Genomic DNA, 222082 nt, shown 5'->3' with positions numbered 1-222082 from the left:
CGACGGCAAGATCCGGATGGACTGCTCCTCGCCGAACGCGATGGCCTCGCTGATCGCCGCCCGCGGCGAATACCAGGTCTCCACCGGCAACGACGCCGACGCCGACCGGCACGGCATCGTCACCCCCGACGGCGGTCTGATGAACCCCAACCACTACCTGGCGGTGGCGATCGGCCACCTGTTCCGGACCCGGTCGCAGTGGGGTCCGGCGGCGGCGGTCGGCAAGACCCTGGTCTCCTCCTCGATGATCGACCGGATCGCCGCCGACCTGGGCCGCCCGTTGCTGGAGGTGCCGGTCGGGTTCAAGTGGTTCGTCCCCGGGCTGCTCGACGGCGCGGTCGGCTTCGGCGGCGAGGAGAGCGCCGGTGCGTCCTTCCTGCGCCGCGACGGCAGCACCTGGACCACCGACAAGGACGGCATCCTGCTCTGCCTGCTCGCCTCCGAGATCATCGCCACCACCGGCCGGACGCCCAGCCAGCACTACGCCGAGCTGACCGAGCGCTTCGGCGCCCCCGCGTACGCCCGGATCGACGCGCCGGCCACCCGGGCGCAGAAGGCCGTGCTCGGCAAGCTCTCCCCGGAGCAGGTGGGCGCCACCGAGCTGGCCGGCGAGCCGATCACCGCGACGCTCACCGCGGCGCCGGGCAACGGCGCGGCGATCGGCGGGCTCAAGGTGACCACCGAGTCGGGCTGGTTCGCTGCCCGGCCGTCCGGCACCGAGGACGTCTACAAGATCTACGCCGAGTCGTTCCGCGGGGCCGACCACCTCGCCCAGATCCAGGACGAGGCGAAGGCGCTGGTGGACGGGGTGCTGGCCAAGGCCTGAGCAGACCCGCCGCCCGTCCACCCCGGATGGGCGGGCGGCTCCGGTCAGCAGGGCGGCGGCAGCTCCCGCTCGTGGCGCTGCTGTCGCAGCTCGTCGGGGAGCAGCTCGCGGAGCTGGTCGGGCAGGAACGGCAGGTCGAGCAGGCTCAGCTTGAGCTGGTTGCGCTCCTGGTAGCGGAGCGGGTCGAAGCGGACCACCCGGCCGGCGTCCCGGCGGTAGCTGATGTCCACCCACCCCTCGGTCGCCGCGTCCTTGAAAATCACCCCGTCCATCTCGACGGCGACCGCCGCCGAGTTCGGCTCCAGCTCCAGCCGGATGCGCTCCTGTGGCGAGAGCACCACCGACCGGGAGATGCCCGCCATCGGCGCCGACGGGGTCACCACCACCGCGTCCGCCGCCGGGGAGACCAGCGGACCGCCCGCGGCGTAGCTGTACGCCGTCGAGCCGGTCGGCGTGCTCACCACCAGGGCGTCGCAGCGGTAGTAGCCGTAGCGCTGGTCGTCCACGGCCAGGGTGGCCGTGACGAAACCGGAGCCGGGCTGCCGGACCAGCGCGATGTCGTTGAAGGCCACCACGTCATCGCCGCACACGTCGCAGGCCAGGCAGGCGTGCGACTCGATGATGAAGTCCTTCGACAGCAGCCGGCTCAGCGCCTCCGGCAGCTCCGGCGGCTCCACCTCCACGAGGAAGCCGAGCCGCCCCAGGTGCACCCCGAGCACCGGCTTCGGGTCGCGCACCGCGGAGCGCAGCGCGCCCAACATGGTGCCGTCCCCGCCGATGCTGATCAGGGCGTCCGCCCGGACGGCCACCTCCGCCGCGGGGACCGGCTCGACGCTCGACGGCACCCGGTGCCCGTCCTCCGCGCGCACGATCAGCGTCTTGCGGTGGCGCGACGCCCACCGTTCGATGATTCCGACCACCTCGGAGACGTCCCGGGTGGGGTGCAGCACCAGACCCAGCCCCGCCACCCGTACAGCTCACCACATCGGGTTGGGATGCACCCGGCGTTTAGGGCAGGGGAAGGTCGCCGTCGCGGTGGGCGGCGTCGCGGACCGCCTTGATCGTCCGCACCCCTCTCACAGCTCCCTGCGTACGTGTCGAAGGCGCCGATGGTGGTCGAGGCAACCGGCTGCTCCCTACAGCAGTTGCCGTCACTGCAGAGATCGACTCTAGTTGGCGAGCGGGGCATTCAGGGGTATACGGGAAGCCCGATCCTCTGGCTGCTCACAGAGCCGGGCGAGTTGTTCAATGACCTTCTCCGGGTCGTCGAACGGGTCCAGCGCCGTGATCTCGGTGGGGTCGAGCGGCGGAACCGGTACGTGCGAGATGAGCGGATGCAGGGGGCGTAGATCCGGCTCGTTCCTGCCGAACAGGTCCTCGTGCAGCTTCTCGCCAGGACGCAGGCCGGTGTAGACGATGCGGGCGGGCCCGGGCGCCCGGGCGGCGAGTTGGCGGGCGACGTCATCGATCCGTACGGGTTCGCCCATGTCGAGGACCAGCGCCTCGCCGTCCCGGCCGATCGCCGCCGCTTGCAGCACCAAGTGCACCGCTTCCTGCACGGTCATCAGGTACCGGGTGACGTCGGGATGTGTCACGGTGATCGGCAGCCCCGCGTCGATCTGGGCGCGGAACGCGGTCACCACGGAGCCGCGGCTGCTCAGTACGTTGCCGAACCGGACGCTGAGAAAGGTGCCCGGGTAGGTCCGAGCGGCGTGCGCGGTCAGCCGCTCGGTGATCCGTTTGGAGTAGCCGAGCACGCTCACCGGATCGGCGGCCTTGTCGGTGGAGATGTTGACGAACTTGGCTACGTCCCGGCAGGCGTCGAGGACCGCCACGGTTCCAGCGACGTTGGTCTTGACCGCTTCACCCGGGTGCCTCTGCAGGAGGGGAAGGTGCTTGAGCGCGGCGGCGTGGAAGATGATGTCGGGCTGCCGCTGGTGGATGACGCGCCGGATGCCCTCGTGGTCGCGGAGGTCGGCGAGGATCAACTCGGGGCCGTCCAGCAGGGCTCGGCCGGAGAGCGAGAGCTGCAGGCTGTGCAGGGCGGATTCGTCCCGGTCGAGCATCATCAGCTCACCTGGGTTGGCCCGCATGATCTGCCGGCACAGTTCGGAGCCGATCGATCCGCCGGCCCCGGTGACCAGGATCCGTCGACCGGCCAGTCCGCTCTCGTTGGTGACCGGGTCGGTCACCACCTGCCGTCGACCGAGCAGGTCGGAGATGTTGGGGCTGCGTACGTCGGTCACGCTGATCCGGTGATCCACCAGTTCGCGAACCGGGGGTAGTACCTTGAACTCGGCGCCGGCCGTCAGAGTCAGCGCGCGGATCTCCCGAATCAGCTCCGCGTTCGCGTTGGCGACGGAGAAGATCAGCGTCTTGGCGCCGGTCCGCTGGACGGCGTTGGCGATCTCGCCGCGATCGCCGAGTACCGGCACATCCTCGATGCGCAGGTGCACCTTTTTCGGGTCGTCGTCGAGCAGGCCGACCGGGAGGTACCGGCCGCGAGGGTCGCTGAGCAACGCCCGCAGCAGCGCCTGCCCGGCCGAGCCCAGCCCGAACAGCAGCACCGGGGTCGCGGAGCGCGCGTCCGGCCGTAGTGCGCGGTGGGTGCGGCGGCGGTACACGAAGCGGATCGCCAGCATGCAGAGCAGCGCAATCGCGGTCCCGACCAGTGGCGAACTGGCCGGCACCGGCCGCTCCATGACCAGGGTGACGGCGAGCAGCAACGCGAGGCCGGTGCAGCCGGTCGTCATGGCCAGGGCTTGCGCCTCCGCTGCGCTGCCCAGCGGGTATCGCCCCCGGTGCTTTCGGTGCGCCCAGGAGATGCCGAGCTGCAGCATGGCGGCGGTCAGACCTGCGGTGATGGCCGCGGCCAGTTGGCTGGCGGTGACATCGAACTCGTATCGGGTCCACACCGCCGCGGTCAGGCCGCCCACCCATGCCCCGCAGTCGGCGGCGAAGAGAGCCTGCACCGGTAGGCGAGGCCCCTTCCGACGAGGTTCGGAAGCGTGCTGGGACGCGCTGATGATGGGCGGCATTCATGCTCCCCTGTGCTACTCAAGGTTCGGGCTCACACGGTCACTGGAAACCCCAGGAGGGGCCACTAACCCGTCATGAGGAAGGTAGCGGGGCGAAACGGAACAGCCGGTGCGAATACGTTTCTAGCTCTCAAAGCCACCCAGAAGGGTGCCGCGCCGCGTTCTCCTGCGTCGATGCCCTACTCGACCAAGGGCGTGAGCGCGCGCGACAGACATGCACCGTCGGGTGCGGCCGGCCCGCAAGGGGCGGATGGTTCGGGCCCCGGTTGTGGATCTCGGTGTGAGCAGCCGGCAGGGGGACGGTTCCACTGGGGGCCGGGCGAGCAGCGCCAGCAACCGCCCAGGGGCGACGGCGTTGACCCGGATGCTCTGCGGGACGAGACGCAGCCCATATTGTCGCTATTGCCCTATCATATGCCGATTTACCCAGCTCCGTAACCTTTGATGCACTCTGTCGTTTCACGGGTGTGAGCGATCGTGGCGGGTGGTGAGGGCGCCGGTAGGGGCGGCAGCCCGGCGGGCGACGTTCGACCGGACGACCGTGGAAATCACCGTAGCGACACGCGTCTTCCCTGACACGAGGCCGCGTGCGCTCCGGTGCTGTGCTGCTTGTTGATTGGGCATCCCCGGATCCCTGGCCGAACCAGGCGGGGCCACCCAGGAAGTCTGAAAGGGGGCGCAGTGGTGACCGGTCGGCAGGTCAATAGCACACTGATGCATGCCAGCAGGCCGGAATATTCCCGACCAGCAACCGGGGCGATCAGGCGCGGAGACTGCAGTGTTGTGGCGAGCCAGGAGCCCGCCGCCGCACAATGCCCGCCGTCGGTCGGGCTGACCGTGTCTCTTGTCGCCGCTCTACTGTTCGTGATTGTTGTCCTGGTCTATATCGTCATCGTCGCGCAGCCTCCGTCGCCCTACCCGGCGGCGATCGGCAGCACAGTGGTGTACTTCGTAGCACTGCTGGTCGTGCCCGCCGCCCGGCCGGTGATGCCTGTCGTGTCACCCCGCAACGTGTGTGTAGCGGTCTGGTTCCTGGTCTTGATCGCCCTGCCGGTGGCCATCAACGTCGTGCCGCCGTGGGCCGGCACTCTGCCTTTCATCCCACCGGACCAGATGATCAACGCGGCCATCCTGCTCAACACACTGGCCTTCATCGCATTCTTCGTGGGAGCCAGCTGCATCCGGGCGGGCGAACGTGGGGCCTCGCGCCGGCCGCAGAGCGGCTGGGGCACGCGAGGGATGATCATCTGTTATTCGGCTGTCGGAATTATCGGTGTGTTCGCACGTATGGGCACTCCAAGTCATCTGATCGCCTACTTCCAGGGCCGAATCGACGTCTCGCAACTCGAGAGTGTAAGCGCACCCGTGAGACTATTTGCTTCGATGGGTCCGCCCTTCCTGTCGTTCGCGTTTGTGCTGCTGATAGATCAGCTCAGGAGGTCGGGCCGCCATACCCTTCCCAGAATCAGCCTGTGCCTGATCGGGATCATTGCGCCGCTGAGCTTGTACAGCTACAACCGGGCTGCAGTGGTGGTGCCCGTTACGGCCGTCCTGGGCGCATTTGGTCTGCTGGCGAGGCGACCGCGAACAGCGGTGACGGCAATCGCTCTGGTCGCCGTGTTTCTCGTCGCCTATCAGGTGGGCAATATCCGACGCGAGTTCCTGGGAACCAAGGGTGGTCAGTACTCTCTCGCGGAGGTCGGCCTTGACGCGAGCCCTGCCCCCTCTATGCTCGAAAACGTACAGGTCTACGGCCAGAGCCCCCAGTTCGCGGCGTTCGCCCTCGGCTCCGCCCCCGCGCAGAACTTTCCCGGAGAACTGCTGCTGGCCTCGGCGCTCTCACCGGTTCCCTCGCTCGGTACGGCCTTCCGCGATTCGAATGGGACCGCAGTTTACAATCTCGCCATCTATGGCACTCGTGACACTGCTGACCAAGTTCTACCACTGTCTGTGGAAGCCTGGTGGAGCCTCGGGGTGTTGGGTGTGCTTCTCATCTTTGGCTTATTCGGCGCCTTCTTAGAGCGGGTGCAGCGGGGGTTTTCGCGGGCAACCTCATTCGCCGACGCGTACAGCCTGTCGGTTTTCGGCATCTGGTTGAGCTTCACACCGATCGTCTCCATGTTGGTCGTGTCGCAGTTATTTCTATTCTTCGGTCTGCCAATGTTGGCCTTCAGGCTCCTCTCGGCCACCGGCCACGGTCGTTCGGGCGTACCTCGATAGGCGAAGATCCCTGGGGCCACCGTCTTGCCCTGCCGCTACATGTTCCATGGATGAGACCGGCGAATACCGGATGTCGGTACTGCGGTGTCTTGGCCAATGGGCGGCCGGTTATCGACCGCTCCCGATGACTTGGTCGCGCGCAACATCTTGAGAGTCGCGTCAATCACTGAGAGGAAGAAACAGTCATGTCGCTCGCTCTGTACGTCGGTGTCCAGTCCGGGAGTCATCTCTACCTTCCGCATCTTGGATATGTGCGCTCTCTCCGCCGCTTTGGTTGGACGGTCGATGAACTGTCGGCGGCCGACGCCGCCGTGACGGATCTCGGGAGCTACAACCTCATCATCTGGAATGCAATGTGTCCGGAGTCCGTCCTGCGGCGTATTCGACCCAAGAGCCAGACGCTGGTGCTCATGAACGGCGCGGGCGACCACCTCGGTCACTACGCGAAGTACGCGGACCGGATCGCGGTTGCCACCAGCAGTCTGGCGTACTTCGACGAAACGAGGACGCTGCTACGGTGGCGGCATCTGGACCCCAGACGCGCAATCTCCCGGCAGTATTTCCACACACTGCGGTATGCGCGGTACTTCCACCGATTCGCCAGCCCACGGTTTTGGCGTGAGCTGGGAATTCCGCTGCTGTACCTGCCCTTTGCCGCCGACCCTGAGATCTTCCATCCCACCGGCGTGACTCCGGACCTGGTCTGGTCGTTCGTCGGTCACATCCGGGCTCGCGTCCTCGTGAAAGAGTTGATGAGGGAGAGCGACCGGCGGGGGTGGGCCTACGAGGTTCATTCTCCTGAGACGGGAAACCGGATGGACCCGCTTGAGCTGAACGATCTCTATAACCGATCCATGATCGGCTTCAATGAGCAGCACCAGATGCACTTTGGTCGGGAGCTGAACGAGCGTACGTTCGACCTGGGTATGGCCGGGCGGTTGCAGATCTCAGACATGGGATGGTTGGGAGCCCGGGAGACCGGCCAGTTCGCGCGGTTCTACAACGGGAACGTCGGAGTCGGTCGGGACCTGGGATATATTGTGAAGCTCCTGTCCAACCGCGACCTGCCGGATCCCGTGGGTGTTCACGCCCATTTCAGGCGGCACCATTCGTTCGAGGCGCGACTGGCGGTACTCAGTGCCGCGCTGGGCCAGGATCTGTCACTCGGCAAGATGGATCTTTCGCACGGACAGGTGGCCTACGAAGGCGTGATTCACACCCCGGCAGTGATCTGAGACGGCTGCCGAGACTGGCCTCATCACGTTGGGAAGGCACCTCAGACGCCGGACCACCGGGATATCCGCGATAAGCGGCAATAATGTGTGAAGTCCTTTCGCCCGCAGGAAGTTGCCGGCTGGTAAGCCCGCTGAGCCTGTCTTCCGCTCATGGCCGGCACCCCTGTCCGTTCGGGCTTCGCAGTGGATTGAGGAGAAGCTGTGGGTCTTTCAGTCGCGGACCGTCATGCACGGCTCCGGGACTTGTTGAGGGTGGGCAGCCTCGGAAGGGCATCGGTCATCACTGCGCTCGGATCGGGTGCCGCCGGAGCGGTCGGAGTGTTGGCGGCACTCGCGGGGGCGGCTGTGCTCGGCTCCGAGCAGTACGGGGTGTTCGCCTTCTTGACGCTAACCGTCGGCGTGCTCAACTCCTTCGCCGTACCCGGACTCGCGCCGCTGGTGAACCAGGCGATAGCGGCCGCCGGCGACGCGCGACGGGCTGGAGCCCTCACTTCGGTGGCGCTGTCCTTCGTCGCTGTCCAGTTGTGCATCTGCTGCACGGGTTTCCTGTTGTTGGTCGACGTAGCCAAGGTCGACTGGTCGGGCCGGGGAATTGAGCTGCTGCAGGGCTTCGGGAGCGCGGTGGCGGTGTGGTGGACCGTGGCAAGCGGTGTCTGGATCGTGATCTCGGCGGTGTTCGCCGGACACAAGCGGTTCGCCACCCTGGCCAAGCTGACCCTCGCCAGGGCGGTGGTCGTCGGAGGAGCCACGGTGACTGTCGGGGCGATGTACGGCTCAGCGACGCTCTCGGCCGCTGCGGCGGGTGTCGTCGAGATGGCGTTGACGGCTCTCGGTCTGGTGATCGTCCTCAAAGAGCGATGGTTGACCCCCCCCGCAAGGCACCAGGTCGTGGCGCTGGCCGGGAGCCTAGTCCGGCGTGCGATCCCGGCCGGTGTGGCCGCACTGTCGATCAATGGTGCGGCCTGGCTTCTGCAGAGCCTCTTGTTGTCCGGAGCGGACGGACTGGCCGAAAACGGTGGATTCGCGCTGGCCAGTCGGCTGAGCCTCATTGTGAGCTTTTTTCCGGGCGCGCTCGCAAACTCTTCCATCGCCTTTGTGGCAGGTCCGGGCGACCCGCTGCGGACGCGATCCGTCGCGCTCCGCGTGGTGAAGATCGGTACGACCCTCGCGGTGGCGGCAGCGCTTTCGGTTGTCGTGGCGGCGAGCTACCTCCCGGCACTGGTGGGTCCGACTTACGGACAGTTCCGCTCGGTTATTGTGACCATGGCGTTGGCTGGCGTCGCTGTCTCCGCCAATCACCTGCTCGGCAGTGTGGCGGTCAGCCTGGGCAGGATACGTGCCTGGGTGATCAGTGACGTCATACTGGCGGCCGCGTTGTGCATCCTCGCGGTTCTCCTGGCTCCCCGGTACGGCGCGGATGGTGCGGCGATCGCAACCGGCTGCGCCTATGCCGTTTCGGCCGCCTTGCTCGCTGCCGTTCTGATCCCCAGTGTCATGAAGGGAAGATCGCCGGAACGCGATGGTGATTCGTCAGCCGACTCACCCTTCCGGGCCGTTCGTTCGCCAATTCAGAAAATCCCCATGTCTGAGGCGGCCCCCACGGGAGATGATGGGATTCGGCGACCTGGCCTGTCCTGATTCGTCGCGGCTCAGGCAAACCGCGCCGCTGATGGCGGTCGCGATTTCCGCTCTGGAGTCGGCACCGCGAACTTCGCGGTCAGGACTTGCGTCACGCTACTTAAACCGGTCGTGGTTTCCACCGCCCATGCACGAGGAGGTCAATATATGAGGGTACTGGTGGCTGGGGGCGTTTTCCGTCACTCGGCGGAGGAGCTGGCCAGGAGGGAACCCGCCCCGGAAGTCGTACTCGTCGAGGGACTGCGGAGGCGCGGCATTGAGGTGCGCGCCTGTCGACTTGAGGATCGTGGGACAGTGGCCCTGGCTCGCGAGAGCGACATCGTCCACGTACACCATTTGTCGAAGGCGGCGGTTCTCGCAGCTCTCTCGCCCCTCGCGCGCCCGTTCGTCTTCACGGCGCACCGTTTCGCGCCGCCGCCGACCCCGCTGCAGCGGAGGGCCCAGCGGGTGGTCATGTCCCGGGCAACGGCGGTCGTCTGCCTGAGCCAGGTGGAGGCGGAGCAGACAAGAAGCCGCTATTGCCTCCCAAGGTCTCGTGTGGAAGTGATTCCGAACGGGATAGGCATCTCCAGTAACGTCTGTCAACCCCGTCGGTTGACCCCCGACGGCCAGGTCATCCTTCTGTTCGTTGGTCAGCTCATCGCGATGAAGCAGATCCATCGGGTCATCGAGGCATTGTCTGATCTGCCCCGACAGGTCGTCCTCCGGCTCGTCTACCACAACGACGAACTGGAGTGCCGGCTGCGGGAGCAGGCCCGCGCCCTGGGGGTTCTCGATCGGGTCACCTTCGTCGGCCAACGCAGTGGGTCGGAACTCATGGAGGAGTACCGGCAGGCTCATCTGCTCGTTCTGCCGTCCGAGCTCGGGTACGAATGCCTGCCCAGCGTCGTCACCGAGGGCCTTCTGACCGGTCTGCCGGTGGTGGCCAGCGAGGTCGGGGGCGTCCCGGACCAGGTGTGCGACGCAGGCGTGCTGGTCAGCCCGTCCAGCTCGGAAAGTCTGGTACCGGCGATCACGGCTGTGCTGCAGGCGTACGAACACTTCGCAAACCGCGCGCTCGCGCGTGCCCGAACCACCGCCAGCGACTACTCGGTCGATCACATGATCGCCCGGCATCTGGATCTCTACCAGCGCCTCGCAAGGCAGGGTGATGAAAGGTGAGGATTGTCCATATAGGCACCTCGGATGTGCCAGTTCTGCACCGCTTCGGGGGAGCGCTCCAACGCAGGATCATGGAAATGGCGCGGCTGCAGGCCGCCGCCGGTCATGAGGTCGTCGTGCTCACTCCGGGTGAGCAACCCGCCGTACAGGACGTGGACGGGGTCGAGGTCAGAAGCCTTCCGCTGCGGAGCCGTCGGCCCATGCGGGACTACGAAATGTTGATCGGTGCGAGGCGGTGGCTGAACGGCGTACCCCGCCACGACGTGTTGCACGCCCACGGATCACCCGTCGCGGCAACCGCACTGAAGAGCAGGTTCGCCGCAGCCGTGCAGTCGGTCGATTTTTTCCGGTACCGCGGTACCTCCAACGGGGCAGTGCGCCGTTATTATCGCGCGCGCCTTGACGACTTCGACCTGATCCTGGCGGCGTCGGATTTCTGCGCCGGTCAGTTCGTCGGCTTGTATCCGAATCTCACAGACAAGACGCAGATCCTCTACAACGGAGTGAACGCGCGCCAGTTCCGCAACGACCCGGAGGAGGCCCGCCGAGCGCGTTCGGCGCTGAATCTGCCGTCCGGGCCGCTGGTGGTGTATCTCGGCCGGGTTTGCGAGCAGAAGGGCTCCGACCTGCTGGCGCCGTTGGCGGCGGCCCTCTGGCGGACGCTACCGCAGGTGACCGTCGTGGCGGCAGGGCCGCCCGAGCGCTTTGCGCGCAGCGGCCCGTCTGAGCTGACGAAGGCCCTCGCCAGAGCAGGAGTGCGATGCCTCGGGGCGGTGGACGAGAGGTTCGTCGCCGGACTTCTGTCCGCGGCTGACGTGTGTGTACTCCCGACCCGAAGGGATGAGATGTTCGGCATGGCGGCGCTGGAGGCTGTCGCCTGCGGAGCGCCTGTGGTGGCCACGGCCCTCGGCGGGATTCCAGAGGCCGTCGGTCCATGTGGCCTGTTGTTTCCGCAGGGCGACGAACGTGGCTTCATCGAAGCCGTGACCCGGCTACTCCAGGATCCGGAGCTTGCGAGGACCCTTCGCGCACGAGCGCCGCAGCATGTTGCGCGGTTCGAGTGGTCGTCGATAGTCAATGAAGCCGCGAACTACTACGACAAGGTTCTTTCGTGAGCGAGTTGATCAGTGTACTCATGCCCATTGCGCCACGTTCCGCCTGGCTTGGCCAGGCTGTTTCGAGCCTGATCGCGCAGACTCACCAGGACTGGCTCCTGGTGGCGGTTCTCGATGGTGATTGCGACCAGAACCACGCCGTCCTGCAGCAGCCCGAGCTGTCCGGCCGGGTACGCGTCAAGGTGGTACCACCCGGATCGGGCGTCGCGACGGCGCTGAACGCCGGCTTGGAGGCGAGTCCGACCGAACTTGTCGCGCGGTTCGACTCGGATGACATCTGTGAACCGGAGCGACTTCGTAAACAGATTGCGGAGATGCGCGCGCGGCCCGAACTGGTGGTGCTCGGTTCCAGCGCCACGGTGATCGACGAGCGCGGCAGGAACATGGGCAGGATGTCCGTCCCGGTTGGTCCAGATCGGGTACGGCGGCAGTTGCTGTGGCGGAACGCAATCGTTCACCCGTCCGCAGTCCTGCGACGGGAGCAGGTCCTGCGGGCCGGTGGCTACGACCCGACCTTCGTCCGGGCACAGGACTACGAGTTGTGGCTCCGCCTGTCCCGCCGCGGTCTGCTGGACAACCTGGCGTCGCCGCTCCTTCGGTACCGGAGGCATTCCCAACAGCACAGCAGACCCATCACGGAGCGGGGGGAGACCATGCAGCTCCGGCTGGCCCGTCGCCGGGCGGCCGGGCCCCGTCCCGGACGCGTCGCGCTTTCGGACGCCCGGTACTTCGCGTGGTTGACCGTGCAGCACGTGAAGGCGTGGCATCGTGGCTAGGTCGGGGTCGGCGTCCGTGCTCTTCCTGGCCCCTCTGGGTACGACCCTGGAAGGCTTCGTGGCGCCGGTGTCCCGCGCGCTCCGGCCATACGGGCTGCGGCCGGTGGCCGTTGCCGGCCGCGGAAGCGTACCGCCGTCGCTGTACCGGAGCTTCGACGCAGTGCATGAGATCGCGCCATTTCGGCGGGAAGGCCTCAGGAACCTCGCCCGAGCGCGACAAGACGTCGCACGGATCGTGCGCGAGGAGCGGGTGGATCTGCTGCACCTGCACACCCCGTACGCGGTCGCAGTCGGGCGCGTCGTCTCCCAGGTCACGAGGATTCCACACGTGGCGGTGGTGCACGGGACGCTCTTCGGTGCCCCCGGCAGGGCCGGCCAGCTCTTCTCGGCCGTCGAGGCGGTCTCGGCCTGGCTCACCCCCACCTACGTCACCCTCAATCCCGACGACCAGGAGATCTACCGCCGACTCGCTCCGCGCAGCACGGTGCACTTGGCACCCTGCGGGGGAGCGGGTGTTGACGCGGAGCGCTTGCTTGCGTCCGGACCCGACGAGCCGGTGGGGGAACGGCGGCCGCCGCGGGTCGTCGTGATGGGCCGGCTGACGCCGGACAAGAACTTCGATCTGGCCGTCAGCGCCTGGCGGGTGGCGCGGCGATCCGTACCGGACCTGGAACTGCGGATCGTCGGCTCGACCAGCATCGGTGAGCCCGCGTGGGTGCCGCCGGACGAGCCCGGCATCAGCGCGATCGGGTGGACACCGGAACCGGGTGTCGAACTCGCTGGGGCCGATGTGGTGCTGTCGACCAGCCTCCGCGAAGGGTTCGGGCTGACCGTGGCCGAGGCGTTGGTAGTGGGAACGCCGGTGGTGGCGGTCGACAACCGGGGGACCCGCGGGATCGCCGAAAAGGTCGCGGAGGGACTGACGCTCGTCCCGCCACGAGCTGCTTCCATTTCCTCTGCACTGCTCTCACAGTTGCGGGCACGCACCGTACGAATCGGGCCGGGGGTGCTGGAGTCCTGGCAGCAGGAGAACGTGGTTGCCTTCCACGCTTCGCTGATCCTCGACGCCCTCGCCAGATCAGCCGGCGGCGGACGCAGGGACAGGCGAGGCGGAGCGGCCACCGCGCCTTCGGAAACGGTGGGGGTTCGGTAGGTCAGCGTGACGCGCCGCGCTCGGCGTCCACAAGTGGCTCAAGGGTGCCCATGAAGTCATCAGGTGCTGTCGGGTGGCCATCGGCCGTGATGCCCTCATGGCGAAGGACCTTGACCACGGTGGCCAGCAGAATGCGGAGATCGAGGCGGAAGCACCGCGCGTCGACGTACTGGACGTCGTAGGCGAACTTCGCTTCCCAGCTCAACGAGTTGCGGCCCCGTACCTGGGCGAGTCCGGTGATGCCCGGCCGCACCTCGTGGCGGCGGGCCTGCTCCGGTGAGTACCGCTCGAGGTACTCCATCAGGAGGGGGCGGGGTCCCACCAGACTCATGTCGCCACGCAGGACGTTCCACAGTTGCGGCAGTTCGTCGAGACTGGTCCTGCGCAGCCACCTGCCGAGGGATGTCAACCGCTCGCCGTCAGTCACCCGTCCGGGCCCGATCGGATGCATCGTCCGGAACTTCTGCAATTCGAACGGCCTGCCGTTCAGACCCGGCCTGGTCTGCCGAAAGAGCACTGGCCGCCCCATCGCCAGAGCGACTGCGATGCTCACGGCCAGGATGACTGGCGACAGGAGCAGTAGCGCGAGGCTCGCGATGAGAATGTCGAGTCCCGGCTTGAGCCGGTCGTATCGGTGAGGTGCGGCAGTCACGTCTTCTCCAGCAGAGTTGTCAGATCGTCGGGCTACGGTGCGCCGGCTGGTGAGTTTCTGGCTCGCGTCTTGCATGCCTGCCTCACGCGTCCCACCTGGGGCCCGGTCATCGGCTTTCCAGGAACTGTTCGATCGTATCGAGGACGCGGACACTCTGTTCCTCGCTCGTCGCGCAGCCACTGGGGAGATTGAGGCCGTCCGTGAAGAGTCGTCCGGCCGCGCCGGTAAGCCTCGCACGCGTGCCGGCGAACACCGGTTGCAGATGCATCGGCTTCCATACCGGCCGGGTTTCGATGTGGTGGGCGCCGAGGTGGGCGGCGAGGTCCGCGGCCCTCCATCCGGCCACTGCCGAATCGACGACGATCGTCGTAAGCCAGCAGTTGGCACCTCGGTCGTCGTCCGCCAGCAGGCGCACGCCGGGAACGGCGGCGAAGAGCTTGGCATAGCGCTCCCGCAACTGTCGGCGCCGCGTCACGATGTCGTCCAACCGGCGCAGCTGCGCCCTTCCGACTGCGGCGAGCAGGTTGCTCAACCGGTAGTTGTAGCCCACCTCGTTGTGTTCGTAGTGCGGGACCGGCCGACGAGCCTGTGTCGACAGGTAGCGGCAGCGGGCGACCAGATCGGCGTCGTCCGAGAGGAGCATGCCACCGCCGGACGTCGTAATGATCTTGTTCCCGTTGAACGACAGCACGCCGGCCCGGCCGAACGAGCCGGCGCCGCGGCCGTCCTGGACCGCCCCCAGTGCCTCGGCGGCATCCTCCACGACCGGCACCCCGGCCTCCGTGCAGAGCGGCAGGATCCGGCTGTAGTCGGCGCAGGCGCCGAACATGTCCACCGGCATCACCGCGGCGACCCGGCGGCCACCGGCGCGCAGATCGCGGAGCAGTTCGTCCAGCAGGGTGGGATCGAGGTTGCCGGTGGCGGGCTCGCAGTCGACAAAGACCGGTTCCGCCCCCGTGTAGACCACGGCATTGGCCGTCGCCACGAAGGTCAGGGTGGGCACCACGACGACGTCTCCTGGTCCGGCGCCGAGGGCGAGCAGGGCCAGGTGCAGGCCGGCGGTGCCCGAGGCCACCGCCACGGCGTGCGCGCAGCCGACCCGCTGGGCGACCTCGCGTTCGAACGCCTCCAGGTGCGGTCCCGCCGGTGCGACCCACCCGGATCGGAGCGCGTCCAGGACGTAGGACTCCTCGAGTGGGCCGACATCGGGAGGCGACAGGAGGACCGGATCGGTCACGGGACAGGCTCCTTGGTGGATGCGAACACCGGTCGCCCGCGCAGCCGGCGGGGATAGGTATCGAGGGCATCCGGCGCTCAGTGTGGTTCGGGCATACGCGTCCGAGCCGCTGGAATGTTCTTTCGAGGCTAACGAGGAGAATGTCCGCCCGTGGCCGTATTGCTATCTTTCGGGGATAAGTGATGCAACTCGGCGCGGCAATCGTCCACCGTGGGCGCAGGCTGGAGGGTGGCCGAGTCGGTCTTCGATGCCCAGGAAACTGCCCCCGTAGAGTGGACCGACCACGATGTCGCCGAATGGCGGATGGGAGAGGCATGCTGCACCTGAGGATCATCGCTCCTGCCGACCAGTCGGCGGCGGTGGCCGACCTGCTGGCCGCGGATCCCGGGGTCACTCACCTGGCCGTGCTCAACGGAGCCGGCCGCCAGCCCGCGGGTGATCTGATCCTCTGCGATGTCGTGCGGGAGAGTGCGGACGGCGTGTTGCACGGACTCCGGCAGTTGGGGGTCGAGGCCCGCGGTGGGATCGCCGCCGACGATGTGGAGTTGACCCTGTCGACCGCCGCCGACCGGGCCGCCCGGGACGCTCCCGGCAGCGGCGCCGACGCGCTGGTCTGGGACGAGATCGCCGCCAAGACCGGTGAACAGACCGAACTGTCCGGGACCTACCTGGTCCTGATCGTCGTCGCCACCATGATCGCCGGGATCGGCGTGCTCCTCGACCAGCCCATCCTCATCGTCGGTGCGATGGTGGTCGGCCCCGAGTTCGGTCCGCTCGCCGCACTCTGCGTCGCGTTGCTGCGGCGCAAGGCGAAGATTATCGTGCGGTCGGTGCAAGCCCTCGTGGTCGGGTTCCTGGTCGCCATGGTCGCCACCGTGCTGAGCACCTGGGCGCTCACCGCCGCCGGTCTCGTCAGCCGGGAGATGCTGCTCGCCGAGCGGCCGCTGACCGACTTCATCTGGCGGCCCGACGCGCTCTCCTGGGTGGTCGGCCTGCTGGCCGGGGTCGCCGGGATGCTCTCGCTCACCTCGAAGAAGTCCGGGTCACTCGTCGGGGTGCTGATCTCGGTCACCACCGTGCCCGCAGCCGCGAACGTCGCCGTCGCCGCCGCGTACGGGGTCTGGCACGAGGCCGCCGGGTCGGCTCTTCAGTTGGTCATCAACCTCTGCGCCATCGTCCTCGCCGGCCTCGTGACCCTGGCCCTGCAACAGCTGTGGTGGTGGAATGTGGCTCGCCGCACCACCGGGCCGATCACCCCCCGGCGTCCCCGCCCTCCAGCCGACGATCGAGCAGCGTCCGCAGGGGGACGGATTCGCCATCCCGACCGCCCGCTCCGATGACCAGCGGCGGCGGTTGCGGGCGCGGGTCGGCGCCGAGCAGCCGGGCCCGCAGGTTGGCCGCGACGGTCAGCAGGTAGATCCGTCCGTCGGCGTCGACCGCGCCGCTCGCGATGCGCTGTCGCTCGCCACTCCCGGAACCTCCGTGAGGGGCATACACCGGTTCGACTGCTTGCAGCGTTTTTAGCAGGTAATGTCCGGATTCATGGTGGATCAGGTGCATCCTGGCGAGATAGGTCGGCCGTCCCGACCGCCGTGGAATCCGCGGGGCGACGACACCGGGCGACGGCGACGTCGACGGTGGTTGCCGAGGAGCCGGTGGGCCCGGGCGACCATCCTCGTCGCCGCCCTCGTGCTGCTGCTCGTGATCGGCGGCGGTGGGGTCGGCGGGTGGATCTACGTGCGGTCACTGGAGAAGCAGGTCGAGAAGGTGGACGCCTTCCACGGGCTGCAGGAGGAGCAGCGGCCGGTCCGGGCCGCGGATTCCGCGCTCAATTTCCTCATCGTCGGCAAGGATCAGTCCGAGCCGGGCGACACCGTCTCGCGTACCGACACCATCATGCTGGTCCACGTGCCGCACAGCCGGGACCGGGCGCAGGTCATCTCGATCCCGCGGGACACCTGGACCACCATCCCGGCGTCCCTTCCTGAGGACGGCGGCGGTCCGCGGAAGGCCAAGATCAATGCCGCGTACGCCTGGGGCGGGACGCCCCTGCTGGTCCGGACGATCGAGGGCTTCACCGGAGTACGCGTCGATCACGTCGTCGTGGTGGACTTCGCCGGCTTCGGAAAGGTCATCGACGTGCTGGGCGGGGTGGACGTCAACGTCGACCGTCCCTTCACCTCCGAGGTGTCAAACGGACGGGTCTACCAGCCGGGAGTCCATCACATGGACAGCACCGTCGCCCTGGACTACGCACGGCAGCGCAAGCAGTTCGCCGACGGCGACTACAGCCGGATGCGCCACCAGCAGGCCATCATCAGCGCGGTGATGCAGAAGGCCAGCCGCACGGGCATCCTCACGAACCCCGCGCAGCTCAACGACTTCCTCCGGGCGACCGCCGGCGCCGTGCAGGTCGACCAAGAGCTGCCGGTCTTCGACACCATCTGGAACCTGCGTAGCGTCAGCGCCGGGGACGTCACCATGTTGATCAGCCCCACAACTGGCGTGGGGATGGTCGGTGACCAGAGCGTGATCTTCCCCGACATGGCAGCCTCGGCGAAGCTCTTCGCGGCGGTCAAGAACGACACCATGGACGAGTGGCTGGCTGAGAATCCAAACGCCCACAACTCCCCGAACTGACCGAGCCCTGCGGGTGGTCCCTGACCCACCTCGATGGTGGGCCCGGGACCACCGCCCAGCGGATCGCTCCGGGCCGGGCCCGCGTGGCCGGCTCAGAGGCGGGGCCCGGCGCGAGGGTGATCCGTCAGGCCAGGCCGGCCCGGCGCAGGGCATCGGCCACCGCGCCGTTGGCCGGTGGTGGGGGAGTGCCCCCGCGGCGACCCTGTCGCTGCTGCGCCCCACCGCGCGAGCCGCTCCGGTCACCCTGGTCCCGACCGCGCTCGACCCCCGGGTCAGCCCGGGGCGCGCCTCGGGCACCACCGCGCTCACGGCGCCCGCCGTCCGTCGGCCGCCCGGCGCCTGGCTGCCCCTCGTCCTCCAGCCGCAGGGTCAGCGAGATGCGCTTGCGCGGCACGTCCACGTCGAGCACCCGGACCCGGACCACGTCGCCGGACTTCACCACGTCGCGCGGGTCCTTGACGAAGGTGTGGGACAGGGCCGACACGTGCACCAGGCCGTCCTGGTGCACGCCGACGTCGACGAACGCGCCGAACGCGGCCACGTTGGTCACCACGCCCTCCAGCACCATCCCCGGTGTCAGGTCGCCGATCTTCTCCACCCCCTCGACGAAGGTGGCGGTACGGAACTCCGGCCGCGGGTCCCGGCCGGGCTTCTCCAGCTCGGCGAGGATGTCGGTGACGGTGGGCAGGCCGAACGTGTCGTCGACGAAGTCGGTCGCCCGTAGGTCGCGCAGGATGGTCGACTTCCCGATCAGCGAGCGCAGATCCTGCCCGGTGCTGGCCAGGATCCGGCGCACCACCGGGTACGACTCGGGGTGGACGCTGGAGGAGTCGAGCGGGTCGGCGCCGCCGGGGATGCGCAGGAAGCCGGCGCACTGCTCGAACGCCTTCGGGCCGAGCCGGGCCACCTTCTTCAGCTCCGACCGGGAGCGGAACGGGCCGTTGGCGTCCCGGTGCAGCACGATGTTCTCGGCCAGCCCGGCGCCGATCCCGGAGACCCGGGTGAGCAGGGGAGCGGACGCGGTGTTGACGTCGACGCCGACCGCGTTGACGCAGTCCTCGACCACCGCGTCGAGCGAGCGGGAGAGCTTCACCTCGGACAGGTCGTGCTGGTACTGCCCGACGCCGATCGAGCGCGGGTCGATCTTGACCAGCTCGGCGAGCGGGTCCTGGAGCCGGCGGGCGATGGAGACCGCGCCGCGCAGCGACACGTCCAGCCCCGGCAGCTCCTGGGAGGCGTACGCGGAGGCGGAGTAGACCGACGCGCCGGCCTCGGAGACCACCACCTTGGTCAGGTTGAGCTGCGGGTGCCGCTTGATCAGCTCGCCGGCGAGCTTGTCGGTCTCCCGGCTGGCGGTGCCGTTGCCGATCGCGATCAGCTCCACCCCGTGCGCCCCGGCTAGCTTCGCCAGGGTCTCGATCGAGGCGTCCCACTGCCGGCGCGGCTCGTGCGGGTAGATGGTGTCGGTGGCGACCACCTTGCCGGTGGCGTCCACCACGGCCACCTTCACTCCGGTACGCAGGCCCGGGTCGAGGCCCATCGTGGGGCGGCTGCCGGCCGGCCCGGCGAGCAGCAGGTCGCGCAGGTTCATGGCGAAGACCCGGACGGCCTCCTCCTCGGCCGCCTGCCAGAGCCGCATCCGCAGGTCCGCCCCGAGGTGGATGAGGATCCGGGTACGCCACGCCCAGCGCACCGTGTCGGTCAGCCACCGGTCGGCGGGCCGCCCCTGGTCGTTGACGCCGAACCGGCCGGCGATGGCCGCCTCGTACCGGGTCGGGCCGGTGACGGTGGCGTCGGAGTCGCCGTCGGCCTCCGGATCCATGGTCAGATCGAGCACGCCCTCCTTCTCGCCCCGGAACATGGCCAGGATCCGGTGCGAGGGGAGCTTCGGGAACGGCTCGGCGAAGTCGAAGTAGTCGGCGAACTTGGCGCCGGCGGCCTCCTGGCCGTCGCGTACCCGGGAGACCAGCCGGCCCCGCGACCACATCTGCTCGCGCAGCGTGCCGATCAGGTCGGCGTCCTCGGCGAAGCGCTCGATGAGGATGGCCCGGGCGCCCTCCAGCGCGGCGGCGGCGTCGGCCACCCCCTTGCCGGCGTCGACGTAGCCGGCGGCGACCGCCTTCGGGTCCTGCGTCGGGTCGGCGAGCAGCGTCTCCGCCAGCGGCGCCAACCCGGCCTCGCGGGCGATCTGCGCCCGGGTCCGCCGCTTCGGCTTGTACGGCAGGTAGATGTCCTCCAGCCGGGACTTCGAGTCGGCCGCCATGATCTGCGCTTCCAGGGCCTCGTCGAGCTTGCCCTGGCTGCGGATGGACTCCAGCACCGCGGCCCGCCGCTCGTCCAGCTCGCGCAGGTAGCGCAGCCGCTCCTCCAGCGTGCGCAGCTGCGCGTCGTCGAGCAGGCCGGTGGCCTCCTTGCGGTAGCGGGCGATGAACGGCACGGTGGCGCCGCCGTCGAGCAGCTCCACGGCCGCCCGCACCTGACGTTCCGCGACGCCGAGCTCGTCGGCGATCCGCTGATGAACAGACTGGGTCACGATCTTGATCCGCCTTCGCTGTGGGTTCCGTGCTGCATTCTGCCGGCCGCCCCCGACGCCGCTCGCCACACCCGCCCGACGCGCCTGCGCTAGCGTGGCGATCATGGAACAAGCTGCGGATCCGCGGGCGCGCCGGCTCTTCGGCGGCAGCGCCCGGGCGCTCGGCGACCTGGCCGCCAGCCCGTTCCGGGCCGACCGGGACCGGATCGTGTCCTCGCCGTTCTTCTCCCGGCTGAACGGCGTCACCCAGGTGATCAGCCCGGGCGGCTCCGGCCTGCTGGTGCACAACCGGCTCACCCACAGCCTGAAGGTCGCGCAGGTGGCCCGGGCGATCGCCGAGCGGCTCACCGCCGACGACCGGCACCGGGACCTGCTGGAGAAGCTCGGTGGCTGCGACCCGGACGTGGTGGAGGCCGCCGCGCTCGCCCACGACCTGGGTCACCCGCCCTTCGGGCACCTGGGGGAGCGGGTGCTGGACCAGCTGGCCCGGCAGCGGCTCGGGCTGGCCGACGGGTTCGAGGGCAACGCGCAGTCGTACCGGATCGTCACCAGCACCGAGATCCGGGGCGCCGCCACCACCGGGCTCGACCTGACCGCCGCGGTCCGCGCGGCGATGCTGAAGTACCCGTGGACCCGGCTGGACCATCCGGACCCGCACCCGCGTCACCTCTCCCCGGCGCCGCGGGGCGCCGCCGCCCCGCCCGACGACCTGGAGAGCGGCTCGCTGAAGTTCGGCGCGTACCGCACGGAGCTGGCCGACCTGCGCCAGGCGCGGGAGCCGTTCGCCGGCCGGATCGCCGAGTGGCAGCAGACCGTCGAGGCGTCGGTGATGGACACCGCCGACGACATCGCGTACGCCATCCACGACGTGGAGGACTTCTACCGGGTCGGAGTGCTCCAGCAGGGGGCGGTGGCCGCCGAGCTGATGGCCTGGCAGCGCGAGGGCGGGCACCTGCGGGCGATCACCGACGGGGCCCTGGCCGGCGCGGCCCGCCGTCCCGGCTCGGCGATCGAACGGCTCCGCCGCCAGCTGCACCGCAAGGACGCCTGGATCGCCGACGACGAGGCGTTCGCCGCCGCCGTCGAGCACGTCCGGCAGGAGCTGGTGGAGGGGCTGCTGGCGCTGCCCTTCGACGGCTCGATCGAGGCCGAGCAGTACGTGGCCCGCTTCTCCGCCCGCTGGACCACCCGGTTCGTCGACGCGATCACCGTGGTCGGCGAGCCGGACGTGCGCTCCGGGCACGTGCTGCTGGGCCGGGCCCAGTGGCACGAGGTGCAGGTGCTCAAGTTCGTCCACCACCGCTTCGTGCTGGCCCGCCCGGACCTGGCCCTGCACCAGCGCGGCCAGGCCCGGCTGCTGGGCACCCTGGTCGAGGCGCTCTGGGAGTGGCTGCTCGACCCGGAGGAGGAGTCCCGGCTGCCCCGGCGGCTGCACGACCTGGTGGAGCTGGCCGAGGCGGAGCTGCACCCGCGTACCGCGGACCGGGTCGGCAAGGCCAGGGGGCGGGCGATCGTCGACTTCGTCGCGCAGCTCACCGACGGTCAGGCGGTGGCGATGCTGGACGCCCTCTCCGGCCGCTCCGGCGCCCTCTGGACCGACGCCTTCGTGCTCTGACCGGGCCCGCCGGCCGGCGGGCCCGGCCAGAGCCGGGTCAGGCGACCGCCTGCCACCAGCCGTCCACCGGCGGCGGGTCGTCCACCACGACGCGCTCGCCCGGTCGGGGCACCGCGAGCCGCACGTCGCGGGCCTTGGCCTCGGCCCAGAGCCGGTCCACCGGCTCGGACCAGTCGTGCAGGGCCAGGTTGAACGTGGCCCAGTGCACCGGGATGAACAGTCCGCCGCGCAGGTCGAGGTGGGCGGAGACCGCCTCCTCGGGGAACATGTGGATGCCCGGCCAGGCCCGGTCGTACGCGCCGATCTGCATCAGCGTCACGTCGAACGGGCCGTGCGCGGCGCCGATCTCGGCGTACCCGTCGAAGTAGCCCGAGTCGCCGGTGTAGAAGACCTTCCGGTGCGCCCCGGCCACCACCCAGGAGCTCCAGAGCGTGCCGTCGCGGCGCAGGCCCCGGCCGGAGAAGTGCTGGGCGGCGGTCGCGGTGATCTCCAACCCGCCGACCCGGTGGCTCTCCGACCAGTCCAGCTCGACGATCCGCTCCGCCGGCACGCCCCACCGGTCGAGGTGGACGCCGACGCCCAGCGGCACCAGGAACGGCGCGGACTGCCCAGCGACCAGCGCCCGCACGGTGGCCATGTCGAGGTGGTCGTAGTGGTCGTGGGAGATGAGAATCGCGTCGACCGGCGGCAGCTCGTCGAGGCGGACGGGCGGTTCGTGCAGCCGCTTCGGGCCGACCGCCGCCGACGGGGAGCAGCGGTCGCTCCACACCGGGTCGACGAGCACCCGGTGCCCCTCGATCTCGATCAGGGACGAGGCGTGGCCGTACCAGATGATGCCCAGTTCGCGTTCGGCGTCGCTCTGCGGCGCGGGCGCCGGGCGCAGCAGCGGCACCGGGGCGGTGGGGCGCCGGCGCTGCTTGCCGAAGATCAGCTCCCAGACCAGGTTCCGGCCCGGCTCGCCGGACATGGTCCGGGTGGCCGTCCGGTTGTGGAAGGTCCCGCCGCGGAACTGGGGGGAGCGCTCCGCCCGCTCCGCCCGGGCCCCGGTCAGCCGGCCGCCCAGCTGCGCCGGGACGTCCCGGGCCGTCCAGGCCAGGCCGGCCATCGCGGCCAGCCCGGCCATCCGCCACAGCCGGCCGCCGACCGCCCGCTCGAGTTCCCGTTCCGCTGGTTCCCGCATCTTCGCCCCTCCGCCGTGTCCCGCAGTACACGGTAGTCACCGTGTCGCCCCCGTGCCGGGCCGAGTCCGCCGCCGGTACCCGCGGCCGGCCGGGATGCCGTGTGGTCAGCGCAGCCGGCGCAGCACCGCCGCCCCGGCGGAGACGGCCGTCCCACCGATCGCCCGGGCGGCCCGGGGCAGGTCGGGCAGCCAGCCGCCGCGCACCGCCTCGCCGGCCGGGTTCGGGGTGAAGACCACACCCTCGTTCGGGGGCACCGGGTGGTTCGTCAGCCCGCCGATCCGCATCAGCGGCCCGACGAGCGCGTCGTACACCGCGGGGAATGCGGTGAAGCCGACCCGCATGACCACGTTGACCCGGCCCACCGAGACCTCCCGGCGGGGCCGGTCGGCGCAGTGCGCGATGGCCCGGGCGACCCGCTCCGGGGTGGTGATCGGCAGCGGCGGCCGGCCCGTCCGGCCCACGTAGTTGGCGGCCTGCTGGTAGACCGGGGTGTCCACGCTGCCCGGGGTGACCAGGCAGACGTTCACCCCGGACAGGTCGCGGGACTCCTGCTGCAACGCCCGGGTCAGGCCCTGCAACCCCCACTTGCTGGTCACGTAGCCGCTCATGTACGGCGCGGTGATGTGCCCGAGCACCGACCCGGTGAGGATCAGCGTCCCGCCACCGGCGGCCTTGAACTGCCGCAGGGCCACCCGGGCGGCCCCGGCGGCGCCCAGCAGGTCGGTGCGGACCACCCGCTCGAAGACCTCCTCCGGGATCTCCTCGAAGCGCCCGTACGCCATCACCGCGGCGGTGTGCACCCAGACGTCGATCCGGCCGTACCGCTCGATCGCCGCCGCGGCCAGCGCGTCGAGTGCTCCCGGCTCGGTGACGTCGGTCGGCACGTCGTACGCCTCGCCGCCCGCCTCGGCGCACTCCCTGCGTACCTGCGCCAGGGTGGTCGGGGAGCGGGCGGCGAGGACCAGTCGGTCCCCGCGCCCGGCGAACTCGCACGCGGCCGCCCGACCGATGCCACTGGTCGCCCCGGTGATCACCACTACCCGGCTCACGGTGCGAGCACGACCTTCACGCAGCCGTCCTCCTTCTTCTGGAACATCTCGTACGCCTTCGGCGCCTCGGTCAGCGGCACCCGGTGGGTGCGCAGGTCCTCCACGCCCAGCGGGTCGTCGTCGCCGGCGAGCAGCGGCATGATCTCGTCGGTCCAGCGGCGCACGTGGCACTGCCCCATCCGCAGCTGGATGCCCCGGTCGAACATCTCCATCAGCGGCATCGGGTCGACCTCGCCGCCGTACACGCCGGAGATGGAGACGGTGCCGCCACGGCGGACCGCCTTGAGCGCGGCCTTGAGCACCACCAGCCGGTCCACGCCGACCTTGTCGGTCATCGTCCGGGCCAGCTTGTCGGGGAGCAGCCCGGCGGCGGTCTGGGCGAGCTTGCCCGAGGTGGAGCCGTGCGCCTCCATGCCGACCGCGTCGATCACCGCGTCCGGGCCGCGCCCGTCGACCAGGTCGATCAGCGCGCCGGGGACGTCGTCGAGTTCGGTGACGTCGAGCGTCTCGATGCCGTGCCGGCGGGCCATCGCCAGCCGCTCCGGCACCAGGTCCAGGCCGATCACCCGGCCGGCGCCGAGGTGCCGGCCGATCCGGGCGCAGAACTGCCCGACCGGGCCGAGCCCGAAGACCGCCAGGGTGCCGCCGGGCGGGGTGTCGGCGTACTTCACCGCCTGCCATGCGGTCGGGAGGATGTCGCTGAGGTAGAGGTAACGCTCGTCGGCGCCGGTCTCCGGGATCTTGATCGGGCCGAACTGGGCCTGCGGGACCCGCAGGTACTCGGCCTGCCCGCCGGGGACCGAGCCGTAGAGCGAGGTGTAGCCGAACAGCGACGCGCCCTTGCCCTCGGCGGTCACCTGGGTGGTCTCGCACTGCGCGTAGAGTTGCCGCTCGCACATCCAGCAGTGGCCGCAGGCGATGTTGAACGGCACGACCACCCGGTCGCCCGGCTTGAGCCGGGTCACCCCCGAGCCGACCTCCTCGACGATGCCCATCGGCTCGTGGCCGAGGATGTCGCCGGGCTTCAGGAAGGGCCCGAGCACCTCGTAGAGGTGCAGGTCGGAGCCGCAGATGGCGGTCGAGGTGATCCGGACGATGGCGTCGGTCGGCTCCTCGATGCGGGGATCGGGTACCTCGTCCACGCGTACGTCACGCTTGCCGTGCCAGGTCAGTGCCTTCATGCCTGTGTTCCCCTCTCGGTGCCGTCCATGGGACTGCTACCCGGAGGGGGTGACTTGAACCGGACACGCGCGGGCGTGGACGTGGCGGCCGACCCGGTTTCCAGGGCGGCGGACCGGGTGATCGCGGGACACTGACGGGATGCTCTTCGGAAGCTGACGGGATGCTCGTCGCAGCCTACGAACGTGATGCCGTTGACGACATCGGGCCGATGCGGGCCGGGCGACGGGGCAGATGGGACCGGCAGCGATGACGTCGCCGCCATCAGGTTTGTAGCGCCCGTCGAGCCCGTCCACCGCCGTCCGGCACCGCCGCCCCGGCGGCCGCCCGCCGCCTGCCGCCGCGTGCCCGGCGGCCGCCCACTGGCGGGAACCGGGCCGGCGGCGCGGACGGCGTCCCGGCGTACCTCCGGAAGCGGTCGACCGCCGCACCCCGGGTGGGGTACGGCGGTCGGTGAGCCGGACGGCGGGCGGACCCGTCGGTGGCGTCAGGAGCCCGGGGTGTTCCCGCGCGTGGTGGTCGCCTTGAGGTAGTCCCGGTTGAGCCGGCCGATGGTGTTCAGCGGGATGCCCTTCGGGCAGACCGCGGTGCACTCACCGGCGTTGGTGCAGCCGCCGAAGCCGGCTTCGTCGTGCGCGTCGACCATGCCGATCACCCGGGTGTAACGCTCCGGCTGGCCCTGCGGCAGCAGCGAGAGCTGGGTGATCTTGGCGGCGGTGAAGAGCATGCCGGAGCCGTTCGGGCAGGCCGCCACGCAGGCGCCGCAGCCGATGCAGGCGGCCGACTCGAAGGCGGCGTCCGCGTCGGCCTTCGGCACCGGGGTGGCGTGCGCCTCGGGAGCGCTACCGGTCGGCGCGGTGACGTACCCACCGGCGGCGATGATCTTGTCGAAGGCGCCCCGGTTGACCACCAGGTCCTTGACGACCGGGAAGGCCCGGGCCCGCCACGGCTCGATGTCGATCGTCTCGCCGTCGGAGAACTGCCGCATGTGCAGCTGGCAGGCGGTGGTCCCGCGCTGCGGGCCGTGCGCGTTGCCGTTGATCACCATGCCGCAGGCGCCACAGATGCCCTCACGGCAGTCGTGGTCGAACGCCACCGGCTCGTCCCCGTTGAGGATGAGGCGCTCGTTGAGCACGTCGAGCATCTCCAGGAACGACATGTCCGGGGAGACGTCCTCGACCTGGTAGGTCACCATCCGACCCTTGTCGTTGGGGCCGGTCTGGCGCCAGATGCGCAGGGTCAGGTTCACTTGTAGCTCCGCTGCGTGGGGTGGACGTATTCGAAGACCAGGTCTTCCTTGTGCAGCACGGACGGCGTGCCGCTGCCGGTGTACTCCCAGGCCGCGACGTAGCTGAACCGCTCGTCGTCGCGCTGCGCCTCACCGTCCGGGGTCTGATGCTCGGCCCGGAAGTGACCGCCGCAGGACTCCTCCCGGTGCAGGGCGTCGATGCACATCAGCTCCGCCAGCTCGAAGAAGTCGGCCACCCGGCCGGCCTTCTCCAGCGACTGGTTGAGGCCCTCGCCGTCGCCCGGCACCTTGACCCGCTTCCAGAACTCGTCGCGCAGCGCCCGGATCTCGTCGATCGCCTTGCGCAGCCCGGCCTCGCTGCGCTCCATGCCGCAGTGCTCCCACATGATCTGGCCGAGCTCGCGGTGGAACGAGTCCACGGTCCGGTCGCCGTCGACGGCGAGCAGCCGGGAGATCCGGTCCTCGACCTCACGGCGGGCCGCGACCGCCTCCGGGTGGCTCGCCTCGACCTTGTCCAGCGGGCCGGAGGCGAGGTAGTTGGCGATGGTGTTGGGCAGCACGAAGTAGCCGTCCGCGAGGCCCTGCATCAGCGCCGAGGCGCCGAGCCGGTTGGCGCCGTGGTCGGAGAAGTTCGCCTCGCCGATCACGAACAGGCCCGGGATGGTGGACTGCAGGTCGTAGTCGACCCAGAGGCCGCCCATCGTGTAGTGCACGGCCGGGTAGATCCGCATCGGGACCTCGTACGGGTCCTCGCCGGTGATCCGCTCGTACATCTCGAAGAGGTTGCCGTACTTGGCCTCGATGGCCTTGCGGCCGAGCCGGTTGATCGCGTCGGCGAAGTCCAGGTAGACGCCGAGCTTGGTCGGCCCGACGCCGCGGCCCTCGTCGCAGACGTTCTTCGCCGCGCGGGAGGCGATGTCCCGGGGGACCAGGTTGCCGAAGGAGGGGTAGATCCGCTCCAGGTAGTAGTCCCGCTCGTCCTCGCCGATGTCCTTCGGGCTGCGGTCGTCGCCCTTGGCCTTCGGCACCCAGACCCGGCCGTCGTTGCGCAGCGACTCGCTCATCAGGGTCAGCTTCGACTGGTGGTCGCCGGAGACCGGGATGCAGGTCGGGTGGATCTGCGTGTAGCAGGGGTTGGCGAAGTACGCGCCCTTGCGGTGCGCCCGCCAGGACGCGGTGACGTTGCAGCCCTTGGCGTTGGTGGAGAGGTAGAAGACGTTGCCGTAGCCGCCGGAGGCCAGCACCACCGCGTCGGCCATCTCGGTGGTGATCTCACCGGTGATGAGGTCGCGCACCACGATGCCGCGGGCCTTGCCGTCGACGATGACCAGCTCCAGCATCTCGTGCCGGGTGTTCATCTCCACGTTGCCCAGGCCGATCTGCCGCTCCAGCGCCTGGTACGCGCCGAGCAGCAGCTGCTGGCCCGTCTGGCCCCGGGCGTAGAAGGTGCGCTGCACCTGGGCGCCGCCGAAGGAGCGGGTGTCCAGCAGGCCGCCGTACTCGCGGGCGAAGGGCACGCCCTGGGCCACGCACTGGTCGATGATGTTGACCGACACCTCGGCCAGCCGGTGCACGTTCGACTCCCGGGAGCGGAAGTCGCCGCCCTTGACGGTGTCGTAGAAGAGCCGGTGCACCGAGTCGCCGTCGTTGCGGTAGTTCTTGGCGGCGTTGATGCCACCCTGCGCGGCGATCGAGTGCGCCCGCCGGGGGCTGTCCTGGTAGCAGTAGCTCTTGACCCGGTAGCCCTGCTCGGCCAGGGTGGCCGCGGCCGAACCGCCGGCCAGGCCGGTGCCCACCACGATCACCGTCATCTTCCGGCGGTTGGCCGGGTTGACCAGCTTGGCCTCGAAGCGACGGGTCTCCCAGCGCTTGTCGATCGGGCCCTCGGGAGCCTTGGTGTCGGCGATCGGGTCGCCCTCGGTGAAGAGATCCATGTCAGGACACCAATCCGGTGAGTACGGCGAACGGAACCGCCAGGTAGCCGGCGGTCAGCGTCACGGCGAAGACCAGCGCCAGGCGGCGGGCGCGGCGCTCACCCTTCGGGGTCTGCTGGCCGAGGCTGCGGAACGCGCTGAACGCGCCGTGGCGCAGGTGGAATCCGAGCGCCACCACGGCCAGGGTGTAGAAGAGCGTCACGTACCAGCGTTCCGGCGCGAAGTCGGCCACCACGTTGCTGTGCGGCCGGGCAGGGTCGCCGACCGGGTTCAGCGTGCCGGTGGTCAGGTCCAGGATGTGGTAGATCACGAAGAGCAGGATGATCACCCCACCCCAGCGCATGGTGCGGGCCGCGTAGCTGCCGTGCACCTTCGTGCGGTGGGCGTACCGCACCGGGCGGGCGGCGCGGGCGCGCACGGCCAGCAGGGTGGCGGCCCCGATGTGGGCCAGCACCGCGACGACCAGCACGGTGCGCTGGATCCACAGGTACCAGCCGGCCGCGAGCAGCGGCGTGCCGAGGTCGCGCAGCCAGTGCGCGTAGTGGTTGAACGCTTCGGCACCCGTGAAGATCTTCAGGTTGCCGAGCATGTGCGCGACGAGGAAGAGCACCAGGAGGATGCCCGTCACCGCCATGACGGCCTTCAGGCCGACGTTCGAGCGGATGGGCGACCGAGTTTTCGTGATTACCACCTGACCGACGCTAGGAGCAGTTCGATCAGGCGTCCAATGCATCGACTTCGCAGTCTTAATAGCCGTAGGCTATGTAGATGCAGCTCCATCAGCTCAGGTACTTCGTCGCGGTCGCAGAAGTACGACATTTCACCCAAGCCGCCGACCTCGTCGGCATCACCCAGCCCTCGCTGAGTAAGCAAATTCACGCCCTGGAGACCGACCTCGGGGCCCCGCTCTTCGAACGGGTAAGGGGCAACATCACCCTCACCGCCGCGGGCGACGTGCTGCTGCCGCTGGCGAAGCGGATCCTGGCCGACGTCGAGACCGCCACCCGCGAGGTGCAGGAGCTGGTCGGGCTGCGCCGGGGCCGGGTCCGGCTCGGCGCCACCCCCAGCCTCGCCACCTCGCTCGCCCCGCCGGTGCTGCGCCGGTTCCGCGACGCCCACCCCACCGTCGACCTGCGGGTGGAGGAGGGCGGCTCGCAGGACCTCGTCCGCGACCTGCTCCGCGGCGACCTCGACCTGGCCCTGATCATCATGCCGGCGCAGGGCGCCGACCCGGGGCTGCGCGTCGACCCCATCCTGCGGGAGAGCCTGGTGGTCGCCTCGGTGGAGCCGCTGCCCGCCGCGGCGGACGGCGGGGAGCTGCGCATCACCGACCTGCGCGGCCAGCCCCTGGTGATGTTCCGCGAGGGCTACGACCTGCGCGACGCCACCATCCAGGCCTGTCGGGACGCCGGCTTCGAGCCCACCTTCTCGGTCGACGGCGGGGAGATGGACGCCGTGCTGAGCTTCGTCGAGGCAGGCCTGGGCATCGCCCTGGTCCCCGGCATCGTGGTCGCCCGCCGGGCCGGCGTCCGGGTCACCCGGCTCGCCCCGCCCGGCGTCCGGCGGACCATCGCGGTGGCGCGCCGCCGCGACGTGGTACCCACCCACGCCGGCCGGGAGCTGCGCCGGATCCTGCTGGAGTACGTCCACGACGCCACCGCCACCGACGAGCTGCCGCCCGGCGTCGAGCCGCTGGCCTAGCGCCCTTCGGCGTCGTCCATGGCCCGGTAGATCCGCTGCTCCGACACGGGGTACGGAGTGCCCAGCGCCTGGGCGAAGACGTTCACCCGCAGCTCCTCGATCATCCAGCGGATCTGCCGGACCGGCGCGGACTGCCGCCGACTCGGCGGCAGCGCGGCCAGCAGGTCGCCGTACTCCTTCTGCACCACCGCGATCCGGTCCTGCTGGGACTTGTCCCGCTGCGGGTTGCCGGGCAGCCGGTCCAGCCGCCGCTCGATCGCGGTCAGGTAGCGCAGCAGGTCCGGCAGGCGGGCGTACCCGGCCTCGGTGATGAAGCCCGGGTGCACCAGCCCGGCGAGCTGGTTGCGGATGTCCGCCAGCGCGGCCACCACGGCCAGGTTGCGGGTGGCGCCGAGTCGCTGCTCCACCGCGTACGCCGCGGCGAGCACCCGGCGGACCCGGTCCATCACCTCGACCACGGTGTCGACCAGGTCGGCGCGGACCCGGTCGCGCAGCGCGGCGAAGCCCTCGGCGTCCCACGCCGGTCCGCCCGCGTCACCGATCAGCTTGTCGATCGCCGCCCCGGCGGAGTCCTCGATGAGCTGCTGCACCCCGCCGTGCGGGTTGCGGCTCAGCGCCAGCTTCGCCTCGTTGGTCAGTCGCCCCTGCAGGAACTTCGCCGGCGACGGCACGGTCAGCCGGAGCAGCCGCCGGGTGCCGGCCCAGTGCGCGGCGGCCTGCTCGGCCTCCGAGTCGAAGACCTTCACCCCCACCGTCGAGCCCTCGTCGACCAGTGCTGGGTACGCGGTCACCGCGTACCCCGCGCGGACCTGCTCGACGGTGCGCGGCAGGGCCCCGATGCTCCACTGGGTCAGACCGGTACGGGCCACGTCCGGCGCGGCGGCCGCGACGACCTGGCGTACCTCCTGGCGGAGCTGGCGTTGCAGGGCCGTCAGGTCCTTGCCCTCGGCGACCGGCTTGTTCTCCTCGTCCAGCACCCGGAAGCCGACCCGCAGGTGCGCCGGGAGCCGGGCGGTGTCCCAGGCGTCGCGGGGCACGGTCACCCCGGTCATCCGGCGCAGCTGACGGGTGAGCGCGTCGAGCAGCGGCTCCTCGCCGGGGGTGATCGCGGCGAGCGCGGCCCGGGCGTAGTCGGGCACCGGGACGAAGTTGCGCCGGATCGCCTTGGGCAGCGACCGGATCAGCGCGATGACCAGCTCCTCGCGCAGCCCCGGCACCTGCCAGTCGAAGCTCTCCGCCGGCACCTGGTTGAGCAGCGGCAGCGGGATGTCCACCGTGACGCCGTCGCTCGGCGCGGTCGGGTCGAAGGTGTACGTCAGCGGCAGGGCCACCCCGTCGGCCCGCCACTCGTCCGGGTAGTCGGCCTCGTCCACCCCGCCGCGACCGGAGTTGACCAGCAGCTCCCGGGTGAAGGTGAGCAGCTCCGGGTTCTCCCGGCGGGCCTTCTTCCACCACGAGTCGAAGTGCCGGCCGGAGACCACGTCGGCGGGGATCCGCTGGTCGTAGAAGTTGAAGATCGTCTCGTCGTCGACCAGGATGTCCCGGCGGCGGGCCCGGTTCTCCAGTTCCTCGATCTCGGTGAGGAGCTTCTGGTTGTCCCGCCAGAACTGGTGGTGGGTCTGCCAGTCGCCCTCGACCAGCGCGTGCCGAATGAACAGCTCCCGGCTCAGCGCCGAGTCGATCCGGCCGAAGTTGACCTTGCGGGAGGTGACCAGCGGGATGCCGTACAGGGTGACCTTCTCGTAGGCCATCACCGCGGCCTGCTTCTTCTCCCAGTGCGGCTCGCTGTAGCTGCGTTTGACCAGGTGTTGGGCCAGCGGTTCCACCCACTCCGGCTCGACCCGCCCGGCCACCCGGCCCCAGAGCCGGGAGGTCTCCACCAGCTCGGCGGCCATCACCCAGCGCGGCGGCTTCTTGAACAGCGCCGAACCGGGGAAGATCACGAACTTCGCGCCCCGGGCGCCCAGGTACTCGTGCTTCTGGGCGTCCTTGAGCCCGATGTGCGACAGCAGGCCCGGCAGCAGCGACTGGTGCACCTTCGGGGTGTCGATCTCCTCCGGCAGGTCCGCGGCCGGACCGCGGCGACCGCCGGCTCCGTCCGTGTCGGTGGCCGCCGCCGCGACGCGCCGGCCGCGCCGCGCGTCGCCCTGATCGGGGGTACGCAGCACCTGGCGCAGCTGGCTGACGATGTCCTGCCACTCCCGCACCCGCAGGTAGTTCAGGTACTCCGCCTTGCACATCCGGCGGAACGCGCTGGACGACAGCTCCCGCTGCTGCTCGCGCAGGTAGCGCCAGAGGTTGAGGAAGGCGACGAAATCCGATTCCTTGTCGGCGAACCGGGCGTGCGCCTGGTCGGCCTGGGCCTGCTTCTCCGCCGGCCGCTCCCGCGGGTCCTGGATCGACAGCGCGGCGGCGATCACCACCACCTCGGTGGCGCAGCCGTTGCGCTCGCCCTCCAGCACCATCCGGGCCAGCCGTGGGTCGACCGGGAGTTGCGCCAGCCGCCGGCCCAGTGCGGTGAGCCGCTTCGCCGGGTCGGTCTCGGCCGGGTCGAGCGCGCCCAGCTCGTGCAGCAGGTTCACGCCGTCGGCGACGTTGCGCCGGTCCGGCGGGTCGATGAACGGGAACGCGGCGACGTCGCCGAGCCCGATCGAGGTCATCTGGAGGATGACCGAGGCGAGGTTGGTGCGCAGGATCTCCGGGTCGGTGAACTCCGGGCGGGAGAGGAAGTCCGGCTCGTCGTAGAGGCGGATGCAGATGCCGTCCGAGGTACGACCGCAGCGCCCCTTGCGCTGGTTGGCCGAGGCCTGGGAGACCGGCTCGATCGGCAGCCGCTGCACCTTGAGCCGGCTGGAGTAGCGCGAGATCCGGGCGGTGCCCGGGTCCACCACGTACTTGATGCCAGGGACGGTCAGCGAGGTCTCCGCGACGTTGGTGGCGAGCACCACCCGGCGCCCGGCGTGCGGGGCGAAGACCCGGTGCTGCTCGGCGGAGGACAGCCGGGCGTACAGCGGCAGGATCTCGGTGCCGAGCAGCGACCGTCTCTTCTCCACCAGCTTGCCCAGGGCGTCGGCGGTGTCCCGGATCTCCCGCTCGCCGCTGAGGAAGACCAGGATGTCACCGGGGCCCTCGGCGGCCAGCTCCTCGACCGCGTCGCCGATCGCCTGGATCTGGTCGCGGACGTTCTCCTCGTCGTCGCCGGAGTCCTCGTCGGCCTCGCTCACCTCGACCAGCGGCCGGTACCGCACCTCGACGGGGTAGGTCCGCCCGGAGACCTCGACCACCGGCGCCGGCTTCCCCTCGCTGTCGGCGAAGTGCTTCGCGAACCGGTCGGTTTCGATGGTCGCCGAGGTGATGATCACCTTGAGGTCGGGGCGGCGGGGGAGGAGCTGCCTCAGGTAGCCGAGGATGAAGTCGATGTTGAGGCTGCGCTCGTGCGCCTCGTCGATGATCAACGTGTCGTACTGGCGGAGCATCCGGTCGTTCTGCAGCTCGGCCAGCAGGATGCCGTCGGTCATCAGCTTGACCAGGCTCCGGTCACCGACCTGGTCGGTGAAGCGGACCTTGTAGCCCACCACGTCACCCAGCTCGGTGCCGAGCTCCTCGGCAATCCGGTCGGCCACCGTCCGGGCTGCCAACCGCCGGGGCTGGGTGTGCCCGATCAGGCCGCTGATGCCGCGCCCCAGCTCCAGGCAGATCTTCGGTAGCTGGGTGGTCTTTCCGGAGCCGGTCTCGCCGGCCACGATCACCACCTGGTGGTCGCGGATCGCGGCGGCGATGTCGTCCCGGCGCTCGCTGACCGGCAGCTGGGCCGGGTAGGTGATCACCGGCACGGCGGTGCGCCGGTCGGCCAGCCGGGCCTCGGCCCGGGCCACGTCCGCGGCGATCTCGGCCAGCGCGTCGTCGCGCCGCTGCGGGTCCTTCAGCCGGCGTACCCCGTCCAGCCGTCGTTGCAGGCGGCGCTGGTCGCGGTACATCAGGAGGTCGAGGCGGCGGTGCAGCTCACGGGCGGTGACGGCGTCGGCGGGTACGGCTGGATTCTGCATGTCGTCGCCAAGGATAGGCAGCCCGCCGCCGGACCGCCCGCGGGTTACCGCCCGCCCCAGGCCACACCCCGGGTCGCTGTCTGGGGGACCGGGGGCCCGGCCGCTAGGCTTGCCGCCGAACGACACGATCTCCGGGGGGCCGAAATGACGATGCGGGACGTCGACCGCGCACTGGTGCAGGCCGCCACGGCCGTCGCCAAGCTGCGCTGCCGCAGCGAGAACCACACCGTCGCGGCGGCCGCCCGGACCGCCGACGGCCGGATCTTCACCGGGGTGAACGCCTACCACTTCACCGGCGGCCCCTGCGCCGAGCTGGTCACCATCGGCGTGGCCGCCACCCAGGGGGCGGGCACGCTGGAGACCATCGTGGCGGTGGGCGACCGGGGGCGCGGGGTGATCCCGCCCTGCGGTCGGTGCCGCCAGGTGCTGCTGGACTACTTCCCGTCGATCCGGGTGATCGTCGGCACGGCGGACGAGCTGCGGGCGGTCGGAGTGCGGGAGCTGTTGCCGGACACCTACGTCTGGGCCGACCACCAGATCGAGCCAACGCTGACCGTCCGGACCGGGCAGTGGCCGATGCCGACCGTGCCGGGCAGCCGGCCCGCGTCGGAGGACTGACCCGGTCAGTCCCCGGCCGCCGCCTCCAGCATCGACCGGGGCACGCCGACGCTCTCGTACCGCACGTTGCCCTCCGGCACCATCCAGCTCGCCACCCGGACCACGAGCTGGCCGGCGCGTACCGCCGGGTCGTTGGTGTAGAGCTCGCGGGCCTCCTCCGCGGCGATCGGGAGCACCGCGAGACCACGCAGTGTGGGGTCGTCCGGGTCCAGGAACGGCCCGGCGGCGAGGACCAGCCCCTGCTCCACGAGCCCCGCCTGGTGGGCCAGGTGGGCGTCCTGCAGCCGGTCGGCGGCGTCCCGAGGTAGCTCGGGCGCGTCCGCCGGGCGGGACAGGAGCACCACGGTGTGCTGGTCGAATCGCATAGACCCAGCGAATACCCCCTCGCCGCCCGCCAGGCGCAGTTTCCCGGAAAGAGTGGCTACCGACGTCGGACAGCCACTCTTTCCGTGAGAATGCGCGCCTGGCAGGCGGGGGTGGGGTGGGTCAGGCGGCGGTGGACCAGAGGGAGCGGAAGGCGGCGGCCTCGCCGGCCAGCCAGCGTTCGACCTGTTCGGGCTTGACGGTGGGGGGCATGCGGTGGGACTCGCCGCGGCGGACGTCGACCAGGACCGGTTCGGCGTGCGGCAGCACCGCGTCCATGTGGCGGGCCATCAGGTGCAGGGTGGCCAGGGTGGCCTCCTCGCTCGGCGGGGCCTCGTCGAAGTGCAGCCGGACCGCCTCGGCGCGGCCGTCGGCGTACCGGACGCCGAAGTGCGGGTTGATCTTGACGGGCAGGTCGCCGAGCATGGCGAGGGCGTCACGGGTCTGGGCCAGGTCGACGCCGGCCGGCTCGCCCAGCGACTCCAGCCAGGCCGTGGCGCCCGGGACGAGCGCCTGGTAGAGCGGGCGCCAGCGGGGCTTGACCAGATCGGCGACCTGCGCCAGGTGGGTGCCGCCGGTGTGGAAGGCGACATCGGCCTTGAGGGCCTTGACGAACTGGCCGTGCGGGTTGAAGCCGTGCCGGCTGGCCCGCTGCTTGCGCAGCCCGCCGACGAAGGTGGCCTTGGTCGGCCCGGTGCGGTCGACATACCGGGTGAAGCCCAGGAGCGTGGCGTAGGGGGTGAGCGGGGTGGCGGAGGTGGGCGCGGTCACGAGCGTCCTCCCAGGTCAAGAACTCGATTAGTACATACATTCTAATCGACGGGCCTGACATCGCCCAGGGTACGAAAGGGGCCGCCCGGACACTCCGGACGGCCCCTTTCGAACAAAATCTCAGAGCTGGCCGACGTCCGTGATCCGGATGACGGCGGCGCCCGCCTCGTCGCTGGCGGCGAGGTCCACCTCGGCGCTGATGCCCCAGTCGTGGTCGCCCTCGGGGTCGTCCAGGATCTGCCGCACCGTCCACCGGTCCCGACCCTGCTCGATCATCAGCAGCGCCGGCCCGCGCGCGTCCGGCCCCACCCCGATCCCGTCGTACGACTCGAAGTAGGGCTCCAGCGCCTCGGCCCAGGCGTCGGCGTCCCAGCCCGACGCGGAGTCCAGCTCGCCGAGGTCGTACCAGCGGCGCAGGGCGGCCAGCTCGACCCGACGGAACAGCGCGTTGCGCACCAGCACCCGGAAGGCGCGGGCGTTGCGGGTCACTGCCGGGACCCGTTCCTCGAGGGAGGCGTGCGCCTGCGCGGCGTCGGCGACGTCGGACGGGTTGCGCAGCCGCTCCCACTCGTCGATCAGGCTGGAGTCGACCTGGCGGACCAGCTCACCCAGCCACTCGATGAGGTCGACCAGCTCCTCGGTCTTGGCGTCCTCGGGGACGGTCTGCCGCAGCGTCTTGTACGCGTCGGCGAGGTAGCGCAGGACGAGGCCCTCGGAGCGGGTGAGGGAGTAGAACTGCACGTACTCGGTGAAGGTCATCGCCCGCTCGTACATGTCCCGGACGACGGACTTGGGGGAGAGCTCGTGGTCGGCGACCCACGGGTGACCCTGCCGGTACATCTCGTACGCGGCCCCCAGCAGCTCGGCCAGGGGCTTGGGCCAGGTCACCTCGTCGAGCAGCTCGATCCGGGCCTCGTACTCGATGCCCTCGGCCTTCATCGCGGCGACCGCCTCGCCCCGGGCCTTGAACTGCTGGGCGGAGAGCACCTGGCGCGGGTCGTCGAGGATCGACTCGATCACCGAGAGCACGTCCAGGGCGTACGACGGGGAGTCGACGTCGAGCAGCTCGATCGCGGCCAGCGCCAGCGGGGAGAGCGGCTGGTTGAGCGCGAAGTCGAGCTGGAGGTCGACGGTGAGCCGGACCCGCCGGCCCGTCTCGTCGGGCTGGTCGAGCTGCTCGACCACCCCGCCGGCGCGCAGCGCCCGGTAGATGGCGATGGCCCGGCGGATGTGCCGGCGCTGGGCGGCGGCGTCCTCGTGGTTGTCGGTGAGCAGGTGCCGCATGGCGGTGAACGCGTCACCGGGGCGACCGATGACGTTGAGCAGCATCGAGTGGCTGACCTGGAAGCTGGACGTCAGCGGCTCCGGCTCGGCCTCGACCAGGCGCTGGAAGGTCGGCTCGCCCCAGCCGATCGAGCCCTCCGGCGGCTTCTTCTTGACCACCTTGCGGCGCTTCTTCGGGTCGTCGCCGGCCTTGGCCAGGGCCTTCTCGTTCTCGATCACGTGCTCGGGGGCCTGCACCACGACCCGGCCCAGGGTGTCGAAGCCGGCCCGCCCGGCCCGGCCGGCGATCTGGTGGAACTCGCGGGCCTTGAGCAGCCGGGTGCGCACCCCGTCGTACTTGGACAGGCCGGTGAAGAGCACGGTGCGGATCGGCACGTTGATCCCGACGCCAAGGGTGTCGGTGCCGCAGATGACCTTGAGCAGCCCGGCCTGGGCCAGGGTCTCCACCAGGCGGCGGTACTTGGGCAGCATGCCGGCGTGGTGCACGCCGATGCCGTGCCGGACCAGCCGGGACAGCGTCTTGCCGAAGCCGGAGGTGAACCGGAAGTTCCCGATCGCCTGGGCGATCATGTCCTTCTCGGCGCGCGTGCAGACGTTGACGCTCATCAGCGCCTGGGCCCGTTCCAGCGCGGCGGCCTGGGTGAAGTGCACGACGTAGACCGGCGCCTGCTTGGTCTCCAGCAGCTCCTCGAGGGTCTCGTGCATCGGCGTGGTCGCGTACGAGAAGAGGAGCGGGACCGGCCGCTCGGCCGAGCGCACGACGGCGGTGGGCCGGCCGGTACGCCGGGACAGGTCGTCGACGAAGCGGGTGGTGTCGCCGAGGGTGGCCGACATCAGCACGAACTGCGCCTGCGGCAGCTCGATGATCGGCACCTGCCAGGCCCAGCCCCGGTCCGGCTCGGCGTAGAAGTGGAACTCGTCCATGACCACCTGGCCGACGTCGGCCTTCGCGCCCTCGCGCAGCGCGAGGTTGGCCAGGATCTCGGCGGTGCAGCAGATGATCGGGGCATCGGCGTTGACGCTGGCGTCGCCGGTGAGCATGCCGACGTTCTCGGCGCCGAAGACCTCGCAGAGGGCGAAGAACTTCTCCGAGACCAGGGCCTTGATCGGGGCGGTGTAGAAGGTGGTCCGGTCGTCGGCCAGGGCGGCGAAGTGGGCGGCGATCGCGACCAGGCTCTTGCCCGAGCCGGTCGGCGTGTTCATGATCACGTTGGCGCCGGAGACGATCTCGATGACCGCCTCCTCCTGGTGGGGATAGAGGTCGAGGCCGCGCTCCTTCGCCCAACCGGCGAACGCGTCGAAGAGGGTGTCGGGGTCGGCGCGTCGAGGCAGCGCGGCAGTGAGCGTCATAGCGCCCCCATCGTGCCTGGGACACGCCCCCACCCGCCAACCGGGCCTCCCCGGCGGCACGGGAGGGGTCAGGGGTGCCGGTGGTGGATCAGGTCGAAGATCGGGCGACCGGCGGTGAGGGCGCGGCGTTCGAACTTGGTGACCGGACGGTGGGCCGGGCGGGGCGCGAAGCCGTCGTGCGCGTCGACCAGGCCGGGGTCGGCGGCCAGGGTCTCCCGCATCGACTCGGCGTACTCGGCCCAGTCGGTCGCGCAGTGCAGCGTCCCGCCGGGTGCGAGGCGCGAGCGCAGCAGCGCCACGTGGCTGGGCTGGATCAGCCGCCGCTTGTGGTGCCGGGACTTCGGCCAGGGGTCGGGGAAGAAGACGTGCACGGCGTCCAGCGAGCCCTCGGGCAGGGCGCGGACCAGGTCCAGCGCGTCCCCCCGGGCGATCCGGACGTTGCCCAGCCGGTGCCGGTCGACCACGTCGAGCAGGTTGGCGAGGCCCGGGGTGTGCACCTCGACCGCCAGGTAGTCGCGGTCCGGGTCGGCGGCGGCCATCGCGGCGGTGGCGTCGCCCATGCCGGAGCCGATCTCCAGCACCACCGGGGCGCCGCGACCGAAGAACGCCGTCGGGTCGACCGGGCCGTCGAGGTCGGCGATGTCGATCCCGTACGCCGGCCAGAGCCGTTCCAGCGCGTCCGTCTGGCGGTCGCTCATCCGGCCGCGCCGGGGGTGGAAGGTGCGGATCGGGGCGGCCGGGCCGGCGGGGTTCAGGTCGGTGGTGGTCACAGCGACCCGAGCGTACGCGACGGTTCCGGCGTATCGGATGTGATGTACGCCCGGGGGTGAGACGATGCATCCCGTACGGCAGGTCGGTGCTTTGCCGCCCCGGCGCTGCCCGTCGGCGCCGAAGGGGGGCAGGGTGTCGGTCACGCTCCAGCGCACCGCGCTGGCGGTCGCGTTCGGGGTGCTCGCTCCGGCGCTGGGCGGCGCGAGTGCCGCCCTGGCCGCCGGGGGTACCGCCCCGGCCGCCGCCCCGCGCGCCCTGGCGCCGGCCCCCGGCCCGTCGGACACCCAGCCGTCCCCGGCCGACATGGTCTTCGTGGAGGTCACCCCGAGCACCGTCGAGGCCGGCTTCCTGGTCGGTATCCGGGCCAGTTGCCGGGACAACTCGATCCCGGCGACCGTCGTCTCGGACGCCTTCGGGCGGATCCAGGTGCAGCCGCAGCGGGGGGAGTTGACCGCGTCGCCGATGGTCCGGGAGCGCACCCGCCCCGGCAACTACCGGGTCAAGCTGGAGTGCCCGAACGGCGCGACCGCCTCGACGATGCTCCAGGTGGTCAAGGCGATGAAGCCGAGCCCCGGCCCGCACACCGGCTTCGGCGGTGCCGCCGGTGGCCCGGACCTCACCGGCCTGCTGGTCCCGGGTGGCCTCGCGCTGACCATCGGCGGCGCGGTCGTCGGCCTCGTGGCGGCCCGCCGGCCCCGTGGCGTCGCCGGGCGCTGACCATGCTGCCGCCGCCCGCCTCGGCGCCCACCCGACGTGACCCCACGCCCGGACGCCGCCCCTGGTCGGTGCCGCTGGCCGTGGTGCTGGTGCTGGTGGGTGTCTTCGCCACCGGCGCCGGGCTGGGCAGCACGGTCGGGCCGTTCGACTGGGCCGCGTCGCCGCAGCGCCCCGAGGAGCAGTCGAGGAGAAAAGAGCCGGCCAGTCGGCCGGTACGCCTCGCCGTCCCGGCGATCAAGGTGGCCGCCCCGGTCGCCCCGGTCGGCCAGGCCCGGGACGGCTCGATCGACGTACCGCCGCTGAACCGGCACGACGAGACCGGCTGGTACGACCGCGGCCCGACCCCGGGCGAGCCGGGCCGGGCGATCATCGTCGGGCACGTGGACTCCAAGAAGGGCCCGGCGGTCTTTTACGACCTGCGCAAACTCAAGCCGGGCGACCGGGTCGAGGTGACCCGGGACGACCGGCGCGTGGTGGTCTTCCGGGTCGACTCGGTCGAGTACTTCAGCAAGGCCAGCCTGCCGGCCGACCGGGTCTACGGCGACTCGGGCGAGCCGGCGCTCCGCCTGATCACCTGCGGGGGGCAGTGGATCGGCGGGAAGACCGGCTACGCCGACAACGTCATCGCCTTCGCCTCGCTGGCGGAGACCCGAAAGCCCTGACCGCCGATGGGCGGCCGCTCAGCCCTTGCCTGTCACCTGCTGCACGACCTCGAACTCCAGCAGCGTGGCCCCGGAGGCCACGGGCCGGCGCTGTTCGCCACCCTCGCCGCCGGCGTGCGCGGCGCGCGACGGGCCGGCCGCCCACGCCTGGTAGGCCTCCTCCGTCTCCCACCGGGTGTAGACGAAGTAGCGGCTCTCCCCGGCGACCGGGCGGAGCAGCTCGAAGCCGAGGAAGCCGGGGGAGTTCTCCACCGCGCCGGCCCGGGCGGCGAACCGCTTCTCCAGCTCCGCACCGGCACCGGGCGGGACGTCGATCGCGTTGATCTTCACGACTGCCATGACCCCACCCTAGCCGTGCCCCGGCCCCGGTTCGCCCGCCCCGCGTTTGGCCCGGGTCAGAACGTCTCGACGACCGGCACCAGCTCGGCGTCGACCACGATCGGGGCGTGGTCCGAGGGGCCTTTGCCCTTGCGCGCCTCCCGGTCGACGTACGCGGCGCGGACCGCGCGGGCGAACGGCGCGGAGGCGTACACGAGGTCGATCCGCATGCCCTTGTTCTGGTGGAACATCCCGGCCCGGTAGTCCCAGTAGGTGTACGGGTGCGGCCCCTTCATCGGGGTGGGCACCACGTCGCTCAGCCCCAGGTCGCGCAGCGCGGCCAGGGCGGCCCGCTCGGCCGGGGTGACGTGGGTGGAGGCGACGAAGAGCGCCGGGTCCCAGACGTCGTCGTCGGTCGGCGCGACGTTGAAGTCGCCGCAGACCGCCACCGGTGCGCCGCCGGCCAGTTCCGTCTCTAGCGCGTCCCGCAGCGCCGCGAACCAGGCCAGCTTGTACGCGTAGTGCGGGTCGTCCGGTGCGCGGCCGTTCGGGACGTACACCGACCAGACCCGGACCCCGTCGCAGGTCGCGGCGATGGCCCGGGCCTCGGGCTCGGGGAATCCCGGCTCGCCGGGGAACCCGACGGCGACGTCGGCGAGCCCGACCCGGGACAGGATCGCCACCCCGTTCCACCGGCCGTCGCTGTGGCTGGCCACCTCGTAGCCCAGTGCGCCCACCTCGGCCACCGGGAACGCGCCGTCGGGGCACTTGGTCTCCTGCAGGCAGACCACGTCCGGCCCGGTGGTCGCCAGCCAGTCGAGCAGCCGGGGGAGCCGGGCCTTCACCGAGTTCACGTTCCAGGTCGCCAGGCGCATGTCACCAGCCTGCCCCATCCGGCCGCGACCCGCCGCCTCGGCGGGGCGCGAGTGTCGCCCCCTGGTGCCTCGCGCCCGCCCACCCCGGGGCACCGGGGCGGGCGGGCGCGCGTGGGGTCAGCTGCCCGGGGTCTCGCCCGGGCGGGTCTGCTCGGCCAGGAAGCGCTCCAGCTCGGCGCCCAGCTCATCGGCGGTGGGCAGCGGGCCGGCCTCGGCGGCCAGCAGGTTCTTCTCGCCCCGCCCGCGGGCGAAGGCGTCGTACTGCTCCTCGAGGGCCCGCACCAGCGCGGCGGCCTCGTCGGTCTGCCCGACCTGCCGGTCGATCTCGACCCGGACCACCTCGGCGGCGGTGCGCAGGCTGTCGCTGGGCAGCAGCAGACCCGTGCTGCGGGACACCGAGGAGAGCAACGCCTCGGCGGCGGCCGGGTACTCGGTCTGGGCGACGTAGTGCGGCACGTGCGCGGCGAAGCCGAGGGCGTCCCGGCCGGCCTCGCCGAGCCGGTACTCCAGCAGGTGCCCGACGCTGCCGGGGACCTGCACCCGCTGCAGCCACGGCTCGTAGCCGGCGATCAGCTCGCGCCGGGTGGCGTGCGCGGTCACCCCGGCGGGCCGGGTGTGCGGCACGGCCATCGGGATGGAGTTGAGGCCCACGGTGAGGCGGACGTCGAGCCGGGCGGAGAGCGCGCTCACCGCGGCGACGAACCGCTCCCACTGCACGTCCGGCTCGGGGCCGGTGAGCAGCAGGAAGGGCGTCTCGTCGTCGTCGTGCAGGAGGTGCAGCGCCAGCTCGGGCGCGTCGTAGTGCTCCCAGTGGTCCTCGACGAAGGTCATCACCGGACGCCGGGAGCGGTAGTCGAAGAGCTGGTCGACGTCGAAGGTGGCGATCGTCCGCGACTCGAGGGAGGTCAGCAGCTGCTCCCGGGCGAGCCGGGTGGCACTGCCGGCGTCGACGAAGCCGGTGAGCGCCTGGATCAGTACCGGCTGGCCGAGGTCGGGCAGATCGTCGGTGAGCTCGTAGAGCTCGTGTGGGTCGAGCACCGGTTCGGACCTCCTGAGGAAACGCGTACGGGCCGCCGCGCGCACACGGCACCCGGTTCGGGGAACGTACCCGCGGCCGTCATCCATTCCACCAGCGGGAGATCGGCCGGTGCGCGGGTGATCAAAAGCGGAGAAAGCACCGCAATTCAACGATCATCCGGGCCTCCGCCGCCATTCGGCCCGGTGTCCGATCCGCCGAACGGTGGAGGTGGGGGATCATGGCACCGGGTGCGGGGATTGCGCTCTCGGCGTCCCCGTCCGGTCGGCCGGCACCGTCATGTCGGATTGGCCCGGCTCGCCGGTTCTGTCCGCACGCCGGCACCACCGGCGGCGGATGTCGGAATCCGCGCCGGCGGTTTGTGGTCAGCGTCACCTCGTGACGGTGGGTAACCGCAGGTCAAGCTGCCTAGCCTCGTCGGATGCGTGACGACGACACCAGCGACGACCAGTACGCCCCCGAAGGCACGACTGGCCGTTCGGACGATACCCCCTCGTCCGTTCAGGTCGGCGTTCTCCGCGAGACTGCGGCGTCCCCCACCCTCCGTACCCGCCTTGGCGGGCTCGTTAACCACCTGATCCGCCGCCCGCGCCGGGCGGCGCTGGCCACCGGCGTGGTCTCCTGCCTCGGCCTCGCGGCCTTCGCCGGGGTGCAGGTCCTCCCCGCCGACCGGGGCGAGCCGGTCGGCGCCCAGGCGGCGCTCGCCGAGCGGGCCCAGGAGGGGGCCGCCTCCCGGAGCCTCGAGCGCACCCCGGTCACCGTGCCCCCCACCCCCGCGCAGACCGCTGCCAGCCCGACGGCCGCCCCGACCGCGACCGCGACCAGGAAGGCAAAGCCGAAGCCCAAGCCGAAGCCGAAGCCGAAGCCGAAGCGGATCGCCCCGGTGGCCGGCCTGGACGAGGACCAGATGGACAACGCCAAGGCGATCGTGAAGGCCGGTCGGAAGATGGGCGTGCCGCGGCAGGGACTGATCATCGCGGTCGCCACCGCGATGCAGGAGAGCAATCTCTACAACTACGCCAGCGGCGTGCTCCCCGAGTCGCAGGAGTACCCGCACCAGGCCATCGGCTGGGACCACGACTCCGTGGGGCTGTTCCAGCAGCGTCCGAGCAGTGGCTGGGGCGAGGTTTCCCAGCTGATGGACCCGGAGTTCGCCACCCAGGCCTTCCTCACCGTGCTGCTGCAGATCCCGGGCTGGCAGGACCTGCCGCTGACCCTGGCCGCCCAGGCCGTCCAGGTCTCCGCGTTCCCCGACGCGTACGCCCAGCACGAGTGGCGGGCCACCGAGGTCGTCGACGCCATCCTCGCCTGATCGACCCCTGTGGACGGATTCCCAGTTGCCGGTTGCGGGTACACATGACGGGAGAACCACCGAGACGGAGGACGACATGTCGGCACTGATGCAACGGATCAGCGCGTTCCTGCGGTCGCCGCGGGGCCAGCAGCTGGTCGCCCGTGGTCGACGCGAGCTGGCCAAGCCCGAGAACCAGGCCAGGCTGAAGCAGGTGGTCAGCAAGCTCTCCGGTCGCCGCCGCTGATCACCCGTCCGACGACTGCACCGGGAGCCCCCGTGTCCGACGCCGCCCCCGTCGACGACGAACCCACCGTCCCCACCCCGCAGCCCGTCGCCCCGGCGCAGCCGGCCGCGCCGCCTGCCGCCGGTCCGACCGGTGACCCGGCGGACGCCCCGGAGGCGCCCCCGGCCAACCTCTGGGACCGGATGCGGGAGGACCCGCAGTACGCCCCCGAGCACCTCGCCCTGGAGGCGGTCCGCCGGCTGGGGCCGGAGGCCGCCGCGTGGGTGGCCCGGGAGCGCGCGAACCGGCCCGACGTCTCCGCCGACGAGCTCGCCGAGCAGGCGGTCCGGAAGTTCGTCAACCGGGCCCGCCTCTCCGGGGCGGTCTCCGGCGTGGCCGGCCTGCCGGGAGCGGTCATCGACGTGGGCGTGCTGGCCTGGACCCAGGCCCGCCTGGTGCTGCACGTCGCCGCCGCGTACGGCGTGGACCCGGTGCACCCGGACCGGGCCACCGACCTGCTCGTCCTGCAGAAGGTGCACAAGGTCGCCGAGAGCGCCCGGCTGGCCCTGGGCGTCGCCGCTGGGCGGGAGCGCGCCGGGGCACTGTTCGGCCGCGGGGCGCAGAGCCCGCTCGGCAAGGTGATGCTCCAACTGGGCGTCCGGCTGGCCCGGATGGCCGGGGTCCGGGCGGCCAAGCGGATCTTCGCCAAGGTCGTGCCGGGCGCGGCGATCATCCTGGGCACCTGGGCGAACTCGTCGGCGACGAAGGATCTCGCCGAGCGGGCCCGCGCGCTCTACCGCGGCCAGGGCGGGGTGCCGCAACAGCGCCATCGCTGAGTCCCGGCCCGGCGCCCGGCGGGTCCGGGTCTACAGCCGCCAGCCGGCGGCGGAGAAGCTCACCTCGGCCAGCCGGTTCTGCCCGGCGACGTTGGGGTGGAACCAGTCCAACCCGTTCACCTCGTCCAGGCTGAAGCGGACCCGGTGCACCGCGCCGCCGTCGTACCGGCACCGGGAGCCGTACGCCCGGCAGGCCGCCCGCAACTGGTCGTTGTAGGCGTCGATCCGCTTGCGGAAGGCGGTCCGGCGGGTCCGGTCGGCCGACGCGGTCGACGTCGGGTTGGCCAGCAGGGCGGGGCAGATGCCGGCGCGCCAGATCCGGCTGGCCCGGCCGTCGGTGTGGCCGACCTCCCAGAGCCGGTAGAGGTCCGGGATGCTGACCACGAGCACCTTGGCCTTCGGCCGCCCGTCGCGCAGCACCCGCAGCCCCCGGTCGACCTGGGCGCGGTAGGTCTTCACCGGGGTCATCGCGCCGATGCTGTCCCGGCAGGCGTCGTTGGCCCCGATCAGCACGGTGACGTAGTCGGCCTTGTCGCGTACCGCCGCGCCGGCCTGGCCGGTGAGCGCCTCGGCGCGGGCCCCCGGCACGGCGTGGTTGAACGCCCGGCCGCGCAGCCGTGGGTCGCTGTCGAGCAGCCGGCGGTAGTGGCTCTCCACCCGGATGCCGTCCCCGGTGGACCAGGAGTTGCGCTGGCACGAGGTGAGCACCAGGCAGGACGCGAAGCCGGTGGTGATGGAGTCGCCCAGGGCCGCCATGGTGGCCGGCAGCCCGGCCGGCGTCGAGTCGCGGGACGGTCTCGGGCTGGCCTCGCTGCCCTTCTCGCAGGCGAGGGCGACCAGCGCCAACAGGCAGGCGACGGCGGCGACCCAGCGTCGTGGCATCTCATTCCCCCGGTCCGGCGGCGCGGAGCGACAGCGCGGTCACTCTATGGGCCGGCCGGGTGGGGCGGTCCGCTCGTGTCGACTTTCAGGCGGAGTCAATATTTAGAAACATGAATCTGCTACTCAGTGGCTCAACGCGCCCGCCAGGGCGGCTGCTGACCGTGCAGCCACCAGTGCAGCGCCCGGGTGATCCGGGGTAGAACCAGGTAGGTCATCAGCGGGGTCAGGCAGAGCGTCATGATCAGTACCCGGGCCGCCAGCGGCACCCCACTGATGAACCGGGCGGTGAGCAGGGTCGCGGTCAGGCTCAGCGGGAAGAACGCCAGCCAGATGGTGACCGCCTGCTTCCAGCGCGGCGGGGTGACGGGGACCGGCCCCCCGGCGTCGGTGGCCACGTTCTCCACCACGTGGTCGACCGGCGGGTCGAACCAACCCTCGATGCCGGTCCGCCGCTCCACCCGGGTGTGCTCGACGATGCCCTGCGCCGAGGTCAGCCACCAGTTGCGTTGCGGCGACTCCTCCCAGCGGCGCAGCGTCTCGTCGTCGGCGAACCGGTAGAGCATGTGCCACTCCGGCGAGCCGGGGGCGCTCTGCACCCAGCCGACGCCGAGGAAACCCGGGAAGCTCTCGGCCAGCGCGCTGCCGGCCCGCATCCAGGCGACCATCTCGTGGGCCCGCGCCGGGTCCGCCCGCCGGGCGATGGCGACGGTCACCGGCACCGCGTGGGTCATGGTCATGCCCTCATCCTTCCCGCCGGCCCCGGTGTCGGCCCGGTAGCGGCGCACCGGTGTAACGCAACCCACCGGTGGTCGCATCCTCGGCGTACCCGCTCCGTGGCCGGGATCACCGCCAGCCCTCCCGGCCGTTGCGGTCGCCGGCGCGCACCGCCGCGCGCCCCGGTGTGGGCGCCTGTCCGGTTAGCCCCGCGCCTGCGGGGGTAGCCCCCAGGAATGACGAGATCGCAGCCCCGGCGCGCTCGCGGCACGGTCGGCCACGCGTACAGCGCGCTCAACCTCCGGTTCGTGCTGGCCCTGTTCGGGCTGGTCACCATGACCGTCTTCGCGATCCTGGCGTTCCGGATCGAGGTGGTCTGGCTGGGCGTGGTCTGCGCGCTGTTCGCCGTGGTCGCCGTGGTCGACCTGGTCGTCATCCAGCGCCGTCGCGCCGCCCGGCACCGCGAGGAGCCGGGTGCGCGCCACTCACTCTTCGAGTGACAGGAGTACGAGAATGCCCATCGCCACCACCAATCCGGCCACCGGTCAGGTGCTCAAGTCGTACGACCCGATGTCGGACGAGGAGATCGACGCCGCGATCGAGCGGGCGGACCTCGCCTTCCGGGAGCTGCACCGCACCACGTTCGCCCAACGGGCGCAGTGGATGAACGCCGCCGCCGACCTGCTCGACGCCGAACGGGACACCACCGCCCGGCTGATGACCACCGAGATGGGCAAGACGTACGCCGCGGCGAAGGCCGAGGTCACGAAGTGCGCGACCGCCTGCCGCTTCTACGCCGCCAACGCGGAGCGGATGCTCGCCGACGAGCCCGCCGACGCCGGCGCGGTCAAGGCGAAGCGCGCCTTCGTCCGGTACCAGCCGATCGGCCCGGTGCTCGCGGTCATGCCGTGGAACTTCCCGCTCTGGCAGGTGATGCGGTTCGCCGCGCCCGCGCTGATGGCCGGCAACACCGGCCTGCTCAAGCACGCCTCCAACGTGCCGCAGACCGCCCTCTACCTGGAGGACGTGTTCCGTCGGGCCGGCTTCGGGGAGGGCGCCTTCACCACCCTGCTGGTCGGCTCCGAGGCCGTCGACCGGATCCTCAGCGACCCCCGGGTACGCGCCGCCACCCTGACCGGCAGCGAGAGCGCCGGCCGCTCGATCGGCCAGATCGCCGGCCGGGAGCTGAAGAAGACGGTGCTGGAGCTGGGCGGCAGCGACCCCTTCGTGGTGATGCCCTCCGCAGACCTGGACCGGGCCGCCGAGGTGGCGACCACCGCCCGCTGCCAGAACAACGGCCAGTCCTGCATCGCCGCCAAGCGCTTCATCGTGCACACCGACGTCTTCGACGCCTTCGCCGAGAAGTTCGCCGCCAGGATGTCCGCGCTGCGGGTCGGCGACCCGATGGACGAGACGACCGACGTCGGTCCGCTCGCCAGCGAGCGCGGCCGGGACGAGATCGACGCCCAGGTGCAGGACGCGGTGCGCAACGGCGCCACCGTGCTCTGCGGCGGCGAGAAGCCCGCCGGCGACGGCTGGTACTACCCGCCGACCGTGGTCACCGACCTGACCCCGCAGATGCGGATGTGGGCCGAGGAGGTCTTCGGGCCGGTCGCCGGCCTCTACCGGGTCTCCTCGTACGAGGAGGCGATCGAGGTGGCGAACGGCACCAGCTTCGGCCTCGGCTCCAACGCCTGGACCGCCGACGAGGCGGAGCAGGAGCGCTTCGCCGCCGACCTGGACGCCGGCAACGTCTTCATCAACGGGATGACCACGTCCTATCCGGAGCTGCCGTTCGGCGGGGTGAAGAACTCCGGCTACGGGCGCGAACTCTCCGCGCTGGGCATGCGCGAGTTCTGCAACATCAAGACGGTGTGGGTGGGGGAGGGCGAGGTCGGCGCCGGCGCCGGCGCGCACTCCGAGTAGGCGATTGGCCGGACGCCGTCATGGGTAGGAGTTCCGTCCATGACGGTGTTCGGCTTCCACGCTTCCCATGAGCAGATCCCTCCCCGCAAGCTGCTGGAGGCGGTGATCCACGCCGAACGGGCCGGCTTCGACGCGGCCATGTCGTCCGACCACTTCTCGCCGTGGAGCGCCCGGCAGGGGCAGTCCGCCTTCGCCTGGTCCTGGCTGGGCGCCGCGCTCCAGGCCACCGGCCTGCCCTTCGGCGTGGTCAACGCGCCCGGGCAGCGCTACCACCCGGCGATCATCGCGCAGGCCATCGGCACCCTCGGCGCGATGTACCCGGGCCGGTTCTGGGCCGCCCTGGGCACCGGGGAGGCGAGCAACGAGCACATCACCGGCGACGGCTGGCCGCGCAAGGACGTCCGGGCGGCCCGGCTGCGCGAGTGCGTCGACGTGATCCGCGCGCTGCTCGCCGGTGAGGAGGTCAGCCACGACGGGCTGGTCCGGGTGGACCGGGCGAAGCTGTGGACCCGGCCGGAGCAGCCACCCGCGCTGATCGGCGCGGCGGTCAGCGTCGCCACCGCCCGCTGGTGCGCCGAGTGGGCCGACGGTCTGATCACCGTCAACGCCCCGACCGGGCACCTGCGGGAGATGATCGGCGCGTACCGGGACGCCGGCGGGCGCGGGCCGCTGCACCTGCAGGTGCACGTGAGCTGGGCGCCCGAGCAGGCCGAGGCCGAGGCGATCGCGTACGACCAGTGGCGCAGCAACATCTTCCCGCCGCCGGTCTGCTGGGACCTGGACACCGCCGAGCACTTCGACACGGTCAGCCAGGACGTGCCACTGGCGAAGGTCACCGAGGTGGTCAACGTCTCCGCCGACCTGGGCCGGCACGTCGGCTGGCTGGAGGAGTACATCGAACTCGGCTTCGACCAGATCGCCCTGCACCACGTCGGGCAGGAGCAGCGGGCGTTCATCGACACGTTCGGCGCCGAGGTGCTGCCGAAACTGCGGGCCACCGCCTGATCACCACGCACCCCGGGTACGCCTAGGCTCGTACCCCATGGAAGCTCTGTTCGAGGTCGTGGTCTTCCTCGCGATCGCGACGTTCGGCGCGGCGCTGGCCCGCCGGCTCGGCCTGCTCTCCCCGATCCTGCTGGTCGTGCTCGGCCTCGGGCTCTCCTTCCTGCCCGGCTTCCCCCAGGTCCGGCTCGACCCCGACCTGGTGCTGGTCGGGATCCTGCCGCCGCTGCTCTACGTGGCGGCCCTGGAGACGTCGGTGCCGGCGTTCCGGCTCAACCTGCGGCCGATCCTGCTGCTCGCGGTGGGGCTGGTGCTCTTCACCGCGTTCGTGGTGGGCACCGTCGTGCACCTGTTCCTGCCCGACCTGCCGTACGCCATCTGTGTGGCGCTGGGCGCGGTGGTGGCGCCGCCCGACGCGGTCGCCGCCACCGCGGTGGCCCGGAAGGTCGGGCTGCCCCGCCGGATCGTGACCATCCTGGAGGGCGAGAGCCTGGTCAACGACGCCACCGCGCTGGTGCTGCTGCGGGTGTCGGTCGCCGCCGCGGCCGCCGCCGGCGGGAGTGTGGGCGCCGGTTACGTCGCCAGGGAGGTGCTGGTCGCCGCCGGCGGCGGCATCCTGGTCGGGCTGCTCGGGGTGGTCGTCTTCGGCTTCCTGCACAAGCACACCACCGACCCGCTGCTCGACAACGCGCTGTCGCTGATCGTGCCGTTCGCGGTGGTCTTCGCCGCCGAGGAGATCCACGCCTCCGGGGTGGTCGCGGTGGTGGTGACCGGCCTGGGCATCGGCCACAAGATGCCGCTGCTGCTCTCGGCCGCCTCCCGGCTCCAGATCGGCGCGTTCTGGCGGCTGGCCCGATTCCTGCTGGAAGGGCTGGTCTTCCTGCTGGTCGGTCTCCAACTTCGCGAGGTGGTGCGGGACCTGGACGAGCCCCTCGGCCGCCTGGTCGGGATCACCGCCGCGGTGCTGCTGGCCGTCTTCCTGACCCGGTTCGTCTGGCTCTTCCCGGCCACCTACCTGGCCCGGCTGGTGCCCCGGGTCCGGCGCCGCGATCCGGTCCCGCCGGTGCGGGTGCCCATCGTGATCGGCTGGGCCGGCATGCGCGGGGTGGTCACCCTGGCCGCCGCGCTGGCGTTGCCGCTGACCATCGCCGGGGACCGGCCCTACCAGCGGGCGCTGTTCATCTGGCTGGCGTTCGCGGTGATCGTGGTGACCCTGGTGGTGCAGGGCGCCACCCTGCCGGCGGTGGCCCGCTGGCTCAAACTGCCCGCCGACGACCCGGTGCAGGACGCGCTGACCGCCGCGGCGGTGCAGCAGCAGGCCGGGAAGGCCGCCCGGGAACGCCTCGACGCGCTCGCCGAAGGGGCGCCCCAGGCGGTCGTGGAGCGGCTGCGCACGCTCGTGCAGAGCCGTACCAACGTGGCCTGGGAACGGCTGGGTGGCAGTGGGCGGGAAACCCCGTCGCAGGCGTACGGTCGGCTGCGACAGGAGATGATCGACGCCGAGCGGGAGGTGTTCCGCGCGGCGCGCGACGCCGGCCGGATTCCGGAGGAGGTGCTGGTGCGGGCCTACCGTGACCTGGATCTGGAGGAGTCGTTGCTGCGACAGGAGATCGACTGATGAGCTGCCAGCACCTGGCCGAGGCCGGCACCGCGGAGCCGAGGACGACGTCCGAGTGCCCGGACTGCGTGGCCATCGGCAACGCCGACTGGGTGCACCTGCGCGCCTGCCTCACCTGCGGTCACGTGGGCTGCTGCGACTCCTCGGAGTACCAGCACGCGATGAAGCACTTCGAGTCGACCTCGCACCCGGTGATGCGCTCTATCGAGCCGGGGGAGGCGTGGCGCTGGTGCTTCGTGGACGAGGAGATCGGCTGAGCGGCCGGCTCAGCACAGCCGGCGGGCGAGCACCTGGCCGGGCCACGGCTCACGGCCGGGGCGCTCCACCTCGAACGGGTCGGTGGCGGTGAAGCCGCAGCTCTCGTAGAAGCGAACCAGCGCCCGGTCGGCGCCGGCGTAGCAGTCCACCCGGAGCAGGCCCAGACCGCGGTCGCGGGCCAGCTCCGCCGCGTACGCCAGCAGTCGGGCCCCGATCCCCCGACCGGCGTACGCCCGGTCGGTGACCAGCAGGTTGACGTACAGTTCCGGCTCGGTGGGAGGGGGAACATGGGTGTTGGCCGCGCCGACCACCAGCGCCCCGACCGGGGTGTCGCCCAGCATCGCCAGCCAGAGGTCCCCGCTCGCCGCCCAGCCCTCGGCCTGGGCGATCCGGCGCGGATCGCCGGAGGCCGGCTCGGTGCCCCACTGACCGGTCCGACCCCGGGCCACCAGCCAGGCGGTGGCGGCGTCGAGTAGCCGCAGCACGGTGGCCGCGTCGGCCGTGTCGCCGGACCGGATGACGAGCGTCTCCTGATCAGTCATGGCCGCCATGCTGCTACAGCGGTGGGGGTCGATGCGTGGCGTGTCCGCCGGTGGTGCGGACCACGGGATGGTCCCGGCTGGCGACGGCCCGGCGGGTGAGCGCCGGGACGAGCAGGCCGGTCAGCGCGAACAGCGCGGCGACACCGAGCCAACCGGCGACACCGCCGTCCAGGACCGCCCAGGTCAGCAACGCCGGCCCGGCGGCCCGGGCCAGGCCGGCGAGCAGCCCGTCCACCCCCTGGTACGCCCCGATCGAGTCCGGCGCCGCCAGGCCGTACGCCAGTCCCGCCCCGGCGGTGCCGTGCCACAGGTCACCGACGGTGTAGACGGCCGTGGCGAGCAGCAGCAGCGCGGTCGCCGGCACGGCCGGCGTGCCGGCGGTGGCCGCGTAGAGCAGCATCGCCCCCGCCAGCACCAGGCCCGCGCGGCGCATCGCCCGGGCGGCCGGGGCGGGGGTATCGGCGCCACGGGACAGCCGCACCGCCAGCAGCACGGTGAGCACCGTGTTGACCAGCAGCACCGCCGACACCACGGCCGGTGGGGCCGCGGTGCGGCGCACCGTCCACAGCGGCACGATCAGGGTGAGCACCGTCCAGTGCAGGGCCAGCATCGCCGACGCCCCGCTGACCGCCAGGAACGGCCGGTCACGCAGCGCCCTCCCACGGTGCTGCGCTGTCGCCCGCACCGGGGCCGCCACCGGCGGGTAGGCCGGCAGCCGTAGCAGCAGCGCGGCCGAGAGCAGGTAGGTGGCCGCGTTGCCGACCACCAGCAGCTGGTACGCCCGGTGGTCGTCGACGGCGAGCGCGAACCCGGCCAGCCCGGCGCCGACTGCGATGCCGAGGTTCGCCACCGCGCGCAGGGTGGCGAAGGCGTGCACCCGACCGTGCGGCCCACCCACCGCCGAGACCAGCGCGGCGCGGACCGCCAGGTTGCCGGAGGTGAGCAGCGCGTCGGCCACCGCCACGGCCAGGAACACCGGGAACGACCCGACCAGCAGGTATGCCACCGCGACGGCGGCCTGGAGCAGTTGCAGCAGGGCCCGCAGGGTCCGCGGGTCGCGCCGGTCGGCCAGCCCGCCGAGGGGTACGGCGGCGGTCAGCCCGACCAGCCCGGCCACGGTGAGGCCGAGACCCACCGAGGCGGGACTGAGCCCGACGTCGCGGGTGAGGTAGAGCGCCGCCCCGGTCAGCCAGAGCCCGGAGCCGACGGTGTTGGCCAGCGTGGCCAGGGCCAGGGTGCGTAGCCGGCCGGGCGGGGGGACCATCGACCAGCCGGGGCTCATCGTCCGACCGTAGGACGGCGGGCCCGGCGTGCGATGTCCCGGTCGGGGCGACCCCGATCACAGGGGCCACGTCCGGGCGAGCCGACGCGGTAATCGACTGGCCGCCGGCCGTCATCTGTGATGGGGTCGGCGACCGTGGAGCGGATCAGAACGGCGACGGCGGACGAACTCACCGAACTGCAACGGATCGAGCTGGCCTCCGGCGAGCCGTTCCGGGAGATCGGCATGGTGGCCGTCGCCGACGCGCCACCGCTGCCGCTCGAGGTGCTCGCCGCCGGCCGGGCCGCCGGGCGGGTATGGGTGGCGGCCGACGCGCAGGACCGCCCGGTCGGCTTCGCCCTGGCCGAGCTGGTCGACGGCTGCGCGCATGTCCAGCAGCTCAGCGTCCACCCTGACCATGCCCGGCGAGGCATCGGGCGAAGGCTGCTCGACCACGTGGCGGTCTGGGCCGCTGAACGCGAGCTGCCCGCGTTGACGCTGACCACGTTCCGGTCCGTGCCGTGGAACGAGCCGTACTACGCCCGCTGCGGATTCCGGCCGCTCTCGGATGCGGAGCTGACCCCGGGGCTGGTGGCGGTGCTGGAGGCCGAGGCGGGGTTGGGGCTCGACATGAACGACCGGGTCGCCATGCGCCGCCCGGTCTGACCCCGCTCACCCGCCCACACGGGGAGGCGGGCGCACTTTCACGGAAAGAGTGGCTATTTCTCGCCGGATAGCCGCTCTTTCCCGGAAAGTGCGGGCCCGGCTCGGGGGATCGGGCGGGGCGGCGGGCGTATGGAGGGGTCAGGTCGGCGATCAGAGCGCCCGCTGCTCTCCGAGGCGTCGACCGAGCGACAGCCCGGAGTCGGCATAGCCGTGCCGACGGTAGAAGTCGACCGCGCCGCTGTTGCGGTGGTGGATGCCCGCCGAGAGCCGCGAGACGTGCCGCTCCGCCGCCCATCGCTCGGCAGCCGCCAGCAGGGCGGCGCCGACCCCGAGGCCGCGGGCGTCGGGCAGGACGACGGTGTGCACCTGGGCGGCGGATTCCGGTTGGAGGATCTGGTGCTCGGGGGGATCCGGGAGGAGCAGCACCTCGACCATCCCCAGCACCCGGCCCTCGGCGTTCCTGGCCACCAGGATCGCGTCCCGCCCGGCTGCCAGCACGGCGCGGAAGTGCGCGGTCACGGCGTCGCGGCGGGGCATCCGGTAGACGGCCGGGTCCAGGGCCAGGTGCGCCTCGGCGTTGGCCAGCCGCAGCGCCACCAGGGCGGCGAGATCCGCCGGGGTAGCCGGACGTACGACGAGGTCGGTCAGCGGTCGCTCCGCCCGGCCGCGCCGAGCTGCCCGACGAAGGACCGCCAGGCGGCGGGGGTGAAGGTGAGCGTGCCACCGTCGCGGTCCTTGGAGTCGCGCACCAGGACCAGGCCGGGGAGGCTGTCGGCGACCTCGACGCAGTCGCCGCCGTTGGAGCTGCTCCGGGTGCTGGTGCGCCAGCGGGCACCGGTCATCTCAGCCATTCTCGCGCCTTCAGGAGCTGGATCGACTGGTCGCGCGGCAGCGCCACCAACCTCAGAGTGTCCCAGGCCGCCCACAGGGGAGCAACGACGCGAGATTGACCCCACCGGGCTGCATCCGGAGGCGGTCCGGATGACGAAGCCCTGATCAGGAACACCCACCCGATCGGAAAGGGAACCCGTCATGCGCAAGTCCATCGCCCTCGCGGGCGTCACCGCCGCCGTCCTCGGCGGTCTCGCCGTCGCCGCCCCGGCCCAGGCCGCTCCGGCCAACTCCGGGGCCGCCTGCGTCCAGGCCGGGCTCGGCACCCTGAAGAGCCTCGGGCTGCTCCAGGCCGCCGCGCAGCAGGAGGTCGACTACTCCACCCTGGCCGACCCGGTGAACGGGCCGATCTTCGCCGAGCTGCCCGCCGGGTCGTACCTCTCGCTCGGGCAGGTCGTGAAGCTGCACACCACCAGCCCGGAGCTCTTCGCCTGGTGCCGCTGACCGGACCACCGGCCATCGGGAGCTGAAGGCCGGTCACCGCGACGACGGAGGGGACCGTCCCGTGCCGGGGCGGTCCCCTCCGCGCGCGAATCAGGTCAGGGGGTGGGTGTCAGGGGCGGGTGCAGGCGTGGCCGTTGAGGGTGATCAGGGTCGGTGTCGGGTTGGCGAGGGCACCGGCCTTGCCGATCAGGCCGAAGGTCACGCTCGCGCCGGGGGCGAGCTTCGCGTTGTACGACAGGTCCTTCGCCGTCACCGTCGCCCCGGACTGGCTCACCTGCGCCGACCAGGCGGAGGCGACGCTCTGGTCGCCGGTGAACGCCCAGCGGGCGGTCCAGCCGTTGATCGTGGACGTGCCGGTGTTGCGGACGGTGACCTGGGTGTTGAAGCCGTCCGGCCAGGTGCCGTTGATCTGGTAGCCGGCGGCGCAGGTGGGCGTCGGCACCGCGCCGGCGTCACCCTGGTCGGCGAGGAACGAGGCGAGCCAGGCCAGCGCCGAGTTCCAATTGATCGCCACCTCGTTGGTGGAGTACGAGTTGATGTCGTCCACGTAGCAGAACATCGGCTGGCAGCCGGCCAGCAGTTGCGCGGCGTACGGGTCCTGGATGCCGGCGTTGGGGCCCCCGGCGAGCGAGCCGGCCGGCGGGTGCGGCAGGTCCGGGTTCAGCTGGTGGCCGAAGATCCGGCTGTGCTCGTTCTGCGCCGAGTGCTCGCCCCAGCCCGTCACGTACGAGATGTTGAGCGCGTTGCGGCCGAACAGGTAGTCCGCCGCCTGGACGGCCCCGTCCCGGTACTTCGCGTCCCGGGTCAGGTCGAAGGCTGTGCCCAGCACCACCGCGTTGTTCACCACGTTGCTGTTGCTGCCCCAGACGTAGGCGGCGGCGTCACCGGGCAGCGGCAGTCCGTACGCCTGGGCGCGCAGCGCGGTGAGGTACCGGTCGGCCGCGGCGGTCACCGAGGCACGAACCCGGGCCCGGTCGGCGGCGGGTAGTCCGTTCGGCACGGCGGCCAGGTCGAGCCGGCCGAGCGCGGCGACGCTCTGCCAGCCGAACGCCCCACCCGGCGTGAACACGTCGCCGGTGTGGTGCGGCGAGGCGGTCAGCTCGTCCAGGTAGGTCTTCTTCCCGGTGGTCAGGTAGAGCTCCACCGCCGCCCAGTAGAACTCGTCGGTGACGTTGTCGTCCTCGTACGCGCCGCCGCCGGTGCCGTCGGCGACGCTGGCGTAGCGCGCCGGGTGGGCCTTCGCGGCCGCGTACGCGGTCTTCGCGGCGGTGCCGCAGCGGGCCGCGAACGCCGCGTCGTACGGGGCGAAGAGGCGGGCGCACTGGGCGGCGACGGCGGCCAGGTTGAGGGTGGCCGCGGTGGACGGCGGGTGCAGCTCGCGCGGCTGCGGGTCGTCCTGCGGGGCGAGCGGCAGCCCGGTCCACGCCCGGTCGTGGATCTTGTGGTGGGCCATCCCGGCGAGCGGCTCGCCGGCCGGCACCTGCATGCGGAGCAGGAACTCGATCTCCCAGCGGGCCTCGTCGAGCACGTCGGGGACCGCATTGCCGCGCTCGGGCACGCGGAGGGTGGCGTCGCCCGGGGCGGTGCCACCGTCGGCGGTCTCCGCGGTCTTGGTCCGCTCGAAGGTGTTCAGCAGCTGGTAGGCGGCGATACCGCCGTTGACCACGTACTTGCCGTGGTCGCCGGCGTCGTACCAGCCGCCCCGCACGTCCAGCGAGTAGTCGCAGACGCCGGGCTGGCATCCGACGCTCGTGTCGCCCTGGTTGGGCGCCACGCCGAGGTGGCCGGCCGGGCGGGCGTACTCGGCGCCGATCAGGTCGCCGTCGATCGGGTGCCGCTGCGCTGGGCGTAGAAGAACTGGAGCGAGTCGGCGCGCAGCCGGTCGTAGAGGGCGCCGGAGATGTCGAACGGGTGGCTGGTCTCGCCGTCGGCGACCAGCGTGTAGCCGGTGCCCGGCGTCCGGTACGCGGAGAAGTCGATGGTCTGCACGGGCTGGCCGGAGGCCTCGTCCACGCCGCGCGGGGTGCTCTCGCCGCTGGCCACCACCGTGCCGACGGCGGAGCGGAGCTGCCAGGGCAGCGGGTCGGTCGTCTCGGTCACCACGGTGGCGTTCTTCGGGCCGCCGGGCAGGTAGCCGACCTGGTTGACCCGCACCCGGGGCCCGGTGTCGGGCTGGTACGGCGGGGCGGCCTCGCCGCCGCGCAGGGAGACGTTGTCCAGGCAGAGGCGCTGCTCGGCGGTGGCGCCGCCGACCTGGAAGACCAGTTGGGCGTTGTCGTTGGCGGCCGGCACGGTGAAGGTCTGGGTGACCCGCTTCGTCTCGGTGCCGGCGGTGGCCTCGACGCTGGCGTACGTCGTGTAGGGGGCGCTGCCGAGCTGGAGGACGGCCTTGACGGCGGCGCCCGGGGTGGCGGAGACGTCGAAGCCGAGGACGTACTCGGCGTCGGCGTTGAGGTGTACCCCGTCGTGGCCGATGCCGGCGTCCCACGGGTTGGCCAGCCCGCCCGCGACGGTGGTGCAGAGCCGGCCGTCACCGGCGTCGAGCGCGCCGGTGCCGTAGGAGAACCAGGGGGCGACGCCGGCGCTGAAGTCGCCGTTGCTGATCTGTTCGGGGGCGTCGGGCGGAACCTCGGCGTGGAGCGCTCCCAATATCAGCCCGATGTTTCCAGCGCACCTCCGCCATGTCAATCGATCGGGCTGGATGACCTTCGTCGGGTCGGCCGGAAAGGCCTCCCCAGCAGGGAAAAGACAGTGAGATTCGCCGCGCCACGCGGCGTCGTCCTGATCTCCTAGAGACAACAGCGCCCTTCGCCTGGCAGGCTGCCTCCCATGACCCTGAAGCTTCGTTCCGTCGGGGCGAGCGACCGTGGGCTGATCCGCAGCGGAAACCAGGACGCCCTGCACGCCGGTGCCTGGCTCGTCGCCGTCGCCGACGGCATGGGCGGGATGGCGGCCGGCGACCTGGCCAGCCGGCTCGCCATGGACGCGTTCGCCCCCCTCGACCTGGCGACCCCCGAGGACTCGTTGGTGGCCGCGCTGCAGAGCGGCATCGAACTCGCCACCGCGCGGATCCGCCAGGCGGTCGTCGAGGACGCGGAACGGCAGGGCATGGGCACCACGCTGACCGCCCTGCTCTTCGCCCGGACGGGCAGCTGCCTGGCCCTGGCACACATCGGGGACTCCCGCGCCTACCTGTTCCGGGAGGGCACGCTCAAGCAGATCACCCGGGACGACACCTTCGTCCAGATGCTCGTCGACCAGGGGGTGATCAGCCCCGAGGAGGCGGCCAGCCACCCCCGGCGGGCGGTGGTGACCCAGGCCCTCCAGGGCGAGGAGGTCTCCCCGACGTACGCGACGATGCTGCCCTGGGCCGGTGACCGCTGGCTGCTCTGCAGCGACGGCCTCTCCAACGTGGTCCGCGCGGACACCCTCGCCGAGGTCCTCGCCGAGACCGCGGACGCGGAGCAGTGCGCCCGCCGGCTGATCGACCTGGCGCTGCGCGCCGGCGGGCCGGACAACGTCACCGTGGTGATCGCCGACATCGTCGAGGAGTAGTCAGCGCCGTCGGTGCGTGGTGTGCCGGGTCGGCGCCGCCGTGGTCGGGTCCTCCGGCCACGGGTGGCGCGGGTAGCGCCCGCGCAGCTCCGCGCGGACCTGCGGGTACCCGGTGCGCCAGAACGACGCGAGGTCGGCGGTGACCGCCACCGGCCGGCCGGCCGGGGAGAGCAGGTGCAGCAGCACCGGCACCCGCCCGTCGGCGATCCGGGGCGCGTCCCGCCAGCCGAACGTCTCCTGGAGCTTCACCGCCAGCACCGGGGCCGTCGGGTCGGTGTAGTCCACCCGGACCTTCGAGCCGCTGGGCACCTCGATCCGTTCCGGGGCCAGCTCGTCCAGCCGGGCCGCCTCCCGCCAGGGCAGCAGCCGGCGCAGCGCGCCCGCCACGTCCACCCGGGCCAGATCGGCCCGACGGCGGCCGGCGGCCAGCTCCGGGCCCAGCCACTCGTCGGCGGCGGCGAGCAGCGCCTCGTCGGTCACCTCCGGCCAGTCCCCGCCCAGCGCGTGCCGGCAGAACGCCAGCCGGGCGCGCAGCGCCCGCGCAGCCGGCGTCCAGGTGAGCAGCGCCAGCCCCTCCCGGCGCAGACCCTCGCGCAGCGCGGCGGCCAGCAGCTCGCGTCCCGGCCGGGCCAGCGGCCGGGCGACCAGCTCGATCGCGCCGAGCCGCACCACCTCGCGGGCCACCACGTCGCCGTCGACCCAGCCCACCTCCCGCTCCTCGCGCCGTAACGGGCCGCCGGCCTCCCGGGCGGTCGCCTCGTCGAGGGCGGCGGCGAGCCGGATCCGCGCGGTCGGCGCGCCCGGGGAGCGGTCCGCCACGGCGACCGCGAGCCAGTCGACGCCCGTCAGGCCCGACCCGGGCGCCAGCTCCGCCGCGGTCCCGCCGGCCATCAGGTACGACGTCCCGCCGGCCCGGCGTACCCGGGCCAGCCGCTCCGGGTACGCCAGGCCGACCAGCAGCCCGGCGGCCAGGTCGTCGGGGAGGTGGCCACCGGTCGGCCGGGAGCGGTCCGGCAGGGCGGCGCGCAGCCGGCGTACCTCGGCCCGCCAGCGGGCGGTCGCGCCCGGGTCCGTCTCCGCCCGCAGCCGGCGCCAGCCGGCGACCAGGTCGTCGTCCCGGCCGGTCAGCCCCTCCTCGGCGAGCAGCGCGACCAGCTCGGCCGCCCGGTCGACGCCGACCCGGCCGGCGCCGTCGAGCAGCGCCCGCCCCAGCCGGGGATGCGCGCCCGCCGCGGCGATCGCCCGGCCCCGGGCGGTGATCCGGCCGTCGCCGTCCACCGCCCCGAGGACCGTCAGGGTCTCCCGGGCCACGGTCAGCGCCGCCGGGGGCGGCGGGTCGGGCAGGGCCAGCCCGGCGCCGTCGGGGCTGCCCCAGGCGGCCAGGTCGAGCGCGAAGCCGGTCAGGTCGGCGGTGGCGATCTCCGGCTCCGGCTGCGCGGCGAGCCGTTCGTGGGTCGCCTCCGACCAGCACCGGTAGACGTACCCCGGGGCCTCCCGGCCGGCCCGGCCGGCCCGCTGGGTCGCCGCGGCCCGGGACACTCCGACGGTGACCAGGGCGCCCAGCCCCCGGGACAGGTCGGTGCGGGCGACCCGGCTCAGCCCGGCGTCCACCACCACCCGGACCCCGGGCACGGTCAGGCTGCTCTCGGCCACGGCGGTGGCGAGCACCACCCGGCGGCGGTCGGCGGGGCGCAGCGCGGCGTCCTGCGCGGCGGCGGGAAGCCGCCCGTGCAGCGGCAGGACGGCCACCCGGTCGGCCAGGTCGGCCAGCCGGCGGGCGACGGCGCCGATCTCACCGGCGCCGGGCAGGAAGACCAGCAGGTCCCCGTCCTGCTCGCGCAGCGCCCGGCGGACGGTGGCCGCCACGTGGTCCAGCAGGGCCGGGTCCACCCGACCGGCGCCCGGCGGCGCGACCGGCCGGGACGGCGGCGTCCAGACCCGGGTGACCGGGTGCAGCGCGGCCTCGGCCCGGACGATCGGGGCGGGGCCGTCCCCGCCGCCGAGCAGCGCGGCGAACCGGTCCGCCTCCGGCGTCGCGGACATGGCCAGCAGCCGCAGGTCCGGACGGAGGGCGGCGCGGGCCTCCACCGCGAAGGCGAGCGCCAGGTCGGCGTCGAGCTGCCGCTCGTGGCACTCGTCGAGCAGTACCGCCCCGACGCCGGGCAGCTCGGGGTCGTGCTGGAGCCGGCGGACCAGCAGGCCGGTGGTGACCACCTCGATCCGGGTGCCCGGACCGACCCGGCGTTCCCCGCGCACGGCGTACCCGACCCGGTCACCGACCCGCTCGCCGAGCAGGGCGGCCATCCGCCGGGCCGCCGCGCGGGCGGCCACCCGGCGGGGCTGCGCGATCAGCACCCGACCCTCGACGTCGTCGGCCACGGCGAGGGGAGCGAGGGTGGTCTTGCCGGTGCCGGGCGGCGCCACCAGGACGGCGGCGCCCGCGCCGGCCAGCGCCCGGGACACCGCCGGCAGCACGGGCCGGACCGGCAGGTCGAGGGGTACGTCGGAGAGCACGGCGGTCGGCGGCCCGCCGGTCAGCGGGGGCGTACCGTGTCGACGCCGGCGACGAAGGACGTCCACGCGGCGGGGGGGTAGACGAGCACCGGGCCGGGCCGGTCCTTGCTGTCCCGCACCGCGACACCGCCGGGGACGGTGGCCACCTCCACGCAGTTGCCGTTGCCGATGCTCCGGGTGCTGATGCGCCAGCGCGCCCCGGACAGGTCGAGCGCGGTCATACGCGTACCTCATGTCCCTTGTGGCGTGCCGTAACTGAGTCACGCAAAGTGACGAGCAGCCTCTTCCAGGCGGGCCACGGAGCCCGCCGGATCCAGTGCCGTGCGGCACAGCTCCTCGTGCACCAGGCTATACCCGCGGACCTGCCCGGCCTCCTCCAGAGCCAGCCCCATCGTGAGATTGTCCAGGTAGACCACCGGATAATCGGCCGCGTCGGCGAAGCCGAGGATGACGTACGGCGCGCTCATCGCGGGGTGTCCGCCGGTCGCGAAGGGAAGTACCTGGACAGTCACGTTCGGTGAGTGGGCTATGTCGGTCAGGTGGCGCAGTTGCCCGGCCATCACCGCCGGCCCGCCGACCGGACGGCACAGCACCGCCTCGTTGAGCACCACCGACAGCCCCACCGGCGACTCCCGGCGCAGCACCTCCTGCCGGCGCAGCCGGGCGGCCACCTTGCGCTCCAGGCCCTCCTCCCCGGCGGTACGGCGGAAGACCTCCCGGGCGTACGCCTCGGTCTGCAGCAGGCCGGGCACCGCCTCCGCCTCGTACGTGCGCAGCGTGGTCGCCTCCGCCTCCAGCCCGATGTAGAACTCGAACCACTCCGGCAGCACGTCGCTGTAGCTCTGCCACCACCCGCGCTGCCGGGCGTCCCGGGCAATCTCGATGAGCGCCTCGGCGTCCGCTCCGGTCACCTGGTAGAGGGCGAGCGCCGCGCGGACGTCCCGGGGGCGGATGCCGATCTGGGCGTTCTCGATCCGGGAGAGGTTGCTCTTGGACATGTCGAGCTGGCGAGCCGCTACATCGAGCGTCATCCCTGCGCCTTCGCGCAGCTGGCGGAGTTCCCGGGCGATACGACGGCGCCGAACGGTAGGGCTGGTGGTCACCCTCCGAGTCTGTCACGGCAAGATCCGCAGGTCGCGTGAGCACGGAGTGCAACTGCGAAAAGTGGGAGTTGCATTGAGCGGACGGTGCAGGCATCCTGTCACCCGGCGTCGATCACTAGTGGACACATTGCGTTGGAGGCTCGTTTGCTCATCGCCGACGAGTTCTTCCTGATAGCCCACAACGACAGCCGGGGCAAGGCGAAACTCCACCCCAGCGCCACCGGCCTCGGACTGGCCGGCGCCCTCCTCGGCGAACTCGTCCTGTTCGGACAGATCACTGTGTCCAACGGACTGCTCACCGTCGTCGACCGCCGGCCGCCCGCCGACGCGCTCTCCCACACCGTGCTCGACCAACTGGTCGGCGAACCCCAGCACCAGGCCGTCCGGACCTGGCTGAGCTTCCTGGCCCAGAGCGCGACCACGTCGGTGGGGGATCGGCTGGCCCGCGCCGGCGTGCTGCGCCGCCAGGAGAACCGCCGCCTGCTGCGCACCTCGGTCAGCTACGTCCCGATCGACCTCAACGCCGTCGCCTGGCCGTCCACCCGGCTGCAGGCCCTGCTGGAACGGGCGGACCCGCCGTCCGTGGCGGACGGCGCCCTGCTCGGACTGGTCGCCGCCGCGGGGCTCACCCGCGAGGTGCTGTGGAGCGCCGGCCCCCGCGCCCACCACCGCCTCGGCGCGCTGATCCAGTCACTGCCCGCCCCGCTGAAGGAACTCGTCGCGCACACCGAGGCCGCCGTGGGCGCGGCGGTGCTGCGCGGCGCCCCCTGACCCCCGGCGCCACCCCCCACCCCTCCCCTCGAACCGGAGTAGCCCCCATGCCCCCGACAACGACGCTGGAACGACCCAGCAACGTCTCCGACGCCCTGGCCCGTGGCCGGCTCGGCATCCCCTCCGTCATCTTCTTCGTCCTCTCCGCCGCCGCGCCGCTGACCGTGGTCGCCGGCGTGGTCACCACCGGCTACGCGGTCACCGGCGTCACCGGCATCCCGCTGGCCTTCCTCGTGATCGCGGCGGTGCTCGCGCTCTTCTCGGTCGGCTACGTCGCGATGGCCCGGCGGGTCGCCAACGCGGGCGCCTTCTACGCGTACATCGCGCGCGGACTGGGCCGCCCGGCCGGTGTCGCCGCGGCCTGGGTGGCGCTGATCGCCTACAACGCGCTCCAGGTGGGGCTCTACGGCGCGATCGGCGCCGCCGCCGAGCCCGTGCTGACCCAGCTCTTCGGCGGCAGCCCGGCGTGGTGGGTGGTCGCCCTGGTCGCCTGGGCGCTGGTCGCCGCGCTCGGCGTGCTCCGGGTGGACATCAACGGCCTGGTGCTCGCCGTGCTGCTGATCGCCGAGATCGCGGTGATCCTCGTCTTCGACCTGGCACAGGTGACCCACCCGGCCGGCGGTTCGGTCAGCTTCAGCACCCTCTCGCCGGACAACCTCTTCGTGCCGGGTGTCGGCGCCATCCTGGTGCTGGCAGCCACCGGCTTCACCGGCTTCGAGTCCGCCGTGGTCTTCAGCGAGGAGAGCAAGGACCCGAAGCGGACCGTGCCCGTGGCCACCTACCTCTCGGTCGCCATCATCGCCGCCCTGTACGCCTTCTCGTCCTGGTCGATGACGGTGGCCACCGGGCCGGACAAGATCGTCGAGGCGTCCCGCGAGCAGAGCACCGGGCTCATCTTCGGGCTGGCCGGCGAGCACCTCGGCGACACCGCCGTCACCATCGGCCAGGCGCTCTTCCTCACCTCGTTGCTGGCCGCGATGATCTCGTTCCACAACACCACCGCCCGGTACGCCTTCGCCCTCGGCCGCGAGCGGGTGCTGCCGGCGGTGTTCGGGCGGACCTCGCCGCGCACCGGCGCACCGCGCGTCGCGTCGCTGGCGCAGAGCCTGCTCGGCCTGGCGGTGATCGTCCTCTATGCGGTGGCCGGCTGGGACCCGCTGGTGCAGCTCTTCTTCTGGGGCGGCACCGGGGGCGGGTTCGGCGTCCTGCTGCTGATCGCCGCCACCTCGGTCGCGGTGATCGTGTTCTTCGCCCGCACCGGCGCGGCGGAGACCCTCTGGCGTCGGGCGATCGCCCCGGGCCTCGCAGCCATCGCGTTGACCGTCATCGTGGTGGTGGCGGTGGCAAACTTCGCCACCCTCCTCGGCGTGGCCCCGGATTCGTCGCTGCGCTGGATCATCCCGGCGGTCTACCCGGTCGCCGCGGTGCTCGGCGCCCTCTGGGCCCTGGCGCTGCGCAGCAGCCGTCCGGGCGTGTACGCCCGGATCGGGCTGGGCGCGGAGAGCGCGGCGGCCGGCGTCGGTGCGGTCGCCGATCCGGTGGAGGCGCGGCGGTGACCGAGGTACCGATCGAGCGGCTCGGGGCGGACGAGACCCGCCCCGTCGCCGAGCTGATCGCCGCCGCCTTCGAACCGCTGGCGGTGACCCGGTGGCTCGTCCCCGACGACGCCAAGCGGGAGGCGGTGCTGGCCGACAACTTCGAGATCCTGATCGACCACGCCATGCGCCACGGCCTGGTCCAGGCCACCGCGGACCGGTCCGGGGTGGCGGTCTGGCTCCCGCAGGTGGGCGAGCCGGTCCCGCCGCCGGCCGACTACGACGCCCGGGTCGCGGCGTCCTGCGGGGAGTGGACCCCGAGGTTCCAGCACCTCGACGAGCTCTTCGAGGCCAGCCACCCGCACGACGCCCACCACCACCTGGCCTTCCTGGCGATCGCCCCGGGGTGCCAGGGTCGGGGCATCGGCACGGCGTTGCTGCGACACCACCACGCGACGCTGGACGCCGAGGGGGTGCCGGGCTATCTGGAGGCGAGCAGCGAGCGCAGCCGCGACCTGTACGCCCGGCACGGCTACCAGGTCCGGGAGCCGTTCCGGCTGCCCGACGGCACGCCGTTCTACCCGATGTGGCGGGAGCCCGCTGCCCGCTGACGGTCGATCCGACGGGGCCCGGCGCGCGCCGGGCCCCGTCGGCGTACCTCTCGACCTGTTGGTGCTGATCGACCTGTTGGTGCTGAGCCGCGACGGGGAAGGCACGGAAAGGCCCGGCCGGCGAACCGCCGACCGGGCCCTGAGGAACGCGACGGTGGCCGGGTCCGCCGACCCGGCCACCGTCGACCCCCCCTAGTACGTACCGTCGAGCTGACCCCGCAGCTTCGTCAGCGCCCGGGCGAGCAGCCGGGACACGTGCATCTGCGAGACGCCGATCTGCTCGGCGATCTGCGACTGGGTCAGGTTGCCGTAGAAGCGCAGCGTGAGGATCTTCTGCTCGCGCTCGTCGAGGGTGGCCAGCGCCGGGCCGAGGGCGACCCGCAGCTCGGCCAGCTCGAACTCGTTGTCCTCGCCGCCGAGCATGTCGCCCAGCTCGGTGGCGCGGTCGCCGTCGCCGGTCGGGGTGGACAGCGACACCGCGTTGTAGGCGCGGGCGCCCTCCAGGCCCTCCAGGACCTCTTCCTCGGTGAGCTTGAGGTGCGCGGCGATGTCGGCGACCGTCGGCGAGCGGCCGAGGGTCTGCAGCAGCGAGCTGTTGGCGTCGGAGATGGCCAGCCGCAGCTCCTGGAGGCGGCGGGGCACCCGGATGTCCCAGGTGCGGTCCCGGAAGTGCCGCTTGAGCTCACCGATGATGGTCGGGATGGCGTAGCCGGCGAAGTCGACGCCGCGGGTCGGGTCGAACTTGTCGATCGCCTTGATCAGGCCGACGGCGGCGGTCTGGGCCAGGTCGTCGGTGGGCTCGCCGCGACCGCTGTAGCGGTGGGCCAGGTGGTTGGCCAGCGGCAGCCACGCCTCGATGGCCTTGTCCCGCAGGGCGGCGCGGGAGGGATGCTTGGCGGGCAGCGCGGCCATCGCGTTGAGGAGGTCGGCGGCGCTGTCGGTGAGCGCGCGCGGGTCCAGCTTCTCGGTGGTGGACGGCACTGTGGTCGCCTGCTCGCTGATGGTTGACGCGGTCATTGGTGGTCCTCCCTGCACCTCGTCCGCGGGCAAAAAGACGTGACGCTTTGGTTTAGCTTCAGATGGGCCGTTCGGGACTCACCTTAACCTGATCGTCGCAGGGAAATCTAGCCGAAAGGCTGATGTACTTAAGTTATTTACGGGCAGGAAAGCACTGTAACGGGCATAACTCATCGGCCTTGTGATCACGCTTACCGGGGCCGACCGGCCGACGGTGCGCACCATCCATCCACCCCCGTCGAGCCGTCCGGGTCCGGTCGCCGGTCGAGCGGTCAAGGTGACATCCGACAGTGGGCGCCCAGTGTCGCCTTTCCGTCGTTGTCCCGTCGATGGGACCGGTCGTAACGTCGCGGGTGAACATCCCCTGGTACGGAGGCGCCGTGCTCAATCCCGCGGATCCGCAGCTCGTCGTCGACAGCCGCACCCTGCATTTCAGCTGGCTGCCGGCGGATCCCGACGCGGTCGCCGCGCTCGTCCCGGCCGGGCTGTCACCCCGGCCGGACCGGCTGGTCTTCATGAACCAGTACGTGGTCGAGGACGCCGCCCAGACCTCCGGCTTCGGCGCCTACACCCTGACCTACCTGGGTGTGGCGCTCAGCGGCGTGGACGCCCCCGACGGGGTGACCCCGGGCGGCTGGTGGACGCACTACGTGAACTCCAGCCCCCGGGTGCGGGCGTACGCCCAGGCCCGCGGCGCTCCCGCCGTGGCCGGCCGGACCACCATCGACGTGCGGGGCGACCTGCTGGTCGCCGAGACCGAGGCCGACGGGGTGCCGCTGATCCGGGCCCGGGCCCGGATCGGGGAGACCGGCCACCAGGTACGCGCCGGCCACAACCGCTACCTGACCATGCGCGACGGGCAACTGCACAGTGCGATCTACCCGTTCGTCTCCGAGCCGGTCACGCCATTCGAGATCGAGTCGGTGGAGTTCCTGGACCCCAGCCACCCGATCTACGCGCTGCGCCCGGAGAACCCGCTGCTGATCGCCTGGGGCTTCTACTCACCGCGCACGGCGTTCGCCTACCCGGGCGGTCTCAGCCCGTACCCGACGCCGGCCCTCCGGTCCGGCAACGAGCGGCCGGTTCACCAGGTGCCGTCGCGCCGGGCCCGCAGCGGCCTGCCGTCCGGGTCGTAGACCAGCCGGTACGCGGGCAGCGCCCAGAGCCGGGTGCGCCAGGCCAGCCGCTCCGGCCGGTGCGGGCGCAGCCGCCCCGGCGGGCGGGGACCATGCCGGCCCGAGTCGTGCCAGCGCTGGAGCGCGTCGGCGGACGCGGTGATCGCCCGTACCGCCGCCGCGGGGTCGAGCAGGTCGTCGTCCTCCCCACCGTCGGGGTCGCGGTCCAGGTGCTCGCGCCAGAGCCGCAGCCGCAGCTCCCGGGCGAAGACCCGGGCGCCGTCGCCCTGGCCCGCCGGATCGGCGGGCTCCCGCTCGTCTCGGGTCTCGTCGAGCACCGCGCAGGACAGCTCGCTGTCGTGCGTCCAGGACCGGCGGTTGAAGTTGTCGCTGCCGACGCTCGACCAGACGTCGTCGATCACGCAGACCTTGGCGTGCACGTAGACCGGCTCGCCCGCCCGGTTCTCGACGTCGAAGACGTGCACCCGCTCCGGGGCCGCCTTCTGGCACAGCGACAGCGCCTGCTCCCGGCCGACCATGTTCGGCGGCAGCGCCAGCCGGCCGTCGACGTCCGGGTGCCGGGGGACCACCGCCACCAGGTGCAGGTCGGGCTGCTGGCGCAACGCGTCGGCGAAGAGCTCGGCCACCTCGGTCGACCAGAGGTACTGGTCCTCCAGGTAGATCAGCCGGCGGGCCCGGCGCACCGCCTTGGTGTAGCCACGCGCCACGGTGCGCTCGCCGTCCGGGGCGAAGGAGTAGCGCGGGCGTACCGCGGGGTAGGTGCGCAGCACCTGGATGTGGTGCGGGCCGCAGGGCTGCGGATCGGCGGGCTGGGCGGGCAGCGGGTCCGGGCTGAGGTCCGCCTTGCGCAGCCGGTCCCGCAGGTACGCCAGCGGGTTCTCCGAGTCCAGCGGCATCGGGTCGGTCCAGCGCTCCCGGAAGATGGTGTCCAGCGCTCCCACCACCGGCCCGCGCAGCGCGAGCTGCACGTCGTGCCAGGGCGGGTGCGGGCCGTACCTCGGCGACATGACGACCGCCTGCGGGTCGCCCCGATGCTCGGCGTCGTCGCGGCGGCTGTGGCACAGGTCGATCCCGCCGGCGAAGGCGATGTCGCGCTCCGGCGCGCCCGGGTGCCGCAGCACCACCAGCTTCTGGTGGTGCGAGCCGCCCCGGCGCACCCGCTGGTCGAGCAGGACCTCGCCGCCGGCCGCGCAGACCGCCTCGCTGAGGCTGCGGTTCTCCGCCTCGCTGTAGGACAGCGCGTCGAGGTGGGAGCGCCAGAGCAGCCCCTTGACGACCACGCCGCGCTGGGCGGCCTGGGCGAAGAGCTGCACCACGGTGGGCCCGTCGGGGCGCAACCGTTCGTCCGGGTCGCCCCGCCAGTCGGTGAAGAAGAGGTGGTCGCCCGGCCCGAGCGCCTCGACCTCGGTGACCAGGCGGTCGAAGTACGCGGCACCGTGAATCAATGGCTCGGCGAGGTTTCCGGTCGTCCAGACGGGTAATTCCGAGACCGGGTTGGCGCGTTCCTCAGCGGTCAGGAACCAGTCCTGCATCGCCACGTTTCAGCCCCCCGAGGTCGCTCGACAACGTCCTCACGGTAGGTCCCCCACCCCGGGTCCGCACGCCGGTCGTCGCCGGCGACGCCTGGGTGAGGGCCACCGCACACCCAGACACGAACACCGAGGAGGCCACAGCATGCCCGCCGAGACCAGGAACTCCGTGTCCGAGTACCGCCCGCAGGCGGTCGAGAGCGAACGGGGCGCGGTCCTGGCGGTGTTGCTCATGGTCATTCTGGGCGTCGTCGGGATCTTCGCGGTCTCCTAGGCGCGACGGGCGCCCCGCTGTCGCGGGGCGCCCGTCGGTCGTGTCGGGTCAGGGGCGCTCGCCCTGGCCGCCGGTGTGCGGCAGCCGCTCGGCCGGCACCACCCCGAGCTTTCCGGCCTGGAAGTCCTCGAAGGCCTGGACGAGCTCGGCGCGGGTGTTCATCACGAACGGCCCGTAGTGCGCCACCGGCTCCCGGATCGGCTGGCCGCCCATGATGTAGAGGTCCATCGCCGGGGTGTTGGCGTCCTGCTTCGCGTCGGCGGTCACCCGGAGCGCGTCGCCCGGACCGTGCACGGCCAGCTGCCCGGTGTGGAACGGCCGCGCGTCGGTGCCGACCGTGCCCCGGCCGCCCAGCACGTAGACCAGCGCGTTGAAGTCCGGCCGCCAGGGCAGGTTCAGCTCGGCGCCCGGGTGCAGCGTCACGTGGGCGATGGTGATCGGGGTGTGGGTCGACCCCGGGCCCTGGTGTCCGGCGACCTCGCCGGCGATGACCCGGATCAGCGCGCCGCCGTCGGCCGTGGTGACCAGCGCCGACTCCCGGCCGCGGATGTCCTGGTAGCGCGGGGGCATCATCTTGGCCACCCGGGGCAGGTTCACCCAGAGCTGGAGGCCGTGGAAGAGGCCGCCGCTCATCACCAGGTGCTCCGGCGGCGCCTCGATGTGCAGCAGGCCGCTTCCGGCCGTCATCCACTGCGTGTCGCCGTCGGTGATGGTGCCGCCGCCGCCCTGCGAGTCCTGGTGGTCCATGATCCCGTCGATCATGTAGGTCACCGTTTCGAAGCCGCGGTGCGGGTGCCACGGGGTGCCCTTCGGCTCGCCCGGGGCGTAGTCGACCTCGCCCATCTGGTCCAGGTGGATGAACGGGTCCAGCTCGGTCATCGGCACCCCGGCGAAGGCCCGGCGGACCGGGAAGCCCTCGCCCTCGTAGCCGCTCGGCGCGGTGATCATGCGACGCACCGGGCGGTAGTTGGTGCTCTCGTCGAGCCGGGGCAGGCGGGGCAGGACGAGGACGTCGTCGACGGTGATGGCGGGCATCTCGGGCTCCTTAGCTGTCGCTGTGGGTGGACGACGCGTCGCGGTCGGCGCGCAATCGCCGGCCGAGCCGCTCGAAGACCCGGGTGAGGCAGGCGACCTCGGCGTCGTCGAGGTCGTCGATCAGGTTGCGGCGTACCGAGGCCAGGTGGTGCGGCGCGGCCTCGCGCAGGGTCAGCAGCCCGGCGGCGGTGAGCACCGCCTCGCTGCCCCGGCGGTCCTGCGGGCAGGACTCCTTGGCGACCAGGCCGCGTCGTTGCATGGACGTCACCTGGTAGGTCAGTCGGCTGGGGGAGAAGACGAGCCGGTCGGCCAGCTCACCCATCCGGAGTCGCTGCCCGGGCGCCTCGGAGAGCAGGACCAGCACGTGGTAGTCGGCGAAGCTGAGCTCGCTGTCCCCGCGCAGGTCGTCCTCCAGCCGGGTGAACAGCCGCTGGCTCGACTCGATGTAGGCGCGCCAGCAGGCCATCCGCTCCCGGTCCAGGCTCTCCGTCATGGTGCCCAGAGTAGCACTCTTTAAAATTTAAACAAGCGCCCCGCAGCCGTGCCTACGAGGAGCGTTTGGGCCCGCCGTGAGTGGGACGTTGCGATTTGAAGGAAAGCCGGCCCGGGGCAGTCGCGGCGGCCCACACGTGCCACACTCCGGCCGTGGACGACGTCACCCTCACCGCCCCCGGCCTGCTGCTGCGCCCCTGGCACCCGACCGACGCGCCGGCCGTGCTGGCCGCGCTGCCCGACCCGGCGATCGCCCGGTGGAACCCGCAGCGCGTCACCGACCTGGCCACAGCGGCCGCCTGGATCCGCTGGCGCGCCGACCACGGCAGCGGTGACCGGATCTCCCTCGCGGTGACCCACCCGGCCGACGGCGCGCTGCTCGGGGCCGTCTCGCTGCACCAGATCCACGACGGCAACGCCTCGATCGGCTACTGGACGGTGGCCGCTGCCCGGGGTGGCGGGGTGGCGCTGCGGGCGGTCACCGCGCTGACCGACTGGGCCTTCACCACGCTGCGGCTGCACCGCATCGAGCTCTGCCACGCGGTGCCGAACGCCGCCTCCTGCCGGGTCGCCCGACGGGCCGGCTACCGCCTGGAGGGCCACCTGCGCGAGTCCCACCGGTACGGCGACGACCGCCGCTACGACGAGCACCTGCACGCGCGGCTCGCCACCGACGACCGACCGGACGCCCCCACCGCTGGCTAGGCTCGGTGGGTGGACGATCTCGAACTGCTCGACTGGCGGGAACAGGTGGCCCGGCTCTACCTCTCCGAGCTCGACCTGGCCGGGTTCCGCGCCGCCCGCGACGAGCTGTTCGCCGGGCACCCGCAGAGCCCCGTGCCGGCCGCCGACCGGGCCGCCTTCACCGGGCTGGGCTGGTTCCCGCCGAACCCGGAGGCCGTGGTGGAGGCGCCGCTGCGGCCCGCCTCGGGCACCGAGAGCATCGACACCGGCGGCCCCGACGGCGTGGTCGACTACCGGCGGGTGGCGGTTGCCCAGACGCCGTGGGGCCCGCTCACCCTCTGGTGGATCGAGGCGTACGGGGGTGGACTGTTCGTGCCGCTGCGCGACGGCACCTGCGGCACGGAGAGCTACGGCGGTGGCCGGTACCTCACCGACACGGTCAAGGGCACCTACGGGCGCGGCCTGACCGTGCTGCCGGGCGGCCGGGTCCGGCTGGACGCCAACTACCTCTACAACCCGAGCTGCGCGTACGACGACCGGTGGGCCTGCCCGCTGGCGCCACCGGAGAACCGGGTCGACGCGCCGATCCGGGCCGGTGAGCTGGCGTACCACCGGTGAACCACGGCCACGCCCCGGCGCGGGTGCGCCGGGGGCGTGGCTGGTACGGCTCAGCGGGCCGTCGCGCCGGTGGGCGTCAGGTGCATCCGCCCCAGCAGCTGCCGGGCCTGGTCGGCCAGGTTCGCCTCCACGGTCACCGCGTACTGGCCGGCACGCAGTGAGCTCGCCGAGGTGAAGTCGCGCTGGCCGCCGGACATGGCGTGCGCCACCGCGCCGAAGACGGCGCCCCAGATCGCGCCGATGACCAGCCCGACCAGGATCACCGCCACCCAGTTGCCGACCGTGAAGATGCCGAACAACAGGCCGATGAAGAGGCCGAACCAGGCACCGGTACCCGCGCCGAGCAGCGCCGCCCGCCCGGTGGAAAGCCGGCCGAGCACGGTCTCGACCAGGGTGAGGTTGGTGCCCACGATCGCGGTGTGCTCCACCGGGAACCGGTTGTCCGCGAGGTAGTCCACCACCCGCTGGGCGGAGGGGTAGTCCGGGTACGACCCGATCGTCACGGTCGGCGGCCCGGCCTCCGGGCCGTGCCCGTCCCCGCTCGGCGTGCCCAGCCGTCCGGCCGGACCGGACGGGAGGTTGTCGCCACCCGGCATCCCGGGACGCCAGCTGGCGGTCGGGCTCGAGGGTCTGGTCATGAGCATCCTCCTTCGTCAACGGCCGGTGTTCCCGTCGAGGTGCGGCGGTAACACCGCGGCCGGGAGGAATGCCGGTCCGCCGGCCCGGGTAGCCCCCGGCGTGGACAGCGGACGGATCAGCGATCACGGCTTCCTGGCGGACGGGCGCAGCGCCGTGCTGGTGGACCGGAACGGTTCGGTCAACTGGTGGTGCCCGGCCCGCTTCGACGGACCGTCGGTCTTCGGCCGGCTGCTCGACGACCGCGCGGGGCACTGGACGATCCGACCCGACGGCGCGGCCACCAGCGAACGCTCCTACCTGGACGACACGCTGGTGCTGCGGACCGTCTTCAGCACGCCCGGTGGTGCGGTGGCGGTGACCGACGCGCTGGCCCTGGAGCCGGGCGCCCGGGGCCACGACATCGGCCTGCGCTCGCCGCGGGTGCTGGGCCGGCTGGTCGAGGGCCTCTCCGGCGAGGTGCCGGTCCGGGTCGAGTACGCGCCCCGGTTCGAGTACGGGCGGGTCACCGCGTACCTGGTGGAGTCCGACGGGATCATCGGCGCGTCGGCCGGCGCCTGCCGGCTCGGCCTGCGCGGCGACGTGCCGCTGGACCTCGCGCAGGGCACCGCCACCGGCCGGTTCACCGTCCGGGCGGGGGAGAGCTACGGCTTCACCCTGGGGTACGCCCCGACCTACGGTGGCGACGACCCCGTGCTGCCCGACGCCGGACAGGTGGTGGCCGACGCGGTCGCCGGCTGGCGGTCCTGGGCCGACCTGCACCGCGACCAGTACCGCGGGCTGTTCCGCGACCAGGTGCGGCGTAGCGCCATGGTGGTGCAGGGGATGACATACCAGCCCAGCGGCGCGATCGTCGCGGCGGCCACCACCTCGCTGCCCGAGGAGCTCGGCGGTGACCGCAACTACGACTACCGGTTCGTCTGGGTCCGCGACTTCAGCCTGACCCTGCAGGCGCTCTGGCGGGCCGCCTGCCCGGACGAGGCCAACCGGCAGTTCGGCTGGGTGGCCCGGGCGATGGGCCTGATCGACGACGACCCGGTGCCCATCATGTACGGCGTGGAGGGCGAGCGGGACCTCAGCGAGCACCGCCTCACCCACCTCGCCGGGTACGGCGACAGCCGCCCGGTCTTCATCGGCAACGACGCGTGGAAGCAGCGGCAGAACGACGTGCTCGGCGAGATCCTCGACGCGGCCTGGCTGATGCGGCACTACCTGGACCCGATGTCGCCGGACGTCCGCCACCTGCTGCACAGCCTGGCCGACCAGGCGGTGCGGGACTGGCGACGGCCGGACGCCGGGATGTGGGAGGCGCGTGACGCCGAGCGGCACTACGTCTCGTCCAACGTGCAGTGCTGGACGGCGCTGGACCGGGCGGTGCGCTTCGGGCCGCGGATCGGCGACCCGGCCGACGTGGCCCGCTGGGCGCAGGCCCGGGACGAGGTGCGCGCGGCGGTCCTCACGTACGGCTGGAACGACCGGCTCGGCGCGTTCACCGGGGCCTTCGGCTCCGACGAGCTGGACGCCTCGGTGCTGATCATGCCGCTGGTCGGCTTTTTGCCGGCGGACGACCCGCGAATGCGCTCCACCATGGACGTGGTGGAGCGGGAGCTCTCCCGCGACGGTCTGCTGCGCCGCTGGAAGGACGACCCGGCCGGCTTCGTCATCTGCTCGTTCTGGCTGGTCAGCTGCCTCGCCCAGGCCGGCGAGCAGGACCGGGCGGTCCGGCTCTTCGAGCAGCTCGTCGCCCGGGTCAACGACCTCGGGCTCTACGCCGAGCAGATCGACCAGGCCACCGGGGAGCAGCTGGGCAACTTCCCCCAGGCCTTCTCGCACATCGGTCTGATCAACGCCGCCGGCTGGCTCACCGAGGCCGCGGCGCAGGCGCGTGCCGAGCACCGCCGCCAGCCCGTGCCGACCGGTACGGGAACCGAGGAGGGAGCACGCTCATGACCGGACGACTGACGGGCCGGACCGCGCTGATCACCGGCTCGGACTCCGGGATCGGGCAGGCCACCGCGATCGAGTTCGGCCGCGAGGGCGCCGACGTGGTGGTGCACTACCTGCACGACCACGCCGGGGCCAACCACACCAGGGCCGAGATCGAGAAGGCCGGCCAGCGGGCGGTGGTGGTGCAGGGCGACATCAGCGTCGAGCACCAGGTGGAGGCGATGTTCGACGAGGCGCTGGCCGAGTTCGACAGGCTGGACATCCTGATGAACGACGCCGGGGTGGACGCGTCCGGCATCCCGGTGGCCGACCTGGACACCGAGACCTGGGACCGGTGCATCCGGACCAACCTCTACGGCATGTTCTTCTGCTGCCGCAGGTTCGTCCGGCACCGTCGGGACCAGGGCGGACAGGGGAAGATCATCAACATCACCTCGATCCACCAGGAGGTGGCCCGGGCCGGCGGCGCGGACTACGACTCCAGCAAGGGCGGGATGCTGGAGCTGGCCAAGAGCCTCGCCCTGGAGGTCGCCCCGATGCACATGAACGTCAACAACATCGGGCCCGGGATGGTGCTCACCCCGTTCAACCAGGAGGCCATCGACAATCCGGACTACCTGCACGAGCAGGTGCAGTCCATCCCGTGGAAGCGGGCCGCCGAGCCGACCGAGATCGCCAAGCTGGCCGTCTTCCTGGCCAGCGACGACGCCGACTACGTCACCGGCTCGACGTACTTCATGGACGGCGGGCTGATGCAGAACCAGGGTCAGGGCGCCTGACCCGCCGCGCCGCGCCGCTCCGCGCGCGGCGCGGCGCAGGTGCCCGGCGGTGGCCTCGTCGGCCGGGAAGAACGACTCGACCGAGAGCTCCTCGACGGTCACGTCCAGCGGGGTGCCGAAGGTGGAGACCGTGCTCAGCAGACGCAGTTCGGCGCCGTCGTGGCGCAGCCGGAGCGGCACCACCACGTCCGCCGGGCCGGGCGCTCCGCTGGCGTCCGGACCGCCGCCCGGGGTGGCGCGCAGCTCCTCGTGCAGCGCGGTGAGGACCGGATCCCCGGTCAGGGCGGCCTGCCGGCGCAGCCGGGCCAGCAGGTGCGCCCGCCACTGGGCCAGGTTGACGATCCGGGGGGCCAGCCCCTGCGGGTGCAGCGACAGCCGCAAGGCGTTGACCGGCGGCTGGAGCAGGTGCGCCGCCACCCCCGCGGTGAGCAGCGGCAGGGCCGCGTTCGTGGCGAGCAGGTTCCAGTGCCGGTCCAGCGCCACCGCCGGGTACGGCTCGTGCGCCCGCAACACCAGTCGCACCGTGTCCAGCACCGGGCCGAGCTCGGGCGAGTCGAGGGTCGCGTGCGGGTAGACCGGCGCGTAGCCGGCGGCCAGCAGCAGTTCGTTGCGTTCCCGCAGCGGCACGTCAAGGTGTTCCGCCAGCCGCAGCACCATTTCCCGGCTCGGCGCGGACCGGCCGGTCTCGACGAAACTCAGGTGCCGGGCGGAGACCTCGGCCTCGACCGCGAGGGCCAGCTGGCTCAGCCGGCGCCGCTGGCGCCACTGCCGCAGCAGCGGGCCCACCGGCCGCACGGTCACGTCGCCCACAGCGCACATGCTACGGACGCCACGGGGCAGGATGACCTCATGCGGCTGACCGTGATCGCCGACACCCACGTGCCGAAGCGGGCGCGGGATTTGCCCGCGCCCGTCTGGGCGGCGATCGAGGCCGCCGACGTGGTGCTGCACGCCGGTGACTGGGTCGACGTGGCGCTGCTGGACGCCGTCGAGGCCCGGAGCCGTCGGCTGGTCGGGGTGTACGGCAACAACGACGGCCCGGAGCTGCGCGCCCGCCTGCCCGAGGTGGCCCGGGTCGAGCTCGACGGCCTGCGGGTGGCGGTGGTCCACGAGACCGGCCCGAAGACCCGCCGGGAGGAGCGCTGCGCCGCCGCCTTCGGCGACCGCGACCTGCTGGTCTTCGGGCACTCGCACATTCCGTGGGACAGCGTCGCCCCGGGCGGGCTGCGGCTGCTCAACCCCGGTTCGCCGACCGACCGGCGGGCCCAGCCGTACGCGACGTTCCTGACCGCGCGGGTGGCGGCGGGGCGGCTCGAGGAGGTCGAGCTGCACCGCCTGCCCCCGCGCTGAGGTCACCGGCCCCGGCCGGTCTCCTCCTGAAGCTCGTCGATCCGCCGGGACGCCTCGGCCTTGGTGAGGTCGTCCGGCACCTCCTCGCCGGCTTCCCGAGCCAGCGTGTGCAGGTACGACTCCTGGGCAGCGGTCGGCGGCTCCTCGCCGGTCACCCAGTCGTCCGGGTCCTTGATCGCGCCCTGCGGGTCGGGCTGCTGCCGGTTGCGGTCCGTCATGATGGTCACCCTTTCTTCGAACAGGTGTACCACTACCCCGAGTGTCGGTCCTTCATGCCGGGCCGGCCCGCGGCACCTACGATCACCGGGTGGAAACGGGTGTGATCGTGGTGGGAGCCGGCATCGCCGGGGTGGCGTGCGCGAGCGAACTGGTCCGGGCGGGCGTGCCGGTGGAGATCCGCGAACGCGGCCGGGTGGCGGGCGGGCGGATGGCCAGCAAACGCTTCGACGGACGGCCCGCGGACTTCGGCGCCGCGTACTTCACCGCGGACGACCCCGACTTCGTCGAGGTGGTGCGGCGGTGGGAGGCGGCCGGGCTGGTCCGGGAGTGGACCGATACCTTCGTCGCGTACGGCCCGGACGGCCGGCGAGACGTGCCCGGTCCGACCCGTTGGGCCGCCCCCCGCGGCCTGCGCTCGCTGGTCGAGGAGTTGGCCCGGGAGCTGCCGGTGACGGTGGACCGGCTGGTCATGACGGTCGAGCCCGGGCCGGTGGTGGACGGCCGACGGTGCGCGGCCGCGGCGTTGTGCATGCCCGGCCCGCAGGCGGCGCTGCTGCTCGACCCGGCGCTGGAGGGGGCCAGCCGCGCCGCCGAGGAGCAGCGTTGGGCGCCCACCCTCGCCGCTGTGCTGCGCTTTCCGTCCCGACGGTGGCCCGACTTCCGGGGCGCCTTCGTCAACGACCACCCGGTGCTGGCGCTGGTCTGCGACGACGGCGACCGGCGCGGCGACGCCGCCCCGGTGCTGGTGGCGCACACCACCGGTGAGTTCGCCGCCGGGCACCTGGCGCAGCCCACCGCGGCCGGCCCGGCGATCGAGGGCGCGGTCCGTGACCTGCTCGGCCTGCCCGAGCCGGCCGAGCTGACCCACGTGCACCGCTGGACGTACGCCAAGCCGGCCGCCCCCGGCCGCGACGGCACCTGCTACCTCGACGCCGACCGGGTCGGCCTCGCCGGCGACGCCTTCGGCAAGCCCCGCGTGCAGAGCGCATGGCGCTCCGGCCACGACCTCGGCCGCGCCCTCGCCGCCCAGCTGCACGCCGCCGGCCCACCCGCGTCGAGCTAGCGGGCGCCGGCGGGGGTGACTTCCCGGTCGGGGGCGTCGGTGGTGCGTTCGCCGCCGCGGTCGAGCAACTGCATGACCGGCGTGGCGGCGACCCCGTGCACCACCACCGAGACGATCACCACCAGGCCGACCGTGGCCCAGACCAGGTCGGCCTGGGGGAAGTCGGTCTTCGTGGTGGCGTACGCCAGGTAGTAGAGCGAGCCGACCCCTCGGATGCCGAAGAGCGAGATGACCCAGTGCTCGGCCGGCCGGCCCGGCGCGCCGCGCAGCGACAGCCAGCCGAACAGCGGTCGCAGGACGAAGACCAGCGCCAGCCCGACCGCCGCGGCCTGCCAGGTCAGCGGGGCCAGCAGCCCGCCGATCACCGCGCCGCCGAAGAGCAGCAGCAGCAGCACGGTCAGCAGCCGCTCGATCTGCTCGGCGAAGTCGTGCAGCACGGTGTGGTACTCGTGTGTACGCTCCGCAGCCCGGATCGCCCGGGCGGCCACGAAGACGGCCAGGAAGCCGTACCCGCCGACGACCTCCACCAGCCCGTACGCCAGGAAGGTCGCGGCGAGCGCGAGGAAGCCCTCGGCGTGCCGGGCCAGCCGCAACTCGCTGGGGGCGCGGAAGAAGAGCCTGCCGAGCAGCCAGCCGATCAGCAGACCCCCGCCGACCCCGACGCCGAGCTTGTAGAGCACGTCGACGGTGAACCAGTCGGCGAGCCAGTCGGCCGGGGCGAGGCTGGTGCTGGCGATGGCGATGGCCGCGTAGACGAACGGGAAGGCCAGCCCGTCGTTCAGGCCGGCCTCGGAGGTGAGGGCGAAGCGCACCTCGTCCTCGGAGTCCTCCACGTCGGTCGGCTCGCCGACCTGCACGTCGGCGGCGAGCACCGGGTCGGTCGGGGCCAGCGCCGCGCCCAGCAGCAGCGCGGCGGCCGGCATCAGCCCGGCCCACCACCAGCCGAGCAGCGCCACCGCGGCGATGCAGAGCGGCATGGCGAGGGCCAGCAGCCGCCACGTCGACGCCCAGCGCCGCCAACTCAGCGGCCGGTCGATCTTGAGCCCGGCGCCCATCAGCGCGACGATCACGCCGATCTCGGTCAGGTGGGTGGTCACCTCGGGGTACGCCAGCGGGTCCGGCGTCGGCAGCCCGGTGGGGAGCAGGAAGACCAGCATGCCCAGGCCGAGAAAGGCTATCGGCATCGACAGCGGGCGACGCTCCAGCACCCTGGGCAGGATCCCGGCGAGCAGGGCTCCCACCCCGACCAGGGCGAACGCGACGTCGACCGGCTCCACGGCACCACCTCTCACGCCTCGCCCGCGACCGCGGGCGAGGTGGGGGACTGTGCCCCGTGGTGCCGGGGGCTAAGCGTCGCCGTGCGTCTTGTCCCGGCGTGACGTACGTCCCCCTCCGGCCAGCGGGGAGTCGGCGAGCCGGGCCAGCAGGTCGGCCGGGTCCTCGTAGACGGCCACCGCGCCCGCGCCGGCCAGCTCGCCCCGGCTGGTCCCGCCGCAGGTCAGCCCCACGCAGGGAATGTCGAGCTGGCCGGCGGCCGCGACGTCCCAGACCGCGTCGCCGACGAAGACCACCCGCCGGGCGTCGAGCCCGGACTGCTCCAGGGCAGCGACCAGAATGTCCGGTGCGGGCTTGCTCTCCTCGGCGTCCGCCGACGAGGTGACGGTGTCGATCACGTCGTCCGCGTCCAGCGCCGCCCGCAGCGCCGTGATCTCGTGTTCGGCGGCCGAGGTGGCCAGCACCACCCGCAGCCCCGAGGCGGCGCACGCCCGCAGCAGGTCGGCCGCCCCCGGCAGCGGCACCAGCCGCTCCCAGTACTCGCCGAAGAACCCGTCGTGGGCCTCCCGGAGCCGGCCGTCGGCGGCCCGGTTCCGCTCCGGCCCGAGCAGGTGGTCGAGGAGCTTGTCCGAGCCCATGCCGATGGACCGGTGGATGTGCGCCATCGGCACCCGGTGGTCGGCCTGTCGCAGCGCCTCCCACCAGCTGACCGTGTGCAGGTACGTGGTGTCGACCAGGGTGCCGTCGACGTCGAGGAGGACGCCGGTGGGGAGTTCGCCGCTCATGGCGTCCTCCTACCCTTTCCGCGGCGCGCCGACGCACCCGTCAATCGGTCGGGATGAGGATCTCGAACCAGACCGTCGAGCCGCGGACGGTGGGATCGGTGCCCCACGCGTCGCTGAGCTGTTCGATCAGGCCGAGGCCGCGGCCCCGGCTGCTCAGGGTCTCCGTCTGGGGACGGGTCACCGCCCCCCTGGTGCCGGAGTCGGCGACCGAGACCAGCAGCCGCTCCGCGCTCAGGTCGATCACCACCCGCGCCGCGGTGCCGGCGTGCAGCAGGGCGTTGGTGGTCAGCTCGCTGGTGCACAGCACCGCCGCCCCGATCACCGCCTCGGGCACCCGCCACCGGGTGAGCTGCCCGGTCATCCAGTGCCGTACCCGGCTGGGGGCGGTCGGCTCGGCGGGCATCTCCATGCTCGCCGAGCGGCTCGGCTTGAGCGCGTGCTCGACCGCCAGCACCGCCACGTCGTCCTCGGTGGCGCCGGGGACCGCCGCGGTGGCCACGGCGCAGAGCGCCCGCGGGTCGCCGCTGGCGGCGTCGGCCACCGCCGCGACCAGGCCGTCCAGCCCCACCGACAGGCTCTGCCGCCGCCGCTCGACGACCCCGTCGCTGAACATCAGCAGGGTGTCGCCCGGGCGGAACGGCACGGTGGTGGTCCGGGGCCGGCAGCCCAGGCCGAGCGGGGCGGCCGCCGGCACCGGCACGTACGAGGCGCTGACCGTGCCGTCGGGGGCGCAACGCCGGATCAGCGGTGGCGGGTGGCCCGCGCTGGCCAGGGTGATCTGCTCCCGGGCGGCGTCGACCACGCCGAAGACCACGGTGACGAAGAGCTCCTGGGTGCCGGTCTCGGTGCCGAGGCTGGCCACCAGCCGGTCCAGGCCGGCGAGCACGGCGTCCGGGTGCGGGTCGGTCAGCGCCAGGGCGCGCAGCGCCGCGCGGACCTGCCCCATCCGGGCGGCGGCCTGCACGTCGTGGCCGGCCACGTCGCCGAGGACCACGCCGAGACCGCCGGTGGGCAGCAGGAAGGCGTCGTAGAAGTCCCCGCCGGCGGCGTTGCCGTCGACCCCCGGGTCGTACCGGGCGGCGATGCGCAGCCGGGGCAGCGCCGGCAACTGCTCGGGCAGCATGCTGCGTTGCAGCAGCTGGGCGGTGCCGTGCTGGGTCTCGAACCGGCGGGCCCGTTCGGCGGCCTGGCCGACCAGCTCGGCGGAGGCGGCGAGCAGCGCCCGTTCCGCCGCCGACCAGACGTGCGGGCTCTGGTAGGCGACGGCGAGCCCGCCCCGGATCACCGAGGAGCGCAGCGGCAGCGCGGCCAGCGCCCGGATCTTCTGGTCGTGCCGGTCCACCGCGCTGTCCCGCAGCGGCTGACCGTCGGCGGTGAAGTGCGGCACGCCGCTGCGGGCGGTCACCACCACGGGCCCGGGGGAGTCGGCGGCGGCGGGACGCCACAGCGGCGGGAGCCGCTCGTCCGCCTCGTCGAGCAGCTCGCCGCGGACCCGCCGGACCGTCCGCCAGGCCGGGCCGTCGTCGACCGAGAAGCTCACCCGGTCGGCGTCGAAGGAGTGCAGCGCGTAGCGCAGGGTCACCCGGGCCACGTCGTCCAGGGTGAGCGTGCCGGAGAGCGCGGCGGCGAAGTCGCTGAGGCTCTGCAACTGCTGGGTCAGCTGGGTGGTCTGCGCGGCGACGGTGAGCACGCCCACGACCCGGCCGGCGCTGTCCCGCACGGGGGAGTGGCCGCGGGTGAAGACGGCGTGGTCCCCGGTGGTGGCGAGGTGTCGGTCCACCGGCAGCACCGACTCCCGCTGGAGGAAGGACTCACCGTGCCGGTAGGCGCGCTCGACGACGTCACCGACCCCCGGGGTGTGCCACAGGTCGGCGTAGACCTCGGGGGCGGGCCGACCGATCGCGGTGGGGTGCCGGTCGCCGATCACCTCCGAGTAGGCCTGGTTGTAGATCATCAGGAAGTCGTCGCCGTAGTAGAGCGCCATCGGTACCGGCGAGGAGAGGAGCACGTCCACGATGCCGCGGACCGCCGGGTCCCATTCCTGCGGCGGGCCGAGCGGCGTGTCCGCCCACGGGTGGGCGAGCACGGCCGCCGCCACCTGCGAGACCGGGGCCGGTCCGGGAGCGGCGGCTGGTGACGTGGGGACTCGCCCGACCGTGCCTGGCATGCCCGCAGCCTAGCCGGAGCCTGCGGCGGACGATCCGATCATGCCCCCCGATGGAGTACGAGGGGCCGGCGCGCGGGGCAAATGGCCTGGTCAGGGCCGCTTTCGCGGGCGATGTCGGGAAATTGTCGAGGGTCGTCGCGGCGTGCTACCGGATCGAAGGGGTAAGCGGGCGTCGCAGTCCATAGGACAGGAGGGACATCATGCCGAAAACCCTCGCGGTCAGGCAGGCCGACATCGGTGACGCCGTGGCCGACATGTGGAGGTCGGTCCTGCTCTTCATCCCGCGGGCCATCGCGTTCATCGCCATCCTCGTGGTCGGTTGGCTGATCGCCCGAGCGGTCCTGAAGATCGTGGACACGGTACTGGAACGGGTGGGGTTCGACCGCGCGGTCGAACGCGGTGGCATCAAACGTGCGCTGGAACGCACGAAGTACGACGCCAGTGACATCCTGGCCAGGCTCGCGTACTACGCCGTCCTGCTGTTCACGTTGCAGTTCGCGTTCGGGGTGTGGGGTCCCAACGCGATCAGTGACCTGATCCGAGGGGTGGTGGCGTGGCTGCCACGGGCCTTCGTGGCGATCGTCATCGTGGTCGTCGCGGCCGCCATCGCCAACGCGGTGCGGGATCTCGTCACCGGCGCCCTGGGCGGCCTGTCGTACGGCAAGGTGCTGGCCGACCTGGTGGCCGTGTTCATCCTGGCCCTCGGCGTGATCGCGGCGCTGAACCAGGTGGGCATCGCCACGACGGTGACCACCCCGGTGCTGATCGCCGTGCTCGCCACGGTCGCCGGCATCCTGATCGTCGGCGTCGGCGGTGGTCTGGTGAAGCCGATGCAGAGTCGCTGGGACGGCTGGCTCGACCGCGCGGCGGAGGAGTCGCGGGCCGTCCAGGAGCACCGTCGCGCCCGGGCGGCCGGGCAGGGCGACATGAACCGGCAGATGGCCGACCGGGCCGGCGAGCGGACCCAGGCCATGCCGCGCGCCGAGGAGGCCCGGTCGATGTCGGGCGGGCGGGGCACGTACCAGTCCGGCAACGTCGACGAGACCCAGCAGTTCCGCAGTCCGGGCAGCTGAGTCGGGGCGTACCGCAGGGAGGGTGTCCGCGCGCGCGGGCGCCCTTCCTGCGTGTCAGGCGGGTTCGAGCCAGCGCGGGTCGAGCGTGCGAGCCAGCGCGCAGACCGCCAGCAGCCGGGTGAGCAGCCAGTCCGGCTCGGTCCAGTCGACCGCGCCGGCGGGCGGGAGCAGGTCGTGCTCCCGGGCCGCCTCGCGGATCCCCTCCGCGTAGCCGGCGAGGGCCGCCGGGGTCAGCGGGCGGCTGTCGCCGTCGAGGCTGTCGCGTACCGCGGCGGCGTGCTGGTCGACCATCGCCAGCAGGCCCGGGCGGACGGCGGCCGCGGCGAGGCCGCCGGCGCCGACGGTGGCAGTGAGCAGGGCGAGGGTGGACCGCGCCGCGTTCGCGGCGGTCCGGGTCGCGACCTGGGAGTACGGCACACGCATGGTGACCGAGGTTAACCACCGGTAGGGTTCCGCGGCCTCGTCCGCTCGGCCGGTAGCGGGTCCCCCTCCCGTCGGCCGGCCCCGTCCGGCGGGATTGACCCGGTCCTGGCTGGGCAGAAGGAGAACCGCGCGCGTACGGGCGCAACCGGGAGCGTGGAGGGACGAATGGGACAGCACGCGGACGGCCCCGACCAGCGGCACCGCCGGCCCGCCGGGGTGAGCGACGAGACGGTGGCCGCGCTGGGCAAGCTCAGCGAGGCGCTGGAGACGGTGGAGCGGGCGCGCGGGCACCTCTACTCAATGCACCAGCTGATCGGCCACGCCGACCTCATGCTCGACGACGCGGTCGCGCAGTTCCGGGCGGCCGGTCACCACGACATCGCCGACCGGATCGACACCGACCTGCTCGGTCGCAACGTGATCGCGGGGCGCTGGACCTTCCAGATCGTCGAGGACTTCGACGACAACTACTACGGGTTCTTCCGCGAGCTGGACCGGGACGCCCGGGACAAGCTGGTCGACGGGCGACGGCACCTGTTCGAGGCGGAGATGAAGGAGCAGCGACGGACCCCGGGCCGGCCCGGTCACGAGGCCCGGCCGGAGAGCGACCGCTAGGTTCTGTCTCGCGGATCATGTCCATCGGGCACGGCGCGGTCGAAGTTTGGCGGTCTGCCGCCGGCCCGGCCGCGCCGCTTCCAGTTGACGATCTGGTCGTTGGGTAGAGCCGCCAACTGGCGGGTGTCGGGCGTCCTGACCGGGCGTGATCCGGGTGGCCAACGAACGGGCCGCGCCCGTCGGACAGGGTGTGGACCTCGGTGGTCATCCGATGCCCTGGCGTCTAACGAACGAGATTCATGATCCGCGAAACAGAAACCTGGCCGCCCGCGGCGCGGGCCGTGCAGGATCGCCCAACGCGGCATGGCCCGCGAAAAGCGGTCGTACTCTCTTGCGCGGATAGGTCTGTAATGCAAAGCTAACTTCATGGCACACGAATCCGCTTCCCAGGAGGGCAGCCCCCGCGAGCTGCTGGCGGCCGTGCGTGACCTGACGCGCCAGGTCCGTGTCGCCCAGCGCGGCACCTGGTTCCCGCTGCTGGTCTTCGCGACGATCACCCTGGTCGCGATACCCGTCTACCGCTACGCCCCCTACCTCGACCTATTTGGCACCTGCCGATCCCGCCCGCAGCACACCGTCTGTATGGTGCCCAACCCGACGGAGCTCGGGTACTGGACGGTAGCGCTGGTGCTCGCCTACGCGGCGATCGCAGGCTTCTACGTAAGGCAGTCCCGACGGCGCGGCGTGGGCACCCCCATCCGTCCCTACGTCGTCGTCGGCGTCGCGTTGGCCGTCCTGATGACGGCCGTATCGATCTGGTTGACGTTCCACCCGCTCGTTCCCGTCCCCACCGACCCCACCGACCCGGTGCAGATCAAGGTCGGGCCGACCGTGTGGCTCATTAACGGGCTGGCCAGTCCCCTGGCGGTGATCGGGCTGGCGCTGCTGGTGCTCGCCTGGGTCGAACGCCACTGGGCGCTGCTGGCGTACACCCTCGTCTACCTGGCGATCGGGATGGTGCAGGGCAACCAGGTCATTCACTCGTCGTCGCCGTGGTTCTTCCTGCCGTACCTACTCGTCCCGGCGGCGGTGCTGCTACTGGGCGCCGCCGTCTTCGCCCTGTTCCGGCCGACCGCCGAGGTTCGCGGGTGATGACCGGTCACCCCGCCAGCGGCCTGGACGACGTCGTCCACCAGCGCGTCCGGCTCGGCATCATGGCCATCGCGCACCAGGCCCGCCAGGTCGAGTTCGGCTTCCTACGTACCACCCTGCAGTTGACCGCTGGCAACCTCGGGCAGCACCTCTCCGTCCTGGAGAAGGCCGAGCTGATCCAGATCGAGAAGGGCTACGAGGGCAAGCGGCCGCGCACCTGGGTCACCCTCACCGCCGCCGGTCAGGCCGCCCTGCGCGACGAGATCGCCCACCTCAAGCAACTCATCCAGCAGGTCGAACAAGCGGAGACGGCGCCGACCGCCGACCGGTGACCGGCGGGCAGTCGACGTGCGCGGACCGGATCCGGTGCACACCGGATCCGGTCCGCCGGGGCTCAATGAGGGGCTCATTCCGGCAGCAGCTCGCCCGAGCGGGCCGACCACCGCCCGATCCGCGCCAGCGCGTCGGCGACCGGCTGGACCGGCAGTTCCCGGTTGTCGCGCAGCCGCAGCGACACCTCGCCCGCCGCCGCCTCGCGCGGCCCCCAGCACCGCCAGGGACGGGACCCGCCGCTGCGTTCGAAAGCAACGGCTTCAGCACAGTTCGCTCGGCGTTGCTGAAGCCTCCCCGGGCGATACCCGGCTAAAGCGGGCCATACCCATCTAACGAACGAGATTCATGGATCCGCGAGACAGGACCTAGTCGCCCGAGGCTTCGGCCGGCCGACGCCGGCTGGTGTCGTCCGCGATGATCACGGTGGCCACCATGAGCGCGACGCAGAGGCTGAACAGCCACGAGTCGTCGGCGGCGAACCTGGCGGAGACCGGGGCCTGGAGCGCGGCGAGCAGGAAGCCGAGCCAGGCCAGGCGGCGCTGACGTGGGGTGAGGATGCCGGAGCCCTGTTGCATCCCGAAAGTCTTGCGCGAGGACCCCCGATTGCCGTCAGCCGAACGGCGGATTCTGGATGGCCTGTCTGGATTGCTGCCCGTTCGGACGTTGCTTTTTACCTTTTCGGGGGAAGCGACTGCGGCGCGATCCGTATCGGTCGATGAGGCAGGATGACTCGCCGTGTCCGCCCCCCGGCCCCGCGCCTCGCTGCTCCTGCTCGCCTATCTCGCGTTCGTCAGCCTCGGCCTGCCCGACGGTCTGATCGGGGTCGGCTGGCCGTCCATCCGCGCCGACTTCGCCGTGCCGACCGGCGCGATCGGCCTGATGCTCACCGCCGGCACCGCCGGCTACCTGACGTCCAGCGTGCTGGCCGGCTTCACCCTGGCACGGCTCGGCGTCGGGCGCCTGCTCGCCGGGAGCACCCTGCTGGCCAGCCTGGCGCTCACCGGCTACGCCTCGGCGCCCGGGCTGACCCTGATGGTCGGCTGCGCCCTGGTGCTCGGTCTCGGCTCCGGCGCGATCGACTCCGGGCTCAACGCGTACGCGGCGGGGGCCTTCGGGCCACGGCACATGAACTGGATGCACGCCTTCTTCGGCCTCGGCGTGGCAATCGGGCCGCTGGTCATGACGGCCACCCTGGCTGCCGGACTGAGCTGGCGCTGGGCGTACGGCCTCACCGCCGCCGCCCAACTCGCCCTGGCCACCGCGTTCGCGCTGACCGTACGCGCCTGGCGGGACCGGTCACCGGCACCGGATGTACCCGGGGAGCCCGTCGCCGGCGGACCCGCCTCCGCCGGGCTCTCGGCCGGCGGCCCGGTCGTCGCCGCGCCGGTCCGCGAGACACTGCGGCTGCCGGCGGTGTGGCTCGGCGCGCTCGCCTTCGCCCTCTACGTGGCGATCGAGATCGGCACCGGGCTCTTCGCGTTCCTGCTGCTCACCGAGGGGCGTGGGCTGGCCGCGGCGACCGCCGGTCTCGGCGTCTCCGGGTACTGGGGGAGTCTCTTCGTGGGGCGGGTGGTGCAGGGCTTCGTCGCCGAGCGGCTGGGCACCGACCGGGTGCTGCGGGGCAGCCTGGCAGGCATGGTGGTCGGCGCCGCGCTGGTCGCCCTGCCCGCTCCCGCCGTGGTGACCGTCGCCGGCCTGTTCCTGGTCGGGTTCGCCGCCGCGCCGGTCTTCCCGCTACTCACCCTCACCACCGCCGAGCGGGTCGGCGCGGCCCACGCGGACCGGGTCATCGGCGTCCAGATCGGCGCCGCCGGCCTGGGCGCGGCGCTCATCCCGGGCGGGCTGGGCGTGCTGATCGGCGGCACCTCGGTGGCCGTGCTCGGACCGGTCCTGACCGTGCTGGCGGCGGCGCTGCTGGCCCTGCACCTCGCCGCCGCCCGCCGGGCGACGGCGGGCGGCTGAGCGCCGGCCGAGCCCGGTACCGCTCGACCGTCCGCTGCGGGCACTCATGGTCGCTCGCGCGACCGACCACGCCGCGGCGAGCGGCTCACACGTCGGGGCCGGTCCGTCCGGTGGTGGACGGACGGTACGCCCGCTCCGGGTCGGTCATCTCCCGCCGCTCGGCCTCGGGCGCGGCGCCCCGGTCGACGGCCTCGGGGCCGTGCCCGAAGGCCGCCTCCTCGCCCGCGTCGTTGCCGGTGGCGTCGTCGGCCTGCCCGTCGATGGTCGACCGGGCGATCGCCCGCTCCAACTCCTCCAGCGGGGTCTTCTGCTCGTCCCGCCACACGTGGTCGTCGTTGTCCGTCATCCCATCGCGGTACCCGGGCCCGGTGATCGCAAACGGCCACCCGCGTGGACCGAACGTCGGGGTCGGGCGGCGCCGGCCGTGGACACGGCGATGGCCGCCGGATCAACGGCGGCCATCGGTGGACGTGTGGTGCGGGGGAGTGGATCAGGGCTGGGGGCGGGCGACCTCGCCACGCCAGGCGCCGGTCTCCTGACCGCGGCGCTCGATGAACTGCTTGAACCGCTCCAGGTCGCCCTTGGCGCGCTTGTCGACCACGCCGAGCTTGTCGCCGGCCTTCTCGACCACCCCGTGCGGCTCGAAGTCCATCTGGAGGGTGACCCGGGTGTTGCCCTCGTCGAGGCGGTGGAAGGTGACCACGCCGGCCTGCTGGGTACCCCCGGTGGACTTCCACGCCACCCGCTCGTCGGGCAGCTGCTCGGTGATCTCGGCGTCGAACTCGCGCTTGACGCCGGCGATCTCCACCGTCCAGTGGGTCATCCTGTCCGACAGCTGCCGGACCTCCTGCACCCCCTCCATGAAATGGGGGAACTCCTCGAACTGGGTCCACTGGTCGTAGGCCGTCCGGATCGGGACGGACACGTCCACGTGCTCAATAACGCCACTCATGAAAGGTCCTCCTCTGTCCGCCGGTGATGGTCCGAATCGTGGCCCGATCCGGTCACCAGCGCGTCGTCTCGTTCGTGTGCCCGAGCGCGGCCCACACCTCGGAAACCGTCTGGTACCGCGTGCCGTCGGGTAGTCGCTCCAGCGCGGCGATGATGTCGGCGGGCGCCTGATTCTCCCGGGCGTTGGCCAGCAGCGCCTCGCGGTCGCCGGGCAGGGCCGTCATGGTGATGAACCGGCCGAGTCGGCTGCGCCCCTCGACATCGTCGGCGCTCATCCCCTGTGGGTTGCCGCCGCGAGTCGCGCCGGCCGTCACCGTCTTCGGCTCCGGCTGGTCCTCGCCGGCCGGTTCCGGCTGGCGGGACTCCTCGACCCGTGAGCCGGCGGCCCCCGGCCCCTGTACGAGGCCACTGACCTCCTGGCTCATGTTTTCGTCGATCCTCGGTCCGTGTTTGCTGCTGCCACGTTCCATGCCTTGTGTGCTACCCGCCGGGACCGGGCGGAAACGCCGAACCCGGCACCCGGTCACGAACCGGCGGCGGTCTTCGGCGGGAGCACCGGCTCACCCGGGTCCTCCGCGCCGGTCTGGAGCACCCGGCCCCGCTGGAGCTCCGCGTTGATCTGGACCCCGAACAGCAGCGCGCAGTTGGAGAGGTAGAGCCAGACCAGGAAGGCGATGACCGCCCCCAGGCTGCCGTAGGTGACGTCGTACGAGCCGAAGTTGGCCACGTACAGGCCGAAGCCGAACGAGGCGACCACCCAGGAGAGCAGGGCCACCGCCCCACCGGGGGTCAGCCAGCGGAACCTCGGCTGTTGGACGTTCGGGGCGATCCAGAACAGCAGCGACAGCAGCGTCATCATCACCAGCGCGAGCACCGGCCACTTCGCCACGCTCCACACCGTGCGAGCCAGCCCGCCCGCGCCGACCAGGTCGCCCACCGCGTCGGTGACCGGGCCGCTGACGATCAGGCCGAAGGCCACCACGGCGAGCAGCAGCAGGCTCAGCCCGGCCATGCCGACCTGCAGCGGGCGCAGCTTGTAGAACCGGCGCCCCTCCTGCACTCCGTAGATCGCGTTGGAGGCCCGGCTGAACGCCCCGATGAACCCCGAGGCGGACCAGAGCGCGCCGAGCAGACCGAAGCTGAGCAGCACCTTCGCCCCGCTCTGCTGGTCGAGCACGGTACGGACCACGGAGACGAAACCATCGTTGGCGACCACCGAGCCGGCACCCATCTGCCGGGCCAGGTCGAGCACGGTGTCCACGGTGCGCTCCCCGTCGGAGACCAGCCCCACCAGGGCCACCACGACGACCGTGGACGGGAACAGCGCCAGCACCCCGTAGTAGGTCAGCGCCGCCGCCCAGTCCGCGCAGTTGTCCTTGAGGAAGTTCCGCCCGCTGCGTACCAGCGCCCCGCGCCAGGTGGACCAGCTCAGCTGGCGTACCCGGCGAGGCAGGCGCGCCTTCTCACCGCCGGCAACCGCGGCCGGCTCCGTCGTCGCTGCCATGCCCGCTCCCGTCACCCAGGCGGCCCGCCGCACCAGCCGGCTTCGCCTGGCCCCGCCGGTACCCGGTGCCGGAAATCGACAAACCCGACTCTGGGGTTTGCCGGTGGGACCCGGGGGAACGGTCTAGGACGACGGACCAGACGCGGAGGAGGACGAGATGCCCGGGCGCGAGGTTTTGCCCAGCACGCTGCGGCGCTCCCCGGAGAAGGCGCAGCGCACCTGGGAGAAGACGCACGACTCGGCGGTGGAGACCTACGGCGAGGGGGAGCGGGCGCACCGCACCGCGTTCGCCGCGGTCAAGCACGAGTACGAGAAGATCGGCGACCACTGGGAGCCCAAGGGTCGCAAGGGTCCCAGCGACCGCCAGGCCGAGGGCGGTGGTCCCGCCCGAAGGGCCCCCACGGCGGGCGGGGTGGACGCCAACGCCCCGAAGGACCACTTGATGGAGGTGGCCCGGAAACTGGACGTGCCGGGTCGGTCCCGGATGACCAAGCCGGAACTGGTCAAGGCCATCGAGAAGGCCAACAACAACGCCACCCGCCAGGCGCGCGGCGGCCGCTGACCGGCGGGCCCGCGCATTTTCCCCGAAAGAGTGGCTGTCCCGCGCGGGACAGCCACTCTTTCCGGGTACGGGCGCGGCTCAGGGCGTGCTCACCAGTGGCCGCCGCCGGGGGCCTCCAGGTGGACCGTCTTCACCGTGCTGAACTCATCGAGCAGTTCGGGGCCGTAGCCGAAGCCCTGGCCGCTCCCGCGGCGCGGCTGCGCGGCACCGCCCGGCGCGCCGCCGAAGACCGCGTTGATCTTCACGGTGCCGACCGGCAGCTCCCGCCAGGCCCGCTGGGCATGGCTCATCGACGCGGTGAGCACCGTGCCGGCCAGCCCGTACGGAGAGTCGGCGGCGCAGCGCAGCGCCTCGCTGAACGAGTCGACCACCACCACCGCCGCGACCGGTCCGAACGTCTCCTCCCGGACCAGCGCCATCTCCTGCCGGCAGTCGGCGACCACCGTCGCCGGATAGAACGCACCCGACCCCTCCGGCAGCACCCCGCCGGCGCGCAGCGTCGCCCCCTCGGCCACCGCCGCGGTCACCTGCCCGTGCACGTGGTCGCGGTGCCGCCGGTCCACCAGCGGGCCCAGCTCCGTGGCCGGATCCCGGCCCGGCCCGACGGTCAGCGCGCCGGCCCGCTCGACCAGCGCGTCGACGAAGTCCTCGGCCACGTCCCGATGTACGTAGATCCGCTCCACCGCGACGCAGATCTGCCCGGCGTTGGCGAACGCGCCGACCGCCGCCTGACCGGCCGCCCAGACCGGATCCACCCCGGCGTCGACGATCAGCGGGTCGCTGCCGCCGTTCTCCAGCAGCGCCTTCGCGCCGGTCCGGGCGCAGGCCGCGGCGATCGCCCGGCCGGTGGCGGTCGAGCCCACATGGGCTACCACGTCCACCTGCTGCGCGGCCAGCGCCGCGCCCGCCTCGGCGCCGCCGGTCAGCAGGGAGAGCACCCCGGGCGGCAGCGCGCCGGCGAGGATCTTCGCCAGCAGCCAACCGGTCGCCGGGGTCCGCTCGCTCGGCTTGTAGAGCACCACGTTTCCGGTCACCAGGGCCGCGCCGAGCAGGCCGCAGGAGACCGCCACCGGGTCGTTCCACGGGGTGATCGCGGCAACCACGCCGCGCGGCTCCGGGGCCATGAAGTCGATCGCGTCCGCCCCGCCGTGCAGCGTCCGGCCACCGCGCAGCGGGCCCAGCTCGGCGTACTGGCGCAGCGTGCCGATGCCCGCCTCGACGCCGCCCCGGGCGTCACCCAGGGGCTTGCCCATCTCCGCCGTCGTCGCCGCGGCCAGCTCGTCGGCCGCCGCCGCCACGGCGTCCGCCGCCCGGTGCAGCGCCGCCGCCCGCTCCGCGGCGGGGGTCGCCGCCCACTCGGTCACCACCCCCCGGGCGGCCTCCACCGCCTTGGCCACCTCGTCCGCCGTCGCCACCGGCACGGTGCTGACCGGCGAGCCGTCCGCCGGGTCGTGCACGGTCAGCTCACCACCCTCGCCGCCCGCGCCCCACACTCCACCGATGAGCTGTTCAACCCTGTACATGCGGACGGGGATGCCCCGGGCCCGGCGAGGCAAACGCGTTTCGCCCGGTTGCTGGCCGGGTAGGCGGATCGGGTGATCACGACCGGCACGGAAAGCGCGGACGCCGTCGTCATCGGCGCCGGGCACAACGGACTGGTGGCCGCGAACCTGCTCGCCGACGCCGGCTGGGACGTCCTGGTGCTGGAGGCCACCGCCGCGCCGGGCGGCGCGGTGCGCTCCGCCGAGGTGACCGCACCCGGCTACCTCAGCGACCTCTACAGCTCCTTCTACCCCCTCGGGTACGCCTCCCCGGTGCTGCGTGACCTCGGCCTGACCCGGTACGGCCTGGCGTGGACCCACGCCCCCGACGTGCTCGCCCACCTGCTGCCCGACGGCCGCGCCGCGGTGATCAACCGGGACCTCGACCGCACCGCCGAGTCGCTGGAGGCGTTCGCGCCCGGCGACGGCGACCGCTGGCGGCACGCGTACGACGACTGGCGCGAGGTGGCCGAGCCGATGCTCGACAGCATCACCCGGCCGTTCCCGCCGGTCCGCGGCGGGCTGACCCTGCTGCGCCGGCTGCGGGTCGGCGGCGCGCTGCGCCTGGCCCGCCGGCTGGTCGTCCCGGTCCGCAAGCTCGGCGACGAGCTCTTCGACGGCGAGGGCGGGCCGGCGCTGCTGGCCGGCTGCGCCCTGCACACCGACCTCTCCCCGGAGGAGGCCGGCTCCGGTGTGTACGGCTGGCTGCTGGCCATGCTCGGCCAGCAGGTCGGCTGGCCGGTGCCGGTCGGCGGCGCCCAGAAGATCACCGACGCGCTGGTCGCCCGCCTCGTCGAGCGGGGCGGCCGGATCTCCTACGGCGCCCGGGTCGACCGGGTGCTCACCGCCCGGGGCCGGGCGATGGGGGTACGCACCCTCGGCGGGGCCACCTGGCGGGCCCGCCGGGCGGTGCTGGCCGACGTGCCCGCTCCCGCGCTCTACCTCGACCTGGTCGGCGCGGCCCACCTGCCTCCGCGACTGGTGGAGGACCTCGCCCACTTCAAGTGGGACGGCTCCACCCTCAAGGTCGACTGGGCGCTCTCCGGACCGGTGCCGTGGACCAATCGGGCGGTGGCCACCGCCGGCACCGTGCACCTCGGCGCGGACCTCAACGGCCTCACCACGTACGCCGGCGAGCTGGCCCGGGGCGAGGTGCCCCGGGACCCGTTCCTGCTGGTCGGCCAGATGACGACGGCCGACCCGACGCACTCGCCGCCGGGCACCGAGTCGCTCTGGTCGTACACCCACCTGCCGTTCCGGCCGCAGTGGCGGTCGGAGGACCTGACCGGGCACGTGGAGCGGATGGAGGAGGTGCTGGAGGCGGCCGCCCCCGGCTTCCGCAGCCTGATCGTCGGGCGGCACGTGGCCGGGCCGGCCGATCTGGAGGACGGCGACCCGAGCCTGGTGGGCGGGGCGCTGGGCGGCGGCACGGCCGCGGCGTACCAGCAGCTCTTCCTGCGCCCGATCCCCGGCCTGGGCCGCGCGGACACCCCGGTGGACCGGCTCTTCCTGGCCAGTTCCTCGGCCCACCCGGGCGGCGGCGTGCACGGCGCGCCCGGGGCGAACGCCGCCCGGGCGGCGCTGGCCCGCGACCGCGCGCTCACCGGCGGCCTGTACGCCGGGATGATCGACGCCGCCCACCGGGCGGTCTACCGCTGAGGCCCCGGCCATCCGGCCGGGGCGCGGTCAGCGCTCCAGGTTGCGGTGCCGGGTCCGCAGCTTGAACGGCATCAGCGCGCTCTCCACCTTGGTGGCGGTGGTCATCTTCGAGATGCCGTCGCGGCGCTCCTCGAAGCGGATCGGCACCTCCAGGATGGTGTGCCCCAGCTTGGTGGCGAGGTAGTGCATCTCGACCTGGAAGCTGTAGCCGTTCGACTGGACCCGCTCCAGGCCGATGTCGCGCAGCGCGTCGGCCCGCCAGATCTTGAAGCCCGCGGTCAGGTCGCGGATGCGGACCCGCAGCAGGGTGTGCACGTAGAGATTGGCCCAGCCGCTGAGCGCGCGGCGGTAGAGCGGCCAGTTCTCGTCCAGTTGCCCACCCGGCACGTAGCGGGAGCCGATCACCACGCCGGCCTGGGTGGAGAGCAGCGTGCCGAGCATGCCGGGCAGGGCCTCCGGCGGGTGCGACAGGTCGGCGTCCATCTGGGCGACGTAGTCCGCGCCACCGTCGAGCGCCCGGGTGATCCCGTCCACGTACGCCCGGCCCAGGCCCTCCTTGCCGGCCCGGTGCACCACCTGCACCCGGTCCGGGTACTCGATGGCCAGCTTGTCCGCCACCTCGCCCGTGCCGTCCGGCGAGTTGTCGTCGGCGACGAGGACCTTCAGGCCGGGCAGCGGCAGGGCGAGGAGCCGCTCGACCAGCGCCGGGAGGTTGCCCGCCTCGTTGTAGGTGGGGACCACGACGGTCAGGCGCGCGTCCCGCCACGGCGAGGGCAGCTCCACGGGTTCGATCATCACGGACATCCTCAGTCGGCCGACAGCATTCTTACAAAGGGTAGCCAGTGCCCGTTTCCGGCTCCCGGCGAGGTTCCCCGTGACGGCCAGGTCACCCACCGGCGCTTTCGTCCGCCTTCTGCCGGGTGGCGATGTCGGAGAGCCGGCTCAGCGTCTCCTTGTTGCGCTGGTGCAGCACCAGATCGTTGACCTTGTTGCGGATCCAGCGCAGCGGGCCGGCGGCGAAGTCCTCCCCGATCCGCACCCGGGTGGCACCGTCGCTCACCGGCTCCAGCGTGAACACCACGATCGCCTCGCCGGCCGGCCAGAGCCCGGCCTTGAGCACCAGCCGGCGGGGCGGCTCGCACTCCAGCACGGTGGAGGCGTCCTGGAGCGAGAACGGCCAGGGCCCCGCCTTGTGGTGCAGCTGGGTGCCGACCCGGGGCCAGTCGTCGTCGACGTCGCGCACGTGCACCGTGCCGACCACCCAGTCGCTGTACGTCCACCCGTCGGCGAGCACGTCGAAGACCTGCTCCGGGGGCGCATCTATCACTTTCTCCACAATCGCCACCGGGGTTCTGTACCCCTCCGGATCGGGTGGCTAACCGTCCGCGTTAGCTTCTCCGGGACGACGGGTAAGGCCGCAGCGGCGACCCGTGCCCGGCCGACGGCGATGAGCCGTACCGCCGGGTAGATGATGTTTACTCCGCAGGGCTCCGGGAACCCGCCGCGCGTGCGACGGGACCAGATGGAGCCGGATCAGCGCAGGTCAGGCCGGGTCGAACCGGCGACTGACGGCGCCGCTGCCCGGCCGGTCCTGTACGACGCGGTGCTGCTGGACCGGGACGGCACGCTGATCGAGGACGTGCCCTACAACGGGGACCCAGGGAAGGTCAGACCGGTGCCGGGCGCCCGGGAGGCGCTGGACCGGCTCCGCGCCGCGGGGCTCCGCCTCGGCGTGGTCAGCAACCAGTCCGGCTTGGCCCGTGGCCTCTTCACCGCCGACGAGCTGCGCGAGGTCAACGCCCGGGTCGAGGCGCTGCTGGGCCCCTTCGACACCTGGCAGGTCTGCCCGCACGACGAGCGGGCCGGCTGCGTTTGTCGCAAGCCCGCGCCGGGCCTGGTTTACGCCGCCGCGCGGGCGCTCGCCACCACGCCGGACCGCTGCGTGCTGGTCGGCGACATCGGCGCGGACATGACCGCCGCCGGCGCGGCCGGCGCCGCCGGGATCCTGGTGCCCACCCCGGCCACCCGCCCGGCCGAGGTGGCCGCCGCCGGGCACGTCGCCCGCGACCTGCCCGGCGCGGTGGCCACCATCCTCGACCGGGCCGCCCTGCTCGCCGCGCCACCCGCGCGGGCCCGCCGCGGCGGCGTGCTGGTCGTCCGCAGCGACTCCGCCGGGGACGTGCTGGTCACCGGCCCGGCGATCCGCGCCGTCGCCGCCGGTGCCGAGCGGGTCGTCCTGCTCTGCGGGCCGCGCGGTCGCGACGCCGCCGCCCTGCTGCCCGGGGTGGACGAGGTGGTCGAATGGCCGTTGCCGTGGATCGACGGCGACCCCGCCCCGGTCGACCCGGCCGACCTGCGGGCGCTGACCGCCCGGCTGGCCGACCTAGCCGTCGACGAGGCGGTCGTCTTCACCTCCTTCCACCAGTCGCCGCTGCCGCTGGCCCTGCTGCTGCGGATGGCCGGGGTGTCCCGGATCAGCGCGATCAGCGACGACTACCCGGGTTCCCTGCTCGACGTCCGGCACCGGGTGCCCGAGGGACTGCCCGAGCCGGAACGGGCGCTCTCGCTCGCCGTGGCCGCCGGGTTCGCCCTGCCCGCCGGGGACGACCCCCGGCTGCACATCCGCACCGCCGCCCTGCCGCCCACCCCGGCCGGGCTCGGCGCCCCCGGGTACGTGGTGCTGCACCCCGGTTCGGCGGTCCCGACCCGGGCCTGCCCGCCCGAGCTGGCCGCCCGGATCGTCCGGGTGCTCACCGGAGCCGGTCACCGGGTGGCGGTCACCGGTGGTCCGGACGAGGCGGAGCTGACCGCCCGGGTGGCTGGCGACACCGGCATCGACCTGGGCGGGCGGACCGGGCTGGCCGAGCTGGCCGCCGTGCTGGCCGGGGCGGGTGCGCTGGTGGTCGGCAACACCGGGCCGGCGCACCTGGCCGCCGCGCTGGGCGTACCGGTGGTGAGCCTCTTCGCCCCCACCGTCCCGTACGGGCAGTGGGGGCCGTACCGGGTGCCGGCGGTCCGGCTCGGCGACGCCGCGGCACCGTGTCGGGACACCCGGGCCACCGTCTGCCCCGTGCCCGGGCACCCCTGCCTCACCGCGATCGAGCCGGGCCGCGTGCTGGCCGCGGTGCGCCTGCTCGGCGTGCCGGCGACGGCCCCGCCGGTGCTGCCCGCGGCGACGGTCGGCGCCCCGACCGGGCCGACCGCCACGGTGGCCGCCGGTGGCGGGGGCGCTCGATGAACATCCTGGTGTGGCACGTGCACGGGTCGTGGACCACGTCCTTCGTGCACGGTCCGCACCGCTACCTGGTGCCGGTCACCCCCGACCGGGGCCCGTACGGGCGGGGTCGGGCCCGCACCTACCCCTGGCCGGAGAGCGCCGTCGAGGTGACCCCGCAGCAGCTGCGCCGGGCGGAGGTCGACCTGGTGCTGCTCCAGCGGCCCGAGGAGTTCGACCTGGCCTGCGACTGGCTGGGACGCCGGGTCGGCCGGGACGTGCCGGCGATCTACGTGGAGCACAACACCCCGAAGGGGGACGTGCCGAACACCCGCCACCCGATGGCCGACCGGGACGACCTGCTGCTCACCCACGTCACGCACTTCAACGAACTGTTCTGGGACAACGGCGCCACCCGCACCGCCGTGGTGGAGCACGGGGTGGTTCCGCCGGCCGTGGAGTGGACCGGTGAGCTGGACCGGCTCGCCGTGGTGATCAACGAGCCGGTTCGGCGCTGGCGGGTCACCGGCACCGACCTGCTGCCGCGCTTCGCCGAGATCGCCCCGCTGGACGTCTTCGGCATGCAGGTGGCCGGCCTGGCCGATCGCCTCGGCCTGCCCGCCGACCGGTTGACCAGCCACGACGACGTGCCGCAGCACGAGATGCACGCCGCCCTGGCCCGGCGGCGGGCGTACCTGCACCTGTGCCGGTGGACCTCGCTCGGGCTCAGCCTGATCGAGGCGATGACCATGGGCATGCCCGTCGTCGCGCTGGCCACCACCGAGGCCGTCGAGGCCGTACCGCCGGGGTCCGGGGCGCTCTCCACCCGGGTGGACGCGCTGGTCGAGGCCGCCCACCGGTTCGTCGCGCAGCCCGCCGAGGCGCGCCGGGCGGGCGCCGAGGCCCGTACCGCCGCCCGGGCCCGCTACGGCCTGGACCGTTTCCTCACCGACTGGGACCGCCTGCTGGAGGAGGAAGTATGCGCATCGCGATGATCTCCGAGCACGCCAGCCCCCTCGCCGTGCTGGGCGGTGAGGACGCCGGCGGGCAGAACACGCATGTCGCGGAGCTCTCCGCCGCGCTGGCGGCCGCCGGGCACGACGTCCGGGTCTACACCCGCCGGGACGCCGTCGACCTGCCCGTCACGGTCCGCGCCCCGGACGGGTACGAGGTGGTGCACGTACCGGCCGGGCCGGCCGAACCGCTGGCCAAGGACGCGCTGCTGCCGCACATGAAGCCGTTCAGCCACTGGCTGGTGGAGCGCTGGCGGGGCGGCGACTGGGCGCCGGAGGTGATCCACGCGCACTTCTGGATGAGCGGGCTCGCCGCGCTCACCGCCGGGCGGCAGACCGGGGTGCCGGTGGTGCAGACGTACCACGCCCTCGGCACCGTGAAGCGCCGTTACCAGGGCGTCCAGGACACCAGCCCGGCCCGGCGGATCGCGTACGAGCGGGAGCTGGGCTGCGCGGTGGACCGGGTGGTGGCCCAGTGCCAGGACGAGGTGGGCGAGCTGGTCCGGCTCGGCGTGCCGCGCTCCCGGATGACGGTGATCCCGTCCGGGGTCAACCTGACGACGTTCGCCCCGCTCGGCCCGGCCGCCCCGCGGGAACCCGACCGGCCGCGCATCCTCACCGTGGGCCGGCTGGTGGAACGCAAGGGCTTCCAGACGGTGATCCGGGCGATGGCACTGGTCCCGGACGCCGAGTGCGTGGTGGTGGGCGGGCCGCCGGCCGGGCTGCTGGAAACCGACCCGTACGCCCGCCGGTTGCGCGCCCTCGCCACCACCTGCGGGGTCGCCGACCGGGTGAAGCTGGTCGGGGCGGTCCCCCGGGAGGAGATGGGCCGCTGGTACCGCTCGGCGGACCTGCTGGTGGCCGCCCCCTGGTACGAGCCGTTCGGGCTGACCCCGCTGGAGGCGATGGCCTGCGGGGTGCCGGTGGTGGGCACCGCCGTGGGCGGGATCAGGGACACCGTGGTGGCCGGGACGACCGGCGACCTGGTCCCGGCCCGGGACCCGCAGGCGCTGGGCACCGCCATCCGGGGCCTGCTCGACGACCGGATCCGCCGCTTCGGGTACGCCACGGCGGCGCTCCAACGCGCCCGGCGGCAGTACTCCTGGGCGGCCACCGCCGAGCGGCTGGCGGAGGTGTACGGCGAGGTGGCCGCGGTGCACCGGCCGTCCCGGGTGGTCGCCTGATGGCGGCCGGGCCGACCGGGCCGGGGGTGCTCGACGCCCACCTGACCCTGCTGGCCGAGGCGCTGCTGCCGTTCCGGTCGGCGGAGGATCGGCTGGCCCGGTGGGGCGCCGAGCTGGCCGGCGTCCTCGCCGGCGGGGGCCGGATCCTGGTGGCCGGCAACGGCGGCAGCGCGGCCGAGGCGCAGCACCTCACCGCCGAGCTGGTCGGCAAGCTGCGCGACGACCGGGCGCCGCTGGCGGCCATCGCGCTGCACGCCGAGACCTCCGCCGTAACCGCGATCGCCAACGACTACGGCTACGACGAGGTCTTCGCCCGCCAGGTCCGCGCCCACGGCCGCCCCGGCGACGTGCTGCTGCTGATCTCGACCAGCGGGGCCAGCGCGAACCTGCTCGCCGCCGCGCGTGCCGGCCGGGCCGCCGGCCTGCGCTGCTGGGCGTTCACCGGCCCGGCTCCCAACCCGCTGGCCGGGGCGTGTCACGAGGCGCTCGCGATCGCCTCCCCGGAACCCCAGGTGGTGCAGGAGCTGCACCTGGTTGCCACCCACGTGCTCTGCGAACACGTCGACCGGACGCTGCCCGTGGCGCTCGCCGCCGGGGTGGCCGCCACCGCGCCGGTGGACACCGCCGCGCCGGTGGGCGCGCCCGGGCCGGCGGACGCCGTGCCGCCCGGGGAGGCCGGGCCGGTGCGGGCCGGGGTCGAGGTGGTCGTCGACGACGCCGGCCGGCGGGTCGGGGTGGGACGAGGAGGCGTGGCGTGAGGGGACCTCTGGTGGTCATCGGCGACACCCTGCTGGACCGGGACGTCGAGGGCGTGGTGAACCGGCTCTGCCCGGACTCGCCGGTACCGGTGCTGGACGAGACGGCGCACACCGACCGGCCCGGCGGCGCGGGCCTGGCCGCCGTCTTCGCCGCCACCCAGGGCGCGGAAGTGGCGCTGGTGACGGCGCTCGCCGACGACGTGGGCGGTGCCCGGCTCAGCTCCCTGCTCACCGCCGCCGGCGTGCAGGTGTACGCGCTGCCGCTGGTCGGGGCCACGCCGGAGAAGATCCGGCTGCGGGCCCGTGGCCGGGTGCTGCTCCGGCACGACCGGGGCGGCCCGGTCGGCGAGCCCGGGGAGCCCGGCGAGGCGGTGCTGCGGCTGATCGCCGGGGCGTCCGCCGTGCTGGTCAGCGACTACGGGCGGGGGGTGGCCCGGCAGCCGGCGCTGCGGGCCGCGCTGGCCGCCACCCGGGCCCCGGTGGTCTGGGATCCGCACCCGCGCGGCCCGGCCGCGGTGCCCGGGGTGCAGCTGGCCACCCCGAACGAGGCGGAGGCGCGCGAGCTGGCCAAGGTCCCGCCGGGCGGGTCCCGGCTGGGCGCGGCGTCGCGGGGTGCGCAGGGGCTGCGCGAGCGGTGGCGGGCCGGCGCGGTGGCGGTGACCCTGGGCGGGGACGGCGCGCTGCTCTGCCACGCCGGCTCCACCCCGCTGGTGGTCTCCGCGCCGGTCAACGCCGAGGGGGACACCTGCGGGGCCGGGGACCGGTTCGCCTCAGCCGCGAGCATCGCGCTGGCTCGGGGGGCGCTGGTCTCCGAGGCGGTGCAGGAGGCGGTGGCGGAGGCGTCGGCGTACGTGGCCGGCGGGGGAGTGGCCGCCGCCCTCCCGCCACCGGTGCGGACCCCGCCGCCGGTGCTGCTCAGCGGGGGTGGGGACCGGATCGGGGCGGCCGCCGCCGGCGCGGTCGTCGCCGAGGTACGCGCCGCCGGCGGCACCGTCGTGGCCACCGGCGGCTGCTTCGACCTGCTGCACGCCGGGCACGTCGCCACCCTCCAGGCCGCCCGGCAGCTCGGCGACTGCCTGGTCGTCTGCCTCAACTCCGACAGCAGCGTCGCCGGGCTGAAGGGTCCGGACCGGCCGGTGATGTCACAGGGCGACCGCAGCCGGCTGCTCGCGGCGCTGAGCTGCGTCGACGCGGTGATGGTCTTCGACGAGCCGACCCCGCACGCCGCGCTGAGCTGGCTGCGCCCGGACATCTGGGTCAAGGGCGGCGACTACGCCACCGGCGGCGGGGACGAGCCGACCCTGCCGGAGGCCGAGGTGCTGCGCCGCTGGGGCGGCAACACCGTGGTGGTGCCGTACCTGGACGGGCGCTCCACCACCGACATGATCGCGGCGGCCCGCGGCGGGCGTCGCGCCACCACGCCCACCGGCGTCCGCCGGGCCGGCGCGGACCGACCGACGGCGGAGGGAGCACGATGACCAGCAGTCCACCCGGTGCCGGCCCGACCGTCCTGGTCACCGGCGGCTCCAGCGGGCTCGGCGCGGCGGTGGTCACCGCGGTGGCCCGGGCCGGTGGGCGACCCCTCGTGCTCGACCGGCACCGCCCCGGCGACGGCGTGCCGTGGGTCGAGTGCGACCTGGCCGACACCCGGGCCGCCGAGGAGGCCACCCGCGAGCTGGCCGAACGCAACGGTGGGCTGGACGCGGTGGTGACCGCGGCCGGCATGGACGTCCCGGGCCGGCTGGCCGACGTACCCCGGGACACCTGGGAGCGGATCGTCACGGTCGACCTGCTCGCCACGGTGGCCGTGGTCCGGGCCGCGCTGCCCTATCTGGAGGCGTCCCGGGGTAACATCGTGACGGTCGCCTCGACCCTGGGGGTCAAGGCGGTCAGCGACGCCACCGCGTACTGCGCGGCGAAGTTCGGGGTGGTCGGCTTCACCCGGGCGCTCGCCGCCGAGCTGGCCGGGCAGGTCGGGGTGACCCTGCTGATCCCGGGCGGCATGCGCACCGCTTTCTTCGACGACCGGGATCCGCAGTACCGGCCGGGGCCGGACGCCAAGCTCAACGACCCCGCCGACACCGCCGCCGCGGTGATGTTCGCGCTCTCCCAGCCCGCCGGCAGCGCGGTCCGGGAACTGGTGGTCTGCGCCGAGCAGGAGACGTCGTACCCGTGATCCTGGTGCTCCGGGCCCTCGGCGTGGGTGACCTGGCCACGGCGGTACCCGCGCTGCGCGCGCTGCGGTCCGCGTACCCCGACCGGCAGCTGGCGCTCGCGGCACCCGCCTGGCTGGGGCCGCTGGTCGGCCTGGTCGGCGGGGTGGACCGGCTGCTGCCCACCGACGGCCTCGGCCCGCCGCCCTGGCCGACCCCGCCGGCCGCGGTGAACCTGCACGGCCGGGGGCCGCAGTCGCACCGGATGCTGGCCGGGGCCGGGCGGCTGCTCGCCTTCCGCTGCCCCGATGCCGGTCACCTCGACGGGCCACAGTGGCGCGACGAGGAGCACGAGGTGGACCGCTGGTGCCGGCTGCTCGACTGGTACGGCATCCCGGCCGATCCGACCGACCTCACCCTGCGGTCCCCGCCGGCGGGTGCCGCGCCGGCCGGCCTGACCGTGGTCCACCCGGGCAGCAAGCTCCCCGAGAAGCGCTGGCCGGCCGGGCGGTTCGCCGCGCTGGCCCGGGAGCTCACCGAACGCGGCCACCGGGTGGTGGTCACCGGCTCGGCGGACGAGCGGGAGCTGGCCGGGCGGGTGGCCGCCCGGGCCGGACTGCCCGCGGCGGCGGTGCTGGCCGGTCGGACCGACCTCGGCGAGCTGGCCGCCCTGGTCGCCGGGGCCCGCCTGGTGGTCAGCGGGGACACCGGCGTCGGGCACCTCGCCACCGGCTACGGCACCCCGTCCGTGCTGCTCTTCGGGCCGGTGCCACCGTCGCGGTGGGGGCCGCCCGCGGGTCGGCCCCGGCACCGCGTGCTCTGGGCCGGTGGACTGGATTGGCCGGCCTGGTCCGGGGTAGGAACGCACCCGACGTTGGCGGCCCTGTCCGTGGACGGGGTGCTGGCCGCCGTGGACGAGGCAGAGGCGGTGCGGGTCTCCGGTGCGATTGCGGCGTAGTGATCCGGGCCGGGCGGGGTACGGGCGCCGCCGGCGTGGCAAGGGCTGGAGCTACCTCGACCCGCGCGGCGAGCCGGTCCGGGACCCCGACGAGGTGGCCCGGTTCGAGGCTCTGGTCATCCCGCCCGCCTGGCGGGACGTCTGGATTTCGCCGTACCCGAACGGGCACATCCAGGCGACCGGCGTCGACGCGGCCGGTCGCCGGCAGTACCTCTACCACCCGGAGTGGCGGCGCCGGCGGGACGAGGCAAAGTTCGACCACGTGCTGGAGGTCGCCCACCGGCTGCCGAAGCTGCGGGACCGGATCGCCGACGACCTCGACGGCCGAGGGCTCAACCGGGACCGGGTGCTGGCCACCGTCGCCCGCCTGCTCGACATGGGGATGTTCCGGGTCGGCAACGACCAGTACGCGGTCGGGGAGGACGCCACCTTCGGGGTGTCCACGCTGCGTCCCGAGCACGCCCGTTCGCGCGGCGGCTGTGTGGTCTTCGAGTTCCCCGCGAAGGGCGGCATCGAGCAGGTACGCCGGATCGAGGACCCGGAGCTGTGCCGGGTGCTGACCAACCTGCGCCGGCGCCGCCGCTCGGAGGAGCGCCTCTTCGGCTACTGGGACGGTCGGAGCTGGCGGGACGTGCGCAGCGACGAGGTCAACGGGTACCTGCGCGACGCCAGCGGCGGGGAGATGACCGCGAAGGACTTCCGGACCTGGCACGCGACGGTGCTGGCCGCCACGGAACTGGCCACGGTGGGCGTCCAGCGCTCCGCCACGGCCCGGAAGAAGGCGGTGGCCGGGGTGATGCGCGACGTCGCGGAGCTGCTGGGCAACACCCCGACGGTGGCCCGGACGTCCTACGTGGACCCCCGGGTGGTCGACCTGTACCACGACGGGGTGGTGGCTCCGGTGCGGCCGGAGACGCCGCGCACGCAGGCCGAACGCTCGGTGCTGGAACTGCTCGAGGAGGCCTGACCGGCCCCGCCGTCAGTCCTGGGGGGAAGTGCGACGGGGCCGGGGTCCGTACGGCCCGGGGCGGCCGGTGGCGGCGCCGCCGGGCGGTGCGGCACCGGGGCGGTCGCCCGTGACCTGGACGGTCACGGACGCCACGCCGCGGCCCCCCGTTACCACTGGGCTGTCAGCGGTCGTCGACCACCAGCCCGCGCTCAGTATGTCGGCCCCGGGTTGACCATGGACGCCGCGCTGTTGACGATCCGTGCCTGTTCCCGCCGCGACTCCCGGTACGCCTGCGGCGTCACCCCGTACGCGACGCGGAACGCCCGGCTGAAGTGGGCCTTGTCCCGGAAACCCCACCGGGCGGCCACCGCCTGGACCGGCCGGTGCGCCTGCGCCGGGTCGGCCAGGTCCCGCCGGCACCGTTGCAGCCGCAGGTCGCGCACGTACGCCGCCATGGTCGTCTCCTCCAGCTCGAAGAGCCGGTGCAGGGTGCGGACGGAGACGTGGTGCGCGTCGGCGACCGTCTGCGGGGTCAGCGTGGCGTCGCCGAGGTGCTGTTGGACGTAGCCGCGCACCTGGGCGAGCAGGGCCTGCCTGCGGACCTCGCGGGGCACCGCGTCCTCGGCCACCAGGTGCCGGCCGAGCATCGTGGAGATCAGGTCCAGGCCCACGGTGCCGAGCCGGTCGGCGTCGGCCGCGTGGTACTGCTCCGGATGGGCGGTGAGCTGGGTGAGGTACTGGGCGAGCAGGGCGCCCACCCCCTCGGTGCCGGATATCCGGCCGGCCAGCAGGGGAGCGAGCCGGTCCGGTGGCAGCGGCAGCGCCCCGTACGGGATCAGCGCCACGATGCTGCCCGCGTCCTCCCGCCCGCGGTCCGCGCCGAGGTGGCTGACCTGGTGCGGGCGCGACCCGTCGTAGAAGGTGAACTCGCCGGATCGGATCACGCTCTGCTGCCCGGCCTGTCCGGAGGCGCCGGTGCCGGTGGTGGTCAGCGCGAGTAGGAAGTAGTCCACCTCGGTCTGCCGGGCCAGCTTGGCGGTCCGCACGGCATCGAGTGAGGGGTAGCGGTAGCGGACCAGCTGGATCGGGCCGAGGCCGATGATCTCCGCCTTGGCCCGGAAGTCGCCCGCGTGCTCCGTGCGCATCTTCAGCGGCGCGGCGGTCCGCGCCACCAGGTCCAGCCACATCCCGAACCGCTCGCCGGGCGGCACTGCCTCGGTGTCGATCACCTTGCGGTGCAGCATGTCCCCACCTCCCCGTCGGGCCGCTCGTCCCCGCCATTCTGGAGGAAATGCCAGCGACCGGTCGATCGAGGGGGCGGAGAAGGGACGGTCCGCGCGGCCCGGGCCGGGCGCGCGCGGACCGTGGGATCGTGCGCTCAGTCGTTGAGCACCTGGGAGAGCCGGTCCCGGAAGCGCCGCTCCGAGTCGCTGACCTGGTCACCGCCGAGGCCGAGGATGCCGCCGGTGGGGGCCGCGCCGACCACCTGCTCGGCGATCTCCACCAGCCAGTGCTTGTACGCGCCGGCCTCGCCCTCGTCGACCCGTACGGCCAGCAGCGCCGCCGCCTCGGCGGCCCGGGTGAGCACGTCGTCGATCATGGCCTGCGGGTCGGCGGGGGCGATCACCGGCAGCTCCTCGCCGGCCTCCGGGTCGCCGACCCGGGACACGATCTCCCCGGCCACCGCGGCGACCAGCGGGTTGGCCGACTCCCGGCCGGTGGAGATGGTCTCCATTCCGGCGGCGTTCTCGGCCCGGGTACGCCGGGCGCCGTCGGACTCGGCGGCGCTCGCCGCGGTGAGCACCGACTGCGGCAGGCCGACCAGCAGCCCCCACTCCTCGTCGGAAAAGCCGAAACTGGTGTACGCCGGCTGTTCGATCACGACTGAGCCCCTCTCGGCCTGGTCTTCACTGTCAGTGGTACGTGCCGCGCCCGCCGGCGCCCGGCTCAGGCTAGTCCAGGGTCAGCAGGCCCTGTTCGGACACCACGCGGACGGAGAGCGTCTTGTAGCCCACCTCGTCGAAGAGCACCGTCATCCGGTCGTCCTCGTAGTTGAGCACCAGGCCCGGTCCCCACTCGGGGTGGCGTACCTGGCTGTGCACGGGGAACGGGCCGACCGCCCCGGAGTCGGCGACGCTGGTGCCGGCGTGGCAGTTGTCGCAGTGTCCGCAGATCTCCGACATCTGCTCGCCGAAGTACGCCAGCAGCGCCTGGAGGCGGCAGCCGGTGGTCTCGGCGAAGGCGCGCATCATGTCGCTCCGGGACCGGGTGACGGTCTGTTGGCGTTCCGCCTCGGCGAGGGCCGCCGCGCCGGCCGCGGCCGGCTTGGGGGCGTAGCGCGGGGCGCCGATCTTCTGCTTGGCGCGCGGCTCGGCGGCGCCGACCTGCTCCAGCAGGGAGAGGTACTGGCCGAGCTTGCGCGCGCCGAGGCCGGTGACCTCGCGCAGCTCCTTCTTGGTGGCGGGCTGCTTGCGGACGACCGCGGCGAGGTCCCGCAGCTCGTTCTCGTTCGGCAGCCCGCCGCTGAAGTAGCGTTGCAGCCCGACGTCCTCGGCCCGCCAGAGCAGCAGCACCCGGGCGGGTTCCCCGTCCCGGCCGGCGCGGCCGATCTCCTGGAAGTAGCTGTCCGGGGAGTCGGGCAGCGCCATGTGCGCCACCCAGGCGATGTTGGGCTTGTCGATGCCCATGCCGAACGCCGAGGTGGCCACCATGATCGGCACCTGGTCGGCGAGGAACGCCTCGTGCAGTTCGTGCCGGGCGTTGGTGGGCATCCCGCCGTGGTAGTACTGCGCCGGGAAGCCGGCGTCGGTGAGCTGCTGGGCGAGTTCCTCGGCCGAGCGGCGGGTCGGCACGTAGATGATGCCGGGGCGCTCGTCGTCGCGCAGCAGCGCGACCAGCCGCCGCCAGCGGTAGTCGTCGGTGGGGCAGTAGGCGACCTCGACGAAGAGGTTCGGGCGGTCCAGCCCGGAGACCACCACCTCGGGGTCCCGCAACCGCAGCCGGGCGATGATGTCGTCGCGGACCGGCGGCGAGGCGGTGGCGGTCAGCGCCACCACGGGTGGCCGGCCGATGCCCTCGATGAGGTGGCCCAGCGCCAGGTAGTCGGGGCGGAAGTCGTGCCCCCAGGCGGAGATGCAGTGCGCCTCGTCGATCGCCACCAGGGCCGGCTTCAGCGACTTCACCTCGGCCATCCGGTCGGGGTTGCTGAGCGCCTCCGGCGTGATGAAGAGGAACTCCGCCCGGCCCTCGCGAATCTCGACGACCGCCTGCGCCTGCTGGGCGGCGGTCTCGTCGGAGCTGATCCGGACCGCCCGCAGCTCGGGGCGCTGCCGTTCGTTGAGCGCGGCGATCTGGTCCTGCTGCAGGGCGAGCAGCGGGGAGATCACCACCGTCGGGCCGGGGATCAGGCTGGCCGGGATCTGGTAGATCGCCGACTTGCCGGCGCCGGTGGGCAGGACCACCAGGGCGTCGCGTCGCTTCATCACCGCGCGCATGGCGGCGAGTTGGTTGGGCCGCAGCGCGGTCCAGCCGAAGAGGCTTCGCGCCGCGCGGCGCAACGTCATCGAGTGCGTGGACAGCTTCATCGAGGGCCGGAGGTACCCGAGCCGATCACGGTCGAAACCGTTGACACCCGCCCGAGGGTCGACCCATTATGAACAGACGCTCATGAACACCCGTTCGCAATGAGGGGGAGTCCGATGACGACGGTCGTGAACGATCACCAGGCGGCGGCGTGGAACGGCTACGAGGGCCGGCACTGGGCCGCCCACCAGGACCGCTACGACGCGGTCAACAGCGGCTTCAACGCCCCGCTGCTCGACGCGGTCGCCCCGGGTGACCGGGTCCTCGACGTGGGCTGCGGCAACGGCCAGCTCACCCGGCTGGCCGCCCGCCAGGCCGGCGCCGGGCACGCGGTCGGCATCGACCTCTCCGCGCCGATGCTCGACCGCGCCCGAGCGTCGGCCGCCGCCGAGCGAGTGTCGAACGTCCACTTCGTCCAGGGCGACGCGCAGGTCCAGCCGTTCCCGCCCGGCTCCTTCGACGTGGCGCTGAGCCGGTTCGGGGTGATGTTCTTCGCCGACCCGGTGGCCGCGTTCCGGGGGATCGGCCGGGCGCTGCGCCCCGGCGGCCGGCTCGCCTTCGTCTGCCTGGACGACATCCGCCGTGGCGACCTCGGGTTGGTCCTCGCCGCGCTCGCCGCCGAGCTGCCGCCAGCCGGCACCGCCGGCGCCGCCGAGCCGCTCTCGCTGGCCGACCCGGCCGTGGTCCGCGAGATCCTCGCCGCCGCCGGCTTCGCCGAGGTCGACATTCTGGGCTACGAGGCGCCGCAGCTCTGGGGGCGCGACGCCGCCGACGCCGGCGGGTTCCTCGCCGACTGGGGACCGGTCCGGCACCGGCTCGACCAGCTCGACCCGGCGACCGTCACCCGGGCGCGGGCCGCCCTGGTGGAGGCGATGCGACCGTTCGCCCGGCCCGACGGGGTACGGCTGCGCGGCACCGCCTGGCTGGTCACCGCCCACCGTCCGGCCCGGTCCTACGATGACCGGTGATGTCACCGAGGAGAGCGGCCGCCCTGCGCGGCGGGGAGCAGAGCCTGCGCGAGCACCTGATCGCCGTGGCGGGCCGACTGGTCGCCGAGCGGGGGACGGCGGGGTTGACCGTCCGCGACATCGCCCGGGCGGCGCAGGTCGCCGACGGGGTGCTCTACAACCACTTCGCCGACAAGGAGGAGCTGCTCGGCCACGCCCTGCACGCGCACGTGCGGGCCGTCGAGGAGGGGCTGGCCGGCAGGTCCCCGCAGCCCGGCGAGGGCACGGTCGAGGCGAACCTGCGGTCGTACCTGAGCCGGGCGCTGGCCCTGCACGCGGCGATCCTGCCCGCGTTCGCCGGGGTGCTCACCCAGCCCGGGGTGCTGGCCCGCTTCGCCGCGCTGCCCAACCCCATCGGCGGCGGCCGGGGCGTGCGCACCGAGCTGGCCGGCTACGTCCGCGGCGAGCAGCGGCTCGGCCGGCTCGCCGGTGACGCCAGCCCCGACGCGGTCGCCGCGCTGGTCGTCGGGGTCTGCCACGACCTGGTCCTCGGCCACCTGCTCGACCCGTCCGGGCCGGCGCCGGAGCCCGCGCCCCAGCTCGTCGACGAGCTGGTCGCCACCCTGCTGCGCGGCATCGCCCCGACCCGAGGATGAGCGACCGGGACCGGCGTCCGCCGCACGCGGTCGTCGGGACCGGTCCACCCGGCCCGGGGTTGCCCACGGGAGCCACGATGCGGACATGACAGTCCGCGCCTCGGGCCATGTGCCCATGTCGTCCGTCGGGTCGGGCCTTGCCGCCGGTCGGCTCCGGGTCGGTGTGGCGCTCGTGGTCGCGGCGGTCTGGGCCGTGGCCGCTGTCCGGGACCTCCACGGCTTCTGGCCCGGCCTCCTGCTCGGCTCGGTGCCCTTCGCGCTGGCCCTCGCCGCGTTGGTCGCGATGCTGATCAGTGTTCGCCGCCCCTGGCGGCGGCCCGCCGTGCTCGCGGCACCGGGCGGCACCCGGCTCAGGGCGGAGCCGGGCTCGGGTTTCAGCTGGTTCGTGGCGGCCGAGGTCCTGATCCTCACCGTCACCGCCATCCCGCAGGTCGACCCGCTCGTGGACCGGGCGACGGCTCCCTCGGGACCCGACCGGTACGTCCTGATGGCGCTCACGCCGGCCCTGGTCCTGCTCGCCGCGCTGCTGCTGGTGGTCTTCGTGGCCGCCGTCTGGGACGGCCGCCCCCGGGTGGACCTGACTCCCGCCGGGGTCGAGGTGAGGCAGCCGTTCGGCCGGCAGTTCGTGCCCTGGGCGGCGCTGTCACCCGGCACACCGCACCGGCAGTCGTCCGGCTCCGAACTGGTGCTCCACGTGTGCCGGCCGGAAGCGGTCCGGCGCAGCGGGCTGGCGTGGGGTACCCGCCGCCGGCCTCGCCTCCCGCTCTCCTGGCTGCGGGTGCACCCGTGGTACCTCGCCGACGTGCTGCGCTTCTACGTCGACCACCCGCACGAGCGGGACGGCATCGGCAGTGACGCCGGTCGGGAGCGGCTGCGCCGGGCGCTCGACGCCGGCTGAGGCCGGCCCGCGGTGGCGGCCCCGCTCGGCGCGGGTCAGCGCAGCCGGGGAAGCACCTCGCGCTGGTAGAGGTCGAACAGGCCCTGGGTGTGCGGGCCGGTGTTGGCCACGTAGACCTCGTCGAAGCCGGCCTTGGCGTACTTGTCGATCATCTCCAGGTGCGCGTCGGCGCTGTTGCCGCAGACGAACGCCTCCTTCATCATCTCCGGCCGCACCAGCTCGGCGGCCTGCTCGAAGTGGCGCGGGGAGGGCAGCACCTGGGACAGCTCGCCCGGCACCCCGGCGTTCGGCCACTTCTCGTACGCCAGCCGCATCCCCTCGTCCTCGCTGTCGGCGTACGCCGCCTTGAAGCCGGCCTGGCACGGCTTGTCACCACCGCCGCCGGCCCGGAACCGGCGCACCATGTCGCCGTCGGGCATGGTGCTGACGTAGCCGTCGCCGATCCGGGCGGCCAGGTCGATGGCCTTCGGGCCGAAACCGGAGACGTAGATCGGCGGGGGAGTGTCGGGCAGCGTGTAGACCCGGGCGTGCTCCACCGTGTAGTGCTTGCCGTGGTGGTTGACGAAGCCGCCGCGCCACAACTCACGCATCACCTCGACCGCCTCCTCCAGCATCTCCAGCCGGACGTCGGTCTGCGGCCACGCGTCACCGAGGATGTGCTCGTTGAGGGCCTCGCCGGTGCCCACCCCGAGCACGAAGCGACCGTCGTGCAGCACCGCGCTGGTCGCCGCGGCCTGGGCGATCACCGCCGGGTGGATGCGGACGGTCGGGCAGGTCACCGCGGTGGTGACCGGGAGCGAGCAGACCTGGCTCAGCGCGCCGATGGTGGACCAGACGAAGGGGCTCTGCCCCTGTGCGTCCACCCACGGGTGGTAGTGGTCCGAGATCCACAGCGCTTCGAAGCCGGCCCGTTCGGCGCCGCGCGCCTGCTCCAGCAGCTCCGCCGGGCCGTACTCCTCACTGGACAGGAAGTAGCCGATCCTCATGGGTCCCCCTCGCCGTCGTCGGCCGCCGGACGCGGCGGACCTGCCGTGGGGAAGCGGTACCCCGGCCGGCCGGGATCACTCTCACCGGCGGCCGAACATGGCCCGGATCGCGATGAGCAGGAGCAGGCCGCCGACCACCACGCCGAGCAGGCGTACGCCGGGGACGTCGGCCGCTGAGGTGGCGTCGGCGAGCGGCAGGAGATCCATCCCCGCACTGTCCCACGGGGCCCCGGGCAGCGCCAGGAGGCTAACAGTAAGGTTTATTGACTATTTCGTGGCGCGGTGTGACCATGGCAGCACCGCGACGGCGAGGGGCCGTCCCGCGCGACACGGGGGTACGTCGGCCGTATGAACGAGCGCAACCTGGCGGGTCTGGCCGCAGCCGTCCTGCAACCCGGCTTCGTCGGCACCACCGCACCCGACTGGGTGTGCCGCTGGCTCGGCGACGGGCTCGGTTCGGTGGTCCTCTTCGCCCGCAACGTGGCCGACCCCGCCCAGCTCGCCGCGCTCACCGCGACCCTGCGCGCCGAACGCCCCGACGTCCTCGTCGCCATCGACGAGGAGGCCGGCGACGTCACCCGGATCGAGTCCGCCCGGGGCAGCTCCCGCCCCGGCAACCTCGCCCTCGGCGCCGTCGACGACCCGGCGCTGACCGAGGAGGTGGCCCGCGACCTCGGCGTCGACCTCGCCGCGCTCGGCGTGACCCTCAACTACGCCCCCGACGCCGACGTCAACAACAACCCCGCCAACCCGGTCATCGGGGTCCGCTCCTTCGGCGCCGACCCCGACCTGGTCGCCCGGCACACCGCCGCCTGGGTACGCGGCCTCCAGTCCGCCGGGGTCGCCGCCTGCGCCAAGCACTTCCCCGGCCACGGCGACACCCGGGTCGACTCGCACCACGACCTGCCCCGGATCACCGCCAGCCGGGCCCGCCTCGACGCCGGGGAACTGGTCCCGTTCCGGGCCGCCGTCGCCGCCGGCGTGCAGGCGGTGATGACCGGCCACCTGCTGGTCCCCGCCCTCGACCCGGAGCTGCCGGCCACGCTGAGCCCGCGCATCCTCGGCGACCTGCTCCGCGACGAGCTGGGCTTCTCCGGCGTGGTGGTCACCGACGCGGTGGAGATGCGCGCGGTCGCCGACCGGTACGGCTTCGCCGGCGGTGCCGTGCGCGCCCTCGCCGCCGGCGCGGACGCCATCTGCGTCGGCGGGGAACGCGCCGACGAGCAGGCCGCCCGGCACCTGCGCGACGCCATCGTCGCCGCGGTGGTCTCCGGGGAACTGCCCGAGGAACGCCTCGCCGAGGCCGCCAAGCGGGTCGGTCAGCTCGCCGCCTGGACGGTGGCCGGCCGGGCCGACCGGCCGGCCCGGGGTCCGGCCGGCGCCGACGGCTCGCCGGTCGGGCTGGCCGCCGCCCGCCGGGCGCTGCGACTCAGCGGCGACCCCGCCGGCACCCTCCCGCTCACCGCCGCCGCGCACGTGGTGGAGTTCGCCCCGCCGCGCAACATCGCCATCGGCCCGGAGACCCCGTGGGGGATCGCCGCCCCCCTCGCCGACCTGCTGCCCGGGACGACCACCCGCCGGCTGGCCGAGGCGGACCTGCCCGCCGACCCCACCGCCGGGGCCGCCGGCCGGCCGTTGGTGCTGGTCGTGCGCGACCTGCACCGGCACGACTGGATGCGCCGCGCGGTGGCCGATGCCCTCGCCGTCCGGCCGGACGCCGTGGTGGTCGAGCTGGGCGTGCCCGAGCTGATCACCGGGCGGGTGCACCTGGCCACCCACGGCGCCACCTGGGCCGGCGCCCGGGCCGCCGTGGAACTGCTCGCCGGCGTCCGCTGACGGCCGGCGGCCCGTCCCGGTCCGCGGCGGGTCGCGGTGTCCAGTGAGGCGGACACCGCGACCCGTCGCACCGTGACCGGGGCCGGACCCGGGGTGGACGGCAGCTATTCGGGCACGAGCACCAGGTCGGCGTAGTCCGGGTGACGCTCGATCCAGGCCCGCATGAAGGGACACTGCGGCACCACCCGGCCACCCTGCTGCCGGACCTGGTCCAGGGTCGCCTTGACCAGCGCGCCACCGACGCCCATGTCCTGGAACTCGGGACGCACCTCGGTGTGGGTGAACACCCGCACCTCGCCGCGGGGGATGTAGGCGGTGAAGCCGGCCAGCGCGTCGTCGACCAGGATCTCGAAGCGGTGCTTGGCGGGGTTCTCCTCGACCAGGAAGCTCACCGGGACATTCTCTCCCCACGCTGGGACAGCCGGTCCAGTTCGGCCAGCAACCGGTCCACCTCGTCGGTGGTGTTGTAGTGGTACACGCTGGCCCGGACCGCGCCCCCGGTCTCCCGCAGGCCCATCGCCTGGAAGTACTCGTAGGCGTAGTAGTCGCCGGAGGAGAGGCAGAGCCGCGCCTCGCCCAGCGCCGCCGCCAGGCCCGCGGGCGTCCAGCCGGCCAGCCGGAAGGAGACCGTCGGGCAGCGGCGCGCGGCGGCGCCGTACACCGTCACCGCGTCCCGGGCGGCCAGCCCGGCGAGCAGCCGGTCGAAGACCTGCTCCTCGTACGCCTGGGCGGCGGCCAGCCCGGCGCGGACCCGCTCCCGGCGGTCGCCGGTCGCGGTCGGGTCCAGCCCGGCCAGGTGGTCCACCGCGGCGGTCACCCCGGCCAGCAGCGGGAAGCTCGGCGTGCCGGCCTCGAAGCGGTCCGGCACCGCGTCGGAGGAGGGCATCAGCTTCTGCGGGTGCAGCCTGGCCCAACGGGCCGGGTCGGCCACCATCGCGGCCAGGTGCGGGCCGGACCACTTGTAGGCGCTGGTGACCAGGAAATCCGCGCCCAACGAGGCGAGGTCGGTCGGGCCGTGCGGCACCGAGTGCACCCCGTCGACGCAGACCAGCGCGCCGGCGGCGTGCGCGGTCTTGGCGATCGCCGCGACGTCCGGCACGGTGCCGATCGCGTTGCTGCCGGCGGTCACCGCGACCAGCCGGGTCCGCTCGCCGACCAGGTCGGCGTACTGGCCGGCGGGCAGCTCCCCGGTGGCCGGGTCGAACTCCGCCCAGCGCACGGTCGCGCCGGCCGCCTCGGCCGCCTGCACCCACGGCCGCACGTTGGCATCGTGGTCCAGCCGGGAGACCACCACCTCGTCGCCCGGGCGCCAGGTGTCGCCCAACGCCCGGGCCAGGGTGTACGTCAGCGCCGTCGCGCTCGGCCCGAGCACCACCCCGTCACCGGTGGCCCCGAGCAGGTCGGCCACCGCGGCGCGGGCGTCGGCGACCAGCTCCAGCGACCGCCGGCCGGGCAGGAAGGCGGTGCTCCGGTTGCCCATCGCGCGGCCCATCGCGTCGGCCACCGCGTCGATCACCGACCGCGGGGTCTGGGTGCCGCCGGCACCGTCGAAGTGGGCGAAACCCTCGGTCAGGGCGGGGTAGGCGGCCCGGGTCCGGGCGACGTCGTACGGCATGCCCGGACCCTAACGCGCCCGGCTGACCCGGCGCGGTCCGCCCGTGATCAACTCCGCCGGTGCCGGACGGGCGCCGGTCTCGTACCCTGGGCCGGGTGACGACGCGATCCGCTACCTCCCCCCTGACCTCCTCCCGCCGGGCCGCCGGCCTGCTGGCCGGCCTGGCGCTCGGCCTGGCCGTGCTGGCCGGGTGCAGCTCCGACAACGCCGACACCGACTGCGGCCTGGACGCCTGCACGGTGACCTTCGACCGGGGCGTGGACGCCAGCGCCACCATCCTCGGCGTCGAGGCGAAGCTTGTCGGCGCCCAGGGCGATCAGGTCACCGTCGAGGTGGCCGGCGAGCAGCTCTCGCTGACCATGGGCCAGCAGGCCGCCGAGGTGGGCGGTTTCGCGGTCACCCTGGACAGCGTCACCGACCAGCAGGTCAAGATCCGCGTCGCCCGGAGTCCCAGCAGCTGACCTGGGCGGGGCGGCGCCGATACCACGTTTGGAAATCTTCGCAATCGGAGATTGTGCCGCCATGTCACTCACCGGGAACGCCGAAGCCACCGCCGCCCGCACCGCGGACAGCCGCTGGCTGGAAATCCTCGCCCGGGCCGGTTTCATCGGCTACGGGATCGTGCACCTGCTCTTCGCCTGGCTCATCCTCCAGATCGCCTTCGGCAAGTCCGGCGAGGAGGGGAACCAGAACGGTGCGCTGCGTACGCTGGGCGCCCAGCCCATGGGGAAGGCGCTGCTGGTGGCCATCGCGGTCGGCCTGATCGCCATGGCCATCTGGCAGGCGCTCGAGGCGGCCGTCGGGCATCGCGCCCTGCGCGACAAGGACCGGCTCTTCGAGCGGATCGCCTCGGTCGTCCGCACGATCGTCTTCCTCTGGCTGGCCTGGACGGCGATCAAGGTGGTCCAGGACGCCAGCGCGAACGCCTCCGACCAGCAGCAGGCCCTCACCGAGAAGCTGATGGCCTCCGACGGTGGACGCTGGCTGGTCGGGCTGGCCGGGCTGGTGCTCGCCGCTGTCGGCATCGGCATGATCATCTATGGGTACAAGAAGAAGTTCGAGCGCAACCTGAAGACCGGCGAGATGAGCCCGAAGACGCACACCCTGACCCGTCGGCTGGGCATGGCCGGCTACATCGCCCGGGGCGCCGTCTTCGCGGTCGCCGGCATCCTGATCGTCGTGGCCGCGGTGCAGTACGACCCGGCGAAGTCCCGCGGCCTGGACGGTGCCGTGCGTACCCTGCGGGACCAGTCCTGGGGCCCGTTCGTGCTGGCCCTGATGGCGCTCGGCATCGCCGCCTTCGGCGTCTACTGCTTCCTCCAGTCCCGGTACCGCAAGGTCTGAGCTGGTCGATGTCGGGATCCCCGGGCACCATAGGGCTTTTGCCCGGGGACCGAACACCCCGGCTGGAGGGAGACAAACCAGTGCAGGACTACCTCGAGACGATCGCCGCCGCGGCTGCCGCGGCGGCGATCGCGCTGTTGCTCGTCGAGGTGGTGCACCGTGTGGTCCGCCGGCTCGGCCGGCGCTCGCTGCTGATGACGGAGCTCACCGACCACGCCCACCGCCCGTTCCAGGCAGCCGCCACGATCATCGCGGTGCAGTTCGCGGTCCGCGTGACCACCGGGTACGCCGTCGGCACCGGCTGGCGGCAGGTGGCGCTGCACACCCTGGTCCTCGGCGTGGTGGCCGCGGTCGCCTGGCTGGTCGCCTCGCTGCTGGTGGTGGTGGAGGACACCGCGCTGGCCCGGTTCCGGGTCGACGTGCCGAACAACCGGCACGCCCGCCGGGTACGCACCCAGGTGGTGCTGCTGCGCCGGCTGACCATAGCGGTGATCGTGATCCTGGCGATCGGGGTGTCGCTGATGACCTTCCCCGCCGTCCGGGGCATCGGCGCCGGGGTGCTGACCAGCGCCGGTGTGGTCGGTGTGGTGGCCGCGCTGGCCGCGCAGAGCCTGCTCGGCAACGTCATCGCCGGCCTCCAGCTCGCCTTCAGCGACGCGGTACGCCTCGACGACGTGGTGGTCGTCGAGGGGGAGTGGGGTCGGATCGAGGAGTTGACCCTCAGCTACGTGGTGGTGCAGATCTGGGACGACCGGCGGCTGATCCTGCCGACCTCCTACTTCACCAGCACCCCGTTCCAGAACTGGACCCGGACCGAGGCCGCCGTGCTGGGCACCGCCGAGCTCGACGTCGACTGGGCGGTCCCGGTGCAGGCGATGCGGGAGGAGCTGCGCCGGCTGGTGGAGAGCACCGACCTGTGGGACGGCCGGGTCTGCGTACTCCAGGTCACCGACGCGACCGGCGGTCTGGTCAAGGTCCGGGCGCTGGTCAGCGCCGCCGACGCCGGCAGCCTGTGGGATCTGCGCTGCCTGGTCCGCGAGCACCTGGTCGGGTGGATCCGCGACCAGCGGCCGACGGCGCTGCCGCGCAGCCGCACCGAGATCGGTGACGCCTCCGGAGCCCTGCCCTGGCAGTGGGTGCAGCCCCGTCGACCGGTCCGTCGGCGCCAGGAGCCGGAGGTGCCCGACGACGCCCGGGTCTTCGGCGGCAGCGACGACGGCGACGCGCGCAGCGAGGCCTTCGTCGGCCCGGAGGGCGAGGCCCGGGGTGAGGCCCTCGTCGGCACCGAGAATCCGGTCGAAGCCCGCCGCTGAACCCCGCCGAGAGCCCCCGGAACCACGGTTTCGGGGGCTTCGTCATGCCCGCTTCCGCGTTTCGCCGTACGTCCGTGCCCCGACTGCGGTCAGATGTGGTTGGTCACCGTGCGCAGGATTGACGGACGGCGGCTTCGGGCATACAGCGCGGTGATGATGAAAGGAGGACAGCATGGCTGACGTCGCGAACCACCGCACGTCCCGGACCGGGACCGAGCCGTCCACCGCCGAACTGGTGCAGCGCGCCACCGAGCAGGTCTCCCGGCTGGTGCGGGACGAACTGGCGCTGGCACGGGCGGAGCTGACCCAGAAGGGCAAGCATGCGGGGATCGGGATCGGTCTCTTCGGCGGGGGCGGTGCGCTGGCTCTCTACGGGCTGGGCGCGCTGGTCGCCACCGCGATCCTGCTGCTCGACCTGGCGCTGCCCGCGTGGGCCGCCGCGCTGATCGTGGCGGTGGTGCTCTTCCTGCTGGCCGGGGTGCTGGCGCTGGTGGGCAAGAAGCAGGTCAGCCACGCGGTCCCGCCGATGCCGGAGGCGGCGGTGCGCAGCGTCCGGGCGGACGTGGACACCGTCACCGCCGCGGTGAAGGACAGGGGACGGGCATGACGGGCAACGGCACCGGCGACAACGAGGCGCTCCGCGAGGAGATCCGGCGGACCCGGGTGGAGTTGGGCGAGACGATGGAGCTGCTGGCCGCCAAGGCGGACGTCAAGGCGCGGCTGCGGGAGTCCGCCGGGCAGGCGAAGGAGCGGATGCGCGAGCAGGCCGCGCTGACCGTGTCCCGGGTGCGGGGCCAGGCGGTGCAGAAGGCCGACGTGGCGCGGGCACAGGCGTACGAGAAGGGTGGGGCGGCCCGGGCCAACCCGGTGCCCTGGGCGACGGTCGCGGCCGCCGCCGTGGCGACCGTGGTGGTGCTGCTGATCGTCCGGGGGAGGCGCAGGTGAGCAGGGGCATCGGCAGGGCCGCGTACAAGCCCGTCGGGGTGCTGATGGGGCTCGCCGCCGGCACGATCGCCGGGGCGATCTTCCGGCAGGTGTGGACGATGACCGCTGGCGACGGTGAGGCGCCCAGCGCGACCGACGAGGACCGCAAGTGGGGCGAGATCCTCGCCGCAGCGGCGTTGCAGGGGGCGATCTTCGCGGTCGTCCGGGCCGCCGTCGACCGCGGCGGAGCGGTGGGCGTACGACGGATCACCGGCCGCTGGCCGGATTGACCCGCGTGATGCCGACGGCCCCCCTCCCGTATCGACGGATGGGGGGCCTTTCGCACGGCCGCGACAGGCCCTCCAGCGGATCTCAGGCATCCGTCAGGTCACATGTCGGAGAAATTCGTCGGTTAGGCTATGCCAAGTTTTTGTGTACGTGGTTTGCTGATCCCCGCTGTTGAGAGATGGCGTGGGTTGAGGGAAGTCTCCTCTGTGGGGGGCCGACTCAGGCACCGCTGCTCGAAAACGGCCAATCGGCCGCACGGCGTGCTCGGCCGCCAGTTTTAGAAGGAGATACACATGGCGCAGGGAACCGTGAAGTGGTTCAACGCTGACAAGGGCTTCGGCTTCATCACCGTCGACGGCGGGGGTGCTGACGTGTTCGTCCACTTCTCGGCCATCCAGACCAGCGGCTACCGCTCGCTGGAGGAGAACCAGCGGGTGGAGTTCGAGATCGCCCAGGGTCAGAAGGGTCCGCAGGCCGAGCAGGTCCGCCCCATCTGAGCAGTGCCGGTCGGCAGCCGCCGACCCGGGTGATCCGGCCCCCCGGATCGACGAGAAGCCCCGTGTCCTCGCAGGGACGCGGGGCTTTCCGCGTACCCGGGGTCGCCGACCGGTCAGGTACGCCGGCGGGCGCGCAGGCCGCGCCAGATGACGACGAGCCCGACCAGCGTCAGCACCGGGCCGATCAGCGCCCAGATCCGCTCGTCGGTCATCACGCTGCCGCTGACGTAGCCGAGCCCCTGCACGGTCCACACCGCGCCGACCACCACGGCCAGCAGGCCGAGGGTGAGCGTGAGCCAGCCCCTCATCGGTCCCCCCTCCGCGGGCCGGTGGCTCCGCTCCCGTCGTCAGCATGCGGGTCGACCGGCCCCGGGGCGGGGACCCGGCCGGCGCGGCTCACCACCGGTCGTGCACCCGCGGCCGGACCAGCTCGTCGTAGACCGCCCGGACGGTCGCCTGCTCGTCGGCGGTCAACGCCGGCACCTGCGCCGCGGCGGCGTTGCCCCGGGCCTGCTCCGGGTTGCGCGCGCCGGGGATGACCACGGTGACGCCGGGCTGGTCGACGATCCAGCGGAGCGCGAACTGGGCCATCGTCCGGTCGGCGCCCACCAGCGGGGCGAGCCGGCGGACCACCGCCAGGCCGAGGTCGTAGTCCACACCGGAGAAGGTCTCGCCGACGTCGAAGCTCTCGCCGTGCCGGTTGAACGTGCGGTGGTCGTCGGCGGCGAAGGTGGTGTGCTCGTCGTACCGGCCGGAGAGCAGGCCGCTGGCCAGCGGCACCCGGGCGATGATGCCCACGCCGGCCGCGGCGGCGGCGGGGAGCACCCGGTCCAGCGGCTTGAGCCGGACGGCGTTGAGGATGATCTGCACGCTGGCCACGCCGGGCCGGGCGATCGCGGTGAGCGCCTGGTCGCAGGTCTCGACGCTGACGCCGTAGCCGGCGATCCGCTTCTCGGCGACCAGGGTGTCCAGGGCGTCGAAGACCCGGTCGTCGGCGAAGACGGCCGTCGGCGGGCAGTGCAGCTGCACCAGGTCGAGGGTGTCCACGCCGAGGTTGGCCCGGGACCGGTCGGTCCAGGCCCGGAAGTTGTCCAGGGTGTACGCCTCGGGCGTCTGCTCGACCCGCCGGCCCATCTTGGTGGCGACGGTCAGCCCGTGTTCGGGGCGGCCGGCCAGGAACCGGCCGATGAGCTGTTCGCTGCGGCCGTCGCCGTAGACGTCGGCGGTGTCCAGGAAGGTGACCCCGGAGTCGACCGCGGCGGCGAGGACGTCGAGGGCGGCGGACTCGCTGACCTGCCCCCAGTCGGCGCCGAGCTGCCAGGCGCCGAGTCCGACGACGCCCACCTGCCGGCCGAGCCGGGCGAAGCTGCGCTGTTCCATTCGGACGAGCCTAGTGACCGCCTTGCCGTCGCGCAGCGCGCCCCGTAGGGTCGCTGCAAGACGTACGTACGGTTTGGAGGCTGTCATGTGGGACCCCACGACCTACCTGCGCTACGCGGACGAGCGGTCCCGCCCCTTCCACGACCTGGTCGCCCGGGTGCCCGCCGACCGGCCGCGCCACGTCGTCGACCTCGGCTGCGGGCCCGGCACCCTGACCGCCACCCTCGCCGCCCGCTGGCCGGACGCCCGGATCACCGGCCTCGACTCCTCCCCGGAGATGATCGACCGGGCCGCCGCCCTGGCCGCCCCGGTCGACTTCGCCGTCGCCGACGTCCGAGAGTGGCGGCCCGGCCCCGACGTCGACGTGGTGATCTCCAACGCGGTGCTCCAGTGGGTGCCCGGCCACCAGGAGCTGCTCGCCCGCTGGGCCCGCGAGCTGCCGGCCGGCGCGGTGCTGGCCGTCCAGGTCCCGGGCAACTTCGCCGCGCCGTCGCACCGGGCGCTGCGCGAGGTGGCCGGCCGGGACCGCTGGGCGGCCACCCTGGCGCCGCTGCTGCGCGAGGCGCCGGTCGGCGACCCGGTCGACTACGCCGCGCTGCTGGCCGACGCCGACTGCGCGGTGGACGCCTGGGAGACTACGTACGTGCACCTGCTCCCGGCCGCCGTCGACCCGGACCATCCGGTGCTCGCCTGGATGGAGGGGACGGCGCTGCGCCCGGTGCGGGCCGCGCTGGACGCCGCCGGCTGGGCCGACTTCCGCGCCGAGCTGGGGGTACGGCTCGCCGAGGCGTACCCGGTGCGGCAGGGTCAGGTGTATTTCCCGTTCCGTCGGATCTTCGTGGTGGCCCGCACCGGCGCCCGCGCAGAGGAGAACCCGTGACCGACCTGTCCGCCTTCATCGCCGCACTGCCCAAGGTGGAGCTGCACGTGCACCACGTCGGCTCCGCCTCGCCCCGGATCGTCTCCGAGCTGGCCGCTCGGCACGAGGGGCGCAGCCCGGTGCCGGCGGATCCCGAGGCGCTGGCGGAGTACTTCGCCTTCCGCGACTTCGCCCACTTCATCGAGGTCTACCTGAGCGTCGTGGACCTGATCCGCGACCCAGAGGACGTCTGGATCCTCACCCACGAGGTGGCCCGGGAGCTGGCCCGCCAGCAGGTCCGCTACGCCGAGCTGACCGTGACCCCGTACTCGCACGTGCACCGGGGCATCCCCGCGCCGGCGTTCTGCGAGGCGATCGAGGACGCCCGCAAGCGCGCCGAGGCGGACTTCGGCATCGCGCTGCGCTGGTGCTTCGACATTCCCGGCGAGGCCGGGCTGCCGGCCGCGGAGGAGACGCTGCGGATCGCGCTGGAACAGCGGCCGGACGGACTGGTCAGTTTCGGTCTCGGCGGCCCCGAGATCGGGGTGCCCCGGCCGCAGTTCAAGCCGTACTTCGACCAGGCCCGGGCGGCCGGGCTGCGCTCGGTGCCGCACGCCGGCGAGACCACCGGCCCGCAGACGGTCTGGGACGCGCTGCGCGACCTCGGCGCCGAGCGGATCGGGCACGGCATCTCCGCCGCCGAGGACCCGGAGCTGCTCGCGTACCTGGCCGAGCACCGGATCGCCCTGGAGGTCTGCCCGACCTCCAACGTGCGCACCCGGGCGGTCGCCCGGATCGAGGAGCACCCGCTGCGGCGGCTGGTCGACGCCGGGGTGCTGGTCACCATCAACTCCGACGACCCGCCGATGTTCGGCACCACCCTCAACGACGAGTACGCCGTCGCCGCCCGGCTGCTCGACGCCGGCCCCGACCGGCTCGCCGCACTGGCCCGGGACGCGGTGACCGCGTCCTTCCTCGAGCCGGCGGAGAAGGCGAAGATCAGCGCCGAGATCGACGCCTGTTCGGCGGCCGCGACCCGCTGAGCCGACGCGGCGCGCCGCGCGGCCGGGCCACGCTCACGGAGCGGCGGCGCCGCCGCGCGGCCAGCGCCAGGCCGGCCGCGACGGCCACCGCCCAGGGCGGGACCGGCAGGTCGGGGGAGGTCGCCCCCGGTCCGGCCGGGTACGCCAGGACCGGGTCCTGCCAGAGCGCCAGCGTCACGGCGATGCCCGCGCCGATCACGACGGCCCAGCGGAGCAGGCGATGGGGACTCATCGGCTCACCTCACGACGGTCGGCGGGTGAGGGGGGCACGCGCGACGGGAGCGGGTGTGGGGGGACCGTGCTCCCGCCGCGCGTACGGGCTCCGCCGGCCGGCAGGTGTCAGGGGCGACAGACCGGCGGAACTGATGGGTTCTGCGGAAATCATGGCATTGCGCGGCCGTCGCACCGCCGTCGTTAATCCGGATCTAAGGAAGACTTGCGCCGGCCCACAGCCGCCCGCTCGGTCCGGTGCCGATCAGCCGTCGGAGGGGCGCTGCCGGGGCCACCGCCGGCCGGTCTTCTGCTCCCGGGCCTCCCGGGCCATCCGGCCGACCAGTCCGAACCGGTTGACCTGCCGGGGCGTCGCCTCGGGGTCGGCCAGCAGCATCACCACGCTGGCCCCGCCCAGCCGGGCCCGGTCGATGCTCACCGAGCCGTTGGCCTGCAATGCGACCCGTTTGGCGATGTCCAGCCCCAGGCCGGTCGAGCCCTGGTCGCTGGCGCCCCGGCGCAGCGCCCGGTCCGGGTTCGCGATGCCCGGGCCGGCGTCGTCGATCCGGATCGCCACATACCCGTCGCGGCGGGAGACCGCCACCTCGAACGCGGTCCCCTGCGGGGTGTAGCGGAAGACGTTGCCGATCACCGCGTCCAGCGCGGCGGCCAGCTCGGCGCGGGGAACCGGGGCGGGGATGCGCAGCTGCGCGCCGCTGACCCGGTGCGGCCGGTTCTGGTCACCGGCCAGGGCCGCCCAGAACACCATCCGGTCCCGGACCACCTCGCTGACGTCGCACTCGGCCGGCCCGGCCTCGTGGGCCACCGCCTTGCGGGTCGTCTTGATCAGCACGTCGATCTCGCCCTCGAGGGTGACGATCGCCTGCCGGATCCGCCGGATCGCCCGGCGCCGGTCCAGCTCCGCCGGGGTGAACGAGCCGACGCTGGTGTCGTCGGAGTCCAGCCCCTCAGCGTCCAGCCGCAGCACCGTCAGCGGCGTGCGCAGCCGGTGCGACAGGTCGGCCACCAGTTCCCGCTCGTCGGTGCGGGCGGCGACCAGCCGGTCGGCCATCCGGTTGAAGGCGTACCCGGCCTCGGCCAGCTCGCGGGGACCGCTCGGCTCGACCCGTACCCCGAGGTCGCCGTCGCCGACCGCCAGGGCGGCCTTGACCAGGCTCCGGGTGGAGTCCACCGCGCGGGCCGCGACCCGGTCGACCACGATCACGGCGGCGCCGACCAGCGCCACGGCGACCCCGGCCAGCAGCAGCCAGGTCCCGCCCGCGCCCTCGTCGAGCGCGGCGTCCGGGACGAAGACCTCGACCACCGCGACCTTGCCGTCGAGGACCACCGGGTCGAGCCGGACCACCCCGCCGTCGACGTCGGTGACCAGCGACTTCTGCTCGCTGCGGGCCCGGTCCAGGTCGTCGTCGTCGGCGCGCCCGGCCGGCTCGCCGCCGGTCAGGCCGTGCACCACCGGGCGGGTGGCCGGGTCGTCGCCGCTGGCCTCCACCGCCCGCCGGACGGCCGCCGGGTCGGTGCTGACCGCCAGCGCCCCGGTGACCATCGCGCCGCGCCGGGCCGCGTCGGCGAGCGCCTCCTCGCGGACCTCGTCGCGCATGCTGATCCCCAGCGGGATGAGGAACGCCAGCGCCACCAGGGCGCACATGCCGGCCGTGAGGTAGGCCAGCGCCAGCCTCAGTCCGGGGCCACCAGCCGGAAGCCCACCCCCCGCACGGTGCGCAGGTAGCGCGGCTTCGCCGCGGACTCGCCCATCTTTCGTCGAAGCCAGTACAGGTGAACGTCGATGGTCTGGTCCTCGCCGACCGACGGCTGCCGCCATACCTCCTCCAAGAGTTCCCGCCGGGACACTACCCGGCCGGGTCGAGCGGCGAGATACGCCAGCAGGTCGAATTCCTTGCGGGTCAGCGCGAGCAGTTCCCCGTCGAGCATCGCGCTGCGCTCGCCGACGTCGACCCGGAGCCCGCCCACCGTGTGCACCGCCGGCTGGACCGTCCGGCTGGCCCGGCCCACCCGGCGCAGCACGGTGGTGATCCGGGCGTCGAGGTGGGCGCCGGTGAAGGGCTTGACCATGTAGTCGTCCGCCCCGGCGCGCAGCAGCCGGACCACCGACTGCTCGTCGTCGCGGGCGGTGGCGATGATGATCGGCACGTCGGTGATGCCGCGCAGCATGCGCAGCGCGTCCGAGCCGTCCAGGTCAGGCAGGCCGAGGTCGAGCACGACCAGGTCGGGGGTCTCGGCGGCGACCCGGCGCAGCGCGTCCAGCGCGGTGCCGACGGCGTGTACGGCGTGCCCCCGCTCGCTGAGGGACCGCAGCATCGCGCCGCGTACGACGTGGTCGTCTTCGACCAGGAGCACGGTGGCCACCTCAGCACCGTACTGCCCGTGGCAAGTTGATCGCGTTGCGGCAGCGGCCCGAACCGGGCAAGCTGGCACGACGATGTCGTTCACCCTCTTTCCCGACGCCCGGGCGGCGCTGGCCCGGGACAGTCTCGCCGGTCTCTCCGTCGGCGACGCGCTGGGGGCGCTCTTCTTCGTCCCCGGCCGGCCGTCCGCGCCCTGGCGCGACGACCTGCCAGCCGGCTCGTGGCCGTGGAGCGACGACACCGAGATGGCCTGCTCGGTGCTCGACACGCTCGTCACACACGGCGAGATCGACCGGGACGCGCTCGCCGCCTCCTTCGCCACCCGGTACGACCCGGTCCGCCGCTACGGCGCCGGTGCGGTGGAGATCCTGGAGCTGATCCGTACCGGCACTCCGTGGCCGGTGGCCGCCGCGTCGGCGTTCGACGGGCAGGGCTCCTGCGGCAACGGCGCGGCGATGCGGGTCGGGCCGCTGGGCGCCTGGTTCGCCGACTCGACGGCCCGGGCCGCGGCGCAGGCCCGGGTCTCCGCCGAGGTCACCCACGCGCACCCGGAGGGGGTGGCGGGCGCCGTCGCGGTGGCGGTCGCCGCCTCGCTGGCCGCCCGCGCCCGGCTCGACGGGGTACGCCCCGAGCCGGCCCGACTGCTGGCCGCGGTCGCCGCCGCCCTCGACCCGGCCACCGAGGTGCACCGCCGGGTACGCCGCGCGGCCGGGCTGCTCGGCCGCCCGCTCGCCGAGGCCGTGGAGATCCTCGGCAACGGCTCGCGGGTGACCGCCCAGGACACGGTCGGCTTCACCCTCTGGGTGGCCGCCAACCGGCTCGATGACTACCCGGCGGCGATCCAGGCCTGCGTCGAGGCGGGCGGCGACGTCGACACCACGGCCGCGATCGTCGGTGCGGTGGTGGCCGGGTACACCGGCGTCGGCACCCCGGGCGGCGTCCCCGACGGCTGGCTCGCCGCCCGGGAGCGGCTGCCCGACTGGCTGGGTTGACCTCAGCGCGATCCCGCCGGCTGATCCGACAGGACTCGCTCTGCCGAGCCGGCCGGGTCGCGCCCGTCCGGCGAGCCGCCGGCCGCCCTGCCGGGGTGCTCGGCCGGGTCGCCGGCCTCGGCCGGCGCGTCGGTCCGGCCGTCGGCGGGGGTCGGCGGGGTGCGGCCGTCGAAGGTCCAGGTCCGAGCTTCTGACGCCGGGTCGACGGCGTCCGGCCCGGTGTCGGCGGGTCCCGCGGGCCGGCCGCGCCGCCGGCTGGCCGCCCAGCCGATCGCCGCCCCGCCGCCCAGCCCGATCAGCAGGCCGCCGCCGAGCAGCACGTCCCCGTTCAGTCCGTCGTCGTCCGTCGGCGGGGCGGCGTCCGGGGTGGCCGCCGCCGGCATCGCCCCGTGGTCGCTCATCGCGCCCGCGTCGCCGGCGCCGCCGTGGTGACCGGTCGCCGCCCCGGGGGCGGCGGGCAGCAGGGCCAGCGTGGGGGCCGGGTGCGCGCCGCCGGCCGGATCGGCCCAGCGCACCATCGTCCCGTCGGAGTACGTCTGCACCACCTCGAAGGCCATCCGCTCCGCCTGCGGCAGCGGGCCCATGGCGATCGAGAGTCGGGCCGGCCCGGGCTGCGGCTTCCCGGCGGCCCGGGTCCAGACCACCGAGGCGGTCACCGTGTCCACGCTGAACCCGTGGATGCCCTCCACCCGCTGCTCCGGCCGGCGGGTGGTGATCAGCGGTGCCCAACCGTCCACCGAGAGCGGGTAGACCTCACCGATCGGCGCGTCGGCGGGGAGCTTGAACTCGATCTTCTCGGTGCGGGCGCCCGGCCGTTCCTCCGGCACCACCAGGGCCAGTTCGACCGCGTCGCCCTGGCTCGCCTGGGTGGGCGTGGTCGTCACGCCCGCGGCGAGCGCCGCACCCGGCCAGCCCAGCAGCCCGGCCGCCGCCGCGGCCAGGACGATCACGGTCCGACGGCTGCCGCCGCGGGTCGTCGTCATCCGTGCCCCCATCCGTCTCCAGGCGGCCGGCACCGGCTCCGGCCACACCCGGTAGTTCGGACGGGAGGCCGGAAAGGTTCAATCGGGTCGCCGTCGTTCCCGCCAGGCAGGACACGGTGGCCGTTCCTTTCCCGACGACCGGGCGGAAACGGGCGGCAGATAGCATCGCAGGGGGCCGGATACCGGCCGCTTCCGTACCGTCTGCAGCTGAGGAGTCACCGTGTCCGCACCCCGTACCCCCGTCGTGGCCGACCCCGTCGTCGTCGCCGCCGGGACGACGGCTGCCGACGCGGTGGCCGCGGCCGGGCTGCCCGCCACCGGCCCGAAGGCGATCGTGGTGGTCCGTGACCCGCAGGGTCAGCTGCGCGACCTGGACTGGGCGCCGGCCGAGGAGACCAGCGTCGAGCCGGTCAGCCTCGACTCGCCGGACGGGCTCAACGTGCTGCGCCACTCCACCGCGCACGTGCTCGCCCAGGCCGTGCAGGACGTCTTCCCCGAGGCCAAGCTCGGCATCGGCCCGCCGATCGAGAACGGCTTCTACTACGACTTCGCGGTGGCCAAGCCGTTCCAGCCGGACGACCTGGCCAAGCTCGAGAAGCGGATGCAGGAGATCGTCAAGTCCGGCCAGCGGTTCCGCCGCCGCCGCTTCGACAGCCTGGACGAGGCGAAGGCGGAGCTGGCCGCCGAGCCGTTCAAGCTGGAGCTGATCGACGTCAAGGGGGAGGGGCTGGATTCCTCCGAGGTGATGGAGGTGGGCGGCGGCGAGCTGACCATCTACGACAACCTCGCCGCCAACGAGGACAAGGTCTGCTGGTCGGACCTGTGCCGGGGCCCGCACCTGCCGAACACCCGGCTGATCGGCGCGTTCAAGCTGATGCGCTCGGCCGCCGCCTACTGGCGCGGTTCGGAGAAGAACCCACAGCTCCAGCGGGTGTACGGGACCGCCTGGCCGACCCGGGATGAGCTCAAGGCGTACCTCAAGCTGTTGGAGGAGGCCGCCCGGCGCGACCACCGCAAGCTCGGCGCGGATCTCGACCTGTTCAGCTTCCCCGACGAGATCGGCTCCGGGCTGGCGGTCTTCCACCCCAAGGGCGGCATCATCCGCCGGGAACTGGAGGACTACTCGCGCCGCCGGCACGAGGAGGCGGGGTACGAGTTCGTCAACACCCCGCACATCACCAAGGGCCAGCTCTTCGAGACCTCCGGGCACCTCCAGTGGTACGCCGACGGCATGTACCCGCCCATGGAGATGGAGGGCGCGAACTACTACCTCAAGCCGATGAACTGCCCGTTCCACAACCTGATCTACCGGTCCCGCGGGCGGTCCTACCGGGAGCTGCCGCTGCGGCTGTTCGAGTTCGGCTCGGTCTACCGGTTCGAGAAGTCCGGTGTGGTGCACGGCCTGACCCGGGTGCGCGGCATGACCCAGGACGATGCGCACATCTACTGCACCCAGGAGCAGATGGACGGTGAGCTGAAGTCCCTGCTCACCTTCGTGCTGCAGCTGCTGCGCGACTACGGCCTGGACGACTTCTACCTGGAGCTGTCCACCCGCAACCCGGAGAAGTCGGTGGGCACCGACGAGAACTGGGAGCGGGCCACCGAGGCGCTGCGGTCGGCCGCCGAGGAGTCCGGCCTGAACCTGGTGCCGGACCCGGGCGGCGCGGCCTTCTACGGGCCGAAGATCTCCGTGCAGGCCAAGGACGCCATCGGTCGGACCTGGCAGATGTCGACCATCCAGGTCGACTTCAACCTGCCGGAGCGGTTCGGGCTGGAATACCAGGCCGCGGACGGCAGCCGGCAGCGGCCGGTGATGATCCACCGGGCGCTCTTCGGCTCGATCGAGCGTTTCTTCGGCGTGCTCACCGAGCACTACGCGGGCGCGTTCCCGGCCTGGCTGGCGCCGGTGCAGGTGATCGGCATCCCGATCCGCGAGGACCACACCGACTACCTGCACGGTTTCGTCGCGGCGCTGCGGGCCGAGGGGATCCGGGCCCAGGTCGACACGGGCGACGACCGGATGCAGAAGAAGATCCGCACCGCCCAGCAGCAGAAGATCCCGTTCATGGTGATCGCGGGCGACGACGACGTGGCCGCCGGTACGGTCTCCTTCCGGTACCGGGACGGCTCTCAGCGCAACGGCGTGCCGATGGCCGAGGCGGTCACCCACGTGCTCGACGTGGTCGGCTCGCGCGCCAACTCCGGTCCGTCCGCGGAGAGCTGAGCCCCGAGCGGCCGCAACTCGCCGCCGGTCAGGTGCCCGGCTCACCCCGGGCACCTGGCCGGCCGGTCCGGACGGGTGGAATCCACCGCGGTGACCGTAGGATCGGCGATGTGACTGGGGCGGAGCGGCACTTCCACGACGGCACGGACAACGGCTTGGCGGACGGGCTCGACCGGCTCTGGACGCCACACCGGATGACGTACATCTCCGGCGACGACCGACCCGAGGGCGGCTACGAGAAACGCACCGGCTGCCCGTTCTGCCTGGCGCCCGGGCTCCCCGCGGAGGAGAGCCTGGTGGTGGCCCGGGGCGAGCACGTCTTCGTGGTGTTGAACCTCTACCCGTACAACCCGGGTCACCTGCTGGTCTGCCCGTACCGGCACGTGGCCGACTACACCGAGCTGGACCCGGCGGAGACGATCGAGCTGGGCGTCTACACCCAGACCGCGATGCGGGTGGTCCGGCACGTCAGCAGCGCGCACGGGTTCAACCTCGGCATGAACCAGGGCGGGGTGGCCGGCGCCGGCATCGCCGCTCACCTGCACCAGCACGTGGTGCCGCGCTGGGGCGGCGACGCGAACTTCATGCCGGTGATCGGCCGGACGAAGGTGCTGCCGCAGTTGCTCGCGGACACCCGTGAGCTGCTCGCCAAGGCCTGGCCGGCCTGAGCCGGGCCGGATCAGCGGCGCCGGAGGCGGGCCAGCCGCCGGCGGGTGGCGGCGGCGGTCCGTTCCGCGGCCTCGGCCCGGTCGACGGCCAGCCGGGCCCGGACGGCGAGCTGGCGCAGCCGGCGCTGCACCATCCGGTCGCCGTGCCGGGCGATCCAGAGGCTGACCGCGGCCAGCGGCAGCTCGACCAGCGCGGCCAGCAGCACCGACAGCATCAGGTCCGGACCGGCCTGGGTGGTGGTGACGTCGAACCAGGCGTCCACCAGCAGCATGGTGGCGGTGCCGCTCGCGGCGACCACCACCTGTCGGTGGCCCCGGAAGGCGAGGAGGGCGGTCAGCGCCAGCATCGCCACCAGGCCCAGGTCGAAGCCGACCCAGGCGGCCCGGTAGTGCACCGCCACCGCGTGCCGGGGCAGGGTCAGCGCGAGGTAGCCGATCCAGGGCAGGGTGAGCAGCGCCAGCGCCGCGAAGGTGGGTGCCACCCATGGGGGCGCCGGTCGTACCTCGGTCGCCTGCTCGATCTGATCCGCCGTGACGCTCATCCCGCCTCCGGCCGCTGTAGTGCCTCCCCGGTCGGGTCGCCAAACCACCCGGTCGCGCCGCGGGGCGGCGGCGGACCGGACGCCGCGTCTATGATCTTGCGCATGGCCCTGCTGCATCGCGCCACGCTGCGCCCCACCAAGCTCGAACTGCTGGCGGAGTGGCTGCCGCGCCGCCGCTGGTATCAGGGCCCGGCCGGCGTGGACGTGGAGCGGGTCGCCGGCTACCGGTTCGACGACCCGGCCGGTGAGGTCGGCATCGAGACGATGCTGGTCCGGGCCGGTGACGGGCCGGTCCACCAGGTCCCGCTGACCTACCGGGACGCGCCGCTGGCCGGCGCCGACGGCTGGCTGGTGGGCACCACCGAGCACTCGGCGCTCGGCCGCCGCTGGGTCTACGACGCCTGCGGCGACCCGGTCTACGCCGCCGCCCTGGCCGCCGCGATCCTCGCCGGGACGGGCCAGGCGGAGGAGTACTTCGAGGTCGACGGGGTCCGGGAGCGGCGTGCCCCGAGCATGGCCATCGAGAGCAGCGGCACCGACGGCGCCGGCCTGCCCGAGGTGGGTACGTCCCGCCGGGTGGTCGACGCCGACCCGGCGCTGATCGTCACCGACACCGTCGAGTTGGCGGTGTTCCGCCGCCTGGACGGCGCCGCCCCGTCGACCGGCGTCGCCCTGACCGGCACCTGGGAGGGGCAGCCGACCCCGGTGCCGCTGGCGTACGCCACCCGGCGCTGACCGCCGCCGGTCACCGCGGCCCGCCGGCGCCCTCCGCCGTCAGCCCCGCCACCAGCTCCGGCCAACTCTCCACCCGGTGCACGCCGGCCAGGTGCGCCACGTGCGCGTCCACCTCGTCGGGCCGGGGCTGGAACAGGTAGCGGTGCGGCACGGAGTCGAGGTAGCCGAGCACCTCCAGCCGGTCGTCGACGAAGTGGGTCAGCCCCAACCGCGCCGCGATCGGCGCCTTCTCCGGCCGGGTCCGGCAGAAGTGCAGCCGCTCCGGGCCGATCCGGGTGCGGGCGTGGAAGTCGTGGTGGGCCAGCCACTCCCGGGTCCGCCGCTCGGTGGGCTGCTCGCACGTGCTCACCACGTACACCGCGTCGAAGAGCGGACTCAGCGTGGCCAGCGCGTCGAACACCCCCTCCACCGGCGGCGTACGCAGGTAGTGCGGACCGAAGAACGAGGTGTCGTCATCCGCGTCGGTGGCGGTGATGATCACGCCACCGACGTCCACGCCCAGCCGTCGCATGTGGTCGATCATGCACGATGCGCCAGGTTCTTGCCCTCCAGCGCGCTCGAGGTGGCACGATGCGGCGATGGCAGGAACCACACGGACGTTGGGTCGCAGCGGCATCGAGGTCAGCGCCCTCGGGATGGGCTGCTGGGCGATCGGTGGCCCCTGGGCCGAGGGCGTCCGGCCGCTGGGGTGGGGGGCGGTGGACGACGAGGAGTCGGTCCGCGCCGTCCGTCGGGCGCTCGACCTGGGTGTGACCCTCTTCGACACCGCCGACACGTACGGCGCCGGGCACGGCGAGCGGGTGCTCGGCCGGGCGCTCGCCGGCCGGCGGGACGACGCCGTGATCGCCACCAAGTGGGGCTACACCTTCGACGAGCGGTCCCGCCAGGCCACCGGCGAGGACACCTCGCCGGCGTACCTGCGCCGGGCGGTCACCGACTCGCTGCGCCGGCTGGACACCGACCGGATCGACCTCTACCAGCTGCACCTGGGCGACCTGCCGCTGCCACGGGTGGAGGCGCTGGTCGACACGTGCGAGGAGCTGGTCGCCGACGGGTTGGTCCGGGCGTACGGCTGGAGCACCGACCGGGCCGACCGGGCCGCCGCCTTCGCCCAGTCGGCGCCGCACGCGACCGCCGTGCAGCACACCCTGTCGGTGCTGCGGGACGCCCCGGCGATGCTGGAGGCCTGCGAGAAGCACGACCTGGCCAGCGTCAACCGGGGTCCGCTCGGGATGGGGCTGCTCACCGGCAAGTACACGACCGCGTCGACGCTGCCCCGCGACGACGTGCGCGGCGTCGCCCCGACCTGGCTGGAGTGGTTCCGGGGCGGCCGGCCGGCGCCGGAGTGGTTGCGCCGGGTGGCCGCCGTGCGGGGCGCGCTGACCGCCGACGGCCGGACCCTGACCCAGGGGGCGCTGGGCTGGATCTGGGCGCGCAGCGGGCGCACGGTGCCGATTCCCGGCTGCCGTACCGTCGCCCAGGTCGAGGAGAACGCCGCCGCCCTGCACCTGGGCCCGCTGGCGCCTGACCACTTCGCCGAGGTCGAACGCCGGCTGGCCGCCCTGCGCACGGCGGCCCTGCGGGACGCCGACCGCCCCTACTGGCCGATGCCCCCGGTGCCCGCCGCGCGCCCCTGACCCGTCAGCCCTGGTTCGGGTGTTCCTTGCGGGCCTGGTCGGCGAGGTGGGTGGGCATGGGGTCGTGCCGGACGAACCGGCGGCGGAAGGTGCCGGTGCCGGCCGTCATCGAGCGCAGCTCGACGGCGTAGCGGAGCAGCTCGGTGGCGGGGACCTCGGCCCGGACCACGGTGCGAGCCTCGGCGTCCGGGTCGGGCTCGGTGCCGAGCACCCGGCCGCGGCGGCCGGACAGGTCGCCCATCACCGCGCCGACCGAGGTGTCGGGCACCCGGATGGTGACCTCGTCCACCGGCTCCAGCAGCGCGGGCTGGGCCTTCTCCGCCGCGTCGCGCAGGGCGAGCGACCCGGCGGTCTGGAACGCCGCGTCGGAGGAGTCGACGCTGTGCGCCTTGCCGTCGACCAGGGTGACCCGCAGGTCCACCACCGGGTGCCCGGCGACCAGGCCGCGTTCCATCTGCGCCCGGACGCCCTTTTCCACGGACGGGATGTAGTTGTGCGGCACGGCCCCGCCGACCACCTTGTCGACGAACTCGAAGCCGGCGCCGCGGGGCAGCGGTTCCACCTCGATGTCGCAGACGGCGTACTGGCCGTGGCCCCCGGACTGCTTGACGTGCCGGCCGTGACCCCGGGCCGCGGTGGTCAGCGTCTCGCGCAGCGGCACCCGGACCGGCTCGGTGTCCAGCTCGACGCCGCCCGCGCGTAGCCGGTCGAGGACGACGTCGGCGTGCGCCTCGCCCATGCACCAGAGCACCAGCTGGTGGGTCTCCGGGTTGCGCTCCAGCCGCAGGGTGGGGTCGCCGGCGACCAGCCGGGCCAGGTTGCGGGCCAGGGCGTCCTCGTCGGCCCGGCTCTTCGCCACGACCGCCACGGGCAGCAGCGGCTCGGCCATCTCCCACGGCGCGATGAGCAGCGGCTCATCCTTGGTGGAGATGGTGTCGCCGGTCTCCGCGGTGCCCGACTTGGTGATCGCACAGATGTCCCCGGCGACGCAGGCGGTCACCTCGCGCAGGGTCGCGCCGAGCGGGGTGTAGATGTGCCCGACCCGCTCGTCGGCGTCGTGGTCGGGGTGGCCGCGTTCGGCCATGCCGTGCCCGGAGACGTGCACCACCAGGTCGGGGCGGAGCGTGCCGGAGAAGACCCGGACCAGGGAGACCCGCCCGACGTGCCGGTCGACGGTGGTCTTGACCACCTCGGCGACCAGCGGGCCGTCCGGGTCGCAGCTCAACGGCGGTCGGGGTGAGCCGTCCACTCCGGTGATCTCCGGCAGGTCGTGCTCGAGCGGCGACGGGAAGGCCGAGACCAGCCCGTCGAGCAGGGCGTCCAGGCCGACCCCGGTCTCCGCGCAGACCGGCACCACCGGATAGAAGTGCCCTCGGGCGACCGCCTTCTCCAGGTCGGTGATGAGCACCTCGGTGTCGATCTCCTCGCCACCGAGGTAGCGGTCCATCAGGGTCTCGTCCTCGCTCTCGGCGATGATCCCCTCGATCAGCTCGTCGCGGGCCTCCAGGATGGCCGGCAGGTGCTCCGGGTCCGGTTCCCGGACCACGGCGGGCAGGCCGGCGGAGTAGTCGAAGACCCGCCGGGTGATCAGCCCCATCAGCCCGGCCACCGACACGCCGTCGTCGCCGAGCATCGGCAGGTAGAGCGGGAGCACGTTGTCGCCGAAGACCCGCTGACAGAGCGCCACCGCCTCGTCGAAGTCGGCGCGGGGGTGGTCCAGCCGGCTCACCGCGACGGCGCGCGGCATGTCGACGGCGGCGCACTCCTCCCAGAGGGCGGCGGTGGCGGCGTCCATCCCGTCGACGGCCGAGACGACGAAGAGCGCCGCGTCGGCGGCCCGCAGGCCGGCCCGTAGCTCGCCGACGAAGTCGCCGTAGCCGGGGGTGTCCAGGAGGTTGACCTTGACGTCGCGGTGCAGCAGCGGGGCGCAGGCCAGGCTCACCGAGCGCTGCTGGCGTACCGCCGCGGGGTCGTGGTCGCAGACCGTGGTGCCGTCGGCGACCGTGCCGGCCCGGCCGATCGTGCCGCTGGCGGCCAGCAGGGCCTCGACCAGGGTCGTCTTGCCGGCCCCGGAGTGCCCGACGAGCACCACGTTGCGAACCCTGTCGGGCTCGGTCACCACCGGTGCGGTGCCGGTGGTCCCCTTCTCCGTGTTCTTCTGCGCCATCGCGGCGCACCTCCCTCAGCCGGTGGTGGGTGGCGACCGCCGCGCGCGACGGGGAAGCGGGCCCGAGCCGGGTGCCGCGGCGATATCCTCCGGTGGTCTGCTGGACGACGAACGGTCAACGGGCGGGTCGGTGAGCTGGCTCACCTCCCACACCCGATCTCACACCCGTCATCGACCCGGCACAAGCCTCCGTCGGGCGGGTCGGACGACCGGCCGTATCGGCGGGCGCTGCCGACCGTTATCGTGGGACCGCCATGGCGAAGATCTTCCAAGTGACGGCCCGCGCGGGGATGACCCGCGTCGTGGAGCCGGTCGCGCGCGGCTTGCTCCGCGCGGGTGTGTCCCCCAACGCGGTCACCGTGACCGGCACCGTCGGCGTGCTCGCCGGCGCCTTCGGTTTCGGCGCTCGCGGCCATCTGGTCGCCGGCGCTGTGATCGTCACGGTGTTCGCCCTCACCGATCTGCTCGACGGGACGATGGCCCGGATGAGCGGCGGCTCCACCCGGTTCGGGGCCTTCCTCGACTCGAGCATGGACCGCGTCGCCGACAGCGCCGTCTTCGGCGCGGTGGCGTACTGGCTGGCCACCCAGGGTGACCATGCCGGAACGGCGGCCGCGCTGATCTGCCTGGCCGCCGGCGGGCTGGTCTCCTACGTGAAGGCCCGGGCCGAGGGGCTGGGGATGACCTGCAACGTGGGCATCGCCGAGCGCACGGAGCGGCTGCTGATCGTCGGGGTGGGCGGTGTGCTCACCGGCCTCGGCGTCCCGCTGGCCCTGGAGATCGCGCTCTGGGCGCTCGCCGCCGTGTCGATCTTCACGGTCGGGCAGCGGATGGCCCACGTGTACCGGCAGGCCCAGCTGGTCGGCCGGGAGTGAATCTCACCGAACTCGGCTACGTCGCCGGCTGGCGCCTGGTCCGGGCGTTGCCCCGGCCCGTCGTGGCGGCGGCCTTCCGGGCGGGCGCCGACCGCGCCGCCCGGCGCAACGGCGGGGGTACGGCCCGACTGCGCGTCAACCTGCGGCGGGTGGTCGGCCCCGAGCTTCCCGAGGCCGACCTGGACGCCCTGGTCAAGCAGGGCCTGCGCTCGTACGCCCGGTACTGGATGGAGGCGTTCCGGCTGCCCGCGCTGAACCGGGCGCAGATCCTCGCCGGCTTCCGGCTGGACCCGGCCGGGGTGGACAAGCTCGCCGGCGACGTGGCCGCCGGTCGGGGCGCGGTGGTCGCGCTCCCGCACGCCGGCAACTGGGACGCCGCGGGCGCCTGGGTGGCGGCGACCGGCTGGCCGATCACCACGGTCGCCGAGCGGCTCAAGTCCGAGGCGCTCTATGAGCGCTTCCTCGCCTTCCGCCAGGGCCTGGGCATGGAGATCCTGCCCACCCACGGCGGCCCGCGGCCCGCCTTCGACGTGCTGGTGGACCGGCTGCGGGCCGGCGCGGTGGTGCCGCTGCTGGCGGATCGGGACCTCTCCGCGCGCGGCATCGAGGTCGACTTCTTCGGCGGCCGGACCCGGATGCCCGCCGGCCCGGCGCTGCTGGCGATCCGCACCGGCGCGCCGCTCTACGTCGCCTCGCTGTGGTACGAACCGGACACCGCGTGCGCCTCGCTCGAGGGCCCGATCCCGCTGCCCGATCCGGACTCGGCGCCGCTGGACGCCCGGGTCCGGGTGCTGACCCAGCGGATTGCCGACGGTCTGGCGGCGGGCATCGCCCGGCATCCGGAAGACTGGCACATGTTGCAGCGGATGTGGCGCGACGAGCGGGTCGCCGCCCCCGCCACCGGTACGGCCTGACGGGAAGGGCGCCTACGTGCGGATCGGCATCGTGTGCCCGTACTCCTTCGACGTCCCTGGCGGGGTGCAGAACCACGTCATGGACCTGGCCGAGGCGCTGCTCGAGCTCGGTCACGAGGTGAGCGTGTTCGCCCCGGCGGACGAGGACTCCACGCTGCCGCCGTACGTGGTGTCGGCGGGGCGGGCGGTGCCGCTGCCGTACAACGGGTCGGTGGCCCGGATCGCGTTCGGGCCGGTCTCCACCGCCCGGGTGCGGCGCTGGATCACCCGGGGCGACTTCGACGTGCTGCACGTGCACGAGCCGTTGACCCCCAGCCTGTCGATGCTCGCGGTGCTCTGCGCCCGCGGCCCGGTGGTGGCCACCTTCCACACCGCGATGACCCGGTCCCGGGTGCTCGCCGCCGCGCAGGGCGTGCTGCAGATCCTGCTGGAACGGATCACCGCCCGGATCGCGGTCAGCGCGCTCGCCCGCAAGGTGCAGGTCGAGCACATGGACGGCGGCGCGGTGGAGATCCCCAACGGGGTGGCGGTGGCGAAGTTCGCCGGCGTCGAGCCGTTGCCCGGCTGGCCGGGGGAGTGCGGCCCGGGCACCGGCGGCACGCTGGGGTTCCTCGGCCGGTTCACCGAGGCCCGCAAGGGCTTCCCGATCCTGCGGGACGCCTTCGTGGCGCTCGCCCCGCACCGGCCCGGTCTGCGCCTGCTGGTGGCCGGCCCGGGTGACCCGGACGACCTGTTCGGGCGGTTCCCGGCCGAGCTACGGGACCGGGTGACCTTCCTCGGCATCGTCTCCGAGCCGGACAAGGCGCGGATGCTGCACAGCGTGCACCTCTACGTGGCGCCGAACACCGGCGGGGAGTCCTTCGGGATGATCCTCACCGAGGCGCTGGCGGCGGGCACCACGGTCGTCGCCAGCGATCTGGACGCGTTCCGCCGGGTCCTGGACGGGGGGCGGGCCGGCCGGCTCTTCCCGACCGGCGACCCGGTGGGGCTGCGGGCCGCGCTGGCCGAGCTGCTGGACGATCCGGCGGGCCGGGCCGCGCTGACCGCCTGCGGCGACCAGGTGGTGGCCCACTACGACTGGCCGGTGGTGGCCCGCCGGGTCGTGGAGGTGTACGCGGCGGCCATCGAGGCCACCGACGGTCGGGTCATGGACCAGGAATGGGCGGGGCTGGGCGGGACGGTGTGACCACTACGATGCCGCACATGTGGTGGGTGGTGGTCGCGGCGGTCGTCGTCGGCCTGGTCGTGGCGTACCTGATCTGGACGGCCGGCCGGGTGGAACGGCTGCAGGCCCGGGCGGAGTCGGCGGCCCGCGCGCTGGACGCGCACCTGCTGCGCCGCGCGGCGGCCGCCGCGGTGCTGGCCGAGCGGCGCTACGGCGTGGAGCTGTACGCGGCGGCGCGGATCGCCCTGGACGCCGTGCCGGAGGAGCGGGAGGCCGCCGAGAACGACCTCACCCGGCAGCTGCGCTCGGTCCGGCTGGACCCGGCCGACCCGGCCTGCGAGTCGGTGATCGCGGCCAGCCGCCGGCTCGCCCTCGCCCGGCAGGTGCACACCGACCTGGTCCGCGACGCCCGGACGGCGCGCAGCCGGCCGGTGGTGCGGCTGTTTCGGATGGGGCACCGGCACGACTGGCCCCGCTACTTCGACATCGACGACCCCACGCTGGCGACGCCGGCGGACGTCCCGGCCGGCTGAGCGCCGCACCGGCCCGGTCACCGACCGGCTGGGCGGAATGTCCCGTATCGCCGCGGGGCCCCGGCGCGGTGATGGCGGCCACAGTGCAGGCCACCGTGGGTCTGATTGGCTGTGGGAGCGGCGTTGACCCCGTCGTAGCATCAGTCGTAAGCCACCCCCTGAGCACGTCCGAGGAGCGATAACCCGTGCCCGAAACCACCTCCCCGAACGCCAATGGCACGCCCGTCGTCGGCACCGCCCGCGTGAAGCGCGGCATGGCCGAGATGCTCAAGGGCGGCGTGATCATGGACGTGGTCAACGCCGAGCAGGCCAAGATCGCCGAGGACGCCGGCGCCGTCGCCGTGATGGCGCTGGAGCGGGTCCCCGCCGACATTCGCGCCCAGGGCGGCGTGTCCCGGATGAGCGACCCCGACATGATCGACGGGATCGTCGCGGCCGTCTCCATCCCGGTGATGGCCAAGGTCCGGATCGGCCACTTCGTCGAGGCGCAGATCCTCCAGTCGCTCGGTGTCGACTACATCGACGAGTCCGAGGTGCTGACCCCGGCCGACTACGCCAACCACATCGACAAGTGGGCGTACACCGTCCCCTTCGTCTGCGGTGCGACCAACCTGGGCGAGGCGCTGCGCCGGATCACCGAGGGCGCCGCCATGATCCGCTCCAAGGGCGAGGCCGGCACCGGTGACGTCTCCAACGCCACCACCCACATGCGCAGGATCCGGCAGGAGATCCGCCGGCTCCAGTCGCTGCCCTCCGACGAGCTGTTCGTCGCCGCCAAGGAGCTCCAGGCGCCGTACGAGCTGGTCAAGGAGATCGCCGAGACCGGCAAGCTCCCGGTGGTGCTCTTCACCGCCGGTGGCATCGCCACCCCGGCCGACGCCGCGATGATGATGCAGCTCGGCGCCGAGGGTGTCTTCGTCGGCTCCGGCATCTTCAAGTCGGGCAACCCGGCCCAGCGCGCCGCCGCGATCGTCAAGGCCACCACCTTCCACGACGATCCGGACGTGCTGGCCAAGGTCTCCCGCGGCCTCGGCGAGGCGATGGTCGGCATCAACGTCGACGAGATCCCGCAGCCGCACCGGCTGGCCGAGCGGGGTTGGTGAGCGCGAGGAGTGAGCCGGTCTTGCGAGCCCCGCAGTCGCGAACGAAGGACGGGCTGGTGATGGTGGGCGGGCCCACCATCGGTGTGCTCGCCCTCCAGGGTGACGTCCGCGAGCACGTCGCGGCCCTGACCGGCGCCGGCGCGGACGCCCGCCCGGTCCGCCGGCCGGCCGAGCTGGACGCGGTCGACGGACTGGTCATCCCCGGGGGCGAGTCCACCACCATCAGCAAGCTCGCCGACATCTTCGAGATGCGCGAGCCGATCGACAAGCGGATCGCCGGCGGGATGCCGGTCTACGGCTCCTGCGCCGGAATGATCATGCTGGCGACCGAGGTGCTGGACGGCCGGCCCGACCAGCGCGGCTTCGCCGGCATCGAGATGACGGTGCGGCGCAACGCGTTCGGCCGGCAAGTCGACTCCTTCGAGGCGCCGGTGGAGATCACCGGGGTCGAGGGCGAGCCGTTCCACGCGGTGTTCATCCGGGCGCCGTGGGTCGAGCGGGTCGGCGATGGCGTCGAGGTGCTCGGCCGGGTCACCGAGGGCCCGGCCGCCCAGCGGATCGTGGCGGTCCGGCAGGGCAACCTGGTGGCCACCTCCTTCCACCCGGAACTCACCGGTGACCTGCGGCTGCACCGCTTCTTCGTGGAGCTGGTGCGCGCGGCCTGAGCCGGACGACCGGGCCCCCTTCCGCTCCGGTCGGGGGCCCGGCCCAGGCCTGGACCGGTGCGCATGTGACACCGCACCACCCGACCTCGGTAGGATTGCCGCGGTTCGGCTGGGCGCACCGCCCGTCGCAGCCCTCCACCCGACCGCCCGCCGGTCCCGGCGGTGGAGCTGGCGCGGACAGTCGACGCAGGCGTGGGTCAACAGACGGAGGTATGAGATGTCCGGCCACTCAAAGTGGGCGACCACCAAGCACAAGAAGGCCGTCATCGACGCCAAGCGCGGCAAGATGTTCGCCAAGCTGATCAAGAACGTCGAGGTCGCGGCCCGCACCGGCGGCGGAGACCCGGCCGGCAACCCGACCCTCTTCGACGCCATCCAGAAGGCCAAGAAGAACTCGGTGCCGAACGACAACATCGACCGCGCGGTCAAGCGTGGTTCCGGCCTGGAGGCCGGCGGCGCCGACTGGCAGACCATCATGTACGAGGGCTACGGCCCGAACGGCGTGGCGATGCTCATCGAGTGCCTCACCGACAACCGCAACCGCGCCGCCACCGAGGTGCGTACCGCGCTGACCCGCAACGGCGGCTCACTCGCCGACGCCGGCTCGGTGTCGTACATGTTCTCCCGCAAGGGCGTGGTGATCGTCCCCAAGGGCGGCACGACCGAGGACGACGTGATGATGGCGGTCCTCGACGCGGGCGCCGAGGAGGTCAACGACCTCGGTGAGGCGTACGAGGTGGTCTCCGAGCCGACCGACCTGATCCCGGTCCGCACCGCCCTGCAGGACGCCGGCATCGAGTACGAGTCGGCCGAGTCCTCCCTCATCCCCAGCGTGAACGTGCCGCTGGACGAGGAGGGCGCTCGCAAGATCTTCAAGCTGATCGACGTCCTGGAGGACTGCGACGACGTGCAGAACGTCTACGCGAACTTCGACGTCTCCGACGACGTGATGGCCGCCGTCGACGCCTGATATCGGCCGATCCCGCCCGCCGGTCACGATGGGCGTCCAGGCCCGCCCCGCCCCGTGCCGGGGTGGGCCTGGACGGGTCCGGTCAGCCGGCGGCGAAGCGGCGGGCGACCGCGTCGAAGGCCGCCTTGCGCCGCAGCGTGCCGTCCGGCAGCACCGCCACCAGGCCGTAGCCGGCGGTGTCCAGGTCGTGCTCCGGATCGTCGGGCCGGTGGGGGTAACTGAACGCCGCGTACGTGAAGACGAAGGCGCCGTCGACGCCGGCCCGATCGGCCCGGTCGAGCAGTGCACCCACCTCGTCGGCCTGGGCCCGCTCGTCCCGGACCACCGGCTCGCGCAGCCGGGGCGGGTCGGTGTCGCGGTCGACGACGGTCCAGGCGGTCGCGCCGCGCTCGGCGGCCCCCGCGAAGGTGGCGCAGCCCAGTTCGGTCAGCACCACCGGCCGGCCCTCGCGCCGCCACCGGCCGATCGACGCCGCCCAGGCGTCGTGGTCCTCGCCGCCGCGGTAGTGGTCCACGCCCACGTAGTCGAACGGGCTCCAGTCGACGCTCTCGAAGCCGAGCGCCGCGTACGTCACCGGACCGGCGAAGTGGTCGCGGGCGGTGGCCGCGGCGCGGCGCAGGTACCGGTTGAGCGCGCGCGGGAAGGGGCCGTGGCGCAGGGTGCTCCAGAGCAGCCGGCGGGGACTGGACAGGGTGGCCGTCCGGTCGGCGGCGCTCGCCCCGGCCACGACGCCGCGCAGGAACAGGGTGGCCTCCCAGCCGGCGACCAGCACCACCTCGGCGCCGTCGACCCGCAGCCGTTCGGCGTCGTCCGCGCACCGGGCCAGGTGGGCCAGGGCGGCGTCCGGCGCGGCGTCCGGCAGGCCGGGGGAGAGCCAGACCGCCAGGCCCGCCTCCGCGGCGGCCCGCGCCGCCGGCCGGAGCCGGTCGGGGTCCTGGCCGATCAGGCGTACGGCGGTGGCGCCCAGCTCGGTCGCGATCACCCGCAGGTCCCGGGTGACCTGGTCCGGGTCGAATCCGGGGCGGGAGTGCCGGCCCGGCAGCAGCTCGACTCCGGTGTCGTAGACGACGCCGCGGACCCGCATGGCCCCTCCTTATCGATACACCGTATCGCTGCGGATAGACTCTAGCGCCATGAGCGTCGTCTGGGAACGCCCGGAGCCGGCCCGTCGACACCGGCCCCCACTGGACCGCCCGGCGATCGTCGCCGCCGCCTGTGAGGTGGCCGACGCGGGCGGCCTCGGCGCGCTGACCCTGCGCGGGGTCGCGGCCCGGCTCGGGGTACCGCCGATGCGGCTCTACCGGCACCTGGGCTCCCACGACGACCTGCTCGACCTGGTCGCCGACGCGATCTGCGGCGAGATCGCCCTGCCCGGGCCGGACGTCGGCGACTGGCGGGCCCGGCTGCGCGCCTTTGCCGCCGCCACGGTCGCCGTCGCCCGTCGCCACCCCTGGTTCGTCCCGCTGCTCGGCAGCCGCCAGCCGTACGGGCCGCACGGCCTGGCGTACTCGGAAGGGTTGTACGCCGCCCTGGACCGGCCGGACCTGCCCCTGGAGACCCTGATGCACGCCGCGCACGCCTTCCTCGGCTACGTCGTCGGCCAACTCCACCTGGAGCTGCTGCGGGTGCCGCCCGGGGAGGACGCGCACGTGCCGACGCCCGCGCAGCTGGCCTACCTCGCCCGGGCGGTCGGCGACGGCCGGCACCCGACGTTGGCCCGGCTCTTCTTCGAGGGCCGGCAACTCGACGCGGCCGAGGCGTTCGACGCGGGGCTGGAGATCGTCCTCGACGGCATCGCGGCGAAACTGGGCTGACCGGCCAACTCGTTCCCCGTACCCTGCCGGGATGCTCGTCCCCGACCTGCCGGTGCGGACCGACCGCCTCGACCTGCGGCTCTTCACCGCCGACGACCTCGACGCCCTGCACGGCTACCAGTCCCGCCCGGATGTCACCCGCTACCTCTACTTCGCACCGAACGACGAGGCCGAGAGCCGGCGGGCGCTGGCCCGCAAGCGCGCCCGGGTGGCGCTGCGCGCCGAAGGTGACGTGTTGAACCTGGCCATGGTGCTCCGGGAGACCGGCGCGGTGATCGGCGACGTGCTGCTGATCTGGACGAGCGCGGCGCACCGGCAGGGCGAGATCGGGTACGTGCTGCACCCCGACCACGCCGGCCACGGGTACGCCACCGAAGCGGCGCGGGCGATGCTGCGCCTCGGCTTCGACTCACTCGGCCTGCACCGGATCGTCGGCCGGCTGGACGCCCGCAACACCGCCTCTGCGCGGGTGCTGGAGCGGCTCGGTATGCGGCGCGAGGCGCACCTGCGGGAGAACGAGTTCGTCAAGGGGGAGTGGACCGACGAGCTGGTCTACGGGCTGCTGGCGCGGGAGTGGCGGGCCGAGGGCTGAACCCGCCGCCGGCCCGGCGCCCCCGGGTGCGCCGGGCCGGGACCCCGCGTCAGGGGCGGTGCTGGCGGGCCTTGACGACGCTCTCCACCAGGTCCCAGGCGGTGATGGCGGCGACCACCACCACCGCCGTCCGGGCGACGGTGTCGAGCCCGCCCTCGCGCAGCCAGTCGACGCGCGCGACCAGGTCGGGGTTGAGCAGCCGGTCGGTGAGCAGCAGCCAGCTCACCGGGGCGGCGAAGGCCAGGTCCAGCGCGGCGTTGACCGCCACCAGCCGCCAGGTCCACCGCCCGGTGCGGTACTTCATGGCCTCCAGCGCCAGGGTGGCCAGGAGCACCACGACGAGGACCGGCAGCGACGACCGCCAGAGCGCTGGGTCGAGGATCGGGACCCGGTGGCCGTCGGTGTCGGCGACCCAGGACTGGAAGTGCTGCCAGGGCAGGAAGGCGAGCAGCAGCAGCACCATGGCGATCGACGCGCAGGTGTCGGTCAACGTGACGTCCCGCTCGGCGGGCCCCTCCGGCAGCTGGTCGACGGTCCACTCGGGCAGGTCCGGCGCGGCGTTGGTCCGTTCCAGCACGGCGAAGCTCACCGTCACCCAGAAGGCGATCTGCACGCCGGTCTGGAAGGCGGCCGCGATCCCCGCGCCGATCGCCGCCCCCGGCTGGTCGCCGACCGTCGCCTTCAGCACCCCGACCACGACGCCGACCAACGCGGGTACGACGGTGAGCAGCCCGCGCAGCACCCGCTGCCAGACCAGGTAGTACGCCGGGCCGATCAGCTGGAGTCGGCGGTCGGCGTACCGGGCGGCGAGCCGCTCCGGGTGGCCCAGCTCGGTGAGGACGGCCCGCTCGGCGGTGGCCGGGTCCTGCCCGCCGCCGGTCCGGTCCTCGATCATGTCCTCGATGGCGGCGCGCAGTTCGGTGGCGATCTCGGCGCGGCGGGGCGCCGGCACCGCCCGCAGGGTGGCGGCGAGGTAGCGGTCGGTCATGCTGTTCATCGGTCCACTCCTTCGATCAGCCCGGTGACGGAGACCTGCACGGCGGCGAGTTCGGCGAGGAGCCGCCCCAGCACCGTCTCGCCGTCGGCGCTGGTCCGGTAGAACTTGCGCGGCCGGCTCTCCTCGGTGTTCCACTCGCTGGTCAGCAGCCCCTGCTCCTCCAGCCGCCGGAGCAGCGGATAGAGGGTGTTGGCGTCCACGCCGAAGCCGTGCCCGGCGAGCCGTTGCAGCAGCGCGTAGCCGTAATCGGGACGGCGCAGCGCGACCAGGCTGGCGACCACGACGGTGCCGCGCCGCAACTCCTGGAGATGGGTCCGCAGGATCTCCTCGCTAGCCATGCCTTACACAATAGTGTGTGGCACACACCATTGTGGTGCGCTGTGCCAGCACGGCCGACCGGCCGGACACACCGGTGGTCGAGACCACCGGTGTGCCCGGCCCGACGGCTTGTCCGCCGACGCATCGTCGAGGCCCGTCAGCAGGACCGGCCCTGCCGGAAGGCGCGCTCGACGAAGTCCGCCCGTCCGACCTGGAAGTAGCCGACACCGGGGCGGATCGGGTGCCCGGTGTACAGCTCGACCCGCCCGCCGATCCGCACCAGGTACGCCGAGGCGTCACCGGCGTCGTTGCTGATCATGGCGCCGCGCGGTCCGTAGATCTCCTCCAGTTCGGCGAAGGACATGCCGACGCTCGCCCCGGCCGGCGAGCGGGGCGGAGCGGTGGCGGTACCGACCTCGACCAGCCGCCCGTCGCGGAAGGCGAGCAGGACCACGCCCGCCCAGTCGCCGGTGACCCCGGCGCTGACCACGCCGTCGCAGCCGGTTACCGCCCAGTCGATCAGGCCCGCCGCCGAGAGTCGGGCCAGGCTCGCGCCGATCCGGAACGGCCCGGCGCCCCGGACGCTGAGCAGGTCGAGCCGGCCGGCGCGGTCGCCCGCCCCGGCGAAACGGCGGAGATCGGTCCGGGGCAGCGGCGCGGCGGCGATGCCGGCCGGCCCCTCGGCGGCTACGCCGACGCCGGTGGAAGCCCGGGTGCCGGCCGCGGCCGGGCCGGACGTGACGGCCGGCAGCAGGACGGCGGCCAGGGCCAGCGCCCCGGTGAGGACGGTGGACGGGAGACGGTTCATGACTGAACTCCTTCGGTGTGGGTCTGACGTCCTGTTGGTCTCCGCGACGGCGGCATCGGTTCGTCGGGTTTCCGACCCGCGCGCCCGCCGCCGGCGGACGCCGGTCGCGGCGGTCCCCGCCGGCCCGCCCCGCCGGATACCGTCGCAAGGGGACTGCCGACGGGGGTGGGGCGATGAGCACACCGGCGTGGATCGGGTCCTACCGGATCGAGCGGCTGCTCGGGGCGGGATCCTTCGCGACCGTCTGGCTCGGCCACGACCCCGTCCTCGACTCGCGGGTGGCGATCAAGGTGCTGGCCGACAACTGGAGCCACGACCTGCGGGTCCGGGAGCGGTTCCTGGACGAGGCGCGGCTGCTGCGGCGGCTCGACCATCCCCGGCTGACCCGGGTGCACGCCGTCGGCGAACTGCCCGACGGCCGCCCGTACGCGGTGCTGGCCTGGGCCGAGGGCGGCAGCCTGCGGGACCGGTTGGCCGCCGGCCCCCTGCCGGTGGCGGACGCCCTGGACCTGCTCGACCAGATCGCCGCCGGGGTCGCGGTCCTGCACCGGCACCGGGTGGTGCACCGCGACCTCACCCCCGGCAACGTCCTCTTCGCCGCCGACCCGGGCGGCGAGCGGGTGCTCATCGCCGACCTCGGCCTGGCCAAGGCCCTCGCCGCCGCGTCCGGGTTGACCGCCCGCGCCGGCACGCCCGGATACATGGCTCCCGAGCAGGACGATCCGCTGGCCGTGGTGGACACCCGCAGCGACGTGTTCGGGCTGGGGCGGCTCGGGCTCCGGCTGCTCGGCGAACCGGACGGCGGGCCCGGCCCGGCGCGGCGGTGGGAGGACGGCGTACCGGCGGCGGTGACGGCGGTGCTGCGCCGGGCCACCGCGCACCGCCCGGCCGACCGCTACCCGGACGCCGGCGCCTTCCGGGCGGCGCTGCGCCACGCCACCGCACCGACCGGCTCCCGGGGTGTCGTCGGCCGTCCGGGTGCGCGTCGGCAGCCCTGGGGCCGGCGACAAGCGGCCCCGCCGCCCCGCATCGCGCGGGGGCCGGTCCACCGGCTCGGCCTCGCCGGGGCGGGCGCCCTCGCGCTGGCCATCCTGGGCATGGCGGCCGGAGACGCGGGCCCGCCCCGCCCCGACGCCACCCGCGCGACGAGCGGGCCGGTCAGCGTCGCCCTCCCGGCGGGCTGGCGGGCCGCCGGCGCCGGCTGGGCCGGGCAGTACGGCGACGACGGGCAACTGGAACCCGCGCTCGTCCTCTCGGTCGACCCCGACCGGTGGGCGGCCGACCCGGACGTGCCGGGTGCCTTCGTCGGCCTCTCCGCCAGCATCGCCCGGCGGACCACCCCGGAGGGCTTCGTCGCCGAGCGCCCGCACGCGGGTTGCGCGGCCGCGCCGCTGCGGCGGACCCGGCAGGCGGGGATCGACTGGGTGGTGGCCCGGTACGCCTGCCCGGCGGGGCGGCCGGTGCTGGTCGAGGCCGCCGGCCTCGCCGCCGGCCGGGCCGGCCTGCTGTACGTGCAGCTCGCCCCGCCGGCGGGCAGCGGGACGGATTTCGTCGACGCGCTGCTGGCCGGGGTGCGGGTGCGCCCGGGCTAGACCACCACCACCGTGACCGTGTGCGCCGTACCGTCCTGCGGGATGGTCACCCGGACCGTGCCGGCGCGGACGAAGCGGATGTCCACCACGCCGGCCTCGTAGCTGCGCGAGACCAGGTCCTCCCGGTCCACGGTGACCTCGCCCGGGCCGATGCCCTGGATGCGCAGCACCCCGCCGGCGGACAGGCAGAGGGACGTGAACAGCGCCAGTTCGGTCTCGGCGAGGACCAGGTCGTAGCGGACCGGGCCGAGGCAGGCGCTCGGTCGCGGGCTGGGCGAGGGTGTGGGCGTACCCCGGCTCCTGCTCGGTGCGGGCGGGGCCGGCGCGGCCGGTCGGGGTGCCGCTGCAGCCGTGGTCGGCGCGGCGGCGGTGGTCGTGGTGGTCGGGCCGGGTCCAATGGACGTGACCGGCACGGCGGTGGTCGACCCGGTGGCCGCGGCGGTGCCGGGTTGCACCGGCAGCGGGGCGACCGGGGCCTGGCCGCAGGCCGCCACCGGCGCAAGCCCGGCCAGGAGGACCAGCAGGCCCCGCCGCCGGCGCCCGGGCTCACCCACCGGACAGCCGCTGCCGGACCTGTCGGCGGGCCAGGTGGACGCGGGACTTCACGGTCCCCTCCGGCACGTCGAGCAGGGCCGCGATCTCGCGGTAGTTCAGCCCGAGCACGTCGCGCAGAGTCAGCGCCTCGGCGAGTTCGGGGCGCACCGCGTCCAGCGCGTCGAGCAGGTCGAGCCGGGTGCCGGCGACCACGCTGGTGCGCCGGGGGTCGGGCCGATCGGGCAGCGGCACGCCGTCGGCCTCGATCAGCCAGCGCCGGCGCAGCGCCCGGTACGTCGAGCGGGCCCGGTTGGCGGTGAGCCGGTACAGCCAGGTGTGGAACGAGGATCGGCCCTCGAACCGGGTGATCCCCCGGGCGAGCGCCAGCAGCGCGTCCTGGCACGCCTCCTCGGCGTCCTCCCGGTGCGGCAGCAGGCGGGCGCAGAGCCGCAGCACCTCGGGGCGTACCGCCGCCAGCAGCGCGTCGACCGCGCCCGGGTCACCGCGCGCGGCCGCCCTGGCCAGGTCGTCGATGTCGTCAGCGAGGAGCATCACGGCGCTCCCTGTCAGCCGGTGTTCCGTGCCGTCCACGCTACGGCCGCACGGGCCTTCCCGGGTTGCCCGAGTCAGGCAGCCGACCCGGCCACGGTCACCCCGGGCGCGCCCCATGGGAGATCCACACCACCCGGCGGCGGTCTGTCCGCGCGGCTGCTGGAGACGCCCGCGGGGCCGGGGATAGGGTGGGCCGACCGACTTCTCACCACCCATGAACCGACCCGGGGGGGGCGCCACGCATGGGCGATTCGTTCGCGCATCTGCACGTACACACCGAGTACTCGATGCTCGACGGGGCGGCCCGGCTCAAGGACCTGTTCGCCGAGGCCAACCGGCTCGGCATGCCGGCGGTGGCGATCACCGACCACGGCAACATGCACGGCGCGAACGACTTCTACAAGTCTGCGATGGCCGCCGGCATCACCCCGATCCTCGGGGTCGAGGCGTACGTGGCGCCGGAGTCCCGCTACCACAAGGCGCGGGTCAAGTGGGGCCGGCCGGAGCAGAAGAGCGACGACGTCTCCGGTAACGGCGCGATCACCCACAAGACCATGTGGGCCCGCAACGCCACCGGCCTGAAGAACCTCTTCACCCTCAACTCGCGCGCCTCCATGGAGGGCCACTACGTCAAGTGGCCCCGGATGGACATGGAGCTGATCGCCGAGCACGCCGAGGGCATCATGGCCACGACCGGCTGCCCCTCCGGCGCGGTGCAGACCCGGCTACGCCTGGGCCAGTTCGACGAGGCGCTCAAAGTCGCCGCCAGCTACCAGGACATCTTCGGCAAGGAGAACTACTTCCTGGAGATTATGGACCACGGCCTGTCCATCGAGCGCCGGGTCCGCGACGGGCTCACCGAGATCGCCCGCAAGCTGGACATCCCGCCGGTGGTCACCAACGACTCGCACTACACCCACGAGGCGCAGGCCACCGCGCACGACGTGCTGCTCTGCGTGCAGACCGGCAGCAACATCGACGACCCGAACCGGTTCCGCTTCGAGGGCGGCGGCTACTTCATCAAGTCCGCCGACCAGATGCGCGCGGTCGACTCGTCGGAGCTGTGGCAGCAGGGTTGCCGCAACACCCTGCTGGTCGCCGAGAAGGTCGACCCGACCGGGATGTTCGAGTTCCACAACCTGATGCCGCGTTTCCCGGTGCCCGAGGGGGAGACCGAGGAGTCCTGGTTCCGCAAGGAGACCTTCGCCGGCCTGGCCCGCCGCTACCCCGGGGGCATCCCGGAGGGGCACGTCGTGCAGGCGGAGTACGAGCTGGGCGTCATCAACCAGATGGGCTTCCCGTCGTACTTCCTCGTGGTCGCCGACTTCATCCAGTGGGCCAAGAGCCAGGGCATCGCGGTGGGCCCGGGCCGTGGGTCGGCCGCCGGCTCGCTCGTCGCGTACGCCCTGGGCATCACCGACCTGGACCCGATCCCGCACGGCCTGATCTTCGAGCGGTTCCTCAACCCCGAGCGGGTCTCGATGCCGGATGTCGACATCGACTTCGACGAGCGCCGGCGCGGTGAGGTGATCAAGTACGTCACCGACAAGTGGGGTGAGGACAAGGTCGCCCAGATCGCGACCTTCGGCACGATCAAGGCGAAGGCCGCGATCAAGGACTCGGCCCGGGTGCTCGGCTTCCCGTACGCGGTGGGGGACCGGATCACCAAGGCGATGCCGCCGGCGGTGATGGGCAAGGACATCCCGCTCACCGGCATCTTCGACCCGCAGCACCCACGCTACGCCGAGGCCGGCGAGATCCGTGGCCTCTACGAGTCCGACCCGGACGTGCGCAAGGTGATCGACACCGCCAAGGGCATCGAGGGGCTGATCCGGCAGACCGGCGTGCACGCCGCCGGCGTCATCATGTCCGCCGAGCCGATCATCGACCACATCCCGCTGATGCGCCGGGACGCCGACGGGGCGATCATCACCCAGTTCGACTACCCGACGTGCGAGTCGCTCGGGCTGTTGAAGATGGACTTCCTCGGCCTGCGCAACCTGACGATCATCGACGACGCGGTCAAGAACATCGAGCTCAACCACGGCAGACAGCTCGACCTGCTGGCGTTGCCGCTGGATGACCCGGCGGCCTACGAGCTGCTCGCCCGGGGCGACACCCTCGGCGTGTTCCAGCTCGACGGCGGGCCGATGCGCTCGCTGCTGCGGCTGATGAAGCCGGACAACTTCGAGGACATCTCCGCCGTCCTGGCGCTCTACCGGCCCGGCCCGATGGGCGTCGACTCGCACACCAACTACGCGCTGCGCAAGAACGGCCTCCAGGAGATCACGCCGATCCACCCGGAGCTGGAGGAGCCACTGCGGGAGATCCTGGCCCCCACCCACGGCCTGATCGTCTACCAGGAGCAGGTGCAGCGGGCCGCGCAGATCCTCGCCGGCTACACGCTCGGCCAGGCGGACCTGCTGCGCCGGGCGATGGGCAAGAAGAAGAAGGAGATCCTCGACAAGGAGTTCATCCCCTTCCGGGACGGCTGTCGGAAGAACGGCTACTCCGACGCGGCGATCCAGGCGGTGTGGGACGTACTGGTCCCGTTCGCCGGCTACGCCTTCAACAAGGCCCACTCCGCGGCGTACGGGCTGGTGTCGTACTGGACGGCGTACCTCAAGGCGCACTACCCGGCCGAGTACATGGCCGGGCTGCTCACCTCCGTGGGCGACGACAAGGACAAGATGGCGCTCTATCTGTCCGAGTGTCGTCGGATGCGGATCCAGGTCCTGCCGCCGGACGTGAACACCTCGGCCGGGCCGTTCACCCCGGTCGGCACGGACATCCGGTTCGGCCTGGCGGCGGTGCGCAACGTCGGCGCGAACGTGGTCGCCGCGATCATGCGCTGCCGGCAGGAGAAGGGCGACTACACCGACTTCTACGACTTCCTGTCCAAGGTGGACGCGGTGGTCTGCAACAAGAAGACCATCGAATCGCTGATCAAGGCGGGTGCCTTCGACTCGCTCGGGCACACCCGCAAGGGGCTGCTCGCCGTGCACGCCGACGCCATCGACGCGTACGCCGACGTGAAGCGCAAGGAGGCGGTCGGCCAGTACGACCTGTTCGGCGCGGGCTTCGGCGACGCCGACACCGGCGGCAGCACCACCGTCATGCCGGTCATCGGCGACAGCGAGTGGGACAAGCGGGACAAGCTCGCCTTCGAGCGGGAGATGCTCGGCCTCTACGTCTCCGACCACCCGCTCTTCGGCCTGGAACACGTCCTCGGCGCCGCGGCGGACTGCACCATCGCCGCCCTGTCCGAGGAGGGCACCGTCGGAGACGGCGCCGTGGTCACCCTGGCCGGCATCCTCTCCGGCGTGCAGCGCCGGGTCACCAAGCAGGGCCGGGCCTGGGCCTCGGCCACCCTGGAGGACCTCGCCGGCGGGGTGGAGACGCTCTTCTTCCCCAACACCTACGAGGTGATCGGGCAGTACATCGCCGAGGACGCGATCGTGGTGGTCAAGGGACGGGTGGACCGCCGCGACGACACGCCGCGGATCATGGCGATGGACATGTCCATGCCCGACGTCAGCACCAACCCGGCGACCAAGCCGGTCACCCTGACCATCCCGGTGCACCGGTGCACGCCGCCACTGGTGGAGCGGCTCAAGGAGACCCTGGTGCTGCACCCGGGCGACACCGAGGTGCACGTCAAGCTGCTCAACGGGGGGAAGACCACCACGCTGCGGCTCGGGCCGTTCCGGGTGGCGGCGACGACCGCGCTGATGGGCGACCTGAAGAGCGTCCTCGGCCCGGCCAACGTCAGCTGACTCATCCGGAGTTCTTCCGCCTGACCGGCGTCGTCACACCGGCCGGTACTCGACCTCCGGGCGGCCCGGTGTGCCGTAGCGCGGCGCGCGTACCGCCCGATCGGCGGTCACCAGATACTCCAGGTAGCGGCGGGCGGTCACCCGGGAGATCCCGGTCCGCTGGCTGACCTCGGTCGCGGACAGCCCCGCCCCGGCCGGCAGGGCGGCCAGCACCGTGTTCAAGGTCTGCGCGTCCAGCCCCTTGGGCAGAGTGTGCTGCGCCGCGCCGCGCAGGGTGGCGAACATCCGGTCCACCTCGTGCTGGGCGGCGACCTCGCCCTCGGCGAGCGCCTGCCGGCGATAGTCGGCGTACCGCTCCAACTTGTCGCGGAAGGCGGCGAAGGTGAACGGCTTGAGCAGGTAGTGGGTCACCCCGAGGGAGACCGCGGTGCGGACCACCGCCAGGTCCCGGGCCGAGGTCACCGCGAGCACGTCCACGCTGCTGCCCGCCGCCCGCAGGGCCCGGCAGACGTCCAGGCCGTGCAGGTCGGGCAGCCGGAAGTCGAGCAGCACCAGATCGACGTCCGCGCCCGCCCGGTGCCGCAGCGCCGCCATCGCCTCCCGGGCGGTGTGCGCCACCCCGACCACCACGAAGCCGGGCACCCGCTCGGTGTACGCCCGGTGCGCCTCCGCCAGCAGCGGCTCGTCCTCCACCACCAGCACCCGGATGTCGGTCACGGCCAGCCCTTCCGGATCGGCAACCGCACGGTGAAGACCGTCCCACCGCCGTTGGCGGCGGCCACGTCGGACCGGCCACCGTGCCGGCGGACCACCTGCCCGACCAGCGCCAGGCCGAGGCCGCGACCGGCGCTCTTGGTCGACCAGCCGCGCCGGAATGCGTCCGCGACCCGGTCGGGGTCCAGCCCCGGTCCGTTGTCGACGACCCGCACGACGATCTCGTCGTCGCCCGCGCCGACGAAGACCCCTACCCGACGCGGCGGTTCGGTGCCGACCACCGCCTCCAGCGCGTTGTCGACCAGGTTGCCGACCACGGTGAGCAGGTCGGCGGTGGGCAGCGGACTGTCGTCGAGCCGGCAGTCCGGCTCGATCACCAGGTCCACACCCCGCTCGCCGGCCTGCGCCGACTTGCCGAGCAGCAGGGCGGCCAGCGCCGGCTCGGTGACCGCGCCGACCACCCGGTCGGTCAGCTGCTGGGCCAGCGCGAGGTCCTGGGTGGCGAGCCGGACGGCCTCGTCGGTCCGGCCCAGCTCCACCAGGGTCAGCACGGTGTGCAACCGATTGGCCGACTCGTGGGTCTGGGCCTGCAACGCCTCGGTCAGCGCGCGCACCGAGTCCAGCTCGCTGGCCAGGTTGCGCAGCTCGGTCTGGTCGCGCAGGGTCAGCACGGTGCCGAGCACGGCCCCCTCGAACCGGGTGGTCCGCTGGTTGGCCACCAGCACCCGGTCGCCGGCCAGTACCAGCTCGTCGTGCGCGTCCCGCCCGGACGCCAGCAGCTCGGCCATCGCGGGCGGCAGGGCGATTCCGGCAATCGGCCGGTCGGTGACCGCCGCGTCCTCGTCCAGCCCGAGCAGCCGGCGCCCCTCGTCGTTGACCAGCGCGACCCGGCGGTCCCGGGTCAGCACCACCAGCCCCTCCCGTACGGAGTGCAGGACCGCGTCGTAGTACTCGTACATCCGGGTCATCTGGCTCGGGCCGAGGCCGTGCGTCTGCCGCCGGAGCCGGCGGCTCAGCAGCCAGGATCCGGTGGCCGCGAGGGCGAGCGCGGGCGCGGCGGCGCCCAGCAGCACCGGTGTCTGCGCGACCAGCTTCCGGTTGATCGCCCGGGTGGTGATGCCGACGGAGACCAGCCCGGTGATCCGGTGGCCGTCGCCGTGCACCGGGACCACCGCGCGCACCGACTCGCCGAGCGTGCCGACGTTGGTGATGGTGAACGGCTCACCGGCCAGGGCGGGGCCGATGTCCCCGATGAACGGCCGCCCGATCAGTTTCGGGTTGGGGTGTGAGTACCGGGTCCGGTCCGGGGCCATCACCACCACGAAGTCCGTTCCCGTCGCCACCCGGATCGACTCCGCGTACGGCTGCAGGGTGGCCGCCGGGTCCGCGGAGGCCAGGGCGGCGCGGACGTCGGGGGAGCGGGCCACGGTCTTCGCCACGGCGAGCACCTCCTCCTCCGCCGCCTGGCGGGAGTCGCTGCGGGCCAGCCACACCGCGCCGGCCGCACCGGCGAGCACGAGCAGCGTCACCACCACGGCCTGGAGGGCGAACAGCTGCCCCGCGATGCTCCACTGCCGTCGGGCCATGTTCCCCTCCTTCCGCCTGGTCGTCCGCAAGTGTGGCGCACCGGTCAGGCTCCCGTTTCGCCCGCGCGTCACAGGGGTGAACAGAATGAACGTAAGGGTGCCTTGTGCGGAGACGCGCCTCACATTGTGGTCATGGACACCACCCCACCCGCCCCCGTGGCCGCTCGTCCCGCCCGCCGCGACCGGACCCGCTACCTCTATCTCGCGGTCATCCTGGCCGTCGCAGCCGGCATCGTGGTCGGCCTCGCCGCCCCCGAGTTCGGCAAGGAGTTGAAGCCCCTCGGCACCGGCTTCGTCAACCTGATCAAGATGATGATCGGGCCCGTCATCTTCTGCACGATCGTTCTCGGTGTCGGATCTGTCCGTCAGGCGGCCAAGGTCGGCAAGGTCGGCGGCCTGGCACTCGGCTACTTCCTGGTCATGTCCACCGTCGCGCTGGCCATCGGCCTGGTGGTCGGCAACCTCATCCATCCCGGCGCCGGTCTGAACCTGGGCCCGGACCTGGCCGGCGCGGGGAAGGCCGCCGCCGGTGACGAGAGTGGCGGGACCGTCGACTTCCTGCTCGGGATCATCCCGACCACCCTGTTCTCCGCCCTGACCGAGGGTGAGGTGCTCCAGGCGCTGCTGGTCGCCCTGCTGGTCGGCTTCGCCGTGCAGGCCATGGGCCGGCGTGGAGAGCCCGTGCTGCGGGCGGTGGACGTGCTCCAGCGGCTCGTCTTCAAGGTGCTGGCGATGATCATGTGGGTCGCCCCGATCGGCGCGTTCGGCGCGATCGCCGCCGTGGTCGGCGCGACCGGCGTGGACGCGCTGAAGAGCCTGGCCCAGGTCATGTTCGGCTTCTACGCCACCTGCCTGGTCTTCGTCTTCGTGGTCCTCGGCGCGCTGCTCTGGTTCGTCGCGCGCATCTCGATCTTCCAGCTGCTGCGCTACCTCGGGCGCGAGTTCCTGCTCATCTTCTCCACCTCCTCCTCGGAGTCGGCGCTGCCCCGGCTGATCGCCAAGATGGAGCACTTCGGGGTGAGCAAGCCGGTCGTGGGCATCACGGTGCCGACCGGCTACTCGTTCAACCTGGACGGCACGGCGATCTACCTGACCATGGCGTCGCTCTTCATCGCCGACGCGCTGGGCAAGCCGCTCGCCATCGGCGAGCAGATCTCCCTGCTGCTGTTCATGGTCATCGCCTCGAAGGGCGCCGCCGGTGTCACCGGCGCCGGCATGGCCACCCTCGCCGGCGGCCTCCAGTCGCACCGGCCGGACCTGGTCGACGGGGTCGGCCTGATCGTCGGCATCGACCGGTTCATGTCCGAGGCCCGGGCGCTGACCAACTTCGCCGGCAACGCCGTCGCCACCGTGCTGGTCGGCACCTGGACCGGCGAGTTCGACCGCGACCAGGCCCGGGCGGTGCTCAGCGGCGAGCGTCCGTTCGACGAGGCGACCATGCTCGACGACGAGCCGGCCGAGGGCCGGCCCGCCGACGACGAGTCGGGCCCGCGGCCGTCGACGCTGGCGGGCGCGCCGGCCTGAGACGACTCGTATCGCCCGGGCGCGCCGGCATTCCTCCGGCGCGCCCGAGCGGGTCTCCGGTCGGCGGCGCGGGACGGCGAGTGAGCGGACCGTCGGGCAGCATGGCGGCATGACCGCCACCACGCCCGCCGGCGAGACCGTCCGACCGATGCTGCGGGTCCGGGACCTGGTCCCGACCTATCTGGGGTATGCCCGGGCGGCGGCCGACGCCCCCGGGGATCGCCGACCCGGGTGGTGGCGGACGCATTACCTCGACCGCCACCCGGAGATCTTCGCCGCCCTCGACCGGGACGGCGACTGGTCCACCGGTCCCGACCTGGTCGCCGCCCTGGACCGGCTGGCCGGGGAGGGCGTCGACCTCACGGCGCGGTCGGCGGCGCTGCGGGCCTCGCTGCCGGAGGCGGTGGCGGCGGTGGCCCGGGTGTTGGACTGGGCCGGGGACGCCGAGCCGGTGGACTGCGTGGTGCTGGTCGGGCTGCATCGGGCCAACGGCTGGGCCGAGCCTCTCGACGGCCGGTTGGCGCTCCTCCTCGCCGTCGAAGAGCTCGGCGGGGCCGACGACGACCGGTTGCTGGTGCGCCACGAGGCGGCGCACGTGGTGCACGACCGGCTCGCCGCGATCCGCGACTGGCCCGACCACGGGGTGGCGAACGCGCTGCTCACCGAGGGGCTGGCCACCCTGGTCTCGGCCGAGACCGCCCCGGGTCTGGCCGACGAGGCGTACCTCTGGTGCGGCCGGGCGGGCTATCGACCGTGGCTCGACGAGTGCTGGCGCCGGTGGCCGGAGATCCTGGGCCGGGTCGCCGCCGACCTCGACGCGACCGACCCCGGGCACTACGCGCCGTACTTCCTCATGCGGGACTCGCCGCTCGCCGGTGACCTGCCGAAACGGTGTGGCTACCTGGTCGGCCTGGAGGTGGTGCGGCGGCTGCGGGAGGAGCACCCGCTGCCGGAGATCGCCTCCTGGGGGCTCGACCGCGGCCGGGTCGAGGTGCGGCGGGCCCTCACCGACCTGGCCGCCCGCGCCTGACCGGCCACGTACGCCACCTCGGCCGGCCCGGACCGCGTGGTGGCGGTCAGGGCCGGTGCCCGGAGAGCACGTCCCCGGCGGCCTCGGCGGTATCCAGCACCACGGTGTGGTAGCTCTCGATCCGCGACAGGATGGCGTCGCGCGGGCCGTCGCGCCAGGCGTCGCTGCCGTAGAACTCCTCTTCCTGCTCGTCGCGGACCGCGAGCGACGGGAAGGCCCGGATCAGGTACGCCTCCTCGTGACCGTCCTCGCGGACCAGCGAGGCCCCGGCCGCCACCACCCGGATGCCGAAGCGACCGAGCAGTGGGGCCGCCTCGTCGCGCATCACCCGGACGAACTCGTCGCTGGTGTGCGGCTTGAGGCGGTAGGTGCGGATCTCGAGAATCATCGACTGCCTCCGGAGTGGATGGGAAGCCGACGTTATCCGCCGCGCCCGGCGCGGGGGAGGTCCTGTCGGCCAATGGTGTCGAGCCCCAGCACCGTGCGGACCGATGCCCGAGCGCCTCGACCGGCACCGCCGCCCAGGCCGCCGATCGGCGATTGGCCGTGCCCCGCTGCCGCCCGGTTCACTAGCGTCCGTGGCATGGAGCTCGAGCAGGCGCAGAAGCTGTGGCAGCCGCAGCCCGGTTGGCTGAACACCGCCAGTTACGGGCTGCCGCCCGACCCGGTCTGGACGGCGGTGCAGGAGGCCCTGGCTGACTGGCGGGTGGGGCGTACCTCGTGGGAGGTCTGGGGCGAGGCGACCGAACGGTCCCGGGAGGCGTTCGCCGGCCTGGTCGGGGTGGCGGCGGCCGACGTGGCGGTCGGCAGCACCGTGTCGCAGCTGCTCGCCCCGGTCGCGGCGGCGCTGCCCGCCGGGGCGACCGTGGTGGTGCCCGAGGTCGAGTTCACCTCCAACCTCTTCCCCTGGCTGGTGCAGGAGGAGCGGGGCGTGCGGGTACGCACCGTGCCGCTCCCCGGGCTGCTCGACGCGATCGACTCCGGCACCGACCTGGTCGCGTTCAGCCTGGTGCAGTCCGCCGACGGCGCGATCGCCCCGTACGCCGAGATCGTGGCCGCCGCCCGCGCGCACGGCGCCCTGGTCGCGGTCGACGCCACCCAGGCCTGCGGCTGGCTGCCCTTCGACGCGGGCCTGGCCGACGTGGTCGCGGTCGGGGCCTACAAGTGGCTGATGGCGCCGCGCGGTTCCGCCTTCGCCTACCTCGCGCCGGCGCTGCGCGACCGGCTGCGGCCGGACGCCGCCGGCTGGTACGCGGGCAAGGATCCGCACTCGTCCTACTACGGCCCGCCGCTGCGGCTCGCCGACGACGCCCGGCGCTTCGACATCTCCCCGGCCTGGTTCAGCTGGGTCGGTACGGCGCCCGCCCTGGAACTGGTCGCCGAGATCGGCCTGCCGGCGATCCACGACCACGACGTGGCGCTGGCCAACCGGTTCCTCGCCGGGCTGGGCCGCCCGCCCGGTCAGAGCGCCATCGTCACGGTCGAGGTGCCGGGCGCGCAGGAGAAGCTGGCGCGGGCCGGCGTCCGCGCGGCGGTCCGGGCGGGCCGGGTCCGGGCCTCCTTCCACCTCTACTCCACGGTGGACGACGTCGACCTGGCCCTGGACGCCCTGACGGCGTGAGGCGCCGCGCCCCCGGGCCGGGACCGACCGGGGGCGCGGCGCCACGGCTCAGGCCAGGTGGCCGCCGATCTTCGTGTACCCGCGCAGCAGGTCGCGGGAGATGATCAGTCGCTGCATCTCGTCGGTGCCCTCGAAGATCCGGTAGAGCCGCACCTGCCGGTACCAGCGCTCGATCGGCAGCTCCCGGGTGTAGCCCATCCCGCCGTGGATCTGCAGCGCCCGGTCCACCACCCGGTTGACCATGCCGGCGCCGTAGAGCTTGCCCATCGAGGAGGCGTGCCGGGGGTCCAGGCCCTGATCGACCGTCCAGGCGGAGCGCAGCACCAGCCAGCGGGCCGCCTCCAGCTCGGTCTCCGAGTCGGCGATCATCCACTGGATGGCCTGGTTGGTGCCGATCTTCGCGCCGAAGGTCTCCCGGGTGTTGGCCTGGTCGATCGCCATCTGCAACACCCGCTCGGCGATGCCGATCGCGTGGGAGGGGATGGTGTAGCGGCCCTTGCCGATCCACTGCATGCCCAGCGCGAAGCCCTGCCCGACCTCGCCGAGGATGTTGCGGTGCGGCACCCGTACGCCGTCGAAGATCAGCGACGCCGGGCCGCCCTCGCCCATGGTCTGGATGAACTCGGAGCGCCAGCCCATCGCCCGGTCCACCAGGAAGGCGGTCGCGCCGCCGTTGCGGGCGCCCTTCTCCCGGTCGGTGACGGCGACGACGATGGCGAAGTCGGCGTCGTTGCCGTTCGTGATGAAGGTCTTCTCGCCGTCGAGGATCCAGTCGTCGCCGTCCCGCCGCGCGCTGAGCCGGATGTTCGCCGCGTCCGAACCTGCGCCCGGCTCGGTGATCGCGAAGCAGGAGATCCGTTCCCCCTCGATGGTGGGGATGAGGAACTCGCGCTGCTGCTCCTGCGTGGCGTGGAAGAGGATGTTGTCGGCTTCGCCGCCGAAGCGGAACGGCACGAAGGTACGGCCCAGCTCGGTCCAGATCAGCGACTGCATGACCGCGGGCAGGTCCATGCCGCCGTACTCCTCCGGGGTGGCCAGCCCCCAGAATCCGAACTTCTTCGCCTTCTGCTGGAGTTCGCGCAGCTCGGCACGCTCCAGGCCGGGCCGGTGGGCCCGTTCCCGGCGCAGCACCTCCTGCTCCAGCGGCATCACCTCGCGGGTGATGAACGACCGGACGGTGTCGCGGACCGCCCGCTCCTCGTCGGTCAGTGAGAAGTCCATGCCGATCCCTTCCGCCGTCGCCCTGCCGTCTCCGCTTAAACTAGCGCTGTAAGTTTTCCCCCGTCCATACCCGAGGAGCCGACGTGCCCCGACCCCGGCAACCCGTGCTCAGCCGGGAACGGATCGTCACCGCCGCCCTGGCGCTGATCGACGCCGACGGGCTGGCCGCGTTCTCCACCCGGCGGCTCGCCGCGGCGCTCGGCGTGCAGGGACCCTCGCTGTACCACCACTTCGCCAACCGGGACGCCATCCTCGACGCGGTCGCCGACAGCGTCACCGCCACCGTGGACACCAGCTTCTTCGCCCGGCACGACTGGCTGGAGGCGCTGCGTCGGTGGGCCTGGTCGTACCGGCAGGCGCTCACCGCGCACCCGAACGTCGTGCCGTACCTGGCCCAGGGGCCCGGGCGGCGGCCGGCGGCGCTGGCGATGGCGGACGCCGTCTACGGCGCGCTGGTCAAGGCCGGCTGGCCGCCGGCCCGGGCCACCCACGTCGGCGCGGCGTTGCGCTACTTCGTCGCCGGCTCGGCGCTCGGCTCGTTCGCGCGCGGCTTCGTCGAGGACCCGGAGCTGTACGCCGCCCACTACCCGCACCTGCGCCAGGCGCACCGGCTGGCCGAACACCAGCGCAGCGTCGACGAGGGGGCCTTCGCGCTCGGCCTGGACGCGCTGCTGCACGGCCTGGCCGCCGAGCACGCCCGCACCGTCACGCCGGTGGAGCCGGCCGACCGTTCGGGGTAGCGTCAAAACTCCCAGCGCTAGTTTCCGCACCCCCCGAAGGACGACATGGATCTCGCTGCCGCGCCCCCCGCGCTCCTGGTCCGCCGCCATCTGCACGTCGGCGGCGGCTGGATCGACCCGTCCGACGGCGACACCGTCGCCGTGGAGAACCCCGCCACCGGCGAGATCGTCGGTCAGGTGCCCGCCGGAGCCCCGGCCGACGTGGACCGGGCCGTCGCCGCCGCCCGGGCCGCCTTCCCGAGCTGGGCGGCCACCGCCCCGGCTGAGCGCGCCGCCCACCTGGACCGGCTGCACGCCGCCCTCACCGCCCGGGCCGACGACATCGCCCCCACCGTCGCCCTGGAACTCGGCACCCCGATCAAGCTCGCCGCCCGGGTGCAGACCGGGCTGCCGCTGAGCGTGCTGCGTTCGATGGTCGACCTGGCCGCCCGTCCGCCCGCCGAGCAGACCGTCGGCAACTCCCTGGTCGTCCGGGAACCCGTCGGCGTGGTCGGCGCGATCACCCCGTGGAACTACCCGTTGCACCAGGTCGTCGCCAAGCTCGCCCCCGCCCTGGCCGCCGGCTGCACCGTGGTGCTCAAGCCCAGCGAACTCACCCCGCTGACCGCGTACCTGCTCTTCGACGCGGTCACCGAGGCCGGGCTGCCCGCCGGCGTGGTCAACCTGGTGCCGGGCACCGGGCCCGTCGTCGGCGAGGCCCTCGCCGCCCACCCGGACGTCGACCTGGTCTCCTTCACCGGCTCCACCGCCACCGGCCGGCGGATCGCCCACCTCGCCGCCGACCGGATCGCCCGGGTCGCCCTGGAGCTCGGCGGCAAGTCGGCCAACCTGATCCTCGCCGACGCCGACCTGCCCACCGCCGTCAAGGTGGGGGTGGGCAACGCAATGCTCAACTCCGGGCAGACCTGCACCGCGTGGACCCGGATGCTGGTCCACCGCGACCGGTACGACGAGGCGCTCGACCTGGTCGCCCGGGCCGTCGCGGGGTACCGGCCGGGGGACCCGTTCGACCCGGCCACCCGGCTTGGCCCGCTGGTCTCCGCCGCCCAGGCCGAACGGGTCCGCGGCTTCGTCGACCGCGCGCTCGCCGACGGGGCGCGCCTCGTGGCCGGTGGCCCGGACGCCCCGCTGCCGCCGCGCGGCCACTTCGTCGCGCCCACCGTCCTGGCCGACGTGCACCCGGACAGCGAACTGGCCCAGGAGGAGGTCTTCGGGCCGGTGCTCGCGGTCATCCCGTTCGCCGACACCGACGAGGCCGTCGCCATCGCCAACAACTCCCGCTACGGCCTGGCCGGCGCGGTCTGGTCCGCCGACGCCGACCACGCCGTCGCGGTCGCCCGGCGGCTGCGCACCGGCCAGGTGGACGTCAACGGCGGCGCCTTCAACCCGCTCGCCCCGTTCGGCGGCTACCGCCAGTCCGGCCTCGGCCGGGAACTCGGCGCGTCCGGGATCGAGGAGTTCACCGAGCTCAAGGCGATCCAGCGGTGAGGGCGCTGGTCGCCCGCGGCCCCGGCGCGCCGCTGCGGATCGAGCAGGTCCACCTGCCCGCGCCCGGGCCCGGCGAACTGCGGGTGCGCATCCGCGCCGCCGGGGTCTGCCATTCCGACCTGTCCATGGTCAACGGCACGCTCGCCCCGGCGTACCCGCTGGTGCTCGGCCACGAGGCGGCCGGCGTGGTCGCCGAGGTGGGGCCCGGGGTGACCGTGCCGGTCGGCACCCAGGTGGTGCTCAACTGGGCGCCGGCCTGCCGGGCCTGCTGGTTCTGCCGGCACGACGAACCCTGGCTCTGCGCCGCCAACACCGCGCCCGCCGTGCCGCGGGGCGAGACCGCCGACGGCACCGGACTGCACGTCACGCTCGGCCTCGGCGCGTTCGCCGAGGAGGTGGTGGTACCGGCGACGGCCGTGGTGGCGGTCCCCGCCGACCTGCCCCCGGAACGAGCCGCCCTGCTCGGCTGCGCGGTGCTCACCGGCGCCGGCGCGGTCCGCAACACCGCCCGGGTCGCGCCCGGTGAGTCGGTCGCGGTGATCGGGCTCGGCGGGGTCGGACTCGCCGTGCTCACCGCCGCCCGGGCGGCCGGCGCGGGCCCGATCGTGGCGATCGACGTCGCCGAGGCCAAACGGGAGCTCGCGCTGGCCGCCGGCGCCACCGACTTCCTGCTCCCCGACGACCGGCTGTCGAAGGAGGTCCGCGCCCGCACCGAGGGGCGCGGCGTCGACCACGCCTTCGAGTGCGTCGGCCGGGCCGCCACCATCCGCACCGCATGGCGGCTGGCCCGGCGTGGGGGAGCGGTCACCGTGGTCGGCATGGGGGCCAAGGACGACCTGGTCAGTCTCGCCGCCGCCGACATCTTCCACTCCGCCCGCACGCTGCGCTCCTCGGTGTACGGCTCGTCGGACCCGGACCGGGAGGTCCCCGCGCTGGCCCGTGAGGCCATCGACGGGACGCTGGACCTCGGCCCGCTGATCAGCGGGCTGATCCCGCTCGAGGAGGCGCCGGCCGCTCTCGACCGGCTGGCCCGGGGCGAGGGCGCTCGCTGGGTGGTCACCTTCGACCACTGACCGGGTGGCCCGCCGGTCAGCCCGGCGCCGCGCCGCCCTCGATCAGCCTGGCGTAGCCGTCCAGCAGTCGGCCCAGGCCGAACTCGAAGATGCCGTCCAGCGTCAGCTCGACGTCGCCCTCGGCGTCGAGGGAGGCCAGCGTCGGGTAGCGACCCGGCAGGATTCGGTGGAAGGCCGGCTCGTGGGACTCGACCCACTGCTCGTCGGTCAGGCCGGTGTCCTGTTCGGCCTGGGCCTGCATCTCGAGGTTGGTGGCGATGCCGCGCACGTACCCGATCAGGGTGACGGCGAGATGCCAGCGGGTGTGCGGGTCGAGCCCGAGCCCACCGGTGGCGCGCAGCGCCCACTCGGTGTGGGCGATGCCGCGGGGCAGCGGTCGGGGCCGGGTCATCGAGATGACGTGCGGCAGCCACCGGTGCCGCCGGTAGGTCGCCCACTGCGCCCGGGCGAGCAGGTCCAGCTGAGCGCGCCAGCCGGCCGGCCGGCCCGGGGGGACGGCTTCGGCGAGCGCGGTGTCGGCCATCAGGCCGATCAACTCGTCCCGGCCGCGCACGTGCCGGTACAGCGACATGGTCGCCACGCCCAGCTCGGCGGCGATGTGACGCATGGAGATCCCGGCCAGGCCCTGTTCGTCGGCGAGCGCCATCGCGGTGCGGACCACCCGGTCCCGGTCCAGCTCCGGGTCCCGGCGGCCGCCGGCCGGTCCGGGCGCCACCACCGTGCCGGCGCCGGGGCGGGTCAGCACCAGCCCCTCCTCGCGCAGCAGCGCGAGCACCTTCGTCGCGGTGGCGATGGCGACGCCGTGCTCGCGGGTGAGCTGCCGGGCCGACGGGACCGGGTCGCCGGGACGCAGCTCCCCGGCGTCGATCCGGCGCCGGATGCCGGCGGCGATCCGCCGGTACGGCGGGTCGGGAGTGGACGGGGTGCGGGGCACGGGCGGCCTCCGGCGGCAGCGTACTAGTACGGAAGGCCCGGACGGATCCTCCGGCGGAGAGCGTACTAGTACGAACCCGGCGTGCGGGGCTCACCGATACCTATCTTTGCCAGCGCGGAGGCGTGCTCTCCGCCCGTACCCGGCGAGGGCCTCGACGGTGTACGCGTCAAACTTGGGGAGCGTCGCGATGAACGACAGGAACGTACTCATCTCCGGTGCCGGCATCGCCGGCCCGGCCCTGGCCTACTGGCTGCGCCGGTACGGCTTCCACCCCACCGTCGTCGAGCGCGCGCCCGGCCAGCGCCCGGGCGGGCAGGCGGTGGACGTCCGGGGCGCGGCCCGCCGGGTGGTCGACCGGATGGGACTGACCACCCGGATCCGCGCCGAGTGCGTCCCGGCGCGCGGGCTGGCGTACGTCTCCGCCGACGGGACGTACCAGGCCCGGATGCCGGTGCACGTCTTCGACGGCGAGGGGGCCGTGGCCGACCTCGAGATCGCCCGGGGCGACCTGGCCCGGCTGCTGATGGAGGAGACCCGCGCCGACGCGGAGTACCTCTTCGACGACTCGATCGCGGCACTCGTCGAGACCGGCGACGGGGTGCGGGTCACCTTCGAACGGTCCGCACCCCGCGTCTTCGACCTGGTGGTGGGCGCGGACGGGGCGCACTCCCGGGTCCGGGCGCTGGCCTTCGGCCCAGAGTCGGACTTCGTCCGGCCGATGGGCGCCTACCTCGCGTACTTCAGCACCCGGCACCCGGACGACGAGGGCTGGTTCCAGCTGCACAACGCCCCGGGCGGCCGGCTGGTCGGCACCCGGCCGGACCGGTGGGGGTACCGGACCGCGCTGTTCAGCTTCCTCTCGCCGCCGCTGGACCTCGACCGCCGCGACGTCGCCGGGCAGCAGCGGGTGCTGGCCGAGCGGTTCGCCGACGTGGGGTGGCGGGCGCGCGAGCTGCTGGTCGCCATGCCCGACGCCCCCGACTTCTACTTCGACGGCTACGGGCAGGTGCGGATGGACCGGTGGAGCCGGGGCCGGGTGGTGCTGCTCGGCGACGCGGCGTGGTGCCCGTCCCCGCTGACCGGTCAGGGCACCAGCCTCTCCCTGGTCGGGGCGTACGTCCTCGCCGGCGAGCTGGCGGCCGCCGGCGGCGACCATCCGGTGGCGTTCGCCCGCTACGAGGCGGCGTTGCGGGAGCACGTGGAACGCTGCCAGCAGCTGCCCGGTGGCGGGATCTCCGGATTCCTGCCGGCCGGCCGCACCGCCATCTGGCTCCGTGACCGGTCGGTCCGGGCGATGACCTCGCGACCGCTGCGCCGGCTCGCCGCGAAGGCGTTCTTCGCCACGGCCGACGGGCTGGCCCTGCCGGAGTACGCTCCGGCCCACTGAGCCCGGCGGGGTGCGGGGAGGTGGACCCCACACATGGGAGCGGTCAGGAAGACCGGTCGGTGAACGTCGTCGATCTCATCCGGGTGGGACAGAAGGAGCGACCATGTCCGCCGGATACGCGTCGACCGGCCGGAATGTGTGTGGTGTCGACATGGCTCGACTCTGGCGGCCCGCCGTAGGTTTCCTCCACGCGACGACCCTGTGACCGTGGTCACCGACCCGGTCGTCGCGGTGACCTGCGGAGGATGAGGCGATGGCCGGGCAAGCGCTCCTGTCGGCCCGCGGGCTGACCCGCGACTTCCGGGGGTTCCGGGCCGTCGATCACGTCGACCTGGACATCGCCCCGGAGAGCGTGCACGCCCTGGTCGGCCCGAACGGCGCCGGCAAGACCACCCTGTTCAACCTGCTCACCGGTTTCCTGCCGCCGACGTCCGGGCAGATCGAACTGGCCGGCCGGGACGTCACCGGCCTGCCGCCGGAGCAGGTGGCCCGGATGGGGGTGGCGCGGTCCTTCCAGATCACCAGCCTCTTCCCCCAGCTCAGCGCCCGGGAGCACGTCGAGCTGGCGTTGCAGTCGTCCAGCGGACTGGGCTGGCGGTTCTGGCGCTCGGCGAAGCTGATGGACCGCTACCGGGACCGGGCCGGGGAGCTGCTGGACATGGTCGGCCTCGGCGCGCTCGCCGAGGCCCCCGCCGAGGCCCTGGCGTACGGGCGCAAGCGCGCCCTGGAGCTGGCCATCGCGCTCGCCCTGGACCCGAAGGTGCTGCTGCTCGACGAGCCGACCGCCGGGATGGGGCTGGAGGACGTCGACCGCACCGTCGCGCTGATCGCGAAGGTCCGCGAGGGGCGCACCGTGGTGATGGTCGAGCACAACATGAGCGTGGTCGGCCGGCTCGCGGACACCGTCACCGTCCTACAGGCCGGCAAGGTCCTGGTCGAGGGCCCGTACGAGCAGGTCCGCGCCGACGAGCGGGTCATCACCGCCTACCTGGGAGCCGCTGATGCTGCGCATTGAGAACCTCTCCGCGTTCTACGGCGAGGCGCAGGTGCTGCGGGAGGTGAGCCTGGACGTCGCCGCCGGCGAGGTGGTCACCCTGGTCGGCCGCAACGGCGCCGGCAAGTCGACCCTGCTGCGCTGCGTGATGGGGCTGCACCCCAGCCAGCGGGGCACGGTCACGCTCGACGACCGGGACCTGACGAAGGTGCCGGCGTACAAGCGGGCGCGGCTCGGGCTCGGCTGGGTCCCGGACGACCGGGGCGCGTACGCCACCCTCACCGTCACCGAGAACCTGACGCTGCCGCCCCGGGTCGGCCCCGACCCGTGGCCGCTGGAGCGGGTCTACGAGGCCTTCCCGGCGCTCTGGCAGCGGCGCGACTCGGCGGCCACCATGCTCTCCGGCGGTGAGCAGCAGATGCTCGCGCTGGCCCGGGTGCTGCGGATGGGCGCCCGGCTGCTGCTCTGCGACGAGCCCACCGAGGGGCTCTCTCCGCTGCTCGTGCAGCAGGTCGGCGACCTGCTGCGGGAGGCCAAGGAGCACGGCGTGACCGTGCTGCTGGTCGAGCAGAACCTGCACTTCGCCACCGGCGTCGCCGACCGGCACTACCTGCTGGCCGAGGGACGCGTCGTGGAGGCGATGGCGAACTCCGAGGTGCGCTCGCGGGAACGCGAGCTGCTGGCGTACCTCGGGATTTGAATTCTTCGACGGCTGACCCGCGCGGAGTCCGCGCGGTACGAAAGGGATGGACATGCGTAGGAGCGTGGGTGTGGCCGCCGCGTCGGCGGCGGTGGTGCTGGCAGCCGGTTGTGGCGGGGGTGGCCCGGCCTCGGGCGGCGACCAGAAGCTGACCGGCGACAAGGTCGTGCTGGGCGTGCTCAACGACCAGTCCGGGGCCTACTCGGAGCTGTCCGGGAAGAACTCGGTCAAGGCCGTGGAGATGGCCATCGCCGACTTCAAGGCCAAGTACGGCGACAAGGCGGTGACCAAGGACATCACCGTGCAGACCGCCGACCACCAGAACAAGCCGGACGTAGCCAACGCCAAGGCCCAGGAGATGTACGACCGCAAGGGCGTCGACCTGATCCTCGACGTGCCCACCTCGTCGGCCGCCCTGAAGGTCGCCGACGTGGCCAAGGAGAAGAAGAAGCTCTACTTCAACATCGGCGCGGCGACCACCGACCTGACCGGCAAGAGCTGCAACAAGTACACGTTCCACTACGCGTACGACACGTACATGCTGGCCAACGGCACCGGGAAGACCACCACCGAGCAGGTCGGCAAGAACTGGTACATCCTCTACCCGAACTACGCCTTCGGTCAGGACATGGAGAAGAACTTCTCCGCCGCGATCGAGAAGGCCGGCGGGAAGGTGGTCGGCAAGGACGGCGCGCCGTTCCCGAACACCACCGGCGACTACTCGTCGTTCCTGCTCAAGGCGTCCAGCATGAACCCGAAGCCGCAGGTGCTGGGCACCATGCAGGCCGGCGCGGAGCTGGTCAACGTGGTCAAGCAGTACAACGAGTTCAAGCTGCGGGAGAAGGGCATCGGGCTGGCCGTGGGCCTGATGTTCATCTCCGACATCCACTCGCTCACCCCGGCGGCGCTGGCCGGCACCACCTACACCGACGCCTGGTACTGGAACTTCGACCAGCAGAACCGCGAGTTCGCCGACCGCTTCCAGAAGGAGACCGGCACCCGGCCGTCCTTCGCCCACGCGGCCAACTACTCCGCGGCCATGCAGTACCTGGAGGCGGTGCAGGCCGCCGGCACCGATGACGCGGACAGCGTGGTCAAGGGGCTGGAGGGCAAGGAGGTCAACGACGTCTTCCTGCGCAACGGCAAGATCCGCGCCGAGGACCACCGGGTGATCCACGATGCGTACCTGGCCCAGGTGAAGCCGCAGGCCGACGTCACCGAGCCGTGGGACTACGTCAAGGTCCTCAAGACCATCCCCGCCGCGGAGGCGTTCCGCGCCCCGTCGGCCGACTGCAAGATGTGACGGATTGATGTCAGGCTTCGCGCAGAACACGTTCAACGGGCTGGTGAGCGGGGCGTTCTACGCCCTGCTCGCCCTCGGGCTCGCGGTCATCTTCGGCATGCTCCGGGTGGTGAACTTCGCCCACGGCGCCTTCTACATGCTCGGCGCTTTCGGGGCGTACGTGCTGCTCACCGAGGCCGGCGTGCCGTTCTGGGCGGCGCTGGTGATCATGCCGCTCGGGCTGGGTCTGCTCGGCATGGTGCTGGAACGACTGGCCATCCACCGGCTCACCCGGCTCGACCCGCTCTACAACTTCCTGCTCACCTTCGGCCTCACGCTGATCCTGCAGGACCTGGTGAAGACCCGGTACGGCATGCAGTCCAGCCCGTACGCCACCCCGGACGCGCTCAGCGGCTCGATCGACTTCGGGCTCTTCGACTTCCCCACCTACCGGGTCTTCATCCTCGGCTTCGCGGTGCTGCTCTGCGTCGCGGTGTGGTGGGTGCTCACCCGTACCCGGATCGGGATGGTGGTCCGGGCCGCCACCGAGCGGCCCGAGCTGACCCGGGCGCTCGGCATCGACGTGGGGCGCTGGGTGACCCCGGTGTTCGGCTTCGGTATCGCGCTGGCCGGCCTGGCCGGGGTGCTCGCCGCGCCGATGCGGGCGGTGAACCCGCTGATGGGCGCCGACCTGATCATCGTGGTCTTCGCGGTGGTGGTGATCGGCGGACTCGGCTCCATCTTCGGCTCGGTCGCCGCCGGCTTCGGCATCGGCCTGGTCCAGGCATGGGGAGAGGCGTACCTCTCCGACTTCCCGATCGTGTCCCAGACGATCGTCTTCATCGTGATGGCCGTCGTGCTGCTCTGGCGGCCGGCCGGGCTGTTCGGCCGTGAGGAGGCACCGGCATGACCAGCACCGTCGACACCCCGGCCGAGGCGGCCCGGCCGGCGACCGGCTCCGGCCTGGTCGCCGTGGCCCGGGCGCCCGGCTGGGTCCGGTACGCGCTGCTCGCCGCCGGTCTGGCCGTGGCGCTCTGGCTGCCCAACGGGCTCTACCCGGCGGTGGCCGTGGACATCCTGTGCTGGGCGCTCTTCGCCGTCTCGGTGGACCTGCTGCTCGGCTTCACCGGGCTGATGTCCTTCGGGCATGCCGCGTTCTGGGGCACCTCGGCGTACGTCACCGGGCTGGTGGCGATCCACGCCGGCCTGCCCTTCCCGGTCGCCGTGCTGGCCGGGGCACTCGCCGCCGCGGTGCTCGCGCTGCCGATCGGTTACCTGGCGGTGAAGCGGACCGGCATCTACTTCGCGATGGTCACGCTGGCCTTCGCGCAGATGGTCTACTACGTCGCCAACGAGTGGCGGTCGGTGACCCGCGGCGAGAACGGCCTCCAGGGGGTGCCCCGGGAGTTCTTCGGGATGGACCTGACCGACGACTACTACTTCTACTACGCGATCCTGCCGATCGTGCTGCTCGGCCTGGCCGCCGCCTGGCGGATCGTGCACTCCCCGTTCGGCCGGGTGCTGGTCGGCATCCGGGACAACTCGGCGCGGGCCCGTGCGTTGGGCTACCCGGTGCACCGGTACAAGCTGACCGCGTTCGTGCTCTCCGGCTTCATCGCCGGTCTCGGCGGCGGACTCTTCGCCGTCGGGCACCGCTTCGTCTCCCTCGACGTGCTGCACTGGACCACCTCCGGCAAGGCGGTGATCGTGGTGGTGCTCGGCGGGATCGGCACGCTCTGGGGTGGAGTGCTCGGCGCGGCGCTCGTGGTCCGGCTGGAGGACTGGCTGTCGTTCTCCGGATTCGAGGCGATCGGCCTGGTCACCGGCGGCATCTTCGTCCTTGTCGTGCTGCTTTTCCGGCGCGGTGTGTGGGGCAGCGTGTCCGCGCTCGCGCTCCGCTGGTTGGCGGCCCGCCGCAGATAAATCCGCCGCCCGGCGCATCCGAACCGCGGCGTCCCGACGAACCCCCTGGTAGTGGTCACCTACCCGGGGGTACGTCTGGTGCTGACAGATCCGATGTCCGGCGAGGCCGTGGACACGGCCAGCAAGCGGCTCTCCGCTGCCGCCGAGGACCTCGACGCCAACCAGGTCGCCGCGCTCATGCTCGATCTTGCCGCCGAGGCGGGCGTGGCGCCGGTCTGGGAGCAGGTGTGCGTACCGCTGCTGGGGGCGCTGCGCGGGCGCACCGCCAGCGAGATCGCCGTCGAGCACGCCCTCTCCGAGGGCATCCGGGTGGGCCTGGACGTGCACCGTCGGGAACCGTCCCGGCAGCTGCCCCCGGACGGTGTGCTGCTGGCCGGCGCGGAGCACGAGACGCACAGCCTCGGGCTGCACGCCCTCGCCGCCGCGCTCCGCGAGCAGGGCCGGGGCTGCCTGCACCTCGGGCCGGCGCTGCCCTGGGTCGCCTTGGCCTCCGCCGTGCTGCGGACCAGCCCGCACACCGTCGTGGTCTGGTCGCAGACCCCGCTCACCGGCCGCGCGTATCGCCTGGTCCGGTTCGGGCGGGACTTCCCGGGGGTACGCGTCTTCGGCGCCGGCCCGGGCTGGATCGAGCCCCTCGCGCCCCCCTCGGTACGCCTCACCACCTTCGCCGCCGCCCTGACCGCCTGCGGCCCCCGCCGCACCCCTGCCCTAGCGCCCCCCGCCCCCGGCCTGGCGCCCCCCGCCCCCGGCCTGGCGCGCCCCGCCTCTGGCCAGGTGTGTTGATCATGGGGTTACCGGCGGTGTGGATCTCCTCCGCTGCCGTCAACCTCATGATCAACGCGGGTGGGGCGGATGGAGGTAGGGAGATCTTGGACGGTTGCCGTCAGCTGTGGACCGTAACTGTCCAAGATTCGGATATGCCGCTGGCCGGCACCCCGTGAGGGGTGCCGGCCAGCGTTCGCTTATCGGGGTCAGCTGTTCCAGTGCTTGGCGACGAGGTCGGCGGCCTGCTGCTCCCACTGGGCGTAGGCGTCCGGGTAGGCGGAGACCTGCACGGTCTGGGCGGCTTCGGTCAGCGGCATGTCCTGCCAGCCGTCGATCTGCTTGAGGCCCTTCTGGAAGGCCATCGTGGAGTAGATCGGGTCGGTGATCTGCTCCGGGCTGCCCCAACCCGAGGACGGGCGCTGCTGGAACAGGCCCAGCGAGTCGTGGTCATTGCGGTCGCCGAGGTGGCCCAGGTTCTCCAGCTTCGACTCCTGCAGGCTGGTGGCGATGGAGATGACCGCGGCCCGCTCGTCCAGACCCGACTTCTTCGTCCCGGCGATGATCGCCTTCACGTTCGCGGTCTGCTCATCGTTCAGGTCGATGCGCGACTGGCTGCCCTGCACACCGTGCGGGATCAGCTTGGCCTTGTCCACACCCGGCTTGTCGGCCTGCACGGCCACCGCGACGGGCTTGGCGTCCACCGCCGGGGCGGCGTCGGCGTGCATGGCCGGGCCGGCGAACACGCCACCGGCGAAGGCCAGACCAGCGATACCCAGAACACTCTTACGCAGCATGGTGGTCTTCATCAGAGAAGCTCCTTCGGGGGTTGGCCCAACCCGAACCAGGGGGACGGTCACGGGCGGGCAAGCACCACGAACAGGGGCGCTCAAAGCACAAGGGGGAAAGTCTTCGTCCGGCTGGCTTCACAAGCCGGGGGGCTCGGGCGCCGGGACCATGTGTAACGACCGCGGGCCCGCCATCATTCCGGGGCTTGGCCATCCATCCGGCCAGGCCGGGAGGGGCTGCTAGTGCGGTCGTGCAGAGGATGTAACGACCGCCGGCCCGCCGTCATTCCGGGGCCACCGCATCCATCCGGCCGCGCCGGAGGGGCCTGCTACTGCGGTCGTACGGGATATGTAACGACCCCGGGCCGGCCACGATTCCAGGCTCAGGGTGCCACCGGTCACGGGACCTCAAGGCCAGGCCGGCACAGACCCGGCACCCGGCAAAGCCGCGACACCCTCGAGCCGAACAGCCGACCCGAACCGGCACTGCACCGACGGACCCGGATCACACACCCAGCCGGCACTGCACCAACGAAACTGCTCACAGGCCCCAGACCGGACAACCAACCCAAGCGCCGCCAGTTATCCCGCCAGCTCCAAAACCCCACACCCCGCCCCTGGTTCACGAGCGGCCAAAAAGCACCACCGCCACCCCGTTGATCAAGAAGTTTGCGCACTGATCCGGGGGTGACAGCGTCCCCAAACTTCTTGATCAACGCTGGGGGAGCGGAGCGGGCGGGGGAGTGCTGCGGGCCGGGGGCGGAGCGGGGCGCGAAGCGTGGCGGGACCGCGGCAGAGCGGGCTGGCAGGCGGGCGGGCGGCGGGAAGTGTCGGGGGTGTTCGTGAGGATGCTTCGGGGAAGGGCGGCGTGATGCCCGCCACATACGATACGATTCGGTTCCGTATCGAAACTCCGCGTCCTACGCTCTGACCGTTACGAGTCTGCCCCGTATCGTATTTGCGATGCGGGTGAGCCGGGGGGAGAACCGGACCACATGGAACCGCACGAGAACACCGGACATCCGAGGCGGTGGGGGATCCTCGGCGTGCTGGTGATCAGCCTGCTCGTCGTCGTCCTCGACAACACGATCCTCAACGTCGCCCTGCGCACCCTGGCCGACCCGGTGCACGGCCTCGGGGCCAGCCAGGGCGAGCTGGAGTGGTCGATCAACTCCTACACGCTGGTCTTCGCCGGACTGCTCTTCACCTTCGGCGTCCTCGGCGACCGCTTCGGCCGTCGCCGGTTCCTGCTGATGGGGCTGGTGCTCTTCGGCCTGGCCTCGCTGCTGTCCGCGTACGCGCAGGACCCGGGCCAGCTGATCGCGGCGCGTGCCCTGATGGGGATCGGCGGCGCGGCGATCATGCCGGTCACCCTGTCGATCATCTCGAACGTCTTCGACCCCCGGGAGCGGGGCCGGGCGATCGGCGTCTGGGCCGGCGCGGTCGGCCTCGCCGTGGCGATCGGCCCGATCCTCGGCGGCGCGCTGCTGGAGCACTACTGGTGGGGCTCGGTCTTCCTGATCAACGTGCCGGTGGTGGCGATCGGCGTGGTCCTGGTGGCGGTGCTGGTGCCGGAGTCCCGCGATCCCAGCCCCGGCCGGGTCGACCTGCTCGGCGTGGTGCTCTCGGTGGTCGGCCTGGTCGCCCTGACGTACGGGATCATCGACGGCGGCGAGCACGGCTTCGACCGTCCGGTGGTGTGGGCGTCGATCGTCGGCGGCCTGGCGGTGCTGGCCTGGTTCATCGACCACGAGCGGCGCAGCGACCACCCGTCGCTGGACGTCCGGCTGTTCCGGGTGCCGCGCTTCGCCGCCCCGGTGGCGATCGTCGGCCTGATCTTCTTCGCCGCCATGGGCGTCATGTTCTTCAGCTCGTTCTACCTGCAACTGGTCCGCGGTTACAGCCCGCTGCAGACCGGCCTGCTGTTCCTGCCGTTCGCCGGCGCCCAGCTGATCTTCGCGCCCCGCAGCGCCGCCATGGTCCGCCGGTACGGCGGCCGGGCGGTCGCCGTGGTCGGCCTCGGGCTGACCACCGTCGCGCTGGCCTCCTTCGCCTTCGTCGACGCGGACACCCCGATCTGGGTGGTGCTGGTGGTCTTCTTCCTCCAGGGCACCGGGATGGCCAACATCATGCCGCCGGCCACCGAGTCGATCATGTCGGCGCTGCCGCGGGAGAAGGCCGGTGTCGGCTCCGCGGTCAGCAACACCGTCCGGCAGGTCTCCGGTGCGCTGGGCGTGGCCGTGCTCGGCTCGGTCCTCTCCGCGGTCTACCGGGAGGACATCGCCTCAACGGTCGACGGGCTGCCCGCCCCGGCCCGCGAGGCGGCCAACGAGTCCGTCTCCGGGGCGTACGCCGCGGCGGGCCAGTTGGGGTCGGCGGCGCCGAAGCTGATCGCGGCGGCCAACGACGCCTTCGTCTCGGCCATGCACTGGGCGGCGGCGCTCTCCGCGGTGGTGGCCGCCCTGGGCATTCTCATCGTGCTCCGCTGGATGCCCGGTCGTCCCGACGCCGGTGCCGGCCCGGCCGCCACATCGGCGGTCGGAGAACCGGAGATGGCCGGAACCGCATAGGTTCGGGAACAATGTCTGACATGACTTCCACCGCCGATGCTCCGCGGTCGCCCGGGCGACCGCGGAGCGTCCGCGCGGACGAGGCCATCATCGAGGCCACCCTCGACCTGCTCGCCGAGGGGAGCACGATCGAGGCGCTCTCGATCGAGGCCATCGCCTCCCGGGCCGGCGTCGGCAAGGCCACCATCTACCGGCGCTGGCCGGGCAAGGACGCGCTGCTGCTCGACGCGCTGCGCCGGCTCAAGGGCGTCCTGCCGCAGCCGGCCGGGGACTCCGTCCGGGACGACCTGGTCCTGCTGGTCGGCGCGGTCGGGCAGAACATCGACCCGCGGGCCGTGAAGATCATGCCCTGCCTGGTGCCCGAGGTGAACCGCAGCCCGGACCACTTCCAGCTCTACCAGAACATCATCGAGCCGCGGCGAATGTTGATGCGCGAGGTGCTGCGCCGGGGCGTCCGTACCGGTGAACTCCGCGCCGACATCGACGTCGAGGTGACGATGGCGCTGCTCACCGGCCCGATGCTGGTGCAGCGGATGCTGCGCTGGCATCCGGAGCTGGACGACCAGATCCTGCCCGAACGGATCGTCGACGCCGTCCTGGAGGGCATCCGGGCCCGCTGACCGCCGCCGGCGGTGCGACCTGTGGTCGGCTGCCGCCACGGCGGCGAGCCGGCCGTCGTCCGGCGCCGCCGGCCCGACCCGGCCCGGGTTCAGCCCGTCGGGCTACGCAGCCGGTGCAGACGCAGCGCCAGCTGCACCTCCAGCGCCCGCTCCGGCTTCTGCCAGTCCGGGCCGAGCAGCTGCCCCACCCGCTCCAACCGCTGGGTGACCGTGTTGACGTGCACGTGCAGCAGCTCCGCCGCCCGGGCCAGGCTGCCGCCCACCCCGAAGTAGGCCTCCAGGGTCTTGACCAGGGCGGTGCCCCGCCGCGCGTCGTATTCCACGACCGGCCCCACCGTGGCGGCCAGGAACCGGGCCACGTCCCGCTCGCCCTGGTCGCCCACCGTGCCCAACAGCAGCCCGACGAAGCCCAGCTCGGCGGTGCTCGCCCCCTCGCCGGCCCGGCCCAGCGCGCCCAGCGCGGTCAGGCAGCGGTCGGCCTCGGTGAAGGTGGCGGCCAACGCCGCCGGCCCCGAGGTCGGGCCGCTCGCCCCGGCGGTCACCGGCCGGCCGGTCACCCGGGACAGGTCCCGGGCCACCGCCCGGGCGCTGCCGCCGGCGTCCCGGCCCGGCAGCATCAGCACCACCCGGCCGTCGCGCGCCGCCGCCAGGCCGCCCCGGGTCGAGGCGTACGTGGTGGCCCAGGAGAGCACCCGCTGCCGGGCGGAGCCGGTGGCGGCGATCGCGTCCTCGCCGACCGCCACCAGCACGTGCGGCGCGTCCAGGTCCACCCCGAGCCGGCGGGCCCGGTTGCGCAGCGCGTCGGTGTCCCGTAGCGGCCGGGCAATCAGGTCGTCGAGCAGCTCGCCCCGGACCCGCCCCTCCGCCTCGGCCACGTTGCGGCGGAACAGCAGCAGCAGCGCGGTCACCAGCGCCGCCCGCTCCAGGATCCGCTGGTCGGCGTCGACCAGCTCGTCGTCCGGGCGCAGCACCAGCGCGCCCAGGTTCTCCGCGCCGGCCACCACCGCGGCGTACCAGAGGTGGCCGCGACGCACGCTGCGCCCCTCGGTCCGGGAGGCCGCCACGGCCTCCACCAGGTCCACCCGGTCCGGCTCGTCGATCTCGCCGACCCGGGCCAGCGCCCGCCCCTCGGCGTCCAGCGCCAGCAGCGTCCCGCCGAGCACGTCGGTGACCGCCGCGACCACGTCCTCGACGCCGCCGCCACGCAGCACCAGCGCGGTCATCCGGTCGTGCGCCGCCGCGGCCCGCTCCACCGAGCTGCTGTGCGCCCGGATGGTGGTGTTCGCCGCGGAGAGCTCGGCCAGCGCCGAGCGGGTCTCGGCGAGCAGTCGGGCGGTGTCGATCGCCACCGCGGCGTGCGCCGCGAGGGAGACCAGCAGGGACACCTCCTCGCGGGCGAACGGTCGGGCCGACCGGTTCGCCGCGTAGAGCACCCCGATCACGCTCGACCCGAGCCGCAGCGGCACCCCGAGGATCGCCACCAGGCCCTCCTCGCCCACCCCGGAGTCGATCTCGCCGGTGTGGTGGAAGCGCTCGTCCTCCTGGTAGTTCGCGGTCACGTACGGGGTGCCGGTCTGGGCCACCAGGCCGCCCAGCCCGTCACCCATCTCCAGCCGCAGCCGCTGGAACCGCGCCGAGATCGAGCCGTCGGTGACCCGCATGTAGGTGTCGCCGCGCTCGTCGTCGTTGAGCGTCATGTACGCCACGTCGGCGCCGAGCAGGTGCCGGGCCCGGTGCACGATGGCCCGCAGCACGTCGTCGAGGTCGCGCAGGCCGGCCAGGTCGCTGGCGGTGTCGTACAGGCCGGAGAGCTCGGTCTCCCGGCGCCGCCGGCGCTCCAGCAGCCCGCGCACCCGCAACGCGACCAGCTTGGCCTGTTCCAGCTCGGCCAGCCGCTCGGCGGGCAGCCCGGCGGCCCGGGCGGCCACCAGCGGACCCTCGAACTCGACCGCGGCGGCCTCCCGGGCGAGCAGTTCGAGGAACTCCACCGGCGACGACATGACCGACATTGTGCGCGGCCCCACTAGTTCGCCGTCCAGCCCCCGTCGAGGGCGATCGAGGCGCCGGTGATGAAGGCCGCGGGTGGGGAGCAGAGGTACGCCATCAGCTCGGACACCTCCTCCGGCTCGATCAGCCTCTTGATCGCGGCCCGGGCCAGCATGATCTTCTCGATCACCTCGTCCTCGCCGATGCCGTGGCTGGCGGCCTGGTCGGCGATCTGGCTCTCCACCAGTGCGGTGCGCACGTACGCCGGGTTGATGCAGTTGGCGGTGACCCCGTGCGCGGCGCCCTCCAGCGCCACCACCTTGGACAGCCCCTCCAGCCCGTGCTTCGCCGACACGTAGGCCGCCTTGAAGGGCGAGGCGCGCAGCCCGTGCACCGAGGAGATGTTGATGATCCGGCCCCAGCCGCGGGCGTACATGTGCGGCAGCGCGCGCCGGATGAGCAGGAACGGTGCCTCCACCATCACCCGGTGCAGGTACGCGAAGCGCTCGGTGGGGAAGTCCTGCACCGGCGCGACGTGCTGGAGTCCGGCGTTGTTGACCACGATGTCGACGTCTGCGTCGAGCCGCTGCACCGCGGCCAGGTCCGCCAGGTCGACGCCCTCGGCCCGGCCGCCCGCCTCGGCGGCCACCGCCTTGGCCGCCTCGACGTTGCGGTCCACCACCAGCACCGCCGCGCCCGCCTCCGCGAGGCGCAGCGCGCAGGCCCGGCCGATGCCGCTGCCACCACCGGTCACCAGAGCGCTACGACCGGAGAGGTCGACGTGTACGACGTGGGGGACCGCCACGGGTTCTGCCGTCATGGCGCAAGAAGTTACGAGCTGTGTGGCCGGCGGCACATGGGGCGGCGACACATACTCGCCCCTCGGTCTGTGTGGGCGGGGCCGGAGCGGGCCGGGGACGGGCGGCCAGGGTCGGTCATCACCATGGCGGCGTACCGCGGCCCACCGTGCCGCGCGGTACGGCCCGGCGTGTCCCCCCGGGTGCCATGGTGGGCGGACCAGTAGGGTGTCGAACACACGTACTGCTGGCGGCTGGGGGAGGAGGCGGCGTGCGGGTGCTGGGCGTCGACCCGGGGCTGACCCGGTGCGGGGTCGGCGTGGTCGAGGGCGTGCCGGGGCGGCCCTGCACGCTGGTCGCCTACTACGTCGTCTACACCGATCCCGGCGACGACCTGCCGCTGCGCCTGCTGCACCTGGACCGGTCACTGACCGAGCTGGTCGCCGAGCACCGGCCGGACGCGGTCGCCGTCGAGCGGGTGTTCAGCCAGCACAACGTCCGCACGGTGATGGGCACCGCCCAGGCCAGCGGGATCGCCGTGCTCGCCGGCGCGCGCGCCGGCCTGCCGGTGCAGACGTACACCCCGAGCGAGGTGAAGGCGGCGGTGACCGGTTCCGGTCAGGCCGACAAGAAGCAGATGACCACCATGGTCACCCGGTTGCTGCGGCTGGCCGAGCCGCCCAAGCCGGCGGACGCCGCCGACGCCCTGGCCCTGGCCATCTGTCACGTGTGGCGGGGCGGCACCCGGTCCAAGCTGGCCGCCGCCGCGGACCGGGCACGACGAGGAGGAGCACGATGATCGCCAGCGTGCGCGGCACGGTGACCGCGACCGGTCCGGATCACGCAGTGGTGGAGGTCGGCGGGATCGGCCTGGCGGTGCAGTGCGCCCCGGGCACGCTCGCCGAGCTGCGGGTCGGCCAGCCGGCCCGGCTCGCCACCAGCCTGGTGGTCCGGGAGGACTCGCTCACCCTCTACGGCTTCCCCGACGACGACGCCAAGCAGCTCTTCGAGCTGCTCCAGACCGCCAGCGGGGTGGGGCCGCGGCTGGCTCAGGCGGTGCTCGCCGTGCACACCCCGGACGCCGTCCGTAAGGCGATCGCCAACGCCGACACCGCCGCGCTGACCCGGGTGCCGGGGATCGGCAAGAAGGGCGCCGAACGGCTGGTGCTGGAGCTGCGTGACCGGATCGGCCCGGTCCCGGTGGGCGCCGACGGCGCGGCCGGGGTGACCGGCGGGGCCTGGCCGGAGCAGGTCCGCCAGGCGCTGGTCGGGCTGGGCTGGACGGCCGGCCAGGCCGACCAGGCGGTGGCCGCGGTGGCGGAGACCGTCGACGGGGAGACCCCGCCGGTCCCGGTCCTGCTCAAGCAGGCCATCCGGTTGCTGGGCCGGACCCGGTGAACGGCGACGACCTGGTCTCCGGGTACGTCAACGACGCGGAGCTGGACGCGGAGGCCACCGTCCGGCCGAAGCGGCTCGACGAGTTCATCGCCCAGCATCGGGTTCGCGACCAGCTCGACCTGCTGCTCCAGGGCGCGATGCGGCGCGGAAGCCCGCCCGACCACATCCTGCTGTCCGGGCCGCCTGGCCTCGGGAAGACGACACTGGCCAATATCGTCGCCGCCGAGCTGGGCGCGGGCATCCGGGTGACCAGCGGCCCGGCGATCGAGCGCTCCGGTGACCTGGCGGCGATCCTGACCAGCCTGGCCGAGGGCGACGTGCTCTTCATCGACGAGATCCACCGGATCGCGAAGCCGGCGGAGGAGCTGCTCTACAGCGCGATGGAGGACTTCCGGGTCGACGTGGTGGTCGGCAAGGGGCCGGGGGCGACCGCGATCCCGCTGGACGTGGAGCCGTTCACCCTGGTCGGCGCGACCACCCGCTCCGGCCTGCTCACCGGGCCGATGCGGGACCGGTTCGGCTTCGTCGCGCACCTGGACTTCTACTCCCCGGTCGACCTGGAGGCGCTGCTGCACCGCTCGGCACGGATCCTCGGTGTCCCGATCACGCCGGAGGGGGCGGTGGAGATCGCCGGCCGCTCCCGGGGCACGCCCCGGATCGCCAACCGGCTGCTGCGCCGGGTCCGCGACTTCGCCGAGGTCCGGGCCGACGGGGTGGTCACCCTGGAGACCGCCCGGGCGGCCCTGCTGGTGTACGACGTCGACGCGCTGGGTCTGGACCGGCTGGACCGGGCGGTGCTGACCGCCCTGGTGGACTCGTTCCGGGGTGGCCCGGTGGGCCTGTCCACCCTGGCGGTGGCGGTGGGGGAGCAGCCGGACACGGTTGAGGAGGTCTGCGAGCCCTTCCTGGTGCGGGCCGGTCTGCTGGCCCGAACGCCGCGGGGGCGGGTGGCCACCGAGGCCGCCTGGCGCCATCTAGGCCGTACGCCGCCAAATGGTACATTTGGCACGGAGACCGCGTCCGCGCCCGATCTGTTCTCCGCCGCGCCCGATCAGCCGTGATCCGAACGTGATCTGCACCGCATTCGGCGTTCTCAGGCGCAGGGATTAGACTCGCGCCGGTCTGTACAGGATGTGAGAATCCGCCTCCGCTCCGGCATTCGCGCCGGGTCGGAGGCCAATGGGAAGGTCGCACACCGTGCTCTACGCAGCAGCCTCCGGCGGAGGCGCCGGCGGTCTCACGCCGATCCTCATGATCGCCCTGCTCTTCGGCGTCATGTACTTCATGATGATCCGGCCGCAGCAGAAGCGCCGCAAGGAGGCCGAGTCCATGCAGGCCACCCTCTCCCCGGGCGACGAGGTGGTCACCATCGGCGGGCTCTACGGCACCGTCACCGGCGTGGACGACGACACGGTGCTGCTCGAGGTGGCGCCCGGCGTGCAGACCCGGTACGCCCGTCCGGCCATCGCCCGGGTGGTCAACCAGGCCGAGCGCGTCGAGTCGGCCGAGCCGGTCACCGAGGACGCAGACGCCGTCAAGGAATGAGTGTCGTACCCGGTCCCGGTCGCGGGGTCGGGGGTGACGGAACAACTGGATAGGTGGGCCGGCCTCCGGGGCCGGCACGGGTCCCCGCCCGACCGGCGCTCCCGGCGTCGGCGGCGGTACGTCGTGCCGACCGTCGCCGGAGCCGGCCCGTGAGAGCACGTCGGCCCGGACCCCCGGGCCCGACCTCGCCGCCGCTGCACAAGCGGCGCGACCGTTACAGGGAGACAGGACAGCCGTGGCACCACCTCAGGGACAGATGCGCCCAGGGCGGCAGCTCGCCGTACTCGGGCTCATCTTCGTCGTCCTCTATTCTTTGGTGTTCTTCTCCGGCGCCCATGGTGGCTGGAAGGACCGGCTGGAGCCCCGGCTCGGCCTGGACCTCATCGGTGGCACCCGGCTCACGCTGGAGGCCACCAACAGCCTCGACGGCAAGCCGCCCACCGCGGCGAACCTGGAGGAGGCCCGGCAGATCATCGAGAGCCGGGTCAACGGCTACGGCGTCGCCGAGGCCGAGGTGGTCACCGAGGGCAACCGGAACATCGTCATCTCCCTGCCCGGTGAGAACCGCGACCTGACCGACGTCGGCAGCGCCGCGGAGCTGCGCTTCCGCAAGGTGCTCAAGGCCGCCGACGGCAGCGGCGCGGTCGCCGCCCCGGCGGCGACGCCCACCCCGGCCCCGTCCGGCAGTGCCGCGCCGAAGCCGTCGGCCACCGCGTCGGCGAAGCCGTCCGGCAGCGCCGCGCCGAAGGTGACCTCCTCGCCGAGCGCCGGTGGCCAGGGCGGCGGCGCCCCGGCGCCGAGCGCCAGCGCCACCCCGTCCGCGTCGGCCTCGCCGAGCGCCCCGGCCGCGTCGCCGAGCGCCAGCACCCCGCCGGTGTCGCAGAGCATCGAGCAGCAGCGGCAGGCCGTGCAGAAGAAGGTCGGCGCGCCCGCCTGGGCCGCCGCGAGCGCTCTCCAGGCTCCGGCCGACCTCGCCGCCGACCCGTCGCTGGCCGAGAAGCTCAAGCCGTTCAGCACGCTCTCCCCGCAGGAGATCGCGGTGCTGACCCCGGAGATGCAGTTCAACGTCCCGACCATCAGCTGCGCCCAGCTGGACAAGCGGCCGGCCGCGTCGATCAAGGACCCGAAGCAGCGGGCGGTCGCCTGCGAGGGCGGCGCGGCGAAGTACCTGCTCGACGTGGCGAAGGTGGAGGGCACCGACGTCAAGGACGCCAACGCGGTGCTCGACCAGACCAGCGCCTGGGTGGTCAGCCTGAACTTCACCGGCGACGGCCAGGGCAAGTGGACCGAGCTGACCCGCGAGGCGTTCCAGAACACCGGTAACGCCTGCGACCAGGCCGCGCTCGGCAACGAGGGCAAGTGCCGGGTGGCCGTGGTGCTGGACAACGCGATCGTCTCGGCGCCCGAGATCCAGGGCGTGCTGACCGGCGACTCGCAGATCAGCGGCAGCTTCGACAGCAAGTCGGCCAACGACCTGGCCAGCCAGCTGCGCTACGGCGCCCTGCCGGTGACCTTCGTGCCGCAGACCCAGCAGAACGTCACCGCGAGCCTCGGCGAAAGCCAGCTGCGGGCCGGTCTGCTCGCCGCCGGCATCGGCCTGCTGCTGGTCATCATCTACTCGTTCTTCTACTACCGGCTGCTCGGCTCGGTCATCTTCCTGAGCCTGGTGCTCTCCGCGCTGCTGGTCTTCGGCGCGCTGGTGGTGCTCGGCCGGCAGATCGGCTTCACCCTCACCCTCGCCGGCATCGCCGGCATGATCGTCTCACTCGGTGTGGCGGCGGACTCCTTCGTCATCTACTTCGAGCGGCTCAAGGACGAGATCCGCGAGGGCCGCAGCCCGCGCAGCGCGGTGCCGCGCGCCTGGATCCGGGCCCGCCGGACGATCATCTCGGCGAACGCGATCACGCTGATGTCGGCCGTGGTGCTCTACATCGTCTCGGTCGGCCAGGTGAAGGGCTTCGCCTTCGCCCTCGGCCTGGCCACGGTGCTGGACCTGGTGGTGGTGTTCCTCTTCCGCCACCCGATCATGACGATGTTCGCCCGTACCCGGGCGTTCCTGTCCCCGCGGGTCAGCGGCCTCGGCCGGGCCCTGCCGGCCCGCTCGGCCGACCAGGCCACCCCCCGCAACCCGCGCGTCAAGGAGGCCTGAGATGGCTAAGACGGGTCTGGCGTCCCGGCTCTACCGGGGCGAGGCCGATCTCAACATCGTCGGCCGCCGCAAGCTGTGGTTCACCGTCGCCGCCGCACTGATCCTGGTCGCGGTGCTCAGCTTCGCCGTACGCGGGTTCAGCCTCGGCATCGAGTTCGCCGGCGGCAACTCGTTCCAGGTGCCGGCCAGCGTCGGCACCCTGGACGAGGCCCGCGAGACGGTCGGCACCGCGCTGGAGGCCAAGGGCGGCGGTGCCGAGGTGGTGACCGCGCAGAAGGTCGGCGGCGCCGGCGGTGACTTCTACGAGATGCGCACCACGCAGCTCAGCCCCGACCAGGCCGCCTCGGTCAAGGGTGAGATCGCCCGCGACTTCGGCATCCAGCCCGGCCAGATCAGCGGCGACCAGGTCTCCGAGGCGTGGGGCAAGCAGGTCACCGAGCGCGCGCTGCTCGGCCTGGTGCTCTTCATCGCGGTGGTGGCGCTCTACCTGATCGTCCGCTTCGAGTGGCGGATGGCGGTCGCCGCGATCGCCTCGCTGTTCATGAACCTGATCCTCACCGCCGGCATCTACTCGCTGGTCGGCTTCGAGGTCACCCCGTCGACGATCATCGGCTTCCTCACCATCCTGGGCTTCGCGCTCTACGACGTGGTGGTCGTCTTCGACAAGGTCCAGGAGAACACCCGGGGCATCACCGCGAACAACAACCAGACGTACGGCGAGGCGGCCAACCTGGCGCTCAACCAGAGCCTGATGCGGTCGCTGAACACCTCCGTGGTGGCCCTGCTCCCGGTCGGCGGTCTGCTCTTCATCGGTGCCGGCCTGCTGGGCGCGGGCACCCTGAAGGACCTGGGTCTGGTGCTCTTCGTCGGTATGGCGGTGGCGTTCCTGACCTCCATCCTGCTGGCCACCCCGCTGCTGGCGGTGCTCAAGAACTCCGACCCGCGGATCCAGGCGCACAACAAGCGGGTGCTGGGCCGCCGGGGCGCCATCGCCCGGGGCGAGCTCACCCCGAAGGGCACCCCGCGGTCGGCCGACGAGGCCGGCGACGAGGGGATCGACGCGGAGTCCGCGGCTCTGGCCGGCGCCGCGCCGAAGGTGGGCGCGCGTCCCGTCGGCAAGCGTCCGACCGGCGCGCGCGGCGGCCGTCCCAGTGGCGGCGGGGGCAACCGGCCGGGTGGCGCCAAGCGGCGCTGACCGAGCCGGGCACCCGGTAAAGATCGAACCGACGGCGTCCGCCATGCTGTGCGAGCAGCGTGACGGACGCCGTCGTCGTACCGAAGGGAAACGGAAACACCGTGACGGAGACCCAGAGCACCGGGGTACGGGGAGACAGCGGTCCCGAGTTCGCCCAGCTGGTGGCCAGCCGGGTGCTGGACGTGCCGGACTTCCCCAAGCCCGGCGTCGTGTTCAAGGACCTGATGCCGCTCTTCGCCGACGGCGACGTGTTCCGCGAGGTGATCGACGGGATCATCGAGTACCACGGGCGTGACTCGTTCGACATCGTGGTCGGCATCGAGGCCCGGGGCTTCGTGATCGCCGCCGCGATCGCGTACGCGACCGGGATCGGCGTGGTGCCGGTGCGCAAGGCGGGCAAGCTGCCGCGCCCGGCGTACTCCGCCTCCTACGCGCTGGAGTACGGCGAGGCGACCCTCGAGGTGCACCAGGACGCCTTCACCGCCGGGCACCGGGTGCTGGTCGTGGACGACGTGCTGGCCACCGGGGGGACCGCCGAGGCGACCCTCGACCTGGTCGAGCGGGCCGGGGGCACCGTGGCCGGCTTCACCGTCCTGCTGGAGCTCGGCTTCCTGGAGGGCCGCCGGAAACTGGCCGGCCGCCCGGTGCATGCCCTGCTGACCGTTTGATCCGGCCCGGTCCGGGCGGGCCCGGCACGGTCCGTCCGGCGGAGCGGCAGGGCACCCACCGTGCGGGTAGCATTGCCCTTTGCTGACCGGGCGGTCCACCGTCCGGGCGGCGCGAGGACCGGCCGGCGCGCGTTGCCGGCCCGGAACAACACCGGCCGGTGGGCCGGTTGAAGAGGACGTCGACCGGACGGTCGGCGCGTCCCCGGCGAGCGGTGAGGAGGCCGGTGTCCCACGATGTCGTCCCTCCGGTGGAGGGCACGGTGCACCCGACAGGCGAGGCCGACGGCTCGGTGACCGACCGGAAGAGCAACCCGCCGGCCGGGCTGGCAGGTGCCGGCGACGGCATCGCCCCTGAGGCGGCCGGCCCGCGCGACGACGCGGCCGTGGCGCCGTTCCCGGCCGACGGTGATCCCTCGCCGAGCGGCGGTTTCGCGCTCTCCAACGCGCCGACCGGCCGCCGGGTGCGGGCCCGTCTGGCCCGGTTCAACGCGCCGTGGCAGAGCTCCCAGGTCAGCGAGGTTCTCGAACCGCTGATCTCCACCCACCGCGACGCCCACCCCAAGGCCGACGCCCGGCTGCTGCAGCGGGCCTTCGACACCGCCGCGCGCTGGCACTCCGGGCAGTACCGCAAGTCCGGCGACCCGTACATCACCCACCCGCTGGCGGTGGCCACCATCCTGGCCAACCTGGGGATGGACACCACCACCCTGGTCGCCGCGCTGCTGCACGACACGATCGAGGACACCGCGTACACCCTCGACCAGATGCGCGCGGATTTCGGCGGCGAGGTCACCCTGCTCGTCGACGGCGTCACCAAGCTCGACAAGGTGAAGCTGGGCGACGCCGCCAAGGCGGAGACGATCCGCAAGATGGTCGTGGCGATGGCCAAGGACCCGCGGGTGCTGGTGATCAAGCTGGCGGACCGGCTGCACAACATGCGGACCCTGACCTTCCTGCCCCGCCCCAAGCAGGAGCAGAAGGCGAAGGAGACGCTGGAGATCCTGGCCCCGCTGGCCCACCGGCTGGGTATGAACACGATCAAGTGGGAGCTGGAGGACCTCGCCTTCGGCACGCTGTTCCCGAAGCGGTTCGAGGAGATCAACCGGCTGATCGGGGAGCACCAGCCGCAGCGCGAGGCGCTGCTGCGCCAGGTGACCCAGAAGGTGTCGACCGACCTGAAGGCCGCCAAGATCAAGGCGGAGACCACCGGCCGGCCGAAGCACCTCTACTCGATCTACCAGAAGATGATCGTGCGGGGTCGCGACTTCAACGACATCTACGACCTGGTCGGGGTGCGGATCCTGGTCGACACGGTGCGGGACTGCTACGCGGCGCTGGGCGTCATCCACGCCAACTGGCAGCCGGTGCCGGGTCGGTTCAAGGACTACATCGCGATGCCCAAGTTCAACATGTACCAGTCGTTGCACACGACGGTCATCGGGCCCACCGGCAAGCCGGTGGAGATGCAGATCCGCACGTACGCCATGCACCGCACCGCCGAGTTCGGCATCGCGGCGCACTGGAAGTACAAGGAGCACAAGGGCACCCAGATCGTCGGCCCGCCGGCGCACATCGACGAGATGACCTGGCTGCGTCAGTTGCTGGACTGGCAGCGGGAGGCGGCCGACCCCAGCGAGTTCCTCGACGCGCTGCGCTTCGACCTGTCCAGCCAGGAGGTGTACGTCTTCACCCCCAAGGGTGACGTCATCCCGCTGCCGACCGGGTCGACGCCGGTGGACTTCGCGTACGCGGTGCACACCGAGGTCGGGCACAAGTGCATCGGCGCGCGGGTCAACGGCAAGCTGGTGCCGTTGGAGTCGACGCTCTCCAACGGCGACGTGATCGAGATCTTCACCTCGAAGTCCGACACGGCCGGCCCGACGCAGGACTGGCTCGGCTTCGTCAAGAGCCCGCGCGCCCGCACCAAGATCCGCCAGTACTTCAACAAGGAGCGGCGCGAGGAGGCGATCGAGGCCGGCAAGGACGCGATCGTCAAGGCGATGCGCAAGCAGGGCATGCCGTTGCAGCGGATGCTCACCTCGGACGCGCTGATGGCGATCGCCCGGGATCTGCACCTGGCCGACGTGGCCTCGCTCTACGCGGCGGTCGGCGACAGCCAGGTCTCCGCGCAGTCGGTGGTGCAGAAGCTGATGGCCGCGTACGGCGGCGAGGAGGGCGCGGCGGAGGACATCGCCGAGACCGCCGTCGCCACCCGGCCGCCGCGCAGCCGGCAGAGCAGCAGCGACCCCGGCGTAGTGGTCCGCGGCGTCAGCGACGTCTGGATCAAGCTGGCCCGCTGCTGCACCCCGGTGCCGCCGGACTCGGTGTTCGGCTTCGTCACCCGCTCCGGCGGGGTCAGCGTGCACCGGGACGACTGCGCCAACGCCGAGGACCTGCGGGCCCAGAGCGAGCGGGTGGTCGAGGTCAGTTGGAAGCTCACCTCCGCCTCGACCTTCCTGGTCGCGATACAGGTCGAGGCGCTGGACCGGCACAAGCTGCTCGCCGACGTCACCCGGGTGCTCTCCGACGAGCGGGTCAACATCCTCTCCGCCACCGTCACCACCACCCGGGACCGGGTGGCGGTGAGCCGGTTCAGCTTCGAGATGGCCGACCCGAAGCACCTGGGCCACCTGCTCGCCGCGGTCCGCAAGGTCGACGGCGTCTTCGACGCCTACCGGGTCACCTCCGGCGCCTGAGGCCACACCCACGCGAAAGCGCCCGCCGGCTCAGCCGGCGGGCGCTTCGTCGTACCCGGGGGGTCAGCCCTGGATGTCGCTCATGGCCAGCTTGGTGATGGTGACCTCCTTCTTGGGGTGGCCACCCCCGGCCTGAGACGCGAAGGCCTTGTCGTCGCCGGCCGCGGCGACCTGCTTGACCAGGTCCATGCCGCCGGTGATGGTCCCCACCACGGTGTAGTTCGGGTCGAGCTGCGAGTCGCCGTAGACGATGAAGAACTGGCTGCCGGTGCTGCCCGGCTGGCCGGAGTTGGCCATCGCGATGACGCCCTCCGGGTACGCGGGGCGCTTGTCGGTCGGCAGGTTCTCCTCGGCGAGGTTGTAGCTGGGGCCGCCGGTGCCGTCGGTCTGCCGCCAGCCCTTGCCGGTGGCGCTCGGGTCGCCGCACTGGAGCACCTTGATGCCCTCGGTGACCAGGCGGTGGCACTTGGTGTTGTCGAAGAAGCCCTTGCTCGCCAGGTGGGTGAAGCTGCCGGCGGTGCAGGGCACCGCGGCCCGGTCGATCTTCGCGGTGATCGGCCCCAGGTTGGTGTCGATCGTCATGGTCTGGGTGCCGGTGTCGTCCTGCTGGGCGGGGGGCAGACCGACGTCCTTGATCTGCTTGGTCCGGCCCTCCTTGGGCACCTCGGTGTACGCGCACTGCGCGAACGCCGCGTCCGGGCCGGCGGCGTCCTGCTTCTTGTCGTCGCCGCCGAGGCTGGTCGCCAGCCAGACCGTGCCGGCGACCACGAGCAGCAGGACCGCACCGGCCCCGACGATCGCCTGCGTCTGCCGGCGCTTGCGGGCCCGGGCCGAGCGCTCGGCCATCTCCCGCTCCAGTCGGGCCCGCGCCGCCGCGCGCTGCCGCTCTCTCGTGGACGTCACGCCTTCACTCCTCGACTTTCGGGCGCGGTCGCTGCCGCGGGGTACGGGTGGTGTCCGGCTCAGCCGGCGCTGGGGCTGGCCGACGGGGCGGCCGAGGCCGGCGCCGGTGCCGTCTGGGGCTCGCCGACGGTGAGCTTCTGGATCACCACGTCGGTCTTCGGCTTGACCTTGGCCCCGGTCCCATTGTCCACGGTCGGCAGGGCGCCGATCTTCTCGATCACGTCCAGCCCGCCGCTGATCCGGCCGATGATCGGGTACGCCGGCTTGGCCGGGTTGAAGTCCTTGAAGAAGACGAGGAACTGGCTGCCGTTGGCGCCCGGCGGGTTCGCGATCATCGCGACCGTGCCCTTCGGGTACGCCGGCGGCTGGCCCGGGGCGGGGCTGGCCGACGGGCTGGCCTCCGGCGCGGCCGGGACGTTCTCGTCGTAGAACGAGTAGCTGGGGCCACCCAGCCCGGTGCCGCTCGGGTCGCCGCAGCGCAGCGCGCCCTCGGCGGTGATCTCGTGGCACTTGGTGTTGTCGTAGAACGAGCTGCCGGACAGGTGGGCGATGCTCGCCGCGGCGCAGGGCGCGCCGGCCAGGTCCAGCTCGGCGGTGACCGGGCCGCCCTGGTTGATGTTGACGGTCATCGTCCGGGTGCCGGTGGTGGGGATGTCCTTCGTCGGCGGGGTGCCGACGTCCTTGAGGTTGGTGTTGGCGCCGGCGTCCTGCGGCGTCCAGAGACAGACGTCCTCGGCGGCCTTCTGCTCCGGGTCGCGGTCGAAGGCGCCGAGCCCCCAGGCCGCGCCGACCACGATCAGCACCAGCACGACCGCGGCACCCACCCCGGCCTGGATCTGCCGGCGACGCCGGGTGGCGGCGGCCCGTCGGGCCAACTGCCGGTCGAGCTTCTCCCGCGCGAGCTTGCGCTGCCGGTCCCTGCTGGAAGCCACCCGTGCTCCCCTTCCTCTACCTGGTCGTCACCGGCGGTCGGGCCGCCCGCGCCCGCCGCGTCCGCAGGTGCGCCACGCCACACGCCCGCCAGAGTGTACGGGTACCCGCTGTGAAAGTGGTGTACGAGGTCCGGGCTGGGTTTATCGGAGTACATCACTGTGCCGCACGGGGTGCGGGGGACGGGTGGGTCCCGGATATCCGGTCGCCGCTACGGCTAGGCTGCCCTCAGGGACGACGACTCGACGGAAGGGGAGCGGACGTGCTCGTGGCCGGCTTTCCCGCGGACGCCTTCGGCACCAACTGCTACGTGGTGGCGACCGCGCCGGGGGAGCAGTGCGTGGTGGTCGACCCCGGCATCGGGGTGCTCGACCGGCTCGACGCCGTGCTCGCCGAACACCGTCTGCACCCGGCCGCGGTGCTGCTCACCCACGGCCACCTGGACCACACGTTCTCCGTGGCGCCGGTCTGCGGCGCGCGCGGCATCCCCGCGTACGTCCACCCGGACGACCGGGAGCTGCTGGCCGACCCGGCCAAGGGGCTCTCCGCGGACCTCACCCAGCTCTTCGGTGGCCGGCTGCCGTACACCGAGCCGGACGACGTGGCCGAGCTGACCGACGGCGCGACCCTGGCGCTGGCCGGGTTGGAGATCGCCGTCGACCACGCCCCGGGCCATACCGGCGGGTCGGTGCTGTTCCGGTTGCCCGGCGCCGGCTCGCCCTGGGAGGCCGAGCAGATCTGCCTCTCCGGTGACGTGCTCTTCGCCGGCTCGATCGGCCGCACCGACCTGCCGGGCGGCAGCATGCCCCGGATGCTGTCCAGCCTGCGGGAGAAGGTCCTCCCGCTGGCCGACGACACGGTCGTCCTGCCCGGCCACGGCCCCGCGACCACCATCGGCCGCGAGCGCGCGACCAACCCGTACCTCGTCGAGGTGGCGGAGTCCGGCGACGCGCGCCCGGCCGCGCCCACCCGCGGCCTGTAGCCGCACCGCGCCCACGATCTCCCCGCGCCGTCTGCGCGGGACGCAAGGAGTACGTCATGAGCAAGCCCACGCCCATCTCCGGCTTCCCGGAGTGGACGCCCGCCCAGCGGATGATCGAGCAGTTCGTCCTCGACCGGATCCGCGCCACCTTCGAGCTGTACGGCTTCGCCCCGCTGGAGACCCGCGCGGTGGAGCCCCTCGATCAGCTGCTGCGCAAGGGGGAGACGTCCAAGGAGGTCTACCTGCTGCGCCGGCTCCAGGCCGACGCCGACGGGCCGGCCGGCGACGACTCGCTCGGCCTGCACTTCGACCTGACCGTGCCGTTCGCCCGGTACGTGCTGGAGAACGCCGGCAAGCTGCAGTTCCCGTTCCGCCGCTACCAGATCCAGAAGGTGTGGCGGGGTGAGCGCCCGCAGGAGGGGCGCTACCGCGAGTTCCTCCAGGCCGACATCGACATCGTCGACCGGGACACCCTGCCGGCGCACTACGAGGCCGAGATGCCGCTGGTGATCGGCGACGCCCTGCGGTCACTGCCGATCCCGCCGGTGCGGATCCAGGTCAACAACCGCAAGATCTGTGAGGGCTTCTACCGGGGGGTCGGGATCGACGACCCGGCGGCGGCGCTGCGCGCGGTGGACAAGCTCGACAAGATCGGTCCGGCGAAGGTGGCCGAGCTGCTGGCCGAGACGGCCGGGGCGAGCGAGGCGCAGGCCAAGGCGGCCCTGGCGTTGGCCGAGATCTCCGCGGCGGACGCCTCCTTCGCCGACGCCGTACGCGCCCTCGGGGTCGACGACCCGCTGCTCGACGAGGGCATCGCCGAGCTGGTCGCCGTGATGGACACCGCGGTCGCGCACTCGCCGGGGCTCTGCGTGGCCGACCTGCGGATCGCCCGCGGCCTGGACTACTACACCGGCACCGTCTACGAGACGTCTCTGGCGGGCTACGAGCGGTTCGGCTCGATCTGCTCCGGTGGCCGGTACGACAACCTGGCCAGCTCCGGCAACGTCCGCTTCCCTGGGGTGGGCATCTCGATCGGGGTGACCCGGCTGCTCGGTGTGCTCTTCGGCGCCGACGCGCTGTCGGTCTCCCGCAGCGTGCCGACCTGCGTGTTGGTCGCGGTGACCACCGAGGACGAGCGTCCGGCGAGCAACCGGGTGGCCGAGGCGCTGCGCTCCCGGGGCGTCCCCACCGAGGTCTCGCCGAACGCGGCGAAGTTCGGCAAGCAGATCCGGTACGCCGAGCGGCGCGGCATCCCGTACGTGTGGTTCCCGGGCGCCGACGGCGACGAGGTGAAGGACATCCGCTCGGGCGAGCAGGTCGCCGCCGCGGCGGGGGAGTGGACGCCGCCCCGGGAGGACCTGAAGCCGCTGGTCGGCTGAGGCTCATTACTGGCGCGTACGCGCGATCGGACCTACGGTAGCGTAAGTTACGCCACCGTAGGGAGATCGTCGTGACCGTACTCAGCCAGACCGCCCTGCTCCTGGAACTCGAGCCCGTCGTGGAGAAGAACCTCGACCGCCACCTGTCGATGGCGAAGGAGTGGTTCCCGCACGAGTACGTGCCGTGGAGCGAGGGGCGGACCTTCGACGGGCCGCTCGGCGGCGAGGCGTGGTCGGCGACCGACTCGGCCATCCCGGACGTGGCCCGGACCGCGTTGATCGTCAACCTGCTCACCGAGGACAACCTGCCCTCGTACCACCACGAGATCGCGACGCTCTTCGGTCGGGACGGGGCGTGGGGGACCTGGGTGCACCGGTGGACGGCGGAGGAGGGGCGGCACGGCACCGCCATCCGCGACTATCTGACGGTGACCCGGGCGGTGGATCCGGTGGCGCTGGAGCGGGCCCGGATGACCCACATGTCGGCCGGCTACCACAACGTGCACGGCGACGAGGTGCTGCACTCGCTGGCGTACGTGTCGTTCCAGGAACTGGCGACCCGGATCTCGCACCGCAACACCGGGCGGGCCACCGGCGACCCGGCCTGCGAGGCGCTGCTGGCCCGGGTGGCCGCCGACGAGAACCTGCACATGGTCTTCTACCGCAACCTGCTCGGCGCGGCCTTCGAGCTGGCCCCGAGCCAGGCCATGCGGGCGGTCGCCGACGTGCTGGCCGACTTCCAGATGCCCGGCGTCGGCATCGACGGCTTCGCCCGCAAGTCGGTGGCGATCGCGCTGGCCGGCATCTACGACCTGCGCCAGCACCGGGACGAGGTGGTCGTCCCGGTGCTGCGCCAGTGGGACGTCCTCACGGTGACCGGCCTGGACGCCGACGGCGAGGCCGCCCGCGACCAGATCGCCGCCCACCTGGACACCCTCGACCAGCAGGCCGGCCGCTTCGAGGAGAAGCGCGCCGCCCGCGCCGCCCGCCTCGCCACCCGCCTCTGACTGCCCCCGCCCCGAATGGCCGCTCTTTCCCGGAAAGAGCGGCCATTCGGCGTGCCATGGCGACTCTTTCCAGGAAAGAGCCCCGGGGTCAGGGGGTGGTGGGGGTGCTCAGGGGGAAGAGGAGGCAGGTGGAGGTGGCGTGGGCGATCAGGCGTCCGTTGGCGTCCGTCAGTTTCGCCTCGGCCAGGGCGGTGCGGCGGCCGCGTTGGAGGACGGTGCCCTCGCAGCGGAGGATGCCGCTGGCGACGGTGACCGGGCGGAGGAACTTCACGTTCAGGTCCAGCGAGGTGTAGCCGACGCCGGCCGGCAGCGTGGTGTGCACGGAGCACGCGGCGGCGGTGTCCAGCAGGGTGGAGATGACGCCGCCGTGCACCGTGCCGAGCGGGTTGTAGTGGAACTCCTGCGGTACCAGCTCCACCACGACCCGGCCCTCCTCGGCCTCCATCCGGGCCATGTCGATCAGGTGCATGATCGGTGGAGCGGCCAGCTCGCCGGCGATCATCGCGCGCATCAGCTCGAGGCCGCTGCGCCGGCCGACGTGGGCGGCCCCGGCCACCGGGTCGGACCAGGAGAAGGTACGGCTGCGCGCCGGATCCTGCGTCTGAGTCATGGACTCAGCGTGGCAGCGCGTTGCTGAGTCTGTCAATCAGATCTAGCCTGGTGGCCATGAGACCCGCGGCACTGGACTGGTCGGTGGAGAACTGCACCATCGCCCGGGCGATGGCGATCCTCGGCGAGCGCTGGACCCTGGTGGTGCTCCGCGAGGTGTTCAACGGCATCCGCCGCTTCGACGACATGCGGGTCCGCACCGGCATCCCGCGTCAGGTGCTCACCGACCGGCTCGCCACCCTGGTGGAGCATGGAGTGCTGCGCCGCGAGCCGTACCGGGAGCCGGGCAGTCGGCTGCGCCACGAGTACCGGCTCACCGACAAGGGGCTCGACCTCTGGCCGGTGCTGGTGGCGGTGCTGGGCTGGGGCGACCACTACCTGGCCGACCCGGACGGCTCCCCGCTCAGCGTCACCCACCGCGACTGCGGCGCCGAGGTCCGCGTCGCACTGCGCTGCGCCGAGGGGCACGAGTTGGCCGATCCCCGCGAGGTGGTGCCCCGCCCGGGCCCGGGGGCGCGCCGCCGGGTCGACTGACAGCGAGGAGGTACGAGAGAGTCCTACCTGGCTGCCGTGCACGCGTCAGGTTGAGCGTCCGCGAACCGGCGCGCGGACGGCGACCGCCCGCGCACCGGCCGGGTGTCACCAGCCGAAGCCGCTGGCGTACGAGAAGCTGGCCAGCACCGCCTGGCCGCTGGTGTTCGGGTGGAAGTAGTCCCAGGTGGAGACCTGGCTCAGCACGAACGGGTAGCCGAACACGGCGTTGTCGTCGAAGTCGCAGTTCGCGCCGTAGGCCGTGCAGGCCTGGGCGAGCTGGGTGTTGTAGTCGATCACGCGCTGCCGGACCCGGGCCCGCCGGTCGACGTCCGCCTGGGCCGTGGAGGTGGCGTTGGCCAGCATCGACTGGCAGATGCCGAAGGTCGACCAGGCGCTGAGCGCGCTGAAGTTGCTCCGGCCGATGTACCAGAGCCGGTAGATGTCCGGCACGCTGATCACCGCGACCCGGGCGTTGGGCAGGCCCGCCTTGATCCGGTTGAGCGCGCTGTCGATGTTGGCCCGGTAGGTGGCCACCGACGTCATGGTGGATTCCGAGCTGGTGCAGGCGTCGTTGGCGCCGATCAGCATGGTGACGTACTCGACGCCCTGGCTGACCGCGGTGCCGGCCTGGCCGTACATGTCCGCGGACTTGGCGCCGCTGCGGGCGTCGTTGTAGTTGCGGCCCTGGATGGTCGGGTTGACCGCGCGGATGCGCAGGTAGTGGCTGTTGACGCTGCCGTAGTCGCCGGTGCTGAACGAGCGCGACGTGCAGTCGACGTACCAGCCGCAGGCGTTGAAGCCGCGGGTGATGGAGTCGCCCATGCTGGCCATCGAGTTGGGCGGTGGGCTGGTGGCGGCGGTGGACGGGCTGGCGGCGAGCAGGACGAGGGCGGTGGCGCTGGCGAGGGTGGACAGTGCGCGTCGGATGAGGGTCATGGTGGCCTCCGGATCACGGGCGCCGGCGTGCTGCGGTGGCCAGATCGTATAGACCACTCTCTGTGTCCACAATGTTGCTTCACGGTTACATGGGGCGGTGGGGTGAATTCGGGCAAAGTTGGGTCTTGCCTATGAACTTAAATATGTGAATACTTCAGCTCACTCGGCCGGTTTCCCCAGGTCGGCCGGGTGGTCCTGGGGCGCGTCACCCCCGGCGCGGCCCGTCACCCTCTTCTGGAGGTTGTTACATGCGACCCACGAGGTCATCGCTCCGCCGCGCCGCCGCCGTCGCCCTGGCCGGCACCCTGGTCACCGGCGCGCTGCTCGGCGCACCCGCGCAGGCGGCACCCGCCTCGCCCGCCTCGCCCGACACCGCCGCCACCCTCGCCCAGCGCCTCGGCGACCGCGCCGCCGGCACGTACGCCGACGCCAGCGGCAAGATGGTCGTCGCCGTCACCGACGCCATCGCCGCCCGCCAGGTCCGCGCCGCCGGCGCCACCCCGAAGCTCGTCACCCGGGGCGCCGCCCAGCTCAAGTCCGCCACCGCCGAGCTGGAACGCTCCGCGAAGATCCCCGGCACCGCGTGGTGGACCGACGCCGCCACCAACCAGGTCGTCGTCTCCGTCGACAGCACCGTCACCGGCGCGAAGCTGGAGCAGGTCAAGGCCGCCGCCGCGCGGACCAACGGCACCGTCCGGGTCGAGAGCGAGCCGGGCGTGCTCAGCAAGCGCCTCTCCGGCGGCCAGGCCATCTACACCGGTGGCTACCGCTGCTCGCTCGGCTTCAACGTCCGAAGCGGCAGCACGTACTACTTCCTCACCGCCGGGCACTGCACCAACCTCGGCTCCACCTGGTACTCGAACTCCAGCCAGACCACCGTGCTGGGCAGCCGGGCGGGCACCAGCTTCCCGGGCAACGACTACGGCATCGTGCGCTACACCAACGGCAGCACGCCGCCCGGCAACGTCTACCTCTACAACGGCAGCTACCAGGACATCACCACCGCCGGCAACGCGTACGTCGGCCAGGCCGTCAAGCGCAGCGGCAGCACCACCGGCCTGCGCAGCGGCAGCGTCTCGGCCACCGGCGCCACGGTGAACTACGCCGAGGGTTCCGTCTACGGCCTGATCAGGACCAACGTCTGCGCCGAGGGTGGCGACAGCGGCGGCTCGCTCTTCGCCGGCAGCACCGCCCTGGGCCTCACCTCCGGTGGCAGCGGCAACTGCTCCTCCGGCGGCACGACCTACTTCCAGCCGGTCACCGAGCCGCTGGGCGTCTACGGCGTCAGCGTCTACTGATCGACCTCCCGCGAGCGGGCCGCCGGTGCACCGGCGGCCCGCTCCCGTGCGCCCCCACCACCAGCAGCGGGGCGAGTGCCTCCGCGCCGGCGGCCACCCGCTCGGCCAGCCCGATCCGGGCGCCGCCGCCGGACAGCTCCACCACGAACCAGCCGACCAGGGCCAGCAGCAGCGCGGCGAGGGCCGCACCACGGACGGCGGTCAGCCGGGCGCCGGGCGCACTCCGGGCGGCGCCGGACGCGCGGTGGCCGGGTGCGGCGAGCGCCGGCCAGAGGGCCAGCGCGCCGAAGGCGACCGCGGCGGCGAGCCCGTGCGCAGTGGACGAACCCCGCTGCGTCGGCAGCGGGAAGGCCGCCACGGCCAGGGTGGCGACCCCACCCAGGGCGAGCAGCAGCCGGCCGGCGCGGCGCAGCGGCCGCAGCCCGGCCGCCGTCACGCAGTGGCACAGCCCGAGACCGGCCAGGGCGATCGTCATGATCCAGCGGTCCGTCGCGTCGGCCGCCGCGAGCGCGCTGATCGTCCCGCCCACCTGGTCGAAGCCGCCCGGCTGGCGGGTCGCCGCCCAGCTCCAGCCGCCGATCAGCAGCACCGGGGCGGCGGCGGAGGAGAGCAGGGCCCAGCGGGGTACGACGCGCACCCGGCACACCGTACGCGCCGGCGGCGCCCCGACGGCCGGCCGGCAACCACGCCCGGTGACATCGCCGGACGGGACGGCCTGACAGAATGCGGAGGGCAGAGGTGTACCGCAGATGAGGAGACGCAAGTCGTGATCCGTACCCATGACGCCGGCAGCCTGCGCGCGACGGACGCCGGCACCACGGTGACGCTCGCCGGGTGGGTGGCCCGCCGGCGCGACCACGGCGGTGTCATCTTCGTCGACCTGCGCGACGGCTCCGGCGTGGTCCAGGTGGTCTTCCGCGAGGAGGACGCGCACGCGCTGCGCAACGAGTTCTGCGTCAAGGTCACCGGTGAGGTGACCCGCCGCCCGGAGGGCAACGAGAACCCCGACCTGCCGACCGGCGAGATCGAGGTGACCGCCACCGCGCTGGAGGTGCTCTCCGAGGCGGCGCCGCTGCCGCTGCCGGTCGACGACCAGATCGAGGCCGGCGACGACATCCGGCTCAAGTACCGCTACCTCGACCTGCGCCGCAGCGGCCCGGCCAACGCGCTGCGGCTGCGCTCGCGCGCCAACCAGCTCGCCCGGGGTGTGCTGCACGAGCGCGACTTCCTGGAGATCGAGACCCCGACGCTGACCCGGTCCACCCCGGAGGGCGCCCGCGACTTCCTGGTCCCGGTCCGGCTCCAGCCGGGCAGCTGGTACGCGCTGCCGCAGTCTCCGCAGCTGTTCAAGCAGCTGCTGATGGTCGGCGGCATGGAGCGGTACTACCAGATCGCCCGCTGCTACCGGGACGAGGACTTCCGCGCCGACCGGCAGCCGGAGTTCACCCAGCTCGACATCGAGATGTCCTTCGTCACCGAGGACGACGTGATCGACCTCGGTGAGGCGATCGTCTCGGCGCTCTGGAAGGACCTGGCCGGGCACGAGATCTCCCGGCCGATCCCGCGGATCACCTGGCACGACGCGATGTCCCGGTACGGCTCCGACAAGCCGGACCTGCGCTACGGCGTCGAGCTGACCGAGCTGACCGACTACCTGCGCGGCACCGAGTTCCGGGTCTTCGCCGGCGCGATCGACGCGGGCGGCTACGTCGGCGCGGTGGTCATGCCGGGCGGCGCGTCGCAGACCCGCAAGGAGCTGGACGGCTGGCAGGACTGGGCCAAGGCGCGTGGCGCCCGCGGCCTGGCGTACGTGGTGCTCGACGCGGAGACCGGCGAGGCGCGCGGCCCGGTGGCGAAGAACCTCTCCGCCGCGCACCTGGGCGGCCTGGCCGACGCGGTCGGCGCGAAGCCGGGCGACGCGGTCTTCTTCGCCGCCAGCGCCAACACCCGGGAGGCGCAGGAGCTGCTCGGCGCGGCCCGGATCGAGATCGCCAAGCGGACCAAGCTGATCGACGAGTCCGCCTGGGCGTTCTGCTGGGTGGTCGACGCGCCGATGTTCGAGCGCACGGACGAGGGCGGCTGGACGGCCGTGCACCACCCGTTCACCTCGCCGAACGCGGAGTGGGTCGACCGCTTCGAGGAGGCCCCGGACCGGGCGCTGGCCTACGCGTACGACATCGTCTGCAACGGCAACGAGATCGGCGGCGGTTCCATCCGTATCCACCGGGGCGACGTGCAGCAGCGGGTCTTCGACCTGCTCGGCATCACCCCGGACGAGGCGCAGGACAAGTTCGGCTTCCTGCTGGAGGCGTTCAAGTACGGCGCCCCGCCGCACGGCGGCATCGCCCTCGGCTGGGACCGGGTCTGCATGCTGCTCGCCGGCGCCGACTCGATCCGCGAGGTCATCGCCTTCCCGAAGACCCGCGGCGGCTTCGACCCGCTGACCGGCGCGCCCACGCCGATCACCGCCCAGCAGCGCACCGAGGCCGGCATCGACGCCAAGCCCAAGGCCCCGACCGGCCCGCACGCCGGCACCGCCGGCCCGGCCGCCCCGGTGGCCGACCCGGTCTGACGCGTCGTTTTTCCAATCAGGAGGTCTGCGTCATGATGACGCGGACCTCCTGATCGTTTGCGGGAAAGTGGGGACGGGCGATGACGCTGCTGGTGGTCGGGGTCGGTGGGTTCCTGGGCGGGGAGATCTGCCGGCGCGCGGTGGCCGCCGGCCGGACGGTGGTGGGGACCTGGCACACCACGCCCGTCAACCTGTCGGGCGTGGCGCTGCGGCGACTGGACGTGACCGACCGCGAGGCGGTGCGCCGGCTGGTCGCGGCGGTGCGGCCGGACGCGGTGGTGGGCACGCCGTACCGCAACGACGACTGGGCGGTCACCGCCGACGGGGCGGCGCACATCGCGTACGCGGCCGCCGAGGCGGGAGCCCGGCTGGTGCACCTTTCCAGCGACGCGTTGCACGCCGGCCGTCCCGCGCCGTACGGCGACGATGAGGCGCCCAGCCCGATCCACTTCTACGGGGCCGCGAAGGCGGCGGCGGAGACCGCGGTCCGGGCGATCGACCCGTCGGCCGTGCTGGTGCGCACCTCGCTGATCGTGGGGGAGGGGAGCAAGCAGATCCAGTTGTGCCGCGACGCGCTCGCCGGCCGGGGCGCCCTGTTCACCGACGAGATCCGCTGCCCGGTCGACGTCGCCGACCTCGCCGAGGCGGTGCTGGAGCTGGTGGCCTCGGCGTACGCGGGCCCGCTCAACGTCGCCGGACCGGACGAGGTGAGCCGGGCCGACCTCGGCCTGCTGGTGGCCCGCCGGTACGGCCTCGACCCTGCCGGGTTGAAGACCACCACCGGGGCGGCGTTGGGGTTGGTCCGCCCCACCGAGGTCCGTCTCGACTCCACGCGCGCCGCCGATCTGCTGCGGACCCGGCTGCGCGGCGTGACCGAACTGCTCGCCGCCTGACCGCTTCCGTTCTCCCCGACACGGCTCGCCCTCACCCGCTCCGCGCGACGCATCCGTCGCTGGGCGCGGCTCCCGACCCGGCGCTGCTGCTGAGTCGGCCCGGCGGGGCGTCACGCACGGTGATGCCTACCTAGCCCACATATCGCTCTCGCGGAGAAGTGGCCGCCTGCGTCGACACGCGCGACATGTGCCCGCGCGGGCGAGCGGGTAACGGGCCGCACGACGCCACGTCATCGCTCGGCGCGGGCCCCGCGAGGTCGGTGTGCACACTTCCTATGCACAGCCCTTGTGCATAGGAAGTGTGCACAGATATTCTGCACTCATGGGAAACGAGGAAAGGGCCGCGCCGCCGCGGGAGGTCCGGCTGAGCCACCGACAGGTTCGGGTGCTGGCCCATCCGCTGCGGATGCGTCTGCTCGGGGCGCTGCGCGTCAACGGGCCAGCCACCGCGACGTCACTGGCCGAGCTGCTCGATACCAACACCGGCGCGACCAGCTACCACCTGCGTCAGCTCGCCGACGTCGGGCTGGTCGCCGAGGATCCCGACCGGGGCAGCGGACGGCAGCGCTGGTGGCAGGCCGTGCACGACGTCACCAGCTGGGAACCGACGGACTTCGACGACGACCCGGATGCCCGGGCGGCGATCCAGTGGATCCACGGCGACCAGGTCCGCCTGCTGGTGGAACGGGCTGAGCGCTGGTTGGCCGTCGAGCACGAGTGGTCGCCGGCCTGGCGGGACGCGTTCGGCATGGGCGACGTCCTGCTGACCATCCCGCCGGACCGCATGGTGGCGCTCAAGGCCGAGCTGTGGCAGGTCCTGGAGCGGTACCACGCGGAGGCGGACCCGGCCGAGCCCGGCGCCGAGCCGGTGCAGATCTTCGTCGCCGGCTACCCGATGCGGGAGGGAAAATCGTGACCGCGCTCTCCGTACGCCAGGTCCGGTTCCGCTACCTCGCCCTCTACGGCCTGCGCTGGCTGCCGACCGGCCTGTTGATCCCGGTGATGATCCTGCTGATGCAGGAGCGCGGCCTGTCGCTGTCCCAGATCGGCCTGGTCGCCACCGCGCAGGGGTTGGTGGTGCTCGCGCTGGAGTTGCCCACCGGCGGCCTCGCCGACGCCCTGGGCCGCAAGCCGGTGCTCGCCACCGCCTGGACGCTGAACCTGGTCGCGCTCACGGTGTTCGCGACGGCGAACTCCTTCGCGCTGTTCTTCCTGGTCTGGGCGTTGCAGGGCGTCTACCGGGCGCTGGACAGCGGTCCGCTGGAGTCCTGGTACGTCGACGCCACCCTCGCCGCCGACCCGACCGCCGGGTACGAGCGCGGCCTCGGCTTCGCCGGCACGGTGGCCGGTGTCGCCATCGCCGGCGGTGCCCTGCTCAGCGGCGGCCTGGTCGCCCTCGGCCCGGTCGGCCCGGTCAGCGCCCTGACCGTGCCGGTGCTGGTCGCCATCGGTCTCCAAGCGGTGGCCCTGGTCGTGCTGCTGGCGCTGCTGGTGGAGACCCGACCGGCCCGGGGAGCCGGCGCGCTGCGCGCCTCGGTCGCCGAGGCGCCCCGGATGGTGGGCCAGGCCTTCGGCCTGCTGCGCCGCTCCCGGGTGCTGCTCGCCCTGGTCGCCGTCGAGCTGTTCTGGGGCTTCGGCATGGTCACTTTCGAGTCGCTGCTCCCGGTCCGCCTCGCCGAGGTGACCGGTGACGCCGAACGGGCGGCGGCGCTGCTCGGGCCGGCCAGCTCGGCGGCCTGGCTCGCCTCGGCGGCGGGCGCGGCGCTGACCCCGCTGCTGCTGCGCTGGCTGGGCGCCGCGCCGAGCGCCGCGCTGCTGCGGATCGTCCAGGGCGCGACCGTGGTCGGCATGGGGCTCTTCGCCGGCCCGGTCGGGGTGCTCGTCGCGTACCTGGCCTGCTACACCGTGCACGGCGCGTCCAACCCGCTGCACATGGGCCTGCTGCACCGCCAGGTCGACGGGCCGTACCGGACCAGCGTCATCTCGCTGAACTCGATGATGGGGCAGCCGGGCTTCGCGCTCGGCGCGGTACTGCTCACCGCGATCGCCGACACCAGCAGCGTCACCACGGCGATGCTGATCGGCGCAGTGGTGCTCGCCGTCGCCGCACCGCTCTACCTGCCCGCGTGGCGCGCGGGGCGGACCACGGCCCAGGACGAGGCCGCGGCGCCGCCCGCCGGGCCACCCGGCGTTCCCGACGGGGCGGACCGTCCCGCCGTGCCGGTCGCGGCGCCGTCCGGGGCGCCGACACGGTGACCGGACATCGGGAACCGTCAGCCGAGCTGGACCGAGCTGCGCGGCTCGGTGCCGGTGTAGCCGAGCCGACGGTAGAGCCGGATCGCCCCGACGTTGTCGGTATAGACGCCGAGCGCGACGTGGTCGTACCGCGCGGCCAGGGCGCGGGTCATCCCGGCGGTCAACGCCGCCCCGAGCCCCCGGCCCCGCCGGTCGGTCGCCACCGTCAATCCCGCCAGGAAGCCGATGTGACCCCGGCTGCGGTCCGCCCCGCAGGCCACCAGCCGGTCCCCGTCGCGGATGCCGTACCAGTCGACGATGTGCGGGTCGCCCGGGCGGGAGGTGGTGGTCGGGAAGGAACCCTCGATCAGCGTGACCAGGGCCGGGTGGTCGGCCTCGGTGAGGCGGACCACCCGCTCCTCCTCCGGCTGCGGCGGCGGGGGAGCGGCGGTCCAGAGGAAGTCCCACTCGTTCAGCCGGGCCACCGTCAACCGGCTGGTCACCTCGGCCCGGTCCGCCCGGGGCACATTCAGCCACTGGCCCGAGCGCAGCGTCCCGTCGGCCACCAGGCCGGCGAAGACGTCCAGCGCCGGTCCGGGCGCGCCGATCGCGCCACCGGCCGGCCCCTGCTCCGGCGGCAGCAGCCAGCCCACCGTCCCGTCCCGTCGCCAGCCGCGCGCCCCGTGGGCGCGCCAGAGCGCGTGCCGGGCGTACGGGTGGTGCCCGGTGGCGGCCAGGAGGGCGTCCCGACCCGTCAGGAGCTGGTCGGCAGTGATCATTCCGGCAGCCTACGAGAGGAAGTCTGATGACCGAGATCCGCTCCGTACGTCCGGTCGAACTGACCGGTTCCGGGTGCACCCTGCGGGAGTGGCGCGACGACGACGTCCCGGCCCTGCACGCGCTGACCAGCGATCCCCGCCTCGCCCAGTGGGTGCTCGACGAGGCGCCGCCCTCCCTCGACGACATCCGCGCGGCCGTTCCGGCGTGGCGACGGGAGGCGCAGGACGCGCCGCGGTCGCAGTACCGGCTGGCCGTCGTCGCGGGCAACCGGCTGGTGGGCGCGGGGACGCTGAGCGTGGAGAGCCCGGTCCACCGCCGGGGCGAGATCGGCTACGTGCTCCATCCCGACCACTGGGGGCGCGGCCTGGGCACCGAGATCGCCCGTCTGCTGGTGGGCCTGGGCTTCGAGCAGGTGGGCCTGCACCGGATCGAGGCCACCACCCGCCCGGACCACACCGCCTCCCGCCGGGTGCTGGAGAAGGCCGGTCTGCGGCCGGAGGGGGTGAGCCGTGAGCACCTGTTCGTCCGTGGCGGCTGGTGGGACTCGGTGCGGTACGCGGCGCTCGCGACGGACCGGTGAGCCACCCGGCCCCCTCCACGGTGGAGATTGACGAACAGACCGATTGGGTACATCAGGCGTCGACCCACTGGTAACCCCCACCGGAGGAACGCAAATGCTCGCCATTCTCGCGGCCATCGTGTTCGGCTTCGCCCTGCTGATCGACTTCCTGAACACGAACTTCGGCGCCCCCGACCTGTTCAACACCCACACCCTGATGCTGATCGGCTTCCTGCTGCTCTCCCTCTACCTCGCCGGGGTCGGCTCGGGCCCGCGCGGTGGTGGCGGTGGTGGCGGCGGCCGCTGGTACCGGGGTCGTCGTCCGGGTCGTGGCTGACCGGAACGGATCACAGCCGGTCGGGTCCACGGCGCGATTCCAGCGTCATGGGCCCGGCCCGGTACTGTCTTCGTGATGGAGTCCGACGCCCTTTTCACCCTCGGGGAACCTGCCGGCGCGCCCCGCGCTGCCGTGGGTTCACCAGGCGTGGACGGCTTCACGGCCGTCGCGGCGGATTCGCCCCTGCCCGTCCGGATGCGTCCGGCCAGCATCGATGAGCTCGTCGGTCAGGGACACCTGCTCGCCCCCGGCGCCCCGCTGCGCCAGCTGGTCGGCGGTGGGGCCCCCATGTCGGTCATCCTCTGGGGCCCGCCGGGCAGCGGCAAGACCACCATCGCCCATCTCGTGGCCCGGGCCACCGACCGTCGCTTCGTCGCCATGTCGGCGCTCTCCGCCGGGGTCAAGGACGTCCGCGCCGTGATCGACACCGCCCGCCGGGAACGCCGCTCCGGCGGCCCGCAGACCGTGCTCTTCATCGACGAGGTGCACCGGTTCAGCAAGACCCAGCAGGACTCCCTGCTCGCCGCCGTCGAGGACCGCACTGTCACGCTGCTGGCGGCGACGACCGAGAACCCGTACTTCTCGGTGATCTCCCCGCTGCTGTCCCGGTGCGTCCTGCTCACCCTGCAACCGCTGGACGAGGCGGCCGTCCGGGGCCTGCTGCGCCGCGCGGTCGCCGACGAGCGGGGTCTGGGCGGCGCGCTCACCCTCGCCCCGGACGCCGAGGACCACCTGGTCCGCCTCGCCGGCGGTGACGTCCGCAAGGCGCTGACCGCCCTGGAGGCCGCTGCGGCCTCCGCCACGGCGCTCGGCGCCGACCGGATCGACCTCGCCACCACCGAGCAGGCGGTCGACGTCGCCGCCGTCCGCTACGACCGTGACGGCGACGCGCACTACGACGTGACCAGCGCCTTCATCAAGAGCATGCGCGGCTCGGACGTCGACGCCGCGCTGCACTGGCTGGCCCGGATGCTGGTGGCCGGCGAGGACGCCCGGTTCATCGCCCGCCGGCTGGTCATCTTCGCCAGCGAGGACGTCGGGATGGCCGACCCAACGGCGCTCGGCGTGGCCACCGCGGCCGCGCACGCCGTGGAGTACGTCGGCCTGCCCGAGGCCCAGCTCAACCTGGCCCAGGCGGTCATCCACCTGGCCACCGCGCCGAAGTCCAACTCGGCGACCACCGCCATCGGCGCGGCGATCGCCGACGTCCGGGCCGGGCGCGGTGGGTCGGTGCCGAGGGGCCTGCGCGACGCGCACTACGCCGGCGCCCGGGGTCTGGGCCACGGCACGGGCTACCGCTACCCGCACGACGACCAGCGCGGAGTGGTCACCCAGCAGTACGTTCCCGACGATCTCGTCGGGACCGACTACTACCGGCCCAGCGGGCACGGGGCCGAGCGGTCGGTGGCCGCCCGGCTGCCGCTGCTGCGCCGGATCGTCCGGGGGCTGTCCGCCCCGGCGTCGCGTGTCGACGCGCCGGTGCCGGCGGTGAGCGGCCGTCGCCCGACGGGCACGGGGCACGCCGACGGGGCGGATGAGGGCGGCATCGACGCCGTCGGAGAGGGTCAGCTGTGACATCGCGTGGTGGGGAGCGACCGCAGGAGGGTCCCGACGAACGGCGCGACCCCCGCGCCAAGGGGCGCCGCTGGGGCCGGGGGCGCGGGGAGGAAACGCCGCCGGAGCCGGCCGGCGAGGAGTTCGGCTGGATCGACGACCTCCGTACCGCCAAGCAGCAGCGCACCGAACTGGGCCCGGACGGTGCTCCCGCCGGCCCGGCGCCCGGTGGTCGGGGCCCGGCCGTCCCGCCCGGTGGTCCCCGGCCCGGCCCGGCCGACGGTCCCCGGCCGGGTCGTCCCGACGGGCCTCCGCCGGCCCGTGGCGCCGCCCCCGGTCAGGCCACCCCACCGGTCCGCGGGGGTTGGCCCGCCGCTCCCGAGCAGCGCCCCCGCCCGGGCGAGGGACCCTGGCCCGGTCCGGCGGCAGCCGGTCGACCGGGGCGCGGGGGACCGGACCGCCCGCAGCCCGAACCGTCCCGCCCCGACGGTCCCGGGCAGGCGCCGCCGGCCCGGCCCACCTCGGGCGCGGCCGCACCGGGCGCCGGCCCGACCCCCGCCCGCCGCGGCGCCCCCCAGGGTGCCCGCCCGCCGGCCGACCGCACCGACGCCGACCGGCGCGGTGGGCCGGCCGGCCCGGCCCCGGCCGCGCGCCCGGCCGGTGGCGTGCCGGCGCAGGGCGGCTTTCCGCCGGGCCCGCGCCCGTCCACCGGTGCCGGCGCGGCCGGCTTCCCGGATCCCGGACGACGTGACCCTTCGCAGGGTCGGACGGCGCAGGACGGGTTCCCCTCCGACCTCGGGCGACGTCCACCCGCCCAGGGTGACGTCCCGCCGGGGCAGCGTCCGCCGGCCCGGGGCGCCGCCGCCCGCCGGGGCGCCTTCCCGCCGGATCCCGGCCAGCCCACACCGGTCAGCGGCGCGCCGCTGCCGGGCCCGTCGACGCCGGTGAGCGGCGTCCCCCGCCCCGAGCCCGGGGCCGCCGACCCGCGGACCGCTCGCGGGCGTCGCGCCGCCGCCGCTCCGGACACCGCAGAGGCGCCGGGCGACCGACGTCCGGGCGGCCCCGCCGCACCGGAACGCCGCACCGGCCGCCGCCGCGCGGCCGAGCCGGACGAGGCCGCGGCGCCGCTGACGGGCAACGGCCCGCCCGTGCCGGGCCTCGGCCCGGCGGCGAACACCCCCGCCGCGGGGACCGGAGCGGTCCCGGTGATCGGGCCGACCGGCACCGGCCGGCGTCGCCCGCAGCCCGGCCCGGACGCCGAGGAGCCGACCGGTCGTCGGGCTGCCCGGCCCGGCCCGGACGCCGAGGAGCCGACCGGTCGTCGGGCTGCCCGGCCTGGACCGGACGCCGAGGAGCCGACCGGTCGTCGGGCTGCCCGGCCTGGACCGGACGCCGAGGAGCCGACCGGTCGTCGGGCTGTCCGGCCCGGCCCGGACACCGAGGAGCCGACCGGTCGTCGGGCCGTCCGGCCCGGACCGGGTGGTGCGCCCCGCGGTGACCGGCCGGAACGACCGGCGGACTGGCTGCGGCAGGCCGGGCGTACCTCGCACACCGACCCCGGCCTGCCGGTGGTCGAGCGCGCGTCCGGCTCCGCCGCGCCCCCGGCTGCGAAGGGGGTGGGCCGCCGTACCGCCTCGACCGCGGGTGCCGCCGCTCCCGCCGGACGCGCCCGCCCCGGTGGGGAGGCGCCCCGTCCGGGTGCGGAAGCGGCCCCGCCCCGCCCCGGCCAGTCCGGTCCCGCGCGGGGCGCCGCCCGGCCCGGTCAGCCCGCCACGTCCGGACCGTCCGGTCCGGCGCGGGGAGCGGCCGGCGACGGCTCCCAGCCTGTCCGTGACCCGCGCGCCGAGACCGTCGGCCCGCGCCCGGGCGGTGCCGCCGCGGCGCCGGACCGCCGCGCCGACAGCCCTCGACCCGATGTTCCGGACCCGGTCACCGGCCCCCGCCTCGGGGTCCCGGATCCGGCGGCCGGTCCGCGTACCGGCGGTCCGGACGCTCCCGCCGGCCCCCGGCCCGGCACGCCCGGCCCGGTCCGGGCCGCAGCGCGTCCGGGCGGTCCCGCCACCGGCACCGCCCGACCGCCCGCTCCGGGCGACGACGCCCGCCCGCCCGGCGTCGGGCCGCGCGGCGGTACGCCCGCCGGCGCCGCGCCGGTCGCCGGCCAGGCCGCGGTCGCCCGGGCGGCCGCGCCGACCGGCCGGCCGCAGCCGGGCCCCGAGGAGCGCGCCGGACGGCCGTCCCCGCCGCAGGGGCAGCCCGGCCGGCCCGAGCCGTCCGGCGTCGCCGTCGTAGCCTCGGCCGCCCGGGCGGAGGCGCCACCGGCCGTCGCGCGGGCGTCCGCCGTGGTCGCCCCGGCCGGTCCGTGGCCCGACCCCGCCGGCCCGGTCAGCGGGCCACCGTTGCGTCCGCCGGCCGGGGAGGAGACCGACGACGCCGGTCCGGGTGGCCTGCGCGGCGCCCGGTCCGAGCTGCGCCGGCAGATGCGCGAACGACGCCGGCTGCGGCTGGGCATCCTGGCGCTGGTCACCTTGGTGCTGCTCGGCGCGGTCCCGCTCTACTTCGGCATCCGGACGCTCAGCCACGACCCCGTCTTCGACACCCTCGACGAGTTGGGCGTGCCGGGCTGGGCGGCGGTGAAGACCGTCGACAACGTCAGCGGCAGCCGCTGGTGCCTGCAGGACTGCCGGCTGCGCGAACGCACCGTCACCTCCGACCGTGCCCCGGAGGAGACCGCCCGGGTCTACGCCCAGGCGCTGGCCGCCGAGGGTTGGCGCCCGTGGCAGGTCGCCCGCTGCCCGGAGCAGAAGGAGAAGGGCAGCTACACCTGCTGGCGCCGCGACGAGCTGACCCTCGACCTGTGGGTACGGCAGCCGACCTGCGTACCGCCGCCGGTGAACGGGGCGCCGGCGGTGCCGCCGTCCCCGGTGCCCCCGCCCGCTGCGGGTAAGTGCACCGGATCGTTGGTGTCGGTGAAGGTGCGCAACGCGATCGACGACGAGCGGACCCGGCCGCAGCCGAGCACCGACCCGTCGCTGACCGGTGAGGATCCGTTCCCGACGTTCACCGACGACCCGCTCGGAGAACCCACCGGCTCACCATCCTGAGCCGGTTTCCATCACGGACGGTAGGGTCTGGGGCTGGCGAACCCGCCGGCCCCGCTGACCCCTGGTGAGTCGATGGACGCCGAGTGGGTCGGACGGTCGAGTGCCGGGACGCCGGGTCCCGGAACTCTGTATGAGGAGGACAGGCGTGGAGCCTTTGGATGTCGCGGCGTTGGTCGCGGCGATCGCTTTCGCGATGCTGGTGCTGATCCTGACGCTGCCCATCCTGCGGCTCCGCCACACCGTGGACGCCGCGACCCGGATGATCAACGACCTCAACGAGCAGACCACCCCGCTGCTGGGCGACGTCAACACCACGGTGAAGAACGTCAACACTGCCCTGGAGCAGGTGCAGACCTCGCTGGACGGGGTCAACCTCCAGCTCGCCAAGGTCGACACCATGACCACCCACGCCCAGAACGTCACCGCCAACGTGGCGAACCTGGCGACGGTGGTCTCCGCCGCCGCCGCCAACCCGCTGGTCAAGGTGGCCGCCTTCGGCTACGGCGTGCGCCGGGCCGCCTCGGCCCGCCGGCACGCGGAGACCGAGCGTGAGGTGCGCGACACCATCAAGCAGCAGCGTCGCGCCGCCCGGCGCGGCAACCACTGACCCGGCCGGCGGCGAGCAGGAGGAATGAGACCATGAGGCGACTGTTCTGGCTCGGCATCGGTCTGGCCGTGGGTGTGGTGGTGGTCCGCAAGGCCACCCGTACCGCTCAGGCGTACACCCCGGCCGGGATCGCCAGTGGGCTGTCCGAATCCGCTGGCGGCCTGGTGGAGTCGCTGCGTAGCTTCGTGGAGGACGTCCGGGTCGGGATGGCCGAGCGGGAGCAGGAGATCCACGAGGCGTTCGCCCGTGGCGAGGCGTTCGACGACCAGTTCGCCGAGCTGCGGGAGGACCCGCGCATCGGCGACCGAGAGATCTTTCCGGAGGAACACCAGCGATGAAGACGGCGGAGATCAAGCGGCGGTACCTCGCCCACTTCGAGGCGAACGGCCATGCCGTGGTGCCGTCCGCTCCGCTGCCCGCCATCAACGACCCGAACCTGCTGTTCGTCAACGCCGGCATGGTGCAGTTCGTCCCCTACTTCCTGGGGCAGCAGACCCCGCCGTACCGGCGGGCGGTCAGCGTGCAGAAGTGCATCCGTACGCCGGACATCGACGAGGTCGGCAAGACCAGCCGGCACGGCACGTTCTTCCAGATGAACGGCAACTTCTCCTTCGGTGACTACTTCAAGTCCGGGGCGATCCCGCTCGCCTGGGACCTGGTCACCAAGTCGGTCGCCGACGGCGGCTACGGGCTGGACCCGGAGCGGGTCTGGCCGACCGTCTACCTCGACGACGACGAGGCGTTCGAGATCTGGCGGTCGGTCGGCGTGCCGGCCGAGCGGATCGTGCGCCGCGGCAAGGCCGACAACTTCTGGTCGATGGGCATTCCCGGCCCGTGCGGCCCGTGCTCCGAGCTCTTCTACGACCGCGGCCCGGAGTACGGCCGCGAGGGTGGGCCGGCGGTCGACGAGGACCGCTACATGGAGTTCTGGAATCTCGTCTTCATGCAGTTCGAGCGGGGCCCGGGCACCGGCAAGGAGAGCTTCCCGATCCTGGGCGACCTGCCGGCGAAGAACATCGACACCGGCATGGGCCTGGAGCGGATGGCCTCCATCCTCCAAGGGGTCGACAACCTCTACGAGATCGACGAGGTCCGGCCGATCCTCGACCGGGCAGCCGAGCTGACCGGCAAGCGCTACGGCGCGCACTCCGGGCACGTGGCCAGCGAGTCGCACCCGGACGACGTGCGGCTGCGGGTGGTCGCCGACCACGTGCGGACCGCGCTGATGCTGATCGGCGACGGGGTCACCCCGAGCAACGAGGGTCGCGGGTACGTGCTGCGCCGGATCATGCGGCGGGCGATCCGGGCGGTGCGGCTGCTGGGCTGGCAGGAGCGGGCGCTGCCCGAGCTGCTGCCGGTGGCCCGGGACTGCATGTCCCCGTCGTACCCGGAGCTGGCCGAGGAGTTCGACCGGATCTCCCAGTACGCGTACGCCGAGGAGGAAGCCTTCCTCTCCACGCTGCGCGCCGGCACCACCATCCTGGACACCGCGATCGCCGAGACGAAGTCGGCCGGCAAGCCGGCGCTCTCCGGCGACAAGGCGTTCCAGCTGCACGACACGTACGGCTTCCCGATCGACCTGACCCTGGAGATCGCCGGCGAGCAGGGCCTGCAGGTGGACGCCGAGGGCTTCCGCCGGCTGATGGCCGACCAGCGCAACCGGGCCAAGGCCGACGCGCAGGCCCGCAAGACCGGCCACACCGACGTGTCGGCGTACCGGTCGGTGCTGGACGACGGCGGGGCGGTGGAGTTCACCGGCTACACCGAGCTGAACCGCGAGTCCCGGGTCCGGGCGCTGCTCTCCGGCGGCGCGGCGATCGGCGCGGCGGTCGAGGGCGACACGATCGAGCTGGTGCTGGACACCACCCCGTTCTACGCCGAGGGCGGTGGGCAGCAGCCGGACCAGGGCCTGATCACCGTGGGCGGCGGCCAGGTCGAGGTCTTCGACGTGCAGCAGCCGGTGCCCGGCCTGATCGTGCACCGGGCCAAGGTGCTGCGGGGCGAGGTGCGCGCCGGCGAGACCGGGTACGCCGAGATCGACGTGACCCGGCGCCGCGCCATCTCCCGCTCGCACACCGCGACCCACCTGGTGCACCAGACCATGCGCAACTTCCTCGGCGAGTCGGCGACCCAGGCCGGTTCGCTGAACGCGCCGGGCCGGCTCCGGTTCGACTTCAACACCCCGACCGGGGTCTCGCCGAGCGTGCTGCACGACGTGGAGCAGCAGGTCAACGAGGTGCTGCTGGCGGACCTGGAGGTGCACGCCTTCATCACCACGCAGGAGGAGGCCCGCCGGATCGGCGCGATGGCGCTCTTCGGCGAGAAGTACGGCGAGCGGGTCCGGGTCGTCGAGGTGGGCGACTACGCCCGGGAGCTGTGCGGCGGCACCCACGTGGCCCGCTCGGCGCAGCTGGGCCTGGTGAAGATCCTCTCCGAGGCGTCGGTGGGCTCCGGCGTACGCCGGATCGAGGCGCTGGTCGGCATGGACGCCTTCGGCTTCCTGGCCCGCGAGCACCTGCTGGTGTCCCGGCTGGCGGAGCTGTTCCGGGTGCCGGGCGACCAGGTCGCCGACCGGGTCGAGCAGACCGTGACCCAGTTGCGGGACGCGGAGAAGGAGCTGGAGAAGCTCCGCGCCCAGCTGGTGCTGGGCGGAGCGGCGGCGCTCGCCGGGCAGGCGAAGGACGTCAACGGGATCGCGTACGTCGGGACCGAGGCGCCGGAGGGCGCGGCCGGCAACGACGTGCGGACCCTCGCCCAGGAGATCCGCGGCAAGATCGACCCGGCGCGGCCGGCGGTGGTCGCGGTCGCGGCCCGGTCGAACGGCAAGGCGTCGCTGGTGGTGGCCGTGAACGCGGCGGCCCGGCTCCGCGGGCTGGCGGCCAACGACCTGGTCAAGGCGGCCTTCTCCGGCCGGGGCGGCGGCAGCCCGGACGTCGCGCAGGGCGGCGGCCTGCCTGCGGCGGAGGCGCCGAAGCTGCTGCTCACCGTCGAGAAGGCGATCGCCGAGGCGTGATCGTGCACGAGGGGAGCCAGGGCGGACCGGACCGGTCCGCCCTGGCCCGTTCCATCCGGGGAGTGACCCGTGGGTGACTTGACCAGGGGTGTCCGGCTCGGCGTGGACGTCGGCCAGGTTCGGGTCGGGGTGGCCCGGTCCGATCCGCACGGTGTGCTCGCCACCCCGCTGGTCACCCTCGCCCGGGACCTGACGGCGGCGCCCGACACGGTGCCGAGCGACATGGCGGAGCTCGCACACCTGATCGCGGAGCACGAAGCGGTCGAGGTGGTGGTGGGCCTTCCGGTCAACCTGGCCGGAAAACACGGCCCGGCGGCGCAGCATGTGACCGCGTATGTGAGCCGTTTGGCCGATGTAATAGCGCCGGTTCCGGTGACGCTCACCGACGAGAGGATGTCGACCGTCGTGGCGTCTCGTAGGCTGGCGGAGCGAGGCGTCCGGGGAAAGCGCCAACGCGCGGTGGTCGATCAGGCCGCCGCGGTCGAGATCCTGCAGAGCTGGCTAGACGCGCAGCGGAGGCGGACGGAATGATCGACGATTTGGACCTCGGGTTCGACGAGCCGGAGCGGGGTGAGAAGGGCCGGCACCGGCGTGGCTTCGTCGAGGGGCGCAACGGGAAGAAGAAGTCCGGCGGCGGCCGGGGCAAGACGGTCTTCGCCCTGTTCATGGCCCTGGTCCTGCTGGGCGGGATCGGCGGTGGCGCCTTCGTCGGCTTCGACCGGATCCGTAACCACTTCGTCACCCCCGACTACGACGGCGCCGGCAGCGGCCAGGCCCTGGTCGAGGTGAAGCAGGGCGCATTGATCGCCGACATCGGTGACGCGCTGGTCGCGGCGGACGTGGTGAAGAGCACCAAGGCCTTCATCGAGGCGGCCGAGGAGAACGCGCTGGCCAAGAACATCCAGCCCGGGTTCTACAAGTTGCGCAAGCAGATGAGCGCGGAGAAGGCGCTCACCATGATGCTGGACCGGAAGAACAAGGTCACCAACCAGGTGACGATTCCGGAGGGCCGCACCGCCAAGAACGTCTACAAGATCCTCTCGGACAAGACCAAGATCCCGGTCAAGGAGTTCGAGGCGGCGGCGAAGGACCCCGAGGCGCTGGGCGTGCCGGCCTTCTGGTTCAACCGCAAGGACGGCAAGAAGGTCACCAAGTCGATCGAGGGCTTCCTCTACCCGGACACCTACGAGATGCCGCCGAACGCGACCGCCGAGGGCATCCTGAAGGACATGGTGGCCAACTTCCTCACCGTGACGACTGAGCTGAAGTTCGTCGAGACCGTGGAGGCCAACCTCGGCGGGGTCAGCCCGTACGAGGCGTTGATCGTCGCGTCGCTCGCGCAGGCCGAGGCGGGTAACAAGGACGACCTGGGCAAGGTCGCCCGGGTGGCCTACAACCGGGTGTACAAGGACTTCCCCTGCAACTGCCTGGAGATGGACGTCACGGTCAACTACTACCTGGAGCTGACCGGCCAGAAGACCAAGACGTCCGCGCAGATGACCGCCTCCGAGCTCGACAACCCGAAGAACCCGTACAACCGGAAGCTGAAGGGTCTGCCGCCCACGCCGATCGACAACCCCGGCAAGCAGGCGATGCAGGGCTCGATGGACCCGCCGGACGGCAAGTGGTTCTACTTCGTGGCCATCGACAAGCAGGGTCACTCCGCCTTCGCGGAGACGTACGCGGAGCAGCAGCGTAACGAGGCCAAGGCGAGGGAAGCCGGCATCATCTGACCCCCCGGCTGGCTCGGGTCGGAAGTCGTGGGACGGGGGAGTGACGTGACGGTGCACCGGGCCGCGGTGGTCGGCAAGCCGATCGCGCACTCCCTCTCCCCGGTGATCCACCACGCCGGCTACGCCGCCGCCGGGCTGACCGGCTGGTCGTACACCCGGATCGAGTGCGCGGCGGCGGAGCTGGCGGAGCTGGTCGCCGGCCTGGGCCCGGAGTGGGTCGGCCTGTCGGTCACCATGCCCGGCAAGGAGGCCGCGCTCGCGGTGGCCGACCGCGCCTCGCCGGTCGCCGCCGCCGTCGGCGCCGCCAACACGCTGGTACGACGTCCCGGCGGCGTCTGGTACGCGGACAACACCGACGTCGTCGGCATGGTCGAGGTGCTCACCAACGCCGGGGTGACGCCGGGCGCCCGGGTCACCGTGCTCGGCGCGGGTGGCACCGCCCGGGCCGCGCTGGCCGCCTGCGCCCGGCTCGGCACCGGCCCGGTCACGGTGGTGGCCCGCCGGGAGGCCGCGGTGAACGAGCTGCGCCCGGTGGCGACGGCGGTCGGGGTGGAGCTGGCCGCTGCGCCGTGGGACCGGGCCACGGCGTACCTGGACACCGACGTGGTCATCTCGACGGTGCCGAAGGGGGTGGCCGACCAGTTGGCCCACCGGGCCCACTGGGGACCGTCCACCGTTCTCTTCGACGCCCTCTACGACCCGTGGCCGACCCCGCTGGCCGCGTCCGCCCTCGCCGCCCGGCTCCGGGTGGCCTCCGGGCTCGACCTGCTGCTGGCCCAGGCGATCGACCAGTTCCAGCAGTTCACCGGGGTGCCCGCGCCGGTCCATGCGATGCGCGAGGCGCTGGCCGGGGCGGCCCGCCGGTAGCGCCCGGCGTCAGCCCGCGCCCGCGGCGGCGTCACTCTTATGCTTTGGTTAAGTCATCTCGTCGTGTGGGTTTTGTCCGAACGGCGTGCGCAAAGCGTCGATACGCTGCGGCGGGTAATCACCGCCGACACAGGGAGTGTTTCCTTGACCAGGCACGGACTCCACCGCGCCGCGCCGGCCGTCGGTGCCCGCCGCAAGGCCGTCGTCCTGAGCGTCCTCAGTGCCGGTGTGGTCGCCGGGGTGGTGGCCAGCATGATGCCGCTGGTCGCGGCCGAGGTGTCACCGATCGTGGTCACCGCCGCCGCCGACACCACCGCCACCCAGGTACCGCAGGACGGTGACAACGGCGTGAAGACCACGCTGGCCAGTTGCCCGCGGCTCTGCGACGGCAACGGCAACGGCCAGCGCGACGCGCTGATCGAGTTCACCGTGCGGGGCCTGCCCGCCGACGCCCGCGACGTCCGGGCGAGCCTGCGGGTGTACGCCTGGCAGCCGTTCTCCTCCCGGGTGCGGGCGCACACCGCGCAGGGCACCGCCGCCGGGGCGGGCGCCTGGACCTCCCGGCCCGCCCTCGGCCCGGCGCTCGCCGCCGTCGACCGGGTGAGTCAGGGCTTCAACACCTGGGACGTCACCGGCGCGGTCACCGGCAACGGCCGGGTCACCTTCGCCCTCACCCAGGAGAACTGGAACAGCCGCATCTACTGGGCGTCGAAGGAGAACACCCGCACCACCATCCGGCCCCAGCTGGTGCTGAACTACAGCCGGGGCGGCGACGCGCCGGTCCGGCCCCCGGCCAGCTCCACGCAGGCGCCGACGACGCCCGCCGCACCGCCGCCATCGGCGCCGCTGCCGTCACCGACCCGGACGATCGCGCCCAGCCCGACGCGCACCGCCACCACCGCGCCGCCGCCTCCACCGACCACCACCCCGCCCGCCCCGACGTCGACCGTCGCGCCGGGCGACCAGGTGCCCGGCTGGCGGCTGGTCTGGTCCGACGAGTTCAGCGGGCCGCAGGTCGACCTGTCCCGGTGGAACCTGCGCGACAACGAGGGACGCGACATCGACAGCGGCTGCAACGTCGACGACGCCGACAACACCTTCACCTCCGGCGGCGTGCTCACCCTGCGGGCGCAACGGGAGACCGCGGTGTGCAGCTCGCAGACCCGCCAGTACACCCAGAGCTACCTGGACACCATCGGCAAGGCCTCGTTCCAGTACGGCCGCTTCGAGATGCGGGCCCAGTCGCCCAACGGGCCGACCGACTCACGGGGGCTCTGGCCGGCGTTCTGGCTGCGCCCGGACGACGGCGGCAATGGCGAGATCGACGTGGTGGAGCTGCCCGGCGGCAGCGACTTCTACCGAGCCGCCACCCAGGGCATCTTCTACGACTACACCCCGGTGAAGCAGGACCAGCGGTGGTACTTGCCGAACGGTGGCTACCCCGGTGACGGCTTCCACACGTACACCACCGAGTGGGAGCCGGGCGTGATCCGCTGGTACGTCGACGGGCGGCAGGTCTGGCAGCGCGACCGCAGCACCACGCCGTGGTTCGACGAGGCCTTCAACAAGCCGTTCAACATCCGGCTGAACTTCCAGGTCGGCGGCTGGCTCGGCGACCCGGACGCGGCCACCCGCTTCCCGGCCGACTTCAAGGTGGACTACGTCCGCGTCTGGCAACGCTGAGGAGACCGGCACGCCGCCCGGTGGGCTCCGGCCCGCCGGGCGGCGGCTTGCCCGCTGCACCTATCGTGTCCGCCAACGCGGCCCGGGCGGCGGGCGGGATGGGGGACGGCATGACGACGGCAGCGGATCCGCGGACCCGGTCCGACGGCCTGGGCTGGGTGAGCCGGGCCATCTTCGGCGACCCGCGACTCCGCCTCGACGTCTCCGCCGCGCCGGCCCCCGCGCCCGCCGGTCACCGGGTCGCCGCCCGGTACGCCGTGGTGCCCTCGGTCCACCGGGCGAAGTTCCTGCTGCCGCTCGCCTCGCGCCGGGTGGGGGCGGCGTCGACCCTGGCGTACAACGCGCTGCGGCCGCCCCGGGTCCGGGCCAACCGGCTCGCGGTGGGCCTGCTCGCCTCCGCCGGCGCCACCGGCCTGGCCCGGATGCCCGTGCTCACCGTCGCCGTGCCGACCGACGTGGACCCCGCCGAGCTGCTGCTGGCCGAGCGGATCAGCCAGGTCGAGGGCCGCCGGCTGCACGCCGCCATTGGCATCCGTCCACCGGACCCGCACCACAAGCCGACGTTGCAGCTCTTCGACGACCGGGGCGCCGCGCGGGCGTACGCGAAGATCGGCTGGAACGACGCGACCAGGGCGATGGTCGGCGCGGAGGCCGACGCGCTGCGGGACCTGCCCCGCGACGGCGGTGACTTCCCCGAGGTGCCGGGCCTGCTGCGTGAACTCACCTGGGCGAACCTCCGGGTGACCCTGGTCGAGCCGATGCCGGCCCGGGTCCGCCGGTTGCGCCACCCGCAGCGGCCCCGGGTGGCCGCGATGCTGGCGGTGGCCCGGCGCGGTGGCCCGGCCCAGGCCCCCCGGCCACTGCGTGACTCACCCTTCCTGGCCGACCTGACCGCCCGCGCCGCCCGGGCCGGCGGGGCGGTCGACGCCGCGCTGGCCGCGCTCGTCGACCGGGACGGCGCGACGACCATGGAGTTCGGACACTGGCACGGCGACTGGGTGCCGTGGAACCTCGGCACCCACCGGGGTCGGCTGGTCGCCTGGGACTGGGAGAACAGCGGCACCGACCGGCCGGTCGGCTTCGACCTGGCCCACCAGGGGTTCCAGTGCGCGCTGTCGCTGGACGGCCGGCCCGCCGGCGAGGCGACCACGGCGATGATCGACCTGCTGGAGCGGCACGGCGCGGCCTTCGGGCTCGACCCGGCCCGTCGCCGGCTCGTCGCCGACGCGTACCTGGTCGAGCTCTGGCTGCGCACCGCGGAACTCGCCGCCGGTGGGGGTGGCTGGAGCGACAAGCTGCACCCCGCCCTGCTGCACGTGCTGGCCGACCGGTTGACCCTGCCGGTCCGCTGACCGGTCCCGCCGACCCGCCGTCCGGGTCGGCGCCCGTCCCGGCGGGAGGGACGGCTGTCGGCCTGCCGACCCGGAAAAGCGGGGAAAAGCCGCAGGACGGGCCTCGCGGCTACCGCTCACGCGCGGCGGTCCACTAGGGTGTCAACACTCGATCACCATCTGCCGTCGACGGCGGGGTCGATCCGGTCCGGGACGGCGTGGGGCCCCTCCGGGTCGTGGAGTGCGGGGCAGGTCCGGCCGAGCGCCGGCGGCAGGGGGACCAATGACATCGGCAGGCGTCACGCGACGGCCCGCGGCCGGGTCGGCGTACGCCGCCGTGCCCGCGGCCCGACCCCAAGGCGGTGCCCGCCGGTGACCCTCATCTACGTGCTCGGCGTGCTCGCCGTGCTGGTGCCGGTGGTCCTCGTCCCGGTGGCGGCCACCCGCTGGGCGCCGCGGGTGCGCTCCGGCCGGGCCGCCGGGCGGCTCCGCGCCGCCGTCGCCGGGCTCACCGACGCGCTGGGCCGGCCCGGCGCCGCGGCCGTCGCGCTGCTGGCCGGGGCGGCGGCGGTCGTCGCGATCTGCTGGCCGCTCGGCGAGGCGCTGTCCCGCCTCGAACCGCACGTCGACCACCCGGTCTTCGACTACGTGCACGCCCGCCGGGTGACCGGCTGGGCCGAGGTGACCTCGTTCGTCACCGCGATGGGGGATCGGTACCCGCTCAAGTGGGTCACCGTGGTCGCCGCGCTCGCCTTCGCCGTCGCCTGGCGCCGCCGGCGCTGGTGGATCCCGCTGGTGGCGATGCCGATGCAGTTCGTCGTCGAGCAGTACACCCAGGAGATCCTGGCCACGGTCGTCGACCGTGGACACCCGCCGACGGACCTCGGCACCTACCCGTCCGGGGGCTGCGCCCGGGTGCTGCTCACCTTCGGCACCATCGCGCTGCTCGCCGGGCTCACCTGGCGCATCCCGCGCGGCGGCCGGATCGCCCTCGCGACGGTGGTGGCCCTGCTCGCCACCGTCGAGGGCTACACCCGCATCTACGCCGAGAAGCACTGGCTGACCGACGTGATCGGCGGCTGGATCTTCGGCCCCCTGCTGCTCGCCGTGGTGGCGCTGGCCGTGGTCACCGCCGACGGCCGGCTCGGCCCGTCGGGGCGGACACCCGCGCCGGCCCGGGAGAGCGTCATGACCGGCGGCTGACCCGGCCCTGGCGCGATCCCGCACCGGCCACCCCTCGACACGGAAGACGGGCAACGACGTGACCACCCTTCTCGTCGCCTCCACCGGTGGACACCTCGCCGAGCTGTACGACCTGGCACCCCGGCTCGGCGTGCAGGACGACTGCGTCTGGGCCACCTTCGACTCGCCGCAGAGCCGGTCCCTGCTGGACGGCCACGAGGTCCTCCACGTCCCGCCGGCGACCACCCGGGACGCCGTCGGCGCGCTGCGCGACCTGGTGGCGGCCCGCCGGGTGCTGCGCGGCGGTCGGTTCCGCCAGGTGATCAGCACCGGGGCCAGCGTGGCGATGTCGTTCTTCCTGCCGGCCGCCCGGCACGGGCTGGCCTGCCACTACATCGAGAGCGCCACCCGGACCGAGGGACCGTCGCTGACCGGCCGGCTGGTCGCGCGCGTGCCGAGGACCCGGCTCTACACCCAGTACCCCGGCTGGGCCGGGGGGCGCTGGCGCTACGGCGGCTCCATCTTCGACGGGTACCGGGCCACCCGGACGACCGGGCCCCGGCCGGTGCGCCGGATCGTGGTGGCGCTCGGCACCCACGAGCGCTTCGGCTTCCCCCGGCTGCTCGACCGTCTGGTCGACGTGCTGCCGCCCGAGGCGGAGGTGCTCTGGCAGGTCGGGTCCACGCGCATCGACCGGATGCCGGCCGGTGCCCGCCGCCAGGTCCCGTACGCGGAGATGCAGCAGGCGATGCGGGAGGCCGACGTGGTCGTCACGCACGCCGGGGTGGGTTCGGCGCTGGCCGCGATGCGGGCCGGCCGGCGGGCGATCTACGTGCCGCGCCGCCGGCGGCACGGCGAGCACGTCGACGACCACCAGGTGGAGATGGCCCGGGAACTGGACCGGCGGGGACTGGTCCTGGCTCGGGAGGCGGACGCCGTCACGGCCGAGGATCTGGCGGAGGCGGCAACGTGGACGGTCGCCGCGACCGGTACGGTCACCCCGTTCCGGTGGATGGACGCGTCGTGACGTCCGGGTGGACGGTACCCCCGGTCGCAGGGTCCACCGGTCGACGAAATCCTCGTCCGCCGCGAGCCGTCCGGACACGACCCGTACGGGTCGACCGGACCGAGGCGCCGACCGAGCGGACCGGTCGGTTGATGGTGCGAAATGTCCGTGCACAGCAAGCTACGCCTGATCTCACTTCGTCATTGGGGGCGCCAGTGCTTCTCAGAACGTCGTCTCGACCGGTGTGGAGGCGGTGGCTCGTCGCGCTCACCGCGCCGGTGCTCGCCGCGGGTCTCCTCGCCGCGCCCGCCCGCGCGGAGGGGCTCCAGCCGGTCGCCAGCACCCTGACCTCCGCGAACCCGGCGGACAACATCCCGCACGCGCAGAACGGCGACACCAAGGCGTTCGCCGAGATCGGGAACACCGTCTACGTCGGCGGCACCTTCACCTCGGTGAAGGCCGCCGCGGACGCGAGCTGGACGGCTCGCAACTACCTCTTCGCGTACGACAGGACGACCGGCGCGCTGAAGACCAGCTTCACCCCGGCGCTGGACGGCGCGGTGCACGCGCTCGCCGCCAGCCCCGACGGCAAGCTCATCGTCGGCGGCGCCTTCGGGACCGTGAACGGGGTGAGCCGCAAGAACCTCGTCGAGCTCGACCCGGCCACCGGCGCGACGGTCGCCGGCTGGGCCGGCCGCAGCGACGGCGGCCTGGTCCGGCGGACCATCGTGGTCGGCAGCAAGCTCTACATCGCGGGCGCCTTCCACTGGGTCAACGGCACCCAGCACTCGCTGCTCGCCCGGCTCGACGCCACCACCGGCGCGATCGACCCCACCTTCCAGGTCGACGCCAGCGTCGCCCGGGACAGCACCGAGCTGGTCTGGGGCCTGGCCGTGGCGCCCGACGAGAAGACCCTGGTGGCGGTGGGCAACTTCACCCAGGTCAACGGGCAGCCCCGCAACCAGGTGGTGGTCGTCGACCTCGCCGGCACGCCGGCGGTCGCCGACTGGAGCACCCAGCGCTACGTGGCGCCCTGCTACAACTGGGCGTTCCCGTTCTACGCCCGCGACGTCGACTTCTCCGACGACGGCAGCTACTTCGTCATCATCGCCGACGGCGGCCGGGGCGACGGGGCGTACTGCGACGCGGCGGCCCGGTTCGAGACCTCGGCCCGCGGCGCGGCGATCGACGCCACCTGGGTCAACTACACCGGCACCGACTCGGTGACCTCGGTCGAGGTGGCCGACAACGTGGTCTACGTCGGCGGTCACTTCCGCTGGCTCAACAACGCCAACGGCAACGACTCCGCCGGGTCCGGCGCGATCAACCGGTTCGGCCTGGGTGCGCTCGACCCGATCAACGGACTGCCGCTGAACTGGAACCCGACCCGCTCCGGCGCCCCGTCGGGGACCACCGCCTGGGGTGCGATCATGTGGGAGCTGTGGCGCGGCAGCAACGGCCTGCTCGCCGGCTTCGACTCCGACGGCCTGGGCAATGAGTACCACGGCCGGATGGGCCTGTTCCCGCTGGCCGGCGGCCGGACGGCGCCGGCGGTCAACGCCCCGACGGCGGCCTCGGGCTACCTCTACCTGGGCACCGCCAGCGGCCAGGCCACCAAGGTCTCCTTCAACGGCACCTCGGTGGGCGCCCCGGTCGCCTCCAGCCAGCCGAACCTCACCTCGGCCGGTGCGTCCTTCTCGGTCGGCAACAAGCTCTACTGGGCGAAGACCGACGCCACCGCGCCGAACGGCAGCTACCTGGACGTGTCGATCTTCTCGGCCGGCTCGGTGGGCGCGCCGTGGATCAGCAGCGGCTACAACAACTGGTTCAACCCGGCCGCGATGAGCGGGGCGTTCTACCTCGACGGCCGGATGTACTACACCAAGGCCGGCACGAACAAGCTCTTCTACCGTTACCTGGAGCCGGACGGCTACATCGTCGGCTGCACCGAGTTCACGCTGCCCAGCGCGGATCTCGCCTGGGGCAACGTGCGGGGCATGACCTGGGTCAACGGCAAGATCGTGTACGGCAACACGGACGGCTCGCTGCGCGCGGTCCCGTTCGACGAGGAGGCCGTCGACGGCACCGCCTCGGTCCAGGTCGCGGCGGCCACCGCCGACGTGAACTGGTCGAGCAAGACGCTCTTCTTCGCCACCTCCTGATCCGTACCCGTGCGGGCGGTCCGCCGGTGTCCCCGTGACAC

Annotated in this window: 212 protein-coding genes and 3 pseudogenes (1 of these 215 cut by a window edge); 128 read left to right on the top strand and 87 right to left on the bottom strand. The window is 73.1% G+C overall.

The features are described from left to right. Nucleotides 1-826, top strand: the 3' portion of a protein-coding gene (gene pgm / locus AC5RWQ_RS15350; protein WP_494283391.1) for a phosphoglucomutase (alpha-D-glucose-1,6-bisphosphate-dependent). The gene continues 818 nt to the left of window position 1, outside the view; 826 of the gene's 1644 nt are visible here — the last part of the coding sequence; its start codon lies beyond the left edge, outside the window; the stop codon is at nucleotides 824-826. A gap of 44 nt (nucleotides 827-870) precedes the next feature. On the opposite strand, the gene AC5RWQ_RS15345 is transcribed toward pgm, so the two are convergent. Together AC5RWQ_RS15345 and AC5RWQ_RS15340 are read right to left on the bottom strand one after the other, a co-directional pair. Next, nucleotides 871-1785: an NAD(+)/NADH kinase gene (locus AC5RWQ_RS15345; protein WP_494283418.1), complete on the bottom strand. Its 915-nt coding sequence runs from the start codon at nucleotides 1783-1785 to the stop codon at nucleotides 871-873. 210 nt (nucleotides 1786-1995) lie between these two features. Beyond that, entirely contained in the window at nucleotides 1996-3864 is a 1869-nt protein-coding gene (locus AC5RWQ_RS15340; protein WP_494283390.1) for a polysaccharide biosynthesis protein, read from the bottom strand. Nucleotides 3865-4647: 783 nt separating this feature from the next. Between AC5RWQ_RS15340 and AC5RWQ_RS15335 the strand changes: the two genes are divergently transcribed. The 7 genes from AC5RWQ_RS15335 (at nucleotide 4648) to AC5RWQ_RS15305 (ending at nucleotide 13162) form a co-directional block, all read left to right on the top strand. Continuing rightward, nucleotides 4648-6084: a hypothetical protein gene (locus tag AC5RWQ_RS15335; RefSeq protein WP_494283389.1), complete on the top strand. Its 1437-nt coding sequence runs from the start codon at nucleotides 4648-4650 to the stop codon at nucleotides 6082-6084. A 185-nt stretch (nucleotides 6085-6269) separates the two neighbouring features. Further along, complete coding sequence (locus AC5RWQ_RS15330) at nucleotides 6270-7319, top strand: CgeB family protein (protein ID WP_494283388.1); 1050 nt, start codon at nucleotides 6270-6272, stop codon at nucleotides 7317-7319. Between the two features lie 369 nt (nucleotides 7320-7688). Then, nucleotides 7689-8957 carry a lipopolysaccharide biosynthesis protein gene (locus tag AC5RWQ_RS15325; protein WP_494283387.1) on the top strand — a complete coding sequence of 423 codons (1269 nt, stop codon included), beginning with the start codon at nucleotides 7689-7691 and terminating at the stop codon, nucleotides 8955-8957. Between the two features lie 111 nt (nucleotides 8958-9068). Beyond that, nucleotides 9069-10118, top strand: coding sequence for a glycosyltransferase family 4 protein (locus tag AC5RWQ_RS15320; RefSeq protein WP_494283386.1), 1050 nt, complete (start codon nucleotides 9069-9071; stop codon nucleotides 10116-10118). Continuing rightward, entirely contained in the window at nucleotides 10115-11233 is a 1119-nt protein-coding gene (locus AC5RWQ_RS15315; protein ID WP_494283385.1) for a glycosyltransferase family 4 protein, read from the top strand. The genes AC5RWQ_RS15320 and AC5RWQ_RS15315 overlap by 4 nt, the downstream gene beginning before the upstream one ends. Then, the gene (locus AC5RWQ_RS15310; RefSeq protein ID WP_494283384.1) at nucleotides 11230-12009 is read left to right on the top strand and encodes a glycosyltransferase; all 780 of its coding nucleotides are present in this window, start codon (nucleotides 11230-11232) and stop codon (nucleotides 12007-12009) included. Before AC5RWQ_RS15315 ends, AC5RWQ_RS15310 begins: the two co-directional genes overlap by 4 nt. Before the next feature lie 16 nt (nucleotides 12010-12025). Further along, the gene (locus AC5RWQ_RS15305) at nucleotides 12026-13162 is read left to right on the top strand and encodes a glycosyltransferase (protein WP_494283383.1); all 1137 of its coding nucleotides are present in this window, start codon (nucleotides 12026-12028) and stop codon (nucleotides 13160-13162) included. A gap of 1 nt (nucleotide 13163) precedes the next feature. Here the strand turns inward: AC5RWQ_RS15305 and AC5RWQ_RS15300 are convergent, their stop codons facing one another. Continuing rightward, the gene (locus AC5RWQ_RS15300) at nucleotides 13164-13814 is read right to left on the bottom strand and encodes a sugar transferase (RefSeq protein ID WP_494283382.1); all 651 of its coding nucleotides are present in this window, start codon (nucleotides 13812-13814) and stop codon (nucleotides 13164-13166) included. Between the two features lie 106 nt (nucleotides 13815-13920). Then, entirely contained in the window at nucleotides 13921-15051 is a 1131-nt protein-coding gene (locus AC5RWQ_RS15295; protein ID WP_494283381.1) for an aminotransferase class I/II-fold pyridoxal phosphate-dependent enzyme, read from the bottom strand. A 314-nt stretch (nucleotides 15052-15365) separates the two neighbouring features. On the opposite strand from AC5RWQ_RS15295, the gene AC5RWQ_RS15290 reads away from it, so the two are divergent. After that, complete coding sequence (locus AC5RWQ_RS15290) at nucleotides 15366-16391, top strand: DUF389 domain-containing protein (protein ID WP_494283380.1); 1026 nt, start codon at nucleotides 15366-15368, stop codon at nucleotides 16389-16391. On the opposite strand, the pseudogene AC5RWQ_RS15285 reads toward AC5RWQ_RS15290, so the two are convergent. Further along, nucleotides 16303-16506: pseudogene (locus AC5RWQ_RS15285) on the bottom strand (hypothetical protein); the annotation flags it as partial. The gene AC5RWQ_RS15290 and the pseudogene AC5RWQ_RS15285 overlap by 89 nt on opposite strands. Nucleotides 16507-16692: 186 nt before the next feature. On the opposite strand from AC5RWQ_RS15285, the gene AC5RWQ_RS15280 reads away from it, so the two are divergent. Next, complete coding sequence (locus AC5RWQ_RS15280; RefSeq protein WP_494283379.1) at nucleotides 16693-17691, top strand: LCP family protein; 999 nt, start codon at nucleotides 16693-16695, stop codon at nucleotides 17689-17691. 124 nt (nucleotides 17692-17815) lie between these two features. On the opposite strand, the gene AC5RWQ_RS15275 is transcribed toward AC5RWQ_RS15280, so the two are convergent. Continuing rightward, complete coding sequence (locus AC5RWQ_RS15275) at nucleotides 17816-20224, bottom strand: Tex family protein (protein WP_494283378.1); 2409 nt, start codon at nucleotides 20222-20224, stop codon at nucleotides 17816-17818. A 103-nt stretch (nucleotides 20225-20327) separates the two neighbouring features. Here AC5RWQ_RS15275 and AC5RWQ_RS15270 point away from each other — a divergent pair, with 103 nt between their 5' ends. Next, entirely contained in the window at nucleotides 20328-21839 is a 1512-nt protein-coding gene (locus tag AC5RWQ_RS15270; RefSeq protein ID WP_494283377.1) for a deoxyguanosinetriphosphate triphosphohydrolase family protein, read from the top strand. Between the two features lie 37 nt (nucleotides 21840-21876). Here AC5RWQ_RS15270 and AC5RWQ_RS15265 read toward each other — a convergent pair whose 3' ends face one another. From AC5RWQ_RS15265 to AC5RWQ_RS15240, 6 genes are all read right to left on the bottom strand, one after another. Beyond that, on the bottom strand, nucleotides 21877-23019 hold the full coding sequence (locus AC5RWQ_RS15265) for an MBL fold metallo-hydrolase (RefSeq protein ID WP_494283376.1): 1143 nt from the start codon (nucleotides 23017-23019) through the stop codon (nucleotides 21877-21879). A gap of 105 nt (nucleotides 23020-23124) precedes the next feature. Continuing rightward, nucleotides 23125-24069, bottom strand: coding sequence for an SDR family NAD(P)-dependent oxidoreductase (locus tag AC5RWQ_RS15260; RefSeq protein ID WP_494283375.1), 945 nt, complete (start codon nucleotides 24067-24069; stop codon nucleotides 23125-23127). Then, nucleotides 24066-25250: a zinc-dependent alcohol dehydrogenase gene (locus AC5RWQ_RS15255; protein ID WP_494283374.1), complete on the bottom strand. Its 1185-nt coding sequence runs from the start codon at nucleotides 25248-25250 to the stop codon at nucleotides 24066-24068. Before AC5RWQ_RS15255 ends, AC5RWQ_RS15260 begins: the two co-directional genes overlap by 4 nt. A 485-nt stretch (nucleotides 25251-25735) precedes the next feature. Continuing rightward, nucleotides 25736-26497, bottom strand: coding sequence for a succinate dehydrogenase/fumarate reductase iron-sulfur subunit (locus AC5RWQ_RS15250; protein ID WP_334484721.1), 762 nt, complete (start codon nucleotides 26495-26497; stop codon nucleotides 25736-25738). Next, nucleotides 26494-28431 (bottom strand): fumarate reductase/succinate dehydrogenase flavoprotein subunit, encoded by a 1938-nt coding sequence (locus AC5RWQ_RS15245; RefSeq protein ID WP_494283373.1) that lies wholly within the window; start codon nucleotides 28429-28431, stop codon nucleotides 26494-26496. The genes AC5RWQ_RS15250 and AC5RWQ_RS15245 overlap by 4 nt, the downstream gene beginning before the upstream one ends. A gap of 1 nt (nucleotide 28432) precedes the next feature. Beyond that, nucleotides 28433-29164 carry a succinate dehydrogenase cytochrome b subunit gene (locus AC5RWQ_RS15240; RefSeq protein ID WP_494283372.1) on the bottom strand — a complete coding sequence of 244 codons (732 nt, stop codon included), beginning with the start codon at nucleotides 29162-29164 and terminating at the stop codon, nucleotides 28433-28435. Nucleotides 29165-29199: 35 nt separating this feature from the next. On the opposite strand from AC5RWQ_RS15240, the gene AC5RWQ_RS15235 reads away from it, so the two are divergent. After that, entirely contained in the window at nucleotides 29200-30132 is a 933-nt protein-coding gene (locus AC5RWQ_RS15235; RefSeq protein ID WP_494283371.1) for a LysR family transcriptional regulator, read from the top strand. Here the strand turns inward: AC5RWQ_RS15235 and hrpA are convergent. After that, nucleotides 30129-34178 (bottom strand): ATP-dependent RNA helicase HrpA, encoded by a 4050-nt coding sequence (gene hrpA / locus AC5RWQ_RS15230; protein WP_494283370.1) that lies wholly within the window; start codon nucleotides 34176-34178, stop codon nucleotides 30129-30131. The genes AC5RWQ_RS15235 and hrpA overlap by 4 nt on opposite strands. 144 nt (nucleotides 34179-34322) lie before the next feature. Here hrpA and AC5RWQ_RS15225 point away from each other — a divergent pair, with 144 nt between their 5' ends. Further along, nucleotides 34323-34796, top strand: a complete 474-nt coding sequence (locus tag AC5RWQ_RS15225; RefSeq protein WP_494283369.1) for a cytidine deaminase family protein — start codon at nucleotides 34323-34325, stop codon at nucleotides 34794-34796. Between the two features lie 5 nt (nucleotides 34797-34801). Here AC5RWQ_RS15225 and AC5RWQ_RS15220 read toward each other — a convergent pair whose 3' ends face one another. The 4 genes from AC5RWQ_RS15220 to trmB all read right to left on the bottom strand — a co-directional run bounded on the left by AC5RWQ_RS15220 (nucleotide 34802) and on the right by trmB (nucleotide 39334). Then, nucleotides 34802-35161, bottom strand: coding sequence for a YciI family protein (locus AC5RWQ_RS15220; protein WP_494283368.1), 360 nt, complete (start codon nucleotides 35159-35161; stop codon nucleotides 34802-34804). Between the two features lie 121 nt (nucleotides 35162-35282). After that, on the bottom strand, nucleotides 35283-35930 hold the full coding sequence (locus AC5RWQ_RS15215; protein ID WP_494283367.1) for a hypothetical protein: 648 nt from the start codon (nucleotides 35928-35930) through the stop codon (nucleotides 35283-35285). A gap of 120 nt (nucleotides 35931-36050) precedes the next feature. After that, nucleotides 36051-38564 carry a DEAD/DEAH box helicase gene (locus AC5RWQ_RS15210; protein ID WP_494283366.1) on the bottom strand — a complete coding sequence of 838 codons (2514 nt, stop codon included), beginning with the start codon at nucleotides 38562-38564 and terminating at the stop codon, nucleotides 36051-36053. A 68-nt stretch (nucleotides 38565-38632) separates the two neighbouring features. Continuing rightward, complete coding sequence (gene trmB, locus AC5RWQ_RS15205) at nucleotides 38633-39334, bottom strand: tRNA (guanosine(46)-N7)-methyltransferase TrmB (protein ID WP_494283365.1); 702 nt, start codon at nucleotides 39332-39334, stop codon at nucleotides 38633-38635. A gap of 64 nt (nucleotides 39335-39398) precedes the next feature. Between trmB and AC5RWQ_RS15200 the strand changes: the two genes are divergently transcribed. Next, a complete protein-coding gene (locus tag AC5RWQ_RS15200; protein WP_494283364.1) occupies nucleotides 39399-40052 on the top strand; it encodes a hypothetical protein in 654 nt (217 codons plus the stop codon). Between the two features lie 2 nt (nucleotides 40053-40054). Next, nucleotides 40055-40714 carry a class F sortase gene (locus tag AC5RWQ_RS15195; RefSeq protein ID WP_494283363.1) on the top strand — a complete coding sequence of 220 codons (660 nt, stop codon included), beginning with the start codon at nucleotides 40055-40057 and terminating at the stop codon, nucleotides 40712-40714. A gap of 18 nt (nucleotides 40715-40732) precedes the next feature. Here the strand turns inward: AC5RWQ_RS15195 and AC5RWQ_RS15190 are convergent, their stop codons facing one another. From AC5RWQ_RS15190 to AC5RWQ_RS15180, 3 genes are all read right to left on the bottom strand, one after another. Continuing rightward, nucleotides 40733-41053 carry an antibiotic biosynthesis monooxygenase family protein gene (locus tag AC5RWQ_RS15190; RefSeq protein ID WP_494283362.1) on the bottom strand — a complete coding sequence of 107 codons (321 nt, stop codon included), beginning with the start codon at nucleotides 41051-41053 and terminating at the stop codon, nucleotides 40733-40735. Nucleotides 41054-41109: 56 nt separating this feature from the next. After that, complete coding sequence (locus tag AC5RWQ_RS15185) at nucleotides 41110-41907, bottom strand: exodeoxyribonuclease III (RefSeq protein ID WP_494283361.1); 798 nt, start codon at nucleotides 41905-41907, stop codon at nucleotides 41110-41112. A 117-nt stretch (nucleotides 41908-42024) separates the two neighbouring features. Continuing rightward, nucleotides 42025-42945, bottom strand: a complete 921-nt coding sequence (locus tag AC5RWQ_RS15180) for a proteasome assembly chaperone family protein (RefSeq protein ID WP_494283360.1) — start codon at nucleotides 42943-42945, stop codon at nucleotides 42025-42027. A gap of 419 nt (nucleotides 42946-43364) precedes the next feature. Here AC5RWQ_RS15180 and AC5RWQ_RS15175 point away from each other — a divergent pair, with 419 nt between their 5' ends. From AC5RWQ_RS15175 to AC5RWQ_RS15165, 3 genes are all read left to right on the top strand, one after another. Further along, nucleotides 43365-44255 (top strand): peptidase M23, encoded by an 891-nt coding sequence (locus tag AC5RWQ_RS15175; protein WP_494283359.1) that lies wholly within the window; start codon nucleotides 43365-43367, stop codon nucleotides 44253-44255. A gap of 76 nt (nucleotides 44256-44331) precedes the next feature. Beyond that, nucleotides 44332-44481 carry a hypothetical protein gene (locus AC5RWQ_RS15170; protein ID WP_494283358.1) on the top strand — a complete coding sequence of 50 codons (150 nt, stop codon included), beginning with the start codon at nucleotides 44332-44334 and terminating at the stop codon, nucleotides 44479-44481. A 32-nt stretch (nucleotides 44482-44513) separates the two neighbouring features. After that, nucleotides 44514-45296 carry an EcsC family protein gene (locus AC5RWQ_RS15165; protein WP_494283357.1) on the top strand — a complete coding sequence of 261 codons (783 nt, stop codon included), beginning with the start codon at nucleotides 44514-44516 and terminating at the stop codon, nucleotides 45294-45296. A gap of 30 nt (nucleotides 45297-45326) precedes the next feature. Here AC5RWQ_RS15165 and AC5RWQ_RS15160 read toward each other — a convergent pair whose 3' ends face one another. Both AC5RWQ_RS15160 and AC5RWQ_RS15155 read right to left on the bottom strand, forming a co-directional pair. Then, nucleotides 45327-46178: a GDSL-type esterase/lipase family protein gene (locus tag AC5RWQ_RS15160; RefSeq protein WP_494283356.1), complete on the bottom strand. Its 852-nt coding sequence runs from the start codon at nucleotides 46176-46178 to the stop codon at nucleotides 45327-45329. A gap of 131 nt (nucleotides 46179-46309) precedes the next feature. Next, nucleotides 46310-46915: an antibiotic biosynthesis monooxygenase gene (locus tag AC5RWQ_RS15155; RefSeq protein WP_494283355.1), complete on the bottom strand. Its 606-nt coding sequence runs from the start codon at nucleotides 46913-46915 to the stop codon at nucleotides 46310-46312. 213 nt (nucleotides 46916-47128) lie between these two features. On the opposite strand from AC5RWQ_RS15155, the gene AC5RWQ_RS15150 reads away from it, so the two are divergent. Genes AC5RWQ_RS15150 through AC5RWQ_RS15130 form a run of 5 tightly spaced genes read left to right on the top strand, consistent with a single transcriptional unit; the run spans nucleotide 47129 to nucleotide 51695 of the window. After that, nucleotides 47129-47392: a DUF6343 family protein gene (locus AC5RWQ_RS15150; RefSeq protein WP_494283354.1), complete on the top strand. Its 264-nt coding sequence runs from the start codon at nucleotides 47129-47131 to the stop codon at nucleotides 47390-47392. Between the two features lie 13 nt (nucleotides 47393-47405). Then, nucleotides 47406-48818, top strand: a complete 1413-nt coding sequence (locus AC5RWQ_RS15145; RefSeq protein ID WP_494283353.1) for an NADP-dependent succinic semialdehyde dehydrogenase — start codon at nucleotides 47406-47408, stop codon at nucleotides 48816-48818. Between the two features lie 39 nt (nucleotides 48819-48857). Next, nucleotides 48858-49823, top strand: coding sequence for a TIGR03885 family FMN-dependent LLM class oxidoreductase (locus tag AC5RWQ_RS15140; protein WP_494283352.1), 966 nt, complete (start codon nucleotides 48858-48860; stop codon nucleotides 49821-49823). Between the two features lie 37 nt (nucleotides 49824-49860). Next, nucleotides 49861-51438 carry a Na+/H+ antiporter gene (locus tag AC5RWQ_RS15135; protein WP_494283351.1) on the top strand — a complete coding sequence of 526 codons (1578 nt, stop codon included), beginning with the start codon at nucleotides 49861-49863 and terminating at the stop codon, nucleotides 51436-51438. Then, a complete protein-coding gene (locus AC5RWQ_RS15130; RefSeq protein ID WP_494283350.1) occupies nucleotides 51438-51695 on the top strand; it encodes a UBP-type zinc finger domain-containing protein in 258 nt (85 codons plus the stop codon). The genes AC5RWQ_RS15135 and AC5RWQ_RS15130 overlap by 1 nt, the downstream gene beginning before the upstream one ends. Before the next feature lie 9 nt (nucleotides 51696-51704). Here the strand turns inward: AC5RWQ_RS15130 and AC5RWQ_RS15125 are convergent, their stop codons facing one another. Continuing rightward, nucleotides 51705-52238 (bottom strand): GNAT family N-acetyltransferase, encoded by a 534-nt coding sequence (locus AC5RWQ_RS15125; RefSeq protein ID WP_494283349.1) that lies wholly within the window; start codon nucleotides 52236-52238, stop codon nucleotides 51705-51707. 13 nt (nucleotides 52239-52251) lie between these two features. Continuing rightward, on the bottom strand, nucleotides 52252-53520 hold the full coding sequence (locus AC5RWQ_RS15120) for an MFS transporter (RefSeq protein ID WP_494283348.1): 1269 nt from the start codon (nucleotides 53518-53520) through the stop codon (nucleotides 52252-52254). Nucleotides 53521-53655: 135 nt separating this feature from the next. Between AC5RWQ_RS15120 and AC5RWQ_RS15115 the strand changes: the two genes are divergently transcribed. Continuing rightward, on the top strand, nucleotides 53656-54165 hold the full coding sequence (locus AC5RWQ_RS15115) for a GNAT family N-acetyltransferase (protein ID WP_494283347.1): 510 nt from the start codon (nucleotides 53656-53658) through the stop codon (nucleotides 54163-54165). A gap of 150 nt (nucleotides 54166-54315) precedes the next feature. On the opposite strand, the gene AC5RWQ_RS15110 is transcribed toward AC5RWQ_RS15115, so the two are convergent. Together AC5RWQ_RS15110 and AC5RWQ_RS15105 are read right to left on the bottom strand one after the other, a co-directional pair. Continuing rightward, nucleotides 54316-54813, bottom strand: coding sequence for a GNAT family N-acetyltransferase (locus tag AC5RWQ_RS15110; RefSeq protein ID WP_494283417.1), 498 nt, complete (start codon nucleotides 54811-54813; stop codon nucleotides 54316-54318). Further along, on the bottom strand, nucleotides 54810-55007 hold the full coding sequence (locus AC5RWQ_RS15105; RefSeq protein WP_494283416.1) for a DUF397 domain-containing protein: 198 nt from the start codon (nucleotides 55005-55007) through the stop codon (nucleotides 54810-54812). Before AC5RWQ_RS15105 ends, AC5RWQ_RS15110 begins: the two co-directional genes overlap by 4 nt. 190 nt (nucleotides 55008-55197) lie before the next feature. Here AC5RWQ_RS15105 and AC5RWQ_RS15100 point away from each other — a divergent pair, with 190 nt between their 5' ends. Next, nucleotides 55198-55500, top strand: coding sequence for a hypothetical protein (locus AC5RWQ_RS15100; protein ID WP_494283346.1), 303 nt, complete (start codon nucleotides 55198-55200; stop codon nucleotides 55498-55500). A gap of 109 nt (nucleotides 55501-55609) precedes the next feature. Here the strand turns inward: AC5RWQ_RS15100 and AC5RWQ_RS15095 are convergent, their stop codons facing one another. Together AC5RWQ_RS15095 and AC5RWQ_RS15090 are read right to left on the bottom strand one after the other, a co-directional pair. After that, entirely contained in the window at nucleotides 55610-57274 is a 1665-nt protein-coding gene (locus AC5RWQ_RS15095; RefSeq protein WP_494283345.1) for a glycoside hydrolase family 9 protein, read from the bottom strand. A 38-nt stretch (nucleotides 57275-57312) separates the two neighbouring features. After that, nucleotides 57313-58149, bottom strand: coding sequence for a cellulase N-terminal Ig-like domain-containing protein (locus AC5RWQ_RS15090; protein ID WP_494283344.1), 837 nt, complete (start codon nucleotides 58147-58149; stop codon nucleotides 57313-57315). Nucleotides 58150-58329: 180 nt separating this feature from the next. Here AC5RWQ_RS15090 and AC5RWQ_RS15085 point away from each other — a divergent pair, with 180 nt between their 5' ends. Then, nucleotides 58330-59055, top strand: a complete 726-nt coding sequence (locus AC5RWQ_RS15085; RefSeq protein WP_494283343.1) for a PP2C family protein-serine/threonine phosphatase — start codon at nucleotides 58330-58332, stop codon at nucleotides 59053-59055. Here AC5RWQ_RS15085 and hrpB read toward each other — a convergent pair whose 3' ends face one another. Genes hrpB through AC5RWQ_RS15070 form a run of 3 tightly spaced genes read right to left on the bottom strand, consistent with a single transcriptional unit; the run spans nucleotide 59056 to nucleotide 62672 of the window. Continuing rightward, nucleotides 59056-61569, bottom strand: coding sequence for an ATP-dependent helicase HrpB (gene hrpB / locus AC5RWQ_RS15080; protein ID WP_494283415.1), 2514 nt, complete (start codon nucleotides 61567-61569; stop codon nucleotides 59056-59058). A 20-nt stretch (nucleotides 61570-61589) separates the two neighbouring features. Then, nucleotides 61590-61790, bottom strand: coding sequence for a DUF397 domain-containing protein (locus AC5RWQ_RS15075; protein WP_494283342.1), 201 nt, complete (start codon nucleotides 61788-61790; stop codon nucleotides 61590-61592). Nucleotides 61791-61829: 39 nt separating this feature from the next. Further along, complete coding sequence (locus AC5RWQ_RS15070; protein WP_494283341.1) at nucleotides 61830-62672, bottom strand: helix-turn-helix domain-containing protein; 843 nt, start codon at nucleotides 62670-62672, stop codon at nucleotides 61830-61832. Nucleotides 62673-62816: 144 nt separating this feature from the next. On the opposite strand from AC5RWQ_RS15070, the gene AC5RWQ_RS15065 reads away from it, so the two are divergent. Genes AC5RWQ_RS15065 through AC5RWQ_RS15055 form a run of 3 tightly spaced genes read left to right on the top strand, consistent with a single transcriptional unit; the run spans nucleotide 62817 to nucleotide 65589 of the window. Next, nucleotides 62817-63443 carry a GOLPH3/VPS74 family protein gene (locus AC5RWQ_RS15065; RefSeq protein ID WP_494283414.1) on the top strand — a complete coding sequence of 209 codons (627 nt, stop codon included), beginning with the start codon at nucleotides 62817-62819 and terminating at the stop codon, nucleotides 63441-63443. Between the two features lie 47 nt (nucleotides 63444-63490). Further along, the gene (locus AC5RWQ_RS15060; RefSeq protein ID WP_494283340.1) at nucleotides 63491-64999 is read left to right on the top strand and encodes an APC family permease; all 1509 of its coding nucleotides are present in this window, start codon (nucleotides 63491-63493) and stop codon (nucleotides 64997-64999) included. Beyond that, entirely contained in the window at nucleotides 64996-65589 is a 594-nt protein-coding gene (locus AC5RWQ_RS15055; protein ID WP_494283339.1) for a GNAT family N-acetyltransferase, read from the top strand. Before AC5RWQ_RS15060 ends, AC5RWQ_RS15055 begins: the two co-directional genes overlap by 4 nt. Before the next feature lie 192 nt (nucleotides 65590-65781). Here the strand turns inward: AC5RWQ_RS15055 and AC5RWQ_RS15050 are convergent, their stop codons facing one another. Next, nucleotides 65782-66606 (bottom strand): SigB/SigF/SigG family RNA polymerase sigma factor, encoded by an 825-nt coding sequence (locus tag AC5RWQ_RS15050; protein ID WP_494283338.1) that lies wholly within the window; start codon nucleotides 66604-66606, stop codon nucleotides 65782-65784. 380 nt (nucleotides 66607-66986) lie between these two features. On the opposite strand from AC5RWQ_RS15050, the gene AC5RWQ_RS15045 reads away from it, so the two are divergent. Beyond that, a complete protein-coding gene (locus tag AC5RWQ_RS15045) occupies nucleotides 66987-67742 on the top strand; it encodes a hypothetical protein (protein WP_494283337.1) in 756 nt (251 codons plus the stop codon). Here the strand turns inward: AC5RWQ_RS15045 and AC5RWQ_RS15040 are convergent. After that, nucleotides 67691-69280, bottom strand: coding sequence for a phospholipase D family protein (locus AC5RWQ_RS15040; protein WP_494283336.1), 1590 nt, complete (start codon nucleotides 69278-69280; stop codon nucleotides 67691-67693). The two genes, AC5RWQ_RS15045 and AC5RWQ_RS15040, sit on opposite strands and share 52 nt — an antisense overlap. A gap of 136 nt (nucleotides 69281-69416) precedes the next feature. On the opposite strand from AC5RWQ_RS15040, the gene AC5RWQ_RS15035 reads away from it, so the two are divergent. Continuing rightward, nucleotides 69417-69545 carry a hypothetical protein gene (locus AC5RWQ_RS15035; protein WP_494283335.1) on the top strand — a complete coding sequence of 43 codons (129 nt, stop codon included), beginning with the start codon at nucleotides 69417-69419 and terminating at the stop codon, nucleotides 69543-69545. A 48-nt stretch (nucleotides 69546-69593) separates the two neighbouring features. On the opposite strand, the gene AC5RWQ_RS15030 is transcribed toward AC5RWQ_RS15035, so the two are convergent. Further along, entirely contained in the window at nucleotides 69594-70580 is a 987-nt protein-coding gene (locus tag AC5RWQ_RS15030; RefSeq protein WP_494283334.1) for a pirin family protein, read from the bottom strand. Between the two features lie 10 nt (nucleotides 70581-70590). Next, on the bottom strand, nucleotides 70591-71073 hold the full coding sequence (locus AC5RWQ_RS15025) for a MarR family winged helix-turn-helix transcriptional regulator (RefSeq protein WP_494283333.1): 483 nt from the start codon (nucleotides 71071-71073) through the stop codon (nucleotides 70591-70593). 152 nt (nucleotides 71074-71225) lie between these two features. On the opposite strand from AC5RWQ_RS15025, the gene AC5RWQ_RS15020 reads away from it, so the two are divergent. Together AC5RWQ_RS15020 and AC5RWQ_RS15015 are read left to right on the top strand one after the other, a co-directional pair. Then, a complete protein-coding gene (locus AC5RWQ_RS15020; protein WP_494283332.1) occupies nucleotides 71226-71777 on the top strand; it encodes a GNAT family N-acetyltransferase in 552 nt (183 codons plus the stop codon). Nucleotides 71778-71786: 9 nt separating this feature from the next. Then, entirely contained in the window at nucleotides 71787-72374 is a 588-nt protein-coding gene (locus tag AC5RWQ_RS15015; protein WP_494283331.1) for a DUF1684 domain-containing protein, read from the top strand. 50 nt (nucleotides 72375-72424) lie between these two features. Here AC5RWQ_RS15015 and AC5RWQ_RS15010 read toward each other — a convergent pair whose 3' ends face one another. Continuing rightward, nucleotides 72425-73012, bottom strand: coding sequence for a YflT domain-containing protein (locus tag AC5RWQ_RS15010; protein WP_494283330.1), 588 nt, complete (start codon nucleotides 73010-73012; stop codon nucleotides 72425-72427). Between the two features lie 100 nt (nucleotides 73013-73112). On the opposite strand from AC5RWQ_RS15010, the gene AC5RWQ_RS15005 reads away from it, so the two are divergent. Both AC5RWQ_RS15005 and AC5RWQ_RS15000 read left to right on the top strand, forming a co-directional pair. Next, complete coding sequence (locus tag AC5RWQ_RS15005) at nucleotides 73113-74960, top strand: glycoside hydrolase family 15 protein (RefSeq protein ID WP_494283329.1); 1848 nt, start codon at nucleotides 73113-73115, stop codon at nucleotides 74958-74960. Continuing rightward, nucleotides 74957-75736 (top strand): SDR family oxidoreductase, encoded by a 780-nt coding sequence (locus AC5RWQ_RS15000; protein WP_494283328.1) that lies wholly within the window; start codon nucleotides 74957-74959, stop codon nucleotides 75734-75736. Before AC5RWQ_RS15005 ends, AC5RWQ_RS15000 begins: the two co-directional genes overlap by 4 nt. Nucleotides 75737-75754: 18 nt before the next feature. Here the strand turns inward: AC5RWQ_RS15000 and AC5RWQ_RS14995 are convergent. Beyond that, nucleotides 75755-76555: pseudogene (locus AC5RWQ_RS14995) on the bottom strand (MmyB family transcriptional regulator); the annotation flags it as partial. 30 nt (nucleotides 76556-76585) lie between these two features. Here AC5RWQ_RS14995 and AC5RWQ_RS14990 point away from each other — a divergent pair. Continuing rightward, nucleotides 76586-77086, top strand: a complete 501-nt coding sequence (locus tag AC5RWQ_RS14990) for a metallophosphoesterase family protein (protein ID WP_494283327.1) — start codon at nucleotides 76586-76588, stop codon at nucleotides 77084-77086. Nucleotides 77087-77088: 2 nt separating this feature from the next. Here AC5RWQ_RS14990 and AC5RWQ_RS14985 read toward each other — a convergent pair whose 3' ends face one another. Then, on the bottom strand, nucleotides 77089-77304 hold the full coding sequence (locus AC5RWQ_RS14985; RefSeq protein ID WP_334484584.1) for a DUF3072 domain-containing protein: 216 nt from the start codon (nucleotides 77302-77304) through the stop codon (nucleotides 77089-77091). Nucleotides 77305-77405: 101 nt separating this feature from the next. Between AC5RWQ_RS14985 and AC5RWQ_RS14980 the strand changes: the two genes are divergently transcribed. Continuing rightward, the gene (locus AC5RWQ_RS14980) at nucleotides 77406-78368 is read left to right on the top strand and encodes an NAD(P)/FAD-dependent oxidoreductase (RefSeq protein WP_494283413.1); all 963 of its coding nucleotides are present in this window, start codon (nucleotides 77406-77408) and stop codon (nucleotides 78366-78368) included. Here AC5RWQ_RS14980 and AC5RWQ_RS14975 read toward each other — a convergent pair. The 3 genes from AC5RWQ_RS14975 to AC5RWQ_RS14965 all read right to left on the bottom strand — a co-directional run bounded on the left by AC5RWQ_RS14975 (nucleotide 78365) and on the right by AC5RWQ_RS14965 (nucleotide 82595). Next, entirely contained in the window at nucleotides 78365-79645 is a 1281-nt protein-coding gene (locus AC5RWQ_RS14975; protein ID WP_494283326.1) for a cation:proton antiporter, read from the bottom strand. The two genes, AC5RWQ_RS14980 and AC5RWQ_RS14975, sit on opposite strands and share 4 nt — an antisense overlap. Nucleotides 79646-79714: 69 nt before the next feature. Next, nucleotides 79715-80428, bottom strand: a complete 714-nt coding sequence (locus tag AC5RWQ_RS14970; protein WP_494283325.1) for an HAD family hydrolase — start codon at nucleotides 80426-80428, stop codon at nucleotides 79715-79717. Between the two features lie 40 nt (nucleotides 80429-80468). Next, nucleotides 80469-82595 (bottom strand): ATP-binding SpoIIE family protein phosphatase, encoded by a 2127-nt coding sequence (locus AC5RWQ_RS14965; protein WP_494283324.1) that lies wholly within the window; start codon nucleotides 82593-82595, stop codon nucleotides 80469-80471. Nucleotides 82596-82795: 200 nt separating this feature from the next. Here AC5RWQ_RS14965 and AC5RWQ_RS14960 point away from each other — a divergent pair, with 200 nt between their 5' ends. Further along, a complete protein-coding gene (locus tag AC5RWQ_RS14960) occupies nucleotides 82796-83668 on the top strand; it encodes a mechanosensitive ion channel family protein (protein ID WP_494283323.1) in 873 nt (290 codons plus the stop codon). Nucleotides 83669-83722: 54 nt separating this feature from the next. Here AC5RWQ_RS14960 and AC5RWQ_RS14955 read toward each other — a convergent pair whose 3' ends face one another. Beyond that, nucleotides 83723-84091, bottom strand: a complete 369-nt coding sequence (locus AC5RWQ_RS14955) for a DUF6401 family natural product biosynthesis protein (protein ID WP_494283322.1) — start codon at nucleotides 84089-84091, stop codon at nucleotides 83723-83725. Between the two features lie 165 nt (nucleotides 84092-84256). Between AC5RWQ_RS14955 and AC5RWQ_RS14950 the strand changes: the two genes are divergently transcribed. The 3 genes from AC5RWQ_RS14950 (at nucleotide 84257) to AC5RWQ_RS14940 (ending at nucleotide 86130) form a co-directional block, all read left to right on the top strand. After that, the gene (locus AC5RWQ_RS14950; RefSeq protein ID WP_494283321.1) at nucleotides 84257-84706 is read left to right on the top strand and encodes a hypothetical protein; all 450 of its coding nucleotides are present in this window, start codon (nucleotides 84257-84259) and stop codon (nucleotides 84704-84706) included. 366 nt (nucleotides 84707-85072) lie between these two features. Then, a complete protein-coding gene (locus tag AC5RWQ_RS14945; protein ID WP_494283320.1) occupies nucleotides 85073-85798 on the top strand; it encodes a hypothetical protein in 726 nt (241 codons plus the stop codon). Further along, entirely contained in the window at nucleotides 85798-86130 is a 333-nt protein-coding gene (locus AC5RWQ_RS14940) for a winged helix-turn-helix domain-containing protein (RefSeq protein WP_494283319.1), read from the top strand. Before AC5RWQ_RS14945 ends, AC5RWQ_RS14940 begins: the two co-directional genes overlap by 1 nt. 74 nt (nucleotides 86131-86204) lie before the next feature. Here AC5RWQ_RS14940 and AC5RWQ_RS14935 read toward each other — a convergent pair. Next, a pseudogene (locus AC5RWQ_RS14935) lies at nucleotides 86205-86373 on the bottom strand (threonine--tRNA ligase); the annotation flags it as partial. A gap of 123 nt (nucleotides 86374-86496) precedes the next feature. Beyond that, the gene (locus tag AC5RWQ_RS14930) at nucleotides 86497-86706 is read right to left on the bottom strand and encodes a hypothetical protein (protein ID WP_334484565.1); all 210 of its coding nucleotides are present in this window, start codon (nucleotides 86704-86706) and stop codon (nucleotides 86497-86499) included. Between the two features lie 160 nt (nucleotides 86707-86866). Here AC5RWQ_RS14930 and AC5RWQ_RS14925 point away from each other — a divergent pair, with 160 nt between their 5' ends. Then, nucleotides 86867-88093 carry an MFS transporter gene (locus AC5RWQ_RS14925; protein WP_494283318.1) on the top strand — a complete coding sequence of 409 codons (1227 nt, stop codon included), beginning with the start codon at nucleotides 86867-86869 and terminating at the stop codon, nucleotides 88091-88093. An 85-nt stretch (nucleotides 88094-88178) separates the two neighbouring features. Here AC5RWQ_RS14925 and AC5RWQ_RS14920 read toward each other — a convergent pair whose 3' ends face one another. The 4 genes from AC5RWQ_RS14920 to AC5RWQ_RS14905 all read right to left on the bottom strand — a co-directional run bounded on the left by AC5RWQ_RS14920 (nucleotide 88179) and on the right by AC5RWQ_RS14905 (nucleotide 90548). Beyond that, nucleotides 88179-88439 carry a hypothetical protein gene (locus tag AC5RWQ_RS14920; RefSeq protein WP_494283317.1) on the bottom strand — a complete coding sequence of 87 codons (261 nt, stop codon included), beginning with the start codon at nucleotides 88437-88439 and terminating at the stop codon, nucleotides 88179-88181. Nucleotides 88440-88583: 144 nt separating this feature from the next. After that, complete coding sequence (locus AC5RWQ_RS14915) at nucleotides 88584-89045, bottom strand: SRPBCC family protein (RefSeq protein WP_494283316.1); 462 nt, start codon at nucleotides 89043-89045, stop codon at nucleotides 88584-88586. A gap of 52 nt (nucleotides 89046-89097) precedes the next feature. Beyond that, complete coding sequence (locus tag AC5RWQ_RS14910; RefSeq protein ID WP_494283315.1) at nucleotides 89098-89514, bottom strand: DUF2795 domain-containing protein; 417 nt, start codon at nucleotides 89512-89514, stop codon at nucleotides 89098-89100. 53 nt (nucleotides 89515-89567) lie between these two features. Next, nucleotides 89568-90548: a YihY/virulence factor BrkB family protein gene (locus AC5RWQ_RS14905; RefSeq protein ID WP_494283314.1), complete on the bottom strand. Its 981-nt coding sequence runs from the start codon at nucleotides 90546-90548 to the stop codon at nucleotides 89568-89570. 157 nt (nucleotides 90549-90705) lie between these two features. Between AC5RWQ_RS14905 and AC5RWQ_RS14900 the strand changes: the two genes are divergently transcribed. Then, nucleotides 90706-91110, top strand: coding sequence for a ChaB family protein (locus AC5RWQ_RS14900; protein WP_494283313.1), 405 nt, complete (start codon nucleotides 90706-90708; stop codon nucleotides 91108-91110). 89 nt (nucleotides 91111-91199) lie between these two features. Here AC5RWQ_RS14900 and AC5RWQ_RS14895 read toward each other — a convergent pair whose 3' ends face one another. Beyond that, nucleotides 91200-92633 carry an aldehyde dehydrogenase family protein gene (locus tag AC5RWQ_RS14895; protein ID WP_494283312.1) on the bottom strand — a complete coding sequence of 478 codons (1434 nt, stop codon included), beginning with the start codon at nucleotides 92631-92633 and terminating at the stop codon, nucleotides 91200-91202. Nucleotides 92634-92705: 72 nt separating this feature from the next. On the opposite strand from AC5RWQ_RS14895, the gene AC5RWQ_RS14890 reads away from it, so the two are divergent. After that, nucleotides 92706-94310: a phytoene desaturase family protein gene (locus AC5RWQ_RS14890; protein WP_494283311.1), complete on the top strand. Its 1605-nt coding sequence runs from the start codon at nucleotides 92706-92708 to the stop codon at nucleotides 94308-94310. Nucleotides 94311-94337: 27 nt separating this feature from the next. On the opposite strand, the gene AC5RWQ_RS14885 is transcribed toward AC5RWQ_RS14890, so the two are convergent. After that, entirely contained in the window at nucleotides 94338-95105 is a 768-nt protein-coding gene (locus AC5RWQ_RS14885; protein ID WP_494283310.1) for a polyprenol monophosphomannose synthase, read from the bottom strand. A gap of 91 nt (nucleotides 95106-95196) precedes the next feature. After that, nucleotides 95197-95655 (bottom strand): SRPBCC family protein, encoded by a 459-nt coding sequence (locus tag AC5RWQ_RS14880; RefSeq protein ID WP_494283309.1) that lies wholly within the window; start codon nucleotides 95653-95655, stop codon nucleotides 95197-95199. A gap of 177 nt (nucleotides 95656-95832) precedes the next feature. Here AC5RWQ_RS14880 and AC5RWQ_RS14875 point away from each other — a divergent pair, with 177 nt between their 5' ends. From AC5RWQ_RS14875 to AC5RWQ_RS14840, 8 genes are read left to right on the top strand one after another with little or no spacing between them, the layout of a single operon-like run. Continuing rightward, nucleotides 95833-97548: an HAD-IIIA family hydrolase gene (locus AC5RWQ_RS14875; protein ID WP_494283308.1), complete on the top strand. Its 1716-nt coding sequence runs from the start codon at nucleotides 95833-95835 to the stop codon at nucleotides 97546-97548. After that, nucleotides 97545-98519, top strand: coding sequence for a glycosyltransferase (locus AC5RWQ_RS14870; protein WP_494283307.1), 975 nt, complete (start codon nucleotides 97545-97547; stop codon nucleotides 98517-98519). The genes AC5RWQ_RS14875 and AC5RWQ_RS14870 overlap by 4 nt, the downstream gene beginning before the upstream one ends. Next, entirely contained in the window at nucleotides 98504-99721 is a 1218-nt protein-coding gene (locus tag AC5RWQ_RS14865; protein ID WP_334484530.1) for a glycosyltransferase, read from the top strand. The genes AC5RWQ_RS14870 and AC5RWQ_RS14865 overlap by 16 nt, the downstream gene beginning before the upstream one ends. Further along, on the top strand, nucleotides 99721-100479 hold the full coding sequence (locus tag AC5RWQ_RS14860) for a D-sedoheptulose-7-phosphate isomerase (protein ID WP_494283306.1): 759 nt from the start codon (nucleotides 99721-99723) through the stop codon (nucleotides 100477-100479). The genes AC5RWQ_RS14865 and AC5RWQ_RS14860 overlap by 1 nt, the downstream gene beginning before the upstream one ends. After that, nucleotides 100476-101957: a PfkB family carbohydrate kinase gene (locus AC5RWQ_RS14855; RefSeq protein WP_494283305.1), complete on the top strand. Its 1482-nt coding sequence runs from the start codon at nucleotides 100476-100478 to the stop codon at nucleotides 101955-101957. Before AC5RWQ_RS14860 ends, AC5RWQ_RS14855 begins: the two co-directional genes overlap by 4 nt. Beyond that, nucleotides 101954-102655, top strand: a complete 702-nt coding sequence (locus tag AC5RWQ_RS14850) for an SDR family oxidoreductase (protein ID WP_494283304.1) — start codon at nucleotides 101954-101956, stop codon at nucleotides 102653-102655. The genes AC5RWQ_RS14855 and AC5RWQ_RS14850 overlap by 4 nt, the downstream gene beginning before the upstream one ends. Beyond that, complete coding sequence (locus AC5RWQ_RS14845) at nucleotides 102652-103590, top strand: glycosyltransferase family 9 protein (protein ID WP_494283303.1); 939 nt, start codon at nucleotides 102652-102654, stop codon at nucleotides 103588-103590. The genes AC5RWQ_RS14850 and AC5RWQ_RS14845 overlap by 4 nt, the downstream gene beginning before the upstream one ends. Then, nucleotides 103574-104557 carry a DNA topoisomerase IB gene (locus AC5RWQ_RS14840; RefSeq protein ID WP_494283302.1) on the top strand — a complete coding sequence of 328 codons (984 nt, stop codon included), beginning with the start codon at nucleotides 103574-103576 and terminating at the stop codon, nucleotides 104555-104557. Before AC5RWQ_RS14845 ends, AC5RWQ_RS14840 begins: the two co-directional genes overlap by 17 nt. Before the next feature lie 191 nt (nucleotides 104558-104748). Here AC5RWQ_RS14840 and AC5RWQ_RS14835 read toward each other — a convergent pair whose 3' ends face one another. From AC5RWQ_RS14835 to AC5RWQ_RS14825, 3 genes are all read right to left on the bottom strand, one after another. After that, nucleotides 104749-105783: a helix-turn-helix domain-containing protein gene (locus AC5RWQ_RS14835; RefSeq protein ID WP_494283301.1), complete on the bottom strand. Its 1035-nt coding sequence runs from the start codon at nucleotides 105781-105783 to the stop codon at nucleotides 104749-104751. Nucleotides 105784-105917: 134 nt separating this feature from the next. Further along, entirely contained in the window at nucleotides 105918-106421 is a 504-nt protein-coding gene (locus AC5RWQ_RS14830; protein WP_494283300.1) for a hypothetical protein, read from the bottom strand. A gap of 70 nt (nucleotides 106422-106491) precedes the next feature. Continuing rightward, nucleotides 106492-108123 (bottom strand): RecQ family ATP-dependent DNA helicase, encoded by a 1632-nt coding sequence (locus tag AC5RWQ_RS14825; RefSeq protein ID WP_494283299.1) that lies wholly within the window; start codon nucleotides 108121-108123, stop codon nucleotides 106492-106494. Nucleotides 108124-108237: 114 nt separating this feature from the next. On the opposite strand from AC5RWQ_RS14825, the gene AC5RWQ_RS14820 reads away from it, so the two are divergent. From AC5RWQ_RS14820 to AC5RWQ_RS14810, 3 genes are all read left to right on the top strand, one after another. Beyond that, nucleotides 108238-109089, top strand: coding sequence for a class I SAM-dependent methyltransferase (locus AC5RWQ_RS14820; protein ID WP_494283298.1), 852 nt, complete (start codon nucleotides 108238-108240; stop codon nucleotides 109087-109089). After that, nucleotides 109089-109724 carry a TetR/AcrR family transcriptional regulator gene (locus AC5RWQ_RS14815; RefSeq protein WP_494283297.1) on the top strand — a complete coding sequence of 212 codons (636 nt, stop codon included), beginning with the start codon at nucleotides 109089-109091 and terminating at the stop codon, nucleotides 109722-109724. Before AC5RWQ_RS14820 ends, AC5RWQ_RS14815 begins: the two co-directional genes overlap by 1 nt. Before the next feature lie 115 nt (nucleotides 109725-109839). Next, nucleotides 109840-110622 carry a PH domain-containing protein gene (locus AC5RWQ_RS14810; protein ID WP_494283296.1) on the top strand — a complete coding sequence of 261 codons (783 nt, stop codon included), beginning with the start codon at nucleotides 109840-109842 and terminating at the stop codon, nucleotides 110620-110622. A 35-nt stretch (nucleotides 110623-110657) separates the two neighbouring features. Here the strand turns inward: AC5RWQ_RS14810 and AC5RWQ_RS14805 are convergent, their stop codons facing one another. Together AC5RWQ_RS14805 and AC5RWQ_RS14800 are read right to left on the bottom strand one after the other, a co-directional pair. Next, nucleotides 110658-111608: a TIGR03557 family F420-dependent LLM class oxidoreductase gene (locus AC5RWQ_RS14805; RefSeq protein ID WP_494283295.1), complete on the bottom strand. Its 951-nt coding sequence runs from the start codon at nucleotides 111606-111608 to the stop codon at nucleotides 110658-110660. A gap of 81 nt (nucleotides 111609-111689) precedes the next feature. Further along, entirely contained in the window at nucleotides 111690-111815 is a 126-nt protein-coding gene (locus AC5RWQ_RS14800; RefSeq protein WP_334484496.1) for a hypothetical protein, read from the bottom strand. Between the two features lie 141 nt (nucleotides 111816-111956). On the opposite strand from AC5RWQ_RS14800, the gene AC5RWQ_RS14795 reads away from it, so the two are divergent. Further along, nucleotides 111957-113444: a glycoside hydrolase family 3 protein gene (locus AC5RWQ_RS14795; protein WP_494283294.1), complete on the top strand. Its 1488-nt coding sequence runs from the start codon at nucleotides 111957-111959 to the stop codon at nucleotides 113442-113444. Between the two features lie 104 nt (nucleotides 113445-113548). Here the strand turns inward: AC5RWQ_RS14795 and AC5RWQ_RS14790 are convergent, their stop codons facing one another. Together AC5RWQ_RS14790 and AC5RWQ_RS14785 are read right to left on the bottom strand one after the other, a co-directional pair. Further along, nucleotides 113549-113836, bottom strand: a complete 288-nt coding sequence (locus AC5RWQ_RS14790) for a GNAT family N-acetyltransferase (protein ID WP_494283293.1) — start codon at nucleotides 113834-113836, stop codon at nucleotides 113549-113551. Next, nucleotides 113833-115059: a cysteine desulfurase-like protein gene (locus AC5RWQ_RS14785; RefSeq protein WP_494283292.1), complete on the bottom strand. Its 1227-nt coding sequence runs from the start codon at nucleotides 115057-115059 to the stop codon at nucleotides 113833-113835. Before AC5RWQ_RS14785 ends, AC5RWQ_RS14790 begins: the two co-directional genes overlap by 4 nt. 95 nt (nucleotides 115060-115154) lie before the next feature. Between AC5RWQ_RS14785 and AC5RWQ_RS14780 the strand changes: the two genes are divergently transcribed. The 7 genes from AC5RWQ_RS14780 to AC5RWQ_RS14750 all read left to right on the top strand — a co-directional run bounded on the left by AC5RWQ_RS14780 (nucleotide 115155) and on the right by AC5RWQ_RS14750 (nucleotide 119425). Then, nucleotides 115155-115520 carry a hypothetical protein gene (locus AC5RWQ_RS14780; RefSeq protein WP_494283291.1) on the top strand — a complete coding sequence of 122 codons (366 nt, stop codon included), beginning with the start codon at nucleotides 115155-115157 and terminating at the stop codon, nucleotides 115518-115520. Between the two features lie 61 nt (nucleotides 115521-115581). Beyond that, on the top strand, nucleotides 115582-116403 hold the full coding sequence (locus tag AC5RWQ_RS14775; protein ID WP_494283290.1) for a DUF1206 domain-containing protein: 822 nt from the start codon (nucleotides 115582-115584) through the stop codon (nucleotides 116401-116403). An 80-nt stretch (nucleotides 116404-116483) separates the two neighbouring features. Continuing rightward, entirely contained in the window at nucleotides 116484-117716 is a 1233-nt protein-coding gene (locus AC5RWQ_RS14770) for a mechanosensitive ion channel family protein (protein ID WP_494283289.1), read from the top strand. 172 nt (nucleotides 117717-117888) lie between these two features. Further along, nucleotides 117889-118323: a phage holin family protein gene (locus AC5RWQ_RS14765; protein WP_494283288.1), complete on the top strand. Its 435-nt coding sequence runs from the start codon at nucleotides 117889-117891 to the stop codon at nucleotides 118321-118323. Further along, the gene (locus AC5RWQ_RS14760) at nucleotides 118320-118661 is read left to right on the top strand and encodes a DUF3618 domain-containing protein (protein ID WP_494283287.1); all 342 of its coding nucleotides are present in this window, start codon (nucleotides 118320-118322) and stop codon (nucleotides 118659-118661) included. Before AC5RWQ_RS14765 ends, AC5RWQ_RS14760 begins: the two co-directional genes overlap by 4 nt. Then, nucleotides 118658-118930 carry a DUF4235 domain-containing protein gene (locus tag AC5RWQ_RS14755; protein WP_334484471.1) on the top strand — a complete coding sequence of 91 codons (273 nt, stop codon included), beginning with the start codon at nucleotides 118658-118660 and terminating at the stop codon, nucleotides 118928-118930. Before AC5RWQ_RS14760 ends, AC5RWQ_RS14755 begins: the two co-directional genes overlap by 4 nt. A 291-nt stretch (nucleotides 118931-119221) precedes the next feature. Then, nucleotides 119222-119425: a cold-shock protein gene (locus tag AC5RWQ_RS14750; protein ID WP_030338233.1), complete on the top strand. Its 204-nt coding sequence runs from the start codon at nucleotides 119222-119224 to the stop codon at nucleotides 119423-119425. Nucleotides 119426-119538: 113 nt separating this feature from the next. Here the strand turns inward: AC5RWQ_RS14750 and AC5RWQ_RS14745 are convergent, their stop codons facing one another. Both AC5RWQ_RS14745 and AC5RWQ_RS14740 read right to left on the bottom strand, forming a co-directional pair. Continuing rightward, nucleotides 119539-119733: a hypothetical protein gene (locus AC5RWQ_RS14745; RefSeq protein ID WP_334484441.1), complete on the bottom strand. Its 195-nt coding sequence runs from the start codon at nucleotides 119731-119733 to the stop codon at nucleotides 119539-119541. 88 nt (nucleotides 119734-119821) lie between these two features. Beyond that, nucleotides 119822-120805, bottom strand: coding sequence for an aldo/keto reductase (locus tag AC5RWQ_RS14740; RefSeq protein WP_494283286.1), 984 nt, complete (start codon nucleotides 120803-120805; stop codon nucleotides 119822-119824). A gap of 85 nt (nucleotides 120806-120890) precedes the next feature. Here AC5RWQ_RS14740 and AC5RWQ_RS14735 point away from each other — a divergent pair, with 85 nt between their 5' ends. Together AC5RWQ_RS14735 and AC5RWQ_RS14730 are read left to right on the top strand one after the other, a co-directional pair. Further along, a complete protein-coding gene (locus AC5RWQ_RS14735) occupies nucleotides 120891-121685 on the top strand; it encodes a trans-aconitate 2-methyltransferase (RefSeq protein ID WP_494283285.1) in 795 nt (264 codons plus the stop codon). Then, complete coding sequence (locus tag AC5RWQ_RS14730) at nucleotides 121682-122707, top strand: adenosine deaminase (RefSeq protein WP_494283284.1); 1026 nt, start codon at nucleotides 121682-121684, stop codon at nucleotides 122705-122707. Before AC5RWQ_RS14735 ends, AC5RWQ_RS14730 begins: the two co-directional genes overlap by 4 nt. On the opposite strand, the gene AC5RWQ_RS14725 is transcribed toward AC5RWQ_RS14730, so the two are convergent. The 3 genes from AC5RWQ_RS14725 to AC5RWQ_RS14715 form a co-directional block, all read right to left on the bottom strand. Then, complete coding sequence (locus AC5RWQ_RS14725; RefSeq protein ID WP_494283283.1) at nucleotides 122664-122939, bottom strand: hypothetical protein; 276 nt, start codon at nucleotides 122937-122939, stop codon at nucleotides 122664-122666. The genes AC5RWQ_RS14730 and AC5RWQ_RS14725 overlap by 44 nt on opposite strands. Before the next feature lie 243 nt (nucleotides 122940-123182). Further along, on the bottom strand, nucleotides 123183-124583 hold the full coding sequence (locus AC5RWQ_RS14720; protein WP_494283282.1) for a HAMP domain-containing sensor histidine kinase: 1401 nt from the start codon (nucleotides 124581-124583) through the stop codon (nucleotides 123183-123185). Nucleotides 124584-124612: 29 nt separating this feature from the next. Continuing rightward, nucleotides 124613-125302: a response regulator transcription factor gene (locus tag AC5RWQ_RS14715; RefSeq protein ID WP_334484429.1), complete on the bottom strand. Its 690-nt coding sequence runs from the start codon at nucleotides 125300-125302 to the stop codon at nucleotides 124613-124615. Nucleotides 125303-125375: 73 nt separating this feature from the next. Between AC5RWQ_RS14715 and AC5RWQ_RS14710 the strand changes: the two genes are divergently transcribed. Next, on the top strand, nucleotides 125376-126293 hold the full coding sequence (locus AC5RWQ_RS14710; protein ID WP_494283281.1) for an ADP-ribosylglycohydrolase family protein: 918 nt from the start codon (nucleotides 125376-125378) through the stop codon (nucleotides 126291-126293). A 2-nt stretch (nucleotides 126294-126295) separates the two neighbouring features. On the opposite strand, the gene AC5RWQ_RS14705 is transcribed toward AC5RWQ_RS14710, so the two are convergent. Further along, entirely contained in the window at nucleotides 126296-127276 is a 981-nt protein-coding gene (locus AC5RWQ_RS14705) for a DUF1775 domain-containing protein (RefSeq protein WP_494283280.1), read from the bottom strand. A 220-nt stretch (nucleotides 127277-127496) separates the two neighbouring features. On the opposite strand from AC5RWQ_RS14705, the gene thrS reads away from it, so the two are divergent. Continuing rightward, nucleotides 127497-129500 (top strand): threonine--tRNA ligase, encoded by a 2004-nt coding sequence (thrS, locus tag AC5RWQ_RS14700; RefSeq protein ID WP_494283279.1) that lies wholly within the window; start codon nucleotides 127497-127499, stop codon nucleotides 129498-129500. Nucleotides 129501-129610: 110 nt separating this feature from the next. Continuing rightward, a complete protein-coding gene (locus AC5RWQ_RS14695) occupies nucleotides 129611-130168 on the top strand; it encodes an HIT family protein (RefSeq protein ID WP_494283278.1) in 558 nt (185 codons plus the stop codon). A gap of 11 nt (nucleotides 130169-130179) precedes the next feature. On the opposite strand, the gene AC5RWQ_RS14690 is transcribed toward AC5RWQ_RS14695, so the two are convergent. Next, nucleotides 130180-130710: a hypothetical protein gene (locus AC5RWQ_RS14690; protein WP_494283277.1), complete on the bottom strand. Its 531-nt coding sequence runs from the start codon at nucleotides 130708-130710 to the stop codon at nucleotides 130180-130182. Nucleotides 130711-130812: 102 nt separating this feature from the next. On the opposite strand from AC5RWQ_RS14690, the gene AC5RWQ_RS14685 reads away from it, so the two are divergent. Then, nucleotides 130813-131445, top strand: coding sequence for a CG0192-related protein (locus tag AC5RWQ_RS14685; RefSeq protein WP_494283276.1), 633 nt, complete (start codon nucleotides 130813-130815; stop codon nucleotides 131443-131445). Nucleotides 131446-131455: 10 nt separating this feature from the next. Here AC5RWQ_RS14685 and AC5RWQ_RS14680 read toward each other — a convergent pair whose 3' ends face one another. After that, a complete protein-coding gene (locus AC5RWQ_RS14680) occupies nucleotides 131456-131956 on the bottom strand; it encodes a hypothetical protein (RefSeq protein WP_494283275.1) in 501 nt (166 codons plus the stop codon). Between the two features lie 67 nt (nucleotides 131957-132023). On the opposite strand from AC5RWQ_RS14680, the gene AC5RWQ_RS14675 reads away from it, so the two are divergent. Continuing rightward, on the top strand, nucleotides 132024-133082 hold the full coding sequence (locus AC5RWQ_RS14675) for an aldo/keto reductase (protein WP_494283274.1): 1059 nt from the start codon (nucleotides 132024-132026) through the stop codon (nucleotides 133080-133082). A gap of 4 nt (nucleotides 133083-133086) precedes the next feature. Here AC5RWQ_RS14675 and AC5RWQ_RS14670 read toward each other — a convergent pair whose 3' ends face one another. After that, nucleotides 133087-135249 carry an elongation factor G-like protein EF-G2 gene (locus AC5RWQ_RS14670; RefSeq protein WP_494283273.1) on the bottom strand — a complete coding sequence of 721 codons (2163 nt, stop codon included), beginning with the start codon at nucleotides 135247-135249 and terminating at the stop codon, nucleotides 133087-133089. A gap of 254 nt (nucleotides 135250-135503) precedes the next feature. Between AC5RWQ_RS14670 and pgsA the strand changes: the two genes are divergently transcribed. The 7 genes from pgsA (at nucleotide 135504) to AC5RWQ_RS14635 (ending at nucleotide 141474) form a co-directional block, all read left to right on the top strand. Continuing rightward, a complete protein-coding gene (pgsA, locus tag AC5RWQ_RS14665) occupies nucleotides 135504-136124 on the top strand; it encodes a phosphatidylinositol phosphate synthase (RefSeq protein ID WP_334484411.1) in 621 nt (206 codons plus the stop codon). Continuing rightward, the gene (locus AC5RWQ_RS14660) at nucleotides 136121-137038 is read left to right on the top strand and encodes a phosphatidylinositol mannoside acyltransferase (protein ID WP_494283272.1); all 918 of its coding nucleotides are present in this window, start codon (nucleotides 136121-136123) and stop codon (nucleotides 137036-137038) included. Before pgsA ends, AC5RWQ_RS14660 begins: the two co-directional genes overlap by 4 nt. 16 nt (nucleotides 137039-137054) lie before the next feature. Continuing rightward, the gene (locus tag AC5RWQ_RS14655; protein ID WP_494283271.1) at nucleotides 137055-138224 is read left to right on the top strand and encodes a glycosyltransferase family 4 protein; all 1170 of its coding nucleotides are present in this window, start codon (nucleotides 137055-137057) and stop codon (nucleotides 138222-138224) included. An 8-nt stretch (nucleotides 138225-138232) separates the two neighbouring features. Continuing rightward, nucleotides 138233-138736, top strand: a complete 504-nt coding sequence (locus AC5RWQ_RS14650) for a hypothetical protein (protein ID WP_494283412.1) — start codon at nucleotides 138233-138235, stop codon at nucleotides 138734-138736. Nucleotides 138737-138921: 185 nt separating this feature from the next. After that, complete coding sequence (gene pdxS, locus AC5RWQ_RS14645; RefSeq protein ID WP_334484402.1) at nucleotides 138922-139839, top strand: pyridoxal 5'-phosphate synthase lyase subunit PdxS; 918 nt, start codon at nucleotides 138922-138924, stop codon at nucleotides 139837-139839. 62 nt (nucleotides 139840-139901) lie between these two features. Further along, nucleotides 139902-140504 carry a pyridoxal 5'-phosphate synthase glutaminase subunit PdxT gene (gene pdxT, locus AC5RWQ_RS14640; protein ID WP_494283411.1) on the top strand — a complete coding sequence of 201 codons (603 nt, stop codon included), beginning with the start codon at nucleotides 139902-139904 and terminating at the stop codon, nucleotides 140502-140504. A 217-nt stretch (nucleotides 140505-140721) separates the two neighbouring features. Continuing rightward, complete coding sequence (locus tag AC5RWQ_RS14635; protein WP_494283270.1) at nucleotides 140722-141474, top strand: YebC/PmpR family DNA-binding transcriptional regulator; 753 nt, start codon at nucleotides 140722-140724, stop codon at nucleotides 141472-141474. An 82-nt stretch (nucleotides 141475-141556) separates the two neighbouring features. On the opposite strand, the gene AC5RWQ_RS14630 is transcribed toward AC5RWQ_RS14635, so the two are convergent. After that, nucleotides 141557-142558, bottom strand: a complete 1002-nt coding sequence (locus AC5RWQ_RS14630) for a glycoside hydrolase family 113 protein (RefSeq protein ID WP_494283269.1) — start codon at nucleotides 142556-142558, stop codon at nucleotides 141557-141559. Between the two features lie 49 nt (nucleotides 142559-142607). Here AC5RWQ_RS14630 and AC5RWQ_RS14625 point away from each other — a divergent pair, with 49 nt between their 5' ends. Next, nucleotides 142608-143288 (top strand): TetR/AcrR family transcriptional regulator, encoded by a 681-nt coding sequence (locus AC5RWQ_RS14625; RefSeq protein ID WP_494283268.1) that lies wholly within the window; start codon nucleotides 142608-142610, stop codon nucleotides 143286-143288. A 31-nt stretch (nucleotides 143289-143319) separates the two neighbouring features. Then, nucleotides 143320-143880 (top strand): GNAT family N-acetyltransferase, encoded by a 561-nt coding sequence (locus AC5RWQ_RS14620; RefSeq protein WP_494283267.1) that lies wholly within the window; start codon nucleotides 143320-143322, stop codon nucleotides 143878-143880. A 49-nt stretch (nucleotides 143881-143929) separates the two neighbouring features. Here AC5RWQ_RS14620 and AC5RWQ_RS14615 read toward each other — a convergent pair whose 3' ends face one another. From AC5RWQ_RS14615 to AC5RWQ_RS14605, 3 genes are all read right to left on the bottom strand, one after another. After that, nucleotides 143930-144877: a permease prefix domain 1-containing protein gene (locus AC5RWQ_RS14615; RefSeq protein ID WP_494283266.1), complete on the bottom strand. Its 948-nt coding sequence runs from the start codon at nucleotides 144875-144877 to the stop codon at nucleotides 143930-143932. Beyond that, nucleotides 144874-145215, bottom strand: coding sequence for a PadR family transcriptional regulator (locus AC5RWQ_RS14610; protein ID WP_494283265.1), 342 nt, complete (start codon nucleotides 145213-145215; stop codon nucleotides 144874-144876). The genes AC5RWQ_RS14615 and AC5RWQ_RS14610 overlap by 4 nt, the downstream gene beginning before the upstream one ends. Nucleotides 145216-145352: 137 nt before the next feature. Beyond that, nucleotides 145353-146003 (bottom strand): hypothetical protein, encoded by a 651-nt coding sequence (locus AC5RWQ_RS14605; protein ID WP_494283264.1) that lies wholly within the window; start codon nucleotides 146001-146003, stop codon nucleotides 145353-145355. Between the two features lie 173 nt (nucleotides 146004-146176). Here AC5RWQ_RS14605 and AC5RWQ_RS14600 point away from each other — a divergent pair, with 173 nt between their 5' ends. Continuing rightward, nucleotides 146177-147595: a serine/threonine-protein kinase gene (locus tag AC5RWQ_RS14600; protein ID WP_494283263.1), complete on the top strand. Its 1419-nt coding sequence runs from the start codon at nucleotides 146177-146179 to the stop codon at nucleotides 147593-147595. On the opposite strand, the gene AC5RWQ_RS14595 is transcribed toward AC5RWQ_RS14600, so the two are convergent. Both AC5RWQ_RS14595 and AC5RWQ_RS14590 read right to left on the bottom strand, forming a co-directional pair. Then, the gene (locus AC5RWQ_RS14595) at nucleotides 147592-148149 is read right to left on the bottom strand and encodes a hypothetical protein (RefSeq protein ID WP_494283262.1); all 558 of its coding nucleotides are present in this window, start codon (nucleotides 148147-148149) and stop codon (nucleotides 147592-147594) included. The two genes, AC5RWQ_RS14600 and AC5RWQ_RS14595, sit on opposite strands and share 4 nt — an antisense overlap. After that, nucleotides 148142-148681: an RNA polymerase sigma factor gene (locus AC5RWQ_RS14590; RefSeq protein WP_494283261.1), complete on the bottom strand. Its 540-nt coding sequence runs from the start codon at nucleotides 148679-148681 to the stop codon at nucleotides 148142-148144. The genes AC5RWQ_RS14595 and AC5RWQ_RS14590 overlap by 8 nt, the downstream gene beginning before the upstream one ends. Nucleotides 148682-148923: 242 nt before the next feature. Between AC5RWQ_RS14590 and dnaE the strand changes: the two genes are divergently transcribed. Next, nucleotides 148924-152457 carry a DNA polymerase III subunit alpha gene (gene dnaE / locus AC5RWQ_RS14585; protein WP_494283260.1) on the top strand — a complete coding sequence of 1178 codons (3534 nt, stop codon included), beginning with the start codon at nucleotides 148924-148926 and terminating at the stop codon, nucleotides 152455-152457. A gap of 33 nt (nucleotides 152458-152490) precedes the next feature. On the opposite strand, the gene AC5RWQ_RS14580 is transcribed toward dnaE, so the two are convergent. Both AC5RWQ_RS14580 and AC5RWQ_RS14575 read right to left on the bottom strand, forming a co-directional pair. Further along, nucleotides 152491-153174, bottom strand: coding sequence for a response regulator (locus AC5RWQ_RS14580; RefSeq protein WP_494283259.1), 684 nt, complete (start codon nucleotides 153172-153174; stop codon nucleotides 152491-152493). Next, entirely contained in the window at nucleotides 153171-154757 is a 1587-nt protein-coding gene (locus AC5RWQ_RS14575) for a sensor histidine kinase (protein WP_494283258.1), read from the bottom strand. Before AC5RWQ_RS14575 ends, AC5RWQ_RS14580 begins: the two co-directional genes overlap by 4 nt. A 132-nt stretch (nucleotides 154758-154889) precedes the next feature. Between AC5RWQ_RS14575 and AC5RWQ_RS14570 the strand changes: the two genes are divergently transcribed. Continuing rightward, nucleotides 154890-156281: a cation:dicarboxylate symporter family transporter gene (locus tag AC5RWQ_RS14570; protein ID WP_494283257.1), complete on the top strand. Its 1392-nt coding sequence runs from the start codon at nucleotides 154890-154892 to the stop codon at nucleotides 156279-156281. Between the two features lie 109 nt (nucleotides 156282-156390). Further along, nucleotides 156391-157311, top strand: a complete 921-nt coding sequence (locus AC5RWQ_RS14565; protein WP_494283256.1) for a DUF2268 domain-containing putative Zn-dependent protease — start codon at nucleotides 156391-156393, stop codon at nucleotides 157309-157311. 46 nt (nucleotides 157312-157357) lie between these two features. Here AC5RWQ_RS14565 and AC5RWQ_RS14560 read toward each other — a convergent pair whose 3' ends face one another. Next, nucleotides 157358-157699 carry an NIPSNAP family protein gene (locus tag AC5RWQ_RS14560; RefSeq protein ID WP_494283255.1) on the bottom strand — a complete coding sequence of 114 codons (342 nt, stop codon included), beginning with the start codon at nucleotides 157697-157699 and terminating at the stop codon, nucleotides 157358-157360. A 195-nt stretch (nucleotides 157700-157894) separates the two neighbouring features. On the opposite strand from AC5RWQ_RS14560, the gene AC5RWQ_RS14555 reads away from it, so the two are divergent. Then, nucleotides 157895-158932, top strand: a complete 1038-nt coding sequence (locus tag AC5RWQ_RS14555) for an aminotransferase class V-fold PLP-dependent enzyme (RefSeq protein WP_494283254.1) — start codon at nucleotides 157895-157897, stop codon at nucleotides 158930-158932. Nucleotides 158933-158980: 48 nt separating this feature from the next. Here AC5RWQ_RS14555 and AC5RWQ_RS14550 read toward each other — a convergent pair whose 3' ends face one another. Further along, complete coding sequence (locus tag AC5RWQ_RS14550) at nucleotides 158981-160153, bottom strand: acyl-CoA dehydrogenase family protein (protein WP_494283253.1); 1173 nt, start codon at nucleotides 160151-160153, stop codon at nucleotides 158981-158983. 83 nt (nucleotides 160154-160236) lie between these two features. On the opposite strand from AC5RWQ_RS14550, the gene AC5RWQ_RS14545 reads away from it, so the two are divergent. The 3 genes from AC5RWQ_RS14545 to AC5RWQ_RS14535 are packed head-to-tail and all read left to right on the top strand — an operon-like array spanning nucleotide 160237 to nucleotide 163454. Beyond that, entirely contained in the window at nucleotides 160237-160893 is a 657-nt protein-coding gene (locus tag AC5RWQ_RS14545; RefSeq protein ID WP_494283252.1) for a TetR/AcrR family transcriptional regulator C-terminal domain-containing protein, read from the top strand. Nucleotides 160894-160938: 45 nt separating this feature from the next. Continuing rightward, complete coding sequence (locus AC5RWQ_RS14540) at nucleotides 160939-162381, top strand: aldehyde dehydrogenase family protein (RefSeq protein ID WP_494283251.1); 1443 nt, start codon at nucleotides 160939-160941, stop codon at nucleotides 162379-162381. Continuing rightward, a complete protein-coding gene (locus AC5RWQ_RS14535; protein ID WP_494283250.1) occupies nucleotides 162378-163454 on the top strand; it encodes an alcohol dehydrogenase catalytic domain-containing protein in 1077 nt (358 codons plus the stop codon). The genes AC5RWQ_RS14540 and AC5RWQ_RS14535 overlap by 4 nt, the downstream gene beginning before the upstream one ends. A gap of 16 nt (nucleotides 163455-163470) precedes the next feature. Here the strand turns inward: AC5RWQ_RS14535 and AC5RWQ_RS14530 are convergent, their stop codons facing one another. Further along, complete coding sequence (locus AC5RWQ_RS14530) at nucleotides 163471-164388, bottom strand: TetR/AcrR family transcriptional regulator C-terminal domain-containing protein (protein WP_494283249.1); 918 nt, start codon at nucleotides 164386-164388, stop codon at nucleotides 163471-163473. A gap of 187 nt (nucleotides 164389-164575) precedes the next feature. Between AC5RWQ_RS14530 and AC5RWQ_RS14525 the strand changes: the two genes are divergently transcribed. From AC5RWQ_RS14525 to AC5RWQ_RS14495, 7 genes are all read left to right on the top strand, one after another. After that, entirely contained in the window at nucleotides 164576-165775 is a 1200-nt protein-coding gene (locus AC5RWQ_RS14525) for an FAD-dependent monooxygenase (RefSeq protein WP_494283248.1), read from the top strand. 253 nt (nucleotides 165776-166028) lie between these two features. Then, the gene (locus AC5RWQ_RS14520; protein WP_494283247.1) at nucleotides 166029-166790 is read left to right on the top strand and encodes an ABC transporter ATP-binding protein; all 762 of its coding nucleotides are present in this window, start codon (nucleotides 166029-166031) and stop codon (nucleotides 166788-166790) included. Continuing rightward, nucleotides 166777-167469, top strand: a complete 693-nt coding sequence (locus AC5RWQ_RS14515; RefSeq protein ID WP_494283246.1) for an ABC transporter ATP-binding protein — start codon at nucleotides 166777-166779, stop codon at nucleotides 167467-167469. Before AC5RWQ_RS14520 ends, AC5RWQ_RS14515 begins: the two co-directional genes overlap by 14 nt. A 46-nt stretch (nucleotides 167470-167515) precedes the next feature. Beyond that, the gene (locus AC5RWQ_RS14510; RefSeq protein WP_494283245.1) at nucleotides 167516-168772 is read left to right on the top strand and encodes an ABC transporter substrate-binding protein; all 1257 of its coding nucleotides are present in this window, start codon (nucleotides 167516-167518) and stop codon (nucleotides 168770-168772) included. A gap of 7 nt (nucleotides 168773-168779) precedes the next feature. After that, complete coding sequence (locus AC5RWQ_RS14505) at nucleotides 168780-169661, top strand: branched-chain amino acid ABC transporter permease (protein WP_494283244.1); 882 nt, start codon at nucleotides 168780-168782, stop codon at nucleotides 169659-169661. Further along, nucleotides 169658-170674, top strand: a complete 1017-nt coding sequence (locus tag AC5RWQ_RS14500) for a branched-chain amino acid ABC transporter permease (protein WP_494283243.1) — start codon at nucleotides 169658-169660, stop codon at nucleotides 170672-170674. The genes AC5RWQ_RS14505 and AC5RWQ_RS14500 overlap by 4 nt, the downstream gene beginning before the upstream one ends. 78 nt (nucleotides 170675-170752) lie before the next feature. Beyond that, on the top strand, nucleotides 170753-171457 hold the full coding sequence (locus tag AC5RWQ_RS14495; RefSeq protein WP_494283242.1) for a transcriptional regulator: 705 nt from the start codon (nucleotides 170753-170755) through the stop codon (nucleotides 171455-171457). A gap of 188 nt (nucleotides 171458-171645) precedes the next feature. Here the strand turns inward: AC5RWQ_RS14495 and AC5RWQ_RS14490 are convergent, their stop codons facing one another. Continuing rightward, nucleotides 171646-172245, bottom strand: coding sequence for a hypothetical protein (locus AC5RWQ_RS14490; protein ID WP_494283241.1), 600 nt, complete (start codon nucleotides 172243-172245; stop codon nucleotides 171646-171648). Nucleotides 172246-173219: 974 nt separating this feature from the next. Here AC5RWQ_RS14490 and AC5RWQ_RS14485 point away from each other — a divergent pair. Together AC5RWQ_RS14485 and AC5RWQ_RS14480 are read left to right on the top strand one after the other, a co-directional pair. Next, a complete protein-coding gene (locus tag AC5RWQ_RS14485) occupies nucleotides 173220-174794 on the top strand; it encodes an MFS transporter (RefSeq protein ID WP_494283240.1) in 1575 nt (524 codons plus the stop codon). Nucleotides 174795-174805: 11 nt separating this feature from the next. Then, nucleotides 174806-175414, top strand: coding sequence for a TetR/AcrR family transcriptional regulator (locus AC5RWQ_RS14480; RefSeq protein WP_494283239.1), 609 nt, complete (start codon nucleotides 174806-174808; stop codon nucleotides 175412-175414). 89 nt (nucleotides 175415-175503) lie between these two features. On the opposite strand, the gene AC5RWQ_RS14475 is transcribed toward AC5RWQ_RS14480, so the two are convergent. Continuing rightward, nucleotides 175504-177423 (bottom strand): helix-turn-helix domain-containing protein, encoded by a 1920-nt coding sequence (locus AC5RWQ_RS14475; RefSeq protein ID WP_494283238.1) that lies wholly within the window; start codon nucleotides 177421-177423, stop codon nucleotides 175504-175506. Between the two features lie 14 nt (nucleotides 177424-177437). Next, nucleotides 177438-178220: a 3-hydroxybutyrate dehydrogenase gene (locus tag AC5RWQ_RS14470; RefSeq protein WP_494283237.1), complete on the bottom strand. Its 783-nt coding sequence runs from the start codon at nucleotides 178218-178220 to the stop codon at nucleotides 177438-177440. A gap of 248 nt (nucleotides 178221-178468) precedes the next feature. Here AC5RWQ_RS14470 and ruvC point away from each other — a divergent pair, with 248 nt between their 5' ends. The 8 genes from ruvC to AC5RWQ_RS14430 all read left to right on the top strand — a co-directional run bounded on the left by ruvC (nucleotide 178469) and on the right by AC5RWQ_RS14430 (nucleotide 187848). Further along, nucleotides 178469-178996, top strand: coding sequence for a crossover junction endodeoxyribonuclease RuvC (gene ruvC, locus AC5RWQ_RS14465; protein WP_494283236.1), 528 nt, complete (start codon nucleotides 178469-178471; stop codon nucleotides 178994-178996). Continuing rightward, complete coding sequence (gene ruvA, locus AC5RWQ_RS14460; protein ID WP_334492580.1) at nucleotides 178993-179595, top strand: Holliday junction branch migration protein RuvA; 603 nt, start codon at nucleotides 178993-178995, stop codon at nucleotides 179593-179595. Before ruvC ends, ruvA begins: the two co-directional genes overlap by 4 nt. Continuing rightward, nucleotides 179592-180656, top strand: coding sequence for a Holliday junction branch migration DNA helicase RuvB (gene ruvB / locus AC5RWQ_RS14455; protein WP_494283235.1), 1065 nt, complete (start codon nucleotides 179592-179594; stop codon nucleotides 180654-180656). Before ruvA ends, ruvB begins: the two co-directional genes overlap by 4 nt. Before the next feature lie 136 nt (nucleotides 180657-180792). Further along, a complete protein-coding gene (gene yajC, locus AC5RWQ_RS14450; RefSeq protein WP_494283234.1) occupies nucleotides 180793-181140 on the top strand; it encodes a preprotein translocase subunit YajC in 348 nt (115 codons plus the stop codon). 235 nt (nucleotides 181141-181375) lie between these two features. Further along, nucleotides 181376-183289, top strand: coding sequence for a protein translocase subunit SecD (gene secD, locus AC5RWQ_RS14445; RefSeq protein WP_494283233.1), 1914 nt, complete (start codon nucleotides 181376-181378; stop codon nucleotides 183287-183289). A 1-nt stretch (nucleotide 183290) separates the two neighbouring features. Then, nucleotides 183291-184484 (top strand): protein translocase subunit SecF, encoded by a 1194-nt coding sequence (secF, locus tag AC5RWQ_RS14440; protein ID WP_494283232.1) that lies wholly within the window; start codon nucleotides 183291-183293, stop codon nucleotides 184482-184484. Between the two features lie 101 nt (nucleotides 184485-184585). Continuing rightward, nucleotides 184586-185152: an adenine phosphoribosyltransferase gene (locus tag AC5RWQ_RS14435; RefSeq protein WP_494283231.1), complete on the top strand. Its 567-nt coding sequence runs from the start codon at nucleotides 184586-184588 to the stop codon at nucleotides 185150-185152. 224 nt (nucleotides 185153-185376) lie between these two features. After that, the gene (locus AC5RWQ_RS14430; RefSeq protein ID WP_494283230.1) at nucleotides 185377-187848 is read left to right on the top strand and encodes a RelA/SpoT family protein; all 2472 of its coding nucleotides are present in this window, start codon (nucleotides 185377-185379) and stop codon (nucleotides 187846-187848) included. A 63-nt stretch (nucleotides 187849-187911) separates the two neighbouring features. Here AC5RWQ_RS14430 and AC5RWQ_RS14425 read toward each other — a convergent pair whose 3' ends face one another. Then, the gene (locus tag AC5RWQ_RS14425; RefSeq protein WP_494283229.1) at nucleotides 187912-188751 is read right to left on the bottom strand and encodes a peptidylprolyl isomerase; all 840 of its coding nucleotides are present in this window, start codon (nucleotides 188749-188751) and stop codon (nucleotides 187912-187914) included. A gap of 59 nt (nucleotides 188752-188810) precedes the next feature. Next, complete coding sequence (locus AC5RWQ_RS14420; protein WP_494283228.1) at nucleotides 188811-189683, bottom strand: peptidylprolyl isomerase; 873 nt, start codon at nucleotides 189681-189683, stop codon at nucleotides 188811-188813. Between the two features lie 260 nt (nucleotides 189684-189943). Between AC5RWQ_RS14420 and AC5RWQ_RS14415 the strand changes: the two genes are divergently transcribed. The 3 genes from AC5RWQ_RS14415 to AC5RWQ_RS14405 all read left to right on the top strand — a co-directional run bounded on the left by AC5RWQ_RS14415 (nucleotide 189944) and on the right by AC5RWQ_RS14405 (nucleotide 193049). Continuing rightward, a complete protein-coding gene (locus AC5RWQ_RS14415) occupies nucleotides 189944-190663 on the top strand; it encodes an MBL fold metallo-hydrolase (protein WP_494283227.1) in 720 nt (239 codons plus the stop codon). A 56-nt stretch (nucleotides 190664-190719) separates the two neighbouring features. Further along, on the top strand, nucleotides 190720-192042 hold the full coding sequence (hisS, locus tag AC5RWQ_RS14410; protein WP_494283226.1) for a histidine--tRNA ligase: 1323 nt from the start codon (nucleotides 190720-190722) through the stop codon (nucleotides 192040-192042). 71 nt (nucleotides 192043-192113) lie between these two features. Next, the gene (locus AC5RWQ_RS14405; protein ID WP_334492562.1) at nucleotides 192114-193049 is read left to right on the top strand and encodes an acyl-ACP desaturase; all 936 of its coding nucleotides are present in this window, start codon (nucleotides 192114-192116) and stop codon (nucleotides 193047-193049) included. 88 nt (nucleotides 193050-193137) lie between these two features. Here AC5RWQ_RS14405 and AC5RWQ_RS14400 read toward each other — a convergent pair whose 3' ends face one another. After that, nucleotides 193138-193659, bottom strand: a complete 522-nt coding sequence (locus tag AC5RWQ_RS14400; protein WP_494283225.1) for a PaaI family thioesterase — start codon at nucleotides 193657-193659, stop codon at nucleotides 193138-193140. Nucleotides 193660-193715: 56 nt separating this feature from the next. Between AC5RWQ_RS14400 and AC5RWQ_RS14395 the strand changes: the two genes are divergently transcribed. Beyond that, nucleotides 193716-194192: a winged helix-turn-helix transcriptional regulator gene (locus AC5RWQ_RS14395; protein ID WP_494283224.1), complete on the top strand. Its 477-nt coding sequence runs from the start codon at nucleotides 193716-193718 to the stop codon at nucleotides 194190-194192. Between the two features lie 105 nt (nucleotides 194193-194297). On the opposite strand, the gene AC5RWQ_RS14390 is transcribed toward AC5RWQ_RS14395, so the two are convergent. Beyond that, nucleotides 194298-195128 (bottom strand): SGNH/GDSL hydrolase family protein, encoded by an 831-nt coding sequence (locus AC5RWQ_RS14390; RefSeq protein WP_494283223.1) that lies wholly within the window; start codon nucleotides 195126-195128, stop codon nucleotides 194298-194300. 248 nt (nucleotides 195129-195376) lie between these two features. On the opposite strand from AC5RWQ_RS14390, the gene AC5RWQ_RS14385 reads away from it, so the two are divergent. Continuing rightward, nucleotides 195377-196426 (top strand): S1 family peptidase, encoded by a 1050-nt coding sequence (locus AC5RWQ_RS14385; RefSeq protein ID WP_494283222.1) that lies wholly within the window; start codon nucleotides 195377-195379, stop codon nucleotides 196424-196426. Here the strand turns inward: AC5RWQ_RS14385 and AC5RWQ_RS14380 are convergent. Continuing rightward, nucleotides 196413-197063 carry a DUF998 domain-containing protein gene (locus AC5RWQ_RS14380; RefSeq protein WP_494283221.1) on the bottom strand — a complete coding sequence of 217 codons (651 nt, stop codon included), beginning with the start codon at nucleotides 197061-197063 and terminating at the stop codon, nucleotides 196413-196415. The two genes, AC5RWQ_RS14385 and AC5RWQ_RS14380, sit on opposite strands and share 14 nt — an antisense overlap. A 129-nt stretch (nucleotides 197064-197192) precedes the next feature. Between AC5RWQ_RS14380 and aspS the strand changes: the two genes are divergently transcribed. The 4 genes from aspS to AC5RWQ_RS14360 all read left to right on the top strand — a co-directional run bounded on the left by aspS (nucleotide 197193) and on the right by AC5RWQ_RS14360 (nucleotide 202147). Next, nucleotides 197193-198998 (top strand): aspartate--tRNA ligase, encoded by a 1806-nt coding sequence (gene aspS, locus AC5RWQ_RS14375; RefSeq protein ID WP_494283220.1) that lies wholly within the window; start codon nucleotides 197193-197195, stop codon nucleotides 198996-198998. Between the two features lie 80 nt (nucleotides 198999-199078). Beyond that, entirely contained in the window at nucleotides 199079-199891 is an 813-nt protein-coding gene (locus AC5RWQ_RS14370; RefSeq protein ID WP_494283219.1) for a sugar nucleotide-binding protein, read from the top strand. 322 nt (nucleotides 199892-200213) lie between these two features. Continuing rightward, the gene (locus tag AC5RWQ_RS14365) at nucleotides 200214-200807 is read left to right on the top strand and encodes a helix-turn-helix domain-containing protein (RefSeq protein ID WP_494283218.1); all 594 of its coding nucleotides are present in this window, start codon (nucleotides 200214-200216) and stop codon (nucleotides 200805-200807) included. Next, complete coding sequence (locus AC5RWQ_RS14360) at nucleotides 200801-202147, top strand: MFS transporter (RefSeq protein ID WP_494283410.1); 1347 nt, start codon at nucleotides 200801-200803, stop codon at nucleotides 202145-202147. Before AC5RWQ_RS14365 ends, AC5RWQ_RS14360 begins: the two co-directional genes overlap by 7 nt. A 17-nt stretch (nucleotides 202148-202164) precedes the next feature. On the opposite strand, the gene AC5RWQ_RS14355 is transcribed toward AC5RWQ_RS14360, so the two are convergent. Continuing rightward, nucleotides 202165-202905, bottom strand: coding sequence for a GNAT family N-acetyltransferase (locus AC5RWQ_RS14355; RefSeq protein WP_494283217.1), 741 nt, complete (start codon nucleotides 202903-202905; stop codon nucleotides 202165-202167). Nucleotides 202906-202931: 26 nt separating this feature from the next. Between AC5RWQ_RS14355 and AC5RWQ_RS14350 the strand changes: the two genes are divergently transcribed. The 15 genes from AC5RWQ_RS14350 to AC5RWQ_RS14280 all read left to right on the top strand — a co-directional run bounded on the left by AC5RWQ_RS14350 (nucleotide 202932) and on the right by AC5RWQ_RS14280 (nucleotide 222041). Continuing rightward, complete coding sequence (locus tag AC5RWQ_RS14350) at nucleotides 202932-203486, top strand: GNAT family N-acetyltransferase (protein ID WP_494283216.1); 555 nt, start codon at nucleotides 202932-202934, stop codon at nucleotides 203484-203486. Nucleotides 203487-203580: 94 nt separating this feature from the next. Further along, nucleotides 203581-203802 (top strand): hypothetical protein, encoded by a 222-nt coding sequence (locus tag AC5RWQ_RS14345; RefSeq protein ID WP_091656616.1) that lies wholly within the window; start codon nucleotides 203581-203583, stop codon nucleotides 203800-203802. Between the two features lie 75 nt (nucleotides 203803-203877). Beyond that, nucleotides 203878-205377: a replication-associated recombination protein A gene (locus AC5RWQ_RS14340; protein ID WP_494283215.1), complete on the top strand. Its 1500-nt coding sequence runs from the start codon at nucleotides 203878-203880 to the stop codon at nucleotides 205375-205377. A gap of 2456 nt (nucleotides 205378-207833) precedes the next feature. Next, on the top strand, nucleotides 207834-208457 hold the full coding sequence (locus AC5RWQ_RS14335) for a hypothetical protein (protein WP_494283409.1): 624 nt from the start codon (nucleotides 207834-207836) through the stop codon (nucleotides 208455-208457). 145 nt (nucleotides 208458-208602) lie between these two features. Then, nucleotides 208603-209064, top strand: coding sequence for a DUF948 domain-containing protein (locus AC5RWQ_RS14330; RefSeq protein WP_334494038.1), 462 nt, complete (start codon nucleotides 208603-208605; stop codon nucleotides 209062-209064). Nucleotides 209065-209096: 32 nt separating this feature from the next. After that, a complete protein-coding gene (locus tag AC5RWQ_RS14325; protein WP_334494037.1) occupies nucleotides 209097-209402 on the top strand; it encodes a hypothetical protein in 306 nt (101 codons plus the stop codon). Further along, nucleotides 209399-212077, top strand: a complete 2679-nt coding sequence (gene alaS / locus AC5RWQ_RS14320; RefSeq protein ID WP_494283214.1) for an alanine--tRNA ligase — start codon at nucleotides 209399-209401, stop codon at nucleotides 212075-212077. The genes AC5RWQ_RS14325 and alaS overlap by 4 nt, the downstream gene beginning before the upstream one ends. Nucleotides 212078-212146: 69 nt before the next feature. Next, a complete protein-coding gene (ruvX, locus tag AC5RWQ_RS14315) occupies nucleotides 212147-212608 on the top strand; it encodes a Holliday junction resolvase RuvX (protein ID WP_494283213.1) in 462 nt (153 codons plus the stop codon). Next, nucleotides 212605-213810, top strand: coding sequence for an endolytic transglycosylase MltG (gene mltG / locus AC5RWQ_RS14310; RefSeq protein ID WP_494283212.1), 1206 nt, complete (start codon nucleotides 212605-212607; stop codon nucleotides 213808-213810). Before ruvX ends, mltG begins: the two co-directional genes overlap by 4 nt. 45 nt (nucleotides 213811-213855) lie before the next feature. Then, a complete protein-coding gene (locus AC5RWQ_RS14305) occupies nucleotides 213856-214677 on the top strand; it encodes a shikimate dehydrogenase (protein ID WP_494283211.1) in 822 nt (273 codons plus the stop codon). 144 nt (nucleotides 214678-214821) lie between these two features. After that, nucleotides 214822-216360 (top strand): family 16 glycosylhydrolase, encoded by a 1539-nt coding sequence (locus tag AC5RWQ_RS14300; protein ID WP_494283210.1) that lies wholly within the window; start codon nucleotides 214822-214824, stop codon nucleotides 216358-216360. Nucleotides 216361-216458: 98 nt separating this feature from the next. Then, nucleotides 216459-217712: a hypothetical protein gene (locus tag AC5RWQ_RS14295; RefSeq protein ID WP_494283408.1), complete on the top strand. Its 1254-nt coding sequence runs from the start codon at nucleotides 216459-216461 to the stop codon at nucleotides 217710-217712. A 351-nt stretch (nucleotides 217713-218063) separates the two neighbouring features. After that, nucleotides 218064-218894 (top strand): phosphatase PAP2 family protein, encoded by an 831-nt coding sequence (locus AC5RWQ_RS14290; RefSeq protein ID WP_494283209.1) that lies wholly within the window; start codon nucleotides 218064-218066, stop codon nucleotides 218892-218894. Nucleotides 218895-218952: 58 nt separating this feature from the next. Beyond that, the gene (locus AC5RWQ_RS14285) at nucleotides 218953-219900 is read left to right on the top strand and encodes a glycosyltransferase (protein ID WP_494283208.1); all 948 of its coding nucleotides are present in this window, start codon (nucleotides 218953-218955) and stop codon (nucleotides 219898-219900) included. A 221-nt stretch (nucleotides 219901-220121) separates the two neighbouring features. Next, entirely contained in the window at nucleotides 220122-222041 is a 1920-nt protein-coding gene (locus AC5RWQ_RS14280) for a hypothetical protein (protein ID WP_494283207.1), read from the top strand. Nucleotides 222042-222082: the final 41 nt, after the last annotated feature.

The sequence above is a fragment of the Micromonospora sp. BS32 genome (genome assembly GCF_059089345.1).
This window is presented reverse-complemented; position numbering and strand designations above follow the sequence as displayed.

Excerpts from the sequence above, each read along its gene's own strand:
- AC5RWQ_RS15340 (WP_494283390.1), bottom strand. The coding sequence starts at position 3,864 with ATGCCGCCCATCATCAGCGCGTCCCAGCACGCTTCCGAACCTCGTCGG.
- AC5RWQ_RS15330 (WP_494283388.1), top strand. The coding sequence starts at position 6,270 with ATGTCGCTCGCTCTGTACGTCGGTGTCCAGTCCGGGAGTCATCTCTAC.
- AC5RWQ_RS15290 (WP_494283380.1), top strand. The coding sequence starts at position 15,366 with ATGCTGCACCTGAGGATCATCGCTCCTGCCGACCAGTCGGCGGCGGTG.
- AC5RWQ_RS15270 (WP_494283377.1), top strand. The coding sequence starts at position 20,328 with ATGGAACAAGCTGCGGATCCGCGGGCGCGCCGGCTCTTCGGCGGCAGC.
- AC5RWQ_RS15265 (WP_494283376.1), bottom strand. The coding sequence starts at position 23,019 with ATGCGGGAACCAGCGGAACGGGAACTCGAGCGGGCGGTCGGCGGCCGG.
- AC5RWQ_RS15255 (WP_494283374.1), bottom strand. The coding sequence starts at position 25,250 with ATGAAGGCACTGACCTGGCACGGCAAGCGTGACGTACGCGTGGACGAG.
- AC5RWQ_RS15245 (WP_494283373.1), bottom strand. The coding sequence starts at position 28,431 with ATGGATCTCTTCACCGAGGGCGACCCGATCGCCGACACCAAGGCTCCC.
- AC5RWQ_RS15240 (WP_494283372.1), bottom strand. The coding sequence starts at position 29,164 with ATGCATTGGACGCCTGATCGAACTGCTCCTAGCGTCGGTCAGGTGGTA.
- AC5RWQ_RS15235 (WP_494283371.1), top strand. The coding sequence starts at position 29,200 with ATGCAGCTCCATCAGCTCAGGTACTTCGTCGCGGTCGCAGAAGTACGA.
- hrpA (WP_494283370.1), bottom strand. The coding sequence starts at position 34,178 with ATGCAGAATCCAGCCGTACCCGCCGACGCCGTCACCGCCCGTGAGCTG.
- AC5RWQ_RS15225 (WP_494283369.1), top strand. The coding sequence starts at position 34,323 with ATGACGATGCGGGACGTCGACCGCGCACTGGTGCAGGCCGCCACGGCC.
- AC5RWQ_RS15220 (WP_494283368.1), bottom strand. The coding sequence starts at position 35,161 with ATGCGATTCGACCAGCACACCGTGGTGCTCCTGTCCCGCCCGGCGGAC.
- AC5RWQ_RS15210 (WP_494283366.1), bottom strand. The coding sequence starts at position 38,564 with ATGACGCTCACTGCCGCGCTGCCTCGACGCGCCGACCCCGACACCCTC.
- AC5RWQ_RS15200 (WP_494283364.1), top strand. The coding sequence starts at position 39,399 with ATGCATCCCGTACGGCAGGTCGGTGCTTTGCCGCCCCGGCGCTGCCCG.
- AC5RWQ_RS15195 (WP_494283363.1), top strand. The coding sequence starts at position 40,055 with ATGCTGCCGCCGCCCGCCTCGGCGCCCACCCGACGTGACCCCACGCCC.
- AC5RWQ_RS15190 (WP_494283362.1), bottom strand. The coding sequence starts at position 41,053 with ATGGCAGTCGTGAAGATCAACGCGATCGACGTCCCGCCCGGTGCCGGT.
- AC5RWQ_RS15185 (WP_494283361.1), bottom strand. The coding sequence starts at position 41,907 with ATGCGCCTGGCGACCTGGAACGTGAACTCGGTGAAGGCCCGGCTCCCC.
- AC5RWQ_RS15175 (WP_494283359.1), top strand. The coding sequence starts at position 43,365 with ATGCGTGACGACGACACCAGCGACGACCAGTACGCCCCCGAAGGCACG.
- AC5RWQ_RS15170 (WP_494283358.1), top strand. The coding sequence starts at position 44,332 with ATGTCGGCACTGATGCAACGGATCAGCGCGTTCCTGCGGTCGCCGCGG.
- AC5RWQ_RS15160 (WP_494283356.1), bottom strand. The coding sequence starts at position 46,178 with ATGCCACGACGCTGGGTCGCCGCCGTCGCCTGCCTGTTGGCGCTGGTC.
- AC5RWQ_RS15155 (WP_494283355.1), bottom strand. The coding sequence starts at position 46,915 with ATGACCATGACCCACGCGGTGCCGGTGACCGTCGCCATCGCCCGGCGG.
- AC5RWQ_RS15150 (WP_494283354.1), top strand. The coding sequence starts at position 47,129 with ATGACGAGATCGCAGCCCCGGCGCGCTCGCGGCACGGTCGGCCACGCG.
- AC5RWQ_RS15145 (WP_494283353.1), top strand. The coding sequence starts at position 47,406 with ATGCCCATCGCCACCACCAATCCGGCCACCGGTCAGGTGCTCAAGTCG.
- AC5RWQ_RS15140 (WP_494283352.1), top strand. The coding sequence starts at position 48,858 with ATGACGGTGTTCGGCTTCCACGCTTCCCATGAGCAGATCCCTCCCCGC.
- AC5RWQ_RS15135 (WP_494283351.1), top strand. The coding sequence starts at position 49,861 with ATGGAAGCTCTGTTCGAGGTCGTGGTCTTCCTCGCGATCGCGACGTTC.
- AC5RWQ_RS15130 (WP_494283350.1), top strand. The coding sequence starts at position 51,438 with ATGAGCTGCCAGCACCTGGCCGAGGCCGGCACCGCGGAGCCGAGGACG.
- AC5RWQ_RS15125 (WP_494283349.1), bottom strand. The coding sequence starts at position 52,238 with ATGACTGATCAGGAGACGCTCGTCATCCGGTCCGGCGACACGGCCGAC.
- AC5RWQ_RS15120 (WP_494283348.1), bottom strand. The coding sequence starts at position 53,520 with ATGAGCCCCGGCTGGTCGATGGTCCCCCCGCCCGGCCGGCTACGCACC.
- AC5RWQ_RS15105 (WP_494283416.1), bottom strand. The coding sequence starts at position 55,007 with ATGACCGGTGCCCGCTGGCGCACCAGCACCCGGAGCAGCTCCAACGGC.
- AC5RWQ_RS15100 (WP_494283346.1), top strand. The coding sequence starts at position 55,198 with ATGCGCAAGTCCATCGCCCTCGCGGGCGTCACCGCCGCCGTCCTCGGC.
- AC5RWQ_RS15085 (WP_494283343.1), top strand. The coding sequence starts at position 58,330 with ATGACCCTGAAGCTTCGTTCCGTCGGGGCGAGCGACCGTGGGCTGATC.
- AC5RWQ_RS15075 (WP_494283342.1), bottom strand. The coding sequence starts at position 61,790 with ATGACCGCGCTCGACCTGTCCGGGGCGCGCTGGCGCATCAGCACCCGG.
- AC5RWQ_RS15060 (WP_494283340.1), top strand. The coding sequence starts at position 63,491 with ATGCCCCCGACAACGACGCTGGAACGACCCAGCAACGTCTCCGACGCC.
- AC5RWQ_RS15050 (WP_494283338.1), bottom strand. The coding sequence starts at position 66,606 with ATGACCGCGTCAACCATCAGCGAGCAGGCGACCACAGTGCCGTCCACC.
- AC5RWQ_RS15035 (WP_494283335.1), top strand. The coding sequence starts at position 69,417 with ATGCCCGCCGAGACCAGGAACTCCGTGTCCGAGTACCGCCCGCAGGCG.
- AC5RWQ_RS15030 (WP_494283334.1), bottom strand. The coding sequence starts at position 70,580 with ATGCCCGCCATCACCGTCGACGACGTCCTCGTCCTGCCCCGCCTGCCC.
- AC5RWQ_RS15025 (WP_494283333.1), bottom strand. The coding sequence starts at position 71,073 with ATGACGGAGAGCCTGGACCGGGAGCGGATGGCCTGCTGGCGCGCCTAC.
- AC5RWQ_RS15010 (WP_494283330.1), bottom strand. The coding sequence starts at position 73,012 with ATGACCAGACCCTCGAGCCCGACCGCCAGCTGGCGTCCCGGGATGCCG.
- AC5RWQ_RS15000 (WP_494283328.1), top strand. The coding sequence starts at position 74,957 with ATGACCGGACGACTGACGGGCCGGACCGCGCTGATCACCGGCTCGGAC.
- AC5RWQ_RS14990 (WP_494283327.1), top strand. The coding sequence starts at position 76,586 with ATGCGGCTGACCGTGATCGCCGACACCCACGTGCCGAAGCGGGCGCGG.
- AC5RWQ_RS14985 (WP_334484584.1), bottom strand. The coding sequence starts at position 77,304 with ATGACGGACCGCAACCGGCAGCAGCCCGACCCGCAGGGCGCGATCAAG.
- AC5RWQ_RS14970 (WP_494283325.1), bottom strand. The coding sequence starts at position 80,428 with ATGAGCGGCGAACTCCCCACCGGCGTCCTCCTCGACGTCGACGGCACC.
- AC5RWQ_RS14965 (WP_494283324.1), bottom strand. The coding sequence starts at position 82,595 with ATGCCAGGCACGGTCGGGCGAGTCCCCACGTCACCAGCCGCCGCTCCC.
- AC5RWQ_RS14960 (WP_494283323.1), top strand. The coding sequence starts at position 82,796 with ATGCCGAAAACCCTCGCGGTCAGGCAGGCCGACATCGGTGACGCCGTG.
- AC5RWQ_RS14955 (WP_494283322.1), bottom strand. The coding sequence starts at position 84,091 with ATGCGTGTGCCGTACTCCCAGGTCGCGACCCGGACCGCCGCGAACGCG.
- AC5RWQ_RS14950 (WP_494283321.1), top strand. The coding sequence starts at position 84,257 with ATGGGACAGCACGCGGACGGCCCCGACCAGCGGCACCGCCGGCCCGCC.
- AC5RWQ_RS14945 (WP_494283320.1), top strand. The coding sequence starts at position 85,073 with ATGGCACACGAATCCGCTTCCCAGGAGGGCAGCCCCCGCGAGCTGCTG.
- AC5RWQ_RS14940 (WP_494283319.1), top strand. The coding sequence starts at position 85,798 with ATGACCGGTCACCCCGCCAGCGGCCTGGACGACGTCGTCCACCAGCGC.
- AC5RWQ_RS14930 (WP_334484565.1), bottom strand. The coding sequence starts at position 86,706 with ATGCAACAGGGCTCCGGCATCCTCACCCCACGTCAGCGCCGCCTGGCC.
- AC5RWQ_RS14920 (WP_494283317.1), bottom strand. The coding sequence starts at position 88,439 with ATGACGGACAACGACGACCACGTGTGGCGGGACGAGCAGAAGACCCCG.
- AC5RWQ_RS14915 (WP_494283316.1), bottom strand. The coding sequence starts at position 89,045 with ATGAGTGGCGTTATTGAGCACGTGGACGTGTCCGTCCCGATCCGGACG.
- AC5RWQ_RS14910 (WP_494283315.1), bottom strand. The coding sequence starts at position 89,514 with ATGGAACGTGGCAGCAGCAAACACGGACCGAGGATCGACGAAAACATG.
- AC5RWQ_RS14905 (WP_494283314.1), bottom strand. The coding sequence starts at position 90,548 with ATGGCAGCGACGACGGAGCCGGCCGCGGTTGCCGGCGGTGAGAAGGCG.
- AC5RWQ_RS14900 (WP_494283313.1), top strand. The coding sequence starts at position 90,706 with ATGCCCGGGCGCGAGGTTTTGCCCAGCACGCTGCGGCGCTCCCCGGAG.
- AC5RWQ_RS14895 (WP_494283312.1), bottom strand. The coding sequence starts at position 92,633 with ATGTACAGGGTTGAACAGCTCATCGGTGGAGTGTGGGGCGCGGGCGGC.
- AC5RWQ_RS14885 (WP_494283310.1), bottom strand. The coding sequence starts at position 95,105 with ATGATCGAACCCGTGGAGCTGCCCTCGCCGTGGCGGGACGCGCGCCTG.
- AC5RWQ_RS14875 (WP_494283308.1), top strand. The coding sequence starts at position 95,833 with ATGGAGCCGGATCAGCGCAGGTCAGGCCGGGTCGAACCGGCGACTGAC.
- AC5RWQ_RS14870 (WP_494283307.1), top strand. The coding sequence starts at position 97,545 with ATGAACATCCTGGTGTGGCACGTGCACGGGTCGTGGACCACGTCCTTC.
- AC5RWQ_RS14865 (WP_334484530.1), top strand. The coding sequence starts at position 98,504 with ATGCGCATCGCGATGATCTCCGAGCACGCCAGCCCCCTCGCCGTGCTG.
- AC5RWQ_RS14860 (WP_494283306.1), top strand. The coding sequence starts at position 99,721 with ATGGCGGCCGGGCCGACCGGGCCGGGGGTGCTCGACGCCCACCTGACC.
- AC5RWQ_RS14850 (WP_494283304.1), top strand. The coding sequence starts at position 101,954 with ATGACCAGCAGTCCACCCGGTGCCGGCCCGACCGTCCTGGTCACCGGC.
- AC5RWQ_RS14835 (WP_494283301.1), bottom strand. The coding sequence starts at position 105,783 with ATGCTGCACCGCAAGGTGATCGACACCGAGGCAGTGCCGCCCGGCGAG.
- AC5RWQ_RS14825 (WP_494283299.1), bottom strand. The coding sequence starts at position 108,123 with ATGAAGCTGTCCACGCACTCGATGACGTTGCGCCGCGCGGCGCGAAGC.
- AC5RWQ_RS14820 (WP_494283298.1), top strand. The coding sequence starts at position 108,238 with ATGACGACGGTCGTGAACGATCACCAGGCGGCGGCGTGGAACGGCTAC.
- AC5RWQ_RS14815 (WP_494283297.1), top strand. The coding sequence starts at position 109,089 with ATGTCACCGAGGAGAGCGGCCGCCCTGCGCGGCGGGGAGCAGAGCCTG.
- AC5RWQ_RS14810 (WP_494283296.1), top strand. The coding sequence starts at position 109,840 with ATGTCGTCCGTCGGGTCGGGCCTTGCCGCCGGTCGGCTCCGGGTCGGT.
- AC5RWQ_RS14805 (WP_494283295.1), bottom strand. The coding sequence starts at position 111,608 with ATGAGGATCGGCTACTTCCTGTCCAGTGAGGAGTACGGCCCGGCGGAG.
- AC5RWQ_RS14800 (WP_334484496.1), bottom strand. The coding sequence starts at position 111,815 with ATGGATCTCCTGCCGCTCGCCGACGCCACCTCAGCGGCCGACGTCCCC.
- AC5RWQ_RS14795 (WP_494283294.1), top strand. The coding sequence starts at position 111,957 with ATGAACGAGCGCAACCTGGCGGGTCTGGCCGCAGCCGTCCTGCAACCC.
- AC5RWQ_RS14785 (WP_494283292.1), bottom strand. The coding sequence starts at position 115,059 with ATGCCGTACGACGTCGCCCGGACCCGGGCCGCCTACCCCGCCCTGACC.
- AC5RWQ_RS14775 (WP_494283290.1), top strand. The coding sequence starts at position 115,582 with ATGTCACTCACCGGGAACGCCGAAGCCACCGCCGCCCGCACCGCGGAC.
- AC5RWQ_RS14765 (WP_494283288.1), top strand. The coding sequence starts at position 117,889 with ATGGCTGACGTCGCGAACCACCGCACGTCCCGGACCGGGACCGAGCCG.
- AC5RWQ_RS14760 (WP_494283287.1), top strand. The coding sequence starts at position 118,320 with ATGACGGGCAACGGCACCGGCGACAACGAGGCGCTCCGCGAGGAGATC.
- AC5RWQ_RS14750 (WP_030338233.1), top strand. The coding sequence starts at position 119,222 with ATGGCGCAGGGAACCGTGAAGTGGTTCAACGCTGACAAGGGCTTCGGC.
- AC5RWQ_RS14745 (WP_334484441.1), bottom strand. The coding sequence starts at position 119,733 with ATGAGGGGCTGGCTCACGCTCACCCTCGGCCTGCTGGCCGTGGTGGTC.
- AC5RWQ_RS14740 (WP_494283286.1), bottom strand. The coding sequence starts at position 120,805 with ATGGAACAGCGCAGCTTCGCCCGGCTCGGCCGGCAGGTGGGCGTCGTC.
- AC5RWQ_RS14735 (WP_494283285.1), top strand. The coding sequence starts at position 120,891 with ATGTGGGACCCCACGACCTACCTGCGCTACGCGGACGAGCGGTCCCGC.
- AC5RWQ_RS14725 (WP_494283283.1), bottom strand. The coding sequence starts at position 122,939 with ATGAGTCCCCATCGCCTGCTCCGCTGGGCCGTCGTGATCGGCGCGGGC.
- AC5RWQ_RS14720 (WP_494283282.1), bottom strand. The coding sequence starts at position 124,583 with ATGTGCGCCCTGGTGGCGCTGGCGTTCCTCATCCCGCTGGGGATCAGC.
- AC5RWQ_RS14710 (WP_494283281.1), top strand. The coding sequence starts at position 125,376 with ATGTCGTTCACCCTCTTTCCCGACGCCCGGGCGGCGCTGGCCCGGGAC.
- AC5RWQ_RS14705 (WP_494283280.1), bottom strand. The coding sequence starts at position 127,276 with ATGACGACGACCCGCGGCGGCAGCCGTCGGACCGTGATCGTCCTGGCC.
- AC5RWQ_RS14690 (WP_494283277.1), bottom strand. The coding sequence starts at position 130,710 with ATGAGCGTCACGGCGGATCAGATCGAGCAGGCGACCGAGGTACGACCG.
- AC5RWQ_RS14685 (WP_494283276.1), top strand. The coding sequence starts at position 130,813 with ATGGCCCTGCTGCATCGCGCCACGCTGCGCCCCACCAAGCTCGAACTG.
- AC5RWQ_RS14680 (WP_494283275.1), bottom strand. The coding sequence starts at position 131,956 with ATGCGACGGCTGGGCGTGGACGTCGGTGGCGTGATCATCACCGCCACC.
- AC5RWQ_RS14675 (WP_494283274.1), top strand. The coding sequence starts at position 132,024 with ATGGCAGGAACCACACGGACGTTGGGTCGCAGCGGCATCGAGGTCAGC.
- AC5RWQ_RS14670 (WP_494283273.1), bottom strand. The coding sequence starts at position 135,249 with ATGGCGCAGAAGAACACGGAGAAGGGGACCACCGGCACCGCACCGGTG.
- pgsA (WP_334484411.1), top strand. The coding sequence starts at position 135,504 with ATGGCGAAGATCTTCCAAGTGACGGCCCGCGCGGGGATGACCCGCGTC.
- AC5RWQ_RS14650 (WP_494283412.1), top strand. The coding sequence starts at position 138,233 with ATGCCGCACATGTGGTGGGTGGTGGTCGCGGCGGTCGTCGTCGGCCTG.
- AC5RWQ_RS14635 (WP_494283270.1), top strand. The coding sequence starts at position 140,722 with ATGTCCGGCCACTCAAAGTGGGCGACCACCAAGCACAAGAAGGCCGTC.
- AC5RWQ_RS14630 (WP_494283269.1), bottom strand. The coding sequence starts at position 142,558 with ATGCGGGTCCGCGGCGTCGTCTACGACACCGGAGTCGAGCTGCTGCCG.
- AC5RWQ_RS14625 (WP_494283268.1), top strand. The coding sequence starts at position 142,608 with ATGAGCGTCGTCTGGGAACGCCCGGAGCCGGCCCGTCGACACCGGCCC.
- AC5RWQ_RS14620 (WP_494283267.1), top strand. The coding sequence starts at position 143,320 with ATGCTCGTCCCCGACCTGCCGGTGCGGACCGACCGCCTCGACCTGCGG.
- AC5RWQ_RS14615 (WP_494283266.1), bottom strand. The coding sequence starts at position 144,877 with ATGAACAGCATGACCGACCGCTACCTCGCCGCCACCCTGCGGGCGGTG.
- AC5RWQ_RS14610 (WP_494283265.1), bottom strand. The coding sequence starts at position 145,215 with ATGGCTAGCGAGGAGATCCTGCGGACCCATCTCCAGGAGTTGCGGCGC.
- AC5RWQ_RS14605 (WP_494283264.1), bottom strand. The coding sequence starts at position 146,003 with ATGAACCGTCTCCCGTCCACCGTCCTCACCGGGGCGCTGGCCCTGGCC.
- AC5RWQ_RS14600 (WP_494283263.1), top strand. The coding sequence starts at position 146,177 with ATGAGCACACCGGCGTGGATCGGGTCCTACCGGATCGAGCGGCTGCTC.
- AC5RWQ_RS14590 (WP_494283261.1), bottom strand. The coding sequence starts at position 148,681 with ATGCTCCTCGCTGACGACATCGACGACCTGGCCAGGGCGGCCGCGCGC.
- dnaE (WP_494283260.1), top strand. The coding sequence starts at position 148,924 with ATGGGCGATTCGTTCGCGCATCTGCACGTACACACCGAGTACTCGATG.
- AC5RWQ_RS14575 (WP_494283258.1), bottom strand. The coding sequence starts at position 154,757 with ATGGCCCGACGGCAGTGGAGCATCGCGGGGCAGCTGTTCGCCCTCCAG.
- AC5RWQ_RS14570 (WP_494283257.1), top strand. The coding sequence starts at position 154,890 with ATGGACACCACCCCACCCGCCCCCGTGGCCGCTCGTCCCGCCCGCCGC.
- AC5RWQ_RS14565 (WP_494283256.1), top strand. The coding sequence starts at position 156,391 with ATGACCGCCACCACGCCCGCCGGCGAGACCGTCCGACCGATGCTGCGG.
- AC5RWQ_RS14560 (WP_494283255.1), bottom strand. The coding sequence starts at position 157,699 with ATGATTCTCGAGATCCGCACCTACCGCCTCAAGCCGCACACCAGCGAC.
- AC5RWQ_RS14555 (WP_494283254.1), top strand. The coding sequence starts at position 157,895 with ATGGAGCTCGAGCAGGCGCAGAAGCTGTGGCAGCCGCAGCCCGGTTGG.
- AC5RWQ_RS14550 (WP_494283253.1), bottom strand. The coding sequence starts at position 160,153 with ATGGACTTCTCACTGACCGACGAGGAGCGGGCGGTCCGCGACACCGTC.
- AC5RWQ_RS14540 (WP_494283251.1), top strand. The coding sequence starts at position 160,939 with ATGGATCTCGCTGCCGCGCCCCCCGCGCTCCTGGTCCGCCGCCATCTG.
- AC5RWQ_RS14525 (WP_494283248.1), top strand. The coding sequence starts at position 164,576 with ATGAACGACAGGAACGTACTCATCTCCGGTGCCGGCATCGCCGGCCCG.
- AC5RWQ_RS14520 (WP_494283247.1), top strand. The coding sequence starts at position 166,029 with ATGGCCGGGCAAGCGCTCCTGTCGGCCCGCGGGCTGACCCGCGACTTC.
- AC5RWQ_RS14515 (WP_494283246.1), top strand. The coding sequence starts at position 166,777 with ATGCTGCGCATTGAGAACCTCTCCGCGTTCTACGGCGAGGCGCAGGTG.
- AC5RWQ_RS14510 (WP_494283245.1), top strand. The coding sequence starts at position 167,516 with ATGGACATGCGTAGGAGCGTGGGTGTGGCCGCCGCGTCGGCGGCGGTG.
- AC5RWQ_RS14505 (WP_494283244.1), top strand. The coding sequence starts at position 168,780 with ATGTCAGGCTTCGCGCAGAACACGTTCAACGGGCTGGTGAGCGGGGCG.
- AC5RWQ_RS14500 (WP_494283243.1), top strand. The coding sequence starts at position 169,658 with ATGACCAGCACCGTCGACACCCCGGCCGAGGCGGCCCGGCCGGCGACC.
- AC5RWQ_RS14490 (WP_494283241.1), bottom strand. The coding sequence starts at position 172,245 with ATGAAGACCACCATGCTGCGTAAGAGTGTTCTGGGTATCGCTGGTCTG.
- AC5RWQ_RS14485 (WP_494283240.1), top strand. The coding sequence starts at position 173,220 with ATGGAACCGCACGAGAACACCGGACATCCGAGGCGGTGGGGGATCCTC.
- AC5RWQ_RS14480 (WP_494283239.1), top strand. The coding sequence starts at position 174,806 with ATGTCTGACATGACTTCCACCGCCGATGCTCCGCGGTCGCCCGGGCGA.
- AC5RWQ_RS14475 (WP_494283238.1), bottom strand. The coding sequence starts at position 177,423 with ATGTCGGTCATGTCGTCGCCGGTGGAGTTCCTCGAACTGCTCGCCCGG.
- AC5RWQ_RS14470 (WP_494283237.1), bottom strand. The coding sequence starts at position 178,220 with ATGACGGCAGAACCCGTGGCGGTCCCCCACGTCGTACACGTCGACCTC.
- ruvA (WP_334492580.1), top strand. The coding sequence starts at position 178,993 with ATGATCGCCAGCGTGCGCGGCACGGTGACCGCGACCGGTCCGGATCAC.
- secF (WP_494283232.1), top strand. The coding sequence starts at position 183,291 with ATGGCTAAGACGGGTCTGGCGTCCCGGCTCTACCGGGGCGAGGCCGAT.
- hisS (WP_494283226.1), top strand. The coding sequence starts at position 190,720 with ATGAGCAAGCCCACGCCCATCTCCGGCTTCCCGGAGTGGACGCCCGCC.
- AC5RWQ_RS14400 (WP_494283225.1), bottom strand. The coding sequence starts at position 193,659 with ATGACTCAGACGCAGGATCCGGCGCGCAGCCGTACCTTCTCCTGGTCC.
- AC5RWQ_RS14395 (WP_494283224.1), top strand. The coding sequence starts at position 193,716 with ATGAGACCCGCGGCACTGGACTGGTCGGTGGAGAACTGCACCATCGCC.
- AC5RWQ_RS14390 (WP_494283223.1), bottom strand. The coding sequence starts at position 195,128 with ATGACCCTCATCCGACGCGCACTGTCCACCCTCGCCAGCGCCACCGCC.
- AC5RWQ_RS14385 (WP_494283222.1), top strand. The coding sequence starts at position 195,377 with ATGCGACCCACGAGGTCATCGCTCCGCCGCGCCGCCGCCGTCGCCCTG.
- AC5RWQ_RS14370 (WP_494283219.1), top strand. The coding sequence starts at position 199,079 with ATGACGCTGCTGGTGGTCGGGGTCGGTGGGTTCCTGGGCGGGGAGATC.
- AC5RWQ_RS14365 (WP_494283218.1), top strand. The coding sequence starts at position 200,214 with ATGGGAAACGAGGAAAGGGCCGCGCCGCCGCGGGAGGTCCGGCTGAGC.
- AC5RWQ_RS14355 (WP_494283217.1), bottom strand. The coding sequence starts at position 202,905 with ATGATCACTGCCGACCAGCTCCTGACGGGTCGGGACGCCCTCCTGGCC.
- AC5RWQ_RS14350 (WP_494283216.1), top strand. The coding sequence starts at position 202,932 with ATGACCGAGATCCGCTCCGTACGTCCGGTCGAACTGACCGGTTCCGGG.
- AC5RWQ_RS14345 (WP_091656616.1), top strand. The coding sequence starts at position 203,581 with ATGCTCGCCATTCTCGCGGCCATCGTGTTCGGCTTCGCCCTGCTGATC.
- AC5RWQ_RS14340 (WP_494283215.1), top strand. The coding sequence starts at position 203,878 with ATGGAGTCCGACGCCCTTTTCACCCTCGGGGAACCTGCCGGCGCGCCC.
- AC5RWQ_RS14335 (WP_494283409.1), top strand. The coding sequence starts at position 207,834 with ATGCGCGAACGACGCCGGCTGCGGCTGGGCATCCTGGCGCTGGTCACC.
- AC5RWQ_RS14325 (WP_334494037.1), top strand. The coding sequence starts at position 209,097 with ATGAGGCGACTGTTCTGGCTCGGCATCGGTCTGGCCGTGGGTGTGGTG.
- alaS (WP_494283214.1), top strand. The coding sequence starts at position 209,399 with ATGAAGACGGCGGAGATCAAGCGGCGGTACCTCGCCCACTTCGAGGCG.
- mltG (WP_494283212.1), top strand. The coding sequence starts at position 212,605 with ATGATCGACGATTTGGACCTCGGGTTCGACGAGCCGGAGCGGGGTGAG.
- AC5RWQ_RS14295 (WP_494283408.1), top strand. The coding sequence starts at position 216,459 with ATGGGGGACGGCATGACGACGGCAGCGGATCCGCGGACCCGGTCCGAC.